The sequence below is a fragment of the Microbulbifer maximicatervae (SeqCode) genome (assembly GCF_052467385.1).
Map to the genome: position 1 here is coordinate 2766958 of NZ_CP174311.1, position 230686 is coordinate 2997643.

Here is a 230686-nt window from a genome sequence, read left to right on the forward strand (position 1 = left end):
GGACTTTCTGAAAGTACAACAATATTTGCTTTCTTTCCCTCTTCAATACTACCAACAGAACCTTCTATCCCTATCACTTTCGCAGCATTTATAGTTGCAGCTTGAATTGCCTCAAGAGGTGTCATACCAATTTCATCTACGAGCAGCTTAAGCTCATGATGAATCATCGGTGTAGTGTCATTTTCAAGGTCACTAAATGCATCCGTGCCAGCAGCAATAGTGATGCCGTTTTGATAGGCAAATTGTGTCATTTGTGTACTGAGCTGATCAAGTTTCCTGTACTTTTCGTTTAAGGTATTCCTTCTTTCAAATACTGTAAGCGTCGCATCTAAAATTGTACCGTTCTCTTTCATTGCATCAAAAAGGTCTAAATAGCTATCTTTTTGCAGCATTTTTCCCCAGGTTGAATCATCGAACTCAGCAGTTTTTCTGCGCCACGCCTTGAAGTTATCAACTAGCTGAGCAGACATATCTGAGGCATGTGAAATAGTCTCAACACCAGCATTGACAATATCCAAAGGTTTGGTGGGGCCTATATAAGCATGCGACCAGACTTTCAAACCATGTTTCTTGGCTGCACTCGCGAGTAATGGCACCGTCTCAGCCTCAACATCAGCATATATTTTGATGCCTGTTGCACCAGCACCTATGGCCTGAAGCATTATTGAATCCATATCTGAATTTTGATCTACCGCTCTCATCCATGTTGTGCGGCCTGGAGTACGCCCTTTAGCTGAGGCAATGGTTCTCGGGTCCGAGAAGAAGGATTCTCCACCTATAATGACTGAAAAGTAGATGTCTGGCGAAGCGATGGAGTCGACCTCTGCTTGACGTTTTAAGTAGGCCAATGCTCGTGCATCACCGCCCATATCTCTCACAGATGTGACACCACCACGAAGCAGGTATCGAAGTCGCTCAGTAGTGATAGACAAATTATCCCAGCTATCCGGATCTGTCGCATGGTGGACATGCGCATCTATCAGGCCAGGGATTACAAACTTCCCTTTTAAATCGACAACACTGGCCCGCCTCACCTTGGAGAGCTTTTTCGTTGAAGAAATTCTCTTGATCTTATCGCCTTCGATAAGAATCGACTGGTTTTCATCAACTTTAAGCGCATTAACGTCCACTATATTGGCGTTAATGAGCAAAACTTGCTCTAGCTTTCCATCCTCTGCTGATACAACGCCGCTGGTAGCAATGTGTAGAACCGCCAGAATAAAAATTTGTTTTATTTTCATGTACTTATCTAATGTGAGACCGTGGGACTTTTAATCTACTAGCAAAATTTTGCGTCATTTAGGATGCACTTTAAATGTAATTTAGGTTTATAGTGTATAAACTATTTGTTTATTATGTTTGTCTGTATACTCCAGCTAATGCCCACCGTAAGAAGAGAAGCGGATTAGCCATCAGGGGAGTCAATGAACAAGTTACACGCCCTTGAGGCATACTGTTTAGTGTGCGAAAAGCAAAACTTTGCAGCTACTGCTCGCGAGCTCGGCATTTCAGCAGCAATGGTTGGTAAGTACATTAAGCAGTTAGAAGAGGAGCTGGGCTGCCTATTGGTGATGCGCAATACACGCAAAGTATCCATAACCGAAGCGGGCGAAAATTACTATAAACAGGTTTCACCAATACTAAAAAAACTCCACTCCGTCGACCAGGCGATGTCAGAATACAATCAAGAGCCTAGAGGCAGACTATCGATATCGACCAGTATAGAGCTAGGCAGTCAATATTTTTCAGGATTGATTGCCAATTACCGTAATCTATACCCTCAAGTATTCTTGGATTTTCATCTCAGCAATGACCCACTCGATTTACTCGACAATAAAATTGATCTCGTTTTTAGAATCGCACCAGAATTGCCAGACTCTAGCTATATCGTCCAATCTATCGCAAAAACTAAGCTAGCACTCTGGGCAAGTGACTCTTACATAGAGAAGAATGGGCTCCCTGAAAGCATAGAGTCATTAAAGAAGCATCAATTACTCTTCTTTAACCACAGTATTCGAGGGGATCATTGGCTATTTCAAGACAAAGAAGAAACAAGAAAGATCAAACTTCCCTGGGCCTGGCAATCTAACAATGGGAGGCTATTAAATGAGGCGGCTGCTGAAGGACAAGGAATAATCCAAGCCCCTTTTTACTCTGTCAAATCTTATGTCGACTCTGGCCATCTCACTGAGATTCTACCTAGATTCACAATAAAGCCACTAACTATTTTTGCGCTCTACCCTCATCGCTGCGAACTTTCCCTGAAGGTTAAAACCTTTATCGATATGGCTAAGAGCTATTTTGAGCAAAATCATTCCGAGCAGTTCTGATTCAATGGATGTATTCAAACGTACTTTCTCAAATCTAGGCCCTGGTATTATTTGGGCTGCAAGCAGTATTGGCGTATCTCATATCGTGCAGTCTACTCGCGCTGGTGCAGATTACGCTTTCGCTTTGATTGGTTTTATTTTCCTGGCTCATTTAGTCAAATACCCTTTTTTCAAAATCGGACCAGAGTACGCTGCTGTCACCGGTGAGAGTTTATTGGAAGGCTATAAAAAACACAGTCGACTTGGTTTTTATAGTTATATGGCTCTCACATTTCTAACAATGTTCTTTGTTCAAGCTGCGGTTACGATCGTCACAGCTGCTTTAGCCCTCAATTTATTTGGCGATATCTTAAATGTTTCAGAGTGGTCTGCCATCATTTTGGTCATTACATGTGCAATATTGATTGCTGGCCAATTTAAATGGCTGAATGAAAGCTTAAAGTGGATGGTCCTCATTCTGGCAATTGCCAGCTTGATCACTCTCATTGCCGCAATAAGTCAATATGGGCTTCTTCCCTCTAAATCCTATTTAACAGCTGATATAGCACCAGCTGTGAGCATCGCATTTGTTGTCGCCTTAGTCGGCTGGATGCCAACTTCAATTGAAGTTTCTGTTTGGCACTCTATTTGGTCGGAGCGAAGGATAAAGGAGAGACCGGATAGAGGCTTTGCCAAGAAATCTCTCGTATTTGACTTTAAGGTTGGTTATTTCACCAGCTTGATTCTAGCTATTGTATTTGTATGGCTAGGCGCATTAGTAATGTTTGGGAAAGATATTGAACTATCTCAATCTGCAGGCATATTTGCTGGTCAGCTAATCAATATTTATACCGAATCTCTAGGTGACTGGAGCCATTTAACAATCAGTATTATCTGCTTTATTGCGCTTTTCTCAACTACCTTTGCAGTCTCCGATGGGTTTCCTCAAGTTTGGCGAAGTGCCTTGAGGTCATCGAGTAGTATTAAGATTCCCGAAAATAGAGTCTACGTATCCACTCTTATTATACTAAGCCTCATAAGCTGGTTTATTATTTCCCTATTTGCCAACCAGCTAAAGAACTTAATCGACTTTGTAACTACTCTATCTTTCGTTTGTGCTCCAATCTTTGCTTTACTCAACATTCTTGTTATGAACGGGAAATGGGTACCAAGAGAACATCACTTAAAGGGATGGTACTTAGTTTACACTTATGCCTGCCTGTGCCTAATGATAGGTTTTAGCTTTTACTTTATCTATTGGCGTTTCTTGAGTAACTAACTATTCCTTTGCAACATCAGCCGACTTGAAAAGTCTATAGATAATAAGCTCAGGGATAAGCGCAACATATAAGGTCATCTAAGCGTTAAACATCAATCCCTCTTCATCTTAAGCTTTTCTAACACTTCACTGATACAAGCTGCAGTCAGGGGAATCAGCTTGCCTCATGAATACCGCCCCTCATGTTCAGGGGTACTTATGAATTCTTCTGTAAAGCTTATAAAAATAGTTTCAGTTAGAAACTAAATTTTCACCTTGAGTTAAGCGATCTAAGCAGTCGGCATTAGATCCATCAAGGCTGTTGCTTGGGTTGCTATTTCTATCTCTGTAAAACTGAGCTCCTCAGAGGATAAATGGCTCATCATAAGCCAGCCCCTTTCAACATAAACGACTCTGAAAGGGATCTCCGCTGATCATTCTTTAGTCATTACGTGCTCTTAGGTTGGCTTGAACTCCACTGATATAGCTTTCAATCATCACTTATTCCACGCCAAAACTATCCTAACCGAGTTCCTCTAAACGCTCCTGAAGCACCAAACTGTCATAGGAAAAGTACAAATGCATATCCCAAAATCCAGTTAATTGCTTTATTGAAAATGAACTCCCTGCTCTATTCTTTGCGGCACAGTAGGATAAATCATCTGCCTGCAGGTGCAAGGCAGCATCAAGGACAGAGTAATCAGAAAACTCCATGGCTATAAGTAGTTCGACGAACTGAATACCGTCTTCCAGGAAGTTCTGATCAGCCCTGGAATACTGAGAGTAGAGTTCCCTATTATCGATGCAGCCGAAGCATCCGTCGCCATAGGGTGCCGTGCGTGCCATCCTCGATCGAGAAGACCACCGCTTGAAGGTAGCTATCAACCCCTGCTCCGATCACGAAGTGGTATAGAATGTAAGTGGTCGGTAGAAAATATTTGGCATAGCACTCTAGTAATCTGTTGGAATAGTTATAAATACTGGTTCTTTTTCTCGTATATATGAGAAGGTAAGGCCATTCTTTGCTCCATATCTCCTTGGCACGAATACAGCACTATCAATACAAATATGGTTCCCAAAGATTGATGGCCCCTCAATAGCTTGATGTCCAATGAAAACCCAATCTATATCTGAAATATAATAAGTTGATGACTTTAAAATTGAACGACTCCACGTAGCATATTCAATAGAGTTCCTGTCCTCCTTCTCAAGCTCCGCTCTAAATTGATTCCAAGAAGTACTAGTAGGTACACCTGAATGAACCACTCCGACTCCCTTACTTCCATTATCAATTTCGATAGCCCAATACATTTTTTCAATTAGAGAAGCACATAGATCTAGATCTTTTTCGCTGAGCTTTCTAGCCCACAAATTCTCAGTTGACTTCTCTATACTCCCAAACTTTGTATAGTGATATAAGCTTCTCTCATGGTTTCCTACAGCGCCATAAAACCATTCATTTTCGATCAATTTTAGGCATGATAAACTATCTGGGCCTTTATCTACTAGGTCTCCAACTGAGATTACTCTATCCTTTGTTGGATCAAAGGATAGTTGTTCTAATCCTTTTTCAAACAATTGAAAATATCCATGAATATCACCTACAAAAATATCTCTACCACTTACATTGTTAGATAGAGTTAGCGTTTTCTTACTTAATGAGAGACTATTTTCATACATAGCTTGATATAGTTTGTAAATTTTAACGCTTGGCTTTGGGATTATATGAAGCATGTAGTAATGGTGTGACTAACAGTCACCTACTACATTCTTGTATATTTCCGCTTCTATTTCTTCGTTAATTTGAGAAAGTGGCAGTATCAGGGCTTTTAGCCTATCAGTGAATAGATAAAGATTATACTTATCTTTCTCAGCAGACTGTATACACTGCCAAGTAAAGGTAGATGAACATAAGCTATTGGATTCAGTAATTCCTGAATCGGATATTTCAAACTCCCACTCACCAAGAACGCTGCCTTTTTCATCTATCGCAACCGAAATATAAAGATACATATATATCTGCTGCCAAATGTTAACAAGAATAAACCAGATCCCAAATGCTACAAGCGCTCGGTTAAGGTGCTCATAATTATTCCAAGCATCATGTTCATATACTGAATATATCTCCATACCAAAGAATACAAGGAGGAACCAATATAAGAAATTAAATAGGGTTAACTTCCATTTCATTTTTGGTGCTACATGGATTTTAGCTATAGCAAATTTATTGAAACGACGAAAATCATTCTTGTCTAAGGTAATCGAGAACTTCATGCTTTCCATAAAATTAAAAGATAATCCAATACAACATCTATATATCACGTTTCTCTATAGTTCCAAAGCCCGTTACCCCAAACAGTCAGAGAGAAGGCCTGGATACCTACCCAAACAGGGAAAGTTGAAATAGTCAAATCAATTGATACTTAAAATCGGCTAGTGAGCTATAATCAACTCCAAGGCGTGATTCCTAAGTTTTTAGGGGACTAGTAGCAACATCTTGCCCCACTCCCTTAACTAGCTTCCTCACCAGGGAACGCCGTTCACAACTTGATCCAAAAGCTAGGAACTGGCGAAAGCCTAAGAGTCAGGACGAGCGTATCAATTACAGCACAAGAAGTGAAGATAGGCATTCACGCCCAATAGTCCTTTCTCGTCTATCGTGAGAAAATCTATATACGCTTCATAAGCCAGTTATGGAGGGATTTGAGATACATGCCCTCCATGAAAAGAGCCTCCAGCCTCCGCCACCCTCAAGGTGAATACTATCGCAAACCCAAAGCACTTTTTCTTTTAGATGGAAGCAATTTAGTCCCAACGGGATAAAAGAGCACTCCCCTTGAATTGAAAAATTCACAAAATGACACCGTGGAGGGGCCTAGTCACTTGTTAAATTCCATTTTGTCCATGCTCGCTATACTTCTCAAGCCAGCCATCCTCAGAATAGAGTTCACCACTCAAACCATCTGACTGATTGGCTGCAATTTGGCCATTTACTGCAATGCTAATACCTTCTTTCTCTTCTTCGATAGCAAATAGGAAACCATGAATTCCAGAATTTACACATTCTGTAAGTAGCTTTCTTATTACTATTTTTTGTTCTTCAGTGAACTCACTAAGCTTTGATATTAGCTCCTTTAACTCTGGAGATTTGAGATTTCCTGCCTCTAAGTCAAGATATCGATTTAATGATCTATCCCATAACTCTTGAGAGATAATCTTTCCAAATTTTTCTAAATTATTCATAAATCTCTTAAAGACATTCCACTCTCTTCTAAACAGCACTCAGAACCTGTACTGGCAATCTCAGTCGAGAACGTAGCTTTTTGGGCCGACAAAGATTTAAGCAAGTCGGCAACACAAGCTATCGATAACTCGCTATTAATAAAATCAAGCAGGCAATAAAAATAGGGAAGAATAGCAAACCAAAAATTGCCGAACACCTGAAATTTTCTATCCTTTGCTCATCCATTGCTTCAATTTCTTCGCTGCTGAAATCAGTACCGCAAATATAGCAATCAAATCTACGCTCCTCGTGTGCAGCTCGACAGTGAGGGCAATTCGCAGTCCGTTTTTCATACAGCCATTGGACTTGATCCAGTAAATGAAACATAAGCTGAATCCCAGTATTTAAACACTATAAGTGATAGCAGTTTGTTCAATAGCACAATCTAAATATCACACTTTCCCATAACTTAAAAGTTAGTCAGCCCGATGACTCACAGAAGTTAGCAAATAGAGGGATTCCCAAGTCTCTTGCAGCTTGACATTTGCTTTTTCCTATTCTGCGACCCCCTACCCCATTCCTCCATCAAACTTAACTTATCAGTCTTTCCCAATCAGGAATACTCACCTACGCTCAAATTTCAAGAGGAGACAAATAGCTTGATCCCAAAGAGCGCTACCGGCGCACGTCTAACAGTTTGAGAGCATGCCTCAGTCAAGTCAATAGAGATGAAAAGAAGTCACGTTGGGCATTGGCATCCCCAAACCCCTCCGCGTCCAAAGAAAAGAGATCTATGTCCATATCAGAATCGACCAAATATTAGACAATTGGACGTTAAAGGCAAGTTCCCCAAGAGAGGAGGCCCTAGCCAAACCCTCTCTGGTGAAATTAAACTTTGCTTGGTAACAAGATACGATTACTGTACAAAAACTACACAGCCTTGTCGGTCATGCATTAATGCTTACTCAGACATTACTTTTGTATAAACCTGGAGCATCGACTGAACTAAGTTTGATGTTAATTCCTTTGATTAGCAGCCATAGGCCAAATGTGATTTCAAAAAACGCGCCTGGAAGCATGAAGTGTTTCAATATTTGGGGCGGCTCGAGTAACAAAATATTTGAAAACCCATAAACCACCATCGACATATACGTGAAAGCCCCCCAAAGTACTAACCACCTAGGCACGTAATTTGAAACGTAAAATAAGTACATGAAAATAGTCGCGCCTATGCCCATTATGATTAAAAGAACATCCCACATCGAACCACTCATATTCACAAATATACTCGCTAACGCATGTAGCTGCTCTTCTTGAAATACATTCGAATATTCCTGGTTTCTTAAAACTACTATAACCGTCAATGTAATAATTGTTGCTACAAAGCCAAGAAGCCCTTCTCCAAACCTGAAAAGCAATGCCAAAAAAGCAACATTTTTGTTAATTGTTTTTGTAACCAAATACTGCGCCCAAGATGCCCAAATAACGGCGATAAACATAACTATATCTATAATCTGAGCGAACCTGAACCTCACCTCTGTCTCAGCAAAAGCCGCAAAATCATATATTCCTTTCTTGACAAGTAATGAATTGAGCACCCCTAAAACGATATAAATTAAGTATGCGGCACCTAAGTGCTTCGCATATAAGCTAAGTGATGATTGTGTATTATCCATCAGTAATTCTCCTTTGGCTCTCGCATACGACGAAAGCCCTTATCTTTATTTCAGGTGCGAAGCAGGCGCCACCTGAATATAGTAGTTAGAGTTCTTGCTACAGTGTGCCAATACTGCTTAAAAATGACGTTAGCTGAGTTGCGGAATCCTTTAATGACTCGGCTACGGCAGCGATCTCTGCCTTCTTTATGGTTTCATTGAAATTAGTATCACCGAGTTCTTTGCGGGCAGAGAACTCTTTACTTGACACAACCGTAAATGGCACTATACCTGACCGAACATCAAGTAAGACTACTTCCACTGAACAGTATGCCTTTGTTTCATTCGGATCAATAAACTTATACTTCTCAAAAGTACGGCAACTTGAACGGTAGGCTAATAGTAAATCAGCTTGGTAGCGTGCAGCAGCTTCTCGAAGATAAGGCACTGTACGTTGCTCTGGAACGAGCATGCTTGGTAAGAATGAAGCATCGTAAACCCTTTCAGACTCTCTCAACTGCCCTACAAAGTCCCTAGCAATAGTTTCATTTAGTTGCGTAAAGTCATTAGAGTAATGGCGCCAGTAGCTATCATTGGACAACTTGAGTATTGCAATTCTATTTTGTGCAGGAAGCTTTAACTCATAGTTGAGGATGCGGTCTATGTCTATATCCCCTAACGATTCACCAGTGGAGCCAAATAGAGGCTCATTATTCGCTTCATTACCCCCAGCCTTATAGTAATCGCTTGGTCGATGAGATGTAGCTACAGTAGCGCAACCTGTAACAAGTATCGCAATTATAACTATCAAGTACTTTGTCATTTTTAATCCTTAGGTGGCAATTATTAACTCTTGGCGGTTAATTCAAGTACAGCACCTATATATCACGCTTCTCTAGAATTCCAAAGCTAGCCCAATGAGATAAAATCAAGAGGAGCAAAGAATAGCCTTTAACTGGTACAAATGTTTAACACAAAATACAGATTGAGACATCCATAACCCTGAGACCACCCTACTTTATATCTTATGATGACGCTCCACGAGTTATGGAAAGACTCGTCCTATCCAAGAAACAACGGTAGCTGCGCTTATATTCTGATGATAAAACCACCTAAAAGACATCTTTTAGCACTTCAAATATGAGTTCCTTCCCTATTCCGTAATCAAGAATCACTTACTAAACCATCCCATTAAGATTATCTCATATACCAGATTTGGAGGCTGCTATTCAGTAAACCCGATATCATAAAAAAACAATAGAACTACAATCTATCGTTTTATAGTTTTATTAAACACTTACAGAAAAGCTGCTCTTTTTCTCATCTCGTGACTGCCGTTAGATTTGGTTAAGTCAATTACGGCGAGCATATCTTCTCCATCATCATCCATTCCGACCTCAACAAAACCGAAACTAGAATAAAAAGCTTTTGCAACGGGATTATTAGGGTTATAACAAATTTCAATCTCTTGAAGTCCCGGGACGTCCCGAATTTCTCCTAAAGCAAGATCCAGAGCTATGCGACCAATACCTTTTTGTTGGTAATTTTGATCAATCATAAACCGCCAGATTGAGATTTTTTCTAAGCTTTCTTGTACCCACATTAGAAATCCAACGGCTTCATTGTCCAAGTAAATAGCACGAGTTTCATAGCCTTCGTTAAACATCGATTCAACTAGTGACCACATATTGCAGGCAACGTAATCTTCTTGATCCGGTGCAACATCAAGATCACATACTGCTTCATAATTCTGTTTGGTAATCTGACGAAGTGATACTTCCATGGTCTAACCTTAAAGATCTAATAATCAATCGACAAGTAACACCTATATATCACACTTCTCTATATTTCCTAAGCTTATCAGCCTGATCGGAAAAAAAGAGACAAATGATAAAGAAGCTACCGTTAGGTGGCACTAACAATCAAAGTAAGATGTAGAGCAGCGTCTATTGAATTTTGATATTCATATCGTAGCGTAATCAACGAAACAGCTTTTACCCATATTTTTGAGGCGTTTTAGTCCCCCCTCTAATCCACACCAGTAAACCCAGCTACTCCGTTTCCAAAAGCCGCTTTCCAAGCTTGTCTTTCAAAGATTCTGTACCCATAGATCGCATATCAGTAAAAAAATATGCTGAGCTAAGAGACCCGAACTTACGGAATCTAAGATTTGGAATCAATCTGTCAATCAAAGTACTATTGGTGGATGGATGCCAATTAAAGATAGGCATCCACGCTTCACCACCGTCATCAAACGGATAGAATCTTACTGCATGTATAAAAGAAGTATTGAGGGAACAGCCTCACCAAAGGAGGCCTAGTACAGCTTTTTCTAAAGAGGTTTAACTTTATGCGATAACAAGTAACAACGAGCTTCGATTATTTCGCTCTCGCACAGATCAGATCCGCCAAATCCTCATCTGAATTTGCTTGCTGGAGAGTCACTCCCGTATGTATAAAGCTTCAATAGTACTTTCCCCCATTGAGTTAGCCTTAACCATATAGCCAGTTAGTGCCCCTGATGCATCGCTTGGTAAATCTAGTTTCTTTGATAGCGCAAAAACCGTAAACTGATACCGATGCGCACCATGCCCTTTTGGTGGGCAAGCACCACCAAAACCTCTTACTCCATAATCATTTACTATTTGTACACTACCCTGAGGAATGCGATTTTGCTCTGAATTTCCTGCGCCAGCTTCCAGTGAACTAATATTTTTGGGAATATTTACAATTTGCCAATGCCACCAACCACTGCCTGTTGGTGCATCAGGATCATATACAAAAACAGCAAAAGCTTCTGTCCCCTTCGGAGCATTTGCCCAAGATAATTGGGGTGAAGTATTATTACCAGTGCAACCGAACCCCTGGAATTCTTGCTCTTTACTCATATACTTTCCAGTATCTATATCATTACTCGAGAGCAAAAATGATTCTGCAGAGGCTACTCCGGATATAAGCACTGTAAAGACAGCACATTTAATTTTACTAATTAGTCTAAACATATTTACTCCAAACATATTAAAAATGATTACTTATCATAGGAGCATTATGTTCAGAGTAATATATCAAAAACAGGCAAACTTTCGCCTCAAACGTTCACTCGTGTTTTTCTCAGCTCTATAGGAGTTATACCAAAAGATCTTTTAAACTTATCTGAAAATCTAGACTGGGATTTATAGCCACATCTTTCTGATATACGGCCTACTGGCTCAAAAGTCGTTTGAAGTAAGTGCAACCCCAATCCAAGCCTGATGTCATCTATAATGACTTTAATGCTCGTACCTTCGCTATTTAACTTTCTTCTTAATGTTGACTCACTCATTGACAATTTTGAAGCCAACATATCCACTCTTAAGTCCGCAGCTGGGTTTTCACTGATAATTTTATATAATTTTTGGCTTACACTTGCCAATTCAAAAACAGAAGCTACTTCCTGGTATCCCAAATAGAGTAATGTTTGTAATATTTCCTGTCTTCGAATATGCCATAGATCAAAAGGAACGGAAGAACTCCATTCCATAAACTGATGAAGGGCTAACTCTAAAGTAGAATCTATATCTCCCGTAAAATATTTTTCTTCTTTGTTTCTTACAGGCGTTAATCTATCGAAATCATTGTATTCAAACTCAATAAGCAATGCGAAGTATTCTGAATCACCTGGGATATTTCGCATATCAATTTTAGGGCTATTAGATAAAAATATAAACTCCCCTGTTGAGCAACTCTTTTGCCTGTCACCACCCATCTCTTTGCATCCATCAAGCACACATATCAAGGTCGGATTTACAATAGGAACACTAAAAATATTTTGTTCTCTATATGAGGAATATACTGAAAAAGGTAAGTTCTTACTCCCCTTTAGTATCTGCTTTGCTAATTGCTTAAGTTCATGCATAAGCTGATTGAGCCCAATAGTAAATTCAAAAGCAGAGTTTATATAGCACGATTATCAATAATTACAAAATATGCCTACCCAATCGCACACAATAAAATCGCCCAGATCACAACCATCAAAAACGCATTAGTAGCGATTTCGAAATGAGACCTCCCTATTCTCCGCTTACTATCTTCCAGGTACACCTATTGCATACGTACCAAGCTTGTCTGTCAAAGCAAGATCAATTGTATGCTGGAGCAGCATCCGGTATCGAATACTTTGGTACAAAGCAGCGAACTAGTAAAAGCTGAAGAGTCGGTACAAATGTATCTGTTATAGAGCAGAAATTGAATAGAAATCAAGTAATAGTATACAACCACGCCCCACAATTCCCTGCTGGTCCAAAGTGAAGATATCTGCGAATTTACCAAATGAGACCAAATAATAGCTAACACGAGGCATCTGTGAACAGATGTCATATATAAGGATGTAGTCGAGACCAGGCTAGAGACTAAGTATTGCTAGACACAACTGTCCAGGTACAGGATCCCCTTTCTATCAGTAGAAAAGATTAAATAGCTCACTCCAGCCTCAAAATCATATTTGCAAGAGTAAATATTACCAGAAGTAACTAGCTTCTTACCTACGATATTTCCCTTTATTGACTCTTCAACATCGAAAAAATGTGTACTTCTGAAACATGTCCGCCCTAACCACTACCCTCTGCGATTACTTCTGTTCCAATACTCTCAGCGCTACCTATAAAAATGATTCTGCTTCTATCAACAACAAACTCTATTTCATTCACCTGAACTACCTTGTCATGGAACGATATCCAACAACTCGTAGAAATAGGCATCAAGTGAAATTGCCAAAGCGAATAAAGCTAGTATATATTTCATGTATTATTACTTTAACCTTAAGTAAGCTGTATGACTTACGTTAGCAGCAATAAACTAAAAGAATTACTCATAAAATTTACCACGCTTGAGAAATATATTTAAAGCATGCTTTGACTCAAATAACAGATCACACCACTCTTGAGAGGACTGTTTCGAACCTGGCTGAACTCTCTCCCAGAATTTATTTACAACTAATAAAGATTCAATTTCTTCTCTCACAAATACCTCTTTATCAAATTGAGTTATTGAATTAGCATCAAACCAATCACCCCAGAATTCAAGGTTGGCAATTGCAACATCAAATCTAAATTCATCTGAGAAAAGTTCTAGAACTTCGATGATCCTATTCCTAACTCTTTTCTCTATACAATTCTTCTCTTCAGGTTTCATATTTGGGATATCTTATTCTCGCTTTATACATAACGTCGCGCTAAACGACAGAAGTTAAGCCGACTTGAACTCCTTTTTATATTTTAGTACTCATTAAGTATTCTGGGTGACCAGTATGCTCATCTCTTTGTTCTTTTACTACTTTAAATTCTTGAGACAAGTAAAACTGATAGCTAGAAGCGTTCTCTTTGTAAACAGAAAGTATCAGCCTATCTCTTTTCGATTTTGCATGGTTAAGGAGCTGTTTGCCTATTCCTCTTCGCTGTAGAGAGGGAGAAACAAATATAGCTGCAAGCGTATCCCCACTAAGTGAGTAAAAGCCTACTGCTTTACTTTCCACCTCATAGACATATGTCTCTGATGAAGGAATGTAAACATCTCTCATATCACTTAACTGTGACTCCCAGAAATCTGAAGGCATGAAATCATGAGCTTGAATAGAAGCTTGCAACCAAATGTCCAATATAGTAGACAGATCGTTACGGTTATATAACCTAATCATTTTGATAAATTCGCAGTAAATTCGAAAATATTGCTTTTATTTCAACAACAATCTCAGCAAGGATAGTCGCATGAGTGAGCTTTCTATTTAACAACGCTCTTTAAATAACCCTGCCATCCAGTGATTTGTAAAAATGCATAAAAGCCCCTGAGGGGCACTTCGCAAAATTGATGAGTTTGTATTTTGATGAAATTTCACCGCTTTCGAACAGTCGCTTCCCTTCTCCAACAACTACTGGAAACGTCCAAAGCCTAAGCTCATCTACCAAGTTATGCTTTAGAAGTGACTGCACCAACTGCCAACTTCCATGAACTTGTAGTAAAGGCCCATTCATTTTCTTAATTTTGGTTATCTCGACGACCGCATCTGCCCCCTTTAGCTTGAATGAATTATTCCATGTAAGATCATCATTACCTGATGTTACGACATACTTTTTTGCTTGATTAAGTTTGTCTGCAGTTGGATTTCCAGGTTTGGCATTTGAAAAACTTGTGGCAAATAAATTGTACGTATTACGTCCTAATAGCAGATCATAAGGTTCCGCCATGGCCTCCCTTCCGACTTGCTCCATGACTTCACCCCAATAATCCTTGGCCCAGCCTCCATGACTAAAGCCACCTGAAAAATCTTCCTCAGGCACACTCGGTGCTTGCATTACTCCGTCAAGTGTTTGAAATACTAATATGGCTAAGTTTCTCATTGGTTGATTCTCGCGAAAGAGATGAATAATTTGTGCCGAATAGCGCCAATCTCAGCTATATAGGCACGAATATGCCGGAAGCGAGTATAGCGCTGGATTATAAAACCACTTACAACTTGAAAAAGAAACACGGCAAGCATTTACCATACATGAGTTCAATAGCGACATGAATCACAAACACAAGTAGTAACGCAGCGATAGCTTACCTTATACAGCTAATGTCTTAAGCCAGAGTACATTTATGCAGCACCTTGCTTTTGCTTATTAGGCCAGTTCTTTGAAAGGAAGCGAAATACAAATACTGCACCTATAAAATTGATTATACTAGCAATAAAAATACCAATCTCATCATCTACGCTCTCAGAACAGTTCTCGAAGCAACCTCCATATGAAAATGCGAGCAAAGCAGAACAAGCGGCAATTGTGATACTTAAATAAACACCAACCGAAAAACGGGCGAATTTAGAGAATTTTGACAATCCCTTCAGTCCTATCGGAGCAAAAAGCGTAGCTAACAGCAACGCTCCTAAAGACGGGAAATATATATACGAAATTATGTGGTCTAGAAATTCCTTATTCATGCGATCCTCTTACAACTATTAACTAAAAAGCAGTATCTATATACCATGCCTACCTATAATTCTAAAGCTTCTCGTCCCTACAGTAAAAAGAGCGATAGATAAAGGAATCGTATTAAGTTGGCACCTATGTTTACCAACAAAAAACTATTCCTCTCCAATTTTTACACATGCCCACTCTTTACTTTGAGAGTAAACAAGTAAGATACATATCTTACTTAAGGAGCTAAAGCAGACCTCCCCTATGGATGTTAAAATTAAGTAAGAACAAGTTATGTGTACCACTCAGCCGTACTAACTTGGAAAGAGGCTGGAATTAAAAACCACAAAATGGAGGAATCCATATCAACCGACTGTTAACCAAACTTCAGAAACACAAACCCTTATGATTTCCTACCTGAGGTTCGCACGATCTCATCGCTTCCATCAATCCAGTTCAGCATACCATTAATCGAGAGGAACAATGAAAACTCCACTTCTATTTCTTCACTATAAATGACAGCCCCCTAACCCAATGTATGGTATATAAAATAGAAAGTAAATATTATAAATGCAAGAGAAGCATCAACTACTTTTAATTCTAACCGACCCTCTTCCCAGGTAACTTTTTAACCAAAAAATTTAAAAGGAATTGAGTTTTATATTGTATTTTAAATACGACAACTGATGAGAAAATTGCTACCAAAATGGCACCTAGTATATCTAAAGGATAGTGAACACCAACAAAAACTCTGGATAAGCCACTAACAACACTCAACAGGCACAAAACAGCACCGATTACCCTAGTTGATTTGTTAAATAGAAGCACTATAGCTATCGAAAAAATAAACGTAGTATGGTCTGAAGGAAATGAAGAGTCCGGCGCATGTTCTACTAATTGCGTACCGAGATTATTCACAAATGGACGAGAATGATAATAAAAAATAGAAATAATATAGCTCATTAACATACCGAGTAACACAGACAACCCGCAATTCAGGCTGGACCTTTTTCTTTCTATACTTGGATCAAACCATAGATAGAGCATCACGAGCATAAAAATATAAGGCATGACCTCTGCTGCAGCTATTAAAACAGTATCTAAAATTGCACTTTTTCCTGCAAATTGATTAATAATAACAAAAGTTGTTTCGTTGAATTTTTCCATTTAACAACCTCTGAACTCCTTCAAAATCTTAATATTAAGCCTTTATCCAGGCGAAACAATGTGTACCCAGCATGGTACAAACGGTAGTTTTTGGGCTGGAATTCATTAGTGTATGTAGCCAGCTGCTTTTATACTTGGAAGACATAGTACTGTAATAGACTTTAGTCTTTGTAGTGCTCTAGTTGCTCAATAGCTTCAATCCATCCCTTATCATAGTCCAGGAGTCGACATACACCATAATTCCCCCAAACAGGAAGAATATAATTAACACTAATATTTTAAATTGGAAGCTCATTACTCATATCTATTTACCCTCAAGGTAGCAGTGTAGAGAATTTTCCACTTTTACTTATCAAGCGCTATTCTTTAACAATTTAGCACTGGAACATATGTACTTTCGCTGACTTTAAATTCGATTGGCGGGATTGTAACTTCTTCACCATTTACAAATAGAGGCGGCAGTTTTACCGTAAAATACTCCAGATTTTCAGGAGATATTACTACCTCAGGTCCCCAGAACCCATAAGACTCATCAGATGGTATTTGGTATGGCTGTTGAAAAAATGGCAGCTCAACTTGGGATTCACTACCATCAAGAAAAGTGATAGTAGCTACAGCACTTGAGAATGAGATCTCGATATGTTGGGATTTGCGTTCGGCGATTAAGCTCTCTTTAGTCTTCTTTTCTTGCTCTGAGGGAAATAATGACCAAGTGCCATTTGGCTCAGGATGTCTATACAAGACAGGCCTTACATAGGCAATTAACTTTGTACCTTCTGGGTGACGCTTTGTAGGTTGTTTGGCCAAGACTCTAAATATCAGCCAATCGTAATCAGGAAGACTGAACTCTAGTACTTTTTCAGCCCCATAACATGCCGGGTTTTCGGTGCTGTGCCATCCTATTGGAGCACTCGGTTTTAAGTATGGCCCGGTACTACAACCAGCTAAAATAAAAGCAGCACAAGAAAGTAGATTTATTCGCTTGATACTCAAATACACTCCGATGTATAACAGTTAATCCATCAGAAACTTATATATCACGCTTTTATCTAGTTTCATAGCTCATTAGTCGAATTACACAAAAAGTTCTGAGAATTAAAAGCCCGCTGTAACTGATACGGATGTTCAAGTCAAACATTGGACAAGACCCGCTATAATTCTACCCTTTCCTTTTTCTATATTTTTTAGAGATTCTAGTTTAGGTTAACGAGCTATTGAAATAGCTGCTATACATAATAAAGTATAGCCACCAATACTGCTTCCACTCTCCTCCCTCGGGTGATTAAGCACTTTATCCGCTGCCCCTTTCATATCATCTATTTCCGCGCCCACCTACTCCGCCCCAAAGAGCTAGTTTACCTACAAATTGTAACAAATCTCTCAGTCGCAGAGCTGGAACTGAAAAGAAGCCATACGTTGTTTCTGGAGAATTTACTCGGAAAGCTATCTAATGAGCTGCGGTGAAAAAAGCCATGAAGTTATCGGAAGGGTTCGCTTCAAGTCTATTTGGAATGGATCTAACAAAGCGATGCTCCACCAAAACCACTTTAACCGATGGAGTTGTTTTTGAATAAGACACCTTGAGGTTTATGGTGTTGAATGTTAGCAAAACTCGCCGGGCGTTTGTGCTACTAAATGTCCATCTCAACCGGCGGTTCTGCTGACATAGGCCATACCAGTCCAGTTCTTGTTACTAGGAGCAATAATACAAAAGACATCTCCAATGCGAGAAATATACCAATAGGGTGATTGGGAACCCCACGTATCATTAGGTAGAACAAATAGCTCGTAGTAAGCAAATTTACCGCGAGAGTAACGTTGAGGGCATAGCGACGTTCTTGCCAGAGTGGCTTACAAAGCAGGAGGTTCAACACCGTCGTGCCGGCGAGCGTCACACCGGGTAACATCAACAACAAACGACGGAATAAACCGATACCATCGCTGGTTACCAACGGCCAGATGGCAACAAAGTGGCCCTGGGCTCCAAGGAAGAGAAACAGCCCCAGAACCACAGTGCCACAGGCGGCAAGGCGATAAAGTGCATTGCGTTGCAAAGCAGGCTTTGATCTAGAAGCCGACATCACGCTCCCCCACTGTGGCTAGGCCACATTCGTAGGCAAATACGACTGCCTGCGCACGATCGCGCACCTCCAATTTTGACAGCATACTGGAAACGTGGGTTTTCACGGTAGCAGGGCCAATAAATAGGGTCTCAGCAATCTCTGCATTACTCTTGCCTGCGGCGATGGCTTCCAGTACTTCACGCTCCCGGGTGGTCAGGCGCTCCAGCCGCTTTGCCAGGTTGCGCCCAGTTCCCAGTTTCTGTGCGAACTGGCTTATCAAGCGTTGGGTGATGCCCGGTGCAAGCATGGCACCGCCCTCTGCTACGGTGCGCACTGCCTGTACCAGCGCCTCTGGGGGAATGTCCTTGAGCACAAAGCCACTGGCGCCAGCCCGCAGCGCACGAAACACGTATTCATCAGGATCGAACGTGGTCAAAATAATGACACGGCAAGTTGCATCACTAGCTTCCAGGATGCGCGCTGTGGATTCCAGCCCGTCCATCTCCGGCATACGGATATCCATTAGGATGATATCCGGCTGGTACACTCGCGCGGCTTCAATCGCCTCGACGCCGGTACCGGCCTCGGCGACCACCTCGATATCGGGCTGGTTATCCAGAATCAGGGCAAAACCGCGTCGCACCAAAGCCTGGTCGTCCACTACCATCACTCGCAACATTATGTTTTCACCATTCCTGTAGGTAGTTGTGCATATAACTCAAAACCGCCACCATCGACTACACCCGCATACAGATAGCCACCGAGCAGTTCCGCGCGCTCGCGCATTCCCGCGATGCCGTGCCCACCGCCTGGCTGCCCATCAATAGCTATTTCCCTCATGGGCCACTCGCCGTGAGTATTTCCATCATCGCGCACTCGAATTGTGAGAGTGCCGTGATCTGCGCGCACACTCACTTGCACTCGCGCTGAAGCACCGACGTGCTTGATGACATTGGTGAGGGATTCCTGAACGATGCGATAGGCGGCGAGCGCGACGCTGGTTGGCACTTTCTCCAGTGCACCGTTGGCCTCATAGTCAACCTGGGTTAACACCTGTCGGACCTTTTCAATCAGATCTGGCAAATCGCCGAGTTCTGGTTGCGGAGTGAGCGCAGTGTCGTTATTAGTCGGTCGCAGTACACCGAGTAAATGACGCATTTCTGCCATGGCCTGACGGCCAGCCGCCTCTACAGAAGCCATAGCCTCATTAGCAGCTTGCGGGTTATTGCGGCTGATAGCCCTGGCGGCACCGGCCTGCACAGTCATAAGACTCACTTGGTGCGCCACCACATCATGCATCTCACGGGCGATTCGAGTGCGCTCGGCTACAACTGCGCGCTCGGATTCGGCATTGCGCTCGCGCTCCAAATACTTGGCCCTCTCTTCCAACAAGCGCAGATATTCACCGCGAAAGCGCAGCCGGCGGCCGATATACCACAGCGCCCATACCAGCATCACCGTTACTGTGCCTGCTGCAGTTGGCTGAACCGGAATACCCTGGTCAAGCGCCACAAAAACCAGCGTCGCGATAACGCCAAAAAAGCTGGCCCGGGTATTGGCCTCGTAACGACCGAGGCTATACAGCGAAATCGCCATAGCCACGATGCCATCTGCCGGCAAACCCAGCTCCAGCAATATTGTTGCGCCGAGAATAACGGCCTGTACCTGCCAAGGGTGGGTGCGACGCCACAACAGAGCGAAGGAGCCAACGAATGCACACTGGAAAGCAATAACATCCCACAGGCTCTGCATGGATAGCACTTCGGGGGAGCCGTTGCGCGACCACATCAAAAGCGTCAGCAAGAACATAAGCAACGCAATAAACAAGTCGGTCAGGTGCGGCCATCGCTCAAACGGCCCACGTAAGGGCCGCCACATAGGGAGCTTGGGCAGTTCCGTGCTGGCATTGGGCGGATTCGGCGCAGGCGTACTTAGGGACGAAGATTTCATTTCCGCATGCTAAACCAGGGGCAACCAGCTGTCATGGGACTTTCGGGGGAGATGGATACGGCAAACTCTCCACCTTTTGGGGGAGTTCGATTCCTGCCTGCGGCCGATGTGCGTAGGTCTGAAAAAGCAGAACATGTTCGGCAAGCACATTCAGACCCAATGCGGACCATAATCGCCTGGAGAACCCCATGAACGACGCTGTACTCAGCCAAACACTACCGCGACCATTCGATACCCGGCGGGCAGTTAACCTGTCGGTAAAAACCTGGTTCTGCATCGCGGCTATCGGCCATGCGATCTTCTTCGCCTATATCCTGGCCGTCTTCTACCCACCCATTGCCGAATCAGGAGTGCACGGCTTGAAAGGGCTACATCTGCCGGCAGGCTTCCGCGAGGGAGATATCTTAGGCAACCTGGCTTCGGTGAGCCACGTGCTATTGGCCGCGATTGTCATCGGCGGTGGTCCACTTCAGCTGATCCCTTCGGTGCGACGCCATGCCCCTAACTTCCACCGCTGGCTGGGACGCAGCTATCTGCTGACCGCTGTCATCGCCAGTATTGCGGGGCTCTACATGACCTGGACGCGGCACACCGTTGGCAACCTGGTGTCGCAGATCAGCATTACAATGGACGGCATACTGATTCTGTTATTTGCCTTTCTGGCAGTGCAGACTGCGATGGCCAGACGCATTGCTGAGCACCGCCGCTGGGCCTTGCGCCTTTTTATGGCAGCAAGTGCAGTGTGGTTTTTTCGTGTAGCCTTGATGGGCTGGGCAATGCTAACCGGCGGCTGGGGGATTGACTGGAAATCCTTTACCGGGCCTTTCCTATATGCACTGGGCTTCGGCCAATACCTGCTCCCACTGGCCATGCTGGAATGGTATTTTCACTGTCAAAAGCGTGGAGCCGCACAGGGTGCCCAGATTGCGTTTGTCAGTACATTAGTGCCGCTGACCGTGTTTATGACCATTGGTATTTTTGCCGCTACGATGGGAATGTGGCTACCACGGATCTAAGGCTACTTGGGTTGGTTATCGTGAACTTCCTGTGCTGATTTGGCTTTAGAGGTTCACGACTTGGAAATCCCGCTGCTGAGCGAAGAAGTGAGTTAAGCAAAGAACTAGAAACTAGAGCACTAAATTAATTTTGGCACTACACATTTGTGTGATGCGAGGAGTTACCTCCTACTGACAGCTCGGCATCCACTTTCGCCTATTCTATACCCACAGGCAATTTTAGAAGCCTGTTAGCCTGGCTCTCACTTCCATAAGTGCGAACCCTAAAAGATTAAGGCCTTTCCAATCGTTAGGGTTTTCTGACGAAGAATTATCTTGGGCCAGACCAATCCCCCATATTCTATCTACTGGACTAGCCTCAACTAATACTCTGTCTTCTGTATTAAGCAAAAATTGCTTTAGCTCAGAATTTTGAGAAAACTTAGCAAAATTAGCATTTACCACAATCTCAAATCGTTTCTCATTCCATATTTCTTGCTGGAAGCCACGTACCCCGCGACCAATTGCCTTAGCCTCTCCAGGAGTGCCAGCAAGGAGAACTTTCTTGCACGCGCTGTCGTCACCAAATAACTTCGCCTTATGGTACATCATGTAATGCTCTGCAGTTATAAATTTATTTGCATCTTCTACGAACTTTGACTCATACCACTGACTAAAACAGCTCTTTGATACTTGACTTCCTATTTCCTGGTGCCCCCAGAAAAAGATATACTTCACCCTATTGCCTTGATTTACAAAATCAACAAGTTCATCTCTAGTTGTGATCTTCACATTTACTGCCATATGCTTAATGTAATACTATTCTTAACTGTATTTTACTGAGCCGCTCACAGAGTGAGCCAAAGTGTTGAACCCTATAGGAATTTAAGGTCGTGAAAACATTTGAATTCCAAGATCTAAGTCTATTTATGTAACTCCACTGAGCCTTAATGACGACTCCACTAAGAGAGACCGTCATTAAGTTATTATAAAGCTAACGAGACTCTAATTGTTGTTGCTGAGCGCGCTCAACATAGTCTTGATATGCAGGAATTGAAACCGCAGCTAAGATTCCAATTACAGGTATTACTACAAAGAAGAGTATAAGCACTAAAACTAATGCAGAACTTCCATTTTTATGCCCATATTTATCTAACCACTTCTCGTCAGAAGTGCATAAGAACACAATTCCTTCGATAAAGGAGATTAGTCCTGGAATTCCCGTCCAGCAGAATAGAAGATAGAACAATCCCCACCACTGCCCTAGATAGAATCGATGAATACCAAAGCCACCTAAGAATATAGCCAGCAACCCTGCAGCCACCTTTCCTTTGCCGCCTACCTGCTGAGCCGCACCACAACTTGGGCAAGAGGGTGCCGTTCTTGAAATCTGGGACCCGCAGTCTCTACAAAATACTAGGTTTCGTTCAAGCTCAGATGTGGGCTGTTCATAGATATTTCCGTCCACATTAATACTCCTTAATCTACTTCCAAAATATAACAGTTCACTCACAAGTAGCGACTATATATCACGGTTCCCTATAATTCTAAAGCCTACCAAACTGTCCTCCTCCGCACCTCCAGTTTATTCAGTCCACAAGAACCAACTCCCAAGGTATTCTTCAAAGAATGAATACTCATATCCAGAGTTTCAGTGATAAACAACTAGGTTTTTCTTCCTAAAAGCGAATGGCAATCAAGTCAAGATAGGCATTCATACCCTCAATTCTCACATCCCCCACGAAGGAAGGAGCTACACGGAATGAAAGCGGGTAGTCGATTATCCAAAGCATCAAGCCGAATAGAGGGCCAAACTCTAAGGAAGCACCACTACCCTTTTAGGTAGCAGCATATAAGTGTATTTACCGTACTCACCCCACCATCATTAGCATAACGTATAGTATGTCGCAGACCCGTTGAAAGCCAAACAAGTGGCTAAAACGAGATTTATATCCTGGTTAGATGGTCCTACCTGCATGATATAGGTCAATCGCCAACTTTCTTATCTCAGCTGACATTACAATCCCCTCTCGCCAATTAACTGGAATGTTGGAGTACCCATAAAAAGCACCCGCCATCTGCCCGCAAATAGCCGCAGTTGTATCCGCATCATTACCGAGATTTGCAGCCAAAAGGATACACTCGCGAAAACTATTTCCATGATAAAAGCACCAAGCAGCCGCAATCAAACTCTCTATCACATATCCACTGCCATTTATCTCTTTATAGCCAAGTGCGGAGAAATCCTTGTTGGTTAGTGATCGAAGTTCCTCGCAATAATCAGTTGGATCTAACCCATCAAAAACTTCATCTTTACTTCCCGCTCTAAAAGCTCGATAAATCAATAGTGAAAGCATCCGGCAAGAGCTTATGCAAAGATAAGACCCATGTGTTGTCCTTGAGCTTTCTCCAGCATATTTGATACAAAGCTCTTCGCTCTTACTGAAGAAAATAGGTATTGGTGCCAGCCTCATTAGCGATCCATTCCCAGATGACCGTATATCTATACTTCCAGAAAATGGATCTCTAGTTTGAAGGTATTGCTCTAAGGACTTGGATACGGTAATTCCGATATCAAAACATCGTCCGTTACTACTCATATACCCGTATTGATACCAATTACAGTAGCGATTCATTTGGTCTTCTGGATCAAAGTCGAGTTTGCTTAAGAGGCTATGAGCAAGGCAAAGAGCCATAGATGTGTCATCTGTCCATTCTCCACGTTGTAGCCTAAAAGGGCCGCCTCCAACCATATCTTTAATTGGCTCGAACGTACCTCGTACCTCAAACTCCAGCGTAGTACCTACAGCATCTCCGCAAGCTAACCCTACGAGAGATCCAATAATCCTATCTTCCAACTTAAATATTACCTCAATCCTTGTTTGCCAACGCTGTGATAACTACAGCTACTCTGTCATCGTAACTGTGAGACGATAGCGAAGTCATGTACATCTAACACATGAAAAATCCAGCAAGTGAACTGCCTTCTTGTCAAGAACCTCCAGAAAAACCGCTAGCTTTCCTCATATACAGATTCCTTTCCACCCCAACTCACCTTTAACAACATGATAATACCCTACTTCAGAAAAGCTTGATAACAAATGAATACCAGGCTCTACAGCCAGGCTTGCAGATTATAACTTTTTACAGGTTGATAGCTTCTGTTCCGAACAAGAAAATCTTCTAGGTATACCCTATCAAAAGATACACATATCTTACTACTGTGGGCTTAAGCTCTTATGGTATAGATGCCACTACGAATAGAATGCAAAAAGCACTTAATGAGTTGGTATAAATACAAATTTTGGGTAGTATTAACGTCATATGTCGCTATAAGATATCTAGAAAGTCATCTTACGCTCCTACCAAATATGGTTAGTTAGCTAACCAAATTGTCGAGGACTATCTATTTGGCGTAATTACTATGGGCACGTATCAATTCGCTTGCCTTGGCGTGTAAGTAAGCTAATATGTTTTAGTTATCTGGATATCGTAGCTTTTGTTTTAAATATCTCGCTAGCGCATGGTATTCCGGCATGAGCACAAACCCAAATGGTTCATTTGGGATGAGGAATGAATGAGTTACTGTCATGCAAAGCATCGCTTTCATTATCTTTGCTTGTTAATAAGAGGATGTCTACTATACCGGCTGTTATCGGTGAATCCTCAACCCCCTCCAGAATTTACAAAAGTACAGTAACAATGACTGATTCAGCTATTCATTTACATCCTGCTTATATACAACTCAGGAATATAAACAATATGTAACTATATGAAAAATAGAGACCATCCAATATCAGGCGCAAAAAACACCCTACTGGAGCGTAAAGATGTTCACAAAATCCTCTCCTCTAATTAATAAAATACTTGTCGGCAATCCCGGATGGGAGTGGTTGCCTATTTTAATTACGCGAGTATCACTGGGATTGTTTTTTTCGGTATCAGGATACAACAAGCTATTTATCCCTGAGAGGCATGCAGATCTTATTAACTTAATGAATGAAATAGGAGTTCCATTTCATGAATTTATGGCATTTTTTTTAGCTTCTGTGGAGTTCTTCGGAGGGTTACTTTTAATGGTAGGCCTACTGTCAACACTTGTCGCCGTCGTCCTGTCTATTGTGATGATTGTTGCCATTATTACCGTTGAAATAGAAAGTGTCATCCCTAAAGATATTGGACCATTAGATTGGATGAGCTGGTTTCTCTATTTACCTCAAGTTTTATATATTATTTTATTCATATGGCTAATAATTACAGGTCCTGGAAAATTCAGTTTAGACAATCTAATCGCAAGTAAACTAGGCATTCACAGGATCAAGTAAAAATGGAATGGCTGCCTACGAAAAGATACATTGCGCTGAGGTATCATCACTATCTTTATACCTAATAGTAACATGCCAATAAAGCAGAAAATGCGAAATCTAGTTCACCATATGGTGAACTTATAGAACTTCAATGTTAGTAAAGTAGGTAAAGATCTTACTTCCATATACTCTGGATGAACTGCATAGACACACCCTATCCAGTAAGTTGCTAAACAAAGATAATACCTAACAACATCCCCATTCTAGATAAAAACCCCAATATCCTTATATACAATAAAATTCTCTTTTCCAGACAACTATTGGATTTGGTCTAAACTAATCCAGATCAGAATCACCTCTCCTCAACAGCCAGATAGTAAAGGCGTACTTTGCTTTGGGTGAGGTAAACTCATTACAGCCCACCATGGCGCTCAAGGGATACTAGATGGAAAATCAACACGCCGTAAAAAGTACCAGATTTTGGCTGTGGATTTCGATTCTTATTTTTGCTGCCTCCAACTCAGTCGTTGCAAAAATCGGGGAGTTAGGTGCCAGCCACCCCATTAATGGAAACAACCCAATCTCTTTTTGCAACCTTTTGTTCGCTGGAAATCTCTTGGCGGGTATCACTCTTTTAATAATCTATAGGAAAGATTGGCGTCTCAGCATCTTAAAGCAATATCCATTCAAAGACTGGTTTTACATGTTCGTGCTTATTTTGATGTCTGGAGTTCTTGCCCCCGCCTTCTTCTTTATTGCTCTGATGCTCACAGAAGTGACCAATGTCGTTTTAATTGCAACTCTAGATGCTCCCTTGGGGCTTTTGTTCGCTTATCTGATGTTCAGGGAAAGGCCTACTGGGTTCGCAATAGTGGGAGCCCTTGTGGTAACGGTTGGTGTTATTGCAATTTTTGTCCTACACCAATCCCCGATGGAAGATCCAATGAGCATGAAAATGCTGAACCTTGGAAATCCAGCCATGAACCAATTTCTTCAAGACCTTCCCAAAGCTGGAGAAATTTTAACCGCTGTAGCAACACTCTTAGGAGTCATTGCCGTTCAGGCGAGCCGGAAACTGCTTGATCGCGTCCCTATTGGCGTCTTTTCAACTTTCCGCATGCTTGCGGGAGCGATACTCTTTTCGGTCATTGTCCTCTCTGTATTTGGCCCCCACCACTTTGACGACCTTTTCTCTCCTTTCCTCTGGGTGTGGATGCTTGTATACGGGGCAATCATTATTGTCTTTGGGCAGATCACCTGGTTTAAAGGACTCCAAGGAGGGGCGAGCTCTGCTGATATCTCTATCGCCACAGCCATTACTCCCGTAGCCGGTACTTTCTTCGCCTTTCTTATCCTGCAAGAGGTTCCCAACTTCGCTCAAATCATTGGGGGTATCATTATTATGTCCGGAATAGGTATCTCATTACTCGGCCAATATCGCGAGCAAAAAGCCATCGAAATGAAGTATGAAAAACCATGCTCTTTTAAAGGGGTATAGAGCTTAGTAGATGAAACAGATACTATAGTGGAGACTTAGGTGACGATATAGGCTTTGCAAGGCTAGGTAGAGGACTTTGCGAAAATTCAAAGCTCAAAACTATCGCCTATATTGAGAGAAATCTCTGTTCGCATGGAGGTATAGCTAAAAGACATTGGTGAAAAATTTTTCTTACTAGGAAGCTAACTTACCTGAGGTTGGACTTCTGAATTAGCCAATCCTGACCACCTGGCAAAAATCCCAAGCTATAATTTAAGACGGCAAATACTTACATATACCAATTCAAACCTGATCTTCCAATTACCACTGTTGTAGAAAACACACTGCAAACCAAAATCCGAATTAATACAAGCAAGGCTCATTCTCGGGGTCAACCTTGCCAACAATCTATTCATAGGCGAGTAGCAATGTGTTTTCCTAGTAAACTAATTCTCAGGGAACCATAGCGATTTTATATTACTCTAGAACATCATATTTTCCAAATCCATCTATACCAACAATTACCGAGGTAACACCCTGAAAGATCTGCGGTAACATTTTTTTACCCTGCGGATCATTGAGATCTGCATGGCTATGCATGTCAATAAACCCAGGAGTAACATATAACCCCTCAGCATTAATGGTTAATTTAGCCTTGCTCCTAAGACTATCAGCGTTCCCTACAAAGACTATCTTGTCATCGACCACTCCTACATCTTGCTTTATCCATGGATTACCTGAACCATCGATAACTTTTCCATCAAGAATCAAAATGTCCAAATAATCTATTTTATTGTTCTGTGCCAGAGTTACCGCACTGTAGAAAAGGAACAATAAAACAAGGCAATACTTAACTAATAAACTCTGTGTAAATTTCACAATTACTCCCCATTAACTACATAACTCAAACCAAGAACTTCACGATACGGCAAAATAGATAATTCCACACCTTTAATACCCCATGCTTTAGAATACCGCTATTTTCAGCAAGAATTGAAACACCAAATAATATGATACCTGCGATGAGAAAATTGAGAATCGACTTGGTATTCATAATCATCCTTATCAATTTATCTTTATATGGCACACCACAAAACACAACTAAACGGACTTAAAATTCACCGCATTCTAACCTTATCTGTTACAATCTTTGAATCAAACACTACTTATCGCTTAAACAAGACCGGCTATCGATATAATTCATATGAATCTCGAATTTTTCCTGGCATTGCAATACTAACGTTTAGTTAACCTTATAAATATTGACGTAACCAATGGTTTCCCAGCACTAGCAGCTTAATATGTAATTTTCCATTCTACATCCATTACCCTTTTGCCTTGTTTTACTCTTCTACCAAAGATCAATTACAGAAACCTCTACTCACTAAGCCTTTCCTTACCGAAAGTATCACTAGGAAGTAAGTTACTGATTCGACTCGGGACAAGCTAGTGAGCTGGCACCACTATTTCAGAGGCGGTCAAAATAGAAAATAATCGAATATGGGCCATTTAGGACAAAACTCCACTGCCTCGCCTCAGATTCTACCCTTATAGAAGCAGCCCATTATTAGACGAAAGCACACATCAACTTCCGACTATCGCGCTTAACAGCACAGCTGCCGCATTTTCTGGGAACGACCTTGCATTTTATTCACATTCTTGGAGTATCGCTAAATTGTGGTGTTTTACAGTTTAATGGGTTCCAAATAGGTTTGTAGGTCATTTTTCATGTATTCGAGCACAGAGTTATGTCGCACCATATTGAAGCCCTATTAAGTGAATGGCAGGCATCGCCTGAGAATGATTGGGTACTTGCCGTAATCACCAAAGTTCAGGGCTCAGCATATCGAAAGGCGGGAGCGATGATGTTGTTTCACCCACTAGGTAAGAGTATTGGCCTAGTCAGTGGTGGTTGCTTAGAGGCCGATTTAAAACGATACGCTCAACGCGCTATTCAGTATGATACTTCGATTAAAGTGATTTACGATGCCAGTGATGAGTCGGATGCTAGCTATCAATTAGGCTGTGGTGGCATTGTAGAACTAATTTTATTTCCCCTCACGCATAGAAACCAATATCTTCAGTTACATTGCCTTTTAGAATATTTGAACTCGGGAAACTCCGCTTTCTACGAACTGGAGTTACCTATTCAAAATACCAATTCAAGAGATCTTGTTGCGAGAGTTATTGCCCCAGAAGCAATGGGCTACCAGATTGGTAGCACTACCAAAGCTACCTTATCACTACAAAATGGAAAAGCAGATGCTCTGCATCCGAGATTAATTATTCCCTGCCTACCCCGCTTCCATATTGCTGTTTTTGGTGGCGGGTTAGATGCTCAGCCAGTAGTCAAAATTGCTCAAGAACTAGGCTGGAACATTACGGTGATTGATGAACGCGCAAGTTTTGCCCGTCATTACGATTTCCCTGGTGCAAGTATTCTAAAGAAACCCTATTCACAGCTGACTACATCGCTGCTGAGTCAGTTTGATGCGGCGATTGTGATGCACCACAACTTGGACTTGGATGCGAAGGCGTTACAAGCCGTAAGCCTAACGAAGCTACACTATGTTGCGCTGCTCGGCCCTCCACATAGACGTGATAAAGTTCTTGATAGAGCGAGGATAAAAGTAAGTGATTTCTATGGTGTCTTTTCCGCACCGGCAGGTTTAGCATTAGGTGGTGAGCTACCTGAGTCCATTGCTTTGAGCATCCTGGCTCAATGTCACGGAGTATTGCATCAAGCTAGATTGTTACCTCTAGACAAGGTCGCAACGTGAATAAATTTATTCGGGAGACAGCTAGACAACCTTCAAAACGGATACTGGTAGCATTGCTCGCTGCCGGAGAAAGCCGTAGATTTAATGGTATAAAGTTACAAGCAACAGTAGATGTGATTGACTCAAATGGGAAGATTAAGAGTCAGCCTCTGCTGTTGCAAACGCTTGATAAACTAACCAGCCTAAACACAAAAACATCAACCGGGCTAAAAGTAGAGTTATTGGTAGTTCTGGGAGCGCATCAAGAGAAGCTGGCTAATTTGTTGTCTTCCGATGTGAACCGGCGATTTAACCCTAACTGGCAAAGTGGTATTGCAAGCTCTATCAAAGAAGCAGTTATCGAAGCCGAGGCACTTAAGGTAGATGGTTTGCTAATTGCCTTGGCTGATCACATAGGCGTAACTTTGGATGATTATCAACAATTAATCTCTGCGTGGCAGTCATATGGGCAAACTTGCTGCGCCCAATATCAAAATAGTTTTGGCGTACCTGCAGTATTTAACTCCTCAGATTTTACTGATCTCGCATCTCTCACAGGCGATACAGGCGCAAAGCACTTATTGAAAAAGAAATCTAATCTAGATGCTTTATCAATTGTTGAGATCGAAGGTGTCGCCATAGATATAGATCGTAGAGCTGACATAGAAAAATGGCAACAAATGATTGTGGAGAATCTCAGTTAGGGCTTATTTTCAGTTTTTAGTGAGAGTATCAATTTACATAAGTACTTCCGTAAAACTAGCTGTGCGATACTCAGATTTCCAAGTCAGAGCCAGTTAACGAAAAGAAGCGATTTCGCCACCGATACGCAATTACTAGTGGGATTATCAAGGAGTGGGTAATGTCAGATAAGAAGTTAACCTTAACCATCAACGACAAAAATTACGCACTAGATGTTGCACCTGAGATGCCACTTTTGTGGGCAATCAGAGATTTGCTTGGATTAACAGGCACTAAATATGGTTGCGGTGCTGGATTGTGTGGAGCTTGTACAATCCACTTGGACGGAGTGCCTACGCGAGCATGTTTAACGACGGTTTTGCAAGCCAACGGCAAGAAAGTAACTACCATCGAGGGGCTGCAATTTGCTGAATTGAAGCAAGCATGGAGAGACAATAACGTTCCACAATGTGGCTATTGTCAGTCTGGCCAGCTTATGACTGCTGCCGCGTTATTGACCCAAAACCCATCACCAAGTGATGAAGAGATTAACTCTGCCATGGCTGGAAATATTTGCCGTTGTGGTACCTACACACGAATTCGAGCTGCTATTCAAGACACCGCTAAAAAGAGAACTTAATAATGAGTAGCTTTACAGCCGTAAAAAATTTCAGCCGCCGGGATGTACTTAAACTATTTGGAGCAACTGGCGGGGGCTTAGCTTTAGGTGCAAGTGGGATGAGCTGGAGTCCGATGGCCATAGCACAAGGAAAGGAGCCGAGGTTAAACCTGTTTGTTGCTGTTGGCGAAGACAATAAAGTCTATCTTACCTGTCATCGTTCAGAGATGGGCCAAGGTATTAGAACCGGGATACCTCAGATACTTGCTGATGAGCTTGAGGCTGATTGGCAACATGTCGTTGTGATTCAAGGGTTAGCCGATAAGCGCTATGGAAGCCAGAATACCGATGGGTCACGCAGTATTCGTAAGCATTATGACAAAATGCGACAAATGGGGGCAATAGCTCGGACCATGCTGGAACAAGCTGCAGCAGACTCATGGCAAGTACCTGTCGGAGAAGTGGAAGCCAGGAATCATAATGTTGTACACGTAAAGTCGGGCAGAAGCTTTAGTTATGGAGAGCTAGCAGTTGCTGCTGCTAAACTACCCATACCAGAATTGAACCACGTGAAACTGAAGGAAAACAAGGACTTTAAACATATCGGCAAATCTCACAAGATTGTCGACATGGATAATATGCTATCCGGAAGAGCTAGATATGGCTACGATATTCAAATAGATGGCATGTTGTATGCCAGTATAGCCAGGCCCCCGGTTCTCGGTAGTGATGTAGAAAGTTTAGATGATACCCTGGCACGCAAGGTTCCCGGGGTTGTGGATGTGATTCAATTACCTGTGCCCGAAGGACCACCTAAGTTTCAAGTTTTAGGTGGTGTAGCAGTTATTGCTACTAACACCTGGAGCGCCTTGCAAGGGCGTAAAGCATTAGAAATAACTTGGACTGCCAGTAAGAATGATAGCCACAGCAGCACAAGTTTCATGGAGTCGTTAATTCAGGGGGTCAAGGAGCCTGGTAAATTAGTTCGCCAACAAGGAGTTGAAAACACCGATTGGCCGGAGGACTCTACCCAGCAAGCCATATACACAGTGCCCTATTTGGCCCACGCACCGATGGAAGCTCCTGCTGCTGTAGCTTCAGTTACACCAAATGGCTGTGAAATCTGGGCATCAACACAAACACCCCAAAGTACGCAGCAAAATGTAGCAGCAAACCTCGGGCTCAATGACGAACAAGTGAAAGTTAACGTCACGCTATTAGGGGGCGGCTTTGGAAGGAAGTCAAAGCCTGACTTTAGTGTGGAAGCGGCACTATTGTCTAAAAAGCTTGGACGGCCGGTTAAAGTTAGCTGGAGCCGCAAGGACGATATCCAAAACGGCTACATGCACGCAATTAGTGCCCAATTTTATCAAGCAAAACTTGATAGCGATCAAATGCCAACGGCAATACTACAACGTACCGCCTTTCCATCTATTAGCACTACCTTTGCCGAGAACGTGGAGTACCCCTCAGCTGGAGAACTGGACCTTGGCTTTGTCGACATTCCATTTACTGTGCCTAGTCATCGTTGTGAAGCGGTTAAAGCATTGGCGCATACCCGTATCGGCTGGATGCGCTCAGTGAGTAATATTCAGCACGCCTTTGGTATTGGTAGTTTCGTGGATGAACTGGCACACAATGCCAAAGTATCATGCCCAAAGATGTGGAAAGAAATGTTGGGCCAACCTAGGCATATCGACTTTTCTGGTCAACAGTTCAAATACGGAAACTACGGAGAGGATCTATCACGTCACCCAGTCGATATTGGTCGCTACCATCAGGTGATTGATATTGTTGAAAGGAATATGGCTGAATTTGCACCTAACCAGCCAAATCAAGGCTGGGGCTTTGCCGTTCATCGAAGCTTTAATAGCTATGTAGCTATAGCTATTCTGGTGGAGGTGGAAAACACAAATCTTAAGGTACTGCAAGCAATTGCAGCTATTGATGCTGGACTTGTTGTTAACCCTGATAGAGTTGTCTCACAAACCGAAGGCGCGGTGATTTTTGGCTTAAGCTTGGCGATGATGGGAGAGGTAGCCTTTGAAGATGGGAAGGTTAAGCAGTCCAACTTCCATGATTACCCTGTACTTTGTATGGGGCAGTGCCCTGATATTTCGGTAACGGTAGTGAGTGCCAATTCTGCTCCAGCAGGCGTTGGTGAGCCTGGTGTGCCACCCGTAGCCCCTGCATTGACCAACGCGATATTTGCAGCAACAGGAACCAGAATTCGCAATCTGCCAGTAAATAAAAAACTTAATGTTTAAGTTATAATCACAATCGCAAAGGTAGAGCTTTATATCCCCCTACTCGTTCTTCGTGAAGGGGGATATATAAAAGAAAACAGCGTAGACAAAGACCCACAGAACTGACTGAACATAATGCAATTCCATTATTGACTCATCAAACTCGTCTCGATCTACAACTAAAAAAAAATCGCTCAAAAGTTTCTTAATAAAAGCATAGATTGCTACGTAGCAACGGGATACAGGGTTAGAAATTTTCACTTTTTCGACTTCCTCACACTGAAGTCTCATAGTTTTTGGGCCATAGCCTTTACCTTGTTGGGCAACATCAAATAAGGACAGATCTATAAAAACATCGTTCGGCTTGCCATTATCATTATTGGGATAGTGTAGAATACTGTTCTTACTGGAAACTAAATTACTTTTTTGTTCTAACCGAATAAATTTTAGAGAAGCTTGTCGCTATATCAACTGATTCGGGAGAACATGCGGGATGCCCCCAACCACTGGCGCTAACGTGTATTAGTTCAGACCAAATCTGACACATCCTCTTGAAAAAGAGGGGTTTACCGGTTTTGATGAAGGTGCCTAAACCTAAAAGCAAAACCAAGGATAAACCCCATGATCCATACTAATGATCGCATCATCAAACACAAGACCGGATTGCTAAATCTGGCAGAAGAACTCGGCAATATCTCCAAAGCTTGCAAGATGCTGGGTGTGTCGAGAGACACTTTCTATCGCTATAAGGAAGCCGTTTCAAGTGGCGGTGTGGACGCCCTTCTTGAGAAGAACCGGCGTGTGCCCAACCACAAGAACCGTGTTGACACAGTCATTGAAGAGGCCGTGTTAACTTATGCCCTCCAAGAGCCTGCCCATGGGCAGGTTCGAGTTTCCAATGAACTGCGTAAACGCGGTGTATTTGTGTCCCCTAGTGGCGTTCGGAGTATCTGGTTACGGCATGACCTGGCTAACTTCAAATTGCGATTAAAGGCACTTGAGGCCAAGGTCGCTGAGGAGGGACTGATCCTCACAGAGTCACAGGTTCAGGCTTTGGAGAGAAAACGGCATGATGATGAAGCCTGCGGTGAAATTGATACTCAACACCCAGGTTATCTGGGCTCTCAGGATACCTTCTATGTAGGAACCTTTAAGGGCGTCGGACGTGTTTACCAACAAACCTATGTCGATACCTATGCAAAGGTGGCTCATTGCAAGCTGTACACCACCAAAACGCCAATCACTGCGGCGGACCTCCTGAATGACCGTGTACTACCGTTTTATGCCTTACATGATCTACCAGTGCTGCGTATCCTAACTGATCGCGGTACGGAGTATTGTGGCAAATTGGAACAGCACGACTACCAGTTATATCTAAGTGTGAACGAAATAGAACACACTAAGACAAAAGCCAGACATCCACAAACTAATGGAATCTGTGAGCGCTTCCATAAGACCATTTTACAAGAGTTCTACCAACCCTCATTACGCCGCAAGATCTATGGATCAATAGAAGAGTTACAAACGGATCTGGACGAGTGGCTCACATATTACAATAATGAGAGAACTCATCAGGGTAAGAAGTGTTGCGGTCGAACACCGTTAGCAACTCTTGAAGATGGAAAAAGCATCTGGAAGGAAAAGCTCGTAAACTGAATTTGACCTGACAGAGCATCTCCTGAGAAACCGGTAACTGTCAGATCAAGTCTGAACTACTACAGTGGTCTTGCCCACAAAAAGTAGACACTCTAACTATGCGTATTTTCGCTCATACTCTGCTGGACTTACATAGCCCAATGCAGAGTGCCTACGAACCCTATTGTAGAAAATCTCAATGTATTCAAACACCTCAGATTTTGCTTGCTCTTCGCTTTCGAATGTTCCGGCATAGACCAGCTCGACTTTTAGCCTGCTAAAGAATGATTCCATTGCCGCATTATCCCAACAGTTAGCCTGGCGACTCATACTCGGCTTGCACTTGCTTTCGGACAAGAGATCCTGGTATTTCTGCGATCGATATTGCACACCCCTGTCAGAGTGAACTAGCAGTCCAGGCTTTATTGGTCGTCGCTCTAGGGCCATTTTCAATGCTCGACGTGTCAATTCATCGGTCATCTGCGAGTCGAATGCCCAACCTACAATACGTCGAGAGTACAGATCCATAACTACCGCGAGGTATAGCCACCTATCCAGAACCCAGATATACGTAATGTCACTGGTCCAGCGGCAATTTGGTCGATCCACATCAAAGCAACGCTTAAGTAAGTTGGCGGAGACGTTAATGCTCCCCTCCACGGGCTGACTATATCGAAAGCCTTTGCCGTTTCTCGCTTTAATATGTTCCTGTTGCATAAGCTTAGCGACGTAGTTCCGCGAGCATGGCTCACCTAACTCTTGAAGCTCGCAAGCAATTCTAGGCGCGCCATAACGACCTTTAAACTCAGCAAACGTCTCTCGGATTTTCTCGATTGTTCGTATCTCTCTAATCGTGCGAGCAGATGGCAATCGCCCCCGCCATCGATAATAACCCGATCTTGAGACTTCTAAACACCGACACATCAAGCTAACCGGGAATGACCCTACATGCTCTTGTATCAATGCGTACTTTACTCTTGGTGGTTCGCAAAGTACGCAGCTGCCTTTTTTAGAAACTCAACCTCCTGACGAGCTTCATGCAGCTCCTTCTTGAGTTTGCGAACTTCAGCGCTTTCCTGTTTGGAATAGTCGACACCGTCTAAACTATTGAACTGCTTATCAGACAGTCGATTAAATTGACGACGCCAGTTGTAGATCTGCTGTGCGCTGACGCCTAGCTCTCGCGCCACAGAAGCCGTTGTTGCTCCAGGCTTTTCCGCTCTCTTAACTGCTTCTCTGCGGAACTCCTCCGTATACGCCTGAGTTCTTTTCTTACCCATGATACACCTCCGTGTTAGGCCTAAACCTAACTATACAGGGTGTCTACTAAACGTGGGTAAGTCTTACAGCTAACGCCATCAACAATATCATAGACAATATTGTCATCCTTATTGGGGCTAACTCCTGAAGGCACATAATCTAGCTGGAGGTTGTGGCGCAATTTCCATGCGATATTATGATCTGCACATGAACTATCACCGCTAACCCCTAGAGCACCAATAAGCTTTCCATCCTTATTATACAGAGCTAAGCCGCCACCAAATACATTAATTCCTCCGATCTTTTTACCCACCATCGGGTCATCTTCTGTGCCAATTTGATTTGATGAACCACCATAAGCGACATTTGTATCAACTGGATTGCTATGCTGTAAGCCATATAAACTACCACCAGGCTGTACAGCCGAAAAAAGGTTGGCCGTTGATAGTGATAGGTCGGGAAGACTGAAAGCATTCGCCGTGTTTGCCTTTTGCGCTGAAATAACTCTGCTCCCAGGCCATTGATCACCTCGGTCCTTGCCTGAAAATGCAACTAATTTAACGACACCATCCCTGTCAACGATAGTTGCCCACATATTAAAGTTAAATCCACCATTTTTTTCGCTTACAATATCTTTAAGCACTTTCTGAAGCTCAGAATGCGTTGGGAATTTAACTGAAGCAGCGTCCATACCAACTTCTCCTTTTCTCGCTCAAGTAATTAGCATCCAATCATAGTAGCTTATTGCATTAAATGTGCTTCAACCACTAAAGGTCAGTAGAGCCAACCTATACTCTGCCAGCAAGTTTGAAAATTATTTTCTCGCCTACCTGATTGAAGACTGCCTCTATTGAGAGTTATGACTAGTTTACAACCAACAAGCAGGATAGATCATATTAATCTCCATCCAACTGGTTACGAACCATCTAAATTCAACTTAACTACACGAATGATTGACGACCACAAAATAAACACTATCTAAAATAAAAAAGTCTATATACACAATAAACGATTTTAAGCTAGAAGAATTACTCAAATAATAAATTATAGAAAACAATCATGTCTTTTTACAACTGACTCTTATCAATAAGCAGGGTTATAACCGGCCACCCAAAATACATTTTCTTCACCATTTATACCTATTGTATCGAACGACTCATATACCCATAGGTCTGAATCTAAATTTCTATCTAGCTCATCAGAAAGATACTGTATATTATCTTTAATTGATACGCCCTTTGGATTAGAAGACATTATTAGAGCCAGTCCTTTTGCCGGACTACACTTTCTTAATTTATCAAAGTCACTTCTAATTTTAGGTATTTCAGGACTACCTGTTGAGCTCATCCACCTCTTCATTTCCACCACCACTTCTATTTCTGATGGCACATCTTCCCGGAAAACAACAAGATCAATTAAGTCATATTCGACCTGAATCCTTCTAGCGAAGCATCTAAAAAGGTACCTGGCAATGATGAACTGATAATATCTCTCATTATTTATTTTTAGAATCCCAGCTTGGTCACACGAGTAGCAAGAATTATTGGAAAGTGACTCCTGAAGATACTGATCCTCCTCCTGCAGAGCCTTACATGATAAAGAAATTATATCTTTTAATATTAAATCCACCTATCCTCCAACTCACTATTACGCACCACATTGAAGAGTTACTTTGGAAATCAAACTTTAAAATATAAAACTGTAAAGAAACATATACTCGCCACCAAGCAACATCAATGAAGGTCATGCTTCACCAATATAGATAATAACTGACTTTATTACTAAGATTTAGCTTCCCTAAGCTGAATGTGATTCCCCTCAGGGTCAGCTACGTTACAAACCTTGAAAATTGGATTTGACCACTCACCTTCCATAGCCCTGCCCCCAAGTGCCTCAGCCTTATTCTTTGCATCTTCAAGACATTCCACCATGACAAATAGTTTAATTGTGTTGAAATTTCGCTCAGGGAGCTCTATGGGCGGGACGTGTACAACAATATTAAATCCATCTTTACCTATACTAATTAACTTATCTGATTTATGTAGTACGTGAAAATCAAACATTTTTAGATAGAACTCGGAGAGACCCTGTATATCTCTTGCATATATTACGACTCCAAACTTTGATGTTTCACTCATATCTTACCACCCCTTACTTTACAAGACTTCTAAATATCTCGACTTATATTGCATAAGAAACAGCCTCCAAATACAATAAGTTATTGGCAAACTAAAAAATATTAAACCTTAAATCTCAGTCACAAGCCTCAAACTATAGAGCATTTTCCATCTATATTGAGATAGATCTATAACAACAAGAGACAGTTAAAGAATAGATGCCATCTGCATCCACCCTTGCCCTAACTGTTAAAGCCCTAATTTAGATAACTCTAACTCCCTCGTATTTGGCTTTTCGTCTAAAATATGATCGATATATCCTTTAATTGAATCTGAGTAGCTTGGATCTATTTTTGCTGAATGAATCAACAAAGTGTAAGCAGCTGGATAATTATCGAGGTAACCATATGCTTTACCCAGATTAAAGAACGACCAAGCATTTCCTCCTGTCATTTGAATATATCTAGTGAAAGCATGCTTAGCTTCATCCCATTTTTCTAACCGAAGCGAGCACCACCCCATCCTCTTTTGATAATCGTAATAATATTGATAATTATCAGAAAATTGCTTGACGACATCATAGCACTCTTGATATTTCTTCTGGTAGGAGTATGCGTTTGCAAGTTCCATATATAAGCCATAATACCCAGAATCAATGTGCTCCCTGGCTAAGCTTTCAGCCAACTCATATTTTTTCTTAGCGTTTGCTCTGTTTACTTTATCGGCAATAATATACCCCTTCATCTGCCGATGAGTGCTTTCAGTTATTAAACTTTCTCTCTGTGCCAACTTCAACATTTCTTCCATAGAGAAATAACTACCCCCCCATCGGGGCTTTAATCCATGCATATACGTATGCCAAAGAGGGAAATCATTTTGAGTATGTTTTACACCTTTGAGCAACAATTCAAAAGCCTCTTCTGCATTATTCCCTTTACTATATATTGATATTCCGATTGAAGTGTCATAAGCCCTAATTAAATCAGGGTCTATTTCCAGAGCTTTTACTACCAATGTATTTGCCAGCTCCAAATCAGCGTAAAGTTTTTTAAAGCTTGACTCTGACGTTTGAGAAGCCCATTTGTTACCCCGATGATATTGGCCTCTCCTATAGTAATATCTGCCCAAGGCTGAATAGGCAAAAGCGGACTCCGGAAATTCCTCGAGCCACATCTTGAGTTTGCTCTCGATCAAATCTGACTTGTGATCACTGGTAAACCAGAGCGTCCCAAACACATCTATATAAATCGCATCACTGACTTTACTAGATATATATGCCTTGTTTGCCGTTGCTTGGATATTTTCAAGTTCTTGAAATCTTTCTTCTAAAAGCAATTGCCTGTAATATCCATGCGGCATTACTTTAAATGAATCTGCTTTGGGCGCCTTTGCACATGACAATATCAATGGCAACATAATTAACAAACAAAAATTAAGCTTCACTATATTTATCCTTACTACTTTTAAAGCGCATAATTATTATAACATCTTACCGTGTGGCAACTTCCATTTATGGCTCTTAAGCAATCTACCCTGGCCTACAAACAATTAGAGCGCAAATGGTCAGAAAAACCTAGGTTATAGGTACAATAACCCAAGATAACACCCTGACTGACCGCTCCAGTTACAGATTTTATCTTTCAAAGCTACATTTCAAACTGGCTCTAACTATCATCGATGTGACGTAAATCATGAAGGGACAATCGACAGTTACATATGGAACTTATGTTACAATCAAGGGACGTTTCTGTCGATTATAATCTAATTCACTGATAATTAGTAATACAAGAGCACCAACCCATAGACACTAGCTTTATAAATACTCTTCAAGCACTACACAAAGTCATCCCTGTAGAATTTCTAAAATAAACACTTTTGTACAAGCTTCCTTTGTGTTAGCTACTAACATCTACAACTATAACTGCCTTAACAACAAAGCCTGAAATCATCATCTCATTCTCGCACGGGGAGCTTATCGAGCACTTAAAAGTACTTGAATATAATCCTCCCCAATAGATTTTTCTCACGGTGATAAGGATATCGGATAGCAGAAGATGGCATTACCGTGGATTTAAGCGTCTATTTGTTTAACCCAAAGATTACAATGTCTTGCAAGTTGTGCTCTACCCTGTAATATCACTTAGAACAAATACCAGGATTATTGTCAGTAAAATCATTATGTATCAGTTTACGTATGAGCCTACCCCTAAAAATGTCCTACTGGACCTGATGGGCGTTAACAAGCGACACGAGCTTGGAACCAGTCAGCTCAGCTTTATATCTGATGCATTTGACATTTCTATCAATAGTCTACGAGTAACATTAAATAGATTGGTGAGTACCGAATTGGTCAGCCATGATGGGCGGGGGGTGTACCGTTTAACAGAAAAAGCGATCGCCAAACGCGCTTTTATCAACCGCTGGCAACATGATACTTTTCATTATGAAACTTGGGACGGTAGTTGGCTTACTTGTCACTTACCTAAAGGAATATCACGTACGGTTCGTAGAAAGTCATTATCTGTTCTCCAATGGTATGGTTTTTCCGTAGGCCTCGATCACCTGTGGGTACGACCCAACAATCTAAAACTCGCCCATACTGAAATAATCGCTTCATTAGATACTCTTGGACTTGAGGTAGGGGCTAACTATTTTGTATTACATGAGGTTCCCGATTCATTAGTCTCTCAATGGGGTCACCAGCTATGGGATATCGAAAGGCTTGATAGCGAATATGACGATCTCGTGCGGTCCCTTGAGAACAGCCTTAAGACTCTGTCAAATAAACCTATTTATACAACATTATCAGAAACATGCCGGTTGGGTGGTGAGGCCATTCATCGCCTAGCGATTGACCCTCTACTCCCAAAGATAATAAGACCGCAAGAGAAGTACCAAGAATTGAAGAATATCGTGCGTAAGTACGATCGTGTTGGCCGTAACATTTGGCTGGAACAGTTGAAGAAGTTAGGTGTTGACTAATAATCACAACAAGGTACTCCTCAATGAATATCCCAATTAGCAAAGAAGAACTCAAACCTTTTCTACAGCGTAGTGATGCCAGAGCTTGGTGGATAGTAGCAAGCGCTTGGATTGGCATCGTTAGTATTTTTGTTATTTCAGCACTATTACCGTATTGGTACGTATATATTGCAGCAGTATTCTTGCTTGCTGGGCGTCAACAGGCCTTAGCTGCAATCATGCATGAAGCCAGTCATAAAACGCTTTTCGCAACCCGGGCCTATAATAAATTCGTTGCCAAGTGGTTATCTTCACCATTTTTATTGATGGATGGTGATACCTATATTAAGAGCCATCTAAAACATCATCGAAATGCTGGTACAGATAAAGATCCGGATCTGAAGAACTACAAAGACTATCCTGTAAGTAAAAGGAGTCTAGCGAGAAAATTCATTAGAGATTTTTTGGGAATCACTGGTTTAAAGGCAAACCTATATCTTTTTTTAAGCGGTCGAGATTTGTTGAGCAGAAATAAGAGAGTTAATTATCAGTTGACACGGGGCCTGTTTGTTAACGGTATCATGTTTGCGGCGTTGTGGGCCTCTGGCTTTCCGCAGTTGTATATCCTATGGGTAATAGCCTACTTTACAGTCTATATGGCCATCATTCGAATGCGTCAAATCGCTGAGCATGCCGGGGTTAAAGATCTCTATCATCTGGAACCAAAATATAATACACGATCGGTTCCAAGGGGAATTTTAGGATTACTCTTTGTCAGCCCCACCGATGGATTAAGCTACCATTGTGAGCATCACGCTTTTATGGGTGTGCCCACCTATAACTTAAGGGCACTCCATAAGTTTCTTAAGGCCCGCGGGTACTATGATGATGTAGAGCTGGCTGATAACTACCTTGGCGTGTTAAGGCAGGTGTTAAGATAGCAACTGAAACTGAATACTTCGCGGCAAAACAGCTTAAGATAAGTATGATACTTCCACCGTATTTTCCATACAGGCAGCAGCAAAAGCCATACTAACCTATCCGTGAAATGGTTTTTTGCTTTGCTGCAATCCAAATCCATACATTAGAGCTTCGCTTTACATATGATAAATGCCGATCGAGCACCCACTATTGCGCTTACCAGGAATATTCTGCACATCCAACAGCCAACCTAATTGCTGCCTCCGCCAATAAATGATTGGAGTTCAAGGTAGGCAGAGGGGAGTTGGAGTCACTAATTATTAGTGGTATTTCTGTACACCCAAGTATAACGGCATCACAGCCATTAGCCTTTAAACTTTGAATAACCTCTTGAAAGTAAGTTACTGAATCTGGCATCGAGACACCACAGACCAATTCTTCCATAATTAAGCGGTCTATATTGTGTACCTGCTCATTTGTAGGTCGCAGCCAAGCAAGGTTCTGCCCTTCAATTTTCTTTGGGTAAACATCACTTTCCACCAGCCATTTGGTGCCTAAAATACCAAGCTTTTGATAACCGCGAGATTTCGCACTCTCTGCTACAGCTTCAGCAATATGGAGCCAAGGTAGCGGTGATAACTCTTTTACATACTCAAACGCCTGATGAATGGTATTATCTGGACAAATTAAGAAATCAGCACCCTGCGCTTTGAGCTTTTTAGCTGAAGAAAGCATTAGGTCACCAACACCCAACAAATCGCTGTTATTCAATCGATCCACATAGTCTGCCAAAGAGTGAGTATGTATGGAGATTTCCGGGTGTGCATACTCCCCCAAAATTTTGGGGCTTTCAGTACATATTGTTCTATAGCAAAGGGCGGCCCCTTCTGCGGAGCATCCAACTATACCTATATGTTTAGGCAAGGTTTTCATATTACTAAACTTCTATCTATTAGAATTAATCCGCCACTTAGAATTGCGGCGGTCCCTTATGATACGCACTACTATCGATACTCACTTTAGAGTAACTAAACTTAAAACCCAAAGGCTATATCTCTACCGATATCAATATTCCCTTCACATAACTTTTCAGCAAAAGTAATTTTGAAGACACAGCTAATCAATGTAACGCCTATCTCAAACGCTAAAGTACGCACCTTTTGATGGGGCAAATTAATTACTTGAGTATAGCGCTATTGATATCACGCTATTAGAGCGAGATACAGTATGGTTTGAAAAAATCTGACAAGATAAACGGAAGGGATAATACTGGTTTTTTGGCTTTGTGGGCTAGGTGAGCGTAGATAAGACTTTCAGCAGGGAGGCCTTATCTACGCACTTGCTATCGAGTATGATTTTTAATCAGCGCAAGTTATCTCTCTCTTCCTTCATGCGCTTACCTATCGCTAAATGCGTCGCTGGATCAAAATGGTAATAACCTGAGAGATCATCTGTTTCATGAGCCTCAACATTGTAGGTGGTATCGAGACAATTCTGGACACCCACCAAAGTAGAAGCTTAAAGCGTCAAGTCAATTGACACAACACAGGCAGAATGATCAAAATACTGGAGTCAAAGATAAAAATCCATGACTCTTCCGCGCAGCACGCAAATCTCTCTCGATGCGACACCCTATTATCACTGTGTCTCCCGCTGTGTGCGTAGAGCGTTCCTTTGCGGTAGGGATGCTAATCCGAAAAAGACTATGAGCACCGACGCCGGTGGATTGAGGCCAGGATGCATAAGCTGGCCTCAATCTTTGCTCTCGATATCGCTGCCTATGCGGTAATGAGTAATCACACCCATATTGTGCTCTATATCGATACCTACACAGCAAACTCATGGTCCACTATCGAGATAATTGAACGCTGGCAACAACTTTTCAAAGGTTCTGCGCTAAGCAAACGTTATCTTCGCGGTGAAGCCCTGGATGCCGTCGAGCTGGAAAAACTTCAGGAGGTGACATCCCTTTGGCGCGAACGCCTGGTCGATATCAGCTGGTTTATGCGCTGCCTGAACGAGTCCATCGCCCGCCAGGCCAATGCCGAGGACAGCTGCACCGGTCGTTTCTGGGAAGGGCTTTTCAAGTCTCAGGCCTTGCTGGATGAAAGAGCCCTTGCCGCCTGCCTGGCTTACGTGGACCTCAACCCTATCCGTGCTAGTATCGCTAATCCGATTACACTTCGATCCAGCAACGCATCCACACAGCCATCTCAGGCCAGCAGCCCAAAAGCCTACTGCCGCTGGTGGGCGGAGAGCGCCGGGATATGCCTAAAGGCTTGCCTTTTCAGCTGGATCACTATTTAGAGCTGGTAGACTGGAGTGGCCGGCAGCTGCACCCTAAAAAGCGCGGCGCTATTCCCGAAAACATCCCACCTATTTTAAATCGGCTGGGTATTTCGCCAAAACACTGGCTCTACCTAAACCGCAATTTTGAAAGCCGCTTTAAACGCTTGGTGGGCTCGGCGGAAGCGGTACGCCAGGTCTGTGCGCAGCAAAATAAACGCTGGGTACACGGGCTGCCCGATTGCCAGCGCTTTCTTTGCCCCGCCCCCTGCTAGATTACAGAAATCCGCTTATCAGCTGCCCCTAGATTCCATCGCTCCCGACTCTACACCCCACCTGATTCCCTATGGACTCCCAAAATGATCTTTTAACGTCAAATTGCCATCTATTTTGAGACAGATATACCGGCTACCAAGTGGTGGCGAAAAAATTCTTGTCTAGCTTCCGACTCTCCATTCTTTGGATGTTCTTTGGATGTCCTGGATTAATTTCTCTGGATTAATTTCTAATTCCTGGATTAATTTGAGGAATTATTCAGAGACTCACTAGATTCAATGAACTGCTATACGCACGAGATATACAACTTGGATATAGGAAGATTCTCATCATCAATTAATGCACATTCCAGATTTCAGAGCCCACATATCAATAAAATATTGATAGCTATTTACATACCATCAACTCAGATTTTTATTGAGCGCAGAAAGTACTACTCGGGTTGTGGCTGAAACCTCTTGTTTAGCACAATAGCCATATCTTTTGACAAGTTCGAGATAGACGGCAATAGATAAAGGAAAGAGGAAATAATAAACACAAATCCAGCAATAGACCACGCAATAGAAATACTAAAATAATGAGCTGTATACCCTGCCACTAAAGCCCCTGCCGTCGCACCCCCTTGTGCAATTAAAGATTTCACCGATAGCATTGTTGATCTTCTAGATTCTGGAATTTTCTCGTGAAACATTGCCGATCCTGGAGCCATCGAAATCCCAACAACAACATGCAATAGTAAATATACAACTATAAAACCATACAAATCACTTTGAATTGCAAATATAAAAAATAGTAGTCCTGTACAGAACTCAAGCACCAATAGCATATTCGAATAATTATTTTTAAAAACTCTTGACAAGGGAATGGAGCATCCCTGCCCTACCGCCATACAAACATAATTTAACGCAAATAGAATACCAAACAACCAAAGACTTTCCTTGCTGTCGACTAAAGTAGAAAGCATTGGCTGCCAAAGTTGCTCTAAACTAATGAACGCGACCCCGCTTATGAAGTCAATTAATAAAAGTGGTTTAAAGACTGGATTCTCAACAATCACATCAAAAGCACTCTTAATGGTACTGTGAACCTCGCGGAAAAAATTCGAACCAACTGGCTCCCCCATAGAATCTGATTCACCAACAAAATAGAAAGTACAAAGCATATGTATTAATATTAAAGGAACAAGAAAGACAAAACCCACCTCATAAAACCCTATAAAATCGTAGCTATCACTTACAAATGAAAACCATACTGGGATAAGTCCTGAAAATACTGCCCCAACAGCTAAGCCAATCATCTGGAAAATATTTACTGAAGCTTGGGCTTCCATCAAGTTTGTTTCACCATCTCTAGAAACCACTTTAAACTGCTCAACAAAAAGTGCATCAATAGTTCCAGAGAAAAGAGCTATAGACAATCCATTAAGAATCATAAATACAATCAATTCCGCAAAGCTAGACGACCACCAAAAACCTATCACTACAAACAGTAGAACCAGCTCGCCAGCTATAAAGGTCTTTTTTCTCCCGTATCTATCAGCAAGCGCTCCAAACGGGACCTCTAAAGCAACAGTGGATATTGTTGCTACTGCCAACAATATACCCATTTCATGAAGCTCGATTCCTTTACTCATAAACAACAAGAATATAATCGGAGCAATCATCCCACTTATAGCTGATATTCCAGCCTGAACAAGACCAAACTTAATTATTAAAGCATGTACCGACCTGCTCATCTTTATCACCATTCCTGGTTGAAACGCCGCCATCGCATAGCAATAAATTATGGCTATGCCTAGCTAAAATTCATACTCTAACCTACTGTGATGGGTCAGCACGATTACATACAAGTACAATTACAACCTCACGAATCCATGTTAGGTATTAAGGGTTGCGATTAGATCAATTCACAAATGATATTCATAACTTTCTATTAGGATAGAAACTATTAACTCTTCACACCTAGGAAGTGAGGATTCCTAAAATACAACTCACGAGATGTTAAAGATCAATTTGCCCCTTGTGATTCAATACTCCAACGCTCACAGTATCAACTTGAATATCTGAAGAGGGTGAGTAATTCGAAAATTTTTAACAAAATTCCCATATGTCATTCGCCTCCAGTTGTAGAAGTAAATAATTAGCCGCATATATAAAGATTAAACTCTAGTCGGGCTGTGCGTTTTCACAAAATAAAGTAAAGCTTGTTTTGCTTCGCTACGAGTAGTAAGTGCCATTAATCAGGGAAAATTCTACTGGTAGCACTACCACCTTTCCCGGTCCAGAAAAAGGCAGCGATGAGTTGAAGGAATTGTAATAATGTGAGGAATGAACGACTTAAATTAGGTCTTAGGTACCTCGCTTGGCCTAGGCAAAGCGATATACCAAAGCAAGGCAACCTGAGAGTATATTGGAGTTAACTTGTAAGCCTTTAAGGCAAAGCCAGAGCGGATAAAACCTTAAGAATGATGGTTTTATCCACTACTTAACCCCTGTAAATGAGCCCTAAATCAATGTAAGTTATCCATCTCTTCTTTCATTCTCTTACCTATCGCTAAATGCGCCGCTGGATCAAAATGGTAATAACCTGAGAGATCATCTGTTTCATGAGCCTCAACATTATAGAGGTTGTCTGCAACAGACTGTTGGGCAGACTGGATAGCTCCACTGGCATCACCATAGTGGCTTTTAGCAATAACAATGGGCAAGTCATAATCATTTAGCGCTTCCCGTAGGCCATTCACCAGACAGGTCAAATTCGCCTCATAGTTGTTTTCATTTACACTTTGCCCTCCATCATTCCAACCCTGGAACCAGATAAAACTATCGATTTCAATCGACTTATTTTCATACTGCGGAAAGTAACCAGCCAAGACTTCAGGGTCGCGCAAGGCCTCAATCTTCTCCAACATCGCAGTGTAAAGAGACTCCTGATTTTCCTCATCTTGGGTCCACTCATTAGCGGCGGAGTCATGGCAGCCAGGGACCTTCCAGTCAACTCTCAAGTCAGTACCACCCTGAACCACTTTTAAAAGTAACAGATCGTTCTCAGTCTCTTCACCGAGATAGTGCCCTAAAGTGAGCTCTGGTCCATAGCGGTTAGTAGACACGCCGTAATTGGGGAACAATTCACCATGGCGCTCAGAGAAGGAGAGAGAACCGGTATCATTCAATGAACCCTGATACTGCAGTACAGTAATATCGTCTCGTGTACCTTCAAGAGCTGCGTCCAGGTGACCATCAGTATAAATCTCAGCTACCTCCATAGCAGTACTCATTTGCATCCAGGCATCGTAGTTGTACCCATAGGAGCCATCGCTAGAAGAGAAGTAATATCTACTGATGGTGGCAAAGAGTCGGTCAGTCAGATCAAAGTTACGGCTATCGCAGGTTTCACCTGTATGGGAGTCGAGACTGCCTGCACGGCAGAGGAATTGCCCGAGCTTCTGCACCACAGGATCTTCGTTATCATCGCTAAGTCTCTGGTTATAATCGGCTAGCGAATCACTATTATTGATAAACTGCTCTGTTATCTGGTCATCACTAATCGCCGTAGAACCACAGTCGACATCGCCGTAGGTGTAATCTGCATTGGCATGGCAAATCAGCTCTTGCAAGCGATCTAACCGGGTGTTGTTGCCTTCCATATTGGACTGGCCTGCCATAACCACAACTTTTACAACATCCTCATCTGAAGTATCACCCACTGGATCGGTATTTACGTCGCCACCAGATGGATAGATAGCAAAATCATAATCATAAAACTCAAAATCCCTGAAGGTGTCAGGAGTTGTGACTACGAGAGCATAGAGTTCATGATTGGCAGGTACCGGTACTACGGTACTTGAATCTTCCCCGGAGCTATCAATATCAAATGGATAATAACTACGAGAGCCGGTAGATGGGTTGTAAACCACTGCACGACCACGGAAGTCCGCATGAGCTGGGTTATTTTCAGCATCAACCCTAACCGCAATGGTGTAGTTACTGTCTTCAGTAATACCTTCTACCTTAAAGGCATTAAAAGCCCAAGAGCCTGGTACAAAACCGGTATCCATATCAGTCCAGCTGTTACCCGTCCCTTCCTGGTCAAATGTTTGAGTGTACTTATTATCGTGGGTGCTGGCATCAGGGTGCTCACTCAACATTCGACTCAAAGAGGCCGCCTCCGACACCTGGTAGGCCTCACTCTCAACCATATCCCAGGTCGTGATTTGTGCGGCAAAATCTGCAAACAGGGCCTTCATGTCGTGCCCTTGGGCTGTTAGATAAGCATCGGCTGCTTCCAGGTCGTTAAGTCCATCCCTGGAGTCACGGAATACCCCCCCCATCAGGTCCTTACTCACAGCATAATTAGTCAGCCAAGACCAGAAAATATAAGCGCCGTATTGATGCCCACCTTTAAAGTCATAACCATATTGGTGATCGACGGGAGAGTCTTGAATGGCCCAAAGGGTAATATGTGGGTGGAGGGTGTAGTAACCCAGCAAGCTATCTTTAACGCCCGGGATATTGTGATCCGCGCCCCAGCTTGCGGAGGATTCCAGGGTGTACTTACCACTGGACTCACCTGTAACCCTGTTTAGCTTACCCTGATAGGAGTGGAAGTTCTCATGCATCCAGTGCTGAGCGTTAGATTGGGTAAGCGGGTTATCCTCCAGGGTGTAATTCTTAACGAACGTATTACTGATTGAGTCATTGAGTTCTAAATCACGGGTGGAACCTTCATCACTGAAGTAAGTGCAAAGCTCGCCTTTTCCATACATGCCGGCTTCAAAGATATTCCTTTCCCATACCCGCTCTTGAGCCACAATATAATGCTCAAAATTAGCCATGGTTTTGTCGGTATCATCCGACCACCATTGGCACTGGTACGTTGAACAAAGATAGTTGTTGTAACCATCATAGGGGCTGGTAGCAATCATGGATTCATTGCACTTACTGCCACCCAGGTCCATGACTTCATCGTATGTCAGCACACGCTCATAGAGTCGCGCATCCCAGATTTTTCCCGCAAAGGGCCCAAATTGCAGCATGTCGCCCAAGTAAGGATAGCTATCACCATCAACAGATATCGAAGAAGAAGCTTCACCGTTTACGTACACGGTTAACGTGCCATTGTCCACCGTAACTGCGACATGATTACAGCTACGGGTTTTTAAAGTACTTTCTGCGTTAGAAAACTGCTGGCTGTCTTGGCCACCCAATTGCCCTACAACAACATCATCACTGATGCCTATATAAAAGCTGCCGGAGTTATTATCACCATTAGGATCAGCAATTGATCTCACCATCACTTCATCGCCTTCAGTACTATCCGGGATGAACTTAAAAGACAAGCTAAAATGCGCGAGGCCATCTTTCTCAGGAAGAGCCACCGTCATGTCTGCATTATTAAAGTCGTTGCGACTGACAAACATTGTGCGCCCTTCTACATCTGGATCCGAAGATGCACTTTCTGTTAGCGCAGTGCCCTCAACAATCACAGAATTTCCACCCGCTACATCACGGAATTCCAAGTGAGACGGAACATGCACCAGAAGGCTGTCAGCTGGTCCATCCAGGAAATCGCTGGCACAATCATTTGCCGCAACTTCAATAGTAACTGTCGCAATATTACTAGCACCACTACTATCTGACGCTAGATATGAGAAGCTATCAGTACCCGTAAAGTCTGTTGCAGGGAGGTACTCCCAGCGACGCCCACTTCCTGTTAAAGTGCCATGCGCCGGCTCCGACTGAATAGAATATTCTAGAGAATCCAGATCTTCATCATACGCAGCAAGAAATATAGATTTTGCAAGTCGGCCGTGTGCGGCCATCTGTACCAACTGATCATTGGCAATGGGTAAAGTGTTAGAATCATCACCTTCATCCGGGGTATCTACCACTCCCCCACCCGAATTTCCACCGCCCGAGTTATCACCGCCAGTGTTCTCTTGCGGTGTCGTCTCATCGTTACTACTACCTCCCCCACAGCCAAAAAGTAGTGCACTCAATAGTAGTAAAAGCGGAGCCTTCAATATTTTTTTTGATTGAAGATTTTCATTAGCATTTATAAACATTAGTAGTCATTTAAAGAGCTGAAATTAACCAGAAATTTTAGAGAGATATAAAAACAAATGCCGTGAACCAGTTCTTTGATTTATTCTTTGATCTTAAAGTGATTTTTCAAGCAAAGGATCTGGCCTGGATGTGAATATGAGACCATGTGCTCCAATTCAGCAAACATAACCAAACTATGCGACTGCCCTTCAATATTCGCTTGCTATATCACAGAAATCTATAAAATTAACATCGCTCATGAGCAACTGCTCGGCAATTGCTCGATTAAGTAGATAACTTTAATCTGTTGAAATTTGAGAAAACTCATCAATAAACAAGCGAATAGACAAAGTTACCAGCGCTAATCTAGTGATTTAGGGGCTATAAATTGACCTCAAGTAATAGCTGCAATTCTTAATATTACAAGCAAATCACTTGCAGCCCCACAAAGAACCCTTTCGGTGACTGCCCAGCTCGACTCATTCTTGGTCTACTATCCAAGCAACCCGTCACAAATCTAACCTGCTCGCCTGTTACATCGTTAAAGCCAGTACTCTATGGGAAATATGGTTGAATGAGGCCGCTAGCATTTGCATTAACCACCCTGTCTAAATGAGTGAGCGGATAAATTAAACGTCAGCTTTCAAACCTTCCGCAATCGTTTCATGGCAAGCGAATTCAAGACCACTACCGAATGGTAATACTTTGGATTATATCTCTGATAACTGAGGCTCTCTTTCCAGTAACGTTTATTATCCAAAATCAAGATAAACTATCATTCATAATCATCTAAATACCAAATAGTCAATTAGATAAGCTATCACAGTATAGGGTAGATTATACGCCATGAATCAAAGGTCCAACAAAGAGACAAATATAGAGTACACCCTGGCATTAGTTGCCGGCTTTTCTGAAGCTGTATGCATTTTGGGTTTATTCGGAAGCTTTACAACTTTTATTACCGGCACAATTGTTCTCGCCATCACCGATTTTGCAAGCAACAATCCAAACTACATCACAAAAACTTTTATCCTCTTCGCCTTTATCCTTCTTCAAATATTTTGGATTTATTTCATCAGAAGATTACATTTACAAAAGAGAAACCCAGCAACTATCATGCTATTTTTAGAGAGTGGACTAATGCTACTATTTTTTGTCAGCGGCAGCTATATAGGAAAACTTTCATCTCCCTATGCTGCAAATACCTTCATCATCTCTTTTTTTGCAATTGCAACCATGTCTCTTCACAGTACAATATTCTTCAGGGTACTTAATAAGAAGGCGCCTACACACTTTATGACAGGAAACTCTACTAATCTTTTCGCTGCTGCTTTCGAAATGCTGGATAACTATCGTGTTGACAAAAGCACGAACGCTCCGCCCTATCCTAAGGCTTCTCGTAGAGCTAAGTACTATTTGGGGGTAATTATGGGGTTTATAACTGGTGTAATTCTTGGCACTATTGGATATAAAATTTGGGGGTTCCTCTCTCTTGCATTACCCGTAGTCATGACACTGTTCACAGCTGTATCGACTCAACGACACGACCCTCCTCCCGCGACCGATTCTTGATATTAATGAATATGAAGCTCACTTTAAGATATCAAACAAAGGGCTAGGATCTACGTGTAATTCAGTATGGGAATGCTCATCTAAACTACTATCGGTTGTGCTTAAGCCTAGACGGAAGCATGCTTCCTCAGAACACCATAGCCTCGAATACCCTGCTTATTATATTCTGTATAGATACGCAAAAAAATCCGCACTAATTTTTAACAGGTAAATCCAAAAGGCCAGTCCACACAAAAATTCAATCCACCGTATATCTTACCGTTGTGGTAACTCAGAAATCGTTACGTAAAACGACCTTTTTTAGTACAAGCCTTTATCATAAACAATCCATAAGAAAGCACTGTACATGAGCTCTTACTTTTTACTCAAAAAACACAGCTATGTAGCTCGCCATAACTTCATCTGCTCTAAATAGTCACCTCACAATGAAATATCCGTATTAAACAAGCCTTCATCAAATACAATTATTTAGTCTAAACTGACATCTCCCCTTGCACATGTCACAATTAATTGAATACCATGATCCCTAGTGTTAGGAGATAGCCTTCGCTATGTTGAAATAAAAGCCCCGCATCAGTTAAACCAAACTCCTTCATTGGATAGAGCCCCCCCGTTTACCACCCCCGCTGGTGACTGACAAAAATTATTGATCAGGAATCTTGTTCCAACAATTTCTTTTGCGGAACTTTGAGCGTACTCATATATTGTTCCAATAGCGCCTGGAAAGGATTCCCTGTCTAAAGGGATCTCTATATCATGGCAGCAGGCCATTGCAGTGTCAGTTATCCGTATTTCTTTCGTAACATCAAGCCTCTCTAAACACGCCAGAAGACCTACTCACCGATGGATAAGTAGCACCCCGCATCACTCAGCCCGCCCCAGCAGAGCCACCTCAACCGCTTTGAAAGTGCCAAACTGTTAAAGGGTGAATACAAATGAACATCCCAAACCAAGTCCAATTATTTGGTTGCAAATGAAACCCTCGCCCTATTCTTGATGGCAAAGTAGGATAGGTACTCCGCCTGCAGGTGCAGCGCGGCACTAAGGAATAGAGAAACCAGAAGACGCCATGACCACACAGCAGTTCGACGACTTAAATGTTGTCTCCCAGGAAGTACTGATCAGCCCGGAGACGCTGAAAGCAGAACTCCCCATTAGCGATGCCGCCGAGGCGACTGTCGCTGGAGGACGCGCCGCCGTGCGCGACATCCTAGATCGCAAAGACCACCGCCTGATGGTGGTAATCGGGCCATGCTCCGTTCACGATGTGAACGCCGCAATGGATTATGCCAAGCGCTTGAAGGCGATAGCGGGCAAGGTTTCCGATACCCTGCTAATTGTAATGCGCGTCTATTTTGAGAAGCCCCGCACCACTGTTGGCTGGAAGGGCTTGATCAACGACCCTCACTTGAACGACTCCTTCAAGATTGAGGAGGGGCTGCATATTGGCCGCAAGCTGCTATTGGATGTTGCCGAGCTAGGACTGCCTACTGCAACAGAAGCACTAGACCCAATCTCCCCTCAGTACCTGCAGGACCTAATTTCATGGTCTGCCATTGGCGCGCGAACCACAGAGTCACAGACTCACCGGGAAATGGCCAGCGGCCTATCCTCTGCCGTGGGCTTCAAGAATGGTACCGATGGTGGCCTGGAGGTGGCTATCAATGCCCTGCAATCAGTCGCCAACCCCCATCGTTTCCTCGGCATCAATAAGCACGGTCAAGTTGCGATTATCCACACCGCAGGAAACCCATACGGTCACGTTGTACTTCGCGGGGGCAATGACAAGCCAAATTACGACTCAGTGAGTGTTGCAATGTGCGAGCAGGAGCTGCGTAAGTCCAATATCGTGCCAAACATTATGGTCGACTGCAGTCATGCCAACTCCAATAAAAACCACGAATTACAGCCCCTGGTGGTCGACAATGTGACTCACCAAATCCTCGATGGCAATCAGTCGATTATTGGCATTATGGTGGAAAGTAACCTGAAAGCCGGCAACCAGAAAATTCTGCCAAACCTGAGCGATATGGAGTATGGCGTTTCGGTAACCGATAAATGTATTGATTGGGAAACTACTGAGTCCCTGCTGTTAGGCATGGCCGAACAGCTGCGCGAGCCCCTTAAAGCACGCTCCTCTTAGATCTCCCCCTGGAGAGGCCCATAGCGGGCCTCTTTCCTGCCGAAAAGATAACCGCCACAGCTTGATCTCCCTACAAATTACGCTATTCACTTGATAAAGACCCTACAAAAAGAGTACTTTTGCCCTGCCGTAACAGATAGCTGTCGTATGCTTCCTTCAATCAGCTAAATAAAAATAAGCGGCCTACTAGATTGAGGTTGAAATCTGGCACCTAATTTTTTCATTTATGGGAAATAGGAAAGCAGCACATATGGAACTGCAGTCCAACAAAGTACCAATCTATATCTTTGGTGGGTTTACTCTAACCTGGCTACTTGTCAGCCTAAGTTTTGCTCTCGATGGGGGCTCCACCATCTCCTGGCTGGCCACCGCTCTCTGCACTCTTCTCGCAGTAATCACATTCTCATTTCGGGCAACACATTACATCGATGGAGAATCAAAAAGCTATGTTTCCAAGAGACAAGCCCTCTGGCATAGCTGGACCGAGAGGCAATCGCTAGCGGCGTTCAAGGGGGTTAAGGTTGTCTCCTACTCACCCCATACCACAGACCGTAAAAGTAGCCACTCCAGCTGGCAGGTAATATTGGTCCCCCGCCAAAGTAACGGTAGCAATAGTATCCAGGCGCAGGCCTTCCACTCCAAGAATGATGCACTGGCCTACGCGCATGAACTCGCGCTCTTTACCGCGCTCCCCCTACTGGACTAAAGAGCCAGTACTCTTAAGGCACAAGTGGGGATATAGCCCTTCTCACCCTAACCTCCTTTGTTAAAGCTGTTACCACCCAACTCCGCAGGGGTGCACAAGTCAACTCTACTCGACCCTCCAGTCGAGACAAAAAAACAGAGGAGCCTCGAAATGGACCCAATTCAATGGAAAATGTCGAGTTCTACCATCGTTCGCAAGTTGGACGAGGATGCACACCAAGTAACCTTCCCTCCCCCTCATCTCGATAAGGTGAAACAAGGCGAGCTGCTGAAGTTTCACGCTCATATTAATGTCGAACAAATGCCTGAGGGGCATCACCTAAAAAAAGCCACCATATTTTCCAACGTTCCTAATGGTGGAACATGGGAGCTTATCTGTGATGAAGGCACAGCCGTCGGCGGTAGAGGCAGCGCTCCATCTCCAATTATGTACTTCTCTGCAGGGCTAGCCCTTTGCATGATGTCTCACATCGAAATGCTGGCTAAACTTGGCGGGATCAAATTAAAAAGTGTAAGGCTAGAGCAAAAAACTGAGTTCTCAACCACTTTGAATTTTGGGGGTATCAAACCGGAAGAAGTCTTTGGCAAGGGGGATAGAGTGGAAATACATTTGATTGTTGAAAGTGATGAGCCAGAAGAAAAACTTGTAAAATTTATGCATTGTTGCCGGCAGGCCTGTATGTCACTTCAAACCGTTTCCAGTGCTACACCCGTTGATACCCAGCTCTTTATCAATAGTAAAGCGATTGAGTTCAATTGAATACCCTGGGATGGCCTCACAGACCAAGAGGCCATAGCCTAATAGCGCTTGTTACTAATCGTTTTCTACATCCTCAATCCGGGCTTTAGATAAGGCAGAAGCGACAAGACCTGTCGGAATTGCAACCACCCCCAAACCAATCAAAAGCACAAAGAAAGTAAATATTCTCCCACCGAGAGTAACTGGATACATGTCACCATAACCCACAGTGGTTAAGGTTGTAACTGCCCACCACAAACTGTGAAAGATAGATTTAAATTGTTCCGGCTGAGCAGCGCTCTCAAAATAATAGATACCTACAGATGACAAATAAAGCAAGATCAGAGCTGTTACTCCAAACAATACCAGTTCCTCTTTAACCATACTAAATGCACGGCTAAATCGAGCAACTGCCTTACTGTAGCGCAATAGCTTTAAAACCCTAAACACTTGAAATAAGCGAACAATTCTAAGCGCCCTTAAATCCATTCCTGAGGCTATATAAAATGGCAAGAACGCCATAAGATCAATCAAACCATAAAAACTGAAGATAAAGCCTAATCTATTTTTCGCCGCGTACACGCGACATATATATTCCAAAGTAAACACAATCACTGAGAACAACTCGAAGTGATCCAATACAGCTCTCTGTTCTGGTGTTAAATCAGGGATAGTACCCACAGAAAAAGAAATTAGCGATACAACTATCAGACACTGAATAAATATGGAAAAAAATCGCCCCTCTTTGCTCTCATAATTATCAACTAGCTTTCTAATTCCCTGTTCCACACAATCACCCAGCTCGTATCATATTGAATATATACCGCATTTTAACACTACCTACTAATGCACATGCATATTTGGCTTTATCATTTTGTAAGTTGTAAGCGATACATCAAACAATAAAAATTATGATTAGAGAGGTAATTCGAGTAATGGAGTTGAAACATGCCAATACCAACAAGTCGGCCTAAACACTCTATTTCAGCTCCCAACAACGACCTCATATGCTCGCTTTTATACAGACATACTTACAAAAATATCCCCAAAAAAGCCATCCAATGTACAGTATTTAGAACATCAAATGGCTCTTCCTTTGTATCTTTGTCAATAAAAATTTTACGCACTACGCCAGTATTACGAATTACTGGTTTGCCCGACTCAAAGACCAATGCTTTTGGTACATACAAAGTGCTATCCACCAAGTACACTTTACCCTGGAACTTGGAAGCCAATTCTTCCTGATGGCTATGACCTACCACAATATAGCTTACGTCAAAGTGCTCCATAGTGGCATTAACTAACTGCTGATCGGCCTCCGGATATTGATCCATCGCATAGGCATAGCCACGATATTGCGTTGGAGAGTGAGGCCCAACTAACAGGCTATTATCTATCTTGGCCCCTGTTAAATAGGCTCTATGGGCACCATTAAATTCGCTGGTGCTCAGCCCCTGCTTGAGCAACTGAGGGCTTATACCTCCATGGGTAAAAAGTACTGATCCAAGCTTCAGCATTACATCTTTACTCCTTAGCCAAGCTCCTAAAACTGTATCTTCTGCCAAAGCTTGATCATATGGCCTCAACTGCTCTATAGCCCATAAGTGTTCAGCCTCTACAGATTTAATTCTATAAGTAAATGCATACTGTTCATGATTTCCTAGTAGAAAATGTACAGCTCCACCACTATTGGCCGCTTGCTCCTCAAGATGATAGATAAACCAGAGCAAATCATAAACATATCGCCCCCGGTCAAAGACATCACCTACAATCACTAATTGGCCTGAGCCATAAGTCCATTTTTCATCGGCATCAATAATACCCAGGTTTCTCGCCCAATTTTTAAAGAAGTCTAGATCTCCTTCCAAGTCACTGACCACAGCAATAGGGCTTACCTCATCATAGGGGACAAACTCAACTTCACCATCCCTCAAAGAATAAGTTCTTTGATCGCCCCCACACTCCAATACAATTTCCTTAGAAATGGACCTCTGCTCTTTAACTTTATCGCCACAGAACCACCGTGAAATATAACCATCTGTGCTTTGAATGATCACCGGCCCCTGCATCCTTTCTAGAAGTGGGTTTTCAGCAATTTTACTCAAGTCGGCGCGCCATCTAATAGCCGCATCACCAATAGGAATCTTAATTCCTTGAAAGACTTGTCCTGTAGTTTTAATAACCTTACTACCACTTAGCAGGTAGGTTATACCTGCTACCCCCAAAATAAATAGGACAAAAAATAAGGTGATAGCTCGCTTAACAACCGTTCCGACCACAAAAAATCCCTTTAACATAACCTGAATCAATTCGAACATTATCAAGACAAAGATTTCTTGAGTCAAAATCATTCAACTCATGGCAAAATTTAACCTGCACCTCAGTACAAATTAATTCGATAGAAACTCTCTACCAGCCAAATACAAGTCGAGTAAATTTGAAAAGAAAAATACTGTGAAAACAGCCAAAAATATGCGGTATTATGCCAAGCATAAATAAAATGGAGTTCAAAGCTATGCCGCTGCAAGATCAACTAAATTCTCGTAATGCATTGAGAGAACTGAAAGCTGACCCGCAAACTGCACTACAAAATTATCGGTTGCAAGTCGGCCTCCAACCTGGACATCAAACGCAGCTGGCTCGAGTCCCATTCTCACTCAACTTGGGAAGTATCAATATCGGCCCAGGTGCACCAAATAACGACAGTAGAATCTATATTCAGGCTCTCACAACCCCAACGCGAGGGCACAGTTCTGTGAATCGGTATACCGCACTATTACGGCCCAATACGGCAAATGCGGATTTTTGGGTAACCGAGCGTCAAACTGGCTGTAGCTTAATCATTCTTGACTGGGGTGGTGGTCAGCTCTCTATGGGACACTTGCAGCCCCATCCCTTTAATAGTTACAACCAGGTAAATCAAACTATTATCAATAATACGCCTCTCAGTGTATTTGCCAGCACGCAGAGAAGCTACTTACGAACAGACGTCACTCAGCTAATCGATGCCTCTAAAGTTGGTGGCCTGGACCCGAATCGTTATATTTTGATTCAATCAAACTTTGCGGCCATTAATCTGCAAAATAAAAATGTAATAGGTGTTAAGGAAACGGGCCAATGGAACTTTTACATGCAAACCAATGGTGTGAATAGAACTGTCCAGCAGCTCGTATGGACCGACTGGAGTTCCTACCTGCCCTATTTTGCCTACTAATAACCAGGTTTCTAAAAAGACCAGATTGGTTGAACAGAGTATCAATCTGGCCAGCAGCGGGTCGCACATAGTATGTACGGGAAAGGATACCTGATTGGCATTGTTGCTGCGCTTGTCTTATGGCTACTGCTTAGATATGTCGACAAGCGCTACTACCAAGAGAAAAGAGAATTAAAAAGAAAGAAGCTTCAGGAAATTCAAAAGAACAAAAGAGATGATACGTAAAACCCTGCCATATTTGCTTTTAAGGCTGAATTAAATCCCTCTGCAAGCCCTCAACCAATGCCTGCCAAACTACCTCTACCGCTTTACTTCTTATAGACCTTCCCAAGCACACTAGATGGATCGGTTGCAGCTCAGGGCTTCTCCATTGCTGAAAGATAGGCATCAACTTGCCCTCCGCTAATTCCCGGCGCACCAGAAGAGGATCAATCATAACTATACCTTGACCCATTGTAGCTAATTCAACCAATGTACGGCCATCATCGACTACCATCGCCGGATCAATGGGAATGGTCTTTATTTCACTACCATCGTTAGAAAAGTGCCAGTGATCAATGGTTGTTGTTTGGTTACTAAACACTAAGCATTGATGCTGGCTTAAATCATCTGGAGAATTAGGTTCCCCCCTACTCGCCAAATAATCCGGGCTGGCAAACCACCCCCAACGCTTTTCACCTATTCGGCGCGCTACCAATGAAGAGTCCGGCAAGTGCCCAGTGCGAATGGCAATATCAACGCCTTCATCCAGTAAGTTCACAACCCTATCGCTTAAGTTCACTTGAAAAGTAATTTTTGGGTAGCGTTGCTTTAGTAATGGTATGGATGGCAATAAGTACCGCTGCCCCATTAAGGTAGAGCAACTTATCTTAACTCTACCAACAGCTTCATCCTGGTGGGAGAGGATCAGGTGTTCGGTATTGCTCATTAGCTGAGCCATTGTCTCCGTTGCTTCCAACAAAGCAGCACCGGCATCCGTAAGGCGCAATTGCCGCGTACTTCTGTGCAATAGACGCTGATCAACAAACCCCTCCAGCTGTGCCAGCTTCTTGCTGACTGATGAGCGAGGTAAGCCCAGCTGATTAGCAGCCCCCTGAAAACTGCCTTGCTCAATGACCAACCGGAAGACGTACAAATGTCCCAAGTATTGATGTAGATGCTGCATTCTGCCTCACTGCTTCCAAATTAGAATCAAAGTGTTGCCCTAATGGTGCCTTATTGATACCAGTATAACAACATATCCTCCTAAGCCTAATCTTGGCAACTGCCATTCATTGCACCATTACAATCGCAAGAGAGGATCTATGGGACACCAGCAGAGAACAAAAACCATCGCAATCACTGGTGGCACTGCCGGTATTGGACTCGCAACAGCTAAGCACTTTTTAACCGAGGGCTGGCAAGTCATCATCACGGGCCGAAACGCTGAAAAACTGGAACAAACAGCCGAGGATATCGCGGGCCTCTTTGGGAGTAGCGGCCAGCTGACCTGCCACCTATGTGATAGCGGACAACTCGATCAAATTGAGCAACTGGGAAACAAATTACAAAACGATGAGGTTAAACTGGATGCCCTTATCTTGAATGCCGGTATTTTCAAGCCTGGGATATTTGAGGAAACCGATGAAGCCCTCTTCGATCACACTTTTGATATCAATGTGAAGGGACCTTTTTTCACACTGCAAAAATTACTACCGGTGATGAATAACCCCTCCAGCGTGGTTTTGCTTTCAAGTATTGCCGTAGAGAAAACCTTTTCGGGAACTTCCGCTTATAGCGCGAGTAAGTCTGCCATTGAAGGTTATGCCCAGGTCCTGAATGCGGAGTTAGCGGTGAGGGGAATTCGTATAAATAGCGTACGCCCCGGAATCACCCTGACCGAAATCCAGGAAAAAGCCGGCATGAGCCAATCAGACATTCAAAGTCTCGCAGAGAGTATGATGGTAACGCCACTGGGCCGGGCACTTGAGGTAGATGACATAGTGCCAGCAATCCACTATCTGGCCACAGATCACTCAGTCGGTATGCGAAATGCACACCTGAAGGTTGATGGGGGCTACTGCCTCTAACCGGCTTGAAAGTGCACAAGTGGGGGCCAAGCCCTCCACTTGTGCGAATGACCACCTTAGAAATCCTCTTCATTCAGTAGTTTGGCTACCGCACCTATGTGATCAGGGTCTAATAACAAGCCACCCAGCACAAAATTATCTGAATAAACCGAATGCAGTTGGGGAGCAGTGTTTTCATGGTGCCACCACAGAAATGACATTTAGCATTCCTTCCCAGAGTATCCATTTGCTTTCCAAAATCCAGTTTACCCACCTCTACTTTGCGGTTTAGCTTCAGATCCTCTTGGACCAACTTACTTAAAATGGCTCCTCTTACCCGGTGAAACATTTCGATTAACTGTTCCATATTTTCTACACGAAAATGACACTATTCCTCTATTAATTTTCGAGAACAATCACTTGTGCAAATTACCGCACTTAAAATCTGGCCTTTAAACAATATCTCATAACATATTAAACCCAGAACTAGGATAGACCTATTATCTTCTTCAACAACGTGAATCCGCTTATATACAGGCCTATTAAGCTCCAAGTAGTAGCGAGATGAAAAAACTGGGGGAGGTCTAGAAAATAAAAAAAACAAATGGCAATAAAAAAGTAGTATGACGCAATTTATCACCTACATACAAATTGCATTAGAAGCGCCCTCTACTATATAAATCCTGTTAAAACTTGAATCTTATTCACCGATGAACGCGCTCGAATTGGTTCTTGATGACTACCGGGCACCTGTTCCCTCACAAGTACTGGAGCCTTTAGTGGCAAATTAATGAACGTTTAGCTGTCCCCTAAACGTTCACTCGTGAGATCAACTTGGTGGCTTAAGTCATCAAAGCGAGACTTGCTTAAGGTAAGAAGTGCTATCACTTTTCGAAGCAATTTTGCATTGCACAAAAGAAAGTAAAAGAGGGATCAGGATTAGGGTAATCGGTGTAGCAAATAGTTCCCCAAATACCAAGGATATAGCTGCTGGCTTTAAATATTGGGCTTGCTCACTGGTTTCGGCTAATAATGGTAGCAACCCACAGATAGTAGTCACCGTGGTTAAGAAAATTGCCCTAACGCGACTTTTCCCAGCTTGAAGTAACGCTGTTTTTACTGGTACGCCCTGCGCGTAGAGCTGATTAAATCGGCTCATTAATACTAGGGAATCGTTAATCACTACCCCAGTCATTGCCATCATCCCAAACAAGGATAACAAGCTTACTGGGAAGCCCAATAGGCCGTGTCCAATAATTGCCCCTGCAAAGCCCATTGGAATCACCGACATAATAATCAAAGGTTGCCAATAGGATTTTAATGGTATCGCCAACAAAACGTAGATAAGTAAAAGGGTCAGCAACATGGACTTTTTAAATCCAGCCTGTACTTCTACTATTTCGGCAAATTCACCAACGGCCTTAATTTGGACACCCGGATATAGGCGCTCCAGTTCTGGTACCAACCCTTCCTTTAGCTTCTCCCAGTTTTTTTCCGGTGAGATAACAGAACGATTCTGACGCCAGTAGATACTGACCACTTCATCGCGATTACGACGATAAATAACCTCGGGCTCACGCTCATACTCAAGCTGGGCGATTTCACCTAAGCTTACGTAGCTGTTGCCATCCAGGTTAATAGGAGTCGCTTTTAACTGCTCAATTGTTTTAGTTTTTGCTTGAGGAAAGCGGGCCAAAACCAGAGTTTCTTCACCTTTATCCAACAGGCGATGTATTTCAATCTGGCCGTATGCTCCGCCTATCAGCACCGCCAGATGGCTTTGATCAATTCCCAGGCTGGCTCCTCGCTCATTAACCGAAATTTTCAGCTGTCTTTTAGCAAGTTGGCTATCATCGTATACATCGTTCACACCGGGCAACTCAGCGAGTGAAGCCTTGAGGCGGTCAGCCACTTGTTTTGCCTGATCTCGATTGCGAGCAGAAACCGCAATGGCAGTGTCGCCCGCCGGCTCCTCCGTAAGGCTAAACTTCACTGCATAGCTACCCTCCAGGATACCTGTATGCAGCCGCAACTCCTCTAAAAAGCGGTTGCTCGCTAATTTAGCCAAGGCGTCATGTGTTAATTCCGCTGTCAACTCTATAGTCTTGGTGCCTTCCTTTGACACTATATACTTGCTAACAGGTGAATCTGGAAGTTCAAACTCCTGTTGCAACCTATTTGCAGTGCGCTTGATGGCCTGTTCAAGCTGACCGGTATTGCGTTCCACTAAAGTATTTGCAACACCATGCTGCATAGTCACTTTAACCGTGGCATAGCGCCCTGGAATCTCAGGGAAAAATACTGAAGCAATATGCCCCTTGAACATAGCGCCATAGGCCAGTAGCAAAAAGGTGACGAACAGACTAATGCTCGTTTTCCGGTTTACCAAGCTCAAAGACAAAAGCGGAATATATATCTTATCCGAAAATTTATCTAATAAACGGTTACATTTCTCTCTGGCAATCTCAATCCATCGTTTTAGTGCGCCTTTAGTTTGAGTATGTGTATTTGGATAGCTCAAATGGGCGGGTAATATAAATTTGCTTTCAATTAGTGAAAATATCAGTGCAAATATCACTACAGCTGAGAATCCTGACAAGGCTTTTGCCAACTCATTTTCAATCCATAACATCGGTGAAAAGGCCGCGATTGTAGTCAATACGCCAAAAACTGTGGGCACGGCTACGGCTTCAACACCCTTCCAGGCAGCTTCTTTAGTGTCAGTTGTATTTTGTCTCGCCTGGTGAATACTTTCACCGACCACAACTGCATCATCTACCAATATCCCCAGCACCAAAATCATGCCGAATAAAGTGATATCGTTAATGCTGTAATCCAGGGAAGGAAAACCCATCAATGTAATCGCACCAGCAAGGGATATGGGAATCCCCAAGGCAACCCAAAAGGCCAGCCGCGTATCTAAAAAAAGCACCAATAGTAATAAGACGATGAATAATCCCTGTAAGGCGTTGCTACTTAGTAGGTCTAATTGCTCGGAAATATAAGGGGACATATCCGCCATTACATCCAATTGCATATTCTTGGGTAAGGTCGGCTCTAATGATTCTAATACTGATTTTGTGGCTTCATTGATATGAAACAGGTTGTCCTTTTGGCTGGTGGATATCATCAGTGCGACTGCAGGTTGCCCTTGGTATCGAACAATACTGTCGGTTTGCTCATAATCTCGCTTAACAGTAGCGATATCACTGAGTCCCACTCGTGCCGTCGATGTATTGATAATGGGGATATTCCTAAGTTCCGCCAAGTTGTCAGCCAGGAAACTGCCCTGCAGTACAATATTGCCATTGGCCGTTCTTAATTCGCCACTGCGATATTCTACTGACCATTGGCGAATACGTTCCGTTAGGTTTTCAATGGATAAACCGTAGCTTTGGAGTTTCCTGAGGTCCGGCTCTATAGCCAATAGCTTCTTTCTTTTACCCAGGTTTGTCACTTTAGAAATAGCAGGATGTTTCTTAAGTGCTCGCTCTACTCGTGAGGATACCTGCTGAAGAGAATCATTATTGTCACCACCGTAGACCATGACAAACGCCGCAAGATTCGTATATTCACTGCGATAAATACGCGGCCGCTCCGCCAATGCAGGAAAACCTTCGATACTTTCAACTTGATTGCGAATATCTTCTATCAAACGATCCAGCTTAACATTAGTATTTTTTCTCACTACTAATGAAGCGTAACCTTTGCTCGATTGACTGGTTATGCGCTTTATCCCTGCAACACCACTGATAGCTTCCTCAATACGCTGTGTAATACTCTCATCGACCTGGCGGGCAGTGCCGCCGGGGTAGACAACGGAGATTTCGACTTCCGTAGGTGGAATTTGTGGGAAGCTTTCCACCCGCAGATTTTGAAAGGTCAGCAAGCCTGCAACCAGAATGAACACCATAAGAAGGTTAGCGGCAACCGGGTTATCCAGGAACCAGCGTGAGAGTGTTTTCATGTGCAGGCCTTAGTTGATAGTCATTGCAACCGCTTGACCTTCAACAAAGTTGGTCAAAGGAAAGCGAACAAGCTGACGATTCTGGTGGGGCCGATTCTTGTAACGAAACAGGACTGATTCCGGCCGCATATCCAGTAGCTCTATCTCTTCCAAAAGTAGGGATTGTTCAGAAACGCTCCATACTTTCCCATCTTCTGTAAGAACCGATGCTGGTGCGCTGACAACATAGCTCTGTGTGTTGCCTCCAAACACTACACCGACCTGCTGATCGGCGAGCAAGGGAGTCTCGTGCTGAAAGGGGTTAGCCACTTGCAACATAAGGCTACGCTGACGGGTGACCGTATCCATGATTGGGCTAAGGTAGCGGATCGAGGCCTGCCATTGTTGTCCGTCAGGCGCCTCTATAGTGATTTTGTTGGGGTCTTGCTGAAGGCCGTCTAAGCGCTGCCAAGTCTGCTCGGATAGCTCAACTTTAATATCCAGGTAATCACTGGCTGCCACTCGAAAGAGTACATCCCCCTCATTTATCCATTGGCCAGGATGGATTAAATCTGCAATAACCACTGAGTCAAAAGGCGCTTTGATTTGCGTATCAGCCAGCCTCTGCCGGGAGGATGCGAGAGCTCCCCTCGCCGCTTCTCGATTTGCCTCTGCGGCTTTGACATGTGGCTCCAGCCGGCCAAATGATGACTTCGCTTTATCCCCTCGTTTTGCTACGTATTGACGCGTTAACACCTCGGCCAAGTTGAGTTCAGCTTCTGACACTCTGGCTTGAGCAGCACTTAGCTCAGACTGGTAAAAAGTATCCTGTAGCGATGCCAGTATTTCTCCTTTTCTAATGAGGCTGCCCGGCATTGCGTGTTTAGCAATATGGGTGACACGCCCGCTGACTGACGCGATAACTTCAGTCGCCCAGCGGGGTTGTGTTATGCCCGTTGTTTTGACTTCAAACTGTGCATCCGCCGGTACCGCCTCTACGACGGTGACAGTAAGACCAAGCTCTTTGGGCTTCTCGACCATGGCTACCGGCTGTTGCTCAGCCCCAAGCCACAGCCCTACCAAGACCAGTAAGCTGGTGGCAACGACACCTGCAGCCCGTCGCTTTAACCAGATTCCCGCAATTTTCATCATGCCTAGGCAACTTACAGTTTATGGAACACTCTTGCACCATAACTAATAGCAGATTATGATACAAGTATGTTCCATAAAGTTTGAGTGATAACTCCATGGCTGATCAACTAGATGCGCGTATTCAGAAGTCACAAACTGCGATCATGAAGGCAGGAATGGAACTCTTGAGCAAAAACAGGGAGGCGTCACTTAGTGACATTGCCAGGGCGGCTGGAGTTGGGCGCACTACCCTTTATCGCCTTTATGACACGAGAGAAAAGCTGATTAAGGCTGCTGCAATTCACTGCCTGCAGGCATTTGATAAAGCTACCGAACACTTGGAAAGCGAAGCTGAATCAGCTCTGCAAGCCTTCCACCTGATGTTCAAGGCGATCTTTCCGCTGTCCGCTGAAATGGAGTTTTTAATGAAGCTGGGAGACTTTGATGAAGATGACCCAGAACTCACCGCGATCTATGAGAAACAGGGAAATGAAATCGCGACATTAGTGGAATACGCAAAATCCGAAGGCAGCTTGTCCAAGAAACTTCCTACTTCCTGGGTAGTAAACCTGGTAGAAGGTCTGCTTTATACATCCTGGTTAACAAAAAATGCAGAATCCATAGACCACAATACGCTGGCCGATTTAGCGTTTCACACATTTTGTAATGGCGTTGCTAGTTAACCATTGAGAGTGTTGTTAAATGACTCAGCCAGTTACTGCTGATTTTACGAAAGATAAGCACAAACATTCTTTACTTTCGATTTTTACCCGATTTAAGTGGCGAGTATCCTTGACCCTAGCGCTGGTCATTATTGAAACACTCCTCGAACTACTCTTTCCACTTGTCATCGGCTGGGCTATCAATAGTCTGTTAGAACAGTCCTATGATGGCATTTATCTATTGGCAATCTTGGGTACTATCTCTGTCCTTATAGGAAGTGCTCGAAGATTTTACGATACAAGAATCTACGCACATATTTACCAGGTAGTTACGTCGGAAATGGTAGCCCGTGAAAAAGCAAAGAGGCAGTCGGTATCGACTATTACTGCGCGCTCCAGTTTATTAACTGAAATTGTCGAATTCTTTGAAAATAGTCTACCAGAAGTCATTACCGTTTCTATTGGTACGGTGGGTTTGCTCATTATCATCAGCGCTATCAATCTTAATGTCTTTCTAGCTTGCCTGGCTCTTCTTGCTATGATTATCCTGATCTATTGCGTAATCGGAAATACCAATTATCAGCTGAATGAATCTTATAATAATGAGCTGGAATATCAGGTTGATGCGATTAAACAGCCAAATGTTGAGCATGCAAAAGCACACTTCCAGCGCCTTATGCGGTGGAATATTGAATTGAGTGACCTGGAAACAGGTACTTACTTTATATTGTGGGCAGGCATAGTCGCTTTGTTTGTTTACGCTCCCATAGCTGCAATCGATGGGGGCCTGGTTAACTACGGGTTAATAGTTGCCTTATTAATGTACGTTTTCGACTTTATTGGGAAGGTATCTGCGTTGCCACTCTATGTTCAGCAGGTTATTCGTTTGAAGGAGATTTCTAATCGGATTCGATCATAAGGAAAGAGGGGCTTTATTGCCAAAGGCACTCCCCCCGTTCCAAAACAGCTGGGCTTCTCACCAAATACTGGCTCAATCTCAAAAGAAACTTTGGAAGCCGCTTTCAAAGCTTGATACAGGCACAGATGACCGCCGGCGCTTTCTTTCTACTAATGATCCGCCCCATCAACAAGCGCTGACCACTTATCATCCAAAGTACCAGAAAAGGCTACGCAGTTCCCCCTCCCGTCAGCTGGGAACATTGACTATTGATACCAAAGGACCAATTCCCAATGCAGCGCGATTACAATATGTAGCCCGCACGATCTCGCGGACCTCTACAGAAACCATCTCCACATCGGGCACGGCTGCACATAGGGCCTTGGCTAGTAAATGAGCCAAGCTTTGTCGCTGCTCAATACTTCTACCTGAAAGCAGACTGCACTCCAGGTGTACAAACGGTGCTGGTTCAGGTCCAACCAAATAGTGCTCGACAGGTAACAAACGAACTTTAATATCCCCCGGCTCAAAGAGTGCAGACTGATCTGCAGCGGCATGGATAGAAGTCAGTAAGCTATCAACATCTACCGACTCAAGTAGGTTAGAAGGACACTGGATAACACAGTGAGGCATAAATACTCCCAGGTGAATTTTGAAAGAAAAGCTACATGACCGGAGCGGGTAGTGTATCCGCTGGCAGTAAGCGATTAATGCTCCAGTTCAAGATATGGGACACCCAAAGTCCGTCGTCATCCACATAGATCCCATGTACAAAGCCAAATTGCTTCTGTCCCCGCCCAGGCTGGCCTTGATAGCGCATCTTGAGATCACCAGACAGGTCGTACTGTCGCACTTCCTCGGCCCGTGCATCTGTCATCCACAAAGCATCACCTTTGAGAAAGAGGACATAGGGGTAACCTATTCCACGCCAATGAGTTAAATATTTACCCTGTGAATCAAAGATCTGTAGCCTGCGGTTTTCACGATCGGCAATATATAACTGCCCCTCAGAATCAATCACAATGGAGTGAGGGAAATTAAACTCTCCAGGGGCCTCCCCCTGACCACCCCAGGTGGTTACCAAAAGGCCATTCTTATCCAGCTTTACGATGCGGCTGTTGCCTTTATCCACCACATAAATAAATCCATTTCTATCCACTGCAACATCTTGGGGCTGATCGAACAGCACCAAGTTGTAGTCGCGATCAAACCAGCCTTCACTGGCTGCTCCTCGCTTCCCCAATACCATGGCTACTTCGCCATCAGGTGCAAATTTCAATACCAGGTGCGTGGCAGTATCGGTAGTCCAAATATTGCCCTTATGGTCTATACGAAGACCATGCGGATTTTCAAACAGTCCCGCGCCAATTTCGCGAACAAAACGCCGCTGCCCATCGAACTCCAACAGCGAATGAGACCCTCGGTGAAACACAACAAAGTGGCCATTCTCCCTGCGGACCACCCCCGCAACCTCCCCAAAGTGCCAACCCACTGGCAACTTAAAATCACCCCCCTTGACGTGAAATGGCTGGCTGTTTGGCGGTGCCTCGGCCAGCGTAAAGGCGCTGGGAACCAAAATCAGGCATAGCAATACAATCACTCTCATCAGAAACCCTTCTTAACTTGTCGATCTGCCAAGATATTGTGACTTTTTCCTATAAATGCGTTAATAGCATAATTTTGATATTCACTTTTTCCTGCCAGGAAATTATTGGAGGTTCCTTTGGACCGGTTCCACTTAATTCAGGTGTTCACTACGGTGGCGCGATTGGGGTCATTTACCCGTGCCGCCCGGGAATTGGGGTCCACGGTGTCCGCTGTGAGCAAGGCCATCCAACAGCTTGAGCAGCGACTGGGTACTCGGCTAATTCACCGTACTACCCGATCCCAAAGCCTTACGGATGCGGGGCGGGACTACCTGGAAACCACAGAGCGTGTCCTTAATGATCTTAGGGAAGTGGAAGAGCGCCTAACCAGCTCCAAAGGGCAGCCCTCTGGATTGTTGCGGATTACCGCCCCAACGGCTCTGGGGCAGTTCTGGCTGGCACCTAGGCTACCGAAGTTTACAACTGAGCACCCAGATATCCGTTTGGACCTGATTCTGGATGATCAGCTTCGGGATCTTACCGGTGAAGGGTTTGACCTGGCATTGCGATCCCAACCTGCACAGCCCCAATCAACGCTCTACTCTCATCAAATCGGCCGGCACGATCGGCTCCTGGTAGCATCTCCTGAGTACCTGGCAAGGATTAAGTCCTTTTCCTCCCCGGACCAACTCAATAAATTCCAACTACTGTGTTACAAGTACAGCCGCGATCCACTTTCCTGGACTTTTAAGAAGGGGCAGGAATCGATCACGATTGCCCCCAAGCCCTACTTTTCAAGTAATAACTACTATTCCCTCTATCAAGCAGCCCTATCTGGCGCCGGTATAGCTTGCCTTTACGATTATTTGGTAGAGCGGGATATGACGGCGGGTAATTTGGTTCAGGTTCTGCCGGATTGGCAACAATCAAGCAGGCCACTTTTTGCGGTGTATCAGCAGAGAAGAGCCGCCTCCGCCAAGCTGGATGCCTTTTGGAGGTTTCTGGAGGAATGTTTTGAGAACAACGCCTGCTGACACTCCTGTAGCATAGGTGTTTGTGTATTTAGTTGGCGCTGGGGGGGCGAACCATTTCATTGGCAAGTACTGGAACCCCGCTGTAGGTAGTTTGCAGCTCCCTGGTCACCACAAAACCATATTTGCGATACAGGTTTTTCACCGGGTCGTTGGTCTTGGCAACCTGCAGGTGTACAGCGCCACTGATTTCCCCTAACAAGTACTCCAGCAACTCCCGCCCTACCCCCTGACCTCTAAACGATGGATGCACAAACAGTGCACGAATCTCATTCTTATACCGTGCACCATAGCCAAGAACATCACCTTTTTCGTACACATAAATATCCGACTCCATCAGCTGGGCCAAACGTTTTTGATCTTTATCCAGCGGCAACAGATTGAAACTCCGGTTTTCAAACCGTAGCTCATCAAGTTTTGAACGGGCATATATATCCAGCACACTTGGATAGTCATTTTTATTGTATTTTCTAATCATTTTGAGAGTGAATCTGTACAAAAGAAGGCAAGTTCAAATTTATCTTCCTGATTATCAATTGAAGTAAAGGGGACAACAAGGACTATTCGCTACTTATTCCGTGACGTACATGAAACATTCGACTACTTAAACCAACTCCGAAACCCTATATTGGATACTCGTACAAGTGCACTAATTAAGAATTGATGAATAATTCTTCCCGGAGCTCAAAGTATTACCACTGCTTTCTCTTTATCTTCCTTCTTCTACCAGTCATTCCAGCTGCTTTTTCACTTCAACAATCAAGATTATTTAAGTCGTAGAAGCGGCGATATCTTCAGGTAATCGATCTAGCGGCTCCTGAATTCGCTCAGTTAAGCCAAAGTCCTTAAGAATGCCATAAAGGGCTGGCAGGACTAACAGAATCAAAACGGTTGAACTACTTATCCCAAATACAATACTGGTCACCAGTGGAATCAGTATCTGGGCTTGAAGGCTGGTTTCGAACATCAGTGGCAACAATCCGGCCACTGTTGTCAGTGAGGTAAGGAAAATAGCCCTGAACCGGTCGCGACTGGCTTGACTCGCCGCCGAGTGAACGTCCATTCCCTTTCGGACACGAAGCTTCACAAACTCTACTAACAGGATTGAATCATTCACCACAATTCCAGTGAGAGAGACAAATCCCATCATGCTGGGCATCGTCATATTCTGCCCCATAATAATATGTCCCCAGACTACACCTATTAAAGCCAGGGGAATCGCCATCATCACAATTACAGGTTCGGTATAACTACGAAATTGAAGCGAGAGTAGTAAATAGATTCCTATTGCCCCGATCAACAAGGCCTTACCCATCGATAGACCTGTAATGAGACTATTCTCAATCTCTCCTTTCATGGTTACCCTTAGGCCCGGAAATTCCTGCTCCAATGGTGCAAAAAAGTTCTGTTGGGTATCCAGCAGAATTTCACTGGCATTGGCCCTCTCTGTAAAAACATCTGCAAAGACCGTAACAACACGCTCACCATTTATTCTCTGGATACGCGCATAGTCCCGGTGCATTTCAATATCGGCAATTGCCATCAAGGGTACACGCTGCCTTGTTTCAGGGTGGATAATGACAAGCTCGTCAAATCGTGACAGCGCACTGCGAGATGGCTCATCCATTCGAACACGAATTTCGTAAGTCTCTCCCTGATACTGCACTTCATCAATCTCTGTGCCCTGATAGGCAGCTCTCAGTTGAGTGGCCACAACACTGGCATCAATACCAGAAGCATAAACCCCCTCCCGCATTCGGACCGTCAGCTGTGGCTTACCAGGACGCAGGTCATCTAGTACATTCACCACTCCTTCGTAACTGCGCAGCCAGTTTTGTAGACGTATAGATATTCCTTTTAGCTGATCAATATCCAGCCCGGCCAAGCGAAGGTAAATAGCTCGTCCAGCTGGACCAGGCGATGGCTCCTTATACAAAATCGCGATCGCACCAGGGATATCACCAGCAGCCTTACTCCAGGCCTGACGTAACTCACTGATACTTGTATGGCGAACTTCTGCAGCCAGTAGGTCGACATTTATTGTGGCTACATGAGCTCCAGTCTCAAAAGCATCGCCATTCACCCCGTAAGTAACACTAATGTGCTCGATAAGAGGCGCTACCTCTTTCCCTGAGAGGTTTTCAGCAGCTAAATACAGGGCCTTCTTCTGATATGCCACCAGCTTTTCCATTTCTACGAGGGAGGTTCCTTGGGGCATTAGAATTCGGGCCTGTAGTAAATCTCCCTCCAATGTAGGAAACCCTTGGAATTTAACTAACCCCGCAGGAAGTAAACTCACCGTAACAAAAAATAGTCCCACTACGCCGCCGACAAAAGCATATCTATATTCAACCGCTTTATCAGCGACACGCCCGACATACTCTCTCCACAACTCAAACCGCTGAGCAAAAGCGATTTTCCAGGCTGGTGGGTTTTCCTTGTGCAAAAGGGCATGACGCAAATGGGCGGGGAGAATAAGAAAGGCTTCAATCAGGCTAACCACTAGTACAGAGATTAAAACAATTGGTAAAACTTTGAGGACCTGCCCCATGTCCCCTTTGATAAAAGCTAATCCAGAAAAAACGATCACGGTAGTAACAAATGAGGAGATAACCCCCCTTGCAACACGCTTGGTTCCGATAACCACCGCCTGAAGAGGTGTACGGCCATCCCGGTATTCGGTGGCGATACTTTCCGAAAGCACAATGGCATCATCCATCAAGATTCCAATTGCAATCAGCAGCCCCACCAAGCTGATCATATTGATGGATATACCCAAAGTAGTAATCACAGCAAAGGCGCCGAGAAATGAAACGGGCAGGCCCATAACCACCCAAAACACATATCGCCCGCTAAAAAACAAATAAAGGGTCAGCGCAACAAGAATAAGCCCTTGCCAGGCGTTGGTAATAATCATCCTTAAACGATCAGCAACAATTGAGGCGCTATCCTGAGTAAGAATCAACCGCATTTCTTCCGGCAAATGGGCATTTTCCGCCTGGACAAATTCGCGAACCGCTTCCAACACCCTCAAACTGTCATCCACGCTGTTTTTCTGAACAACAAGCAATGCGGCTCGCTGCCCATCAAAAGTGATTTTGTCCTCCTCCTTTTCAAAACTGTCGTGGATAGTGGCAATATCGCCCAAACGCACCTCTGCGCCATCCATTCCTTTGACAACAATAAGTTCTTCAAGCTCTGCTGCGGTGCGCCGCTTTTCGGTAAAACGAACCTGATACTCCCGATCAGGTGCAGTTACCTTACCGGCGGGCATATCAATTGCCTGCTTATCGATAATTGCGGCAAGATCGGCAACACTCAGTCCATACTGTCGCAAATTGTAATCTGAAATTTCCACTTGCAATTGATGGTCTGAAAAACCGGAAATTTTGACAATGGGCACCAGCGGATGACGAAGTAACTCTCGGCGATAGTGCTCGGCCAATTGGTTGAGCTGGATCAAAGGCAAATCTGCGCTTAGGGCAACACTCACCACCGGCTGGGTACGTCCCAGCTCTTCTATGACTGGTCTTTCGCTCTCAGCCGGAAGGGAATCTATTGCATCTACCGCAGATTCAATGTCGGCAAGAAACTGCCCCATATCACCTGCTTCCTGCATTTTCAGTTTCATCACGCCAAGATTGTCTGCAGCTTCACATCGGCGCTCATCAATAAATGGGATGCCATCCGTTGCCTCTTCGAGGGGGAGGCAGATACTGTCTTCGACCTCAGCGGTAGCTGCACCAGGATAAAATACTGAGACTTGTACTTCGAACTTGTCGATTTCTGGCATAGTCTCTCGCTTCATCGTCGGCAATACGAAAAAGCCAGCCAGCATTAAACCGACCATAAGCAAATTGGCAGCAGTTGGGTGGATCGCAAAAAAGCGAATCACTCGCCAACTTCCTCTACTGCCACGGTCAGGTCTGAAACTCCCATTTTGACATCGATGACAGATACTGCCGTCCCACTGATTGCTGGGATAACATCAGTAGTTATCACCTGATCTCCAGGCACCAAGCCAGAGCGAACAACAGCTAGATCACCCTGGTAGTAGTCCACCGTTATGGTGCGAATCTTCAATTGATTATTTTCAGCCAAGTAGACCCGCCCTTCATGCATGGCTCTGCGAGGGATAACTAAAGCTGGCGAAGGAGGTGCAATAAGCTTAATCCGGGCATACATACCACGAAATAGGGGCGGCCGACCCTCGGCTACTATATTTCGATAAGGGTTATCCACTGCAACCACTACGGAGAGAGTTCTGCTTGTGGTATCCATGGTACCTCCAACTCTCACTACCCTGCCCCGCCATTCCACCGGTTCAATACCACCTACCAGTCCAACCCTGGCCTCCAATCCCAATAAGGCATCTGAGAAGTCGTCAGGCGAGAAAGTTTGATCACTGGGAGATTCAATACTCCGAAAAAGAGGCACTATTTGAGCCATCGTCAGTTCGGCTGAAACCTCCACCTGATCCATACCATAAGCGACAAAAAGCGGAGTCCCATGGGCAACAGACTGGCCAGCCTCCACATAGACATCACCGATCCGCACGTTATAGGGCAGGCTTATCCGGGTTCGCGATAACTGGTAGCGACTTTCACCAAGCAGCGCTTCAGCACGACTTATCTGGGCCTTTATCACCTGCCTACGAGTGGGAAAGAGGGAGAGATTACCCTTTTGAAGTTCAACTTCTTGTCGCAACTTCAATACCCGTTGCTCCTCCGCATCAGCCGCTGAGCGAGAAACAATCCCCTTAACCGCCAACTGCTCTTTTCGCTGTAATTCCTGTTCCCCTAATTCCAGTGTCCTCTGAGCTATTTCCAACGAACGCTGGCTATTAGCCTTTTCAACCTCCAGTTCTTGTAATTTTGCGCGATAAACAGCCAAGTCACTCTCCGCTTGAGCAACGGCCAATTGATAGCTGGTTTCGTCAATATTTAGGATTGGTGCCCCGGCAGATATTATTGCGCCAGGTTCCAAATCAGCCGACACTGAAACCACACGACCACCAACTTCAGAGTTTGCCTCAAGGATAAGGCTCGGCATCACCTCTCCAAAAGCAACAGTTTCAGCTCGAATAGGCATTCGCTTCACTTCGATGGCTTCCACCAGCAGTTCCGGAACTTGCCCTTCGTATCTTTGTGGTTTCTGTCGACTGGCCACCAGCGACATAGCCATTAAAATTCCACCAAGTATCAAAACGGGTAGCATTCGACGACGCTTTAGTAAGGCTTTGATTGCGCTACTTGTCATAGTTTTACCCATAAAGAACTGGCCGAACCAGACCTTAAAAAGCCTAGTGCCACTAAAACCCAGCAGTTGAATACTCTATTAAAGTTCGCAGAACGCACAACACCCTGTAAAGCTTAAAGTAGTTACTCAATATATTTACCTTGTAATCTGCGCCAACTCATATCAATCGACTATCAATATTGAATCTAATCCCACTTCGATTCGCTCCCCCCTTAAATTCACTGAACTATGCTTGGGCTACCAAATTCCGACCTAACTGACAGTGGGACAAAAATGGCGAACAATCACAAAGAGACATCAAAAGCGATACTGGAATTGTGGGGGGACAACTTCCCCGACAAAGCGACAGATTATTTATCACCGGATTATAAAAATCACCAAATGCCCTATGCTGGCGGTTCCACGTCGGTTTTATCGATAAAAGACTGCCTGGATTTAGTCGCTGAATTTCACCAGGGATTCTCCAACACAAAATTAGAAATTCTGGTACAAGTTGCCGAGGGTGATTATGTTTGTACCCGCTGGAGGATTACCGCCACCCATACGGGTAAATTCCTACAGTATGACGCAACAGGAAAAACCAGCAGTTGGACTGGCGTACATACCGATAGATATAAAGATGGAAAAATGGTGGAAAGCTGGGTGGACTGGGATAAATACACTTTCCTGGAGCAATTAGGTTTAGTTGAATAGCCGACCACGAACCAGTCAAAGGTAGCCTGCGCAACGCTACCTTTGACAACTAACAATATATCAATCTTTCTGTATCTATTTACGATAACATCTCTATGGAAAAAGTTTTATTGACTGGCTTTGAGCCCTTTGGTAACACACCGATAAATCCAGCCGAGTCAGTTATGCGTATGCTGGACGGAACACAAATAGCCAATGGTGATATTCATGGTCTTTTGATACCCAACAACTTCTTTGAAAGCATTGAAGTTGTCACGGATGCTATTGAAGAAATAGAACCGCAATTAGTGGTGATGTTAGGAGAGTACAGTGGCCGTGCAATCATTACAGCTGAGAGAATTGCACAAAATTATAATGACTCCACCAGATATAACCTGAAAGATAACCGGGGAGTTGAAATGCAGGGTGAGCCGACTATACAAAATGGTCCTGTCGCTTATCACAGCACACTCCCTATCCGCGCAATGGTTATGGCAATGCGCAATATTGGTGTTCCTGCCGATATTTCTGATACTGCGGGTACTTTTTGTTGCAACCATATGATGTATGGCGCGCTTCACTATATCGCGACTAATCAACTAAATATCCCCGCCGGCTGGATACACCTTCCTCAGCTACCCCAGATTGCCGCACTACCCGAAAATATCGGCAATCCCAGCATGTCAAAAGAAACTGCCGCCCTTGGGATACAGGCTGCCATTGAAGCCGCACTAGCTAACCCGCGGGACACTGACGATCCGATCCCTTCTCACTTACAAATCTAATCAAATTGAACAGTTTAGTAAGGTCATATTCTCCCTACTAGTAATTTTTATGCAATCAACATACAAAGAAGGAAATATCAACGAGATATCTCAAAGTACCAAGTAGATCAATAAATGCTCTTACCGCGCAAAAAAAGGCCATATAGACACTATAAAACAACCCCTTCTACTACTAATTTATAGCAACATCATCACTATATTTATCTCCTCCGGACAGACCCGACATCACAGCTACTGTGCCAGTCCAAAGAGTATTTCTACAGAAGAGACAATCAATGTCATTAAAGTGATGTCCCTTTTTCGCCAAGGTATCCAAAACCCACTTCAGGTTTACAGCTGCCATAAACTGTCTATTTCTTATGGTCAGAATACTGGGCGGCTGAAAGGACTGAATGCTATTTGCCTTGGCAACCATTCCGATATTATTAGCATTCTGAATTCTGCGTCTTCGACTATCACTATCATTGTGAGACATAATCGCATTAATCGAAGTGTAAGTTTCATTGTTAGTATTGTGTCTATTAGTAGCGCTACTGGTATACTTCGTCAGGATGTAGTTAAAACAAGTATCATTTAAACCTAAATCTTCAACAGAATTGGCCCCCCGATCATAAAACCTCCCAAGTCCAGGATCATTCACACTGAATTTATCACGCGAGTAAAAATGCAGGTTAACATTGTGCTCTATTTTGAAACTGGATGTGGTTCTGCGATACCCGTGAGCAGTTACAATTAACCGGTTTGTTGTCATTCCACGAGGAGTCCACAACCAAGCACGACCATCAAGATCTACACACTGATAGTTCCCTGCCACCGCCACTTCAGAATCATCAAAGGTATGCCAAAGTGCTGTTGCCTTATTACCAAAATAGTCCTTTAAAGCACTTTTGACATTACTGAAAAACTCCTTTGCAGGCATAAACCCTCCCCAGCTCTCAAAGCCTAAGTTAACAAATAGAATTATCTCGAGAAAAATCGTATTCCACTCAACAACCGAAGTAAATGTTTAAAATATGCGATTTTTTAATCAAAAATAGCTTTCAATAGCTACAGGAAATATGATCCGGAGCCTATCAGGCAAACCATTAGATACTCACTCTTCAGGAGCAGGAAGCAAAGAGTCGACAGTTAATATAAGTAATTTCGCGGGATCTGTTTTGGAGGGATTAATCGTACAATGCCCCTGCTGGTCAATAGCTATACCATTAACAGGCGTATCTCCCCCAAAATGAACATCTCCAGGCCTATATGTCACCTCAACACCGTCCCGAGTTGTCGTACGCCAACAGCCAGATAATGTAATAACCCACTGAGGGTTCGGAGTAGAGTGAAAATCGCTTTTCCACCCAGGAGGCAAAATTGCAAACTCACTTCGAATAACTTTAGGCAAATCACGATAGTGATATTCGGGCACAGGATTGGAGTATTGAATCAATTCAAAATCTGAAAAATGTCCTACAGTGGTTCTTGACCTTCCTCTTTTATCATACCAAAGATGATAAAAATCTTGGCGAACGATTTCTTTTTGCACTACGAGTATCTCACCTCATCAGCAAAAGCTAAAAATTGCCTCATCGATAAATCACTAATTATCCATAGGTTACACCTAGTTTCAGACAATCCAGATCACCTACTTAGAAACTGTAACACCGAAGAATTTGTCTTCCTCAAATATTGATCTACAGACCACTTTCTGCCACCAGTTAACACAAAAGATAAGCAAATAAAAGCCCAAAAAAGAGGGTATTCCCACCCACCATAAACGGTTTGTATATTTCCACTAATATCTATACCACTGACATGACTTGCCCATGAAAAACCTGCGAGATAATGCCGCCCTTCAAATAATGCAATCATCAAATAAAGAGCAGTCCCAACAGCGGCAAACCGCGTAAACAAACCGAAAGTAAATCCAACAAATGCAGAGAACGCACAAATACCAGAGATAATCACCATAGAGGATGAGTATCCAATCCCCTCAAAATAATGAACAACAAAATTGTAAGCGTCTGCGCCCAACAGACCAAACTTCTCAGCAAAATGATGGGTAAAATTGAGCCCGATATAAATTCGAATCAAGGCCAACTGTAAATCAGCTGCAGTCTCATAGCTTTCGTGCGTGCTCTGCTTCATATAACACTTCCTTAACACACAACTCAACCACAGCCATACCTTCCTTTTTAAGAGATATCATAAAAGGGTTTACAGTCATCTATAATAATAGGCCAAGCCCACCCCGTTGAACCGCAAAAATTGCCTAATTCGCAACACCATATATATTATTGCGGTAAACCAGGTTTACCTAAATGACAAAAGAGGCACTTCAAAGAATGCCCCAAACCTATTCTTCGGAGGAGGCCAGCAATTCATTGATGCATTTACACCGTAAATCCAATCTCACCGGCCTTTCTCTGAGTAAAGCCGCCCTATAAAAGCTGTAGGAAAAAGCTACTGCTCAAACACAGTGGATTTTATAGTAATTAGAGCCGTACCCATAAATATCAAAGCAACTCCACTCACAGCGTATACGTCAAACTTTTGCTGCCAAATAACCACAGAAGCTGCACAAACAAGAGCAATACCGACGCCTGACCAGATGGCATAAGTCATTCCCACATTCATATTTTTTAGTACAAACGCAAGAAATAGACTCGCCAGAGAATAAAAAAAGATAGAGGCCATTCCCAGCCACCACTTTTCCCAACCGTTGGAAGCCTTAAGTAGTAGGGTAGCTGTAACTTCGGTAATGATTGCAAAAAATAAAAACAAATAGGTCAAGTTCTACCCCATTAGAATTTATTGTAGTCAAATCACTTGATCAGCTAGATACTATCAAATTTATGACGAATAGCGCTATTGGAGAATAGCGGGGATTCTGCTATTTACTATGCGGCTGTACGAAATACAATGCTGGACTTTACAGTCAACAGTCAGCCCTCTGGCTACCCAAGATAACTCATGTCTTCCCATTGACAAATCAGCAATATAAAGAAGAGCTAGATTTCAGCCCCGACAACTACCTAGCCTATCGATACCAATAGATCTAATTGTAGTATTACAGCTGTTTCTTATACTCCTCCAGAAAAAAACGTGACTAATTTTACACTCATATTGGCCCCATACCTGCGATTACTGACTTGTTGAAAAATACTCAATATATGCAAATATTTATTAAACAGAGGAGTGCGGACCAAATAACATCTACCTCACGTAGCAGGCAAGTTGCATAGAGCAACAACTAAATGATATTTGGGATATAGGATTGAAATATCGTGAAACCGATACTTGGTATAATTTGTGTGGTTACACCCTTTATCGCCAATGACGCACCCCTTTTTAGATCTGTGTTACTACAGGCATACAATCACGATGATTACAACTTTCTCGATTTAGCGTTTAGAGCGCAAAACACTTATCTCCCAAGCTATCGAAAAAGCAGTATTCTTAGTACCTACCAGCTGAAAATCGCATCTTCTATTTTTATTAGAAAGGCGGTAGATAAAATACAGCCCCCCCTACTTCACAAGGGTATTGAAGAAACTAAGTAGTATGGTCTCAAAATACACTGGAATTGGTTGCTCAGAAGTTGGCTGCTCAAAATATCGCAGAAAGTCCTACAGAGATTTGAGGCATTACGAACATCAAATCCTTCCACAGATTTCATTACACATAATGATTGCTTCAAGTTACTGGATCCAGGCAATCCATGTTCAAGCCCCTTACAGGCAATCTCGGATATCGAGGCAGACCATCAGCAACAAATGAATGCACAACAAAGCGGCGATACTTATGCGCAACATTATAGTCCGTTCTGTAACGGGAAACTCTGACGAGGCCTGGTCTGATTGGCGCTGGCAAATGCGTAATCGCATCAGCACATTGGATGGCCTAAAGCGATGGATCAATGTTTCTACTTCTGAATCTGACGCTATCCAACAGCTAAAAGAAATCTATCGGTGGAGTATTACACCCTACTACGCCTCCTTAATGGACCCTGATGACCCTAATTGTCCAATTAGATTGCAGGCAGTTCCCTCTCTAGAGGAAACCATCGTACCCGACAGTGCAAACATTGACCCTGTAGGTGATCAGTATTTTCGTAAAACCAACCGCGTCGTACATAAGTACCCGGATCGCGTCATCTTTCTGGTAACGTCTGTTTGCCCTGTTTATTGCCGTCATTGCACAAGGAAATTTCACACCACAACGGTGGGCCCGGAAAGTTATTTTGAACAAGGCGAAGCAACCAGCTGGGATGAGGATATTGCTTACATAGAATCACATCCACAGATTCGCGATGTATTACTCACCGGCGGCGACCCACTGATGTATTCCAACGACCGCTTGGCCAAACTATTGGAGAAGCTGAGAGCAATAAATCATGTGGAAATTATTCGTATTGGCTCACGCTTTCCCGTACTGGCCCCCCAACGTATCACCGACGAATTGTGCGAAATGCTCGCATCATTTCATCCCGTGTGGCTGAACACGCACTTTAATCACCCCAAAGAAGTCACCGAAGAAGCCGCCGCTGCATGCGACCGCTTGCTGAGAGCGGGCGTTCCGGTAGGAAATCAAACAGTGCTTTTAAAAGGCGTAAATAATTCACCGGATGTTATGCGACAATTGATGCTCGCTCTGGTAAAAATACGAGTCAGACCCTACTACCTCTATCACTGCGATAATGTGGTCGGTGTCTCTCACTTTATGACAAGCCTGAAGGAAGGACAGGCGATTTATGAGTCATTGCAGGGGCACATCACGGGTTTTGCGGTCCCTCAATATGTACTTACTACTGAGCTGGGCAAAAACCCGGTCATGCCCTACGAATATGTAAAACAAGGCGATATCGAAGGCGAATGGCACATTCGAAATTTCAGAGGGCAAACGGGTATATATCTGGAGTAACAAAGTGCTAACTACCAGAGAAGGTAATCATAAGTCAAAAATTTATTGCGCTGATGCCTTTTTGGATGTTCCTGAGATATCCAAAATACCAAGTGTTTGGCAACGGTAGTATGCACCGCAATATATCGCAGAATTTTTCAGAACCCAGGATATCTATAGATGACTGCTTATAGCTGATTCCACAATACGGTTGATCATGGCTCCATACTGAATACCCGCCAATTCACACATCACGGGCAGTTCAGAAACTTCAGGCCGCAAACCGGGTAGGACATTGACCTCCATAACCATGGGGGCCCCCTGTGCATCATAGCGAATATCAACTCGACCACCATCACGACACTCAAGTACTCCCCAAGTCTTCTGCGCAATTGCTCGGACCTTTAGCGCCTGATCATCGTCAACAAGCCGGCCGGGGAAAGCTCCATCATACTTGTAATACACAGGTTCATCGCCCAATAACTTTTCCATCACGCCAATGCACTCGGCAGTTGCACCCGTCCCCAAAAAGCCCACAGTAAACTCTCGGCCAGGTAAGAATGTTTCAACCAGTACTGGCTGATTAAACCGACTCAAAAGGTATTCACAGCGGTTTTTCAAAGCTGCCTTGTCGATAACTTTGGATTCAGGCGATACCCCCTTACTGGTTCCCTCCCTAAGTGGCTTTGTCATCAAAGGGTATTCAAGCTCTACTCGATTGACATCTGTAACACTTCGAACAACTGCAAACTGTGCCGTTGGAATACCCATATCCCGCAATATGCGTTTGGTCATCTCCTTATTAAGGGTCACTGTGTTGGCAAATGGATCAGAAAATGTGTACGGTATCTTCCAGGCGTCCAACAAAGCGGGAACCTGTGCTTCGCGCCCGGTTCCGTATATGCCCTCAGCAATATTGAACACCAGATCCCAGGTGTTACCTTCAACCAGTTGCTGCGCCAACCTGTGAATATTGCCGACCCGTTCGATATGGTGGCCAGCGCTGGTAAGCGCATCGTGAATCGCATCTATCGTCTCCAGGTGATCAAGTTCAGCGACGTCCTCTTCACTAAACCCCATCCCGAGATAATCATCACGAAGGTCGTAGACTATACCGATACGCATCAATCATGCTCCGCTGCCACTACACAACCTATCGAATGCCGGACTGGAATATTAGCTACGCAACTGGTTTTCACTTTAACGCCCCCCCAGCCTCTACCCGGAAAACTGCACGTAAAAAAGAAGTTAATAACCTTCATTAGTCCTGAGTTTTGGATAGGGTTGAAGTCGAAAGTACTTGCGAAGTGACCATTATTAAAGACAACTAACCAAATGCCGTATTGCCCGTAGAGCTAATTAGCACAAAAGCTATCACGCAAGGTTCTTCACCTCGGTTGACCCAGTTATGAACTGTCCCCCGCTGGACGAGTGCATCTCCCGCAGACAGCTTCACAACAACCTCATCTCCCATTTCCATCTCAATATTCCCAGACATCACCACCGCATAATCAATGCTGTCAGTTTGGTGAGATCGTGGCGTAACTCCTGGCCCAAATTCTACGACCTTAAAAACCGAGCCTCCCGGAATCGTAGTTCCATCAAATTTTCTCCCGCCGTTGTCTCTACCATCTTCACAAAGCTCTACGGGCAAGCCCTGAGTAGTCCATAACTGCTGCTGAACCATATGAGGCCGCCAACTACTGGTATGCAAACCCTGATCATCTATGAGCACTACTGGCTTTCCCTCTGGGTCGTGCCCTGTAACAACTCGCCGGACATTCACACTCATCGCACTCTCCTTTCTCCTGGGAAGCAACCATCTAGTTACGGGAGAATATAGTTCAGCCAGCAGCTAGCCAGCTTACCGGACAGTGCTGGTATCACCGATGTTGCGAAATCACTATAATCGCGCCCATGTCTGAGTTACCTATTAACAGCATCCTCCCCGAACTGCTCCAGGCCTTGAGAGGGCATAGTAATGTCGTGCTCCAGGCGCCCCCCGGAGCGGGTAAAACAACCGCCGTACCACTGGCATTAATAGATGAGCCTTGGTTGAGCGGAAAGAATATTATTATGCTGGAGCCGCGACGTTTGGCCGCTAGAACGGCAGCGGCGCGCATGGCCAACCAGCTGGGTGAGAAAGTTGGTGATACCGTTGGATTTCAGGTCCGGGGCGAACGGAAGTCAAGCAAGAAGACCCGCATCCTGGTTGTAACCGAGGGAATTCTCACGCGCCTCTTACAGGCTGACCCTGAATTGGCATCCTGCGCTCTGGTCATATTCGATGAATTTCATGAGCGCAGTCTGCAAGCCGACCTCTCCCTCGCCTTATGTCTTCAGTCCCAGGAATATCTTCGCGAGGACCTCAAGATTCTGGTGATGTCTGCCACCCTGGATACCAGCGGCATCTCCTCACTACTAAATAACGCACCCATCATATTCAGTGAAGGACGCAGCTATCCCGTCGATATTGAGTACTTGAACCAACGAGAAGAGCCCGAGGACAAACGACAAATCCCGGCTTTGATGGCAAATAAAGTTGTCGCATCCTTAGGTAAACAAGAAGGTAGTGTTCTCGCCTTCCTTCCTGGTGTCGCCGAAATCAAACAGGTTGAGAGCTTATTGGAGGAGCGACTATCTGAGGAAACCGAAAAGGGCCGCATTATTATTGCACCGCTTTTTGGGGATCTGAGCCGTGAGCAGCAGGATCAGGCGATAGCACCAGCGGCACCAGGCACGAGAAAAATCGTACTGGCTACAAATGTGGCCGAGACGAGCCTGACGATTGAGGGCATCCGAATAGTTATCGATTCAGGATTAATGCGCGAATCGCGATTTAATCCCAACTGCGGCATGAATCGTTTGGTGACAAGCTCGATTTCCCAGGCCTCCGCTACCCAGCGTACAGGGCGCGCCGGGCGCCTCAGCGCCGGCTACTGTCTGCGACTCTGGAGTGAGGGCCGGCAGCGGTCATTGAGCGCCAAAAATACAGCGGAAATCACCCGCAGTGACCTGGCTCCCCTGGCACTTGAATTAGCCAAATGGGGGGTTACCGATGTCAGCGAGCTCAACTGGCTCGACACACCACCCCCAGGACCTATGGCCCAGGCCCAGCAGCTCTTGCAGCAACTGGGGGCACTGGATGACAAACTGCGTATTACCTCTCACGGGAATACCATGCTGGCCTTTGGCGCCCACCCTCGCCTCGCACATATGTTAGTTGCCAGTGTCGGCTGGGGATTGCAGGAACAGGCCTGCCTGCTGGCAGCGCTACTATCTGAACGGGATATTTTTCGTGGCGAAGCCCGATGGGATAGGGACATTAGCAAACGGATTCAGGCTCTACAGTCCCAAGGCAACGATCGGCGGGTAGATCGAGGTACTGCTCACAGAATACGCCAGCAGTCTAAAACCTGGCTCTCTCAATTAAAGAAATTTGAGTCAAGTTCAAGTCCTGCACCACAGAGTATCGATCACTCCGATGAAACTGGTGCCCTGCTTGGACTCGCCTACCCAGACCGTATTGCGAAATCGCGCAGTGATACCAGCAGCCGGTTTCTACTCTCCAGTGGCCGAGGCGCACATTTCTCCCATGATGACGCCCTAGCTTTAAGCAAATACCTGGTCATTGCCGAACTGGATGGCCAGGGCCGAGATGCAAGTATCCAGCTGGCAGCAGAGATTTCTCTGCCCGCTTTGAAGTCGCATTTCGCCGCCCAGATCAAAGAAGAGATTTCAGTTCGCTGGGACGAGACTACCGGCCGCGCTGTCGCCCTACAGCAAACGCAATTGGGGGCGCTGGTTTTACACCAGCGGCCTGCAGCAGATATTCCCCCGGAGACCCTCAGTCGCGCATTATTAGAAGCCGTACGAAAGAAAGGTCTCTCCTCCCTCCCCTGGAACACAGAAGCTAACCAGTTACGTTTTCGAGTGGAATTTTTACGCCAAAGTGAAGAGTGCGGGGATTTTCTCAGCGACACCCGAGTACCAAACTGGAGTGATGAGGCTCTATTGGAGACCATGGAGGATTGGCTGCTGCCTCATTTACAGGGGTTCAGCAAACTTGAGCAGCTAGGGCAGCTTGACTTGCAAAGCATCTTGCGCGGACAGCTTGAGTGGGACTTGCAACAAAAACTCGAAGACTTGGCCCCCAGTCACTACCTGGTTCCCAGTGGCTCCCGGATAAGAATCGACTACGGAGAAACCCCACCTGTTTTGGCTGTGCGCCTGCAGGAGCTATTTGGATTGGCACAAACTCCAACAATTCTAAAAAACCGCTATCCATTGATGATTCATTTGCTCTCTCCGGCACGGCGCCCCGTTCAAATTACCCGTGACCTGGTGAATTTCTGGGCCAATACTTACCAAGAGGTAAAGAAGGAGTTGCGTATCAAATACCAGAAACACTACTGGCCCGATGATCCCCTGACGGCTGAGGCTACTACTAAAACGAAGAAGAGAATGGATATGGGACGGTAGTTCTTTTTTTTAGATTCACTGCCCCTGAGGCAGCAAAATTACTTTCTGGGCGGCGGTTAAGTTAACATTCAGCAACAACCGGATAGCATAAGCTGCCGCAAGGGATAGGAACTCGCGCCAATAGAGATAGTCTGAATTATTTTGACCCGCAGCGACGCCCCAAAACCAGAACAAACTCTAACTCGTAGCAATGGAGATGTATTTTGCGCCGAATACTCTTAGCAGCTCTCAGCCCATTACTGATATTTGGCTGTAGCCTCGATGATCTTCCCGATGATTTGAATCAGTCAACTATCAAGTACGATAAGGAAATGCGTTACCTGGTAGAGGATATCAGCGCCTACGCCAAGGGCATCAACCGTCACTTTCTCATCGTACCCCAGAATGGGGTTGAGTTGATTACTACGACAACCACTACCACTGGTCCCGTCGATGAAGCCTACCTGGATGCCACAGACGGCATTGCACAAGAGGCCCTCTTCTTTGGCGCAAATGGTGTTGTCAACGAGCCCACCAGCGAGTCAGAAACCAAGCGCCTGCAAACTTACCTGGACTTGGCGAAAGATGAAGGGGATACAATCCTAATCACGGACTTCACCAATATTGAGCGGGATATTCAAGAGTCATATGAGAATAACGAAGAGGCTGGGTATATTTCTTTTGCCGCAGATAGCGAACTCCTGAACGATGTACCGCTATATCCCGATGAGCCCTTCAATGTTAACTCTCTGGACATTGATGACCTTGAGGAAGCCAAAAACTTTATCAATATCACCAATACCAGCAACTACTCTACGCCTCAAGATTTCATCGATAAACTAAGTGAAACCGATTACGACATATTGATAATCGACTTTTTCTTTGACGGTGAACCTTACACAGAAGAACAAATTGAGCAGCTCAGGGTAAAAGAAAATGGTGGGCGCCGCCTAGTGCTGGCCTATGTCAATGTCGGCGAGGCACAAGACGATCGTTATTACTGGAAATCCTATTGGTACAACACCCCTCCCGAATGGCTACTGGGGGAAATATCCGGCGAGCCAGGTAATTACTACGTAAAGTACTGGCAGGAGGGCTGGCAGAAAATTATCTTCGGCAACGATGATTCTTATATTTATATGATCGTTGATGCAGGATTCGATGGGGCCTATATGGATGGAATCGATGCATTTGAATACTTCGATTCCGACGATGAGTAATCATTAGGCCCCAACGCTTCACTCAGCGGGCATCAGGCCTGCTGAGTTTCCTTATATTGAGTCACATACTGGGAAAGTCGCCCGGACATTTCCTCTGCCAATTTTTGCAGAGCGTTGAGCGGGCGTATCATCACCTCAAACTCAATAATCTTGCCTTCATCATTAAAGCGGATAATATCCAATCCCTTCAGGCTCTTATCACCGATGGAGGCTGCGAATTCAAGAGCCAGATCGTGTCCCGATTCGGTAGTAAATTCACGGTCGTATTCAAAGCTCTCAAAAACCTGCATCACGGTATTGAGAATCAGGCACACAGCAGCGGAGCTGTGGTAGGGCTTAAAAAATGCCGGTGAACGGAAAACAGCATCTTCTGCAACGATCGCTGGCAAGCGACTCAGATCTCGCGCAGCAACCATCTCGTGCCATAGGGCAATAGATTCCGCTATTTTATTATTGGAATTGTTCATTGGAGACTTCCTCTTCACTCACTTGTTTTTGTAAAAATTCTCTCCCATCAGCGCACCCCAACTCGTATGTTTTTTGGGCCAGCTCAGGATTTGTGTAGTCCCAGACGCTGATGAATGGCGGTTTCGAGGGCTGGACATAAGTCCAATCCTGATCGCCTTTACGCTGTGTAAATATGTCTGGGAACTGATCGTAACGACGGGTCAACAGCACCAGCACCCTTCCCTTTCCATTATCCAATCCTGCCACCGGGATATTATCTACCACCCCACCATCGAGTGCTGTTCGTCCCCGCAACTTAAGTCTTGGAGTGAATGGCGGCGTACAGGAGGAGCACAAAATCAAATCCACCAACTCCTCAATACTGGAACAATCCCGGGCTCGATAAAATTGCTGCTTAAAACCTAAGCGCTGGGCGATCTTGGGGTGAAGGCTGCGTAAAAAATGCTTATCGGCATAGTAGGCCATGGCCCCCACTCCAAAAGCCAAACCTCCAGATAGGCCTTTTGGTGGGTGAACAACCGCAATTCGCAACTCTGCGCCCTGCTGAAGGGTCTCCAGTCCATCGCGAAACAGCTCTAACATCGCATTGCGGTAGATTCCATATTGGGGGAACACAGGTTCTTTACCGAAAAGGTTTCCCCAATAAGCATTTTTTTCATTAGTCTCGAACGCAGTCCAAAAATATTCACGAGCCTCCTCCGTCTTACCCATCAGCACCAGGCTCGACATTAGGCCCCCTGCCGAGACCGCAGTAACCACCTTCGGAGAAAGACTAATATCGTTGGCTATCGACTCCCAAAAACCAATCTGCCAGGTACACCGCCCACCACCACCGGCAAAAACAACTTGGTCAAACATGATCTCGCTTCCCTGCAGCAGCCTTCCGGCTGGAACTTCCTGAGTCCATTCTGTGTTTTACATCCTCTCAAGTGCAGTTTCAGGCCGCTCTTTGCATTACCGCCGACACTTATGACCAATTAGTTTCAGCCTTCATGATGACATATTGATGACGACAACAATATGCAACTAATTGCATAAGCTAATCGAATCACAAGTATTGTGCAACTGATCGTCTTGACCCTGAACTCACTGAATACTCAAATTTCCACCAGGCGCTCCTTACCGGACACCAGCGCATCGAGAAAGGCATAACCGTCTGCAACCCCAATTTTCAAGGTATGCCTCAGCGCACTGGGGTCAGCAAAATTCCACATCCCGATGGGCAGCGGGCTGGAGGGCTGCACATAAGTCCACACCTGCCCCCCCCTTTGCACACTGAAACTGTTCGGTAGGTGTGGAAAGTTCCCTGTATCCAAAATCAGAACCCGCCCTTTGCTAGCATCCAAGCCGGCGACCGGGGCATTACCTACCAGAGCTCCATCCAGTACCTCTGCACCATCAAGCGATAACCTTGGGGATATGGGAGGGGCACAACAGGAACTCAAAATAAGCTGCTCAAGATCTTTCCCATCTTTGCATTTACTCACGGGGTGAAACATTTGGCGAAACCCCAAATGTAACGCTGTATTTGGGTGCAAGTCGTGAAAGATATGTTTGTTAGAGTAGAAAATTGCCAGCCCCAGCGTCAGTGCGAGCGGCACAGGCAACCATTCCGGGGGATAGGTCACTGCAATTCTGAGGTCGGCAGATTGACGCAGAGGCTCAAGGCTATCGTGAAAAAATTCATGCACCCCTTTGCGATAGATCTCAAAGTGCGGAAAAATTGGTTCTTTACGGAATGAATTATTCCAGTAGAAATTCCTTTCATTTTTTTTGCAAGCAGAGTGAAAGTAATTAACACCCTCACGGCAGCGATCCGTAAGCATGAGTGCCGCTACCATGCTGCCTCCGGATGCAGCACAAACAACTTTTGGCCGGATCGGTAATTCGCGACTTAGGGATAACAAAAAACCAAGCTGCCAAGTGCAACGGCTTCCTCCGCCACCAAAAACCATTTGATCAAACATGACGACACCCTCTAAAAAAGGCTGTCGAAATAAATACGGGGATTTTTGATTTTAGGCAGAAGTTTTTGTCTCTATCGCCACCAAGCGTTAAAGCGAGATAACAGTTAATGGCTCTCTCCCAACTATTACGCATCACAATCAGCAAACCTGCCAACCACCTTGATACAAATAGATATAAAAAAGGCTTCACTTTTCATACCAACTAGGCATTGAGACTAAAGGTGTCTTTATCTCAACATTCAGTGCAAACCTATGTGTAACTTTAAGATCGTAATCTTCCAATCAGTAATTCAAGATATCCTCAGTCACATCAGGGAGGGCTCTCAATTAACCGCCCTTCGCCACTCAGGGCCGCTAAAAATGCACGGCCATCTGCAATCCCCATACGGAAAGTATCTTTCACCTCTTCCGGACTGGCAAAATCCCAAACATTAAGTGGAACATGTCCAGAGGGCTGAACATATGTCCATTCCTGGTTAAATTTTTGTACCGTAAAACGGTCCGGCAGCTGTGGGAAACGTCGGGTTAGCAAAATAAGCACCCGTCCTTCAGCGGTATCCAGCCCACCAATAGGCACACTATCTACAACCCCTCCATCCAATACCTCTGCACCGCCCTGCTTCAGACGCGGTGTCAGAGGTGGCGTGCAGGATGAAGTAATAACCAGCTTCTCTAACTGGGACGGATCTGAACAGTGACGAACTTTATAAAAAGATTGGCGGAAGCCCAATTTAAGTGCAGTAGTGGGGTGAAGGTTCGGGAAAATATAAGTATCAGAGTAATCAATCGCTGCTCCAATCATTAACGCGATCGGACCAGGCAGCCATTTCGGCGAAGTACTGACCCCAATACGCAAGTCTGAGGCTTCCCTGAGTTGATCAAAGCCCCCAGAAAATAAATCGCTTAATGCTCGACGATAAATTGTGTAGTGCGGGAATACAGGGTCTTTGCGAAACATATTACCCCAATGGATATTTTTCCCATTGGATTTAAATGCCGAAACAAAGTAATCCACTCCGTCGAGTGACCTGTCCATCAGAACAAGGCTGGCGACCAGGGCGCCAGCGGATACTGCACTGACCACCCGTGGTGCCAGATCAATTTCCTTTGCAACCGACTCCCAAAAGCCGATCTGCCAGGTACAGCGCACGCCGCCACCGGCAAACACCACTTGGTCAAACATAGATTGTTCTTCCCTGGAGTTGGCGCACAAGCAATCACTAGCATGACCAATCACTGGATCGCTGCACCGGCACTTTACATTGCCCCAGCGCCTCAAAAGCACCGAGGAATATTTCAAATATATACAGTGTGGGAGTAGTTCGTAGGGAGGCTTACGCGGGATCTAACCTGAGAGGTTCACAGCAATAAAAAAGGCGAACACAAGGTTCGCCTTTTTCTTTTGAGCCACTTGGCCGACTCAGAATGGTCTCAGGAACTCAGTAGTAGGCCTGGGACTTGTCGGTATGGTCAGTAATATCTTTCACGCCAGCTAATTCGGGGATTTTCTCTTTGAGAGTCTTTTCCACGCCTTCCTTCAAAGTCATATCAACCATGCCACAGCCCTGGCAGCCGCCACCAAACTTCAACACAGCAAACATATCCTCAGTCACTTCTACCAGGCTTACCTGGCCACCGTGAGCTGCCAGGCCCGGATTAACCTCGTTGTACAAAACATAGTTAATACGGTCCTGGATAGGGCTGTCATCGGTAATTTTCGGCATACGGGAGTTGGGCGCGCGAATCGTCAGCTGCCCGCCCATCTTGTCCGAAGAGTAATCGACCCGAGCATCATCCAGATAGGGCACGCTGCGTCCTTCGAAGTAAGCTTTGAGACCGTTCATTTCCAACATCACATCACCTTCTTCCTCCTCTCCCGGGCGACAGTAGGCGATACAAGTCTCGGCGTTAGGCGTGCCGGGACTGGAAACAAACATGCGAATGGCAATTCCCTCACAGTCCTGTTTGGCCAACAACTCTTTCAGGTATTCCTGAGCGGGTTCAGTAATAGTGACATTCAAATCAGACATATAGGCTCTCAAATAACCAAGCTTCTTTGTCGGGTATTCTACTCTCAGAAAGACTCAAGGGAAACCGGTCAATTGGAACCCCTTCGACCGACCGGCCTCCCCCTCCCTCCTAGGTGGGGATAAATCCCATAAGAGTCTGGGCGGTTTCCTCTGAAGAGGCCGGATTTTGACCAGTTACCAGTTTGCCGTCTACCACTACATAGGGTGCCCAATCACCACTTTTGGAGTAGTTTCCACCATTTCCCTTGAGCATATCCTCAACCAGGAAAGGCACGACATCCACCAGTTCAACCGCAGCCTCTTCCGAGTTGGTAAATCCGGTCACACCTTTTCCCGACACCAGGTAAGCGCCATCCTGGCGGCGGGTATGACGGAAAATACCCGGAGCATGGCACACAGCACCGATCGGCTTGTCTGCGGCAAAAAAGTTCTCAATCAGTGCAATTGAGACCGGGTCTTCCGCAAGATCCCACAAGGGACCATGGCCACCGGGATAAAAGACTGCATCAAAATCAGACTCATTCATATCAGCCAATTTGTGGGTATTGGCCAGAACCTGCTGAGCATCGGCGTCAGCCTGAAAGCGATGAGTCGCCTCCGTCTGAAAATCTGGCTCATCACTCTTGGGATCGAGAGGCGGCTGCCCGCCTTTTGGAGAGGCCAGGGTCACTTCAGCACCGGCGTCCTTGAAGGTGTAGTAAGGTGCGACAAACTCCTCCAGCCAAAACCCCGTTTTCTTGCCGGTATTCCCCAGTTCATCGTGGGAAGTCAAAACCATCAGTATTTTCATATTTCTGTCCTTATAAACTTTGTCAGCTTTGCTTCAATCATCATTTCCTATGCGCACAACTAACTTGCCGAAGTTCTTTCCTTCCAGAAGCCCGATAAATGCATTGGGTGTTTCTTCCAACCCTTCGACCATATCCTCAAGGTATTTAATACTGCCTTCGGCAACCCACTGACTTAATGTACGTACCGCTTCATGAAAACGTTCGTAGTAATCGAAAATAATAAAGCCTTGGATTTTCAAGCGTTTGGTCAGTACATCCCGCATTAACAAACTGGTGCGATCCGGGCCTTGCGGCAATGAGGTTGCGTTGTACTGAGAGATAAGCCCACATACAGGAATCCGCGCAAAATCATTTAATAGCGGTTGCACCGCATCAAAGACCTTGCCACCAACACTTTCAAAATAGATATCGATACCGTCAGGGCAAGCCGCAGCCAATTGATCGACAAAATCTTCGGCGCGGTGATCCAGGCACAGGTCGAAGCCCAACTCCTCTACCGCATAGCGACACTTTTCCTCACCTCCAGCAACACCGATTACCCGGCACCCTTGCAACTTGCCGATTTGTCCAACTGTTGCCCCCACAGGACCAGTAGCAGCTGCAACTACCAGAGTCTCCCCTTCTTTTGGCTCCCCAATTTCTAGCAAACCAAAGTAGGCGGTGATTCCCGGCATACCCAGCACTCCCAGGGAGAAGGAGGGGTAATCCGGATTTTTACCCAAGTTAATCAACCCGGTACCATCAGAGATGGCGTAGTCCTGCCAGCCGCTATAACCGAGTATCCAATCCCCCTCCTCGAAGCCATTCAATCGGGACTCAACCACACGGCTCACCGTCCCTCCAACCATGGTCTCTCCCAGTGAAACAGGCTCTGCGTAGGACTTCGCATCACTCATTCGCCCCCTCATATAGGGATCGAGCGATAGGAATACTGTGCGCAACAGCACCTCGCCGTCCTCCGGCTTGACCACAGGGGCATGCTCCAGGCGGAAGTTATCTGTCGTCGGGGCACCTTCAGGGCGGGATGCCAATACCAGGCGGCGGTTTATATCGCTCGATTGCATTCTCTATTCTCCATAACTTCGTAAAATGGAAGTCAAAGTCACCAAATTAGACCGGTCGTCTAGAAAGGCGCCATAAAAATACCCGCAACGGTTTTCCCCTCGCGGGCTCAGTAAAAAACTCAGTGTTTCCCCAGTATCTCCTGGGTCGCCAGCATCGCCTCTGCCATTGGCGTATCGTTGCGGTTTAACTTGGCCAACAGGCTGGCTCCCAGCCACAGCTGGTACAGGGAAGCTGCGGTGGCACGGGCATTGAGGGTGCTAGGCAGAGAACCGTCTTCCCCCGCCAGCTCGATACAATTCTGGAGCTTCTGAATAATATGCTCAGTCCCATCTCTGAGGATAACCCGCATCGATTCAGACAGGTCTGCCACCTCAGCGCTAAGCTTAACCACCAGGCAGCGGTGTGCATCGTAACGCTCCCCACTACTCTTCTGCCAAGCATCAAAATAGGCCAATAAATTATCGGCGGCAGATTGATCCCGGGAGGAAAAGCCAACGTCCATCTGTTCCAGGTAGCTGCGAAAATAATCTTCCAGCAGAGCCTCGCCAAATTGCTCCTTGGACTTAAAGTAGTGATAAAAGGATCCCTTTGGCACACCGGCGGTTTTGAGAATTTCACTCAAACCTACACCGGAGAAACCTTTTACGGCCATCACGGTGTAACCGGTATCCAACAAATGTTGGCGAGTATCTTCATAGCTGCTTTTCATGCCTAGCACTCTACGCAAAACTAGACCGGTCGTCTAGGGATTTATAGTGATTAGGAGGTGTAGAGTATCTATAAATTGCTCAACTTTATTCAAAACTGCTCTGTTATTGTGGTGGAACAACCAAAAAGGCGTAAGTCGCAGCCGGTGAGTGGGCGTGACTGTGCTAAGATTGGCGCCATTCCCACCATCGGCAAAAGATCGACAATATAAGGATTGGTAAATGTCCCAGCAGTCCCGCGACCAACGTCTCGAGCAAATTAATGCCGCGCTTGCGCAACGCATCCTGATCCTGGATGGCGCTATGGGGACGATGATCCAGAGGGAGAAGCTGGAAGAGGCCGATTATCGGGGCGAGCGCTTCGCCGACTTCCCTCGCGACTTGAAAGGCAATAACGACCTGCTCAGCCTGACCCGCCCGGAGCTGATCGAAAAGATTCACCGGGAGTACCTTGAGGCGGGCGCGGACATTATCGAAACCAATACTTTTAACGCGACCCAGCTGTCCCAATCTGATTACGACATGGAACACCTGGTGGTAGAGATCAACCGGGCCTCCGCAGAGATCGCGCGCCGTGCAGCAGATGCACTCTCTACCCCAGAGCGCCCGCGCTGGGTAGCCGGGGTCATCGGCCCCACTTCCCGCACCGCCAGTATTTCACCAGACGTCAATGACCCAGGGGCACGCAATGTCACTTTCGATGAACTGGTAGAAAACTATGTAGAAGCGGGCCGCGCTTTGGTCGAAGGCGGCAGCGACCTGATCTTAATCGAAACCATTTTTGACACCCTCAATGCCAAGGCCGCTATCTATGCCATGCAGCAGCTCTTTGAGGAGCTGGGTTTCGAACTGCCAATTATGATTTCCGGCACCATTACCGATGCCTCCGGCCGCACCCTTTCCGGCCAAACGACCGAAGCTTTTTACTATTCTGTTGCCCACGCAAAGCCAATTTCTGTGGGGCTCAACTGTGCCCTGGGCGCCACCGAATTGCGCCCTTATGTGGAAGCCTTATCGGGCGCCTGTACCTCTAATGTCTCCGCCCACCCCAACGCGGGATTGCCCAATGAGTTTGGCGAATACGACGAAACCCCTGAGCAGACTGCCGCAATCGTAGCGGAATTTGCCCGCAGCGGATTTATTAATATCCTCGGCGGCTGTTGTGGCACCACCCCCGATCATATTCGTGCAATTGCCGACGCAGTGGCCGATATACCCCCACGACAGCAGCCGGAAATAAAACCTGCTCTGCGCCTGTCCGGACTGGAGCCATTTGTCGCCGATGAAAACGCCCTATTCGTCAATGTGGGCGAGCGTTGCAACGTCACTGGCTCCGCCCGATTTAAGCGCCTGATACTTGAAGAGGACTACGACACCGCCCTGCAAGTGGCTGCCGCCCAGGTGGAAGATGGGGCGCAGGTAATCGACTTCAATATGGATGAGGCGATGCTGGATGCACTCGCCGCTATGCGCCGCTTCCTCAACCTTGCCGCTACCGAACCGGATATCGCCAAGGTGCCATTTATGGTGGACTCCTCCAAGTGGGAGGTGATCGAGGCCGGCCTGCAATGCATCCAGGGCAAGCCCATTGTGAACTCCATCAGCCTCAAGGAAGGCAAAGAGGAGTTTATCGAAAAGGCCCAACTGTGCCTGCGCTACGGTGCGGCTGTGGTGGTGATGGCTTTTGATGAAGATGGCCAGGCGGATACTTTCGAGCGCAAAATTGAGATCTGCAAGCGCAGCTACGATGTGCTGGTCGATGAAGTCGGCTTCGATCCCACCGATATTATTTTCGACCCGAATATTTTTGCTGTCGCCACCGGTATTGAGGAACACAATAATTACGCGGTGGACTTTATCGAGGCGTGCCGCTGGATTCGCGCAAATCTGCCCGGTGCCCAGATCAGTGGCGGCGTCTCCAATGTTTCCTTCTCTTTCCGGGGCAACAACCCGGTACGTGAAGCCATTCATTCAGTATTCCTGTTTCACGCTATTAAAGCCGGCCTGAATATGGGTATCGTGAACGCCGGGCAGCTGGCGGTTTACGACGAACTCCCAGAGGAGCTGCGGGAAAAAGTTGAGGATGTGATCCTCAACCGCAGCCCGGATGCCACTGAAGCCCTGCTGGAAATTGCCCCCAAATACCAAGGGGATGGCGGCGGTGCCACACGCAAAGAGGACCTGAGCTGGCGCCAATTGCCCGTGAAGGAACGCCTGGCACACTCCCTTGTGAAAGGCATTAACAACTATATCGAGGAAGATACCGAAGAGGCCCGCGCAAGTTCCTCACGCCCACTGGATGTGATCGAAGGTCCACTGATGGACGGTATGAATATCGTTGGCGACCTGTTTGGCGAAGGGAAAATGTTCTTGCCCCAGGTAGTGAAATCCGCCCGGGTTATGAAACAGGCGGTAGCCTACCTGCAACCCTATATTGAAGCGGAAAAAACCGAAGGCAGCCGCTCCAACGGCCGTATCCTGATGGCCACTGTTAAAGGGGATGTGCACGATATTGGCAAAAATATCGTGGGCGTGGTGCTGGCCTGCAACAACTATGAAGTGATCGACCTCGGCGTGATGGTGCCAGCGGAAACTATTCTGCAAACAGCAAAGGAAAAGGAGTGTGACATTATCGGCCTGTCCGGCCTGATCACCCCATCCCTGGATGAAATGGTTCACGTAGCCGCCGAGATGGAGCGCCAGGGGTTTGATATCCCATTATTGATCGGCGGAGCTACCACCTCCAAAGCCCATACCGCCGTAAAAATTGATCCCCAATTCCACCGCAACCAGGTGGTGTATGTAGCCGATGCATCTCGCGCCGTAGGCGTGGCCAGCAGCCTGATTTCCAATGAGCTGCGCCCAGCCTTTGTGGAAAAAATCCAGGCCGAGTATGAAAAGGTGCGCACCCGCACCGCCAACCGCAAGCGCAATGACACCCGCTTAACCTACGAGGAAGCGCGGGATACTGCCCCGGAATTTGATTGGAAAAACTACCAGCCAGCACGACCCAACAAGCTGGGCCTTACCGTGATCGACGATTTCCCTCTGGAGAAACTGCTCGACACTATGGACTGGACGCCTTTCTTTATTTCCTGGGATTTGGCGGGTAAATTCCCGGCAATCCTTGAAGACGAAATTGTGGGAGAAGCCGCTACCGATCTCTACGACAACGCCCAGCGTATGTTGAAAGAGATTATCGATAAAAAGCTATTGCGCGCACGGGCCGTATTCGGCCTATGGCCCGCCAATAGCGTCGGCGACGATATCATCGTCTACAAGGATGAAAGCCGCAGTGAGGAGCTGGCTCGCCTTCACCATATGCGCCAGCAGGTACAGAAACGCGGTGGTGATGGCCTTTGCCGCTCCCTGGCAGATTTCGTCGCGCCGCTTGAGTCCGGCCAAATAGACTATGTGGGCGGCTTCGCGGTTACCACTGGCATCGGCGCAGACGAGTTAGCAGACACCTACGAAGCCAAGCACGACGATTACAACGCCATTATGGTAAAGGCCCTGGCAGACCGTATGGCAGAGTCCTTTGCTGAGACACTGCACCGCTTGGTGCGAAAAGAATATTGGGGCTATGCCGAAGACGAAACTCTGAGCAATGAGGAGCTGATCAAGGAAGCCTACCAGGGCATCCGCCCAGCCCCGGGCTATCCCGCCTGCCCCGATCATTCGGAAAAAGCTACCCTGTTCAAATTGCTACAAGCGGAGCAAAATGCAGGCGTCAGCCTTACCGAACACTTTGCCATGATGCCCGCAGCTGCGGTGAGCGGTTGGTACTTCGCCCACCCCCAGGCAAAGTACTTCAATGTGGGCAAGATCGGCAGAGATCAGCTGCAAAGCCTGGCTAAACGAAAAGGGGTCAGCGAACCAGAATTGGAGCGCTGGCTACGTCCCAACCTCGAGGAGTGAGCCTGTGGAAGATAATAATAAGAAAGCGAAAAAGCCCAATTTCGGCCAGGTGGTAGTCAGTACCCTGGCCGCCGCAATTGGCGTGCAGAGTGATAAAAACCGCGAAAGGGATTTTCAAAGCGGCAGTATTATGACGTACGTTATTGCCGGCGTTGTTTTTACCGCCGTATTTGTAATCGGATTGGCTCTAATTGTGAAAATAGTACTCGGCAATATGGGCTAAAAGCGCAGAGTGCTTTCCATCAGCTAGCAGCTACACAAATAAGCCGAGCGAAATGTCTATCGCTAATGCCCGGGACTACACAACTCCGGGCCAGCGGCGGGCTAGCGCGTGGCCACCCAAAAAATACAGGTGGCTACGAAAATTGCGACCAGTGCTACAGCAGCAATTGCATCCACTACATTATCGTCTTCAGAAACTACAGCTACTTCATCATTCATCGAATCTCTCCGATCGTTCTTTATTGTTATTTAAAGTAGTTGGGCCGCTGGATGCGGCAACCCAAGTAGAGCAAATCAAGTCATCAGTTGCAAGGCGGGGCCGGCAAACAACCTTACCGACCCAAGTGCCAGTCTAGGCCTGCCCGGAATAGAGAGCGATATGAAACCCTCCGGTGAGAGCCTGGCCAGTCTTAGCAACCTGTGTACGGCTGTTAACATCGACATTCAGATTGCCCCATTTATTTAGGGAAACTGACATAATTCCATTAACACCTTTGCCCTTGTTAACACTCGTCATATTGCAAAACACCACGGCTCCACCACCACTCTTGTTCGTCGCCAGAGAACCTGGACTCGGGCTTGAGCCATCGGAAATCAGAATATGTACATCGATAGTTTTACCACCCAGCGAGTTTTTTAGAATCCTATTGTTATGATCCAAACAAATATCAATGCCAAAAGTTAAGCCCTTGTACGAAAAAGTACTGTCACTTGCCTTGGTCGAAAAAGCATCATCTGTCTGATACTTATCATTGCCAACTTTATATTTCTTCAGCAGGAAATTGCCACCGGCCAGGATAGGAGCAATGCTCAAGTAAGATACTGAAGAAAAACATCCACCACCTTTTGTGTAAGCAATAGTCCCTGCAACAATCAGAATGTTCGGGTATTGACGGGAAGCTCTGCGCAGGCCGGAATAAATATCACTCTTGGAGCCCTTGCTTAAAGAGTCGATGTGATTAGTTTTTGCTTTAGAGGCATACCCTGAAAAGTAATACTCCGGAGCAACCAACATCTTGATATATTTATCGTCGGAGTACTCTTGCATCATGGCTTTAGCGCGAGCCAGCGCCCCCTCAAACACATCGAAATTACTGTTACTCACACCAGTAAACTTTGATGAATCATCAAACTCAATCATCGCCGCAAGGATATCTTTAGCCATCCCGCTTACCTCTTATATTTTTTTAGGAATTCAGTCACTGACTTAGCCACTGACCAGTCTCACATGTGACTGACTATTCGCAATTTATATCACCACAAGTAAACTGAGAGGCGGTATCAATTCACAGCTAACCGAATTAGCGTCGATTTGCCAGGTCCCGAAGTGGAGTCGCTACACTCAACAGGTAAGTTGCGGCTAAAAAACAGACAGGACGGCATAGATAGCCATTACTCCAACGCTCCTCGAATCTGCAACAACAGACAAGCACTATGCTGATAAATCTCTCTTATAACTGTTGGTTACAGATATAGCGGAAAATATTGTTATTTATTGCATAAGAGCGCTGGTATGTTATGCGCCAGCGGAGAATCGTCCGGGGCCCGCCCCTTTCTCCACCATCAGCGCACAAAGGCAATGGAATCAAGCTGTTATGTATCGATACGACGACCGGGACCGCGCCATCATCAACGATCGCGTAGCCCAGTTCCGCGGCCAAACGGAACGTTACCTTGCCGGCGAGTTGAGCGAGGAGCAATTCCTGCCGCTGCGCCTGCAAAATGGCCTCTATATTCAGCGACTGGCCCCCATGTTGCGTATTGCCGTTCCCTACGGCCTACTCAACAGTGCCCAGTTACGCCGTCTCGCTCGCGTAAGCCGCGACTACGATAAAGGCTACGCCCACTTCACTACGCGCCAGAACCTCCAGTACAACTGGCCGCAGCTGGAAGATGTACCCGCTATTCTCGATGAACTGGCGGAAGTGGAAATGCACGCGGTACAAACCAGCGGCAACTGTATCCGAAATACCACCTCGGATCCCTACGCCGGCATTGCGCTCGACGAGATTGCCGACCCGCGCCCCTACTGCGAGCTGATTCGCCAGTGGTCTACATTCCATCCGGAATTCGCTTTCTTGCCGCGCAAGTTCAAGATTGCCGTCAGTGGTTCAGAACAGGACCGCGCAGCCATCCGCGTACACGATATCGGTGTACAGATCGTCAAGCGCGGTGAAGAGATTGGCTTCCAGGTATTGGTAGGTGGCGGTCAGGGCCGCACACCGGTTATTGCCGAGACCATCCGCGACTTCCTGCCGGAAGAAGACCTGCTCTCTTACCTTGAAGCGATTGTCCGCGTTTACAACCAGCTGGGTCGCCGCGACAACAAGTACAAAGCGCGCATTAAAATTCTGGTCAAGGCCCTCGGCCCGGAAGAGTTCGGCCGCCGCGTGGAAGAAGAGTGGCAACATATTAAAGACGGCGCTGAAAAGTTAACCCAGGAAGCATTGGATTGGGCAAAATCCTTCTTCACAGCCCCAGAATATCGCGAGTTTGACGGATCAGCTGCTGAAGCTGCACTGCAACAACAAGCTGACAGCGACAAAGCCTTTGCCCGCTGGCTTGAACGCAACACCTACCCTCACCGGGTACCCGGTTATCGCGCGATTAAGTTGTCCACCAAACCCACTGGTGTACCCCCGGGTGATGTAACCGATGCCCAACTGGAGGCTATTGCCGATCTCGCCGATACTTTTAGCTTTGGTGAAGCTCGGGTAACTCACGACCAGAATGTGGTACTCGCAGACGTCGAACAGGACAAACTGTTTGAACTCTGGCAACAGGCCCGCAAGCACGGTTTCGCCACACCGAATATCGGCACCCTGACCGATATGATTTGCTGCCCCGGCGGTGACTACTGCTCACTTGCTAACGCCAAGTCCATCCCAGTAGCCGAAGCCATCCAGCGTCGCTTTGACGACATGGACTACCTGTACGACCTGGGTGACCTCAACCTCAATATCTCTGGCTGTATGAATGCCTGTGGCCACCACCACGTGGGACATATCGGCATCCTCGGCGTCGACAAAAAAGGCGAAGAGTTCTACCAGATTCAGCTGGGCGGCAGTGCATCCAACGAGGCCAGCCTGGCCAAAGTATTGGGCCCCAGTTTCTCCCGCGCTGAAGTGCCAGACGTGATCAGCAAAATCCTCGACCTCTATGTCGAGCAGCGCCAAACGGAAGAGCCCTTTATCGACACCTACAACCGCATCGGCCTTCAGCCCTTCAAGGAGAGAGTTTATGCCAAAGCCAGCTAAACTGGGCCCACAGCCGGGCAACCCCGCAGAACTGATCATCGATGGTGAAGTAAAGACCAACGAATGGCAGCTGGTGCCCCAACTGGAAGCGGGAGAGGAGTTGGACCCAAGCACCCTGCCCTCCGGCAAAATTATCCTGCCACTGCGACAGTGGCTGGCGCATCGCGATGCGCTGTCATCCCGCAGTGACGAAGTCGGTGTTTGGCTGGACAGTGAAGAAGGTGCCGAGCAGATTGCGGAAGAAGCTCCCAAATTGCCGGTAATTGCCGTGCACTTCCCAGCATTTGCCGACGGTCGGGGCTTTACCGCCGGCCGTATGCTGCGCGAGCGCTACAGCTTTACCGGAGAGTTACGCGCAGTAGGCGGGTTTATGCGAGACCAGCTGACCTATTTACAACGCTGCGGCTTCAATGCCTACGCATTTGAAGGCGAGCAGCCTCTGGCAAGCCTTAAAGACTCGATGAGCGATTTTGGCGATAGCTACCAAACAGGGGTAGACCAACCGCTGCCCATGTTCCGTCGCCGCTTCTAAAGCTCAATTTAGACCTCTGAATACTCAGAGGTCTAAATTTCCACTTCCATCACACCTCCAACCCCAATCCATTGAGCGCAAACTCCAAAGAGGGTTCCACCTCCTTGAGTTCTCGCCCGGATCGCAATACCGATGCTGTGCCATGCAACAAGGTAATCAGGTACATAGCGCACTCCTCGGCACGCCGATCCAGCCCTATAGCCTGGGACTCTTTATCAAAACGAAACAAGTCAACCAGTTGCTTTACCGCTTCTGCGTCAGCAGCTTTTAAAGCGTCAATGGCATCAGAAGGCAAAGCATCACCGGCAGTTTCCGATAATCCAAACGCCAGATAACAACCCCTCGGGGTTCCCTCCCCGGCCTGTCCTTTAACGGTAGCCAGCAAATAACTATGCAATCGCTGCCGTAACGGCACCCCCTCTTCCGTTAGGAACTGCATACGATCTTTGGCATATCTATCCAAGTATTGCCCCAATGAAAGAACAAACAGTTTCTCTTTATTGCCAAAGGAAGAATACAGACTGGGCTTATTAATCCCCATAGCCTTGGTCAGGTCAGCCATTGAGGCGCCCACATAGCCCTTTTTCCAAAAGACTTTCGTTGCTGATTCCAGCGCATGCGCCTTATCAAACTCCGGCTTGCGACCCGCCATTGGCAATCTCCCAAAAATTGTTTTGACAATATTGTACCGATCGGTAAGACTTAGCTCAAACCTTACCGATCGGTACAATATTGATCAACCATTCACAGGAGAACGGAATTGAGCATTTCAATCGAAGGAAAAACTGCCCTTGTAACTGGAGCAAACCGCGGAATTGGCAAGGCAATTGTCGAGCGCTTTCTCGACGGTGGCGCAAAAAAAGTCTATCTGGCCGTGCGTAACCCAGAAACAACGACAGAGCTGACAGAAAAATATGGCGACAAAGTCATCACATTGGAACTCGATGTGGCAAAAGCCCAAAGTGTAGGGGCGGCGGCAAAGGCGATTCAGGAATTGGATATTCTGGTGAACAATGCCGGGGTACTTGCGCCCGCAGACCCGCTAAGCGACCATGTAGAGGACTCACTTAAGCAGGAACTGGAAGTGAATACCTTTGGGCTTGTCCGTGTAGCCAAAGCATTCACCCCCCATTTGGAAAAGAGCAAAGGCGCCCTGGTACAAATGAATTCGGTAGTATCCTTGCGTACCTTCCCACACGTTAGCACCTATTCCGCATCCAAAGCCGCCAGCTACGCAATTACCCAGGCACTTCGAGAAACGCTGCAGGAGCGAGGCGTACAAGTATTGAGTGTTCACCCCGGCCCCATCAAAACAGATATGGCCAAACAGGCTGGACTGGAGGACGGAGAATCCCCCAGTGCAGTAGCTGAGGAAATTGTTGGCGCGCTAAAAAATGGGGATTTTCACCTCTTCCCGGATGCCATGTCGCAGACTTTTGAAGCCGCTTATCAGAGCTTCTCTGATTCGGTGATCACCGCAGACCTTAGCGAATAACACGGCCGAAGATTGTCTGAGTAAGAAGTAACACAAGCCTCGAAGGAACCCGATCTAGGGTTCTTTCAAGAGGCTGGAAAATTCCTCTGAAGCCATAACGGGTACAAACTCAGTGATCGTAAAAGTCGACGCCCCATGTTTTGTGAAAGGGTCTTCTTCCAGAACCTTTCGCAGCACCTCCTTGGAGGGATGACGTGAAATAATTATCGCGCCAGTTCTAGGCTCTTTCGCCCCGCCAAAAAGCAGGTCTCCCGATTTATAGTGTCCCTCCAGGTAGCTCACATGCTCCGCCATTAACTCTGGGGTCAGTTTTTTAATATCCGGGAAATTCAAGTTCACTAAAAACATAACGTCTCCCCCCTCCTTAGGGGCTATATATCAACTCTTTACACCACTTTAAGCTTGCAGAAATAACCTCCACCAAACTAATAGATAGCTAATCTTTTCATCTTGGCGGTAGAGGATAATCCCCAAGCAGTAGTTTAAATGGAAACCATCGGAGATTGATGATCGGGCATCATTTAATTTAATGGTGCCATCACGTACCTTTCTTTAGGCAAAAGTGCTAAATAGACGATACTTCAGATTAATCAAGTTACATGTGGCCTGAAGAACTTCATCTGCCTTCCAGGCTATGGTATCCCCCTCAAAGCCACATACCAAACTCCTCTCAAAACATTTGGGGATTAATGCGATGGCACTCCCTCTTTGAGCTCACTCTTTAGACTGTTAATGCGAACTCATCTTTAGAAGGTGTAAAAACTGTTCAGAGGCCATAACAGGCTCAAATTCGGTTAGCGAATAAACTGCCACTCCACTTTTTATAAAAGGGTCCTCATCAAGCACTCTCCGCAATGCTTCTTCACTGTTGTGGCGAGAAACAATAACCCCTCCAGTCCTGGGATTTTTCCTTCCTCCAAAGAGTAAACTTCCAGACTTGTACTCTCCTTCCAGATAAAGCCTATGCTCCGCAGTCAGTTCTGGGGTTAGCTTTTTCATATCCTTAAAATGCATATCCACTAAAAACATACCCATTCCCTCTTCTCTAAAAACACTATAAGATTGCTACTGATTTCGTAGCAACTGTAACGCTACTAATTTAGAAGCGCAAGAACCATGATAACTCCTCTACCGAAAAAAACTGTCAGAGGCTCGACTAGCGGCATAGCCATTATGGCTGTATTCGATCTGCTCGGGCGAAAATGGAATATGAGAATACTGTGGGAACTGAGGAACACACCCCGGAGCTTCAGGGAACTCCAAGCCCAGTGTGATGCCATGTCCCCTTCGGTACTAAATACAAGAATCAAACAGTTGAGCGAAGCTAAATTGATTAATAAGTGTACGAATGGATATCAACTGACAGATCTGGGAGTTTCGTTAATGGAAACCCTTGATCCGCTGAGGGAATGGGCTAATAACTGGGAGGAATCCTTCAAGGCCTAATAGACACTCTGTAAAAGCCAAAACCCAAGAGCCTTGCAGCCTAGATGCCGCTGGGTTCTTGGAGGCAGGTCAACTATCGCGAAAAAATGGACTGAATCGATGGGGCAGTCTCATTATCACTCGCATCATGCGCTAGCGAAAACGAATAATATTTATCGCCGCGCAGATCAAATCTACGAATAATTCTGCCAAACAATGCACCTGCTCACCATCAAGGGTAAATGAGGGTTCAATCTCTTTAGAAGTCAACAAACCACTGCTCTTAAGGGCACTCTTATGAGTTACCTTTTTGTGCCCGTAAGTAGCGAGTCATGGGGATTGCAGGGAGATAAATTGAGCGAAATGTGATTTTCAGAAGTTTCCTTAACCCAAAAACAGCTGTGCGCTGCATCCCCTACTTTTGATTGTTAAGGTCACATTTCTGGCATTTTTTCAAATTTTTGTAATTTCGGGTCCATATAGTCCCAAGATGCACCACTACCAGCATATACCACCATTGTCGGGTTGAATTGCTCCAGGTCATGAAGACTTCCAGCGCGGATAAATTCAAACTGCGGCATACCGCTATTTTCTGCATAAATATGCGAACCGCAGCGAGGGCAAAAACCTCTCCTTACTGTATTGCCGCTATCTGTCTGCTTCTCATGAAATGCAAGATCGCCACTAATGGTTAAGCTTCCGCGAGGAATAGCAATGTTAGCGATGTGTCCAGCCCCACTAATTTTCTGACAATCTGTACATTGGCAATGACCCGCCATTACCGGCTCTTCGGAGCAAGAATAACTAATATAACCGCACAGGCATTCTCCAGATATTTTGGACATAAATTTCTCCCGTTACTTACGAAGTTGAAGCAACCTTAACCTAAATCAATAACTTCAACTTCGCAAGTAACTAGGCTAGTATTTCATTTTCTGGCAGTAAGAGTGTGAGCATGAGTCCTGATAATCAATTTATGCGTTCGGGATGCCCTATCGTGAACGGACTGGACGTATTCGGCGATAAATGGACATTAGTTATTCTAAGAGACTTACTGTGTGGTAAAGAGACCTATAGCGAGCTAGCTGACTCACCAGAGAAAATACCAACCAACAGACTCGCAGAAAGATTAAAAATGCTAGAAGCAGAGGGAATGTTGGTGAGGGAACAATATCAATCAAAGCCTAAGCGATATAAGTACCTGCTAACACAGAAAGGCAAGGATGTCTTACCGATTCTTCAGGCAATCGCCAAATGGGGAAATACATATTTTGAAGGCTCATGGATTCCCCCGAAGTGGCTTATGGAAACCTAACCCTTTGATTCGGAGCCAGAAGCGCAACAATTCCGCAGGACCAAGCTAAGCTGAAAATTTAGCAATAACAGCAACTTTTATGCATTTTTACTCCGAAATTGCTCTCCATAAATGGCCAGAAGCTTATGATATTGACTCTGCCTGTTATGCTCCCCCCCAATCTCATTAAGAAACCCTCCTGAATCACTAACGAACCTGGCGGCAGTTGATACTAAGAGTATACTGTTTTACTGGAACACTTTTGCCCCTAAGGGCCCGGCAGCTCAATGCCGCCAGACTCTATGGATCAGCTCAACTATAGAGACAAAATAGATTGAACCGCTGCGACAATCTCATTATCACTCGCATCATGCGCTAATGAAAACGAATGATATTCATCGCCCCGCAGGCCAAATCTTCGATCAATTTCTGCCAAACAGTGCACCTGCTCACCTTCAACGATAAAGGAGAGTTCAATCTCTTTTGAAGTCAATAAGCCACTACTCTTAAACTCTATCTCCTGGTAGCAACCAGACCGGGAGACAAAATTGTTTCCACGCAAATGCCCCTTTTCAACATCCGCTTTTACCATTTTAAAGCCACTTTCCTCGATCATGGAAAGTACCTTCTCTACAACGGGCAAAGGTCTTATCCGCAAGGGATCCCTGTCTTTCGGATCCAGCGCAAAATCAATATCCAGGGAAGTTTCCAGCCACACATAGCTTTTATTTCTACGGGTGTTTAAAACAGTAACTGGCGTCTCTTCATGCAACGCCAACTGAAAAGGAACTTCCAGGCTCTCTCCAGCGCCAATAGTGAAAGGGTCCTGTACCTGTAATTCATTCAGTACAAAACGCTCATGGCTTACCCCTTCATCGGTCTCCACCTTGATCTCGGTGCAGAGCTTTAAACTTATAGCATCCACCTGCTGGTCGATATCACCACCAATGATATGGATAGCCCCTTCAATGATTCCACCCTGAACTTGCTCAGAGTTTTGTAGAACTGTATCAACTTTAGCTGCACCAATACCTATTGACGCTTTGAGTTTTTGAAACATAGACATACTTGGGGTACTCACCTAACCAAACAACCTAGCCTTAAAATATGGACTTTAACCTATTTCTTAGCCCAATAAATAGAGTCCAACATTAACATAAATCCAATTTAGGTAATACCAGGCCCAACAAGTTCATTTATGCCTTGAACTTCTACATAAATAATTGATAACACCCATACCTACCTCTACCATGCTCAGGGAGAGCTTGCCTGATTAAAAATAGATATTTTTATTACATATTTCCCCCAACAGTAAAAAATTTAATGCTTGAATAAGGCCACTTACTTTTTCTGAATGTGTCATTTTTCGTTGGAATATCGGCAAAATCCTAACTGTTGCTAAGAAAATTCCAGCAGTACCATAGTATCTGAGCCCTATTTATACCGAAGAAGTAAAAATATGATCAGAAATAATTTCAAAATTACACCTTCTCACACCTACATCATGCTGCAAGGGCTAGACCACTTTCTGCAGCATCAGAAGTCGATAACAAACCAAAGGTAGATTGTAAGTTTAAATCTGCAAATTGAGACTCTCCATCTCAGCCACTAAGTATAGAAACTCCATCTACAGAAAATTGAGAATAATCAATTTAGGGTACTCCTATTCACTTAGAGCCCCCTAGAAACATTTCTCAAACCATTAAGTAAGGTTATGCACATTTTAATTATTTACGATGGAAAACCGGGCCATCTCAGTCCTTCGCTGGGGCTATACCAGCTACTCTCCCGTCACTCCAAGGGCAAATATTCTTATGAAATCACCACCAGTAAACCAGTTTTAAAGGCCCTAAATAAACCAATAAGACTATTGACTCGACATCTCGCCAGAAACGCACACAAATTTATCATGCTCTTTCACAGAAACCCCTCCTTCAAAAGAAAACCAGATCTAATTATTTCCTTTGGTGGGAATAGCGTTGCTGCGAACGTTGCACTAACCCAAAAAACACAATGCATGAATATTGCCATAGGAAATATTTACAGCTTCAGGAAAACCGACTTCTCTCTAACCCTATCTACCAAAGAGGACATTAAGAAATCTAGGCAATACCTTCCATTTAGCCGCATAGATGTAAATTTATGCAAAGCATTGGGCGACAACTTAAAGAAGAAACACCACAAACCCTTTTATACTTTACTTATCGGAGGCAATGGAAGCGGCTATAAATACACACGGAAGGATTATATAGACTTGATAGAAGAGCTAAAAAAAATAGCGACTTCTCAAAACATTTCATGGCTAATTAGCACCTCAAGAAGAACCCCTAAATATGTGGCCGAGCTAATTGAAAGCAACATGCCATTTGATACATGCTTTAACTTGCTAGATTATGAGGCCCCCAACGCCAGCCTCGAAGAAATACTCGGCGCAAGTGAAGCTGTCTTTATAACCGAAGACAGTTCATCAATGATTTCTGAAGCCCTTGCCCTATCTAAACCTATATATACTTTAGTCCCCCAAGAGAATAACATCTACGGAGCCCACAAAACTCTCATTAATAAACTTTACAGTGAAACTTATATAAAGAGGATGAAGATTTTCGCACTGGCCAAGACCTTTAATTATTCTCTATCAAAAGATTTCAACTTAGATTATGGACACCATTCTAAAGCAAGATACGATGAAATTATCTCTGCGCTTGACATCAGTAGCAATGGTAGGTGAGCGATCTCAACCCCTTAAATTGACCATCATAACGACAGAGATTTCAACACAAAGATCTATTGACATAAAAACTTTTATCAGTAAGAGATCCTATATATTAAAACTAGTCAATTGCAGTAGCAAAAACTACTAGCAGAAAATAATATTCTCTTCAGCCTCACCAAGCGAGTAGAACTTCATCAAAAGCCAACCTATATTTTGATCTATACATTCACTGCCAACTCACAATTAAAAATATCGTCCTAAAAAATACAAGCAAGTATTTTGCGTGGAGAGCCAACCCCACAATATCTAGCATACTGTTAAAATGAACCCATATCTTCCAGAGACCTTCTCAACAACCCCTTAATATAATTGATGCGGCCTCCAAATTTAATTATTTCAATTTCTTCTTGGGAATGATCATTTTCCAACCAAATCTTAATGCCTTTTGTCACATTTCTCAGCTCTAGCATCTTGTTACCCCCTGTACAGCTTGAGAGATCATAAAATTGAAGTTGATCATCTTTACTAAAGGCGTCAAAATCGCTTGAATTGCAAAATGTTAAAATGAGAATTCCGTGGTCAATAAGATTCTTGCGATAGAGTCCAGCTACACTTTTGGCTATGACGCAGCGCACTCCCAAGTATCGCAATGTAATTGAGGCATGCTCCCGGCTCGACCCATGACCTAAACTGTTGCCAGCAATAAGAAATATATCCTCCTTAGAGCTCAAAGCCCGCTGATAAAAAGATTCATCTACAATTGAAAAAGCAAAGCGGCTTAACTCTGGGACATTAGACCAATAAGGCAAAGCATCCGCGCCTCCGGGAATAATATCATCGGTTGAAACATTATCCTCCAGCTTTAGAAGCGCAGGTCCTTCGATCACACTTAACATTTTTCCAGAACTGGCAAAGGCTTGATGTTGGGGCCCTTTCTCACCTCAACTTTCACTGGTATTTCCTGCAGTGGCTCCAATAGTGATCGCATATCCATTAGATGTTCAGGCTCTTCAAATACCGGATAATCCATGTCTAAATTTCTGGGGTCAGTTATTTTTCCCTTCAAGGCGCTGGCCGTAGCAGTCTCTGGGCTACATAAATAGACGCTATCTTCTTTAGTTCCCGAACGCCCAGGGAAATTTCTCGGCACAGTTCTAAGACTATTGTGCCCGCTAGCTGGGGCTTGCCCCATACCGATACAGCCACCACAGCCGGTTTCATGCAAGTAAGCCCCTGCACCAAGTAGTTTTTCAAGGTCACCATTATGAGTCAGCTCATGAAGTAGTTGGCGCGACGCGGGATTAATATCTAAAGAAACCTCGTGCGGTACAAAGAGACCATTTACCATCCGGGCGGGAATAGAAAAGTCACGCAACTCAGGGTTAGCCGAAGAACCGATATAGCTCTGAGAAACTGGCCTACCTTCAACTTCACGAACTTTAACAACCTTATCCGGCCGCGAGGGGCAAGCGATCATTGGTTCAATTTTCGATAGATCTAAAGTTGCAACCTCATCATAGGTTGCATCCTTATCGGCAAGCAGCTCGACAAAGTCGTTCTCGCGCGACTGCTGCCGCAAGAAAAGCCTCACTTGATCATCAGCAGGAAAGACACTTGTTACGGCCCCCATTTCCTGCCCCATATTGGCGATTACGTGACGATCCATTGCTGTAAGGTTTGCCAATCCAGGGCCGTGATATTCAACGATCTTGTTCCAGCAACCTCTCAATGTATATCTACGTACAAGCTCCAAAATAACATCTTTAGCACTTACCCATGGCTGTAGCTCCCCCTCTAAACGCACCCCCAAAATAGTTGGCATTACCAGAGAAAGCGGAAATCCCATCATTGCAAGCGCAACCTCAATTCCTCTGGCTCCTATTCCTAACATACCTAACGAGCCCGCAGCACATGAGTGGCTATCCCCACCTAAAAGGGTTTTACCAGGGATACCAAAACAAGCCATATGGACAGGATGGCTAGTACCATTTCTTGGTCGCGAGTACCATATCCCGTAGTTTCGACAGGAACTTTGCAGGAACACATGGTCATCACCATTCTTATGGTCTGCCCTCAATACATTGTGATCCACATACTGAGCACAGATTTCTGCTTTCACCTGCCTCGCCCCCAAAGCTTCAAGCTCCTACATCACTAACGTGCCGGTGGCATCCTCACTGAGAACTTGGTCAATTTTAAGCTCGATAACACTTTGGGGAGCCATATTCCCCTTGACCAAATGACTTTCAATTAACTTTCTAGTTACGTTTAGGCCTGTCATTAAGTTACACTATCGAACACTAATACTTACCTACCTGGACAACTTATTGGCCTAGCAATTCTGTTTTCGTTATCGACATAACTAGAAATAACGTATTAGTATAAATAAATATCCATTAGAATAATTAAATATATTTAGAAGCCCAAATCAAAGAAACTATTTCTATTTAAAACATGTACACCCAACAGCTTTCACAGCAACTCAAACCGCCTCATACGATAGAAAACTTCACCTTTTGGCACTACCAGATTGGTTGTCCCGTACAAACATCAAGAAGAATTACCCTGGCTGAATGTCATATATAGAGAAATACTCAACATAAGCATGTTAATATTCAATTAATAGGAAATTCCAACAGGATATTCGGAATTGAAAGTTTTACTTCTACCAGGACTTGATGGAACAGGAACACTGTTTTCAGGTTTGATTAAGGCACTGCCAAAACAATGGACAACCGAAACTATCTGCCTTTCCAAGCTCCCAGGGGATAGTTACCTGGCTCAAGCTCAATCAATCGCCAAGAGCTATCTCAATGAGAAGACTTACATTATTGCTGAATCCTATTCAGGAAGAGTTGCATATGAGCTATCCCTTTTAGCTCCCGAGAAAATTTTAGGCATTACCTTTATAGCTAGCTTTATAAGCTCTCCTTCGCTGCTATCCAAGGCGACACAACTAGCTCCAATCTCGCTTATAGACTGCCCATCTTTAACCAAAATCACACTAAATTTCTTTGGTTTCAATGGCAAAGGCAGTGACATACTCATTGACAGCACCTATAACGCCCTACTAAATACCAACAGAGGCAAACTAAAGCAAAGGCTTCATAATATCGCCTCTATCTCCAAACCATCCCAAAAATTGGAAATCCCTGCCGTCTATATCCGCCCGGATAGAGATCGACTTGTAAGTAAAAAAGCTGTCATCGATATATCTGCGATATACATCAACCTTAATGTCATTGATATTCCAGGTGGGCACTTTATTGCTCAGGCACACCCCAACAAAGTCGCGAGAATTATTATGAATTTTGCAGAAGGATTATTGCTACCCTAACTTGCCTATCAATTAACAATCATATGGCGAGCAAATCCACAAATAATCCAGCCTTAGAATCTAAACTGATATTCGTTCATAAAATACCCCTTACCAATCTTGCTTCCCACAAAATCCTCGGAGTTAACAGTGAGCAATAGAGAGCATATTTCCTTTCTAGAACCCATAAAAAATCCACCCGCTTACTCAATGGATAAAGAAAATAGAAAATTGGAACTTAAACTTGATGTACAGTACGAAAAGAATAACATTTTCAGTTTTTACAAAACCCATGACACACCAACCTGGACCCGTGTATTTTCATCATCAATCACTCAAGAAGCAGGTTTCACACTGACAGGCCCTACCATTGAAATTCGCGCTGATAGCCACCTTACTATCCAGACAAACAACCTGCTGCCAGAGGAAGACCCCCTCAATACACCCGCTACAATAAACTTCCCCCATGAGTTCAATACCTACAACTTACATACTCACGGGCTCCACGTCTCCCCAGAATCTCCGGCCGACAATGTCTGCATGAAGATCAAACCAGGGGAAAGTTATACCTACGAATACGACATTCCCAAGGACCAACCCCCAGGACTCTACTGGTATCACCCCCATAAGCACGGCTCTGTCGCTATACAAGTCGGCAGCGGGATGGCAGGTGCCCTAATCGTAAGGGATGAATTTGACGATGAACTTGAGGCAATGGGAGTTAAGGAACATATTCTTGTCTTCCAGAATATTGCCGTAGATGAGCACGGAAAAGTAGAGGATCAACACCAGGTCGCTAAGTTCCCAGATAGTGAATACTGTATTACCGTTAACGGACAATACTGCCCTATCATTCATGCAACGGTGGGTGAGCTTCTCAATCTGAGACTTCTCAATGCTACCACAAGGACATCGATAGATATCGATTGCCCTTGGTTCGCGCAAATGTACATCTACGGGTTTGATGGAAACCCTACTGATGACTACCGCCTACAAGACGGAGTAAGCCTGGGCCCCGCTAATCGAGCCTCCCTTTTCTTAAAAATCAGTGAAGCCGCCACTCCGGGAGCTCATTTTTACATTTACAATAATGCGATTGAGTTCCAACAAATGCCGCATTATAAGTACCATAACAACAGTCCTCTTTTTGTTATCGCTATTGCCCAGGGAGAGGAAATCGGAACGGCAATCTATGCTCCCAGCAAACCACCCGCCCGATGTGCACCCCCACCCTTTCCCAGCAGTTTTAAAGTGGACTTACTGAAACCTATTACAGATGATGAGATCACCAATACACGTCGACTCACTTTCCAGGCCAACACGCTTGATGACCCCCAAAAATATTATCGCGGGCTGAATGTCAGTATTGATCATTCACCATTCGAAGGATGTGAAGTGGTTAATCATTACGTAGAGCTTGATGCAGTAGAGGAGTGGACCTTGGTTAATGAGAGTGAATTCCCACACCCAATCCATATACATGTTAATCCGTATTATGTTATCGAGGTGGCTGGAGAAGATCCCATGCACCACACACTCAAACTACCGTTTTGGTGCGACACCTTTCAAGTACCGCCCCATGGACATGTCAAATTCCGTACTCGTTTCAAGGATTTTACCGGAAAGTATCCTCTGCATTGCCACTTACTTTATCATGAGGATGGGGGCATGATGCAGCATGTTAGAGTTGTCAAAGATGCCTCTGAGATTCCAAAATAGCCCACTTATCTATCCAGTCATTGAATGCAAGGATCGTTAAAGTCCCGTAAGAATTAACACTTACTGGGGGCCACTTTTTGCGGGTCATGTAACTTGGGCGGAGTTGCATTACCACAATGCTTACTCAACCAATCGCAAGCATGGATAATATCCTTTGCAAGGCCACTGATTGCATTCTGATTGAGATGAGGGCGAACAACAATTCTCAGAGAGTTTACAGACTGAGCGTTTGGCGGCATCGAATAGGCAGAAAGAACCCATCCCCGTTCACGTACTTTATTGGATATATCATATTCATTAAAATTCTTATATTTTTTATTCAGGGTCATGGCAACAACCGGGATTCTCTGGGTTTTATTCATTATTTCAAAGTACCCACTGGCCACCAGAAGTTGACGAAGAGTCTGCGCATTCTCCAAGGTGTGCTGCATAATCTGCCTGAAACCCTCATAGCCTAGACGTATAAAGTTGTAATACTGGTAGGCAACCGGCGATGCATTTCGGCTAAAGTTCAATGTGGCTGTAGGCATCTCCCCACCCAGGTAATTAACATAGAACATCAAGTCTTCATCAAAAACTGCTCTTTCACGAAAAATTATCCACCCCAATCCCGGCGGCACCAAGCCAAACTTGTGCCCGGAGGCATTGATAGATTTCACTCTTGGCAAACGAAAATCCCATTTGTAATTCGGATAGAGAAATGGATTAACAAATCCTCCCGACGCCCCATCAATATGCATAGGGATATCGTTTCCTGTTCTCTCTTCATACTTATCCAACCAGTTTTGAATCGCCCTAAATGCATCATCCTCACCGGTAAAGGTTTGCCCGGCGATAGCGACAACAGCGATGGTATTCTCATCGACCAATTCATCCAGATGTTCACTGGTAAAGCGGTAATGACCAGGCTTTAACGGTGCTATGCGCGGCTCCACATCAAAGTAGCGCATAAATTTTTCCCAAACGATCTGCACATTGGCTCCGGTAACCAGGTTAGGTTTTGAGCCGTCTTTGCCGGCTTGCTGCCTCTTCTTACGCCAATTCCACTTGTGCGCCAAACCAGCCAACATGCAGGCCTCTGACGAGCCTATGGTCGCTGCGCCGTATGGCTCTACTCCCTCAGGTCCATTCCAGAGGTTGTGTAACCAGCGAACCATTCGCGCTTCCATCGCAAACAGCTGAGGATACATGTCGTGATCAATATAGTTCTTCAGATAATGTTTCTTGGCGACCTCAAATGCTTCTGACTCAGTAAAAGTTGTGACAAACGAAGATAAGTTCATCGCAGGCTTTGCGTCAGCCCAGGTTTCACTGGTTACGATAGCCTCGGCAGCCTCTGCTGAAATACTACACCGGGGAAAGTGCTTTTCTGGAATATCTTCATTGTATTCGTCAAAGAACCTATCAAATGGAGACTGCTCTTTCACTACCTACCTCCGGCTCACTCATCAATATCAGAAAATGACTGCTGTTGATGGCCACCCTCCCCCCGCCAGGAGGGATTGTGAAAATAGAAAATTAACAAGGGAACGGTGATCGCTATAGCAATTCCAGCCAGGTTGAGAGCAACATAAGTTACAGGATTTTTTATCGTGAGCTGTTCTGGCGGGAAAAATGAAACTACCAAGGCAAAAACAACGGAAATTAAGCCTATTCCAGCAACAATACAAACCCCTGGCAGCCCTCCGGGGATACGAAAACTTCTGGGTAAGTCTGGTTGCGTGATCCGTAACCGAATAACCGCAGCAAACATCATTATGTACATAATGATATATAAGCTAATAGCCATCACTGAAATCAAAACAAAAGCTGTAGATACATTATCCATTAAAATATAAATGGACGAGATTGCCGCTACCACTACAAACTGTGCGAGGAGAATATTTTTTTGTACACCCACCCGGTTTTCTCGCTGAAACCAGGGCGGCAACATCCCATCCTGGGCCGTAGCCAGTAGCCCTCGACTGGGGCCAGCCAACCATGCCAAGGCACCACTTAGTGCACCATAGCCAATTAGCCAGGAAAGTGCTTGCACGGGCCATTGAACCCCAAGTAGCTGCCCAAAAGCTCTTTCGTAAGCTGTAAATAAGCCAGTTTCTACAGATATCTCTTTATAGGGCAAAATTGCAGCAATAGAGAGTGCGCCGAGAGTGAACACCAGGATGGAAATAACGGCGGCGATGGCGATTACAGCTGGATATCCTCGACGGGTATCACGTAGTTCCGACACATGCGTGGCCTGTGCTTCCACCCCAGCAAAGGCAAGTAAAATACCCCCGAGAAAAGCAATAGCCCCCAAACCGTTAATATGGGGAAACCAGCGCGGGTGATCATAACCATCCCGACGCACTGCTACTTCCGGGTCGGTCAAGGTCTCCCAGCCAATAGGATTACCACTCACCACCCACCAAACAGCCAGGATAATCAAAATCAAACAGGGAAATACGATACCCACCAGAAATCCAAACTGTGCCACTTTTACCAGAAAGCGGGTTCCAGTAAGAGCAATCAGGGTCGCTAGCAAATAGGCAAGGATGCAAAACCCACCGATATAGTAGGTATTCTGGGCGATGGTATTATCGCCCACCGCATAAGCCACCGCCGCAGCGGCAAAACCCAACTCCGTGGGATACCAAACAATGCACTCGATCCACTGCAACCATATAGCGACAAAACCCACCTTCGGGGTAAAAGCCTCACCAACCCAGGTATAGACACCCCCAGTGCGCTCTGAAAAGGCGCTGCCAAGTTCTGCCGACACGAGCCCTGCAGGAATCAAGAACAGCAATGCCGCAAAGCCGATATAGAAAAACATCGTCAGCTCTTCTTGCGCCATCATCGGCAGGGTACGCAAGCTGGTAACAACCGTTGCGGCAGTTAGGAGCCCGAGAGCAGCCACAGAAAACATCTTTCTGTTGGCAATATCCGGGGTGCTCGATGCACTGCTCCCTTTTGGTCGCACTGATGGGACCTCCCTGGAGTGCAATATTTTTGCGGCAGTACAAAGAAGCAAAGCCTATCGTGGGAGTCTGCGGGATAGATGGGATAACAGAGGTGCCGCTACCAAGGCATAAGCCGCCCTTTTAGCAACGGACTTATGGAAACATAGAATTCATAGCAAGTCGGTGCCCACACCATCTTTCACCCAAGGAGAAATCGGCTAGGGCAGCGGTATGTGGCAGTTAGCCAGGAACCCCATGTTTGGTGTAGATATCGAAGCGGCCGGATTTCCCCTCCAAGGAAAGGTTGGGCTTCATATCAGCCAAATAGGGGGCAAGCTTAGGGCGCTTAACTACTGTGCGGTAGTAGCAGGCCGCCAAGGCAGGGCTCAATAAGCTATCCGCATCCTCATCAGTCCCAACCAAATGATGGAAGGCAGCCATTTCCTTTTTGACCTTGGCAGCTTTCCCCCGCGCAGGGAACATCGGATCCAGATAAATAACAGGGATGGATTCCTCCGATTGCAGCGCGAGCCACTCTGACGCCGCCGTACAGCAATCCACCAAGCTCATTCGCTCAGAAATTGCAGCCAACTCAGCATCTCCGATAGACGCCTGTCGCAGCCGGCGTATTCCATCTTTCAGCAATTGGAAAACAACCGGGTTGCGCTCCAGCATCTGCACCTCACATCCCAGCGCCGCCAGAACAAAAGCATCTCTACCCAAACCAGCGGTGGCATCGAGGACTTTGGGATGGAAACCAGAACGTAGACCAACAGCTTTTGCTACCGGTTGAGCTTTACCGCCGCCATACTTGCGGCGATGAGCAAGTGTTCCAGCAACAAAATCCACCCATACTGGCCCGGCTGCTTTACGCCCGGTCGCACATAACTGCAGTTGCTCTCCGAGACACAACACTTGGGGAAAGTCGACCACATCAGCAGGAGAAATAGCTCCAAGGAGGGGGTAATCTAACTGAGCGGATAGTTCTTCCGCTGCGGAAACATATTCTGGCGCCGCAGCGACAATAGCCAACGATGGACTCACCTGCCCTCCAGGTATCATTGAAAAGGGAGGCGATGCTAACCCGGTTTTTGTAACCATTCCAGAGCTTGAGCGGACTCCTCTTCGGGAAAGGGGCGCACCTCAGCACTGATGAAGTGACAGGCAAGGTTGGGCATAAAGCGGAGGATAGGATTATCGGTAACCACGGCTATCCGGCGGATATGTCGTTGATGCTCTCGAATAAAGCGGAAATGAGAGATCATTGCGACGAAGCTCTCCCAGCCAGCGAAATCTCCCGCATTGACTAGCAACCCTTCTATACGTCCCCGCTTACTGATGATCGGATCAACTTGCGCGGCTAGCAACTGGAAGTCCTCAACGGTTAACTTCCCAACTGGTCTAACCTCGAGTATTCGATCACCCTGATGCCAGATATGCTCAATCATATTTTTAGAATGCGGCAGGGCCACACTTCTGTGCGGCCCTGCTTTTCGCTTAGCTCGATGTAGCTGAGTCATTACTATTGGTCAGTTATCATTACTTTCCATTCCCTCATCCTGACCGGTATCTGCCTCTGTATCTGTTTCAGTGCCATCGGCAGAGGCATCCATATCGTTAGTCGCTCCCTCTACAGCATCATTGGCTTCCTTCGTAGCATCATCTACGACCTTATCCGCTTGCTGATTTAGGTCGCCGCCCGAGTTATTGCTCGCGTCTGGCATGGCGCTAGAATCATTAGCATCCGGGCTCATGTTGCCATCTGCACCCATATTATCTGACCCAGACATAGTAGCGTCAGATGAGCTCCCGTTATCTGAAGACCCCGGAGGAGCGGGATCGGTTGAGTCAGAGTCCTGGGGCATTTGGGAATCGGGATTGCCCATACCATCAGGGGAATCCGAGGTATCTGCTGGGGCCATTGAGCCACCGCTACTTCCTCCACTAGAGGGGGTAGAGGATCCCCTCATCTGTTCACTCTTCTGCTCCTGCTCCATCGAGTTATAGGCTTCTTTAGCCTTATGCTCGCCGCTGCGCGACATAAAATAACCGATGATCAGTAATAAAATGATCAGGGGAATCAGTAACTTCTTCATATCTGGACCTCTCGACCCCAGGCAAACTCAAAAGAAGACATTAATCATTAAAATCGAGCCGGTTACACAGTGCTGGTCGGTGTACTTTCTCGATAACAATCCCAAACCCTGACACTCCAGCCTGTTTACAACGGTGCGCAACTTAATGAGATGCAGCGCCTGTAAAAGAAGGTCGCGCCAATACTGATAAGAATAACCCGCCTTTGGGGTTCTTCAAGGGGGAGAGCCACTTCGTAGCAGGTTGGATTGCTGTAAAGAAAGAACCAGTTACAACTGATAGTTCTAACAGGTCTGCAAGAAAGCAACTTATTAGCCCTGTTTAATAAACTTATTAAGTTGGGCAAGTATCGCGGTGGCGTCTGACTCAGCAATAACCGCCTCACAACTCCTCAGGTGTAACCTTCCGTAGCTATCCAAATTCGCAAAAATCAGATAGTTTTCACCTTGCTCCAGCTTTAAATCGCAGGATTCAAATCCCAGGCGGAAGGTGATCTCTCCACCCATTGGCCCCTTCCAAACCTGGCTGGGAACGGCAGAGTAGATATAGCCTGATATGGCTGTAATTCCCTCCTCAGACAGTGCGCTATCCACATCCCTGTGAACATCAATAATTTCTACTTGCGCCACAACCTCAGCTTGGGCAAAACGTAATTCCAAATGAGCAGTAGATGCCGAAGCTATGTCCTCAGTCGCATGCGCCGTGCTACTCACTAGGAGATATAAAATAACACTCACGATTTTGGAAAATGTCTCACAGGATATTTTTTGCGTCACAACCCTCTCCTTACTTATGCTCTTATCGCAGTAGACATAGCACAAGTAATTAGGATCGGCTTACTCTTTTTTACAGAGTCTGAAGGATAGCTAAGAGGTGAGGAAATTTGGCAGAAATTCCTCTAGCGTGAAAACCAATACAGTGGATAACCAAGCGGGCTGCTCAATGAGCAGCCCTGATAGCTATAAAATCGGCCATTTAAATACCGGTATAGGTTAAGCGATAGATTTTATGGGCAAAATCATCAGAAATTAATACGCTGCCATCAGGCATTTCTAAAAATGCAACAGGGCGCCCATAGGTGGTTTCATCCCGCATAAAACCAGTGACCAGCGGCTTGTAATCCGTGACCTCACCATCTTTAACTGTCGCCATCATTACTCGGTAACCTGATTTTTTGCTTCGATTCCAGGACCCGTGCTCAGCAACCAACAAGTTCTGTTGGTATTCCTTGGGAAACTGCCCACCGCGATAAAAGTGAATTCCAAGAGGCGCCACATGGGCATCTAAATTTAATACCGGCTTGGAATAATCAGCGGCCCTCTTACCCTGACCAAATTCCGGATCTGCAATATCGTCACCGTGGAAATAAGGATAGCCAAAATGCTCTCCTGCAAAGCTTACCTTATTGATTTCACAGGGTGGGATATCATCACCCATCATGTCCCGCCCATTGTCTGAAAACCACAATTCATTGGTTTGCGGATGAAAATCAAAGCCAACGGAGTTTCTCACCCCATTTGCAATCACTTTTGTTTTCTTAGATTGCAAGTCCAGCGAAAATATTTTTGAGTAATTTTCGTTGGCATCACAGATATTACAAGGTGCGCCGACAGGCACTATTAGCTGCCCTTCACTATCAAAACGCAAAAATTTCCAACCATGATGCCTGTCCGCTGGAAACTGATCGTAAACAACCTCAGACTTCGGTTTGTCAAGATTTTTATCAATCTGGGGGAAGCGAATAATCTTATTGACATCAGCCACATATAAATCGCCATTTTTATAGGCAATACCTGTCGGCGCTTTTAAATCATCCATCAATAGCCAACGCTGATCAGCTACACCATCATTATCTGCGTCCTTGAAAGCATAAACTTTTTTCGCGCTGAAAGAACCAGAAAATACTGTACCCGACTCAGAACGTGCCAATTGACGAGCCGTCTCAACATCTTCTGCAAAGTAGCTGAGCTTAAAGCCCTCGGGTACCTTGAGGTAATCAAGGTCTATCTCAGCACTTGCAGAAGCTGCAAATAGCAAACTGGTCAAAAGTAAGTATTTCATATTTATATTCTTGCAAAATATAAATATTAACTAAAAGTGAAGATGTTGATCAACTCAGAGGTTCAGACATACATGAGCATTCATGCTTAAACCCTGAAAAGCCGCCCCCCATGTCGAAGATAAGCCAAAAATCAACGAAATCCAGTATTTTCAAGCGAACTGTTTGCGGTATTTACTGGGAAGAATACCTTTCTGCCGAAGAAACGCCCTTCTCATTTGTTCCTGCGACGAAAAGCCACACTGGGTTGCCACTACATCCTGACTAATCCCTGCCTCCAATATTAACTGACAGGCCTTCTCAACTCTAACCTGCTCCAAATACCGAGCCGGAGTTACACCTATTTCGCTTGTGAAGCAGCGAGAAAAATTTCGGGGGCTCATTGCTTGTTTTTTAGCCAAAAAATCAACACTGAGAGACTGCTCTAAGTTTAGGTTTATCCATTCCAACAACGGGGAGAACCTATTATTTTTTAATTGTGCCTGTAAATAACTACTGTACTGACTCTGATCACCATCACGCTTCAGGTACAAAATCATTTCCCGAGCAACTAAAAGGGCCAGTTTTCGACCGAAGTCCTCCTCAACCATAGCCAAGGCCAAGTCTATCCCTGCACTTCGCCCTACAGAACTGTAGATTTTCTTATCTCTCACAAAAATCGCTTTGTCATCTACTTCAATATCTTTATATTTTTTTAGATCACCGATGTATTTTTCATGGGTTGTAGCCCGATGCCCTGATAAAACTCCAGCCTTAGCAAGTACCAACGTGCCACTTCCGCTAACCCCTATCCTCTCAACTTCCTTTGCCTTAACTTTCAACCACTCAAGAAACAGACTGTCATCCGTTAAGTCAAGGCAACTTTTCGCAGTACCACCACCAACTAAAAGAGTATGGATGGAATCAGCCTCGTAGAAACATTTATCTGGATGTACTTTCAGGCCAGTAGTTACTTGCCTCGGCTCCTTGCTTGCAGCCAAAAATTCAATTTTATACAGCTGATCTTCGCCATACCCAAAATCGGCCATTTGTTTATTAGCAAACGTAAACACCTCAGCTGGACCTGTGATATCCAGGCACTGGGCACCAGAACAAATAATGATCGATATCGTTCTCTTTTTACTTTCTTTAAGGCCCTGGTATGGCGATAGAAGACTACTTTTCACGGCAAACACCTACAACTAACTTATCAACCCAGAAGGGTTCTTTATGTTTTCTCGCAAATCTAACTTGGCGTAAAAAGGCAAAATAACTCGATGGAATTAAGTGACTTTGCGTTAGGATGTACTAACCTTGCATATTCTGTAAAGTGATATTGATATTACCTTAAAGAATAACCAGTCACCCAAAATTTGGGGCCTTTTAACTGATCAAATTTCATCCCACTTGTACTAACAAGCTGTACCAATAAAACTAACAACCTCAATTGGTACAGATGAACCAATAATTATTTCACTTACACAACGATAAATAGTATTTTCCACCCTAAAAATTTTGGCGTCTTTTGCATGCACACCAGCAAATGATTGAAGACTGTTTTTTTTTGACACATCTAAATAAAATGCCAATTAAGGACCCACAACACTGCCTCAATTTTTCCACCCCGCCCCACAGACCGGGCCTGGGTGTAAAAAAATCACCCAAAATTAAAAAAACTCCAAATCACAAACAAAAAAAGAACAAAAACCTACTAGAAAAATTTAAATGTAATAAAATTTCAATAAAACACTAAAGCCAAGAACTATTTACCAACCCTAACATCCAACCACTCAATCAATAGCTTTACGATCGATTCAGCAATTAGGCGCAGCTACTACATCTACCGCATGTTAAGTGAGACCCCTATCTTTACCTGAGCCACTAAAATTCTAAACTCTTCCCTTAAGAGGAGAGTCAAGGCTTTAAGTTAAGAACTCATTGTGTACTCTTCTCAGAACCTACTTTTAGCCAACACCTTCTGCCAAGATCACCGCTACCCCTTATTAATTACCAACCAAAAGTTATCGAGATAGCCTTTCCATCTTATGGATACAATCTTTTAGTGAAGAACTGAAAATGACATAGACCTTCATGAAAAGAGCTTGAAGCCCTCAGCCCCAATATGAATCTCACAAAACATTTAAGTAATGAAGCTTGACGATCATCACAGGCCCACATCTTAAGACTCATCATTTCCAACCAAAAGGACAAGCTTCCTGCAAAATTTTACTTTATCGTCTCTTAAAAGCAGCCAGGTTCACAATCACCATTATTATATTTCTGCAGCGTATAGATCAGCCATTTACAGCAGTGAAACCATGAAAAACAATACTTATGGAATTCTTTACCCACCTCAATGTGTCGAATTAATTCTCCGACGAGACAGACACAAACATCCATCCATCCATCCAACAACTAAATTACCAATCGAAGTGGCGAATGAGGGAAGGAACAACCTCCACTATTAACACAACCCTAAAATCTGGCGCCACACCCTTCGAATTAGAAGTATTTATGCGATCCTTTGCCTGGGGGTACTAATCAAAACTGATTCCACCAACTAAACACCTAAAAATATCCGCGACAGAAAAAACAATAAAAACTTACGACTCATACCACCTCAACTTGCACAGGTGTACCAACATAAAAAGCTGGTCAAAAATATAAATCACACAAAATACAAATCCAGAAAATAATAAAACTAAGAAATTATTATTAGCGCCAACCCAACCCTAGACAACTTAATTTTCGGACTTTCCTGCTTACTTGACGGCCAATGCTCTAAAAATCAAAAAGCAAGCAAATCTATCTCTGCATACATGGCCACAAAATCAATTATTCATAGGTAGAAAATATGATTGGCAAATGATCTCTATAAAAATGTTGGCACATCTAATTTTTAGCAGTCGAACAAACTGAGACATCAAAGAACTGATAACCACTCTCGTTTGGCTCACAAAACATTCTCTAAAAATTTACTGAAATCAAACTAATGCTAAATCTTAGGGTCGCTAGATTTATATAAGTCTGAAAACAAGACAACACGGAAATCCAAAGATGAGCCTTGATCTAAATAGAATGGTTTGAGCGGCAACTACAAAAACAGTTCGGAAAAGATTCTGAAGATGGCAAGAGGATAAGTGAGAAAGCTTTCTCTCAATACATCATCCGCCGAGTAACCAGGAATCAAAGCCGGAAACTCTTTGTAGGGACAAACAAATAGCTGCTTAAGGGATTAGTTAAGAAATTGAGTAGAATAATAATGGGAATTTATGAAGGGGGGTAGTGCCCAAATCGAACAATCTGGGCACTATCAATAAAAGAACGACTAAAGGTAGAAAATATCTGACCTGATCGTTATAAAGGCAGTAGTTCCAACTCAACTCGGCGATTGGCCTGACGCCCAGCTTCAGAGTCATTACTGGCAATAGGATAACGCTCACCGTAACCTACCGCCTGTACCCGACCTGCAGAAACGCCCTGACCGCTGAAGAAGCCAGCAACGGAATTAGCACGCTGTTCGCTCAAGCTCTGGTTGTACACATCTGAACCAGTGCTATCGGTATGGCCGCTGACTCGAATTGCAGTTTTATCAAACTCCTGCAATACAACAGTGACCGATTCCAGAGTGTCATAGAAGTCTGTACGAATATCTGCGCGGTTAGTACCGAAGGTAATGTTACCTGGCATGATCAGGCGAATATTATCACCTTCACGCTCAACACGTACGCCGGTACCTTCCAGGCGCTGACGCAACAACATTTCCTGACGATCCATATAGTAACCAATGCCACCACCGATCGCCGCGCCACCCAGGGCACCGGTCAAGGCTCCCTTACCACGGTCTTTCTTACTGGCAGTAGCGACACCAACGATCGCTCCAGTTACAGCTCCAATTCCAGCCCCCTTGGCGGCATTACTGGTCTTACTTTCACCTGTGTAAGGGTCCAATGTGGAACAACCAACCATCGAACCCAGTGCCAGGGCTGCTACCCAATATTTCATTATTGGCTCTCCTAACGCATTTTTAAGTAACGGGTATTGAGCTACACATGTCTTGTGCAATCTCTGTATTGTTCAACACACTATCTGACTGGCGGCTGAACCAACCCAATGAAATTTTCCATAGACTAAAGCGAATTTATTGTCAGTTCTACTGACTAGTCCCCATTACGTACTAACTATTCATAACTACGTACCAATGACGGACAAAGTAGCGAGCAAGAAGTGATCAGCTTTCCGGTCTTCCACAAAATCTGTGGATAAAACTGTGCACTAATAAGCTATCCATGGCGCCAGCCGGCGTAAACTCTCGCCTACAGCGTTTTGCACATTTTTTAAACTCTTCAGTTTTCCTTTTAAAAACAACAAGTTAGAAATCTGCCTTGACGTCAAATAGCGGTGGATATCTTCTTGTTTGAGGGCAAATTTTACCAACTGCGTATGTGGAAAAGTTTGTCAATAGCCTCACGCTCCACTGAGGCAATTTTTTTAGACGCTTTTGTTTTTAAAGTCACCCCCAAGAGGCAGCGAATACCTCTATGTCTGTCACTTAGTAACAAAAAAAATTTCGTGCCAGCCCCTGTGGACTTCTATAAAAACCCTTTTGTAACCACTGAATTAGTAATGCGGAGGTTTTTCATCCAGCGGCTTGCCGGCCCCCTGCATCTCAAAAGCAATCGTCCGATACTTTTCGCCCAACTCGCGCATATGTGCGAGTAGAGTGCGAATATCCGTATCCTGACGAGTAATCACATCATTTAATTGGCTTATAGTGTCTTCCTGGAAAGCCAAACGGCTCTCCAGTTCATCGACCCGCTCTACCAGAGCCTTTATTTCTTCAGTCATCACAACAACCCGTAAAGAACATCTACCAGACCGACCGCTCGACGATCCATAAATAAGCTCTGCCCCAAACGAGTTGTCACGTATCCGAAGCCCAGCCCTCTTTCCGGATCAGCAAAGCCGACACTACCACCCGCTCCCGGATGGCCAAAGCCCTGGCTACCCCCAAAGCGCAAGTCCGCCGCGGAACTGCTGCGAATAAAGCCACAACCAAAACTCACCTCAGCCTGCAATACTTTATCGTGGCCATGACTCTGCTCCTTTGCCGCTTCATCTATCAACCGCTTGGGCAAAATAGTCGGCTCGTCACAGGTGAGTTCACCGTAAACCGCTGCCAGGTCTCTCGCACTGAAGTGGCCATTGGCTGCAGGAATTAAAGCACCGCGCCACTCGGAGCTATTGGTACCCATCATCAAGCTCACCGGGTTGCTAAATGCCATCGCAACAGGCCCTTTGCGGTCTTCTTTTATGGCGCGGCCAATGGCATTTTCCCGAAGCTCTGGTAAGGGTTGTTTCAGCGGGCTGACATCGGCAATTCTCTGCGAACGATGTCCATTTGCCCCAAAGCCCCCATCAAGATTGAGGGGTTTGGCTAGCAATTCCCGATAAAGTTCCAACAAGGGTTTTTCGGCAACCCTTTCAATTAATCCACCCAAGCTCCAGCCGTATAAAAATGGGGCGTAACCCTGTGCACTTCCGGGCTTCCACCAAGGCTCGCTGCCAGCCACCTGGTCGCAAGCCGCCTGCCAATCGTAAATCAAACTGTCTTTTACCCGCTCACGGAAAGCGACAAGTCCGCTGCGGTGGCACAGCAATTGGCGTGCGGTGACAGTTTCTTTGCCTGGGGCAAATTCAGGCCAGTAATCCGCTACCGGGCGATCCAAATCCAGTTTGCCTGCGGCAACTTGCTGCATCGCCAAAACTGCAAGAACGCCTTTGGAAGATGAGAAGACATTGGCCAATGTGTCTTCAGTAAATGGCCTCTCTGCACCCCGATCCGCACTTCCCGCCCATAAGGAACAGATTAATTCTCCATGCTGGCGCACGGCAAAGGCCGCTCCTGTATCACCGCACTCGCGAAAATTTCTGGCAAAAGCATCGTAAAGAGCCTCTAAACCAGGGGCACAAAAGCCGTATATGTCCATGTATTTACGTCCAGATAATTCGGATAACTCTGTTGCAAGCCCGCAAGGGTAGTTTCTTCCACTCTGCGGCGCAAATCGGTAGTATTGCGCGCTCATAGCGAGGGATAAATATGACTCAGGAAAGCGCAATTCAAGATCAGATCCAGGGCAATCATTGCTTCGGCTGTGGTCCAGACAATGACCAGGGCCTGCGTATTAAAAGCTACTGGACCGAGAAGGATCAAACCCGCTGCGAGTTCCTTCCCAGCTCCCATCACAATGCTGGACCTGCTCAATATTTAAACGGTGGAATTATCGCTACGGTTATCGACTGCCATACCGTATGCACAGCCATCGCCGATGGTTACCTGCAAGCCGGACGAGCTGTCGGCACTGGTGACAAGATCTGGTATGCCACCGGCAAACTGGATATTAGCTATCTGGCACCGGCTGCCATCGATAAACCGGTCATTCTCGAAGCCACTATTGTTCAGCGCTCCTCCAAGAAAACTGTTCTGCACTGCAATCTCACCAGCAATGGACGCCTCTGCGCCAAGGCAGAAGTCATAGCAGTCCGCGTCCCGGATGAGTGGTAAAACCATAAGCTGATAAATGGCTGCCGGCCCTGTTTTGGCCGGCGGTGACAAAGGGCGAATAACTTACAGCGCTTCGCTCTCTTCCATATCCTCCAGGCGATGGCCGCAGAATTTGCAGTATTCCGCATCTGGGTCATGGGCACTACGGCTGCAGTTATCACAGCGCTGTTGCACTCGCTCCCGATGCATTTCTCCAGCCAATTCCGCCGTTAGAATGCCGGTAGGCACTGCAATAATTGAGTAACCAATCAGCATGGTCATTGCAGCAATGCCCTGCCCCAAAGGCGTTTGCGGAGAGATATCGCCATAACCAACGGTTGTGATGGTCACAATAGCCCAATAAACACTCGTGGGAATACTGGTAAATCCGTGGCCTGGCCCCTCCACCACAAACATCAGGGAACCAAAAATAATGCACATAACCAAAACACTGGAGTAAAACACCAGGATTTTGCGCCGGGCCAGCCCGAGGGCTCGCAACAAGACGTTGGCATCACGTAAGTAGCGAACCAGCTTCAGGATTCGGAAGATCCGCAGCACCCTCAACAGGCGAATCACCAAAAGATAGGTGGCGCCAGTATAGAGAAGCGCCAAGTAACTGGGGAGAATTGCGAGCAGATCCACAATCCCATAGAAACTGAAAATATATTTGCGGCGATTCACCGTGCAATATATCCGGGCGATATATTCAATGGTGAAGAGGCCAGTAAATACCCATTCCAGGCCGATGAGTAAGTGCTCATAGCGGTCGCGCACCGTACCTATGGAGGTCAGGAGCACCAAACCCACGCTGATCAGGATCGCCCAGATCAAAAAAACATCAAAATTCCGCCCTGCCCGGGTCTCGGTTCCGAAAATTACCTCATTGAGCAGTTTGCGACGTCCCGTCAACGCCATCTATCACCTCAACTACGCTGCTGTTTCATATTGCGGCAAAATTCTAACCTCTCAGGCTTCAGGGGTCGCCCCATTTTCAACATCGTTTACAGCGGCTTTGACATCCTGCGCACCTCGGGCACAATTCCCGGCATTTTCAGCAAATACCAACGGAGTATTCCCAATCATGGCTAAGGAGAATCGTCTCGTCTATTCAACTGACCTCGGTCGAATTAAAGAGGAATCCAGGACAGAGAAGCGCCGTGATGGAGATGGCATAGTTCGAATCCAAAGGGAAACCAAGGGCCGAAAAGGAAAAGGGGTGACTTGCGTGCGCGGGCTGCCAGGCACTGACAGCGAACTCAAGCTGCTCCTGGCAGAGCTCAAGAAGCGCTGTGGCTGCGGTGGCGCCCTCAAAGATGGGGTGATTGAGATTCAGGGTGACAAGCGTACTGAGATCAAAATATTCCTGGAATCTCGCAACCACACGGTAAAACTGGCCGGCGGTTAGCCGGCTTTAAGCAGTCGCAGTGGCTTTAACTGCAACTGCTTTTCCCGCTCCAAACACTGACTCAGCAAGGCGGCTAGCTGGATATGATAGTGCTCCAGAATCGCAGCGCGAATGTGTTTGCAACGCGATTCCATAACCTGCAGAGAATCCAGCACTTCCTGTCTCCCTTGTGGCAGCTGCCTGAAAGGCTCCCCCTGAGCTTTCAAATTTATTGCCACCGCCACCCCTTGCTCTCTTAATAGAGCCGAACTCTCCACTGCCGCTACTATGGCATCTATCTCTCGCAAAGACAGCGCCGTATATTTTTGCAGCAGTTCCCTTTCATTCAACTCTGGTGATAGGTGCTGGGCAAATATTGCCAGCGAGTGGCTATAACCGGCGAGCCGATCCAGATGTGGTGCCAAGCTATCGTAGGCGGCCAAATGGCGCAGCTGATTCCTGGCTGTTTGACGCTGATCCGTGGGCATAGTTACCAGGGATAGACACAGGCGCTGATAGAAAACACCATAGATCTGCTGTAATTGCTTGTGTGACTCCTCCAGTTCAGCGCGCTTAACAGCGATCTGTTCTTGAGCTCCTGCAAGGCTGGCCCCCTTCAAGCAAAAGTCTTCAGCGGTAAAAGGGATTTTGCCGCGTATCAGCGCCGCTCCCAGCTGCATTGTAAAAACCCTGATCTGCAAGTCCTCACGGCGTCCACGCAAATCACGCAACTCCACCAGTTTACTGCGCAGCCAATCGATAGTGCCCTGCAGATCCAGCGCCTGCATTTCCGCAGAGGATGGCCTGCGCAGAGGCATCAGGGTCAAGGGCGCCAGGCGATTGAAATACTCGTCCAGTACCTCAGCAGACTCCTCTGACTCCTTACTTGAACTCAGTAAAAGTCGGTTTTCGACCATCTCACAGTCTTTGCCAGCAACTTCAGACGTCACAGCGGTTGCCAGCCCGGCAAAGTCCACAAACATGGATTGCAGGGGTATCGCAGATCTAACCTGCCCCACAAATTCCCGCTCAATCAACACCGTTACACATTCACTGTCGATCGCCTGCTGAATATCCCAGGGGTCCCTGGCCTGCGTCATAGCAGCCTCAACCACATCGCAGGTATCAACATCCAGGTTCTCCTGCATCCAACGGACGGCATCGGGAATATTTGCACAACTGCGTCCCAGCGCCTGGGCTTCGCGATTAATTTCTGTCACTAAGAGATCTGCGTGCACTAACCGATGCCACTTCCTGGCGAAGTCTGCCAACGCATCACTACCTATTATCTGCGCCGCAACACCGTCAGCCCTCTCCTGTAGCATTACGGCACTGCCTGCGGTTAAGCGGCAATGCAGTGCCTCCAGGCGCTGCAAGATAGGGAGCAAAATATATCCACCTGTCACTAGCATACGGTGAAATGGCGCGGCTAATGCTCCCGGAGCATTAGCCGGGCTAACAACACTGCGCTCATTTTCAAAAGCCCACTGCATCAGTTCCAATCGCTGCACGGTGCCGTAAGTCAACCAACCAAGTGCGCCGAGCAAACGGCCGCGATAAAAGGCGAGCCCCCGGCCCACGAGTGCCAGGACCTCCTTCCCGTCCAATGAGGCGACGCTGGCAAGCCCTACTGTAAGTGGTAAATTCTGCCTAAAAACCTGGAGAAATCCCGGCTGGGACAGAATATGGGAGTCTGCACTTACAAAGACCTGGCTGATCTTTGGCAGCCCTAGCTTATCGACCAATGAATTAATTAACTTCAAGGCCTCCTTACCTTCAGAGGGCAACAGCTGACGGGGCTCCGATGAATCTCGCAAACGGGAGGATAAGCAGAAAAATGGCCAGACAAACAGCAGACCAACAAGCAGGGCGAGAAGTACGGTTAAAATACTCAGCGACACCCCCACCCAAGTAAGTTCTCCCTGCCAAACAGCCATAGGGATTTGCCATAGGGCATATCCACTGGAGAAAACACAAGCGAACAGTACCAACCAGAATATTGAGGGCACGATTACTGCTTTGACCACTCCCCAAACTGCCTTGCCCTGACTGGTGACACTGTCAGCATGCAATCGGCCGGCATCAGATAAATACCACTCAACCGAATCCTGGGAGCCTTCCGGCTTTATTGCTGGGTTGCCTGCGGCAGGAGTGGATGAAACGACTTTCTGGGGCCCGTCTGCTTCGAGAGCTTTCTGGCTAACAGGAACAAAAGGGTCAGTACCAGCGCGCGACTTATCCGGCGCATCCACCGATGCAGCATTGACCTGGGCCTTGCGCCGCTGGGCAACTTTTATCTTTGCAATCAGCTCGCGGTTATCAAATCGTCCCGCCGGACAAACCTCCACTCGCAGGCCAATTTTCTGCAGACTGGTGCGAAACTCCAGCGCCTGGTCAGAAACCAACCGATCTTTAATTACCCAGCCTTTTAGTAGCAGCCTGCGCGCCTGGGGCTCCGAGATAGAGAACAACTTCGCCACATCCCGGATAACCGGACCCGGTTCTTTGGCGTGAAGTGTCCTTCCCATGGAAACCACCTGGTACAAATCCTGGCCCGCCATCTCCCTCTCCTGTCACCAAGTGACGCAAATTGTCACATTTATTACATCTTGCGCGGAGAGTAAAAGATTCAGAGAAAATCAGTTGCGCACCAGTTCTCACCAAGCCAGTTCAAAAACAAAAATGGCAGGAAAGAAGGCAAAGTTCACAGTTTTTATGGCACGCTTTGCCAATTTAGGAAGAATTCAGGGAGTGAATATCGCTAGAACACGCGCCGCCAGATCTGGAATAGACAACCCCTTATCTCTCGGCTTATACCAACTGTATGTGTGACTCAAGGCACCGACCAGCAAACGCCTTACCAGTGCGGGATCACCACCGGGACATTCGGCGGCCTCAATAGCGTCCAGCCATATCTGCTCATACTCCTCCCTTAGGCGCAAAACCTCCTGCTGACTCTCTTCGGATAGGCTTCTCCATTCCACCACCAGGATAGAAAAACCCGGTACTGCCAACCCATGAATAGCCTCTAATTCACACTGAATACAGGCCTGAAGCCTCTCTTGCGGTGTTCGACTCTGTTCCGCCGCGGTTCGCATTCGCGCACCGGCAAATATCGTCACCTCCCGCATTACTTCACAGAGAATCTGCTCCTTACTGGAGAAATGATGAAAAATACTGCCAGACAAAATACCCACTTCAGCAGCGAGATCCCGAACTGTTGTCCGGGCGAACCCTTTTTGCTCAAACAACCGCGCTGCAGCATTCAGCAAACGTCCACGGGCAGATTCAGGATCTGTTAGCACTCCCTCTGCCACCAAAGCATCTACCAGCTGCTGCGGCGATAACTCTTCGGGAACTCTCACTAAATCCTGCCCACTTTCAATCACGAACCACTCCCCGTATTGATCAATTTGAGTCAAACATCTTAACGGCCCTGAGAATTTTTAATCAAATAGGCGCCAAGTATTGAATACCAAGCGCTTGCTTGGTAGCGTTAAGCTATTCTGCGTTTTCCCACACGCAGGCGCAAGCGCCGACAAGAACAATAAAAACTGAATAAGCCGTAAGGCCGTAAAAAAGGAAACTTTCATGCGCTATCAAAGCCAGCTGCGCTCCGGCAGCTTTAGCGAGCAAACCTATATCGTCACCGGTGGCGGCAGCGGTATTGGACGCTGCATTGCCCACGAACTGGCCAGCCTCGGCGCCCATGTAGTATTGATCGGGCGCAAACTGGACAAGCTGGAAAGGGTTGCCGGCGAGATCCACAACGATGCTGGCGAGTGCAGCTTATTCAGCCTGGACATCCGCGATGAAGAAGGAGTGCAGGAGACAGTGGGACAAATAGTCCAGGCCCGGGGCCAAATTCACGGATTAGTGAACAATGCCGGTGGCCAGTTCCCCTCACCCCTTGAGCAGATCAACACAAAAGGGTTCGATGCTGTTGTACGCAGTAACCTGCTCGGTGGCTTTTTAATGTCCCGAGAAGTTTTTGTTCAATCTATGAAACAGCACGGCGGCAGTATCGTAAATATCACCGCAGATAACGCAGGCGGTATGCCAATGATGGGGCATTCCGGTGCCGCTCGAGCAGGCATGGAAAATATTACCGAAACTTCCGCATTAGAGTGGGCGCCATTTGGGGTTCGAGTCAACGCCGTGGCGCCAGGTTATATTCTCTCCAGCGGTTTTGATACTTACGACCCCAAATTCCTGCGCGAGCTATTACCGGGCTTCCGAGGCAGTATTCCCCTCTATCGATTGGGAGAGGAAGCGGAAATTAGTGGGGCCGTGTGCTTCCTGCTTTCCGATGCCGCCAGCTATATCACCGGACAAACGCTGCGTATCGATGGTGGCTCGAGTCTCAAACATCACTCTCCCCTTTGGCAGCCTCAGGCGGCCCGTAACTCTAAACGCTTCAACGGATTCCATCGCAAACGCCGGCCGCAGGTAGTGGAAGAATTGGAAGCGGAGGGCAAGCTCTAATGCAGCCGATTGATTCCCAGCTCGACAACCGCTCGGCAGAGTTCAATGACAACCAAGCTGCCATGCTGGAACAGATCAACCATTTTCGTGAAGCTGAGCAACGTCCGGTACAGGCAGAGAGAAGTAAGGCTGCACGCTATCGTGACAGGGGCTGGCTGCTGCCAAGGGAGCGCCTAAATTTATTGCTCGACCCCGGCGCGCCTTTTGTAGAGTTGTGCTCCCTTGCCGGCTATAAACTTTTTGACGACCAGGATGGTACCGGTGCGGGTGGCGGAGCCATTTGTGGCATTGGCCAGGTCAGCGGACAACGTTGCATGGTTCGGGTGGATAACTATGCCGTAAAAGGTGGCACCATCTCACCAGCCGGGATGGATAAAGCCCTGCGAATGCAGAGGATCGCTCTGGAGAATCATTTGCCGATTGTCGCCCTGGCACAAAGTGGTGGTGCCAACCTGATGTATGCCAGCGACACTTTCGCTCCCGGTGGACGCGGATTTGCCAACCAGGCTCGAATGTCCGCTGCCGGTATTCCGCAAGTAACCGTGGTACATGGCGGCGCTACTGCCGGCGGTGCTTACCAGCCAGGCCTGTCAGATTATGTGGTCATGGTACGCGGGCAAACCGGTATGTATCTGGCTGGGCCGCCGCTACTGAAAGCAGCCACCGGTGAAATTGCCGATGCGGAAAGCCTCGGCGGAGCGGAAATGCACTGTACCGAATCCGGCAGTGGCGATTACTTAGCTGAGAACGACGCCGATGGTATCCGCATAGCGAGGGAAATTATTGCCGCCCTCCCCTCCCCCATTAAAAGCTCAGTACAAAAAGACTACCGAGACCCATTGCATCCTATCGACGACTTGCTCGGCCTGATTCCAGCAGACAGCAAAAAGCCCTACGACGTGCGCGAAATTCTCGCTCGTCTAGCCGACGGCTCTGCCATGCTGGATTTCAAGCCGGAATTCGATCGACAAACCGTATGTGGCCATATTCGTATTGAAGGCTTTCCTGTAGGAATTATTGGGAATAACGGCCCGATCACCCCCAAGGGGGCCAACAAGGCCGCGCAGTTTATTCAGTTGTGCGAACAGAGTGGCACGCCACTGCTGTTTTTACATAACACCACCGGCTTTATGGTGGGTACCGAGGTGGAGCGCAACGGCATCATCAAGCACGGGGCCAAAATGATTCAGGCCGTGGCCAATGCCAGCGTACCAAAACTCAGTATTGTCGTGGGCGGTTCCTACGGGGCCGGCAACTACGCCATGTGCGGTCGCGGATTCGATCCCCGCTTTATTTTTGCCTGGCCCAATTCCCGCACCGCAGTTATGGGCGCAGCCCAGGCCGGCAAGGTAATGCGCATCGTCACCGAGCAAAAAATGCAACGCAGTGGCAATGTGGATGAGACTGTATTGGACAAATTGGAAAATGACACCAGCGCATTTATGGATGGCAATTCCGATGCTCTCGCCTGCAGTGCACGCCTCTGGGATGACGGCATTATCGATCCCCGCGATACACGCAAACTTTTAGGCATGTTGCTAGAAATTTGCAATGAGGCCGAGCAGAGAAAACTCAATAAAAATACCTTTGGCGTAGCTAGGTTCTAACGAAAAACCGGGGCAACAAGGAAGTGCGGTTGCCCATTAACACAATCACCGGGTTCACACTTCAAGGCAGGGAAAACAATAATGATATTTAGCGATCAACACCGGGAACTGCAGCGCACTGTACAAAACTTTGTACAGCAGGAAATCAATCCCAATGTGGCGGAATGGGAAAAGGCCGGCCGCTTTCCTATCCACGAAATTTTCCAACAACTGGCCAACCTGGGCCTGCTGGGAATCAGTAAGTCCACGGACTTCGGTGGCCTGGGTCTCGACTTCAGTTACGAAACCGTTTTCCTGGAAGAGCTGGGCAGCGCTCACTGTGGTGGTGTACCCCTGTCAATTTCAGTACAAACCTCCATGTGCACCCCGGCCCTGGCTAATTTTGGCAGCCAGGATTTGAAAGAACAGTTCCTGATTCCCGCTGTGAGTGGCGAGATGATCGGTGCAATTGCCGTTTCCGAACCCGGCGCCGGTTCCGATGTTGCTTCGATTAAGACCACCGCCAAGAGCGATGGCGACGACTATGTGATTAACGGCAGCAAGATGTGGATCACCAACGCCCCCTGCGCCGATTTTTTCTGCACCCTGGTCAATACCAGTGAGGGCAAAGCCCATAGCAACAAATCCCTGGTCATTATTCCGGCGAAAACGCCTGGTGTACGCATCGGCGAAAAACTCGACAAATTAGGTATGCGCTCATCGGAAACCGCTCCCATCTTTTTTGACAATGTACGGGTGCCCAAACATTTCCGTATCGGCGATGAAGGTGCCGGATTCCTATTGCAGATGCTTCAGTTCCAGGAAGAACGCCTCGCCGGCGCCGCGCTGAACTTAAAAGGCCTGGAGCACTGTGTAACCAGCACCATCGACTATGTGCGCGAACGCCATGCCTTTAAAGCACCATTGATCGACAATCAAACTATCCACTTTGCCCTCGCAGAAATGCAGACCGAAGTGGAATGCCTGCGCTCTCTAACCTGGCGCGCGGTGGAAGCTTATGTGGCAGGTGAAGATGTCACTACCCTTGCTTCAATGGCCAAGCTCAAGGCTGGTCGCCTGTCCCGCTCTATTCCCGATCAGTGCCTGCAGTTCTGGGGTGGCATGGGCTATATCGAGGAGACTGTAATCAACCGCGCTTACCGGGATAGCCGTCTCACCGCTATCGGCGGCGGTGCAGATGAAGTAATGCTCGGCATTATCTGTAAGCTGATGGGCATACTGCCCAGCAAACGCAAACCCACCGCGTGAGGTCAGGCCATGGAGACAATTATTGATGAAACCATCGGCATCGCCCGCTATCTCACGCTAAATCGCCCGCAGCAGCGCAACGCCATCAGTTTGCAAATGGTAGATGAGCTTCTGCAAAAACTCGCAGAAGCGGAAGAAGATCCGCAGGTGCGAGCGTTGGTACTGCGGGGTGCAGAACACAACTTCTGCGCCGGTGGCGATATTGCCGATATGCTCAATGCTCAGCAGGGCGCGAGCGATGGAAATAGTGATGTGTTTTTTCACCTAAACCGTCGTTTCGGTGAACTGATGGAACGCTTTAATCGCACCCCTTTAATAGTCATTGCCGTATTGGAAGGTGCCGTAATGGGCGGTGGTTTCGGGCTCGCTTGCAGTGCCGATATTGCCATTGCCGATCGCAGTTGCCGCTTCGCCCTTCCGGAAACCCGCCTGGGTTTACCGCCTGCACAAATTGCTCCCTTTGTCGTGGCACGGGTCGGTCTCTCCCAGGCCCGGCGCCTGGCCCTCAGCGGAGCAAAGGTCAATGCACAGCAGGCTTTGGAAATTGGGTTAATCCATCAGTTACTCGATAATTCCGAAGCCCTTGAAAGCGCGCTGCAGGAACACCTGGGCGCGATCAATGCCTGCGCTCCCGGCGCTCTGGCAACGACCAAGCAAATCTTGCTGGATGCGGCGCGGGTGAGTGATGAGACTGCCCTCAGCCAACTGCTCGACGGCGCTGCGCAACAGTTTTCCCGCGCAATTCAAGGCCATGAAGGGCGCGAAGGCGCCCGTGCATTTCTGGAAAAACGATCACCGGAGTGGCAGCACTGATGTCGACAACAGAGACCCTGTTAATCGCCAATCGCGGCGAGATCGCACTGCGAATTATGCGTACTGCTCAGGCGGAAGGCTATCGCACAGTCGCCGTCTACAGCGATGCGGACTGCGATGCACTTCACCCACAAGCTGCCGATATCGCCGTAGCCATTGGCGGGCAGACTTCGGCGGAGTCCTATCTGGATATCCAAAAAATTCTCGACGCGGCTAAAAAATCCGGAGCCACCGCCATCCACCCCGGCTACGGCTTTCTCGCTGAGAATGCGGAATTTGCCAGCGCTTGCGAAGAGAGTGGACTGAGTTTTGTTGGCCCGAGTGCCGAAGTCATAGAACTGATGGGCAACAAACGCAAAGCCAAGGAGTTTGTTGCCGCAGCCGGCGTACCCTGTATTCCCGGCTTCCAGGGTGCCCAGGACGACGACACCCTGATCGCCGAGGCGCGGCGCATTGGCTTCCCATTAATGATCAAAGCCGCCGCAGGCGGTGGTGGGCGCGGCATGCGCCTGGCTCACGGAGACAACGAGCTGGCCTCCCAGTTACGCGCCGCCCGCAGTGAATCCATGAGTGCATTTGGCAGCGACGAGTTAATTCTGGAAAAGGCACTGGTCAACGCTCGCCATATCGAAATCCAGGTATTTGCGGATCGTCATGGCAACTGTATTCACCTGGGGGAGCGGGATTGCTCCGTACAGCGACGCCATCAAAAAGTGGTCGAAGAGTGCCCTTCCCCAGCGGTCGACACCCAGCTGCGGGAAAGAATGGGGCAAGCCGCAGTCGACGCCGCGCGAGCCTGCGGTTATCTAGGCGCGGGCACCGTAGAGTTTCTACTCTGCCCCAACGGCGAATTCTATTTCCTGGAAATGAACACCCGGTTGCAAGTAGAGCACCCGGTAACAGAAATGGTAACCGGTTTTGACCTGGTAGCTTGGCAACTGGCAGTAGCACGCGGCGAAGCCCTATGCGTTTCCCAGCAGAAAGTCTCCCAGCAGGGGCACGCCATTGAAGTCCGCCTGTATGCCGAAGACTCGGAACAACAATTCCTGCCCCAGGCCGGAAAAGTACTCCACTGGGTAGCGCCAAAGGGGCAAGGAATCCGTATCGACCACGCTTTGAAAAATGGTTGCGAAATTACGCCATTTTACGACCCCATGCTCGGCAAATTAATTGCCTGGGGGCAGGATCGAGAAGAAGCTCGGCGCAAGCTAACCCAAGCCCTGACCCGGCTGGAATTTATCGGCCCCAAAAACAATATCCATTTCCTGCAGAAGATCCTGGCCGAATCACAGTTTATCGCTGGCGATGCCGATACCAGTTTCCTCGACCAAAACAGCACGCTGACATCCGCAGAACCAGTTCCAGCAGTAATTGCAGCCCAAGCCACATTACTTAATCACTTGCACCAAGCCAACCCTCAGGATCAGCGTAGCGGCCGCAGTGACTGGCGCAGTGGCGACAACAGCGTGCCGATCAACTACCGACTGGAAATTTCAGGACAAACCCTAAACTGTGAGCTGCTGGCGTTAGTAGATAATTCTTATCAAATCTCAGTAGGCGACCAGCAGTTCCTGATTCAGTGGGTCCATTTTGAGAAATCACAAAAAGAAACTGGAGTTTATAGTGCTGAACTCCTGCTGGATGGCGTTAGCCAAAAGAGACTGTTCCTAGCCAACCAAAGCAATCTGCACCTCCTGTTAGACGGCAGGCAATTTCATTTTGTCGATATCACCCACGCCCCCGCCAAATCGAGCCTTAACGAAGGCAGTGGCCGCATCACGGCCCCTATGGACGGTTGCCTGGTGCAGGTATTGGTTGAGCCCAATCAAAGCGTTCAGCGGGGAGACACTATCGCCTTAATGGAAGCTATGAAAATGGAGCACGCCCTGCGCGCAGACCGCGACGGTACCGTAATTAAACTGGGCGCCTGTGAAGGAGACCAGGTACGCGGTGGCCAGCTGTTAGTTCAGATCGAAGCCGCTCCCACGGAAACCGCCAAAATCCCCAGCGACGCTACTTCCTAAAGGAGATCAGCATGTACGATATTGATGCCTCCCGTATGGCAAGCCCCTTCTATGACGAAGGCCATCAGGAATGGCGCACCCAGTTGCGCCGCTTTGTCGACCGCGAGATTACTCCCTACATTACTGAATGGGACGAAGACGGCCAGCTACCCGCCGAGCTTTGGAAAAAAGCCGCAGAAGTTGGCCTTCTGCAGATGAGTTATCCGGAAAACTACGGCGGCATCGAAACCGATGTCTTCCATATGATTGTTGCCGCAGAGGAGTTAGCCCGCCCCGGCGCTGGTGGCCTCTACGCCAGCCTAATGGTCCACGGCATTGCCCTGCCCCCATTATTGCACTATGGCAGTGAGGCCCTAAAAGATCAGGTTATTCCCTCGGTATTACGTGGCGAAAAGCATATTTCCCTGGCTGTTACCGAGCCAGGCGCAGGCTCCGATGTAGCCAATCTTCAGTGCCGCGCAGAGCGTGATGGGGGTGACTATATCGTTACCGGCGAAAAGACCTATATCACCGGCGGTATGCGCGCTAACTGGTTTACTACTGCCGTGCGCACTGGCGAGGAAGGCTTCGGCGGTATCTCCCTGCTCTTAATCCCTGCGGATGCCGAAGGCGTTAGCCGGCAGCTGCTCGATAAAAAGCAGGGCTGGTGGTGCTCCGATACGGCCAGTATCTTTTTTGAGCAGGTGCGCGTCCCTGCGAGCAATCTAATTGGCGGTGAGAACCAAGGTTTCTTACCCATAGTGCACAACTTCAATCGCGAGCGCCTGGGCATTGCCGCCTCTTGTGTAGAGTTCAGCCGGGTCTGTTTGCAGGACGCCATTGAGTGGGCCCAGGAGCGCCAGACTTTCGGAAAGCGTCTCGCCAATCACCAGGTGATTCGACACAAGTTTGCCCAGATGCTTCAACGTATCAATGCCACCCAAGCCTATCTGGACCTCTGTGCCTGGGCAGAGCAACAACATCAGCTCAAAGTAGCGGATATCGCACTACTCAAAGTCCAAGCCACAGAAACCCTTGAGTTCTGCGCTCGGGAGGCTATGCAGGTATTGGGCGGCGCTGGCTATATGCGCGGCAGCCGTGTTGAGCGAATCTATCGTGAAGTGCGGGTGAATGCGATTGGTGGCGGATCTGAAGAAATTATGCGGGATCTAGCGTCCAGGCAAATGGGGATTTAAGGTAGCCTTTAAGGCAAGGATAAAAGCCTTGCTAAGCCTATTTATAACTCAGTCCCGCATGGATGTGGGACTGAGTTAGCGAAAATCCCGCTTAAATTAACCCTGCTTCTTTTCTTCGATAAAGTCCCTTACCTGCTCACTTAGTACCGCCATAGGAACATTGCCATTTCTCAGAATGATTTCATGGAAGTCCTTAATATCGAAGTCTTCACCAAGTTCATTTTGCATCAGTTCTCTCAAGGCGAAAATCTCGAGTGCACCAGAATCATAAGAGGTAAGCTGCGCAGGCATAACCGCCATTCGGTCCATCAGAGTCCTCGGGCCTTTTGCAAATGAAGCGCCAGAATCCTGCAAAAACTCCGCAACCTTTTCATCACTCCAACCGAGTACATGCATTGCGGTGTCCGCTACCATACCTCGCGCAGGCCATGCTCTCCTTAGGATCTTGGTTGACCCATACTGATACATTCCCGCTTCTTCCGCTAGATGTTCAGAGTACCTACCCCAACCTTCAGCAAATGCAGAGTTAGACAAAGCATCTTCTATTTTGTGAAACTTTTCTTGCTCTTGTACGAGAGCAATTTGCATATGATGGCCCGGGTACCCTTCGTGGATAGTAACCTTCTCTGCAGAAGCGTAAGACTCATCCTTATAAGTTGTCGGGTCATATCCAAATCTCGCCTTGCGCTCCTTGGTGCCCGGAATATAGTGCGCACTGCGACCTGAACCTTGTTCATGCTCAGGGATAGCTTTTACTTCCATTTCGATCAAAGGCATTTCATGGAAGAAGTCAACGGTTAAATCTCTAGACTTATCTACCAGGCGCTCATAAAACTGATGCATTTCATCAGCGCTATTAAATTTCTGAGTCTTATCCTCACTGGCCCTTGCCACTGCCTCAGAGTAGGAATCTACTTGATAGAACTCCTTGCCTAAGCGAACCACTTCGCTCTTGTTTGAGTTGACAGCCCTTAAACCCAACTCAAAAACTTCTTCTGGTGTTCTCTGCAAAGTCGTATAAGAACGATACTGAGCCATATAACATTCACGGCCATTAGGAATCGCATGGATACCAAGCTCGGCTCTGGCTTCAGGTAAATAGGCAGACTCTAGAAAATTCTTGTAATTCTCCATTGAGGGGATAACGTGATCTGAAAGCACCTGTTTAAATGCAGCTTCAAACTCAGGGTCCCCAGCTTTCTTCGCTAACCCCAAGAACGGGTGCTCATCGATAGGTACTTGGGTCAAGCCACCAACTTGCTGAATGACTCGCTTAACCACACTCTGAGGTGCGGAGTAACCTTGCTCTAACCCCCGGCGGAGATTGGTTATTTCTTGCTCATAGTAACGAGCCGCGTCAAGCCAACGTTCAATCGCATCTGCCTTTTCTTGGGCTGTTTCAACCGGCTGAACCTCGGTCAAAAAGCCAAGAATGATATGAGGCCCAAACATATGATCAACAGACCAGAGTTCAGTCTTACACACCCTTAGGCCAACATTGGACTCTAATCGCTCTTTCAGTTTGAAGTAGAATACCTTCTCTTGATCACTTTTTAGACCATCAAGATCTATCTCTGCCAATTTATTGAGTATTCTGTCCTCAGATGCCGCTAGAGAGGCAGCGTTACTGGGGGAGTTACCTAAAAAAAGGTTGTGCCTGTCCAGCTCCATATCTGAGAAGTAAGCGTACGGCTGGAAGTTTTCTAAATAAGCTTCAGCATATTGATCCGCTAGATCATGGAGTAGCGCCGAGTTGTCAATAGCTTCCCTACCGGCCACATCAGTTTGGTTATCAGTAACTGAGCACCCCATTAGGACCGATGAAACTACCAATACACCTAAACCCGCTCTTTTTACATTAATCATTCTTATAAGACCGCAACATAAAACTCATTAAAAAGGTTTCTATAAAGAAAACTTCAACTTCCTGTTTTATAGTAGGCACTGTAACAAAATGAGTTTCAACACCTCAAATGCGGAATATCGGCGAAGCGAGGATATTTATAGATAAATCCCAGAGATAGAGCGTGAAACTCGTTTAATTGGCAGAGTCACAAGTAACAAGCGCTAGCAACTTGACATAGAGACCACCTAAGCCTCCATTAACCTATGCACTTGAAGGGTATGGCGATGCATAAGAAGCCCACTTTAATAAAAATGGGCTTCTTAAAGAACAGTAATTCCTTATAACACCGATGAATGTTACTTCATTTATATTACGGCACTAACTGGTAGCTATTACCTAAGTCGTCTTGTACAACCTCAGCAATACCATTGATGGCGGAGACTTCTAATGGCTCACTTAGAATGCGACTTCTAAATGTCCAGCCTTCTGGCAGATTGAGGCGACTTCCCAGGTCTTTTAAATCGTCAAACTGAAGATCAGAGACCTCAATACGACTAAATGATTGCATAATATACACCTGCCCATTGATATCAGTTAGCTCATAAACACGGCGACCTTCATAAAACAACCAAGTATTATTCCTTAGTACTTGTCCAGGAATATAGGAAACACTCTCTCCGAGATCAGAACTATAATTCATGGTAGTCAATAAGCGCATTTCTAAGTCACCGAAAAAACGGTGTTCATCATCCGGACTGGGTGAGACAATATCGCCACCTAATATTTCATCCACCACAAAAAAACGCGGCCCATTAGGGATTGCAAAAAGCGCACCATACTCAATTTCTATATCGTTGAAGTTGATAGCATCCCACTGATTTTGGGGACAAAAATTAACACCCGGGGTACCCCAAATCTCTGTTGACTCCTCAGCTCCGTCTAGATAAGGCAGTAATATCTCACAATAGCGAAAATTAAAGAGTGGACCGCCAGCTTGCAATGGTTCCTCAACCGTAGTATTTCGCAAGAAATCTAAAAAGTGTATGGCCAATTCCTCGCCTACATCGTCTTGAATAAAGTGGCCTGCAGCAAAGCGCCTATGATCACCATCATCCGAACCTGGTACATGCTCCACCCACTTCTTTTGCGTTTCAATACTCCCCAAGTTGATATCATACTCACCAGCATTAAACATAAATGGGTTGTGAAAAGCTCCAAGTGTTTTCCAGGCAGAAAAATTCTGCATTTCAATACCTACCATCATCGCAGGAAATGCTCGTATTGCCGCTTTATACTCAATATTTGGGTAGGGGGCGTTATACGCAATTACTTCCTCATCACTTAGCAGGTTAATAGTCAATGTTTGTACCACATCTCCAGCAATTAATTCCGGTACACTAGAGGCATAGTTAATCCATTGTTGGAATCCCTCCACCCTGTCAGTCGATTTTGAAGTAAAGAATGTTTCTGCATCACCCAGTGATTCATCAATCTCAAAAGTCGGGTATATATAAGGATTTCCCCCCAATGGAATCACCGGAAGGTCACCATTCGCGACAACTAGCCTTCCGATAACTTGTGGCATATCACCTGCAATACGAAGACCAATAACACTTCCCCAATCTTGTACAAATAGATTAATATCAGTTAAATTTAACTTATCAATAAACGCCTTAGTCCAAGCAACATGTTGTTCATATTGATGAACTGTGACGTCGATCGGCTTGTCTGACCTTCCCATTCCAATATTATCTGGTGCAATCACTCGGTAACCGGCATCAGCAAGGATCGGGATCATTTTTCGGTATAAATAGGACCAGCTGGGTTGGCCATGTAGTAACAATATAACTTCGCCATTATCAGGCCCAACATCCACGTAATGCATATTTAAGCCGTCAATTTCTACGTAACTTGGCTCAAACTCATATCCGGAAAGGGAGTCAAAACAGGCATCGGGAGTAACAATATATTCCAAACCCGTAGCGGTTGCATATATTTCACTTTCAGACAATTTACAAGCATCGCTATTTGGGCCTGTAACTAAGGGAATCTCTGTCCCTGAGACATCTTCAGAGTCATCCGAGTCACAAGCAACCAATAGGGAACCCAAAAAGCAGATACCGAACAGGCACCGGAATAGAGAGATATATTGGGGAGTTATAGATATAGAGACAAAAGAATAATTCATAATATAAACCTTCCTTTTACATTAAATAAAACTTCCTTTAACTGGAGAGGATATTCATATCACCATCAGAGTATCCACCTATGACAGAATTGTGCGGATGGTGAAAATCTCCGCACAACCAGAACTGTTGGAAGTTTTATCATTAATTAAACAGAGAAAACTCTATAAAAAAGCACATGACTAACTTCCGTCAATTTAAGAACCTGAGATACATAAACTTATGCTTAGATACTTAAAAATTTGCTTGCAATCGAGAATGTTTTGTATGAACGGTGCATATTTCAAGCTCAATGGAGCAAATGGCAAGTTTCTTTCATATGAGATTATCTATATTATTTACTGTTGATATTCTGATATATAAAATCGATATTGAATGCAATATAGGCAAGGAACCTTGTTTGAATTTCGCAAAATAAATAAGATCCAAGCATGGATATTTCTTCTAATTTGGCCATGGGTGAATATCTTTATCGTCTCTGCTACACTTTATTCACTTGAGTCACTAACCCCCCACCTCTTCCTGTTGGCTACAGCTAAAATATGGGGAACATTCATTTTATGTCACCTTCTTTTCATTTTTATTGAAAATCTTCCTAACAGCCCTCTACGATTATTAAAAGAAAAACACACCTACTTACTAAGACCAATTGTAGTCATTTTTCTATTTATAAGCATTGCACCGATCGTAGAACCCCCATTAACTTTCAAAGTACCTGATATTAAAATATTACCATTGGCGATAATGCTACTTGAATCCACAGTTTATATTTTTGCCATATATTTATTTCAACAGCAAAGTTTCTTCTATCGCTCGCAGCTTCATGCACAACAGGCAGAGCTACAAATACTTAAAATGCAATCAAATCCTCACTTTCTATTTAACACTCTAAATTTGATTGCATCAGAAGTCATTCAGCACCCATCAAAAGCTAAAGAGCTCATTTACAGCCTTTCCGATTTATTGCGCGACACAATCAACTTAACCAAAACCCAATGGATAACTATTGAGGAAGAACTAAGATTAATCGAGTTATACCTATTGCTGCAACAAAAGCGCTTTGAGGATCGATTTACCTTTGATATTGACTGCCCACAAAATTTGAATGGAATGAATATACCGTCATTACTACTAATGCCAGCTGTGGAAAATGCCATAAAGTACGGTATTGCACCCTACGCTAAAAGTGGTCATGTGAGTGTAAATGTCGAACTAAATAATAGCTACATAGAAGTGGAAGTTCAGGATACAGGGGCATGCTTTGATGACAAGAACATTACCTATGGTGAAGGATTACGTATTCTAACTCAAACATTAAGAGTCAACTTCAGTGACAACCACGCCCTCAAGTTAAATTCAAGCGGTGAAGGAGCAAGTTTGAAAATTCGCTTCCCACAAGTAAATTCATCCATAACCCCGTAGATTGAAAATGGCGAAAATGAATACTAAAAAAGTAATTATTGTCGATGATGAACCTGCAGCAAGATCCAATCTAATAGAAGTAATTAACACCTTCGATGAATTGAAAGTTGTGGCGCAAGTAACTGATGGAAAGTCAGCAATAAAGCAGATCGTAACCAAAAGCCCTGATATCGTTTTCCTTGATATTGAAATGCCAGAGGTGAATGGCTTTGATGTGGCCAATGCAACTCAACATATAAACTATCAACTTGTCTTTCTAACAGCCTATCAGCACTATGCCCTGCGTGCGTTCGACACAAATGCAATCGACTATTTGACAAAGCCTGCTCATCCAGAATTAATAAAGAAAAGCATTCGCAAGATATTACGGCAAGAGATGTATGCCTTAGGGCAACAGACGTCTTCGACAAGCGGAAACCGATTGGTTTTGAGTGATTACAATCAAATGAAGATATTTGAATATGACCAAATTAACTATATCGACAGTATCGGTCGTTATCGTCGCATCCACCTTACCGAGACAGGAGTTAAATCCCACAATACAAATACCATTATTTCAGATATGACACTTGACAGTTTCAGTGAGCAGCTACCTAAGGAAACTTTTTACCGATTACATCGAAGCTACATCATTAACAGCCATAGAATCCTTGAATTAAAGTTACAGTCACGACGCCATTTTGTCCGACTTTCCGGAACAGATACACTTATCCCAGTATCTCGCAGTTTTCTTTCCATCTTAAAGGAGAGTATTAAAGTCTCAGCTAGCTCTCTAATTGGGTAATAGATGGCTCTAAGTAATCCCACAAATACTGCTATGAAATTACTCCGAGCCTCCATAATCCCAGAAACCTACATGTTCTTTTTAAGGAAACTGATGATCGACCCAAAAATAGCTCTATGGTGCTCACTATCAGTAGGGCCATGAGCCATATCTGGATATAGTTTCCACTCATAGTCCTTATCAAACTTACTTAACATCATATTCATGCGGTACATATGTTCAACATCAACAGTTTCATCCTTCTCACCATGAATAATAAATACAGGCCTTTGAAGGTTTTGTGCCAGATATACTGGTGAAATGTCCTTCAGTTTGCCATAGTCTTTAACAGTATCTCCAACATTCTCCTGCATCCACTTACTTTGAGCCTCAGTTGCATAGGGTGAGTTCAGGTAGAGGTTAACATCTGTGACACCGGCCACACTGACTGCACAGCGGAACAATTGCTGGTGTTTGATAGCCATCATTAGTGCAGCATATCCACCATAACTCATTCCAACAGAACAAATTTCCGAAGACAAAATATCGCTTCGGTCACTTACCACTTTTGTTGCTTGAAATATATCTTCAAGCATTAAGTTACCCCACTGCTGAACACCCGCTTCCTCCAGTTCAGTTGAATAACCACTCGATCCTCGATAATTCACCCTTAAAACGGCATAATTATTCGCCACAAAGAACTGGGTATAGTAGTCAAAATACTGATGGTCAAAAACGCCAAGAGGACCACCATGTGGCATAACTATAAGAGGGAATGGCCCGTTACCTTTTGGCACGGTCAATATATAGGGAATATCCAATCCCTCCACTTTAACCTGCTCGTGATATTGGCGACTCTCAAGCTGATCATTTAAATGTGGAAATTTTGAGGCCACTAGCTGGTCAATTTTCTGGTTTTTCCTGCTAATGAAATAACGTCCTGGCTGGCCGTGGCTCTCACTATAGTAAAGTTCTATAGTACTATCGAGGCTTCTTCCTACTGTTGTTTTTAGTAGACTCGCCATGCCATTTTTTTCTTGTCTATCCTCATCAATATATTGATATTCTAACCGTCCATTATGAACGACTTTTACACCAATCAACTCCCCTGTCGATTGCTCTATTACCAGATCGATAATATCGTAGCTATCAGATCGATAAGCTATGCTCTGTTCTCCACTAGTGAAATTGCAGCGGTAAACTACCCGATCTTTCTCCGAATTAGTATCTAAACAAAAGTAAGTTCCAGGCTCTGAACTTATAGACACCGGAATAAGGACTCCATGCTCTGCTCCGGGAGCGGGCTCCTCTTCCAACTCTTCTTCAGACCAACTCTTTATTGGGGCGGTAGAGTTTCCATCAACAACTTTACTCAGATGAAGCTTGCTGTCATTGAAAAACAAAACGGACTTTGGCTGGCCTGATGGATCAAAAAACCAGCGTATCGCATACCCTTCAACCGACGCCACTTCATTCTGAACTGTAAACTGGCCTCCATCTTTTCGTAAAAGTTTACTTGCTTTCTGTTTAAATCGGTTAAGCTTAGATACGTCAATACTGTATACCTTGGAGTAAATCCCACTTTTTGCATACAGAAAATGGCCCGGCCTGTTTGGCAACGCATGGACCAACCAACCCGGCGTTTTTACCTCAAATATTTCTGGAGGCTGGCCTTCGGAGCCTGATACATCAAGCACTAATAGTCGATAAGCTGGCTTGGTATCTAGTAAATTTTTAACACCCTTCTTGACTTCCTTAAACTGGGCAACAAGATACTTTGGGCCAACCCAACGGATAAATTGAATTGATGCATCCCTGGAAGTCAATGTTTCGAGATCAATTAGGGTATGACTAGATCCATCTTTACGACTCCAAATATCTAACTTTTGACTAGCGTCACTCTGCTTAATGGACGCTACCAACCTTCCATCTGGACTAACCTGTGCTGTTATAGTATCAACCGATTTAAAGTAGCTTTCTGCTGGCATTGCTACTACTGGACCAATTTTCACCAGAATGCATAACAAAACCAATAAAGCCCCTCGAAAAAAAACAATCATTGATTTATCTCCAGAGGACTTAACCAACTTTGCAAGAATTCATCTTGCACTCCCGCACCAGATACCAGAGGATACAACTCAGTTAATGAGTTTAAGGCTTCTTGAACTCCATCTAAATCTGTTGCTATTCGATTTTTGAAATAGACCTCTACCGTATCTGACTTTCTTTGCTTACCTATAAACAAGCTGCCAATATAATTTGTTTTTCCAGCTTCCACATGAAAACGCCATGTGCGCCGCTTAGCAGTATCTAGTTTGTAGGGAAGATTGAAGTAAGGTGCATTTATTTGGGTAATTTGGTACAGGCCAGCAGGGACTGTCATCAGGTAAAAGCCTTCGGACTTATCCTTGAGGCTGACTTTATAACGACCTTTCTTTCGCAGTTTATATTTTTGCCCACTCAGCAGGTATTTATTTCCATTAGCGTACATCTTAGCAAACTCTATTGAGGGCGCAGTACCTCCTACATCGAGCTTTACCAAAACATACCCACGCCCGCCCTCTAACTCAGGCGGACTATCATAGGGTACCAATGACAGCGCCCGAGCAATTACTGATTCAGACACAAGGATTGCCGCAAATATTATGCCTTTAAGAAGAGTATTAACTCCACTTGCCTGATAGCCTATCGGCATCACGCTTCTTAAATTTAGTGTCAAAATAACACTTCCATATGTTTATTTATAAATGAGTGACAACGTTTTGAATACTATCTCAGAGCCAAATGCAATACAATTGGCAAGCTTTGGTTCTAATTATGGAGAATAATATGTCAGGGATGAACGCTCTCAGGTACGTTAAGTCTTGCCCACTTCTTTTAACGGTCTGTTTATTATTTCTACAAGGTTGTGCGGTGCAAGTTAATATGCTACCGGCATTGAAAGAAGACGCCCCTATTAACGAACAAGATGGAATTGTTGTCGCCCGAATCATTAACGCATCTGGAGTTGCCCTGCCGTTTAATCAACTCACAATTAACCCGGAAAACTTAAACGAGTCTAAGGCCATAAAACCTGAACGTCTCCTTGCGGATCGACCAAAGCTAAATGGTACAACGGTATTTGCCTCTTCTGTCAAACCAGGGAATTACTCTATTAGTAGCATTCGGGCGTTCTATTCAAACGGTAATGGATGGTACAGCCGTTTCGTAAGTGCAGATGAGAAGCTGGGGACCTTTTCAGTTACGCAGGGTGAGGTCACTGATCTTGGTACTTTGATCTATTATCCAAAGCCACAAGGTGACAGATACCTTGACCTTTTGATTCGCGCGCCTGAATCAAAAGAAGGGGAGGTAATTGCAAAGCACTTTCCATTCATAAAATACGATCCTCAATCAATCAACGGGTGGCATATCGATGAAAATGATGAAGAGCGTGAGTCAGCTTATATATCCATTGCACAGAATCCTCTGACATACAGCGAAGAGTATATTTCCCCTGATAGTTCCATCTACTTTCTTGGAAAGGTCGGCGTATTTATGAAACGTACTCCCGACGGGGACTGGGAGCTTGATGCTGTTGACACCAATCATGAACTAACGGCTATCGCACAAAACAATCATGGTGATCTAGTAGTCGGGGGGAGTGAAGGCGCCCTATTCTGGCGCTCTGCTAAAGGGGATTGGCTAGACATATCATTGGAGCACAATACTCACATTGAAAACCTGAGACTTCTAGATACAGGAGAGATAGAACTTCTAGTTACTCGCGACTTTGAAGTGAATATTTATAGGGGAGTAGTAGCAAATTCACAAGTAAAGTGGAAACTTTTGAATCAATACTCCTCAAGATCAGGTCAAGGATGGAAGCATATTGCGGAAGTAAAAATAGGGGAAATGAAAGCCCACACTAAAAGTGACCAACATATATACAATACAACTATTTTTGAATTCAACGGCCAGAATTACATAACTGTCCGTGAGCAATCAACGTATGGAAGTATTATATTTTCGCCAATCAATAGCGAAATCTTCATCTATGATCCTGAAAGTTGGATGATCGAAAAAACAGTAGATGATTTTGACCTAAATGCAATTGTTAACGCAGGCGCAGTTCAGTTAGGTGTCGAGGAAGCTGGCTTCTGGTCCTGGACAGGAAAGCCAACCTATTACAAAATTGATAAAAATGGCAACCAGGATAAAATAACTACGTATATTAAAGAATGTAAAGAGAGTAAATCTTCCAGAAATCGCTGTATAAATAGAAATTTCACATTTCGATCCGTTCCCTGGTTCTCAACTGACAATGAAGCCGTTGCAATTGTTGGTTTTTCACAAAGTAACTTTTCCGGTAGGAATCGTGAAACAGAAACCAGAATCTTAACAACAACGGATGGCGGAAAAAGCTGGATAGCTACAGACAATAAACCACCTACAGATTACTGTACATCTATAGTTCCTCTGGTTGCCGATCGTTTATTAGTTTCCTGCGATGGTGCCAATGGTGATTTCTACGAATCAACCGACTTAGGGGCCAGCTGGAACCAGGTAAGACAACAAGATAATTTCTAGAAAAAATAAGGTGGATACAAATATCCAATGTATCCACCTTATTTTAGTTGTAAAAAATACTAAAGAATGGTTTTACTATAATAGAAAAAATAGTTATTTATAGCTCAAATCTCTGTAAATCTAGCAGTAAAATGTCGTAGAACTTGCGGCTCATACTCGAAAGCTAACCCCCGCAATTCATTGGCCCGCGAGCTAAGTTCGATAATCGCATCTGCTACATAATCCATATGGTCATTTGTATAGACTCTACGTGGAATAGTAAGCCGCATTAATTCTAGATCTGCTTTCTTTTGTTCACCGGTATCCGGGTCCCGCCCAAGAAGTAAAGAGCCAATTTCCACAGCCCTGATTCCCGCTTCTAGGTAGAGCGCATTGGTTAACACCTGTGCCGGAAACTGCTCTGATGGTATATGGGGAAGAATCTTCGATGCATCTACAAAAACCGCATGCCCACCTGTGGGATATTGAATGGGTACTCCAGCACATCTCAATCGCTCTCCCAGATAGGCCACTTGGCCAATTCGGTAGTTCAAATAGCTCTCATCGGCAGCCTCATAGAGCCCCCGGGCCAGCGCTTCCATATCGCGACCAGCCATCCCTCCGTAGGTCACAAAACCCTCCATAGGGACGCAGCGGGTTTGTACGGCTTGAAACAGTTCCTCATTGTTTCGAATACAACAAAGGCCACCAATATTTACCATAGGGTCTTTTTTTGCGGACATTGTCAACATGTCCCCATATTGATACATCTCACGAATAATTTCTAAAATCGATTTTTCTTGATACCCCTCTTCCCTTTGCTTTATAAAGTAAGCATTCTCGCAATATCGAGCCGAATCAATTACCACTGGGATATCATACTTAGTAGCAATTTCATAAACTGCCTGCATATTTTTCATGGACACAGGCTGACCACCAGAACTGTTACAGGTCACAGTAGTTATAATCGCACAGACATTGTGGCTTCCGTGCTCCTCAATAGTGGAAACCAGGCGTTGTAAATCAAAGTTACCTTTCCAGTCGTATGCTGTCGTGGTATCAAAAGCACGTTTATCTACCACATTAATTGCTTTTCCGCCATTTAACTCTATATGCCCTGCAGTAGTATCAAAATGATAATTTGAAATAAATACAGGCTCCGTCCCTCCACGCACTTGACGCATACGCTCAATCAGAGCAGGAAACAAAATTTGTTCTGCTCCACGCCCCTGATGTGTAGGAACAACCAATTTATACCCAAAAAAATGCTCTACTGCATTGCACAAATTGTAGTAGTTTCGGCTACCGGCATAGGACTCATCACCAAGCATCAAACCCGCCCATTGATTATCACTCATTGCACCAGTGCCTGAATCTGTCAATAGGTCAATATAGACATCATCACTGCGCAGTAAAAACGGATTTAATCCAGCCTTATTGAGTGCAACCTCCCTATCTTTATAGGTTGTCATCTTGATCGGCTCAACCATTTTTATACGGAAGGGTTCAGGGATTCGCTTCATCACAATTATCCTAACAATACCTGCCATACTGCAGGCAATAACAATCCAATTATTATAAGTAAAGTAATTAGCATAAGAGAAACAGGACCGAATTATATTTTAATTAAAGTTAAGCCCTGTAAAACATCTAAAAACTGCAGAAACACATCAACGGGATATTGTTCCCTACTGAGATTCAGGCTCCTCTGTCAAAAATGATTGTCAAGTATTTCACTTCTTAACTTATGGTACAATAGGCTGCATTATCTATATGGCTTTTTCAGTCACTTGAGTGAACTTATTATTGGGTTCTTAGGTTCACATTTCTTGTGATCGGAAGCCACTCTAGATTTCTCAAGTATCGAGATAAAAGATTATCTAATGACAACTTAGCTCACATTTTAAACATTGATGAACAGAGGTCCCAGAATAGAAACATCTAACTTATAAATGAAGCAGAAGATACTAATTGGATCCGAGCTTATCAATTAGTGATGCTTCTGCCCCACGTCATCTCTCTTAGTTACCTTCTAATTTTGAGAGGTAAAACTGAAAAGCACGATGTGCCACTTGATGACCTATCGCCTGCCCTGCAGGTACTGAAGGCTCAAAGTGTACACCTCCCCATACACGACTATTACCACAGTCCTCTTCAAATGAAGTCCAGGTAGGGAAATATAGATTCAAGTCAGTTTGTGGTGTTACACCAGGTTCAATCTGAGAGCTGCCAGACAGAGCAGTTACAGAATATCCCAAAGTATCGCCTTGAGGTAAAAACAAGCGGCTTGTCTCGGCATGCGCAGCACAAAAGCTAGCTGATGCGGAGGGGTACTCGGGATGATCAGCTACAGGCAGATAGCTAGTCCACTGACTGGCGGGTAAATCATCCACAGTTCCCTTTCCAGCACCACCCCAAGCCGTTACAGGTTCATCCTTATAAATATACCGAACAGCAGAAAAAGGTCTTACTGAGTTATGGCGACGCTTTTCCTTCCAGATAGCAATAGCAGTATCAAAAGCTGCCATATTAGTCAGGAAGTCATAGTGTATGAAATCCATCAGGGATAAACCTTGAGATTCAGATGCAAAAACGGCAGCGAAGCCTAAGCTGAATATCTTCATATCAAATAACTCAGCTTTCATCTTCTGCTCATCAGTTAAATTCGCTGATGTCGCCAATACATCATTTACTTGCGCTACGTAACTGGGGTAGTTCCAAATTTTGGATTTAATTGGTATCGGTGAAGTGAACTCATCAGGAGATTCGTAGCTGTAGGGCGTAGTCAATGCAATTTGAGGAGTTACGAACTGCTGAACCCGAAATACGCCTGGTCGCTCCATTAAAACTGCCGGTTGCCATTTTGATGGAAAACGCAGCTTGTAGGCAGAATTAGCAGGTTTAAAGTCAGTATAATCGGCATAAGGCAAGCGATGATAAAGCTGGTTACCTTCATTACCTAACTGATTCATCCCATCATTGACACGTCCTTCCAGAACTTTTCTACCAGCATAATTTCCTATACCAATTGGTGTCGTCGTATCTTCTGAAATATTTTCAGGATCTAGCCCTAGCTCAATTAGCATATCATCCCATTCAGATACCAAATGGGGAAATAAACCACTTAGTACTTTGTGGGAAGCATAGGTCAATGCAATATTTAACTCAGTATTATCTGTCGGTTCTGTCATTCGACTAATATCTGAGTAAACGCCCTTTGCTGTCGGATGATAAGGTGCTGTTGCATCAAACCAGGAGTTAGTGATAAGCGTTGTAAAACGGAGTACCAACGTCGCATCATTTGCAGCCGGAGACACTTCGAAGATTGCACAGGCTGCAGCTGGGATTATATTTTGTACCGCAACATTACAAGTTCCTAGTTCTTCAGAGCTACATTTTGGAGGCAATGAAACGTCCTCTAACTGAGGACAACTGATGGCCTGCGCTTGCCAACTTGCTGACACAAATACTAATCCTATAATACTTTTTAAAGCTTTTTTATAAGTTACATCTTTTAGCATTGGATTTTCCTTTTTGCTATATCCATGTGACCAATGTAGCATTCTAACTACCGATCACTTTCTAATGATAAACACCTAAAAACACTTTAAAACAGACTGTTCGCTCCCCCATTTCAATTGTAAATGACCATAATTCCTGACATTCTTTTAGTGCCGACAGCACTTGTATTATCAGAACCTAAAATTCAAAACCAACAATTAAGGCAAGCTAATGAAATTACTTGCAAAGTAATTACTTGTAAAGATACCAGCTCACAGAAACAGTAATTTTTTGAGATTCAAATTATTGGCGAACCCTTTTAAAAAGACAACAATCCATTTTTTCTTTTAACAAACTGCAAAGTCAAAAAAGTTACACTTTACCGAATATTTTTTGGATTAAAAGGGGCGTCATCCCAGCATATATTTCCTATAAACACGAGCCAGCCCAACACAGATAGTGATAAAAGTACTAATGCGGCAGCACTTAACACTATAAATCCAACATATTTCCATTCAATTACCTAAATTACACTTTCTGCTGATATCGGATTTATTTGTCTTATTTTATGAGCACCCAAATAATTAAAGCCCACTTAACCCAAATACGGATAGCGTGGAACTGCCATCATTGCCATATATAACAGCACCAGCTATTTGATTTTATTCTACTAGAATTGTATTCACTAGGAAATTACAGGCAGTTACCAGACATTTCTTGAACAAGCGCACTGAGTCGATCTGAACAACAAACTATCCCCTCAAAGGGAGTAAAAATAATTAGCGAGAAGAGCTTTATGAACGACAGCCTCATACTTTAGTGCCATCTCTGGCAGCACAATGTACTGTTGAACGAAGCCATAAAGGTGAAAATACTACATACACATCTGAAAGGCTCTGGAAGAATCGCTTATAGCAATTTCCAGAAATAAGCCAACCAACAGTGGTTTGGATTCAGCTTTATCAAGAAATATTATCTTTCGAGTGCGAGCAGCGTTAAATCTAGGAAAAATAATTTCACTCTAATTTGCAATACTTAACATCTTTTCGACACACCACAACTTTTATACCAACTTAAAATAACAAACATTTAAAATGCTCTTTCAAGAGCTGCGTACCAATTTTTACCTGCAAGCATCTTACCTGCCTCCATTAGGTACTGAGCATCTTTAGTATCTATATATTTCGACAAATATTGCCTATTTCACTATTTTTCAATTCGTCTGAAAGCTTATCCCAATCACTTGGGTCATTGTGAACCAGGGAGTAAAAAGCAAATGCTATTGTTCGCCAGTCTTCTCTATTATCTATTAGCTGATAAAGGCTTTTTTTCATGGATATTTCTCTTAGTAAATACTAAAATCATGTGCAGATTTAACTATACCGATAATTATCTTCACACTTTTTGCTCGCTAATATCACCGTAAACGGCGATTCACACTATGCCGAACACAGTGCGCCCAGAGGCATGGAACACTCTTTATAGGTATCGCAACACACATTTTTACAATTTACACACCATTAATATGCAACCTCCATCGTTAAGCAACTCTATATCTTCGCCTGTATTGTTCAGAAGACCATGCTGCCCCCCGAATGATCAAAGTTCATGTCTTCCCCTGAGACAGTTAGCGCGATCTACCGACGGACCTTTTGGCTCAAAATATTCTGTGATATTAATGGCCAAATCCTGTTGGTCTTCCACCACCAAATTGAAATGTTATTCACCCTGCGCTCCTTAACAAGGTCCCAACGGAAAACTTTAAACTGCTGCGATTGGCAATCATACCAGCGCTGCACACCACCAATGCACTGACGAGTAAAGTAGCAATGATCCATAACCAATCAGGCTTGTAATTGATGCCAAATTGAGACTGATAGATCAATTGAGCCGTAAGGTGAGTACCTAAAATGGCCCCCACGCTAGCAATTAAAGAAGTCAACAACCACTCAAACAGGCTTAGTTTACAGCTTGCAAGGCGTGATTGACCAAAGCTGATCAGTAAAGCGTTCTTTTTACACTCATCAGCTTCATAGCCTTTGACCGATGCACTGATCACCAACAGTGCCAGCAAAATAATCATCAAACTAAATCCAGATACCAGCTTAATGACCATCGACAAAGTATCATCAAAGCGTTGCGTTAATTCGCGAACCGAGATTAACCGCAAAGTTGGATGACGCAGCCAAAGCTCTGCCAACTGCCCCCAAGCAGTGTCGGCAAGCTCAAGGCTACCCATATAAAGAGGCGGTATTTGAAGCTGGTCCATGGTGCTTTGTGGCACATTAAACCAATAGGTGATGGAACCTTTGCCTGGTACATATTTATGACTGGCTTTGATTTCAAAGTTCAAAGATTGCCCCGCAACTTCAAACCGCAATTGATCGCCGAGCTTCAACCCCATATCGGTCATAACTTCTTGCTCCACTGATACTTGTTGCCAGTCAGCATCCCGATCTTGCCAGCGTTGGCCAATCACGGTTTGGTTGTTGTTTGCTTGCTTAATACTGAAATGCAAGCGGATAGGCTTTTGTAAGCTAGTCAAACTTTCGCTGGGGCCGGTGGTGAATTCCACCAAGGACTGACCATTGATATGGCTTAACCGCCCGTACCAAAATGGCTTTAATTGGCGAATCTTACTGCCAGTTTGCGCACTCCATTGGCGAATGTCTTGCACCTGTTGTTCATTGGCCTGGGTGATCATCAGATTACCATCGTGCTCGCGGGTATAGCCTTCCATGGTTTGACCAATGTCTTTCATCAAACTTAAGGTGAACAGCAACAAAGTGGCACACATGCCAACACCCAGAATTTGAATGGATTTGCAGAGCAAACGCTGTTTCATCATATAAAAACCAAAAGCCACGATGCCCGTTGTACGGCTCGTCACCATAAAGCCCAACCTCAATACCAACCAAGTCAATACCACCATCAATATCAAGGTGGCCGCCATAGCGGCTAGAGTCATGGCCGTGAGCAGACCGTTATCGGAGTAAACAAAGGCCACCACAGCCACACCGATTAACGCAAATCCATATCGTAGCAATAAGTGATTCGGACTCGCCATTTGGCGAATCAACTGTGCCTGGGTTACTTTGGCCATCACTAGCCAATTGGGAATTTGGAAAATCGCCAATAGGGCTAATAACAACGTGTAACTGCTGAATAAATCCGTCCATACCCGGGTGGCGGTTAGGTCTGCAAACTGTATCTGCATTTGCTGCAAAATTAGGTATTCCGCCCCCCATGCCAAGGCGGTTGCCGGAATTAGCCCTGCAATGACTGTTAGTAGCCATTGACCAAATGATAAAGCAAACACTTGGGGTTTATTGCTGCCCATGGCTAAACACACCGCAGCAAAGCGCTGCTGGGATAACAACTGACGTCGACCGGCTTGGTCGATAGCAATGGCAGCCATCAAAAACAACAGTACAGATGCTAAACCCACAAAATTCTCAACCCGTTGCCAAAACATCGCCAGCGGATGGCCACTGTGTTTATCATAAAACTGTGCTGTCACTAGCTCAGTAGTGGCCCACTGTTTGAGGGTGTTCAGTTCGCTTTCATCCCCCGTAAGTAAATAGCGAAAGCGGGCATTGTCTGCTTGTATCAGTGAAAGATCATCCAGGTGCACCAATGCACGCATCGCTACGGAATGGCCTTCGAGTAGACGGTCGGGTTCGTGTTGCACCAAACCTGTGAGCTTCAATTGTCCATGTCCGATGTCTAAGGATTGGCCAAGGGTGAGCTGCAGCGAAGCAAACAATCGGCTATCGACCCAGATTTCACCGGATTTGGGCCCATGGCTCAGGGATTGCCCTTGTCCATCCGTCTCAAATGCCACTTGCACTGTGCCTTGCACTGGATAAAGATCATCCACTGCTTTTAATTGAACCGCTTGCCAATGGTGATCATTGGTCAAGGTTACATTTACCAGCTGGCTCACGCTCAACTGCTGCGCATACTGGTGCAACTTGCATAGTTGTGCATCGGTTAGCGCTTGATTCTGAGAAATCACCAAATCGCTACCAAGCATTTGCTGCAAATTATTGGCTAAATAAGTTTGAATAGAACTGCTGGTTAAGCTGAGTGTTAAAATGAAAAACATCAAAGTTGCTTGGGTCCAGCGAATTAAGCGCACATCCGCTTGGTGATATTGCTGGCGGAATAATTGCCACACTAATAAAATCAGCATAATGGGCCCGCCATAGCCGCAGCTTTGTTGCGCGCCTTGACCACTAATTTGCCTTGGCTCAATTGCAGTAAAGTATCGGCCTGCTGTGCTAATTCCATCGAGTGAGTGACCAGTACCAACCCCACGCCGTTTTGCTGACAGCAATCAAACATCAATTTCGCAACATGCTCTGCGGTTTTCTCATCTAGATTGCCCGTAGGCTCATCGGCAAAAATAAATTGCGGCTGCATTACAAAAGCACGGGCAATGGCCACCCGTTGTTGCTCACCACCACTCAGTTGCTGTGGTTTATGATACATTCGCTCAGATAACCCTACCTTGTCGAGCCATAATTCAGCTGTGGACAATGCGTGTTTGTCACCTTTTAGTTTTAAAGGCAGAGCGACGTTGTTTAAGGCATCAAGTTCGGGTAACAAATGAAACTGTTGAAAAATAAAACCTGAGTTTTGACGCAGGTTCTTTAATAATTGTGGTTCACTGTTTTTCTGAAACTGCACCTCGCCAGAAACCGGACGTTCAAGGCCCGCCATTAACAGCAATAAGCTTGATTTGCCAACTCCAGAGGGCCCCACAATGGCGTAAGAATGGCCACTATGCAGTTCAATATTTAAACCCTCAAACAGGCTGACCTGTTGTTCATCCAAGGTAAAATAATGGTCAATTTGCTTTAAGTGAATGCTACTCGACATAGTTAGTTTCTTTAAATAACTGGTTGAGTAGCACCTTAAAGAAGGAAAGGTGAAATGAAGGTGAAATCAGTAGAAATAAGTTGCTAACTGGTCAGAGTACTAATAAGGAGACTTTATATTTTTGATAGCGCCGTGCTCTGCGTAAATTTTGTCCGACAACTATGATCTGTGATGCCGACTTTCTATTCTTATCAATCTTGAGCTTTTTCAGACATCATTTTCCAAATTGACCCTACGAAATTTGAAGTCAATTGATGCCCTTACCCTAAAATTGACTTTTCATTGCCAATACCTGCAAGCCCTAAGGCTTCTCCAGTACCGCCGATATTATGGGCACCTTACATGATTACCTTGTTAGACATCGGGATCAGCTATTGTAATGAACGGCTTAATATCCCTAGCAGGTCCATTTGGTGCAACAACAGGCCGGTAACTAGTAAACTCTGACAAAATATAGGAAATATCTAAAGCAGAATTGTCATCCAGCTCCAGGTTAATAATTAGTCTTTGAAGTTTATTAATTTTAAGACCAACCACACAGTTATAAACTTTTCCAATTGCATCCTCTGAGCGTTCGATTACATCGCAAGAACCTCTATTAGCATTTAAAATCGAAACTCTTACTGGAGCAATATTAAAGTTCCCTGTCTTAGAGTAGGTTCTAAACCGAAAATATATATTTTGCTCCTCACTCGTGGATACTTTATTACCACTCAAAGGGATGATAGGCAAGCCCATAGGGCCCACTGAAAGCTCTTCATGATTCAAAAGTAATGGGTAGATAACAAGAAAACCATCATCGATAGGCACCGAGTAAAGAGGCGGCTTGTAAATCCCAGAACAGTGCTCGCCCAAAATACCTAATACAGATTGGTTTTCTTCACACCAATCGTAAACATAGGTTCTCTGGTACTTTGGAGAAGGCTCAATTTCAAAGTTTTTAGTCTTACTAAGGGTTGAACAACCGGTACAAACTAAAAATACAAAAAATGCTGAAAATAGTTTCAATGCCTAACTTCCTTATAAATGCCGTAGTGGTAGGACAGCCGGTTACCCGACAGCCCCCACGCAAATCCGGACGTGCGGAATTACCGTATCCGGCTCCTCCGTTATATTATTTACCGCGCAGCTAAATCCTATCAAAGCTATTCACTCTACCCATCTTCGCCTTTTCACCCAATGACTGAAGTGCATAAACTTAGATTCAACTGAATGTAATGCTTGCACTTTTGTTTTCATACAATATCCAGTCCTACATGTCCGGTGTATGTATCGACTGCAAGCTCAATATAACTGCCAGCCCCTTCGCCCTGTAGACGGCTTTCCCGCCCTCCGACTACTATGAGCTGGTCCGACTCCCAAGACACCATCGTTCGGCTCGCTTATTCAGCTACACCGCCCTACCCATTCCTTTGGGAGTTACCTTGGGTCTCACAAGTTCTCATTACATCTCTGTACGCATGCCACGACTTAAGAACTCCGCTAGGTCTCCACAATCTTGCCATTCAGGTAGCGAAAACAAATTCACTCCTGAGTTGATTGCTTTGTTTGGACTTCGACCACGTTACAAGCCTCGTCACCTAGAATTTGCATTTCGAAGCGATACCAGCACTTCAGGAGCGCGCACTCCCTATGGCCTACATATTTCTCTGTCTACGCTTCACGTTGATTGTTCGCTCGTGCATCCTGCCTCTCAAATACCCCTAATTTAAAGCTCCGCACAACGCGCAAGACTCGATACTGGTGAGTGGCTAACTCATACCAGGCTGGGACTTTCACCCAGCAAGATGCAACAAGCTTAGCTTGTCGCACTAACGCCAAGCTAAGCGGCGCCGCTTGCGGCGTCCTTGCTTGAGCTTTTTGTTAAGTATTTTTGCCCAAAATAAATTGTTAATAACATTGATACCACTCCCCAAATAGGCCAATTCCAGGTGAAGAAATTACGCCAATGTGGTGCTGGAGACAAGACAATCCAAGCGAGAGATAAAACTATTAGGGGTATTGACTGGATCAGAACATTATTTTCCTTAGATAAAGCCAACACAACGCTACCCCCAATAAAGCCATTAATTAGCGCCAATACTCCATAAGTTAATCCGGGGTATTTATCGATCTGGAGTTCGAAAGCAATAAAAGAAAGCAAACCTTGTGCAACATACCATGTAGCTATTCCACACCAGATATAAAGAAATTGTTTTTTCATATAGTGATACTTAACGAGGGTGTAGAAAAACTCAGCCCTCTTTTCGTATTGTGCTTCTACGTGAATAATAGCCTACTCATCAGTGAAAGCTAGATCAGAATTCACGTAGAATCACCATTTATGGTTAATATTTGATCACATCTAAGACAGCAAAGACATAAATTAGTTTTTCTACAGCCTGAACGCCGCCAGCAGGGGCAGCTTACCTTGTGCGCGTTTTGCGCAAAAATGCAAGCGCAGCGACCAGCGCAAAACGTGCACAAGGTAAGCTGTCCCGCGGAGGGCCGCAGGCCCGGAGCCATGCTGCCTGGCCTTCTATGATTGCTCTTGTCTGATTCTGATGTTGAAAATCCTTTTCGTTAACGGGTAAATTGAGACCCACCTTCGGCGGCCACCGAAGGCCTTGTTTATCACAGTTCGCTGCCTGGCCGGTTCGTAAAAGACCGATAACAAGTATGAACGTGATAAGCACTCACTAGGCATAACTCGGATAGTCATGTGGGCCTCGAGCCCGAATAGCAAGGCGGAGATAGCTTATCTTATGGAACCTCAAGAGATCAATGTCGGTATCGATACCAGCAGTAAACAACTCGATATTTATGTGAGACCTACTGGCCAGTTTTTTAGTGTTGCCAATGATAAAAGTGGCATTAAGGATGCCATTAAACAACTTCAACCCCTTAAACCTCTAAGAGTATTAATAGAGTCTACGGGAAGACTCGAGTTAGAGTTTGTTTGCGCCGCCGACAAAGCAGGATTACCTATTGTTGTTTGCAATCCTTCTCAGATAAGAAGCTTCGCTAAATCCGCAGGGCGCCTCGCCAAAACCGACAAGCTAGATGCAATGGATATTGCACATTTTGGTGAGGCCATGAAGCCAAGGCTGTCGGTACTAAAGCCAGAAAAGCTTAGGGAGATCAGTGACTTACTGGCGGTAAGAAGTCAGTGTTTAGAGATGAGCACAATGCAAAAGAATCGGCTTCAGAGAATGCCGAAATCAGTACACAAACCTATACAGACCATTCTAAACACCATCAAAAAAGAGCTACAAGGTATCGACAAGCAACTGGATAAACTGGTTAACAGTGTGTCTGAGTGGCGGCAAAGGCGCGACCTATTGTTGAGTGCTAAAGGGGTCGGAAATGTATTGGCTTATACGTTGATGAGTGAACTTCCCGAGCTAGGAAAATTGAACCGTAAAGAAATCGCTGCACTTGTCGGTATCGCCCCGATGAACCGTGATAGCGGCAGCTTCCAGGGAAAGAGATATATTCGGGGTGGAAGGCATCGTGTACGTACGGTTCTGTTTGTTTCCATTATGTCTGCCATACAACATCATCCCAAATTAGAGCCGATGTATAAGCGATTAGTCGACGCTGGCAAACCTAAAAAGGTCGCTCTGATTGCTTGCATGAGAAAGCAGATTACGATTCTGAATACGATGGTGAAAAATAACACCTACTGGGATGAAAGTATGGCTTAAAAACTTGACGAGTAACCATAGTCACTTGTTATGTGGGTCTCTGGTATTTCTTGCCTACGAAGTAACAAACTATCATTGATACGAGCATGGATGAAACACACCAGGCAAAAACCCTACTGTAGTACTCAAGGCCATTAAAGAGCAAAAAACCATTAGGCACGAGTGCTATGAACATGCCAACCGGCATTGGAGCAAGCAAGACGGCCGAAAGTGGAACAAAAAGCAACAGTTTTATTGCCATATTCCACTGCACGCTTCTGATTTTCTTTGCATAAAAGTAGAGAGCGATTATCAATGGTGTGGACAACAACAACCAAAATGGAATACGCACAAGTAATTGCCAAGCTTGATCAATCATTTTTATCGCGATGTCCATATGCTCTATTTCCTGCTCACATAACGCCGGCCACACAAGCGAGCGCTTTCAGCGAGTCCAGCCAAATGCGTTTTTTGCATTTGGCGATTGTGCTGGCCCTTGTTAACTGCGGTCATCTTCGAAAGCTTCCGCGTTGAGGGAATATGCAAGTTCAGAGCATATTGACATAGGAACCCCGCTGGTCAGTAGAACACCATTCTCCAGGCTTATATTGCCAACTTTATCCCCGCCTTCTAGATAGAAAGCTATGCCTTCACCAGAGAAAAGAACCTCCTCATTGGTAAAAGGGTTAGTTCCTTTCTTATCAGGAGCTTGCTCGAGGGCTTGATGACTGGAGATTATGCTACTCCATTTAGCAAGCTGTATATCACCATCGCTTTTGATGATTTTGCCGAAGTCCATTTTATCTCCTGGAAAGTTAACGCTCACCACAAAGGCGAGCAACTTGTTGCGAGTCCAGCTCGCGTGTTTTGCGTGCGATTTGCTGGTGCTTGTTAGTTGTTTATCTGCAACAGCGATAAATTATTTTCCCAAATATAGAGCAAATCATTTACTTTTACATTACTGCCGGGCGGTAGCCATAAATTTGTTTCTTGGTGCTTTGCCCCCATTCGATGATAAAAATCGCGTGCATTTGAGTTATCTTCTAAAACCTCAAGGTATAATCCCTTATGGCTAAAGTTTTCATCAGCCCATTTAGCAATTAAATGCATTAGCTGTTTACCAATTCCTTTACCTTGATAAGCCCTTGAGACATGCAAGTTATCTATGAATGTTCCCCATCTAGCACTTTCATTACCAAAAGCACAAATAAAACCACAAATGTTATCACCATCAATGGCAACCAAAACGTATTGGTTACTCTTTGGTGAGGATAATCGATTTGCCCAAGAGTTTCTCCGCTCCACCCAAACATCATTATCAAGGAATTGATTAGGGAATATTCCCCGATATGACTCACGCCAACTTTCAGCATGTAAGTTAGCTAAAACCTCTAAGTCATTTATGTTGGCAACTCTGTATAGCATTTACTCGTAAGCTCCGATAACGCCCACAGCAGGGGCGGATTACCTTGTACGCGTTTTGCGCAAAACTGGGAGCGTAGCGACCTGCGCAAAAAGTGCACAAGGTAAGACGTCCCGCGGAGGCCCGAAGGGCCGTAGCATACTGCCTGTGTTTGTTATGTGTCTCACTCTTGGTATGCATCCAATGGAACCATAGTAAAGGGCTTTTCAAATGAAAATGGTTCTAGTGCATTCAAGTTCTTAGTATTAATGAAGACGATAAAGGTATCTATACTAGGCCCAGATGAATAGGGATACAAAATAGTGCCAACAGGTAATTGACCATTGCCTTTATCTGACTGAAGTACGAACGGAGCCTGGAGCTCCAAGCTGTTCGACTCCAAAATTCGATACTTTTCCCACTTCATACCTAAGAAGAAAGATGTCGATATCATCGAAACGAGGGCTATGAGGGAAAAAATTAATTTCATACTGGTTTACACTGGTGTTGCCCACAAAAAGTAGACACTCTAACTATGCGTATTTTCGCTCATACTCTGCTGGACTTACATAGCCCAATGCAGAGTGCCTACGAACCCTATTGTAGAAAATCTCAATGTATTCAAACACCTCAGATTTTGCTTGCTCTTCGCTTTCGAATGTTACGGCATAGACCAGCTCAACTTTTAGCCTGCTAAAGAATGATTCCATTGCCGCATTATCCCAACAGTTAGCCTGGCGACTCATGCTCGGCTTGCACTTACTTTCAGACAAGAGATCCTGGTATTTCTGCGATCGATATTGCACACCCCTGTCAGAGTGAACTATTAGTCCAGGCTTTATTTGTCGTCGCTCTAGGGCCATTTTCAACGCTCGATGTGTCAACTCATCGGTCATCTGGGAGTCAAATGCCCAACCTACAATACGTCGAGAGTACAGATCCATAACTACCGCGAGGTACAACCACCGCTCCAGAACCCAGATATACGTAATGTCACTGGTCCAGCGGCAATTTGGTCGATCCACATCGAAGCAACGCTTAAGTAGGTTGGCGGCGACATTGATATTCCTCTCTACGGGCTGACTATATCGAAAGCCTTTGCCGTTTCTCGCTTTAATATGCTCCTGTTGCATAAGCTTAGCGACGTAGTTCCGCGAGCATGACTCGCCTAATTCTTGAAGCTCGCAAGCGATTCTAGGCGCCCCATAACGACCTTTAAACTCAGAAAACGTCTCTCGGATTTTCTCGATTGTTCGTATCTTTCTAATCGTGCGAGCAGATGGCAACCGCCCCCGCCATCGATAATAACCCGATCTTGAGACTTCTAAACACCGACACATCAAGCTAACCGGGAATGACCCTACATGCTCTTGTATCAGCGCGTACTTTACTCTTGGTGGTTCGCAAAGTACGCAGCTGCCTTTTTTAGAAACTCAACCTCCTGACGAGCTTCATGCAGCTCCTTCTTGAGCTTGCGAACTTCAGCGCTTTCCTGTTTGGAATAGTCGACACCGTCTAAACTATTGAACTGCTTATCAGACAGTCGATTAAATTGACGACGCCAGTTGTAGATCTGCTGTGCGCTGACGCCTAGTTCTCTTGCCACAGAAGCCGTTGTTACTCCAGGCTTTTCCGCTCTCTTAACTGCTTCTCTACGGAACTCCTCCGTATACGCCTGAGTTTTTTTCTTACCCATGATACACCTCCGTGTTAGGCCTAAACCTAACTATACAGGGTGTCTACTAAACGTGGGTAAGTCTTGGTTATAACGCAAAGCTTTGGGGCAGCCGGAACGCAGTGTAGGCTGTCCCAGCCGCGTTTTTTGCGGCGACAAGAGCGCTTTGTTAGCTGATTTACACCCAGACATCATTCTGTGCAGTGAGGCTACCCCCAGCATCTCCTGTATTGACTACACCTTTTGGCTCAACCAACATTATTTTACACTCATTCCTTGCAATTGGCCGATGTTCAACACCTTTAGGAACTACAAACATTTCACCTGAGTTTAATGTTACTGTCCCATCTCTAAATTCAATCTCTAGAGTGCCCTCTAGAACTACAAAAACCTCGTCTGTATTGGGGTGATCATGCCAGACAAACTCACCTTCGAATTTCACCAGTTAAAACTGATAATCGTTCAGCTCAGCAATAACTCTTGGCGACCAATGTTCGCTAAATTTTGAAAACTTGTCTTTAAAATTTATGGGTAAATATTCCATAGGTCTCCTTTCAGCTAACGACCGCCGCACAGGCGAGCCACGAAGTGGCGAGTCCTGCCGCCGAAGGCGGCGTTGTGCCGGCGCTTGTTAGGGCTTTGAGGGTCGCTTAGCCGCATGATCTATTACGCAAATCGAGATAAATTGACGCCCTAGCTGGGTTACTTGCGCTCCCCTACGTTGAATTTCACATTTTTGATTCGGTGTATTCTCAAGCTGCTGCTTGATAGAAACAACCGTTGGGTGATTTTCAAGAGCGTCATACACGTTTGGCGCCACGTATTCCAGAAATGTTGGGATTTCAATAAGCCCCAGTCTAGACAAATTGTCCAAGTAGGTTGGAGTCAAATTCGCATTCTCGCAACCTGCTTCCTCCCCCAACAATGAGAACGATTTAAGTAAGTCACTGCCACCTTTTCCTGCCTCAGTTGATTCTCGCCTAACATCAAGTAAGGGAAATGGGCGGCTTTTAGCAAAAATCTTTAGTAGCTTTGCTTCGTCTGGGGTTATTTGCTTTAGAATTTCAACGAAGCCTGGGTGAGCACCAGCACTCGTCAATGAATCCATTGAGGCCGCAAGTAAGTTGGCATATAGCTCTCTTAAAGACTCTTCGTGACCGGTATAACGCAAAGACTCAAGAGCGGGACCTGCTACATTGGGTTTTGGTGTGACAATTTCTTTCTCAGGGGTGTTCTGTAGCTTTTCAGATACTTTGGAAGATACAAATTCTTCGATTTGCTCGTATCCCCAAACCAACCCCTTAACTGGGGCGAGTGCAACATTGACTGTTTTTGCTACCGTTCCTAGAGCTTTACCTATTTCTTTTGCTGCGGGCTGTAGAGCATCCTCGTACACAGGAACTGCCTTGGCAAGACCAGTAACGGCATTGATCGTACCTTCAACATTTCCTTCCTTTGATTTTTCTTCGTCAGTCATTTGAGCTCCGTTCTGGGGTGGTCCTAACGCCCACAGCAGGGGCGACCGAAGCGAAGCGTAGGGCGTCCCGCGCAGGCCCTACGGGCCGGAGCATTCTGCCTGTGTTTGTTAAGTGAGCTTGCTTGCATCCTATTTAGAACCCAACCACATGATAAACACTGCAAAAATAATCACTAAAGACTGCAGTATGGTGCCCACCTTGACTGAAATACGCAGAGCAACGCCAGGAATCAATAAGCTTAGGGACCCTAGCAATGATACTGAGGCGATGATCCTACCAATACTATGCGGCTCTTGGTGGATTGGCTCTAGAGTAATATTTAGGAACAGCCACATGGAAATCAGCGCAAGTATAAAGCCAAGGCCAATTTCGACGCTCGATATATGCTTTAAAGCCTTTGAACTTTTCATCACAAGCTCACATAACGCCGCAATTTGCGCGACGGAGTGGGATGGCGACTTGTTTGCGTGTTTTTGCAAACAAGGTGACAGCTCACGGAGTTCCGAAAGATTGCTTGGTTATGCGGCACGCCATACCCCTCTAGTTAAAAGGCCCCCAAGAAGAAACGCAGGAGGAACATAAATTGGCCAATACCACAACAGAGGGTTGCGCCCAAGATGACTAAACCCATGCCATAAGAGAAATAGAAGCATTGGAAGAGCCACCAAACAACCTAATAAGAAAGTTAATGATACTTTTTTGCTAGGAAGTATTGCAGATGTTACAGCACCAGCAACCAGGCTAGCGATTACCGGAGGAATTAACCCAGAAACTTTTAGCTGCATAAATATTGGATGTGAAGTAGCAATAGAAAACCAAAGGATTACAGCTAAAGCTGAGCCCAAAGTGAATGCTAGAATATATCGAAGTTTATGATTCATTTTTACGCATAACGCCAAGTTCAGCAGCAGTTTGTGGAGCGGCGCAAATGTATTATAGCGTAGCGACAACATATTTGAGCAGTGGAACAAACTGTCCGTCTGCAACGCCTTGTTAGGCGGCTGCTCCCATAACTCGGTTCAATAATTTTCTTTCTGTGCAATTTTCCACACTTTCAGAAACTCTTCTTCCGTTAATTCTACAAGATCAAACTCTTTCTCAAGACGAGGTATATCTCCCTCAGGAAACTCCGGTTGATCAGTAAAAAAGTATACCTCATTATTTTCGGTGTCAGGTGTCGCCCAAAAATAGCATCCATCGATAACGTAAATTTGCCTTACGATTAGCTGGTCTACAACTTCACAAAGGAATGCACCTTCCTCAGCTTCCATGCCATCAGCATACGATTTATAAAATCTTCGATTCATGGTTTTATTTAACCCTCATCGCCTAACGCCTTGCCCACAGGCCGACCGAAAGGGAGGTCCAGCCCGAAGGGCGATTGTGCGGCAACTTGTTATGAGTTAATTGCATGATTCCGCCAACCCTGCCGCCAACACAGAAAATGCCTGTGTAACTTTTGGTCCAGAAAGGATCTCCTTCAAGTTTTCTGTACTGTAATTTTCTTCAAAGTACTTTGTTTGACAACTGCAGGCTTCTTTAATTTTTATTAAATATGGATCTCGCGGATTTTCAAAATACTCTTTTGATATGTTACCAAACTCAGCGAAGTACCCTGACTGAACGATTGTTTTATCGATGCACCCCTTCCAAAGCCCTTCGGTAAAATCATCTCTCCACCTCTTGTTTTCTAAGTAGTCATTTGCTTGAACCTCAAACGACATCAACAAACAGAGGGGTGTTATAAAATTCCTCATCCACTGAACCCCTAAAGACTCATAACGCAGCCAACACGGGCGACCGAAACGCAGTGTAGGCCGTCCTGCCCGCGCTTTTTGCGGGCGTTCGTGCTTGGCTTTGTTACGTGTTGATCCAATCACCATTGGGCCCTCGTACATAACCACTCATAGGAGCAACTTTAGGCTGGGTGTCGAGATTCTCGATTTTGAGCTCATAAGTATGCGCATGTAGCACAGCTTTTTTTCGTAAAATATCTGGCCTGTGAAACTTTAATTCATTAACAATTTTTTCTTGTAGATCGTGCGGCACTCGCGCTCCTATTACTACCTCTTTTATTGCAGTTTTAGGTATTTTCCATACACCAGGACCCCACTGTGGATGTCCTTTTTTAGCAGAGCTGACAATCCGATATTCATTTTCATAACACCATTCTTTGGATTTTTTAAATATGGCGTTTTGATCATTTTCATCCGGTCGTGTATTTGTATAGTCAACTTTTCTAATCTCTGAGTACAGGGGATTCCCTTCACTGTTCTTTGGGCAGTCTTTCATCAAAACTTCCGTATCAAAACCAACACATACACTCCGATGCTGATCTCCATAATGGCTCCACATTAGCATTCGATCCGGGTGCGGTGTTAGGCAAGAAACTCCTACAATATGGGAAGTGGCCTGTTGGATATGATGGTTCATCGCATCAGTTACAGCATGAGGCAACTCATTCTCTGGGAACTCACTGAACTGCGTCGGGCAGCAGTCAAACGGGTCATTAAAATCTGAAGGTTTCGAAAACATCATTGACCCATCTTTAATCAGATCAATAAAAAATTGAAATTTTCTTTCTTCAGCTATGACGCCTCGATATTGATAAAGAATCATGGCAATCCACTCATGCGCTAGGCTGTTTTGACACGTAACGCCTCAATAAAGGGCCGGAACGCAGCGGCGAAGCTGCGGAGGAAGCCTCCCCCCTTAAAGTAGACGCCACCTTATATTCATCTTATGCGGCCATTCTTTCATATTCATCTCGGCTTTTGAACCCAAGTGAACCATGTCTTCTTTTAACGTTATAGTACCTATCAAGATACCAAGCTAAGTTGGTTCTTAGCTCCTCAACGGACTCAAAATTAAATCCTTTAAAACTCTCAGTTTTCAGTGTTTGAAAAAATGATTCTACATACACATTATCATTCACAAACCCTGGACGATTCATGCTCGGCTCAATACCCAATTCTTTGAGTCGGTTTTGGTATGCATAAGCACCGTACTCAGAACCTCGGTCGCTGTGAAATATTAGATCTGATTCTATATTTCTGCGACGAACAGCTTTATTTAGCGCTGACAGTGTTAGCTCAACGGTTCGAGTATCCGACAGCTCCCAACCCAACACTTTCCGGGGGTAAAGATCAATAATCACAGCTAAATATTGCCATTGCCCATTGATCTTCAGATAGGTTACATCACCAGCCCATTGAGAGTCTGGTTTACTCAGCATACCATGCTCTCTTTGTATATTTTCAAACTTAATGCAAGGATTTCCAGGCAAAGGGCGCCGACGATAGATCCTTCCAGCTTTCCCCACGATTCCAGCCTCTCTCATAAGGCGCTCAACGCGCTTGTGATTTATTCGTTCACCATTGGCTTTCAGCTCTGCGCTAATTCTTGGACTTCCATAATTACCATCATGCTGCGCATAGATAGTTTCGATACACCCAAGAATTCGCCTATTTTCTATGTCTCGAGTGCTCTCATCACGGTTGAGCCACTTATAAAACCCTTGGGGTGAAACATTCAAGTATCTACATAAGTACCTGACACCAAAGTCTGATCGATTAAGAGCTATGAACGAGAATCTTTCAGCTTTTGATCTTTCAGGTACATTTCCCACTTTTTTAGTAAATCATTCTCCTTTTGCAATTTCTCAACCTGCTTTTTTAGACGTCTTATCTCTTTATCATCGGTTTGAGACTGAGTTTTCGTTGTCTTTGTCATACTTATTCTACGACTGGGCTTCTCGACCAGCTTGCCTTCTCTACTTTCCTGTCGCCATCTATACACCATTACTGGATGCAAACCAATAATGTTGGCGATAGTAGTCGTATCTACTTCCAGTTGATTAGTGAGAGCTACCACTCTAACTTTGAACTCTGTTGAATATTCAACAACCCGCTCTTCACTCAGTATTTTTGGCATTTTTTCCTATCCTATTTAAAAGATAGGCGTCTACTCAATGGGGGAAGATTTCCAGCCCCGGTTGTTTTTCCGGGGCGAACATTGCGCATCTTGTTATGCCTTTGCACACACAGCGACCTGGTTAATTTCAATGAGCTGGCCCTCATTGGTTTGAAAAAACAGCTTGTTACTTTTATAAACAGCCACAAGGCTAGAGCTAAAGACACCGTTACTAACAACGTTCTCAGGAATTGGCCAGCCTGAAAAATATTGAATGCCACTCTGGCTTTTTATAGTAACGCACTCTTGATACCAATTTACCTTATCTTCAGAGCCCGACTCAATTACCCATCTGAATTCCGTTTCGAATGGTGGTACGACTACAATTTCGTGGGCAGACTCGTTTTTGACGATGCTATTAAAGGTTGCGGGACACCCTGAGAGTAAGATTGATATAAGTACTACGTAAAATATTCGATTCATAATTTATAGGGCATAACGCCCGCAACACCGGGCCGTTTGGAGCGCAGCGGAAAACGGGTCCGCGTGCTTGCGTTTGTTATACGAAAACTGGTTGCTGGTTTGCATATCCCCATACCCTGTAACACCCATTTTCTAAGGAGTATGGGATATTGTACTTTTTCAGAACAGTTGCTATAAAGCCACTGAAGTCAGTAATTCTATCACTTAAAAGATTGCCCCTTCGCTCTCTTTTGAATGGGTCAATATCCATCCACTCGATACAGTTAGATTGACCATAGCGAACCCATTCCCAATCAAGCAGCGAAAACCCAGGCATTGCCTCTAAGTCTCGTAGATATTTAAGCCTTACTTGAGGCTCGAAATCACTGTTACTTGTAATGGCATTAGCGAATTCTCGCCACTTTGTTTTGTTCATATACGAAACAAGGCGCCGCTCTTCAATAAATTTTAGTGTTTCTTCGTTCATTGCCTACGTATAACGCCTGCCGCACAGGCGAGCAACTTGTTGCGAGTCCAGCGCACGAAGTGCGCGATTGTGCCGGCACTTGTTAAGTGCTTTAGATCCAGTCATGGGCAACAGCCATTAATGCAACAAATGTAGTAAGTAGGTTAGCGATAATTGTGACCCCATGAATTACATGAATATACTTTTTACCTTTGAATGCTTTTAGAGAGTACACAATAGAAGCGAAAGAAAGCATGAAACAAAAGTATATTGGCCAGTACCAATAGTCTGGCGGGCCAAAATCAGTAAATTCACAGGCCACCACTGCATAAGCAAAGCCAATAAGCGCGATTATTCCATGTGCTGACTGTAAGAATGACTTCGAATTAGCGTAATAGAAAGCAGATATGAATGGGTAGAATATCAACAGAACCCATACCTGCCTTATTACATTTATCTGATAGTCACTCATAACTTCCACTGCCACTTAACGCCTAGCTCACCCGCGGAGGCGCGATAGCGCCGGAGTCGGGTGCAGCGTTTTGTTAGTTACTCTTAGCAGAAAGAAATTGCTCGAAGGTTAATCCTACCGCATTAGCAACCTTACCGTGTCTATCAAATTCTACCTCGACCCAGGCTTCACATACAGTGTTGCAAGTACCACCGCCCCACAGCGAAAAATACACTTTATTATCATGGCAGAATTCTGGAGATGCAAGATACGGCCTTTTGGGGTCTATTCGTGGATAGTTCGAAACGTGATTCTCAATAGGTGACACCATAATTGAGTGCTCATCACCCACATATATTACCTGTTGAGAAATTACATGGGACTTTGTTTTGTGGCCAAGTAGAGCCTCAAAGGGTAGATCATTTTCTCGAACGTTTGGGTCGATAGACGTAGTGATTGTTTGCAACTTAAATCCCTTGCAGCTTATTTCATCAATGTCCTTTGCAGTTTCGAATACTCTTCCGCCGATATTCAGTTCATCAGCTCCTGCGTAGACTGAAATGGACAAAACCACTAACGCGACTAAATTTCGCATCTGTACCTCCTTACGCAACTAACGCCCGCAGTTGCGGACGACTTGTAGCGACGAAGGAGCGGAAAGGCGTTCCGGCAACCTGCGCTTGTTATGTTTAATCGATGGTATATACAAGACCGCACCCTTTTGATTTTGCGTAATCTCTCGCTGACGTTAACAATTGTAAAAAATCGCTCGCACCAGATATTTTTAAATCTCTTAATTCAGAATTTGATAAATACCCTATTTTTGTCGATTTGTTTCCCGTATCAAAATCAGCACCATAACCAGAAAATATGCGCCTGCCTGTTATGGAAAAAATATGCTCTATCTCTGATTCAGTGCACCACACATTTCCCAAACTTTCTGGGAACTCATGATGCTCACCATAAAAGTCAAATACATACTCAATAAACTTATCGATATATCTAGCTTGCGTTACATCCATAGGTTCTAATTCTGAACCAAAGTTTAAAGAGTCTACATAGTTCAACACTTCTTCAGACAGGCCATACCATAAGCTATCCCTGTAAAATTGGAGTAACTTACTGAGATTACCTTGTATCAGGCATTTCAAACCATCTGGAGAGCCTAGGTATATTTCAAGATATCTATTGACCATTCACTACCCAAGAAACATAACATTTATATAGTAATCATTCTGATCACTATTATCCTGATTACTATCCTGGAATCAATCTAACGAAAAAACACACAAAACCCAAGTAAAATCAATATGTTATCCATCCTTCAGAACCATTGTACCAAATGGAAAAACGATCACTTTGACTACTATCCCCATTTTATACGAGTTCCCTAATCCATTGAAATACAATAGGTTTTCAAACATTCCGGACCTAGGCCAAAAATAACGGTCAAACTGATCGAAAATCCTGATGACTCCCAGTCAAATGTTCATTAAACTGTTAATCCATACAGTATCCGGACTGTAAAAATGGACGACATCCCTATTCCGCTACCCCAGCGACCATCCCGCTTTATGGACCGTTTTAGAGCTTTTATACGGTCTCGCTATTTGGCATACAAAACAGAAAAGACATACTGCTTTTGGGTGAAGGACTTTATACGATTTCATGGGATGCAACATCCGCAGGAGCTCGGAAAAGCTGAAATAGATAAGTGGTTAAGTCACCTTGCAGCCAATCGTAATGTGTCAGCCAATACTCAAAAAACCGCTTTGAATGCAATTATCTTTCTCTATAAGCAGTTTCTGGATATTGAATTAGGGCAACTACAGTTCGAAAAAAGCCATCGGCCTAAGCGGTTGCCTGTTACTTTTAGCCATGAAGAAGCAACCTCCGTATTAGAGCACCTTAGCGGTCCAAATAAGCTTGCTGCTTCATTAATGTATGGTTCGGGCCTTAGAGTTATGGAAGCTGTGCGGCTTAGGGTACAGGACATTGATTTTAGTGATCAATGCTTGATAGTACGCGAGTCCAAGGGTAAGAAGTGGCGAAGAACACTACTGCCTCGGTCTCTAGTTAAGCCCCTCAAGGTGCAAATAGCACATGCGCTTTCTCTACATCAGCAGGATTTGGCTGAGGGCTATGGGTATGTCTATTTGCCTTTTGCTCTGGCGAAAAAGTACCCACAAGCAGCGACGAGTGCTGCTTGGCAGTATGTATTCCCCGCTCGATTTCTATCGCAAGACCCTCGCAGCGATATGATGCGACGGCATCATATTGGCGAACAGCAAGTTAGGCGGGCCGTTGCCAAGGCCGTTTCGGCCCTCAATATTCGTAAGAAGGCGAGCTGCCATACATTTCGCCATTCGTTTGCCACCAATCTTCTGCGGGCTGGTACTGATATACATAATATTCAAGAGCTACTCGGCCACAACGATATCAGTACAACCATGATTTACACCCATGTTATAGGCGTACATGAGCGCGGTGTTACCAGCCCTCTTGACTAATTTCGGCCCCCGGCAGCTATGTCTTTGGGTGGTAGCTGGCTTTGGGCCAAGCCTTGTTGATTTCATCTGCCTGAAGCTCAGCATTAAAGTGTTCCCAGGTAATGCCATTAATGTCAGTTTCTGCGGTAAATGTATCGGCACCATCTGATTCCCAGCCTAGATGCCTAAGCGTTCCGCTTTCACAATTTGGATCATGGCGAATCGATAAGTTAACAGTGGCAGTTCGCCATAAAGCATATTCATTGGGCACATGCACGCAGGGAGCAGTATTTAACCTTCTACTGTAGTCGGCAACTGACTCTTCTATCTGATTAGTCGACAGTGCTATATGAATTTTATCCATGGGCCCTACCTTTATTGATACTTGTGTTGATATCTATATTTTTTAATTACTACCACTCGCCCCAGCTTCCAGCTGCTCCTGTACCTTATCCAAATTAAAAGATCCGGGTACCTGGCTGGGTGGATACTCTTTCATCGTTTGCAAAAATTTTGATGCGAGTTGCTGCATGGGAACCAAGACAAAAGCCCTGTCTATAAACCAGTCGTTATAGGTGTTCGAGTTGTGTTGGGCTTTTTCGAAAGGATCTTGCCTCAAATTGAACAGCAGTGGCACTCGTAATTCAGTAAAGGGCTCTCGCCAGACTTCAAAACCCCGCCCGCGATTTTCCAGGAAAATAGCTTTCCAGGGTTCGTAGCGCATAGCTACAATTTGGCCGTCATCATTTACGTAGATAAATTCTTTTCTTGGTGAAAGTTTTGCTTTGCCAGTGAAGTAATCCATCATGTTGTAGCCATCAACATAATTTCTGTACTCGCGCCCATTCAGCTCGACCCCTTCCTTGAGCTGTTCCTTGATATTCGGGTTCCCCCCGGCCGCAGCGAGAGTCGGCAGCCAGTCTTCATGGGAGACAATACCTGTCAAGGTAGTACCCGCTGGAAATTTGCCCGGCCAGCGTACAAAGGCTGGCACCCTATAAGCTCCTTCCCAATTGGAATTTTTCTCACTGCGAAATGGCGTAGTTGCAGCATCAGGCCAGGTATTGAAGTGGGGGCCGTTGTCTGTGGAATAAAACACGATGGTATTGTCGGTGATATCCAGGCGATCGAGCACACTTAGCAGCTTTCCTACCAGGATGTCATGCTCAACCATGCCATCCATATACTCATTGCTGTTGGGGCCCGCAAGGTTTGTGTGCTCCTCTCTGACATGAGTGCGAAAGTGCATCCGGGTGGCGTTCCACCAGACAAAGAATGGGGTCTTAGCCGCGTGTGCACGTTCGATAAAGTCGATAGCTGCCGCTAGGGTTTCATCATCGATGGTTTCCATCCGTTTCTTGGTAAGGGGGCCGGTATCTTCGATTGGTCCGCCGGCCTTGGCCTTAATCACTCCTCTGGGGCCAAACTTCTTACGGAATTCTGGGTCTTTGGGATAGTCCCGGTTCTCAGGCTCTTCCTCGGCATTCAAGTGATAGAGATTGCCAAAAAATTCGTCAAAACCATGGTTGATGGGCAGGTGTTCGTCCCTATCCCCTTGGTGGTTTTTACCAAACTGGCCAGTGGCATAACCCAGGCTTTTCATTACTGTGGCGATAGTGGCATCACTCTTCTGCCAACCCTCTTTGGCACCTGGAAGCCCCACTTTAGTCATGCCAGTGCGCACTGGAACATTACCCGCTAAAAAAGCCGCGCGGCCTGCTGTACACGACTGCTGGCCGTAGTAATCGGTAAAAGAGAGCCCTTCTACCGCCAGCCGATCAATGTTGGGCGTGGTGTAGCCCATCATGCCACGACTGTTGAAGCTGATATTCCAGATGCCAATATCATCTCCCCAGATCACCAAAATATTGGGTTTAGTCTGCGCGAAGAGGCTACCAGGGGAAAGGGATACAGCAGCCAGTACAACCAAAAGGAACAGTCGGAGACAGGATCGGGAGATCAGGAGCATTACACACCTCGATATTGGCAGGCTCAATACACCGCTTTAAGACTAGTCCCGGTAGGCGGGAACTTGAGGAATCACCGGCCCCAGGCTTGACTGATCCTTCGCTTCTGGCGGAAACACCGTCCGCCAGTCCTTCGCCATATCTACCACCAACCAGCCATTTGCCTTAGCGGCTTGTAGCGCTTTGTCCAGGCGCCCCACTGAGGAGTTCTTATCGTATGCCCATTCTCTTTTGGCATCGGTATGATGAATCAGCATGGCAAAACGCGGCCCCTTAGCGGCGGTGGTCCATTCCAGCATTTGTAAATCACCATCGGAATTGCCTGCGGCAAAAACTGGCCTCCGGCCAATCACGTCATTGATTGCGATAGGTTTCCCCTGTTTATCGGTGAGGAAGGCCAGTTCATCTAATTTCACGATATAGGGATGCCCACCCCCATTTTCATAGCGGGACTTTAGGCGACTGCCGATAACCTGCTCTGGGGGGGTTCCATATAACTCCTGGGAAAACACTCGGATAAAATCTGTGCCGCCCCCCGACACAATGTAGGTTTTAAAACCATTTGCTCTTAAGTATTCCAGCAACTCCAGCATGGGCTGGAACACCATCGCACTGTAGTGTTTGCCAGTTTCCGGGTTCTTAGCACTCTTGAGCCATTGGGCAACAGAGTGCTGGAAGGCATCCGTACTCAATCCCGCATGAGTCGCAGTAAGCATTACTTCCAAACCTTCCCTGCCTTGCCCCAACAGGTTTGATAAATTGCCCTTTAGAATCGAAGCGAATGGCTCTTGGGTTTTCCACTCTGGGTGTTGGGGCGCTAGCCTTTTAACCTCATCAGCGACATAGAGAAGCTGGAAGTACACGGGCTTCTCGGACCAGAGGGTGCCATCATTATCAAATACCGCGATACGTTCACCAACAGGTATAAAGTCGGCGCTGTCCTTACGGGTAACCTTGTCAACAAAGGCCATAATTTGGGCTTTAACGCCATCTTGCCAGGATGGCAAGGGAGAACTGAGTGCCGGTAAGCTGATTACCAAAACCAGCAATACACACCCTCGGCTCAGGACAACCCTAAATTTCCAATCCAGCATTCTGGCCCTCTCACAAAATGACATTTACGGCACATGAACTAATCTTTTGGCCTAGGGAGCCTCTGAATAACTCCCTAAGATAAGAACTCATCACAATAAAAAAACCGTGATAAATATAGCTGGCACTAGCCTCATCCAAATCAGCCTTATCTGTCTCGTACTGGTGGCCTGTGGTAACGAAGAGCCGGTTGATACCCAACCTCTCAAGCACCAGGATGAAGCAATCAGCTCAGAAGCCACTTTCGTGGGCTCCGCGCAATGCGCCCTATGCCACAAAGATGAGGCCGGTGCCTGGCAAGGTTCCCACCACCAGCTAGCAATGCAGGCCGCCAATAGCGACAGCGTTCTAGGTGATTTCTCCGGGGTGGCATTTGAATATCTGGGGCAGAAATCTCACTTCTATCAAAAGGAAGGGCGCTATTACGTACGCACTGATGGGCCCAATGGAGACCTCCAGGACTATCCCCTTGCCTATACATTTGGTGTCCACCCTTTACAGCAATACTTGATTGATTTGGGAGGCGGACGTCTTCAGGCACTGAATATCGCTTGGGACAGCCGGGATAAATCTGTCGGTGGCCAGCGCTGGTTCCATCTCTATCCCGATCAAGCGATAGACCATCAACACCCCCTGCACTGGACCGGCATAAACCAGAATTGGAACTTTATGTGTTCCGACTGCCATTCCACCAACTTGCAAAAGGCCTATAACCTACAAACCGATAGCTACCAGACATCCTGGTCAGAGATCAATGTTGGTTGTGAATCCTGTCATGGCCCGGGATCGAGACACCTTCAGTGGGCAAAAACACAGAATGAGACATTGCAGAATAAAGGGCTTGCCCCACATCTTATTGACCCAACCCAACAGCTCCGGGAAATGGATCTGCAAACGGGGATTGCCAAGCTTGCGCCATCGGCAGCCATCCAGCGTGAAATAACAACTTGCGCCCAGTGCCATTCTCGGCGGAGTACCCATTTACTGGGGGCGCAGGCTAACAGCGAATTACTGGATCATTTCAACCTCACACTTCTGCAAGAGCCTCTCTACCACGCAGATGGCCAGGCCGATGGCGAGGTATTTGTGTACGGATCGTTTCTGCAAAGCAAAATGTACGCTGCAGGTGTTACCTGTAGCCACTGTCATAACCCCCACAGTCTACAACTGAGAGCAGCTGGTGATGCAGTTTGTGCCCAGTGCCATATGCCGGAGCGATTTGCCCGTACTGATCACCATCTGCACCCCACTCAAAGCCCCGGTGCCCGCTGCACAAACTGCCATATGCCGAAGAAAAATTTTATGCAGGTGGATGGACGTCGGGATCACAGTTTCCGCATTCCCCGGCCTGACCTTTCCGAGGCGCTGGGCACCCCCAATACTTGCAACAGCTGCCATCAAGATAAATCGAGCCAGTGGGCGGCGAAGATATTGGAAGACAAATACGGCTCACCTCCCCCTCACTACGGGCAGACATTGCACGCAGCTATGCGCGGGGATAGCGAGGCCGATAAGATGTTAATGGAGCTTATTCAGGACAGCAGTCAACCGGAGATTGTCCGGGCCAGCGCAATCCGTTTGTTACCGCGCTACCTGACGATAAATTCCGCTCAGTTACTCCAACAAATTGCCCAGGGCGAAGAACCCTTATTAAACCTGGCCCTTGCACAGTCTCTGGATGAACTACCGGAGCAATTGCGACTGATGATCGGTGTACCGCTGCTTTTCAGTAAAATGGCCGTAACAAGGTCGCTGGCTGCCAATGGCGTTACCGATGCTCAGATCGGGACCATGCCCGCGCAAGTACAGCAGCAATACTCCAAGGCCCTTAAAACCTATACCACCTCAGAATTATTCAACAGCGACCGGCCGGAATCCCTGGTAAACCTGGGCAACCTTCATTTCCAGAGAGGAAATACGCAACAAGCGGAAGCCTTCTATCGCCGGGCAATAATCAAGGCCTCCTACTACACACCCGCCTATATCAACTTGGCCGACCTTTACCGGGCAAGTGGACGTGAAACCGATGCGGAATTATTACTTAGAGGGGCACTTTCGAAGAGTGAGGAAAACACCGTAATCCAGCATGCCTTAGGCCTTTCCCTGGTTCGTCAGAACCGTCACCAGGAGGCAATGGGTTTTCTAAAGGCGGCGGCTGAGCATGAGCAAACCCAGAGTCGCTATCTCTACGTATATGCCATAGCCGTTCACTCGGAAGGCAACAGCGAACTCGCCCTGGATATTCTAGAAGACGGCTATCACCAGTTTCCGCAGGACCTGGATATTTTGCGCGCATTAATTTCTATTAGTAGGGAATCCGGCAAGCGGAAAATTACACAAAAATATGAAGCACTTTTAGCCAGCAAGCGCTAAAAATCATAATAGAGACTTAACCTAAGAAGCCTTTCAGTAGGCAGCAGACCAAATTCACAGGACTCACAGCCCCTGAAAAACTGGGCTTGCAGTCGAGTACTAAAATGCTCAGTCCAGTTCTGAATCAATTCCAGGTTGTGGTACTGGCTCTTGTCATCCAGGTTGTATTGCACACTCTGGCGATATTGAAATTTCTTATCCAGCCGGGTGTTACCCCACATCAAGAACAAATATTCCTGCCGTAGTTGTCCGGTAGATAAAAGGTTAAAACTATCGGAAAGAAAAGCAATCGCCTCATAAACCTGCGCGCTGTTCAATCCGTTCTTTGCGCTATCTACCTGCGTTTGAATCAAATCCCACTCGTCATCATCGAATCCATGCTGGTTATACAGATACTCCGCAGTAACATCCCATCCCCCGTTGAAACTGAGCTGAGTGCCAAGCACCAGCTTCAAATAACCATCGTCCTCTGCTGGGATATAGGAAAGTTCGCCCGGTTGAGGTAACTCCCGCTGATGTTCCCAAGCTCCCTCCAACCTGAGTGTGGCACTGTCTCCAGCCAAGGTACTCAACCCGAGAGCGACATTGGTTGCCTCCCCCTCTATCTGATGCAATACCAAGCGGGTATCCAAGTCACCTTCACGATTCACCACGAGTGCGTACTGAAACTCATGGTCATTTACGCTAGTGTCAAAGTGACCATCCAGATCGTCCTCAACCTGAGCCATATAAATGCCGGTGTTCCAGCGACCATAGCGGAAATCGAAATTGGCCATATCCCAGCCCAGTTGCTGGGTAAGTTCATCGGCATCCAGATTGGGGCGATCAAAAGTGGCTTTTAAAAGATTTGCCGGAGACCAGTTGTAACCGTTGCTCCACTGAGGTTTTATCCGACCGACGTTAATACCAAACCTTCGGTTGTCAGTGTAAGAAGAGAAATACCCCTCTAGCAGATGGGATTCTGTCTCTTTTTCAGATGTTCCAGTCTCATTAGACCGATAGTGCTCTATCGCCGCGAACCGCGAGTAAACTGAGAAGTGTGCTCCCAGGGAGAACTGGCCACTGAGATCCAGAGCAAGCAAAGACTCTTGTTCATCAAAGACAAACAGACCCGGATCGAAATAGAGATCATCCCGAACTTCATTCTGCTGGTGATACCCGAGTAACGAAGCATCAATGTCCCAAACAACTCGAGAAACCCCTTCCTCAGTGCTCACTTCATCGAAAAGTTCCGAGTTGGTCTCGAAAGGATCTTGATAGTCTTCGGCACTGGCAACTTTTTCAGCAAAAGCGAGAGGAAGGAGTACAAATGGGAGAATTTTCCTGATTCTAATAACCATTACCTACTCACCTCAGTTCAGCCTGCCAAGGGAGCCTTTTTGGAAAATTGCCGGGTCCAGACTCTCAAGACGATAGTCATCGAACTTCATCCAGGTATAACTTTCGTCAATGAGTGCATCCACCAAGAGTAATTTATGCAGTTTCAGCTCGCCTTCAAACTGCTTGAACTCTTTATAATGCGCTGTTTTAAGGAGGCGCCCGGAGCGAGTATAAAACTCCCCCTTTAAAGGCAGGTTTCCCTCAGCCTGTGCCATCCATATTTTTACTTTGTCATAGGCAACACCGGAGGATTTTGCCGATAAATACAGCACCCAGTAATCTTCCCCATCAACAGTTTCCTGCCCTTGTAGCTCTGCGGTGTAATCCCGGGAGAAATTTGCCCCCACTACATCACCGTTACTGGTCTCGCCAATTAACCGCTGTGAGGGCGCAATCCGGATAACCCTGCGCGTACCGGGAATATAGAGCCACATATTGGCGCTCTCTTTTAGCATTGCCCTGCCCTTTTCCCGGGCGGGTGCCAAAAACTGGATCAGTGATTGCTCATTAAATACTTTGACACTGAGCTTATTGGTGCGGGGCTCCTTGTCCTTTTTGTAGCTGATATTGGTGATATCAAAGCTAAAACCCTGATCCCTGAACCCGCGAAAGTCATCCAGTTTATTAACCAGTGACTCAGCCGAAACCGATGCATAACTTGAGTAGCTAAACAACAAGCAGGCTATCGCCAACACCCACCCATAAAAAGAATTCAACTTATACATAGAAGACCCAAATCAAGTAAACCTAAGTGCTTTTACTACCGGCAGCCGGGATGCTTTTATCGCTGGATAAAGGCTGGAAACAAGTGAAATACAAAAACCCAACAGGAATGTTTTCAATAAGATATCCGGCACGACAAACACACGGATAGGATAATCCTGGGTACTACCCGGTGGCCGGGGCATCATCCATTCTGCATAGGTAATGCCCTTGGCTGCCAGTGCACCAATCAGTAACCCCAGCAAACTTCCGATCAAACCGAGAAATACCGACTCTAGTAAAATCAGGTTTACAACCTGCCGGGGAGTACCGCCCATTGCCCGGATAGTACCCAGCTCGCGGGTGCGCTCCATGACTGCCATCAACATGGTATTGGAAATACTCAGCGCGACGATTACCAACACAATGACGGTAATAAAACCAAAAACTCCGTTAAACAGGCCAACAACCTGATGATAGTAACCCGCCAGTTCTTCCCAGCTTTTTATTTCTAGGTTCAAATTGTTCTGCTCAAAGACACTGGCCAGAGTCGCAATTGAGGTAGATGTAAGTTCGGTCTCCTCCAGTAAAACCACTAGCCGTGTAATATCTGACGTATAGAGCAGTTCCTGAGCCAGAGGCAAATTCACCCTGAGCAAGCGATCATCCAGTTCCTTAACACCGGTTGTGATTACCCCCATCACCTGTACATCGACAGCATTGATTGCTCCATCCTGGGTGCTTGCCAACAGGGTCAAGTAGTCCCCAATCTGAACATCCAGAGCATTGAACAATCCTTCTCCAAGGTGGGCAGCAGAAATATCCTCTGGAAATAGATCGTCCCCTTGAACAATCTGAATTGCAGAGGAAAGCATCACTTCTTTCTCCGCATCGATACCAATTCCAGTGATGGCTATCGATTGCTTGCCATCACTAAGCAGGCCATTGAAATTAAGGCGAGGCGCTACCACCAACGTATCGGTTTCATTTTCTACCAGCTCGGAAATCTTTTTGAGCTCCCCATCAGCAATCAGGTATTTTTCCGGTTCCGCTTTGCCAAACTGGTTGTAGCCTTTGGCATAGATTTGTATATGACCAAGCTGCGAGCGGATCATACTCTCCCGCATCCCCTCATACATCGACTGTACAAAACCGCCAAAAATAATCAGGCTGGTACAACCGAAAACGATCGCAGCCAAGGTAATCAGGCTGCGGCGCCCGTTACGCATAATATTCAGCAGTGCAACTTTCCAACCCAAGCCCATGACTAAATACTCCGAAGCGCCAGCTTGGCTTTAGCGGACCAGTCGGTATCCGACTCGGCCACCTTCCCCCAAAGAACCCGGGCATCATCGGGCTGTTTGTTGCGCTCATAAGCCTGGGCCAGGTAGAACTCTACAAAGCCGAGAAACTCTTTACCGAACCGATTGCCCACCTGTTCCCTTACCAGCTCCAAGTCTTCAACAGCGTAGCGCGCTCTTTTTAGGAAGGCCGGCATATTGGCACAGCTGATTCCCCGCTGAAGGCGGGCGCCCAGATTGAATGGAGATTGTTTAACAGCCCGGTCCATCATGCGATTGCCTCGTCTGGAGAACAGCGATAGTTTTGCCAATCGATCAAGGTAGAAGCTGGATTTAAAGGAAGTTGTCGATCCCAATGCAGCATTGAGTTCGGGGTCATCCGGGAGACTCTCCAACAGTGACTGCATCAGAGCCTCTAACTCCTCAACATCCTGCAACTCTGCATCTTCCATCGACGTAAGGCGCGCAAGCTGAGCCAAGTAGGCCTGCTTTCTCTGCTCACTGGTCGTTTCTCCATTAACAGCAGCAAACAGCGCTTGCCTTTCACTATTGGTGAATGGAATCGGAGTTGGATAGACGAAGTCTTCAGCCAAAGCTGGTGCAGAAATTAAGAATACAACTGAAATAGCCAAAGCCGCTCTAGTTAGCGGGCCCCTAGCCAGCAACATTTTCATGATTGCTGTCATGCAATAGCCTCCTGAACAATACCTTGAGGCGAAGCTGTATCCTCTACCAAATGACCATCTCGTACCGTGATAACACGGGATGCCAAGCTGGTTACATAATCATCATGGGTGGCTACGATAAAAGTGACACCCTGCTCCCGGTTGAGCTGCTTCATAAGGCTCATAATGCTCTCCGACGTGCGCGAATCCAGATTGGCTGTGGGTTCGTCCGCAAGCACCAGATCCGGCTTACTGACAATTGCCCTGGCAATCGCCACTCGCTGCATCTGCCCCCCCGAAAGCTGGGTAGGACGCTGATTAACCAACTTGGCAAGCCCTACTGCTTCCAGAGCGTCTAACGCTAGTTGCCTGGCATTGTTAGCCCCCCGCAGTGTCAGCGGATACATCACATTCTCAAGTGCTGTAAGCACGGGAATCAGGTTAAAAGACTGGAAAACAATCCCAATATGACGACCTCGGAACAGGGAGCGCTGATGCTCTCCCAAACTCCCAAGATTAACGCCATCAATATGAACTGATCCGGAATCACACTGATCCAATGCGGATAGAAGATTCAATAATGTGCTCTTACCACTACCGCTGGGCCCTTTTACAGCCAGAAACTCACCTCGATCGATGGCAAGATCTATATCCCGCAAGGCGTCGACCCAGAGATCGCCCAATCGATAGCGTTTTGAAACACGCTTAAGCTCAACCAACATTAACTTTTACCCAGGGTGACTGCCATTTGCCCCAGTTGCTCACAAGAGGTTTGCATCGTGGCAGGACAAGGAGCCATTGCTATTGCTTTTTGGTAGTAATCCCTGGCCACTGCCAAATCCTCAGTGCCCTCTCCAGCTTTCACCCAGTAGGCATTAGCCAAAGACAAATACACCACCTGCTGCATAGCAGCCGGCAATAGATCGGGCTCTGAATCCATCAGATTCTTAAACCAGGCTTCATCTTCGAACACCCGCTCAAAGTGGCCGCTTACTTCTCCTACATAAGAAAAAGTAATCAGCCGTATCAAGCGTACATTAAAGTCTGAATCGGCACTGAGACCCGCTTGATCCACCTCATCCATCGCATGCCGTAGACGGTAGAGCTTGTAAAGACCCATCGCAGGATCAAACATTGCACCTGCGCGCTTGCCCTCATTGGAGTAATACGCTGCACGTATCAACATGTCGTCTGGACGCTGTTGATACGCGGCTTCCAGCAAGTGTGCAGCCTTTTCAAGCTCGTTATGGTGACTAAATAACTGCCCAAGCTCCAACATCAAGTCGGGGTCTGTACTATTTTCACCAATCTCCTGCTGGAGAAACTCCACCTGCTCCATCTCGCCTTCTGAATAGGCAATCTTGCCAAACTCGATGGGAGCAGCACCTGAAAACCAGGCAACAACATTTCCAATAAAAAAACTACTGATAAGAATGGTAAGTACTTTTTTAAACATTGACTGCTCCCGAAGTACGCTAGACTTCTTCCGAGTTTTCAAGTAGTTGACCATCCATTTCCCTTAGGGTGGTATGTTCGTCGAAAACAAGATTTTCAGGGCTCATCACCCCCGGGTACAACTGCTCGCAAATTAGAATCACCTCGACAATATTCAGGGAATCTACCCCGAGTTCTGCAATGGGTGTATCTGCATCGACAGCATCAACATTCAGCATAAGAGCTATTTGCTCACATAGCTCTTGTACATTGCTTTCTACAACTGCTGTAGACATATTTACTCTCCGGTAACATTTCCTATTTTTAAGTTATTAAATCGCAGCAAGTAGTCCAACGTTAAAGTAAAAACACAAACATGCTGCTCTCGTTCTGAGTATTTTTGCTGCTGTTTTATGGCAGCAGAACTGATCATGGGCGGTATATAGAACCAGACTTTTGCAAGCCAATGGTGTCCATAAAAAAACACCCGCTGAAAAGATTCGTAAACATTACAGATAGGTTTATCACTTATTGAAAGTGCCGGGGGTATTACACCCTCATCTCCCGAACCACCAACAATCTCCACCATCTTGCTGGTATTCATTGCCAGTATATTGAGTAAAAACTGGGCAAAAGGCAGATAGAATGTCTGGAAGATATAATCTTCCCTATCGAGACTTGATTCTGAGTCCTGCCAGGCTCGATCCAACTCTTCCTGTACCATATCGGTGTAACTTTGTAGATCGATCCCTTCTACGACTCTATTTTTATGAGCCGTATTAAAGATCTTTGCCCGCTTCTCCTGATAGCCAACTGTTAAAGGCAGGCTTTGTCTACCCACTTTTAATTTGGTGCCGCTTGACTCCGCCAAACGATTGGCAATATGAGCATAAAAAGTGGTATCAACAGGCGAGAAAAGCTTAGAGGACACCTCAGGTAAACTGTTGAAGAGTTTATCGGTAGTTTCTTCAGGAGTCACCAGGGCTGCATCAAATGACCCAGATTGATGATGTTCAGCAGAGAGCCAAATAAGCTCTCTGGCTGATATAACAGCATCATCTTCAGGAAAGAGCATTTTAACATTCTGCAAAAGGCTCTTTCTTTCTATGGAGAAACCAAAATACTCAATTTCAATTAAATAGTGGCAATCTACCGTATCGGCACCAACAGCAGGAAATAATGATAAATCCTGACCAACAAATAGACGATCGTCCTTCAGGTAATAATAAAGGGGAAATCGAAACGCCTTGCCAACTTGCAAGTGAAAAGTGTTTTTATCACTTCTCTTTATAGTTCCTAAAGATGTCCAATCTTCGCCATGCCCTGCTCCCCAGTCGGTATCATTTAAAAATGAGCTCAGTGAAACCTCTGCACCGACGGGCAACAGTTTTTCTCGCATCAGGGGAGTTTTTCCTTTGCTAGGTCTCATGCAACAGCCCCCTCAGGTTGCGGCACCAAAGTTGTCAACCAGCTGGAAATAGGCTTCGCCGAAGCAGAAATAGCTGACATATGAGTAGCTCTGGGCAACTCGGTGAGTCCAGCCTTAATACTGGGCGAGAGATACCAGCTCAATACGGTGTGGAGCACGTGGGTATCAAGCACTTCGTCCTTCTCACCGACAAAAAAGTGGCAGGGTACATTTAAACTCGCAAAGAGATCCGCGTATCTCTTTACGTTATAGGCACTGAGTAAGTTAAACGTGCAGTCCAGAACTCGCCCCTGATTCCCCGCTGCTGATCCCACCGGGGGAAAGCTCAGCACTGATAACTTCCTCAATGGGGGGAACAAAAGTGCCAGCCAATATTTCAGCATTTTTATTTTTGGCAGATTCTGATCACCAGCCGATGCCCTAGGCCGCGTATAGTGACGCTTCCTTCCGTAACGAATGTAATACTCAAAGCCAGATGCTGGAATATCGTACTTTCTTGTTTCCTCTGACTGAGTCAGCGGCGGTGCTATCGCAAAAAAACCTGCAATATCTTTACTGCCATATAGGTGCAGATATTTAAGTGCAACCAATGATCCCGCGCTGTGCCCCCCAAGAACGAAGGCCTTAGCCCCTCTTTTTTTGAGGTGTTTTAATAGGTCGGCAAGATCGTCTTGCAGTTGGTCGGAATAATCGAGATCCCCCGGAACACCTTCACTCTTGCCATGGCCTCGCCAGTCCGGCAGACACACACTAATACCGTTACGATGTACCATCCGTCCAAACATCAGATACCACTGGCTACTGAACGTGCTCCCGTGCATGCAGACAAGCACCAAGTCAGATTCATCGCACGGCAACCACCGAAAGGAAAGGTTTTTTCCATCCCGCGCCTGAAAGAACTCCTGAATCACACGACCTCCGAATCCGCATGGGCAGAGTCTAATTCAGTTGTGGGCATAGCTTCACGCTGGTCAATAACCGAATCCATTATGCTATCCGGCTGACTGCGTGCAAAAGCAAGAAATACAGAAACCATACTGGGAATCGCAATATACTCCTGAGTCTGCACCCAGATAGATTTTGCTTTCTTGTTAACCTCAGCAAGTTCTTTATTGGAGTAGCTACCTGCAAGATCCATAACTTCAATCGTATCTGTGTGGAAGGACTCTTCCGATACAATAACACTCACTGGATCTGCCATATCCTCATTGACTAGATCTGTAAGCTTGATAGATAACTTCTCAAGCAACCAGTTGAGGTCAGCCCCATTCATATTTGGCTTTTGTAAAAGATCAGGCAGGGTAATAGCCTGCTGAACAACCATCCGGTTTGCCAGTTTAGGGAGGTCGAGTCGCGCCTGGACAACACTCAGGAAAACTTCAACCCAAAGTTTGATCCGCAGATCGATTCGCCAACCATCCCGGCCCTGGGTTCCCATCAAATATACAAAGTACTTATAGTGATCGGCACCGGACTCAAAGAAGCCTTCACTATTTCTGCGAAAATATCGATTCTGAGCTTTAAGTTCTTTTGCCGTTTCAACTAAAAGGCGTTGCAGGATTAACTCAAGGGCCATATATCCACGGCGCAGGTAACTCTTGCGTAGCCAGTACTCCTGATCCAGATAATTGCCTGACATATAATCCCAGGCACTCTCCAGGAAATAAGCAGCGGTATTGTAGGCCAGCAGAGGAGAACACAGTTCAGCAGAGTCAATAACCGGGTATACATTTGCTACATGGGCATAGAGGCCCTGGTAAAATTCTGTGACCACTTGATTCGCGATCGGTAATTCTTTTGCAAGCCGCTGCTGAGCTTCTTCACGATTATTGTCTGAGATATCGGTAACAATGTACTTACAAATATGGTCATTAAACAGGGCTATCATATCGCCCCCACCACTAAACAGAGGATCAAGGAACATCGAGGAAAACCCGGAGGTAGCCCAGCGGTCCTCAAAGATAAACTCATCCGCTCTATAGGCAAGCTGTCCCCAAGCCTCAAAATCAATAAGCTCGGCGTCTTCCAGAAGTTCCGAAATAGCTCTATAAGCCAACAGAAAATCTAGGAAATCTTGCTTCTTTGTGGGCGGCTTGTCGAATTTACTATTCTCGCCAACGATACCTACACTGGTATAGCCACCACTTAAGGGTATAAACCAAACCCAGTAACCATCTCCAGAAAAATGATTCGTTGAAAGAAAGCGTCCAAAGGCCTTCTTTCTCCAATTCATATCTCCCATGGAGTCGATATCCTGTATGTTCTTAAACCGACCCCAGGCAGAGAAGTGTTTAGGGACATTCTCAACACGGGTAAGCTTCTTATGCTTCTTAGCAACCCGATTTCGACCACTGCAATCTACTAACCAGCGGGCGTTAACCACTCCGCTAGCGCCATCTTCCATAAGCTCTATAGAATGGAGTTCATCACCTGGTTGTATGTTGAGATTTTTTGCTTTTACGCCCTGAATAACCTCTATGCCATTCGCCCTATTCATATCGACAAGGTCGGATTCCAATCTGGCCCGGTCAATTTGAAAAGCTGGATGAGGCGGAATGCTGGTGGTTCCGTGCTCACTCATCTCTGTTAATGACAGTGTATGCTCAGGGTTATCGTAGAAAAAACGCAGACCATTTTTAGGCAAGTGATTCCTATAGAGATAATTCACCAAGCCCAACTGCTTCATAAAGTAGTGGCCGGTCATCTCCACTGTCGCTTCACCAACTTTGGCCTTAAACTCAGTATTTGCCTCAACAACCAATATGGTTAAAGCACCATCATTGAGCTTAAGTTGACGGGCCAGGGTTAAGCCAGCCCATCCACCACCGATAATCACTACATCGTAATTGGATTCCAGCTGATCAAGCTTGTTCATGAGACAGCCTCCACATTTGACAATAATGAACTCCAGGAGGAAGCGTCCATTTCACAAAAAGAGTCCTGATCCTGAAGGATATCCAGCACCAGCTTGGTACGGGGTAACTCATTGCGAATATAGAATTTAGCACTGACAATTTTCGAGCGATAGAATTCCTCATCAGTATCATTCAGGTCCTGACTCAACTTATCTGATGACGCACATGCAGCCTCCAATAAAAGCCAGGCCAAGGTTATATCACCAAGCATATGTAGAATACGTGTGCTATAGGCAGGGATTTTGAACATTTCTTTTGTTTTTACCCATACCTGCACAGCTTTCAGTGCTGCCTCGAAATGTCCAAACGAGGTCTTTAAGCGCTCAAATTCAATCTCAAACTGAGGGTAGTCCGTGGCCCGATCGAGGAAATTGTCAATTTCTGCCTGGTAGAATTGGAATAGCTTACTGGAGTTACCCAATCCTAACTTATCCCGGATCAAGTCCTGGCTCTGGATATAATTCGTTCCCTCCCAGATTGCCAGCACTTTAATATCTCGGGCATATTGCTCTATACCCAAATCCTTGAGATACCCCTGACCACCACAGGTTTGAATTGCCAGTTCACAGATACGCCAAGCCTGGTCGCTGATATAGGCTTTAACAACTGGAGTTAGCAGGTTCATTAAACCCTGGTAGTGAGCAATGCGATCCTTTTTGTCTTCCTGCCCCTGGTAGATTTTGACTAAGCTCTCTGACAATGTCAGTTTAGCAATCAGTGCTCTACAGCCCTCTACCTTGGATTTCATTTCCAACAACATACGCTGGACATCGGTATGTTCAACGATATTGACCCGGCTTGCGGTAGAGCTAAAGCTCTCGTGAAATCTCTTGCCCTGTAAGCGCTTTGTCGAATAGGAAAGTGCATTGTAGTAGGCTGAGGAAGCCATACCCAAGGCATAAACACCTGTGCTGATTCGTGCCTGATTCATCAAGGTAAGAAACTGCAACAAGCCTACATTCTCACGATTCCCCAGTAGGTAAGCTCTACAGGGGCCATTGTCACCAAACCGAAGGTGAGTGTTTGCACACCCTTTAAAGCCCATTTTCTCAGCTAGAGAAATGCATTCGATATTATTAAACCCACCGAGACTCCCGTCCTCTTCAACCCAGTACTTAGGCACAATAAAGCAGGACAAACCGTAGGTGCCCGAACCGCTTTTTTCGCCACGACCCATAACGAAATAAATGGTGTTTTCTGTCAGGTCGTGCATACCGGCACTTATCAGGTATTTTTCGCCCGTTAACAAATAAGTGCCATCTTCCAGTTTCGCAGCGCGAGTCTCTACAAGGGACACATCACTTCCCGCCTGGGGTTCAGTGAGGCAGAGACAAGATGTCCACTCTGAGGTGGCTAATTTGTCCCTAAACAGGTCTTTTTGCAGATCGGTTCCATATTTTTCCACCAAGGTGGAGGACGGCAGGCAAAAACCACCATAAGTCATAAAACTTGGATTTGCCCCCATAAACATTTCCAGGAGCATTTGCATTACAAAGGGCGGAATAGTTGTATTTTGTTCGCCCTCAAATGAGGAGATATTCCCCCAGTCATCCTTAAACCTCTGCCACATCTCAGGGAATGCGCTCGGGAGCTTCACTTTCCCATTCTCTAACTGGCATCCCTCTCGATCTGAATCCTGGTATCCCGGCCCGAGAACCTCATAAGAGAATTTTTTAGCCCGAACTAAAATTTCATGGAGAATCTCTGATGAGCACCCTTTAAACATCTGGTCGCTGAACAGAGTTTTAGCTTCATGGAACTGTTCTTCAATAAGGAATTTAAATTCTCTTATATCAGTTTTATAAATATTATTATCCATGCCTTGCTCCTTGATATTCCAACAGCGTACGCCAACTACCTGCCCCTAATACCCAGTCAAATATCTGGTTGTGTCTTCCCCGGTAAATCCTCTTGGGATACCTTAATGCCTCACGAATATGCGAAAGGTAATCCTGGCCTAGAGTGTCACCCAGGTGCTGGGCGGAACTAAAATCTATATAGGCGTCTTCCAACACCAATTTCTCAACATTTACCAGTCTTGAAAGAAATCCCTGAAAATTGGGCGAAGGAATATCTATTTTCAGGCAACCTACCCTGCCGCCCCCCCCTAGAGTTAACAGCCATAGATCAGTCACCTTTTCCTCAATGTAATAACTGATCAATTCAGAGAGAGGTTTAATACTCAAATAGTGCCAGCCGTCCTCTTCAATACTGGGTAACCATGAGGCCTTATCGCTGTGCGAAAACCCTTTCAGGAGCCCCTTGGCCCATTTCGAGCGGATATCAAAGGATACTACTCGAGTATCATCACTAGAGCTGGTTGAGATTACCTGCCTAATACTCTTTACTAAATCTGGTGCGCCAGATAAAGATGGCGCTTGTGAGAGAATATCGCAGCTGGATATTTGACAGAGATGTGTTTCACAATACTCTCGACAGATCCAGGTAGCCGCCACACCTACAAGAACATCTAAGCCATCTTGATCAGGTCCAACTCCAATTCCCAATGAATCCAGGCACTCTTGTTGCCGCTCTTTGCCCAGTTCGAGATTTAAGATCAAAGCTTCGGCTTCACTACACTTTGAAAAACTCAATACTGCAGCATGGAAGCTGGTGCAGGCGCTACCCACAAATCGAATATTATGCCCACCATCTTCAAGGTCTGCTATAAACTCTACAATCCGACTATCCTGTAGAACATTAGCCTCTCCCGCAGAAACTACATAGATAAGTTCTGGTAACAAATCATATTGATCCAGGTGTCCTCTCAAGGCATCAAGTAATCGATCAACCTGCCCGCCACTGTCTACCCATAGGTTTTTAATAAACATCTTTATGCTGTCCCGTCCATGGTGTTTATTGTTATATCACCGAAACCGCACTCGATAAGTAATTTAGAAAGCCCCTCAATTAAGAGATCATGGCGATCAACATCCACTGCCAACCTGATTTTCAGCTGGTTTGTTCCCGCTTCAAATGGGTGGCGAACCAAGCTATCTTCAATAGCTATATATCGTTTTCCCTCTCTAACCAATATTGCTTCTTCACCAGCCAGGTCATGAAGCATTAAAACGGTGTCTTGTAATAGAGCACTTGGCATACGCCCACCAGCGGGCATCTGCATTTTTATCAAGATTAAATCTATATCCAGTTCAGAATCTTCAAAGTATCGCAGAATATCCAGCAGTATTTGATAGTGCTCTGAATGATTCAATAGCACCGGGCTGGAATTAACTGGAAGGCTAGATAATGCAAGATAGTCCTGCTCAGTACTCAACGGCAGCATTTGTGCTAAGCAGGATTTCAATGTGTCCGGATAGGGGTTACGTTCGAGACACGTTGATAGCTCAACAGTCTTCATCACGCGGCCTCCATTAGATAGAAGTGACTTTGTTCATCAACGGTAACTTCTACAGTGCAATAATAGCCATTCAATGCAATCGAACAGGCCAGAAAATTTTCTTGCTTGTCAAAGCCTTTTTCAGCGCCTTGGCAAATAATATTCAGCCAGGGATCACTACCAAAACAATGCCCCCATCGATCATGCAAGTCTGGTAACTTTTGATTGGCCGACAACAATTTGGAGAAAATTTGGCGAATATTCTCTGGAAAGAACGGCAAAGATAAAGTCAGGTCATCTCGTCCAACAGCCATTTTTCGGATGACAGTGGCAAATTCCGGAGTTGTATTATAAGTAATCGTGCAGGATGCATTAAGGTTTATACTGTCAAGATCCCGCACTTCAAACAACAATGTACAGAGACCAAAACCACTATCGCCCCAATTTTCATTTTCTCGCCAAAACGTTAGATCTAAAACATTGGCGTCAAGAATGCTTACCATTAAGTAGCGCGATTCCGGATTTTGTGCCAGGTAATGTCGAAGACTATAACCCCAAGATGCACATTCATAGGTATTAACAAAACTGGTAACTGGCGCTCTTGCATTATCACCGTAATTGAAGTCCTGCTCACTAATCGCCGATGAACTCAAAGGAAGTTCAATCATGGTAGAGCATAAAAAATGGCGATCTATTTGCGAATCTTTTATCTCTGGAGCAGCATCTAAGACACTATCTGTCTGTCTTCGGATAATCCTGGCAATATCACCAAAGGCAGTTGATACATCACTACTGGATGAGACAGTGATACCTTCTATAGGGATAAAAGCTGCAGATCGTAAATACAGGCTCATACCCGCAGCCCCTTAAATTTGCTATATATCTCAAAGAAGCACCGATATGAACTGCCTTCCATTTTTGTGAAAGCCAACAGATCGCGCTGTCGATTCACGGATTTGATCTTTCCTGACAAGACCAGGTTCAGCAAAAGCTCATTGCTGGTAAATTTCGTTGCCAGTACACGGTTTACACTGTGCATAGAGAAAGTGGTTGCAGCTACCTGCTCATTACACAAATAAATTAGATACTCTATATGAGCCTGATCTTCGCTGGTTAAATGAGCTTCTTTACAGTCATGTAGCCAAAGCACAAAGTGCATTAGTGATTTAACAAAGCGCGGGCGAACCAGTGTTAAAAAACGATTGACGCTACCCAACCCACCTTTGCTCAACAACATGTCTTTGGTAATTGATACTTTACCCTTACAATTTCCCAGCTGTAAGGTGCCATTTAAAAACGGCTCTCCTACAGTACTCTGCCGTAGTTGGTTACAGAGTTCTGGCGGCAACATCACTGTCAGGGGAAAAGGCCTTCCCGGTTGCTTGGTAACTACCATGGCAAAGCCAAGCTTATGTGCCTCAATGCCGTGGATCTTGTCGACATTCAGTAGCATGTCGCTATCAGTTTCAACCAGCTCTGTCTTCCAACCCATAAGGCTCGGGCCGCCGGGGTCTGTCATAAGGAAGTGGCCGAAAATCCCCTGCTCCACCCATTTATTGACCTGGGCAAGCTGATCATCTGTAGCAGTCAGGCTCAACATAATCGAGCCAAATAGCCCGATCATGTTGTGAAAGTGATTATCCAGTCCTTCATCCCGGACAGTGTCAATAATTTGATCAATAACAAAGGTCTGCTCAAACTGCTCTAATGGCTGCTGAACCGAAGCGTCCCTAAGTGGTGCAAGCTCTGTCAAAGGATCTTCGATAATCATTGATGCATCGAATAGCCGAGCACAAGAATTTTCTAACAGCGATTTCAATGTGCTGGGCACTGGTGAAATACTGGATAATTGATTGAGAACAAAACCACCTACAACCGATTGTATTTCCATGATCTACTCCACCAGATAAGAGTTCGGAGCCGGCAACTTGAGGAAAGGTGCTACGGTATAACTTGCGTTATAGGCACCACATCCATCAAATATGACTAAGTCCCCTTCTCGAAGGTCAATATTGTTGACTTCCCCAATCACATCTTCCTTATTGCAAGAAGTGCCTACTAAAAGGACTTTCTGCCCCTCATCATTCCCTTTTAGAGGAGTCCCATTACGCAAAACATGAGGTTGCTGGAATCGTTTAAAGGTACTTTCCGTTTTTGCCAACAGGAAATTTTGGGCCATTCCCCCATCACATACGGCGTACTTGTCACCGTTAATGGACTTTTTATAGCGAACTTCCGTGACGAAATAACCGGCTGAGCCCATAATTGCTCGACCACTCTCGTGAACCACCTTGATATGATCAGGAAATTCAGCAATCAAATTTCTATATTGCTCAAAATCAAACTCCTGCTCCCACCAATTGGGGTCAAACCCACCACCTAGATTGGCTAATGACAGAGGGTATTCCAGTATTTCCTCAAACTCATAAACAACTTGTAAGGCCACTTTAGCAGTATCGAAAGCACCTTTATTAAAGGAGTATGAGCCCCTGAACAAATGAAAACCTAAAACTGGAATCTCATGTTTCTTGCAAAAATCCAAAGCCTCAAGGCAGCCATTCCAGTCGAAACCAAAATGATCTTTTCTTAATCCCTTTTGACTCCTATCAAAGTGGCTCAAGATTGAGGGGTTAAGCCTTAAAACGACAGGGTTTACTGGCCGCCTTGCCTTCAACTCCTCAACCAAAGCTAATTGATTCAGGTTGTCGATAATTAAATGGCACTTACTCGCAATGGCAGCGCGTATAAAGGCCTTATCTGCCGATGGGTTATTGACAAATCGGGGACTATTCCCTTTGGGAAGTAGATTTAGTTCGCCTATAGATGCAATCTCAATACCGTCTTCAAAGATGTGCCCACAACGAAGTATTAAATCAAGACAACTATTGGCTTTTAGAGAGTATATCAATCCCGTGCCCAGAGCTTCCTTCAGCTGCTTGTAGTTATCGTGAGCAGTTTTAACGGAATAGATATAACAAGGTGTAGATAGCTGTTTCTTATTTTGGCCCAACTGTTGAACCAGCGCATCTGACAGTGCACCCATAACTCCCCCAAGGGTTAAACGTATCGTTTATATTTTTATTAAGTTAGCGTTTTATGTCTTAGGCGGGATCCCACCTAAATATACTCAGATCATTAGGCATGGACTTGTAAATCCTGTTCTAAGCGCTTCCTATCGACCTTGCTATTAGCGGTTAATTGAATTCCATCAACAAACCTGATATCTCTCGGCATGTAGTCAGTATCTATGTTCGCTTTCAGCCAAGTGCGAAACTGCTTCTGATTGTCAGCGGTATTCTCATGAAGCTCCACAACACAAGTAGCCACTTCATTTTCGAGTTTATCTTTGGTGCCGATGACTGCATTGATATGCACCAATAGGCACATATCAATATGATTTTCCAAGTCCTTTGGAAACAGGCAAAATCCACCTTGTTTTATTAAGTCTTTTGAACGCCCTTTAAAATAGAAAAAGCCATCCTGATCACGGGTAAAAAGGTCTCCCGTCGCCAACCAATTGTCGTCCCGATATCTGCCCGAAAAGATTTCTGCACCACCTTGAGCGGCGGGGTTATAGTAGCCTTGCATCACTGCCGTCCCACGAACATAAAGCTCACCTACCTCATCAGCTTTTGCTTCTCTAAATTTACTGACCTCTGAGTGAGGTATAAATACACGTGCATCCAGGCCAGGGATCGGCTTGCCAACTGAACCCATCTTTTCTTCCCAAAGCTCTGGCTCCAAGTACAAGGCTCGCTTGCACTCAGTCAAACCATACATAGAGAAAACATTTAGATTTGGGCAGTACTCCTTCCAGGCGCGAATCATGTACTCAGATAAATGGCCCCCAGTATTGGTGATACTGCGCAGATTGCTGAGATCAGGTTTAACCAAACCCACCAGTTTCACCAGGGCAGCCCCCATTGCTGGCACGATCGGAAGAACAGATATATCCCGCTCTGAAATCGTTTTAAGGGCTTGTATGGGATTAAATGGTTTGTCGTAGAGGATGGTTGTACAGTTGCTATATAGCGCAAATAGTACCTGATAAAGACCGTAGTCAAATGATAAAGGGGATAAGCACAAAATTCTGTCCTGTGCTGTCAGGCCCAAATATTGGGAAATTGAGGCCAAGGAGGTCAGAACATTTTGATGGGTAAGCATAATGCCTTTTGGCTTACCAGTACTTCCTGAGGTATAGATAACCAGAGCCAGATCTACGCCTGTGACCACTGGAGTAGAAGATACTTCAAACTTTGAGCATTCCTGCTGATAATCGGGCAAGGCCTCAATTTTTCCAGCACGCCAAATCGCCTTGGCATTACAGTCTGAAGCGATCATTTTAATTGAAGCTTGGCTCAGATCCCCCTTGGCAGGTACAACCACCAACCCCATCTTCCACGCCGCCAACATAATGGCGACCGCCTCTATTTCAGACTGAGTACACACTAAAATGCGGTCGCCAGAACTGAAACAAACTTCTTCATTTGTAAGTGAGAGCCACGCATCCTCACAGTGAGCCGCGGTCAAAACCTCACCATCCAGATTTTCCAGACGACCTTGCCAACATTTTTTCACAACTTTCTCGAACAGGCTGGCAAGAGAAAACATTTTTAGTCCATTTATTATTCTAAGATTTTTGATCTAGTCCGAATAAGCCTAAAAAAAACTATTCAAACCGGCTACATGGGACGATCATTTTATAAATCGGATGACCCAATAATGACAAGCATTTTCTGTAAAGCTTATGACAACCTCTTTATCAATCCATGAAAATTTTCATCCTGTTAGAAATTATTCGATCTGACTAAACATTACAAACATTCAAAAAGACAAATAAATCAAGAAGTTAATAAACCCTTTTCCGATCTCGAACCACTACCAAGTAAAAAAATAGGCAATGAAAAACCAATTTATTCAGGATTTAATTCCATCAAATGACCAAAAAAAAGAAAATAATTTTTTTGGTGATGGAACCCTATAAAGCCCAGAAAATTTGAACCGAATGGTCACAAAATAGAATGGGCAAATATTAAAAATTACTCAAACTTATTTTCTGAAGCTGGTTTTTGAGAACCATGAAACCTTGAGAGATTTCTTTTACAAGTGATCGGCTACCGGCACTGAAAGCCAGATAAATATTTGAATACAAGTTAATGTAATAATTTCGATTACAGAGGCCAAATCAGTAGCGGCGTGAAATTACTGACTTCAAGTAAACCTTTAAATCCGGTTCTGCCAGACAAAACATGGGCGCCAGCCTAAATACTACAGACCAATAATCACAATAAAATTGACCTTTTGAATCACCGGCCTCACCAGATCAAAATTAAGCCAAACTTATCGCTAAAGATACTCAAGTTACGCCTGGGGATAGCCATCTTCATAATCCGGCAGTTAACACAAAAAATTGGCACGAAATAACCCCAATAGAGGAAGCAATACCACACACTTACGTATCACGCACGCCTTGCATATAGAGGTAGCTATTTTGATTCGATTACTTCAGTACGCATTTGGGTCTGTCGGAGTTTTTCTTCTGTTAACCTGCTCTCTGCCGCTTTGCGCCGATTTACATCCAGAGACTCTGAAATCAATCAGTACTCCAGATAAGGTGGACAGCAGTATTGGCACCCTCGAATTCCGCGATGGCGCCCCCTACCCCCAGACCGCAGAAAAGCTCTACGACTATTTGGATCATATGCGTGCGGTAGATAGTTTCCTCAAAGGAATTCAGGGAGCATCAGTACATGCTCTAATGAAAGGGGGAAGAGAGCTTGGCGCTAAGTCTGCCAATGAAGTCTTAATTTTCGATCGATTAATGAACTCTGAGTCTCTTTTTCTCACAGGCAATACTTCGACTATCTATACGCTGGCTTTTTTAGATCTAAAACGAGACGGACCAACTGTGTTTCACTCGCCGCCCGACGTTATGGGCGCGTTTAATGATGCCTGGTTCCGCTTTGTTGAAGATATCGGCTCCTCTGGCCCGGATAAGGGACGCGGGGGAAAGTTTCTGTTACTGCCACCAGACTATAAAGGCAATATTCCCTTCGGCTACATTCCCATCTACCCTCGCTCCTTCCGACTGTGGGTGTTTATGCGCTCGCCAAGTAACCAGCCTTTGCCGGAGGCCGTGCAAAACATCAAAGACAACTTGAGAATCTACCCCCTGGCTCAAAAAGGTAACCCGCCAAGGATGGTCTTTATCAGTGCGTCTGGAAAGGCCTTCAACACCATCCACCCTAATGACTATCAATTCTATAAGCACCTTAATGAAGTCGTTCAATACGAGTGGGTTGGGATGCTTAACCCAGAAACGCGCGGCCTCTTTGCCTCAATTGGCATTGAAAAAGGGAAAGCCTTCAGTCCAGATAAAAGAATGACCAAAATTCTTACGGACGCAGTTGCAATTGGTAATGGTATAGCCCGCTCAATTGTTTGGTACCCACGGACAGACAAATCCCTCTCCGATATCAAAATCTACCCAGGCACAGATAGCGCCTGGGTAATGGCGTTTCCCGGCAAGAACATCTTCTTCAATGGCCCCGATGGCAAAACCATTAATAGTGACGCCCGAGTCAGCTACTTCTACCCCTATACCGGTGTCAGCCCAGCAATGACTGCTATTGAACCTGGCAAAGGTTCTGATTACGCCATTGCCTTTGTCGATGAAAACAAAGAGCCTTTTGATGGCTCTAGAAAATACAAATTGCACCTGCCCCCCGATGTACCGGTCAATGCCTTTTGGGCAGTAAATATCTACGACAGCCAAACGCGCTCAATGTTAAAAACCAGCCAACCCTTTCCCGCAGTAAGCAGCCAGTCGAAAGGGATAAGACAAAATTCCGATGGTTCTTATGACGTTTATTTTGGACCCAAGGCGCCAAAAGGGTTTGAGAAAAACTGGCTGGAGACCTTACCTAACAAAGGTTTTTTCGTAATCCTGAGACTGTATGGACCCTTGGGGCCATGGCTGGAGAAAACCTGGCGTCCTGGAGAGGTGGAGCCTACTGAATATTGAAAGAACTGCCCCCTCCAGGCTTTCACGGAGATTCTGGCCGCCCCACAATTGCGCTGCCTGCAAGGCGCAAGCGGTGATTCCGGGGAGTCTCCGCAAACCAACGTCGACAAGCTCGCTGAAATGTACTCTGCTCGGAGTACCCCAACAAACCCGTAATCTGCCCCAAGGCCAGATTCGGATCGGATAAGTATCGAGTCGCCAGATCCCGCCGCACGTTATCCAATAGTTCTTCGAACCTAAGCCCTTCCGCAGCCAGGCGGCGCTGTAAAGTTCTGGGGTGGAGCTTCAGCGCCCCTGCCACAGTGCCGAGCTGAGATCTGCCGCTGGGCAGTATTTCACTGAGTAATTGTCGAATTTCTACAGTTAGAGGAACGGGCAGCGTCGCGCTCTGCTGCTCCAAATGGTGAATGGCCAATCGCTCAACCACTGGATCGGCAGACTTCAGTGGTGTATCCAGAAATGCAGCAGGGAAGTCCATCGCGCAATAGCCCGAGCTAAACAGAACCTCACAGCCAAAGTAATTGCAGTAGTCACCCTCTGCCATTTGAGGACCATGAGGCAGCAGTACGTTTTGCGGGCAACACTCAGTCTCTACCAACATCCGTATCATCGTCAGCGTATTTCCCAGCACCTGCTCCCGGATCTGGCGATAGCTACTGAGAGCTGGGTCCTGCCAATCAAAAACAATACGTAGTACATCTCCTTCACTTAATGGCTCCATTTGCATACTGAGGGATGAACTATGAAGAGAAAGAAAGCGCCTAACGGATAGCAAGGCTTGCCGGGGAGTGGCCGCGTTGCATGCAACTACACCTATCCCACCCAAGCGGTCCACCCCTTGTCGCGATGCGAGGCACAGCCCCAAATCGGGGCGATCTAACCGGCGTGCTGCAGTTTCCAACAGGCGCGCGACCTCAACAAATGATACCAGGCGGGAATCCGCCGGACTGATATTACAAGGCATACCGAACTCGGCCAAGAAGGCTTCCCCCCTGCCCCCAAGCTGCTCCACGAATTCACTGAAACCGGAAAGAATACTGACTCGTACAAGGCTACCCATAACTTGCTCCCCATCTTTGTGGCGCGGAAAGACAATTATTTGTCGCAATCTAACAATAAATCATGGGCACATCTACCCAGTCTATAAGGCATAGAAATTTGCGGGGATAGGGATTGTGAAATCGACTCATTTCGATGTATTAATTATCGGCGCGGGACTCTCAGGCGTGGGAATGGCTTGTCATTTGAGTCGCGAATGTCCCAGGCGCAGCTTCGCCATTATCGAGCGGCGGGCACAAGTCGGCGGTACCTGGGACCTTTTTAAATACCCGGGCATTCGATCTGATTCCGATATGTACAGCTTCGGCTATGACTTCCAACCCTGGTCCGGCGAGAAAATACTCGCGGATGGCCCATCTATCCAAAAATATATTGAAACCACCGCAGAGCAATATGACGTTAAAAAGAGAATTCACTTTGGAATAAATTTAACTACGGCAAACTGGTCCAGTACAGACCGAGCTTGGACTCTGGAAGGTCACAACACCGAATCTGGCAGCCCAGTGAGATATACCTGTAGTTTTCTGATTGCCTGTACTGGGTATTACGACCATAAAGAGGGCTACTTGCCGCAATATCCAGGTATAGAAAACTATCAAGGAAAACTTATTCATCCCCAACAGTGGCCAGAAAATCTGGACTACCGCAGCAAGCGTGTTATCGTGATCGGCAGCGGCGCCACCGCTGTTACCCTGGTCCCCTCGCTCGCAACCACCGTCCAACATGTCACCATGTTGCAACGCTCCCCAAGCTATATCATTTCAGTTCCATCTATCGATAAAATCTCTCGTGTACTATCAAAATTTCTGCCAGCACCCTGGGTCCACAGGCTAGGACGCTGGCGCAATATCAAATTGCAGCGCTGGATTTTTAAAGCTGCTAAGCGCTGGCCTAACTTTATTAGAAAGTTACTATTAAAAGATGTAAGAAAAAGCCTTCCAGCTAATTACGATCTCAGTCACTTCGATCCCAGTTACAACCCCTGGGATCAACGTCTCTGCGTTGTACCTGACGGAGATCTGTTCTCCTCAATCTGCTCAGGGAAAGCTTCTGTTGCCACCGGTGAAATAGAAACCTTCTCAGATAAGGGTATCCTGCTTACGTCAGGGCAACAATTAGACGCAGACATTGTTATCAGTGCGACCGGATTAAAGTTACAAGTGCTAGGAGGTATCAAGCTCTGTATTGATGGTACACCGGTAGCAGTCAATCAAAAGCTGACTTACAAAGCAGTGCTAATGGAGGGGGTTCCTAACATCTCATGGGTATTCGGCTATACCAACGCTCCCTGGACTCTTAAAGCAGACATTACCGCTCGCTATATTTGCCGATTATTCAAGTATATGGAAACAAATAACTTTCAAGTGTGTACAGCGATAGATAGCGAAGGCAGTTCTGAACAAGGTTCGGTAATGAGCAGCCTGGACTCTGGCTATGTAAAACGGGCAAATGGAGAACTTCCCAGGCAAGGTAAGCGCTATCCATGGCGCCTGTTAAATAACTATGAAGAGGACTGTAAGATACTCCTTGATTCAGCGATTGAGGATGAATTTTTAACTTTTTTGCCTCACCAAATTGACACCGAGAAAACTCAAAAGGCACAAGATAAAAACAACACATCCTCTATCGAAGTAAGCAGTATTTAAATTTCAGGTAGCATTAATAATGCGAGCCTCGGCTCGCATCTATTTTACTTTTCATCCGGTAGACGGATATAGAGGCCGCACAAAATGCCTAACTCCAAGCCCAGACTAAAACCCCATAGTGAACAACCGCGATTAATATTATTTGACCTGACAGTCGCACCTCACAAAAAAGTAACAAACACTTCTAATTAATCCGCCACCGATGCCTTCTCGGAATTCGTTACGGGCTTCACGTAACCATATAATCATGGGGTAGCAAATCCGAATATTAGGTCACCAGATAGGATGGCTTATTGTGAGAGCTGTGAGTATTTTTTTAATTTTGTCCTCGCTATCAACAGTTTCAATCGCGTCTTCTGTAAGTATACAACTAGAAAACTGGGACAGAATTTGTCAAATTCAAGTTACCGGCGGAAAAAACCCGTCGTTCACAAATTTCCAAACTTTTAATAATATTAAAAGGGGCTGGTCAATTTCCAAGCCCTATCAAATATGCTATCGCCGGAATGAAGAACCTTCCCAATGTCATTCAAAAATGACGATGTGGCGGTGCAAACGGTATGTTCAATCTGAAGGCCAGAAAGCAAATACTTTTCCTATATTCTAGGTTTTATCGTCTCCACCTTTAACGACAGCTACCAAATTATGACGCTTGATCTAATATGCTGAACTTAAGCACCCAAGGATTGATATCAGAGGGAGCAACGAAGTCAACTTGCAATACAGTACGACCATCAGAAAACTGATACACCCATTTATTGTCAATAGACTTACCCTTCCTCCACTTGGGATTTTCTTTCATTTGCTCACTTAACCAGGCTTTTACAGTTTCCACATCACCGGAAAGCTGAAACGCGGTGTACCATTCTTCCAGGCTACCATAGCTATACTTCTTAGAAACAAACTGAATTGACTCAGGCAAGTCACCAAGGTTTGGCATAATTTTATCCGCCATCATCCCCCGGATATAGCCCCCCTCTGGCACCCACAGGTACTCAATCTTCGCTGCGACACTTTTGGCTTTTTCAATCGTATCAACCTTGCTTACCAGATATAAAGCGCCGTCTATACCAGATGAAAGGCCAGCTGTAGTAATAAACTTGCCGTTATCAACAAACTTTTTATTTTTTACCAATTCAACATCAGAGAAGTTCTTCTCGAAAGAATCAAATGCTCCGCGAATGGTGGTTGCTTTCTTACCATCCAGGAGTCCAGTACTCGCCAAAATAAAAGCACCGTTACATACCGATAGAACATACTGAGCCTGTTTGGACTGCTCTTTAATCCACTGTAATACTTCCGGGCTCTCCATTGGTTCATTAATGCTGCCCCCCGGGATAATTACTGCATCAAATTGATTATCCTGATCAAAGCTGGTATCTGGAGTCACTTTAAGCCCCATGGCTGAAGTAATGGTTCCACCACCCTCCGAAACCGTTGTCAAACGGTAATTGGCTTGCCCAAAAACCTCATAGGGTCCGGCATAATTAATGGTTTGTGCACCGTCGTACAATAATATTCCAATATGAAAGGCATCTTTAGATGTGGAGTGGGCCCAGACCATATTGCTAAAAAGTAGCGAGCATAGGGTAGCCCAGATTAAAGATCGCATGGCTATTTCCTTTTTATTTTGGTGAGTACAGAAACATGCTTAAGCGCTTATCGGATACCTCACGCAAAGCTCAAACATTTAGAGAAGGTATTTCTAGGGGGTACGGCTAGAAGTTTAAGTTAGTGGAGTTGGTCATAAATGACATAAAGTCGACAAATTCAGACACCAATGGTCAGACACGAAAACTTTTACTTCAGAGATCATATTTAAGTTGTGTATTGGCAATGTTTATATACTTTCAACCGTACCATATCCTTTCTTAACAAAATGTATTACCAAAGTGGGAGCAGTGCCAACAAGATACTTACTAGGCCAGCCAAATCTACTTCTTGAAAAAGTCGCCTCAAGCCCTAAGCTTTACTGTGAAAAGGCTTTTTCCATCTATGTGATCTATGTCGACTTCAATTCTTTCCATACTACTATAGCTAGAAAGCTCCAAGAGTCTGACCACACATCTATGCATCCATGTATTCGTACGGCAATATTAGATCGACGCTGCAAAATAGCTTTTGCAATTTACAGACTGCGAGCAAGCAAAAAGGATTACCATTTAAGCAGGATCACTAAACAGAGCTGACGGACTAAAATGGTCTACAATTAGACTTTAGAAGCAAAATTGAGAAAACCACTTCCATCTTAAAGCGGCTACGTATATAAACAGCATATATCATTCTTCAACTACCCCCAACAGATCCAATCTAGATGACACCACACAACTCACCACGCTTGCTGACTCCCCATGTTAGCTAAATTGAAACATCTCTACAGATTTTACATTTTATTTCACTATTTAATTCAGAGATAATTTAGGGTAATTGAAATACTCTAACATCTCCGCGACACCCAAATCTGATATAACCTTTCTTAAGACGATCATACTTCTTAAGTCGCCCTCCTTTTGAGGCGTGCCTCCAACTCACTTAAACAACAAATAAAGTCAGCACCTTTAAAACCAACTACATTTCCAACTAACTTAACTTACTACTCTCCAAGGATTTGCCTCTACACCACAGCTCAACTTCCGTTCAACGACAGCAAGCAATGCCACTTTGGCGAACTCCTTCATTAGAACCAAAAAACCATTATTGATTAATCATTCAACAAATTCTGGCTTTAATAGATCAATAACATTACTGAAAATTTTCAGCTTTTCTTTTTGAATCTATAGATCAATCTCTCGCAAGTCATCGTAAAACCCATTTTCATCATATTTCCAAGACTCAAACTTCCACTCAAAACCTTTATCAGCGTGACAAATGTAAGTGACATACGATTTTTTCCCCTCCACCTCAAGTATTTTACCTTGGGAATGCAGTAAAACATCAGCACTGATATTCGGATTACTTTGTGTACAGTTTACTATAACATTAGCGGTAACACTTACTTTCAACTCTCCCAAAAGCGGAGTAACATCATATGCATTACACCTATAAACACCTTCACTTAAAACATCTTGCACATCAAATTTTAATTTAACACCAACACCATCCCCCAAAGATTTAACTAAACAAGAAAAAAGATCATTAAGCTTATCCTCAGCCAATGAATTTTGGATCATGAGTTCATTTAGTAATAACTTAGATTTAGACATAATATTACTCCAATTCAAACAATGGATAATTACGGTCATTAATTCTAGTTTGCGGCTCAGATAATTTGATCTCAGCATATCTCTCACCGACACTGTGATTCCATCCACCTTTACCTCCTCGCTGAAAATCTGGGTCAACCCATTGTTCAACCTTTACTAATTTTGTGACTACGCGTCCTCTACTTTTCTGCGGCCAACCATAAGCAGTTATCAAGCTTCTCTTATTACCTGCATCAGTAAACACAGCTTTGCCATCTTTAAAATATATATCCACATGGTTTCCATAGAAATTTCTTCCGGAAAATATCCTATCAGGATTATTTAGAACATCTAATACTCTAGGGTCCTTGTGAGTCAAACCATGCTTATCGAGATGTCCTGGAGTTCTACCTGGTGCTTCAAACAAAAATGTATCATCCTTGGTAAGTTCTTCAAAAAAATGGTCATTAGTTTTAGGTATTGTTCCACGATAAACTCCATCCGAATCAAAGCCTTCCCCCACGTCTGGAACACTTGAGCCTAAATTGCAATCATCAGTGTCAGATTTTAATCCAAATGGATCAATCCACTCAATCGGATTGGGTACATATCGATAATTGTTTGATCCCCCAAATAATCCAATCGGATCTTGCTGGATAAATTCTCCAGCCACTGGATCATAGTACCTAAACCGGTTGTAATGCAGCCCAGTTTCTTCATCAAAATACTGCCCCTGGAAACGGATCGGCTGCTCTATCTGATTTTCATAGGCTAAGGCAATATTGCCATAGCTCTTGTAGGCAACACTCCATACCACTTCACCAGCCTGGTTGGTAAGGGTATCTGGAGTGCCAAGGTGGTCCAGGTGATAGTAGTAGACCTCTTCTTTATCTAGCTTACTTTCGTTTAAAGCAACCGGTTTAAAGGTGCCCGGTTCGAAGTAGTAGGTACGGGCACTGAGGTCCTGTTTGGTTTGAATATCGGTATTAGCTTCCTTTAAGAGGGTATCGCCATCCCAAAGGAAATCATTTTTCTCTTTGTTTTCAGCCTTACTAATACGGCGACCCAGCGGGTCGTACTGGTAGTGAATATCTTGTTGAAGGTGCTCTACACCCTCTTCCACCTTTAGCTTCTCTACATGCACCAACTGCTGGCGATTGTTGTAGTGATAGCGCGTCTGCAGTTTTTGTCCTTTACCACGCAGTTCAGCAATCCGATTACCGTAAATATCGTAGCGGTAGTGAGTATCACCGCGAAAAGCGAGACGATTGCCTTTTACCTGGGTAGCACTGGCTTGCTGTTTGGCTTCGTCTTTTGAGTTGGCAGCGGCAAGGATATTGTGCGCAGGGTCGTGTACAAAATATTCTGGGTTGGGACCGTCTACCTGGGTAAGGCGGTCCAGAGCATCGTAGTGGTAGCTACGATTACCGCGCAGGCTGTCTTCAATTTTGGCTATCTGGCCAGCTTTGTTGTACTGGTAGCTACGCTCAAGGACTAGGTTTGTGCCTGAAGAAGGATCGGACACTGGTTTCTGATTTACATTACTTGTTTTGCCTAGTCTGAGTTTTTGCAGGCGGCCTTGGGGATCGTAGTCTCTCTGGCTTTCCAGCCCATTGCCGTGTTGACGCAGGCTTTCCCTACCCTGTTCATCATGGCTGACACGGGTGATTAACTCATCAGTATCACTACCTAAAGGGCGACGGTACAGGCTTTGGAATTGTCCGGCAGGGTTAAAAGTAAACTTAAGTACTTCTCCATCGGGCAAGGTAGTGGCAATACGATTACCTGCTGCATCGTATCGGTGGCTAAGCTTTTCTTTGCCCTGCCAGTCGCCGGTAACTCGGCCATTGGCATCGTATTCCCAACGCAATTTGCGGTGGGCATTTTCCGCCTCTATCAACTGCCCGCTGCGGTTGTAGCGGAAATTGGTATTGCCGTCCGGGGTAACCTCTTCCAACAAGCGGCCAAAGGGATCGCGCTCGAAGATAGTATCGATACCTTTACCGCTGTCCGTATCGGTCACGGCTCTGGAGCTTACCAAGTGGCCGGCACGGTTGTAGGCATAGCGGGTAACGCGGCCGTCGAAGCCTACTTCTTCAATCAGGCGTTCGTTGAAGTCGTATTTTAGCTGGTAGCGCTCGCCGTTTTCATTGGTGAGCCCGATTAGGTTACGCTCGCCGTCATAGTGATATTCCAGGCGGCTGCCATCCGGGTTGGTGCGGGTCTTTACCTGGCTGAGGCCATCGTAGGCATAGCAAGTGCTGCGGCCTTCAGAGTCAATAACTTCGGTAAGTAATCCATGGGGATTGTAGCTGTACTGAGTGCGGGCACCGTCTGGAGTGGTCACCGCATGGATACGATCCTGAGCGTCGTATTCATAGCGGGTCAGCTGGCCGGGGGCGTGTTGCACTTCTTCCAGCCGGCGAGCACCATCGTACCGGTAGTGCTGAGCACGGCCCATAGCGTCCTTTACTGCGGCGAGCTTGCCTTCGGGGTTCCACAGATAGCGAGTGGTGTTGCCGAGAGGATCGGTAACACTGCCGATCAAACCAACGGGGTTATAGCCGTATTGGGTCTTATTGCCGAGGGGATCTTTGCTGGCCACAATCTGGCCATTTTCGTTGTACTCCCTATGCCAGTTATTACCAGCAGGGTCGGTAACTTTTGCGGGCAGGCCTTCAGCATTGTATTCGATACGATGGTTATTGCCGGCGGCATCGGTCTTTTGTGCCAGGCGGCCCTGGTCGTCGTACTGGTAAATTTCCTCGCGAAGACTTCCATCGTCGCTGGGCAGTTGTACCCGAGTGATTCGCCCCAGGTCGTTGTAGCTATAGAGAGTCTCTGCACCTTCGGGATCGCGGTGATAGATCGGCAGGGCCCGGTCGTTAAAGCGGTAGCGCTCTTTGCCACCACGGGTATCAGTAACAGTAACGCCCTTACCATCATCGTCCCAGTCAAACTGGTAATTGTAAGTCGCCTGACCATCGATTGGGTCACCCCACTGTCTCACACAGCGGGTAGAAGGGCCTTCGGCATCCCACTCAAAATGGAAACGGTAGCCAGTTTTTAGAGTGCGCTGCTTAATTACATGGTGATGGTATTGGTACTGCTCACTGTAACCATCGGCGTCAGTGGCTTTAATCAGGTCGCCAACATCGCTGTACTCATAGCTTGCGAGTACTTTAATATGGCCATCGCGAGTTTCCTTCTTAAGCTCACCGATACGCAGGCTGTTCGGCTGCCCTTGCGGAGGGCTGATATGCAGGGCTTCACCGAGACTGCTCTCAATGCATATTAAACGCTCATCGATATAGTGAAACAGGTAGAGATTGCCATAGCCATCACGTATTTCCGCAAGCTTAAGCCCTCCTGTTACACCGACTGCCTTAAAATGTTTTTGCACGCCATTGGGGGCCCCGTAAGGGGTAATAATCCAATGATCGCCGGCGACACGAGTAAGGGTTAATTGCTCAACAACATTGTGGCTACGATCGCTATCCCCCGGAAAGGGAAAATTAATTACCCGACCCTCTGCGTCCATAAACTGAACACTTTTATCAGGTGCCGGTATTAGCCTCTCTCCCAGGGTGTGAGTCCAACCATGACCCAAACCGAAATCTCTGGGATTACTACTGCGATAAGTACGCTCAAAAACAAGGGGGAGCGGTCCGTCTAATAGCGCATCGACTAAGGTCAAACGCTCTTCCCCGGTTTTTAAATTAATGGGATCACCACCTTCAATAGCACAACTATTATTAGGAACTTCCTTCCCAGTATGGGTTGTGCCGGTTATGGTCCCAGCTTTATCGGGCTGATCAGAAATTGTATTCTGAGAGCTCTGCGAACCCTGGCTGCTGTCAGAACCCGCTTCAGAACTATCGTTGACTGTTCCTTTACCGCTTTGCGGCGCTCCTGAACTTGATGTTTGCCCGCCGGAGGAAGGTGGTACTACAACTTCAGAAGAACTCAGATCAGAGAAGCTCGCCTTATTACCCTTAGCATTTCCTGCGCGCTTATGGAGAAATACATTGCGACGCTTTTTGATTTTGGCAAATTCCAGCATTAGGTTACTAACGCCCTGAAGATACCTCAGTAAGCCTGCATTATCTTTGGAAATCTCGACAGCGTTGGAATCGCTCACGGATGCTACCATGGCGAATGTTAAGATAATCTCAAAAAGGCCATTTTCTGGTAGGGCAACCTCCGATGGGTATAGAGCTTTTAAGTAATCGCGGAAGAAACGTAAACTTGTTTCACGTATTCTCGCATCCTGGTATAAAGTTTCAGCTACTTCAAAGGCTAACTCTAAGTGCTGCTGGGTAACTTTATTGGCATCGAAACCAAGCGCAGCTACTAGGGACCTGCTAGAAGTCGGTATAGATTTTTCATCTTGCTTTTCAATGTTCTTTTCATACAGCAGATAGTTCCTAGCGGTGCACCCCTGCGCCATCAAAGGGCGAATAGAACTCACCAAAGTCTCTACTTCAGATAAATCTTTACGCCATATTGCTAGTCCTCCGGTAAAGTCACTCTGATCAGTAGATTCATTGTTCGATAACCTTGAATTAACTCGCCCTAGGTCAACAATATACTGAAGGCCTGTATCGATTTTAGGAATCAATTGGGACTGCTTGTCGGCTAGCACCGCATCAGCAAATGGAGCCTCTTCGATTACCAAGCGGTTTTGAACTAACTCCTTATAAATAGCTCTCTCAACCCAGGAGTAGCTTGAAGGAGCATCTAAATGGAATGAGGCTGATAAGTCACCCCATCTATAAGGCTGCTTGCCTGGTTGAAGAGGATCTGAACAACTCCCTCCCATACCCAGGAAGTAATCGTAAATTTCTTGAAGAGCTGAAACACTGAACATTTCCAGGGTTTGCTCAGCACTAGCTGGCAGTGAAGATCCGGAGCTAAAACCGCTCCCTCTTCGAGCCAGGTAAACAATTCCATATGTATTCTCAACAAATAGCTGCATAACTCACTCTTTATTGATTACGAACCAGCCATGCAACATTCCTTCGCTGCTAGCTCAAAGCAAAATAAAGTCCACTAAAAGTACTCTGCCCTTTCCAACTTCAGTCTTCGCAACTCAGGGAGTCGGAACTTCTGTCACCACTGTTAACGAAAAGTGGTTTTCGGAACGGGAAAGCCGCGCGATTATACTGAGGGGAAATTAGGAAATGGATTACACAGGAGCACAATAAAAAATGATGCATCCTAATGTAATGGAACGTATATCTGAGTTACGAAAACAACTTAAAGAGAGGGAGATAAATTACTACAGATGCAGAGGTATAATTCAATTTGGGGCAAGCCTAAGCTTACCCCAAATCAGCGCAATTAATTTACGCTGTCAGAATGATAAACTATTGCCTGCCAAACATTTTGTTGGCCGCCTATATAATTATCCAGGGTAGGATTCTTAATATAGCTCCAGGCAACTTTACCATTACCCAAGTACATAGGCTCATCCAAACCACCCCAACCGTAGTCAGTCAGCTTTACCGGCCCCTCAAGTACATTCAAGTCTGCATCAATCTCCATTACATAGTAAGCTTTTGGCACCAACATACGCATGGCATCACCACTCTTATTGTTACTGCGATTGTACGGGAGGTTATCGGAGATACACTGGAACTGCGCGTACCCAAATAAGTAACGGCCATTTTTCAGATCAACCAACTGGGGATCACTAATTTGGCAGTCAGAATCCGTTGCCAGCCATTCAATGCCATTACCTTCAATACTGCCTTCCCCATCAACTTTTGCAATACCTACACGTGTCAGGGAAGTAGTATCCAAGGCATCTCCAGAGTAGAGACCCTGCCTCGAAATTACGGGATATTCACCACTGTCGATATATGAGAAGAAGCAATTGCGAATGCCGTTATCAGCACATTCCTCATCGAAGGGGCCATCACCACTTGTATCGATGCCCAGCTCACCCTGTAAGAACATATCCATGTTCGAATCTTCAATGTACTTTGGAGAGACAATAACTGAGAGATTTGTATCGGCATCAACCGGGACAACCGTATGGCCACCACCGTTGGATATCATCGCACTTGTAGATGGTACTAAATGATTATAGGTGCCTTCATAAACAGAAGATCCACTGTCCTCCATTTTAATGGCGATCGCATTCAGGCCCGGTGACGGATAATATTTATTTCCATCACTGGTACACAGAGCACCGTACATCTCATTCCCCGGATTATAAAAGGCTCGAATATTCAGAACGTGGCCATGGCCACACGCCCAGTACCAACCCCGGTGATCATCTCCAGAGAAGGACATTGACCAGTCATCCCGATTGATTACCGTCAGCCCTGCCGAATAATGCGAACCGCTAACAAGAACACGAGCAGTCACGGAAAATGCATAACTTGTGCGCCCTTGGCTATCATCCTCTACGTACAATAGCTCCTGAGTCCCCAAATGAGTGCCACCATGCATTTTATTGACAACATAGGCATCTGGAGTTTCTGTTATAGGCTTGTTATCCCACTCCATTAGCCAGATCTGGTCATTATACTTCTCTTCATTATCGGTACCTGCAACACTGTCAAGATTATCTTCAATCTTCATCCAGGTTGTACCGTACTCTTCTACCAGATCTTTCTCGATATCATATCGCTCACTGGCCTTATATTCGGTATTGCATAAAACAGCTACCCTGGAGCAATCCGAACTGGCCGTAATACCATGTGACTCATAGCATTGATTCAGAATGGTGGCGTTACCCGTCTGCTCGAAGCTCATGCTATCTGGGTTATATTGAAGCTCGTAAACGGACCCATAGGTTGTATCAGAGGCACTATTCCCCTCTGACAAAGTTGTGGATACATACATTTTTGGCTGGGCAGTATCCGTAGCACAGGAGGCCGTATAGCTACGGATAGGAATATCAATATTTTCCTCATCCTGCTCACTGTCCGTACGGCCAATATAGTGGGCCAGCTGGTAAACTTCCTGAGCATTTACCATTGCGTTAGGCAAAGTGATATCTGTAGCGGTAATTGTTGCAAACCCGAGTTCAGCTGTTGACACATCTCCAACGGTTACAGTCGATGGGTCATTATCAGGCAATGAGGAGTCATCCCCGCTATCACCTGTTCCACTTCCTCCATCTTGATTACCCCCACTATTATCATCTCCGCCATCGCTCACAGGTGGTGAATCGGAGTCAGAATCCGACGAACCTCCCCCTCCACCACAAGCTGCAAGTGCCGCGGTTAGTGCAATTACCAATAATTTCTGCCCGAATAACTTTTCCATAATCGCCTTAAGTGCCGTGTTTTTTATTTTGGTGTTAGGTACTGTCCAAAATATAAGTTCCGGACAGTCATGAAATGCAAAAGTGGGCGAAATTTTAGCGGAAACGAAATTTAATTCTGTGCGTAACTTAAAAAAATATGAACACAATAAGGAAGCTTAAAAATGAGACATTCAACACCGACAGAACCCTAAATAAGGCGTACAAACTCCAGGCACCGAAAGATAAAAAGATAAAAAGATAAAAAGATAAAAAGATAAAAAGATAAAAAGATAAAAAGATAAAAAGATAAAAAGATAAAAAGATAAAAAGATATTAAATAGGGCAGTATCCAACACTAACCTAATGATAGGATAGAAAAGCAAATAAAAAACCAAACTAACACACAAATATAGTCAAAAACTCCGCCACCTGAATTCAGCCTCTCTCCTATCATAGATAGGTCAAACACATCAACTACACCTGAAGAAGAGGCTGGTTTTTCAAAGTATTTCAGCCAGAAAACTTATACAGCAAAGTAACAAGTGAGGATTTCCAACTGCAGACCGCATATAACTCTACAACACAACATAAAGAGCAAACTACAAGAGACCAAGTAAGACGCTCTCTTTTAAAGGTACATAAAGGTTAATCTTTCAATATCTTGTTGTAGCCAAAAGAATCCTTACCATAAACTTGAAAGCTACCTACCTCTGGAAGTTCATACTCCACCATTCCCTCCGCTGTTGAGTATACATCCTTACCTCCCGGTGCGACCCGTACATGATTTGCCGTACATCTTCCCACAAAGGAAAACCGAGAATTACTACTACATATATTTGGATATGATGCATGCATATTTAGAGATGAAAACACAATGCACTCACCCGGCTTCATCTCCATATCTTTAACTTTGAACTTATCAAAGAAATCCTCTCCTAAGAGCTTCGCTGCCGTAAGAAAGACAAATATACTCTTAGTGAAAATCCGACCAAACAAAACCACCTTAAAAACATCAAAAAAATATCGGAATGAAAAAGGAAGCAAAGAAATATAAAATAACTTATTATCTTGTATAAAGCTGTATAGAAAATCCATTCTTGCATCACTAAACGACCCCGGCAAAAATCTCAAACAGCCATTTTCAATAGTAGATTCTGATAGAGCGACCCAAGCAGTAAGCTGTATCACTGCGGGATCAGTATCTTTTGTAGGCTGCAGTTTCGCATATTTACCAGTCTCCCTAAAAGTCGCATTTTGGTGCCATATAGTGCCGCTAGCACCAGGAAATTTATCGAAAAACTGTGATCGCCAACACATCACCTCATCACCCAATAGACTGGCAAGCGTGTGCGATAATTTTGGATTCCTCAACAGCTCCCTAAAAGACTTCATTCTAAGAGCCTGGTAAAGTCCAGCACTTTCAATTACCCATTGTCCATGCCGCTTTTCTATCTCTCTTACTTTACTGCCAACATAGCTTACCCCTTGAAAGTCTTCAGCAAATGCGTCTTCAACCTCTTTACGTAAACTTGCTGCCTGATCTTCAGAAACCAACTGAAATGGTGGCAAATAACCATTTTTTTCAAAGTAACAAATTTGCTCTTCTGTTAGGAAATCATCCTTACCACCATCCCTTGAGACATTTTTTCTCGGAATAGTCACCGTCATATTTCTAAGCTTATCCAGCTCATCAAACATCTGCTTCTTTTTCGAACCACGCCATGGGAGGATTAATAGCTTATAAAGCAAAACAACAGTGATCATTATTAGAACTTGAAAGGCTTGCACTTTGGAGATCGCAAAATCTGCAGCATCCCCCATAGAACCAAATCCCTTCAGCATCTCCGAAAAAGTACTTTTTCCAGTCTCCATAAAACTTAACCTCATTCAAGTAATGACTACCCCCCACTAGTTTCGCATTATTTTGTTGTACCCATACGAATCACCACCATATATCTGAAATGAACTAACCTCTGGCAACTCAAACTCAACCATACCTTCAGCACTAGGAAATCTATCTTTACCAGAAGGGGAAACCTTTACATGAGTTGTGGTACACCTCCCAAGAAAGGAGAACCGGCAGTCAATTTTTGTTATGTTCGGGTAAGATGCATGCATATTTAAGGCAGAAAAAATAAGACATTCTCCCGCCTTCATTTCAACATCAAGAACCTCGAAATTTTCAAAAAAATCCTCCCCTAAAATCTCCACAGCTGTGAAAAACACCAAGGCACTCTTTGCAAATATAGAGCCATAGAAGCCGATTTTTGCCATAAAGTATAAATGAGGAAGTGAAAGCGGAAGCTGCGACAGATAGAAGTATCTATTGGTTTGCATATATTCATATAGGTAACTAATTCTCGCATCCGAAAACGATCCAGGAAGTAAAAGTAAGCAGCCATTTTCACGAGCAGCATCAGTTAGAGCCACCCACGCATTCAGCTGAACTATCGCTGGGTCTGCATCTAACGCTGGTTGAAGCTTGGCATATTTACCTGTCTCACGGAAAGTTGCATTTTGATGCCAGGCAGTGGGGCCAGTTCCCGGCATCTTATGGAAAAATTGACTTCGCCAACAAATAACTTCGTTGCCAAGTAGACTAGCTAAACGGTGCGATATTTTAGGCTTTCTTAGAAGCTCTCGAAATGAAGGGGGACTTAGTGCCTGATAGGCTCCAGCATCTTCTATCGGCCAGTCCCCATGCCTAATTCCGATATCACGAACCTTATTCCCGAGAAAACTAATTCCGTGGAAACTTTTATCATATTCATCAAGGGCAAGCCCCTTCAGCTTGACAGCCTCACCCTCTGAAACAACAGAAAATGGGACCAAAAAGCCATTTTTTTTGAAGAAATCCAATTCACCCTGTTTAAGGAAGTTGCTCTCCCCCTCCTCATTTATTTCATCAGGCTGTGGGAGTCTAAGAGGCAAGTTCTTCAGGGCATCCAGATCTGAAAAGAATTTCCTTTTCTTCCGCACTTTCCATGGGGTAATCAAGAGGCGATAGATAACAAAACCTATGATTGCCAAATATATATGTAACCTCTGAAACCAAGAAATAGTGAAATCGGCACTATCCTCCAAAGTACCTATCCCTTTCAACATCTCAGATAGAGTACTTCCCTTATTTGCCATTCACTTCACCCTATTCCTATGGATCAATACTTTTTCGCAATCCGCTTACTTCTGAGTCAACCCGATCTTAGAAATCCTTTGGCACCATCTTATCCATCGGTTCAGGCGTAACCAGGTTCCACCAGAAATCAAACCGGTCCATTAAAGAAAGTAATATCTTCAACTCTCCCGCATCGCCCTCAATTTTGATTTTCCCATCCTCCATCTTCTCCTGGATAGATGCACTACCCAAGATGATATCATTGAGATCTGAGCGGTTTATCTGCACACTGCTTCCTGGATTCTCAACTGGGGGGCCATAGTTCAACACCGCATTCTCAAGCACAAGCGCATACTTTTCTTTTACGTCCGGCATATTGATATTGATGGAGAGCTTTTTGCCAGTTGCCTTTGGGCCGTTGAGTCGAATTCCCAGATAATCAAAAATCAAACCAGCCGGCATACTGCGAATAGTGTCCGGGCTCGCAGTCAGAGGGACAGGGTATCTCTGGATACCATCCCGCAACTCCCTGGCACCACTTAAGAAAAAATTTCTCCAGGTGCCATTCTCCTGCTGATAACCCAATTGCTCTAACGCATCTGCCAATAGGTCTCTTGCTGCACGATTATTAGGCTCTGCGGAAACCAATTTATCGAGCACCTCCGCAACCCAGCGGTACTCTCCTGCCTCATAGTCTTTCTTTGCCTGCTTGATAATATTGGCTGCCCCGCCCATATACTCGACGTACTTTATTCCCGCTGCCGTCGGTGGCATTGGATATAGGCGAGCGGGATTGCCATCGAAAAACCCCAGGTAGTAGTTCCATACCGCACGGGTATCGTGATTTACACTGCCGTAATAGCCGCGGTTGGCCCAATATTGTGAGAGTTCTGGAGGCAACTCCATCAGCTCAGCCGTTTGAACCATGTTGTACCCGTGATTGGCTAATCTCAGGGTTTGATCGTTGAGGTACTTGTATAGGTCGCGCTGCTTTTTCAGGTGATTCACCACATTCTCTGGCCCCCAGGTTGGCCAGTGATGGGGTGCAAACAGGACTTCGGCTTTTCCACCCCAGCGCTGCACGGTTTCATTGAGGTAGCGAGACCAGTCACGAGCATTTCGGACCTTTGCTCCCCGCAAGGTGTAGAGGTTGTGCAAAGTGTGGGTTGCGTTCTCAGCAGCGGTTACGGCTTTGAGTTGAGGAATATAGAAGTGCATTTCTGCCGGCGCTTCAGAGCCCGGCGCCAAGAGAAACTCAAAGATAAGTCCATCCAGTTCCAAAGTTTGCCCGGTCTCAACAATGGAGTCTGTCGGTTCTATCAGTGTGATGGTGCCAGTGGAGGTTTCAAGACCGAGGCCAGCCCCTAAGGTACCTTTGGGATCTTTAGGGATCAGGTTCCCGTACATAAAACTGGCACGACGCGCCATATGATTTCCTGCAAAGACATTTTCACTAACAGCTTCAATTAGGAAATCTTGCGGGGCTATTACCTTAACCTTGCCTGATTTTACATCTTCTTCATCGATAACACCGCGAACACCCCCATAGTGGTCAACGTGACTGTGGGTGTAGATCACAGCAACGACAGGCTTGTTTCCGCGATGCTGCCGATAGAGGTTCAACGCTGCTTCAGCCGTCTCGGCAGAAATCAGCGGGTCCATAACAATGACCCCGGTATCGCCCTCAATAAAAGTTATATTGGAGAGGTCCGCACTGCGAACCTGGTAGATTCGCGGTATCACCTCATAGAGACCGCCCTCCGAAATTAATTGCAGTTGCCGCCACAGACTGGGGTTGGCACTATCAGGAGCCTCTTTATCGCGAGCAAATTGAAATTGCTCCAAGTTCCATACCGTATCGCCTTTGCTGTTTTTAATAACACCATTATTTGGTAGAGGAGCGATAAACCCCCGCTTTACATCCTCAAAGTCCTTCCGATTTGCAAAGGGGAGCTCTTTCAGTACAGCCTGGTTTGATTTCATTGTGACGACACTGGCGGGATTGGGTTCTTTCGCCATGATACTTACGGTCGTTAGCGAACAGGCAAGGAATACTAGAAATAGCGAAAACAGCGGCAGCTTGTTAACGTTCATCAGTTGTTTCCTTTCCATGATTCGCAAAGTGATGCGGCAGAGTCCCTTGTAGAGGATAGGTAGGAAACTATTAAGCGGACGGGTATTTATGCCGGCATCAGGAGAATAACTGACAAATTTAGGGGGAAAGAAACAAAAAAGCCGGCGAAGAGCGCCGGCTTTTTTGTCATTAAATATTATCTGACATCCAGTAAATGCCTGGCAATAATCAGGCGCTGGATCTCACTGGTACCTTCGTAGATTGTAGTGATTCTCACATCCCGACTCATACGTTCGAGTGGATATTCACGGGTATAGCCCACACCACCGTGCATTTGCAGAGCTAAATAACATGCCTCGTTAGCCTTCTCACTGGCGAACAGTTTGCCCATTGAAGCGGCAGGGCCAAACGGCATTCCGGCATCTTTCTGCCAAGCGGCTTGCAGCAATAGGAGTCGCGCACCTTCCATCTCAGTATATTTATCGGCAAGCTGCCATTGCAGCCCCTGGAACTCCGCCAGTTTTTTACCAAACTGCTCCCGCTCATGCAGATAAGCCCGGGCACAATCCAAAGCTTCAAAGCCGATACCCAGCGCCAGGGAGCCAATACCGATTCGGCCTCCAGCGAGCTCGCCTGCAGCAATGCGAAAGCCGCGATTTTCTTCACCCAAAAGATGGGAGGCAGGAATACGGCAATTGTCGAAAGAAACCTCATTGGTAACAGAGGCTTTCTGTCCCATTTTCTCTTCGGCCTTGCCAATCACCAGGCCCGGTGTGCCGGCTTCAACCAGGAAGCAGGAAATACCTTTGCCTTTAGGCGCGGAAGAATCTGTCACCGCCCAAACAACAAAAATACCAGCAAATTCGGCGCTACTAATAAAGAGCTTGCTGCCGTTAAGAACGTACTCATCACCCTGCTTCTCTGCACGGGTGCGCATAGAGGCCGCATCCGAACCGGAACCGGGCTCGGTGAGACAGAAAGAACCTGCGGGGTATTCTCCACTACAGATTTTGGGGAGGTATTTTTGGCGCTGCTCTTCCGAACCTACCGCCTGAATAACCTCTGCCACCATGTTGGTTACGGAGGTGGTCGTTGCAACAGAGGCACAGCCCCGCGCCAGCTCGGCGATCGCCAGGGAGAATGCGACAGTACCAGCACCAGTACCGCCGTAATTGGGATCAATATTGATTCCCATAAAGCCCAGCTCTGCCAATTGCTTGAGCTTTTCCAACAAGAGCTCTCGATTACCGGTCTTGTCGAGTTCGGCAGCAATGGGTTTCAGTTCACTGTCAGCAAATTGCTTTGCCGCATCCTGAATCATCTGCTGTTCTTCGCTCAGTGAAAAATCCATACAGTACCTACTTATAGTTATTACGGACAAATCACACGGCACCCACCTTGGTACCGCATCGCTATGCCGAGCATAATAAAAACCGCGCCGACAATGGTTGCCAATTCCATCTGTTCATCCATGAAATCAGCAATCAATCCCTATGATTGAGGCCTGAGGAGAGAATTCAGATTCCTACCCAGGTTCATAAAAAAGCCAACCAGCAAAATCGCTACAGTTCTCTCACTCCGCACAGGATATTTGACTGCGCTCAATTAGCGCCGCGAACCTTTCACACTGGGTTCTGGGTCCGGTACCGCTACAGCGGTATCAGTCTTCACTTCCTCCATCACCACATAAGTGTGGGTTTCCCGTACTCCCGGTACGGATGCCAGCTTTTCACCGAGGAAGCGACGATAACCCAGCATATCCTTAATACGAATTTTCACCAGGTAGTCAAAACCACCGGCAACCATATGGCACTCCTGGACCTCCTCCAGTCCAGCCACATGCTCATTAAAGGCTTCCAATGCCTCAGTCGCTGTATTGTTCAGGGTCACTTGGATGTAGACCACCAGGCCCGCATGAACTTTGAGCGGGTCGAGTAGCGCTACATAGTCGCGAATAAATCCTTCCCTTTCGAGCCGCTTGACTCGCTCCAGGCATGGGGTGGGACTAAGGTTAACCCGGCGCGCCAATTCCACGTTCGGCAAGCGGCCGTGACGTTGCAGAATTCGCAGTATTTGGCGATCAATACGATCAAGATCTTCCAACTGTCGAGACATTACAAAATACCCTACTGGTAATCACGCAATTAGGCGTGATATTTAACCACAACTCGCGACATTATGGCGATTAATTCTAACGATTTTCGCACATAATCCGGTTTTTTATTCTGACCCTAGATATAGAGCTTGGGAGACGATATGTCGACAAACTTCGCCGGAGACCTCCAGAATGCCCGAGACCGGGCACGCGAGTATTTGCACGCCGACGAAAACCTCTGCGTGAGCGAGCTGCTGGCTGCGCCACGCCCCAGCGACGAGATGCGCAAGAAAATTCTGAACACCTCGCGCGCACTGGTTCACCATTCGCGACAGCAGCGCAGCAAGCGCGGAACGCTGGACGCTTTCCTTCAGCAATTCGGCCTTTCCAATAAGGAAGGGGTTGCATTGATGTGCCTGGCAGAGTCCCTGCTCCGGGTACCAGACGCCGATACTGCCGACAAACTAATCGCCGAGAAAGTGCATTCCGGCAACTGGTCCAGCCATCGTGGCCAGTCCGACTCCCTGTTTGTGAACGCCTCAACCTGGGGCCTGATGCTCACCGGCAGCGTGGTGGAGCTGGACCCGGATATCACCGAGCGTCCCTCCCACTGGATGAAACGCCTGGTTAGCCGTATCGGCGAGCCCATGGTGCGCACCTCCATGATGCAGGCCATGAAAATTATGGGTGGCCAGTACGTACTCGGCCGCACCATCAAGGAAGCCCTGAAACGCGGCCCCAAAGAAAACCTCCCAGGCACCCGCTTTTCCTTCGACATGCTGGGCGAAGGCGCCCGCACTATGGCCGACGCCCACCGCTACTTCGATGCCTATATGATGGCTATCGAAGAGATCGGCAAAGACAACACTCAGCGGGATGTGGTTGAGGCCAACGGTATTTCCATCAAGCTTTCCGCCCTGCACCCCCGCTACAGTGTGCTGCAGCGGGATCGCGTAATGGACGAATTGCTGCCCCAGGTGAAGCGACTTTGTGTCGCCGCAGCCCAATACGATATGGGCCTTAATATCGACGCAGAAGAGGCAGACCGCCTGGATATCTCTCTGGATATCTTCGAGGCGCTCGCCCGCGACCCCGACATTAAAGACTGGCAAGGATTGGGCTTTGTACTCCAGGCCTACCAAAAGCGCGCCCCCCATGTCGCCGACTGGCTGATTGCCCTAGGCCGCGATACCGGCCGCAAGCTGATGGTGCGCCTGGTTAAAGGCGCTTACTGGGATAGTGAAATCAAACACTCCCAGCAAATGGGCCTGCCGGACTACCCGGTATACACGCGTAAATGCCACACCGATCTGTCATACCAGGTCTGTGCGAAAAAACTGTTGGAAGCTGGCGATGCAATCTATCCGCAATTTGCCACCCACAACGCCTACACCGTCGGGCTGATTCTTGAGCTGGCCAATGGCCGCACCGACTTTGAATTCCAGCGCCTGCACGGCATGGGCCACTTGCTGTACGCACAAATTGAAGCGGTACACGGCAAGCGTGTGCCCGTGCGCGTCTACGCACCCGTGGGGGCACATCGTGACTTACTGCCCTACCTGGTTCGTCGCCTGCTGGAAAACGGAGCTAATAGCTCCTTTGTTAACCGCTTTATGGACGAGGCAACGCCGGTTGAAGCCCTGGTCCAGGACACCCTGGAACAAAGCGAAGCCTGCAACCCCTACCGTCACCCGCAAATTCCTGTCCCGGAGAATATTTATATGGGCGCAGAAGCCTTGCCACGGAAAAACTCACACGGCATCGAACTGACTGACCCTCTCTCCGTTGATCCCCTGCTGAAAGAACTTGAGCAGCAACGCGAAAAGCACTTCCTCGGTGGCCCTATCGTCAACGGCACCATGGGCGAAGCGGAAGAACCGGTTTACAACCCGGCAACCGGCGAAAAAATTGGACACACCGCGAATACTGATAAGCACCTGATTGAGCAGGCCTATGCCTCTGCCACTGAAGCGCAGATCGACTGGGATCGCCAGGGTGGAAAACACCGCGCGGATATTCTCGACAGAATTGCTGATCTCTACGAAGATAAAGCCAATGAACTGGCTGCAATTATTTGCATTGAAGCGGGCCGCACCCTAAATGATGGCATTAGTGAAGTGCGCGAAGCTATCGACTTCTGCCGCTACTACGCCAACGGCGCACGCCAGCATTTCAGTGAGCCCACCGAACTACCAGGCCCTACCGGTGAACAAAATCAGCTGTATTTGAGTGGCCGTGGCACCTTCGTGTGCATCAGCCCTTGGAACTTCCCCCTGGCAATCTTTACTGGTCAGGTAGTTGCTGCACTCGCCGCCGGTAATGCCGTACTGGCCAAGCCCGCAGAGCAAACCCCCATCATCGCTGCACACGCCGTGCGCTTGATGCTCGATGCCGGCGTGCCGCCAAAAGTACTGCACTTGATCACAGGTACCGGTGCCGCAGTGGGCAAACTGCTGATCGAAGATCCCCGCCTTGGCGGTGTAGCCTTCACCGGCTCAACCGAAACCGCACGCCTGATCAACCAGCAGCTGGCAGCGAAAGAAGGTCCGATTGTACCGCTGATCGCCGAAACCGGCGGCCAGAATGTCATGGTCGTAGACTCCACTGCCCTGCCCGAGCAGGTGGTAGACGATGTAATTCAGTCTGCCTTCCTCAGTGCCGGTCAGCGCTGTTCCGCTCTGCGTATCCTGTGTGTACAGGATGTCATCGCCGATAACCTGCTGAATATGCTGAAAGGCGCGTGTGAAGAACTGACCCTCGGCGATCCCGGTAAACTGGATACCGATATCGGTCCGGTTATCGACGAAAAAGCCCTCGGCATGCTGGAATCCCACCGCGAGCGCATGGCGAAAGAAGCCAAGCCGCTATTTGCATTTGAGGAAGCGAAGAAGCCCAGCGAAGGCACCTTCTTCGGCCCGCAGGTAGTAGAGATTGAAGACTTCTCCGTGCTCAGGCGCGAGACTTTCGGACCCTTCCTACATGTAGTTCGCTTCAAGGCAGACGAGCTGGAAGACGTAATCCGCCGCATTAATGCCACCGGCTACGGCCTCACCTTCGGACTGCACTCCCGCATCGAAGGCCGCGCCCACGCGGTATTCAAGCGTATCAACGTCGGCAACTGCTATGTAAACCGCGATATGGTTGGCGCAGTAGTAGGTGTTAACCCCTTCGGCGGCCACGGCCTATCCGGCACCGGCCCCAAAGCCGGTGGCCCGCATTACCTATTCCGTTTCGCCAGCGAAAAAACCAAAACTATTAACACTGTTGCCACTGGCGGTAACACTGCACTGTTTACATTGGGGCAATAAGCTTCGATAAAACAATGAGAGAGCGGGCTTTTAGCCCGCTTTTTTGTGGAGAATTATTTCGCTAACCACCCACAAAGTACCAACTCCAAACTTCCCTTTCCCGTAAATTTTTCAGCCCCTGTAAATTAATCGGATGAATCATGGCAATTAGTTCAATTTCAAGCGCAGTCTTTTGCGGCAACAACCAAGTATTTTCTTTTACAGCTCCACATAAGGTATAGTTGGTCAACCCTAAAAAATGGAATGGATTCAATGAAAAACATAATAGCTGGAATAATAATAGGCTTAGTCGCCGGATACTTAGGCCCATTAATTACAGGATATTCTGCGGCCATCGCTATACCCGAAGCTTTCAGAGCACTCCTTTCAGATGGAGGAGCTGTCCTTTGGGAAGTTTTTGTTGTCCATTTAATAGGATATGGACTAATTGTTTTCACACTCATTTTCTTAGCATCTAGGCTGATAAAACTGCATCCATGGGCAACTGCAGCAATTGCCATTATCGCCTGCGAAGCCACTCTGTATTTTTTCCACACCAGTGAATACACACTTCACATACCTCATATCATAGCTCTCGTATTTTGCGCACTCTTAAGCGCATCGTTCTCCAGGAAAAGCGCAAATATATCACCTGCCGTTTAATTACCTCTCGAGTTAAGATTAATAGAAGTTAAAGAATTTTTGATCGGCGACCTGTTCAAACTCCAACTAGATGGTGTCTTATTTTTAAAATAGAATTTGATAAATAAGACACCCTATTTTGAATGGCTAGCTTGGTACTAGCACCAACAGAAAAAAGCTAAAAATAAACTTACATTTACGACCATCTACTATCATAGAAACCTTCCTAAACCTGTTAAATATAAAATCCCTAAGGGCATATAAAAACAGACCAGATTAAACTATCAGCTACGACAATCCAGCGTCTTCGATTCAGGAACCACAAACTCTTCACACATCACAATGCCGACAATCGCGACTGTATTGGTAGAAAATACAAAGCCCAATGACAAAACTGGTTAACCAGTGGGTAACATGAAACTGTTTCCCTTGCAGAAAGACTTTTACGCCGCCAAAGGGACAGTTCTTGTCTTGACGCGCCACCGCAGGTGGGAGAAGCTAAGGCCACTCTGGGCAATAAAAACCCTGCCCCAGTATAAAAATGAAGTTTCATGTACACCGATTTTGGGGAGTCTCAATGCGCTCGCTGATACTGATGTGGTTGCTGTCCTTCTTTTTGATTGCCTGTGGTAGTGAACCAAAAACTCACACAGAAAATTTAAATACCGAGATCAAACCCGCCTCCAAGGCAACTATTTCCCACAATAGATCCCTGGCAAAACAACTCCCCTTCGGCGATGAAACTGATTTTCTGCTGGCTAAACGAGGCTTTATTGAATCTATTCCCGGCGCCCAAGTGAAAAATACCGAAGGTCGGGAAGTCTATGGGCTATCCCAGATGCAATTTTTACAAGGTACCCCTCCTGATACCGTCAACCCCAGCCTTTGGCGTCAGGCCCAGCTCAACGTCCTGAATAACGGCCTGTTCAAAGTGGTAGATGGTATCTATCAGGTGCGCTCGCTAGATCTGGCCAATATGACTCTGGTGCAGGGAGAAAACGGCTGGATTGTTATCGACCCTCTCACTTCTGCGGAGACTGCAGCTGCAGCACTTGCACTGGCCAACAAGGCACTAGGAGAGCAACCGGTAAGCGCCGTTATTTTTACCCATAGCCACGCAGACCATTTCGCTGGAATAACTGGAGTTCTGACTAAAGAACAGCTCGCGAGCGGTTCTATCGACATTATTGCACCAGAGGGTTTTGCTGAGGAGGCGATTAGCGAGAATGTGCGCACTGGGAATGTGATGCAGCGCCGTGCGTTATACCAATTTGGAAATTTACTGCCCTCCAGTCCGGAGGGTTTTGTCTCTTCCGGCTTAGGCAACCGAGTATCAGATGGTGAGCACGGAATAGCTACGCCAACAATAGAGATTACTGAAACCGGTGCAGAGATGGCAGTTGATGGAGTGGACATCGTCTTCATTAACACACCCGGGGCCGAAGCACCCGCAGAGATTGTGTTTTTCTTCCCTCAATTTAACGCACTCTGCATGAGTGAGATCGCCAACCATACACTGCATAATATTTACACTCTGCGTGGTGCAAAAACCCGCGATGCCAAGGCCTGGAGTCGCTATATTGAGTACGCCATGGAGAAATTTGGCGATAAGACCGAGGTGGTTTTCAGCAGCCACCACTGGCCCACCTGGGGCAAAGATGAAGCTATGGATTACCTGGCTAAGCAGAGGGATCTTTATAAATATATCCACGACCAAACACTGCGCCTAGCTAACCACGGTTACGATATGGTCGAGGTTGCAGAGCGCCTTGAGCTGCCCAAGAACCTTTCTCAGGCTTGGGCCAATCGAGGGTACTACGGCACTGTCAATGTTGGAGCCAAGGCAGTTTACAATCGCTATTTGGGTTATTTCGATGGCAACCCAGCAAACCTCCACCCTATTCCTCAGGAAGAAGCTGCAGAGCACTACATTGACTACATGGGGGGGGGAGAAGCCATTATGGCTCGGGCCCGACAGGATTTCGCCCAGGGCAATTATCGCTGGGTAGCCATGGTGCTAAAGCACTTGGTTTTCGCTGAACCTGATAACGAGCAAGCCCGTTACCTATTGGCTGACAGCCTAGAGCAACTCGGCTATCAGTCAGAATCTGGTATCTGGCGCAACTTTTATCTCTCCGGAGCCAAGGAGTTACGTCATGGTATCGAATACCGTGAAGAAATGCTGCCCGATGAAGAAATAGTAGCGCGAGTCCCTCTCCAGCTACTTTTCGACGCGATGGCGGTGCGCCTTAACGGTGAGAAAGCGGCAGATGCAGATATCCGCTTAAATATCGATATGACTGACACTGGAGAAAAGTACCTAGTCGTAGTACAAAATGGGGTACTACACGGCTACCCCGGCCGACACAGTAGCGAGCCCTCTGCCAGCCTCGCCCTGAACAGTACCGACTTACGTATGATGTTTAGCGGGTTAGTAGGCGCCCCTACTCTAATCAAAGATGGCCGACTCAAGGTGAGCGGAAATCCTTTGGCCCTAATAAAATTTGGACGGTTATTTGATAAATTTGATCGTAATTTTAGCCTTGTAACACCTTGAAGAAGTTAAACGGCCAGCGTGTAAAATTCTAACTAACCACAAACTGTAATACGCCTGATAACAGCAGATATCTGACCCATACCAACCCAAACAATACAGAGCCTTTTGGGCTCTGTATGTTTACAAGGCTAAATTCTCCCTACCCAAGAAAGTCATACTACCGATTGATAGAATGTGCCCCGCATAGCACGTGAACCCATCCGTCAAACTAACTACCCATCCGCCTATTTCAAACCTGCATCAGCATTCAACAACTGTTCAACCCAATTGAAAATCATGACACACAGAATGCAAAGTTCTGCAGGAAACTTCTTAGATAGATTAATTTACAAGCGTCTCTAAAACAGCCTCTGCAATGATTAAGATAATCTCGGCACATAATAAGATTACTCACCACCCCACCTCACTCCGCCCTAAAAGCCAATCTGCTATAAACCACGCATAAAAACCTATAACCGCAGAATCACAACCTAAGCCAACCATATTAAATCCAACTTAAAAACCCTCAATTTACTCACAATAGAAATAGACAACACTCACAAATCAAACCTATTACTATTTATTGATATTACGCACCAAACAACAAATACGTAATAGTTCTTCTAGCCGTCAACATCGAAAATTACAAAATCTTACAACGGCTTGATTGGCTCACATAAAATATTTACTGTCCACACCGCATTATTAAATCGTATTGGACAATGGAAATGGAAATGGACAATGGAAGATATAATGGAACTTTCGGTAGCAAAAAAGATTGCTGCAACAGATACGACAGCCAGGGACTTTAAGTCTTATCGATCATTTCGCACCAAAATCCTTGCAGCAACACGAATTGAAGATGGTCTTGCGGTAGATTCAAAATACTACGATGAGTTGCTAACTTCCTCCGGGGCATTAGATGTCTGGTCGTTGTATATGCTTCAATCACTTGAATGCATGATTGAAGCGTCTCAGGTTGCACTTGAATCTCTTGATCAACTCAAGGATAGTCTTTCAGAAATTCTAAGGCTTGATGCGGATTCACTTTTAATACAGATACGCGCCAATACAGAGGTCGATGAAACATTGGCGACAGCGCTTAAAGAGGGATTAAAAAAGTATGGCACTCCGGAGAAATGGCTCTTAACTCTTCGACAAGCACTTTTAAGTAGAATAGAAATTAGCGAAGAAGGAAAGCACCTAGTTGAGGCTATTCAGGAAGGCCGCGCACCGGAAAGGCCACAGCTCTTCCCCGTCTTAACCTACCTTCACGACGATTCTCTTGCCCTGATTTTCTGCTTGCTTGGCGGCCTCACAATGAAGGCAATCTGCGTTGTTACTCTACTAATTACCCTCGCACCGCACAGCCCTAGCGAACCACCGCCGCCCCCTCCACCACCGCCACCCCCTGAGGACTAATATAATTAACAATTCCAATAATACATTGAGTTCATTGTGGTATGCAGTTAAGAATTAGAGTACAGCTTAATTGCATGAGTTATCGCTAGTGGCAAGGGCGACAGAGATAAAGCACTGAGCGCCCTTGTCAGTTTCCATCTATATTTCTATGATTCTATTTGCAAGACAAGCTATAAATAAATCCAGCTAACTGCACTGAGAGCTTTTGCAAGAACTGTTAAC

The 230686-nt window shown here is 45.5% G+C and carries 198 protein-coding genes (1 of these 198 cut by a window edge); 58 read left to right on the forward strand and 140 right to left on the reverse strand.

Going from position 1 to position 230686, the window contains the following annotated elements; all coding sequences use genetic code 11:
- Positions 1–1241 carry the 5' portion of an amidohydrolase family protein gene (locus ACJJIR_RS11630; protein ID WP_444905453.1) on the reverse strand. Its footprint begins 427 nt before the window's first position, so only the first 1241 of its 1668 coding nucleotides appear in the window; the start codon lies at positions 1239–1241; its stop codon lies beyond the left edge, outside the window.
- A gap of 183 nt (positions 1242–1424) precedes the next feature.
- Between ACJJIR_RS11630 and ACJJIR_RS11635 the strand changes: the two genes are divergently transcribed.
- Entirely contained in the window at positions 1425–2330 is a 906-nt protein-coding gene (locus ACJJIR_RS11635) for a LysR family transcriptional regulator (RefSeq protein WP_444905454.1), read from the forward strand.
- Complete coding sequence (locus tag ACJJIR_RS11640) at positions 2302–3588, forward strand: NRAMP family divalent metal transporter (RefSeq protein ID WP_444905455.1); 1287 nt, start codon at positions 2302–2304, stop codon at positions 3586–3588. The genes ACJJIR_RS11635 and ACJJIR_RS11640 overlap by 29 nt, the downstream gene beginning before the upstream one ends.
- A 501-nt stretch (positions 3589–4089) precedes the next feature.
- Here ACJJIR_RS11640 and ACJJIR_RS11645 read toward each other — a convergent pair.
- The 19 genes from ACJJIR_RS11645 to ACJJIR_RS11735 form a co-directional block, all read right to left on the reverse strand.
- Positions 4090–4413: a hypothetical protein gene (locus ACJJIR_RS11645; protein ID WP_444905456.1), complete on the reverse strand. Its 324-nt coding sequence runs from the start codon at positions 4411–4413 to the stop codon at positions 4090–4092.
- A gap of 105 nt (positions 4414–4518) precedes the next feature.
- Entirely contained in the window at positions 4519–5145 is a 627-nt protein-coding gene (locus tag ACJJIR_RS11650; protein WP_444905457.1) for a metallophosphoesterase, read from the reverse strand.
- A gap of 171 nt (positions 5146–5316) precedes the next feature.
- On the reverse strand, positions 5317–5841 hold the full coding sequence (locus ACJJIR_RS11655; protein ID WP_444905458.1) for a YcxB family protein: 525 nt from the start codon (positions 5839–5841) through the stop codon (positions 5317–5319).
- 612 nt (positions 5842–6453) lie between these two features.
- Complete coding sequence (locus ACJJIR_RS11660; RefSeq protein WP_444905459.1) at positions 6454–6810, reverse strand: hypothetical protein; 357 nt, start codon at positions 6808–6810, stop codon at positions 6454–6456.
- Positions 6811–6928: 118 nt separating this feature from the next.
- Entirely contained in the window at positions 6929–7177 is a 249-nt protein-coding gene (locus tag ACJJIR_RS11665) for a hypothetical protein (RefSeq protein WP_444905460.1), read from the reverse strand.
- Positions 7178–7755: 578 nt separating this feature from the next.
- A complete protein-coding gene (locus ACJJIR_RS11670; RefSeq protein WP_444905461.1) occupies positions 7756–8466 on the reverse strand; it encodes a DUF4386 domain-containing protein in 711 nt (236 codons plus the stop codon).
- Positions 8467–8563: 97 nt separating this feature from the next.
- Complete coding sequence (locus ACJJIR_RS11675) at positions 8564–9268, reverse strand: hypothetical protein (RefSeq protein WP_444905462.1); 705 nt, start codon at positions 9266–9268, stop codon at positions 8564–8566.
- 474 nt (positions 9269–9742) lie between these two features.
- The gene (locus ACJJIR_RS11680) at positions 9743–10228 is read right to left on the reverse strand and encodes a GNAT family N-acetyltransferase (RefSeq protein WP_444905463.1); all 486 of its coding nucleotides are present in this window, start codon (positions 10226–10228) and stop codon (positions 9743–9745) included.
- A gap of 658 nt (positions 10229–10886) precedes the next feature.
- Positions 10887–11447 carry a YbhB/YbcL family Raf kinase inhibitor-like protein gene (locus ACJJIR_RS11685; RefSeq protein WP_444905464.1) on the reverse strand — a complete coding sequence of 187 codons (561 nt, stop codon included), beginning with the start codon at positions 11445–11447 and terminating at the stop codon, positions 10887–10889.
- Between the two features lie 86 nt (positions 11448–11533).
- Positions 11534–12340: an AraC family transcriptional regulator gene (locus ACJJIR_RS11690; protein WP_444905465.1), complete on the reverse strand. Its 807-nt coding sequence runs from the start codon at positions 12338–12340 to the stop codon at positions 11534–11536.
- A gap of 947 nt (positions 12341–13287) precedes the next feature.
- A complete protein-coding gene (locus ACJJIR_RS11695) occupies positions 13288–13614 on the reverse strand; it encodes a hypothetical protein (RefSeq protein WP_444905466.1) in 327 nt (108 codons plus the stop codon).
- Between the two features lie 76 nt (positions 13615–13690).
- Complete coding sequence (locus ACJJIR_RS11700; RefSeq protein ID WP_444905467.1) at positions 13691–14065, reverse strand: GNAT family N-acetyltransferase; 375 nt, start codon at positions 14063–14065, stop codon at positions 13691–13693.
- 151 nt (positions 14066–14216) lie between these two features.
- Positions 14217–14816: a dihydrofolate reductase family protein gene (locus ACJJIR_RS11705; RefSeq protein WP_444905468.1), complete on the reverse strand. Its 600-nt coding sequence runs from the start codon at positions 14814–14816 to the stop codon at positions 14217–14219.
- A 239-nt stretch (positions 14817–15055) separates the two neighbouring features.
- Positions 15056–15397: a hypothetical protein gene (locus ACJJIR_RS11710; protein WP_413665561.1), complete on the reverse strand. Its 342-nt coding sequence runs from the start codon at positions 15395–15397 to the stop codon at positions 15056–15058.
- A gap of 577 nt (positions 15398–15974) precedes the next feature.
- On the reverse strand, positions 15975–16541 hold the full coding sequence (locus ACJJIR_RS11715; RefSeq protein WP_444905469.1) for an undecaprenyl-diphosphatase: 567 nt from the start codon (positions 16539–16541) through the stop codon (positions 15975–15977).
- 366 nt (positions 16542–16907) lie between these two features.
- Entirely contained in the window at positions 16908–17534 is a 627-nt protein-coding gene (locus ACJJIR_RS11720; RefSeq protein WP_444905470.1) for a hypothetical protein, read from the reverse strand.
- 638 nt (positions 17535–18172) lie between these two features.
- Positions 18173–18622, reverse strand: a complete 450-nt coding sequence (locus ACJJIR_RS11725) for a hypothetical protein (protein WP_444905471.1) — start codon at positions 18620–18622, stop codon at positions 18173–18175.
- Positions 18609–19283 carry a response regulator gene (locus tag ACJJIR_RS11730; protein ID WP_444905472.1) on the reverse strand — a complete coding sequence of 225 codons (675 nt, stop codon included), beginning with the start codon at positions 19281–19283 and terminating at the stop codon, positions 18609–18611. Before ACJJIR_RS11730 ends, ACJJIR_RS11725 begins: the two co-directional genes overlap by 14 nt.
- Positions 19283–20554 carry a sensor histidine kinase gene (locus ACJJIR_RS11735; protein WP_444905473.1) on the reverse strand — a complete coding sequence of 424 codons (1272 nt, stop codon included), beginning with the start codon at positions 20552–20554 and terminating at the stop codon, positions 19283–19285. The genes ACJJIR_RS11730 and ACJJIR_RS11735 overlap by 1 nt, the downstream gene beginning before the upstream one ends.
- A gap of 188 nt (positions 20555–20742) precedes the next feature.
- Between ACJJIR_RS11735 and ACJJIR_RS11740 the strand changes: the two genes are divergently transcribed.
- Positions 20743–21570 (forward strand): DUF2306 domain-containing protein, encoded by an 828-nt coding sequence (locus ACJJIR_RS11740; protein ID WP_444905474.1) that lies wholly within the window; start codon positions 20743–20745, stop codon positions 21568–21570.
- A 219-nt stretch (positions 21571–21789) separates the two neighbouring features.
- Here the strand turns inward: ACJJIR_RS11740 and ybiA are convergent, their stop codons facing one another.
- From ybiA to ACJJIR_RS11755, 3 genes are all read right to left on the reverse strand, one after another.
- The gene (gene ybiA / locus ACJJIR_RS11745; protein ID WP_444905475.1) at positions 21790–22341 is read right to left on the reverse strand and encodes a riboflavin biosynthesis intermediates N-glycosidase; all 552 of its coding nucleotides are present in this window, start codon (positions 22339–22341) and stop codon (positions 21790–21792) included.
- 202 nt (positions 22342–22543) lie between these two features.
- Positions 22544–23017, reverse strand: a complete 474-nt coding sequence (locus tag ACJJIR_RS11750; RefSeq protein ID WP_444905476.1) for an NINE protein — start codon at positions 23015–23017, stop codon at positions 22544–22546.
- Positions 23018–23507: 490 nt separating this feature from the next.
- The gene (locus tag ACJJIR_RS11755) at positions 23508–24407 is read right to left on the reverse strand and encodes an ADP-ribosylglycohydrolase family protein (RefSeq protein WP_444905477.1); all 900 of its coding nucleotides are present in this window, start codon (positions 24405–24407) and stop codon (positions 23508–23510) included.
- A 972-nt stretch (positions 24408–25379) separates the two neighbouring features.
- Between ACJJIR_RS11755 and ACJJIR_RS11760 the strand changes: the two genes are divergently transcribed.
- Both ACJJIR_RS11760 and ACJJIR_RS11765 read left to right on the forward strand, forming a co-directional pair.
- Positions 25380–25874, forward strand: a complete 495-nt coding sequence (locus tag ACJJIR_RS11760; RefSeq protein WP_444905478.1) for a DoxX family protein — start codon at positions 25380–25382, stop codon at positions 25872–25874.
- A gap of 427 nt (positions 25875–26301) precedes the next feature.
- Complete coding sequence (locus tag ACJJIR_RS11765) at positions 26302–27354, forward strand: DMT family transporter (protein ID WP_444905479.1); 1053 nt, start codon at positions 26302–26304, stop codon at positions 27352–27354.
- A gap of 456 nt (positions 27355–27810) precedes the next feature.
- Here the strand turns inward: ACJJIR_RS11765 and ACJJIR_RS11770 are convergent, their stop codons facing one another.
- Positions 27811–28212 carry an amidohydrolase family protein gene (locus ACJJIR_RS11770; protein WP_444905480.1) on the reverse strand — a complete coding sequence of 134 codons (402 nt, stop codon included), beginning with the start codon at positions 28210–28212 and terminating at the stop codon, positions 27811–27813.
- 869 nt (positions 28213–29081) lie between these two features.
- On the opposite strand from ACJJIR_RS11770, the gene ACJJIR_RS11775 reads away from it, so the two are divergent.
- The 5 genes from ACJJIR_RS11775 (at position 29082) to ACJJIR_RS11795 (ending at position 35294) form a co-directional block, all read left to right on the forward strand.
- Positions 29082–30113 (forward strand): XdhC family protein, encoded by a 1032-nt coding sequence (locus ACJJIR_RS11775; RefSeq protein WP_444905481.1) that lies wholly within the window; start codon positions 29082–29084, stop codon positions 30111–30113.
- Positions 30110–30796 carry a nucleotidyltransferase family protein gene (locus tag ACJJIR_RS11780; protein ID WP_444905482.1) on the forward strand — a complete coding sequence of 229 codons (687 nt, stop codon included), beginning with the start codon at positions 30110–30112 and terminating at the stop codon, positions 30794–30796. Before ACJJIR_RS11775 ends, ACJJIR_RS11780 begins: the two co-directional genes overlap by 4 nt.
- Positions 30797–30954: 158 nt before the next feature.
- Positions 30955–31413, forward strand: coding sequence for a (2Fe-2S)-binding protein (locus ACJJIR_RS11785; protein WP_444905483.1), 459 nt, complete (start codon positions 30955–30957; stop codon positions 31411–31413).
- Between the two features lie 2 nt (positions 31414–31415).
- Complete coding sequence (locus ACJJIR_RS11790; protein WP_444905484.1) at positions 31416–33659, forward strand: xanthine dehydrogenase family protein molybdopterin-binding subunit; 2244 nt, start codon at positions 31416–31418, stop codon at positions 33657–33659.
- 600 nt (positions 33660–34259) lie between these two features.
- The gene (locus ACJJIR_RS11795) at positions 34260–35294 is read left to right on the forward strand and encodes an IS481 family transposase (RefSeq protein WP_444905427.1); all 1035 of its coding nucleotides are present in this window, start codon (positions 34260–34262) and stop codon (positions 35292–35294) included.
- 96 nt (positions 35295–35390) lie between these two features.
- On the opposite strand, the gene ACJJIR_RS11800 is transcribed toward ACJJIR_RS11795, so the two are convergent.
- From ACJJIR_RS11800 to ACJJIR_RS11825, 6 genes are all read right to left on the reverse strand, one after another.
- On the reverse strand, positions 35391–36236 hold the full coding sequence (locus ACJJIR_RS11800; RefSeq protein ID WP_444905485.1) for an IS3 family transposase: 846 nt from the start codon (positions 36234–36236) through the stop codon (positions 35391–35393).
- Positions 36237–36244: 8 nt separating this feature from the next.
- Positions 36245–36553, reverse strand: a complete 309-nt coding sequence (locus ACJJIR_RS11805; RefSeq protein WP_444895975.1) for a transposase — start codon at positions 36551–36553, stop codon at positions 36245–36247.
- Positions 36554–36579: 26 nt separating this feature from the next.
- Positions 36580–37224, reverse strand: a complete 645-nt coding sequence (locus tag ACJJIR_RS11810) for a GlcG/HbpS family heme-binding protein (RefSeq protein WP_444905486.1) — start codon at positions 37222–37224, stop codon at positions 36580–36582.
- A 392-nt stretch (positions 37225–37616) separates the two neighbouring features.
- Positions 37617–38162 (reverse strand): hypothetical protein, encoded by a 546-nt coding sequence (locus ACJJIR_RS11815; RefSeq protein ID WP_444905487.1) that lies wholly within the window; start codon positions 38160–38162, stop codon positions 37617–37619.
- A gap of 152 nt (positions 38163–38314) precedes the next feature.
- Entirely contained in the window at positions 38315–38671 is a 357-nt protein-coding gene (locus tag ACJJIR_RS11820; RefSeq protein ID WP_413665542.1) for a VOC family protein, read from the reverse strand.
- 228 nt (positions 38672–38899) lie between these two features.
- Positions 38900–40093, reverse strand: a complete 1194-nt coding sequence (locus ACJJIR_RS11825; RefSeq protein WP_444905488.1) for a tetratricopeptide repeat protein — start codon at positions 40091–40093, stop codon at positions 38900–38902.
- 735 nt (positions 40094–40828) lie between these two features.
- Between ACJJIR_RS11825 and ACJJIR_RS11830 the strand changes: the two genes are divergently transcribed.
- Positions 40829–41632 (forward strand): hypothetical protein, encoded by an 804-nt coding sequence (locus tag ACJJIR_RS11830; RefSeq protein WP_444905489.1) that lies wholly within the window; start codon positions 40829–40831, stop codon positions 41630–41632.
- 23 nt (positions 41633–41655) lie between these two features.
- Positions 41656–42552 carry a fatty acid desaturase family protein gene (locus ACJJIR_RS11835; RefSeq protein ID WP_444905490.1) on the forward strand — a complete coding sequence of 299 codons (897 nt, stop codon included), beginning with the start codon at positions 41656–41658 and terminating at the stop codon, positions 42550–42552.
- 196 nt (positions 42553–42748) lie between these two features.
- Here the strand turns inward: ACJJIR_RS11835 and ACJJIR_RS11840 are convergent, their stop codons facing one another.
- The gene (locus tag ACJJIR_RS11840; protein WP_444905491.1) at positions 42749–43465 is read right to left on the reverse strand and encodes an aspartate/glutamate racemase family protein; all 717 of its coding nucleotides are present in this window, start codon (positions 43463–43465) and stop codon (positions 42749–42751) included.
- An 804-nt stretch (positions 43466–44269) separates the two neighbouring features.
- Between ACJJIR_RS11840 and ACJJIR_RS11845 the strand changes: the two genes are divergently transcribed.
- Together ACJJIR_RS11845 and ACJJIR_RS11850 are read left to right on the forward strand one after the other, a co-directional pair.
- Positions 44270–44839 (forward strand): nitrogen fixation protein NifB, encoded by a 570-nt coding sequence (locus ACJJIR_RS11845; protein WP_444897541.1) that lies wholly within the window; start codon positions 44270–44272, stop codon positions 44837–44839.
- Positions 44800–45093: a hypothetical protein gene (locus ACJJIR_RS11850; protein WP_444897542.1), complete on the forward strand. Its 294-nt coding sequence runs from the start codon at positions 44800–44802 to the stop codon at positions 45091–45093. The genes ACJJIR_RS11845 and ACJJIR_RS11850 overlap by 40 nt, the downstream gene beginning before the upstream one ends.
- Positions 45094–45527: 434 nt before the next feature.
- On the opposite strand, the gene ACJJIR_RS11855 is transcribed toward ACJJIR_RS11850, so the two are convergent.
- Together ACJJIR_RS11855 and ACJJIR_RS11860 are read right to left on the reverse strand one after the other, a co-directional pair.
- Positions 45528–46829: an MFS transporter gene (locus tag ACJJIR_RS11855; RefSeq protein WP_444897543.1), complete on the reverse strand. Its 1302-nt coding sequence runs from the start codon at positions 46827–46829 to the stop codon at positions 45528–45530.
- Between the two features lie 774 nt (positions 46830–47603).
- Positions 47604–51158: a sialate O-acetylesterase gene (locus ACJJIR_RS11860; protein WP_444905492.1), complete on the reverse strand. Its 3555-nt coding sequence runs from the start codon at positions 51156–51158 to the stop codon at positions 47604–47606.
- An 826-nt stretch (positions 51159–51984) separates the two neighbouring features.
- On the opposite strand from ACJJIR_RS11860, the gene ACJJIR_RS11865 reads away from it, so the two are divergent.
- From ACJJIR_RS11865 to ACJJIR_RS11880, 4 genes are all read left to right on the forward strand, one after another.
- The gene (locus ACJJIR_RS11865) at positions 51985–52710 is read left to right on the forward strand and encodes a YoaK family protein (protein ID WP_444905493.1); all 726 of its coding nucleotides are present in this window, start codon (positions 51985–51987) and stop codon (positions 52708–52710) included.
- Positions 52711–53779: 1069 nt separating this feature from the next.
- The gene (locus tag ACJJIR_RS11870; protein ID WP_444905494.1) at positions 53780–54853 is read left to right on the forward strand and encodes a 3-deoxy-7-phosphoheptulonate synthase; all 1074 of its coding nucleotides are present in this window, start codon (positions 53780–53782) and stop codon (positions 54851–54853) included.
- A gap of 250 nt (positions 54854–55103) precedes the next feature.
- Positions 55104–55559, forward strand: a complete 456-nt coding sequence (locus tag ACJJIR_RS11875; RefSeq protein ID WP_444905495.1) for a hypothetical protein — start codon at positions 55104–55106, stop codon at positions 55557–55559.
- Positions 55560–55709: 150 nt separating this feature from the next.
- Positions 55710–56318 (forward strand): OsmC-related (seleno)protein, encoded by a 609-nt coding sequence (locus tag ACJJIR_RS11880; RefSeq protein WP_444905496.1) that lies wholly within the window; start codon positions 55710–55712, stop codon positions 56316–56318.
- 54 nt (positions 56319–56372) lie between these two features.
- Here the strand turns inward: ACJJIR_RS11880 and ACJJIR_RS11885 are convergent, their stop codons facing one another.
- Positions 56373–57086 carry an ion transporter gene (locus ACJJIR_RS11885; RefSeq protein ID WP_444897547.1) on the reverse strand — a complete coding sequence of 238 codons (714 nt, stop codon included), beginning with the start codon at positions 57084–57086 and terminating at the stop codon, positions 56373–56375.
- Between the two features lie 242 nt (positions 57087–57328).
- Positions 57329–58642, reverse strand: a complete 1314-nt coding sequence (locus ACJJIR_RS11890) for a metallophosphoesterase (protein ID WP_444905497.1) — start codon at positions 58640–58642, stop codon at positions 57329–57331.
- 170 nt (positions 58643–58812) lie between these two features.
- On the opposite strand from ACJJIR_RS11890, the gene ACJJIR_RS11895 reads away from it, so the two are divergent.
- Positions 58813–59511 carry a hypothetical protein gene (locus tag ACJJIR_RS11895; RefSeq protein WP_444905498.1) on the forward strand — a complete coding sequence of 233 codons (699 nt, stop codon included), beginning with the start codon at positions 58813–58815 and terminating at the stop codon, positions 59509–59511.
- A 244-nt stretch (positions 59512–59755) separates the two neighbouring features.
- Here the strand turns inward: ACJJIR_RS11895 and ACJJIR_RS11900 are convergent, their stop codons facing one another.
- Entirely contained in the window at positions 59756–60676 is a 921-nt protein-coding gene (locus tag ACJJIR_RS11900) for a LysR family transcriptional regulator (protein WP_444905499.1), read from the reverse strand.
- A gap of 139 nt (positions 60677–60815) precedes the next feature.
- Between ACJJIR_RS11900 and ACJJIR_RS11905 the strand changes: the two genes are divergently transcribed.
- Positions 60816–61580, forward strand: a complete 765-nt coding sequence (locus ACJJIR_RS11905) for an SDR family NAD(P)-dependent oxidoreductase (RefSeq protein ID WP_444905500.1) — start codon at positions 60816–60818, stop codon at positions 61578–61580.
- 56 nt (positions 61581–61636) lie between these two features.
- Here the strand turns inward: ACJJIR_RS11905 and ACJJIR_RS11910 are convergent, their stop codons facing one another.
- The 3 genes from ACJJIR_RS11910 to ACJJIR_RS11920 form a co-directional block, all read right to left on the reverse strand.
- Positions 61637–61780 (reverse strand): DnaB-like helicase N-terminal domain-containing protein, encoded by a 144-nt coding sequence (locus ACJJIR_RS11910; RefSeq protein WP_444905501.1) that lies wholly within the window; start codon positions 61778–61780, stop codon positions 61637–61639.
- Between the two features lie 629 nt (positions 61781–62409).
- Positions 62410–65526, reverse strand: a complete 3117-nt coding sequence (locus ACJJIR_RS11915) for an efflux RND transporter permease subunit (protein WP_444905502.1) — start codon at positions 65524–65526, stop codon at positions 62410–62412.
- Positions 65527–65535: 9 nt separating this feature from the next.
- Positions 65536–66657, reverse strand: a complete 1122-nt coding sequence (locus tag ACJJIR_RS11920; protein ID WP_444905503.1) for an efflux RND transporter periplasmic adaptor subunit — start codon at positions 66655–66657, stop codon at positions 65536–65538.
- Between the two features lie 95 nt (positions 66658–66752).
- On the opposite strand from ACJJIR_RS11920, the gene ACJJIR_RS11925 reads away from it, so the two are divergent.
- A complete protein-coding gene (locus ACJJIR_RS11925; protein ID WP_444905504.1) occupies positions 66753–67319 on the forward strand; it encodes a TetR/AcrR family transcriptional regulator in 567 nt (188 codons plus the stop codon).
- A gap of 19 nt (positions 67320–67338) precedes the next feature.
- On the forward strand, positions 67339–68217 hold the full coding sequence (locus ACJJIR_RS11930) for an ABC transporter six-transmembrane domain-containing protein (RefSeq protein WP_444905505.1): 879 nt from the start codon (positions 67339–67341) through the stop codon (positions 68215–68217).
- Positions 68218–68445: 228 nt separating this feature from the next.
- Here the strand turns inward: ACJJIR_RS11930 and ACJJIR_RS11935 are convergent, their stop codons facing one another.
- Positions 68446–68829: a 5-carboxymethyl-2-hydroxymuconate Delta-isomerase gene (locus tag ACJJIR_RS11935; protein WP_444905506.1), complete on the reverse strand. Its 384-nt coding sequence runs from the start codon at positions 68827–68829 to the stop codon at positions 68446–68448.
- 31 nt (positions 68830–68860) lie between these two features.
- A complete protein-coding gene (locus ACJJIR_RS11940) occupies positions 68861–69802 on the reverse strand; it encodes a peptidyl-alpha-hydroxyglycine alpha-amidating lyase family protein (protein WP_444905507.1) in 942 nt (313 codons plus the stop codon).
- Positions 69803–69919: 117 nt separating this feature from the next.
- On the opposite strand from ACJJIR_RS11940, the gene ACJJIR_RS11945 reads away from it, so the two are divergent.
- A complete protein-coding gene (locus ACJJIR_RS11945) occupies positions 69920–70816 on the forward strand; it encodes a LysR family transcriptional regulator (protein ID WP_444905508.1) in 897 nt (298 codons plus the stop codon).
- Positions 70817–70844: 28 nt separating this feature from the next.
- Here ACJJIR_RS11945 and ACJJIR_RS11950 read toward each other — a convergent pair whose 3' ends face one another.
- The 3 genes from ACJJIR_RS11950 to ACJJIR_RS11960 all read right to left on the reverse strand — a co-directional run bounded on the left by ACJJIR_RS11950 (position 70845) and on the right by ACJJIR_RS11960 (position 76072).
- Positions 70845–71291: a GNAT family N-acetyltransferase gene (locus ACJJIR_RS11950; RefSeq protein ID WP_444897554.1), complete on the reverse strand. Its 447-nt coding sequence runs from the start codon at positions 71289–71291 to the stop codon at positions 70845–70847.
- A 291-nt stretch (positions 71292–71582) separates the two neighbouring features.
- Entirely contained in the window at positions 71583–74708 is a 3126-nt protein-coding gene (locus tag ACJJIR_RS11955) for an efflux RND transporter permease subunit (protein WP_444905509.1), read from the reverse strand.
- On the reverse strand, positions 74705–76072 hold the full coding sequence (locus tag ACJJIR_RS11960) for an efflux RND transporter periplasmic adaptor subunit (protein WP_444905510.1): 1368 nt from the start codon (positions 76070–76072) through the stop codon (positions 74705–74707). Before ACJJIR_RS11960 ends, ACJJIR_RS11955 begins: the two co-directional genes overlap by 4 nt.
- Before the next feature lie 273 nt (positions 76073–76345).
- Here ACJJIR_RS11960 and ACJJIR_RS11965 point away from each other — a divergent pair, with 273 nt between their 5' ends.
- Complete coding sequence (locus ACJJIR_RS11965; RefSeq protein ID WP_282933128.1) at positions 76346–76765, forward strand: ester cyclase; 420 nt, start codon at positions 76346–76348, stop codon at positions 76763–76765.
- Positions 76766–76860: 95 nt separating this feature from the next.
- Complete coding sequence (gene pcp, locus ACJJIR_RS11970) at positions 76861–77529, forward strand: pyroglutamyl-peptidase I (RefSeq protein WP_413665523.1); 669 nt, start codon at positions 76861–76863, stop codon at positions 77527–77529.
- Positions 77530–77701: 172 nt separating this feature from the next.
- Here pcp and ACJJIR_RS11975 read toward each other — a convergent pair whose 3' ends face one another.
- The 4 genes from ACJJIR_RS11975 to ACJJIR_RS11990 all read right to left on the reverse strand — a co-directional run bounded on the left by ACJJIR_RS11975 (position 77702) and on the right by ACJJIR_RS11990 (position 80307).
- Entirely contained in the window at positions 77702–78448 is a 747-nt protein-coding gene (locus ACJJIR_RS11975) for a putative adhesin (protein ID WP_444905511.1), read from the reverse strand.
- 174 nt (positions 78449–78622) lie between these two features.
- Complete coding sequence (locus ACJJIR_RS11980) at positions 78623–79060, reverse strand: cupin domain-containing protein (protein ID WP_444905512.1); 438 nt, start codon at positions 79058–79060, stop codon at positions 78623–78625.
- A gap of 95 nt (positions 79061–79155) precedes the next feature.
- The gene (locus ACJJIR_RS11985; protein WP_444905513.1) at positions 79156–79662 is read right to left on the reverse strand and encodes a DoxX family protein; all 507 of its coding nucleotides are present in this window, start codon (positions 79660–79662) and stop codon (positions 79156–79158) included.
- A 315-nt stretch (positions 79663–79977) separates the two neighbouring features.
- A complete protein-coding gene (locus tag ACJJIR_RS11990) occupies positions 79978–80307 on the reverse strand; it encodes a DMT family transporter (RefSeq protein ID WP_413665519.1) in 330 nt (109 codons plus the stop codon).
- 1011 nt (positions 80308–81318) lie between these two features.
- Between ACJJIR_RS11990 and ACJJIR_RS11995 the strand changes: the two genes are divergently transcribed.
- Positions 81319–82437 (forward strand): KamA family radical SAM protein, encoded by a 1119-nt coding sequence (locus ACJJIR_RS11995; RefSeq protein WP_444905514.1) that lies wholly within the window; start codon positions 81319–81321, stop codon positions 82435–82437.
- Positions 82438–82590: 153 nt separating this feature from the next.
- On the opposite strand, the gene ACJJIR_RS12000 is transcribed toward ACJJIR_RS11995, so the two are convergent.
- Positions 82591–83541 carry a D-alanine--D-alanine ligase family protein gene (locus ACJJIR_RS12000; protein ID WP_444905515.1) on the reverse strand — a complete coding sequence of 317 codons (951 nt, stop codon included), beginning with the start codon at positions 83539–83541 and terminating at the stop codon, positions 82591–82593.
- Between the two features lie 202 nt (positions 83542–83743).
- Positions 83744–84208 carry a cupin domain-containing protein gene (locus tag ACJJIR_RS12005; RefSeq protein WP_444905516.1) on the reverse strand — a complete coding sequence of 155 codons (465 nt, stop codon included), beginning with the start codon at positions 84206–84208 and terminating at the stop codon, positions 83744–83746.
- Positions 84209–84333: 125 nt separating this feature from the next.
- On the opposite strand from ACJJIR_RS12005, the gene hrpB reads away from it, so the two are divergent.
- The gene (gene hrpB, locus ACJJIR_RS12010) at positions 84334–86898 is read left to right on the forward strand and encodes an ATP-dependent helicase HrpB (protein ID WP_444905517.1); all 2565 of its coding nucleotides are present in this window, start codon (positions 84334–84336) and stop codon (positions 86896–86898) included.
- Positions 86899–87101: 203 nt separating this feature from the next.
- Complete coding sequence (locus ACJJIR_RS12015) at positions 87102–88097, forward strand: endo alpha-1,4 polygalactosaminidase (protein ID WP_444905518.1); 996 nt, start codon at positions 87102–87104, stop codon at positions 88095–88097.
- Positions 88098–88129: 32 nt separating this feature from the next.
- On the opposite strand, the gene ACJJIR_RS12020 is transcribed toward ACJJIR_RS12015, so the two are convergent.
- The 8 genes from ACJJIR_RS12020 to ACJJIR_RS12055 all read right to left on the reverse strand — a co-directional run bounded on the left by ACJJIR_RS12020 (position 88130) and on the right by ACJJIR_RS12055 (position 95127).
- On the reverse strand, positions 88130–88564 hold the full coding sequence (locus tag ACJJIR_RS12020; RefSeq protein WP_413665513.1) for a nuclear transport factor 2 family protein: 435 nt from the start codon (positions 88562–88564) through the stop codon (positions 88130–88132).
- The gene (locus ACJJIR_RS12025; protein WP_444905519.1) at positions 88548–89423 is read right to left on the reverse strand and encodes a patatin-like phospholipase family protein; all 876 of its coding nucleotides are present in this window, start codon (positions 89421–89423) and stop codon (positions 88548–88550) included. Before ACJJIR_RS12025 ends, ACJJIR_RS12020 begins: the two co-directional genes overlap by 17 nt.
- 239 nt (positions 89424–89662) lie before the next feature.
- Positions 89663–90532 carry a patatin-like phospholipase family protein gene (locus ACJJIR_RS12030; RefSeq protein WP_444905520.1) on the reverse strand — a complete coding sequence of 290 codons (870 nt, stop codon included), beginning with the start codon at positions 90530–90532 and terminating at the stop codon, positions 89663–89665.
- A gap of 310 nt (positions 90533–90842) precedes the next feature.
- Entirely contained in the window at positions 90843–91715 is an 873-nt protein-coding gene (locus tag ACJJIR_RS12035; RefSeq protein ID WP_444905521.1) for a patatin-like phospholipase family protein, read from the reverse strand.
- A gap of 256 nt (positions 91716–91971) precedes the next feature.
- Positions 91972–92562 carry a Fe-S biogenesis protein NfuA gene (gene nfuA / locus ACJJIR_RS12040; RefSeq protein ID WP_282933143.1) on the reverse strand — a complete coding sequence of 197 codons (591 nt, stop codon included), beginning with the start codon at positions 92560–92562 and terminating at the stop codon, positions 91972–91974.
- Positions 92563–92671: 109 nt separating this feature from the next.
- A complete protein-coding gene (locus ACJJIR_RS12045) occupies positions 92672–93352 on the reverse strand; it encodes a type 1 glutamine amidotransferase domain-containing protein (RefSeq protein WP_444905522.1) in 681 nt (226 codons plus the stop codon).
- A gap of 33 nt (positions 93353–93385) precedes the next feature.
- Entirely contained in the window at positions 93386–94417 is a 1032-nt protein-coding gene (gene curA, locus ACJJIR_RS12050) for an NADPH-dependent curcumin/dihydrocurcumin reductase (RefSeq protein ID WP_444905523.1), read from the reverse strand.
- 119 nt (positions 94418–94536) lie between these two features.
- Positions 94537–95127 carry a TetR/AcrR family transcriptional regulator gene (locus ACJJIR_RS12055; protein WP_444905524.1) on the reverse strand — a complete coding sequence of 197 codons (591 nt, stop codon included), beginning with the start codon at positions 95125–95127 and terminating at the stop codon, positions 94537–94539.
- 220 nt (positions 95128–95347) lie between these two features.
- On the opposite strand from ACJJIR_RS12055, the gene metH reads away from it, so the two are divergent.
- Positions 95348–99043, forward strand: coding sequence for a methionine synthase (gene metH, locus ACJJIR_RS12060; protein WP_444905525.1), 3696 nt, complete (start codon positions 95348–95350; stop codon positions 99041–99043).
- A 4-nt stretch (positions 99044–99047) separates the two neighbouring features.
- Positions 99048–99266, forward strand: a complete 219-nt coding sequence (locus ACJJIR_RS12065; protein ID WP_413665506.1) for a DUF2970 domain-containing protein — start codon at positions 99048–99050, stop codon at positions 99264–99266.
- Positions 99267–99617: 351 nt separating this feature from the next.
- Here ACJJIR_RS12065 and ACJJIR_RS12070 read toward each other — a convergent pair whose 3' ends face one another.
- Entirely contained in the window at positions 99618–100430 is an 813-nt protein-coding gene (locus ACJJIR_RS12070; RefSeq protein WP_444905526.1) for a hypothetical protein, read from the reverse strand.
- 430 nt (positions 100431–100860) lie between these two features.
- On the opposite strand from ACJJIR_RS12070, the gene ACJJIR_RS12075 reads away from it, so the two are divergent.
- Positions 100861–102522 carry a nitrite/sulfite reductase gene (locus tag ACJJIR_RS12075; RefSeq protein ID WP_444905527.1) on the forward strand — a complete coding sequence of 554 codons (1662 nt, stop codon included), beginning with the start codon at positions 100861–100863 and terminating at the stop codon, positions 102520–102522.
- Positions 102506–103054 carry a DUF934 domain-containing protein gene (locus ACJJIR_RS12080; RefSeq protein WP_444897573.1) on the forward strand — a complete coding sequence of 183 codons (549 nt, stop codon included), beginning with the start codon at positions 102506–102508 and terminating at the stop codon, positions 103052–103054. The genes ACJJIR_RS12075 and ACJJIR_RS12080 overlap by 17 nt, the downstream gene beginning before the upstream one ends.
- 49 nt (positions 103055–103103) lie before the next feature.
- Here the strand turns inward: ACJJIR_RS12080 and ACJJIR_RS12085 are convergent, their stop codons facing one another.
- Entirely contained in the window at positions 103104–103706 is a 603-nt protein-coding gene (locus tag ACJJIR_RS12085) for a TetR/AcrR family transcriptional regulator (protein ID WP_444905528.1), read from the reverse strand.
- A gap of 108 nt (positions 103707–103814) precedes the next feature.
- Between ACJJIR_RS12085 and ACJJIR_RS12090 the strand changes: the two genes are divergently transcribed.
- On the forward strand, positions 103815–104549 hold the full coding sequence (locus tag ACJJIR_RS12090; protein ID WP_444897575.1) for an SDR family oxidoreductase: 735 nt from the start codon (positions 103815–103817) through the stop codon (positions 104547–104549).
- A 54-nt stretch (positions 104550–104603) separates the two neighbouring features.
- Here the strand turns inward: ACJJIR_RS12090 and ACJJIR_RS12095 are convergent, their stop codons facing one another.
- Entirely contained in the window at positions 104604–104897 is a 294-nt protein-coding gene (locus ACJJIR_RS12095; protein ID WP_444905529.1) for a YciI family protein, read from the reverse strand.
- Positions 104898–105278: 381 nt separating this feature from the next.
- Positions 105279–105578, reverse strand: coding sequence for a YciI family protein (locus tag ACJJIR_RS12100; protein ID WP_444905530.1), 300 nt, complete (start codon positions 105576–105578; stop codon positions 105279–105281).
- A gap of 180 nt (positions 105579–105758) precedes the next feature.
- On the opposite strand from ACJJIR_RS12100, the gene ACJJIR_RS12105 reads away from it, so the two are divergent.
- Positions 105759–105995, forward strand: coding sequence for a winged helix-turn-helix transcriptional regulator (locus tag ACJJIR_RS12105; RefSeq protein WP_444908418.1), 237 nt, complete (start codon positions 105759–105761; stop codon positions 105993–105995).
- A 413-nt stretch (positions 105996–106408) separates the two neighbouring features.
- Here the strand turns inward: ACJJIR_RS12105 and ACJJIR_RS12110 are convergent, their stop codons facing one another.
- Positions 106409–106819 carry a GFA family protein gene (locus ACJJIR_RS12110; protein ID WP_444905531.1) on the reverse strand — a complete coding sequence of 137 codons (411 nt, stop codon included), beginning with the start codon at positions 106817–106819 and terminating at the stop codon, positions 106409–106411.
- A 110-nt stretch (positions 106820–106929) separates the two neighbouring features.
- On the opposite strand from ACJJIR_RS12110, the gene ACJJIR_RS12115 reads away from it, so the two are divergent.
- A complete protein-coding gene (locus ACJJIR_RS12115; RefSeq protein WP_444905532.1) occupies positions 106930–107289 on the forward strand; it encodes a winged helix-turn-helix transcriptional regulator in 360 nt (119 codons plus the stop codon).
- Positions 107290–107584: 295 nt separating this feature from the next.
- On the opposite strand, the gene ACJJIR_RS12120 is transcribed toward ACJJIR_RS12115, so the two are convergent.
- Positions 107585–108334, reverse strand: coding sequence for a sporulation protein (locus ACJJIR_RS12120; RefSeq protein WP_444905533.1), 750 nt, complete (start codon positions 108332–108334; stop codon positions 107585–107587).
- 648 nt (positions 108335–108982) lie between these two features.
- Between ACJJIR_RS12120 and ACJJIR_RS12125 the strand changes: the two genes are divergently transcribed.
- Positions 108983–109996 carry an ELM1/GtrOC1 family putative glycosyltransferase gene (locus ACJJIR_RS12125; RefSeq protein WP_444905534.1) on the forward strand — a complete coding sequence of 338 codons (1014 nt, stop codon included), beginning with the start codon at positions 108983–108985 and terminating at the stop codon, positions 109994–109996.
- 302 nt (positions 109997–110298) lie between these two features.
- Here ACJJIR_RS12125 and ACJJIR_RS12130 read toward each other — a convergent pair whose 3' ends face one another.
- Entirely contained in the window at positions 110299–110868 is a 570-nt protein-coding gene (locus ACJJIR_RS12130) for a hypothetical protein (RefSeq protein WP_444905535.1), read from the reverse strand.
- A gap of 2 nt (positions 110869–110870) precedes the next feature.
- Positions 110871–112100 carry an aconitase family protein gene (locus ACJJIR_RS12135; RefSeq protein WP_444905536.1) on the reverse strand — a complete coding sequence of 410 codons (1230 nt, stop codon included), beginning with the start codon at positions 112098–112100 and terminating at the stop codon, positions 110871–110873.
- Between the two features lie 531 nt (positions 112101–112631).
- Here ACJJIR_RS12135 and ACJJIR_RS12140 point away from each other — a divergent pair.
- Together ACJJIR_RS12140 and ACJJIR_RS12145 are read left to right on the forward strand one after the other, a co-directional pair.
- On the forward strand, positions 112632–113318 hold the full coding sequence (locus ACJJIR_RS12140; RefSeq protein ID WP_444905537.1) for an alpha/beta fold hydrolase: 687 nt from the start codon (positions 112632–112634) through the stop codon (positions 113316–113318).
- Positions 113319–113447: 129 nt separating this feature from the next.
- Complete coding sequence (locus ACJJIR_RS12145) at positions 113448–115016, forward strand: multicopper oxidase family protein (RefSeq protein WP_444905538.1); 1569 nt, start codon at positions 113448–113450, stop codon at positions 115014–115016.
- Between the two features lie 53 nt (positions 115017–115069).
- Here ACJJIR_RS12145 and gad read toward each other — a convergent pair whose 3' ends face one another.
- From gad to ACJJIR_RS12205, 12 genes are all read right to left on the reverse strand, one after another.
- Positions 115070–116443, reverse strand: a complete 1374-nt coding sequence (gad, locus tag ACJJIR_RS12150) for a glutamate decarboxylase (protein WP_444905539.1) — start codon at positions 116441–116443, stop codon at positions 115070–115072.
- 14 nt (positions 116444–116457) lie between these two features.
- On the reverse strand, positions 116458–117978 hold the full coding sequence (locus tag ACJJIR_RS12155; RefSeq protein WP_444905540.1) for an amino acid permease: 1521 nt from the start codon (positions 117976–117978) through the stop codon (positions 116458–116460).
- A 220-nt stretch (positions 117979–118198) separates the two neighbouring features.
- The gene (locus ACJJIR_RS12160; protein ID WP_444905541.1) at positions 118199–119002 is read right to left on the reverse strand and encodes a class I SAM-dependent methyltransferase; all 804 of its coding nucleotides are present in this window, start codon (positions 119000–119002) and stop codon (positions 118199–118201) included.
- A 35-nt stretch (positions 119003–119037) separates the two neighbouring features.
- A complete protein-coding gene (locus ACJJIR_RS12165) occupies positions 119038–119406 on the reverse strand; it encodes a SpoIIAA family protein (protein ID WP_413665487.1) in 369 nt (122 codons plus the stop codon).
- Positions 119407–119487: 81 nt separating this feature from the next.
- Positions 119488–120054: a hypothetical protein gene (locus ACJJIR_RS12170; protein ID WP_444905542.1), complete on the reverse strand. Its 567-nt coding sequence runs from the start codon at positions 120052–120054 to the stop codon at positions 119488–119490.
- 309 nt (positions 120055–120363) lie between these two features.
- Positions 120364–120828, reverse strand: a complete 465-nt coding sequence (locus tag ACJJIR_RS12175; RefSeq protein WP_413665485.1) for a netrin-like domain-containing protein — start codon at positions 120826–120828, stop codon at positions 120364–120366.
- 199 nt (positions 120829–121027) lie between these two features.
- A complete protein-coding gene (locus ACJJIR_RS12180) occupies positions 121028–122113 on the reverse strand; it encodes a PQQ-dependent sugar dehydrogenase (RefSeq protein WP_444905543.1) in 1086 nt (361 codons plus the stop codon).
- Positions 122114–122263: 150 nt separating this feature from the next.
- A complete protein-coding gene (locus tag ACJJIR_RS12185) occupies positions 122264–123277 on the reverse strand; it encodes a GlxA family transcriptional regulator (RefSeq protein WP_444905544.1) in 1014 nt (337 codons plus the stop codon).
- Positions 123278–123502: 225 nt separating this feature from the next.
- Positions 123503–123679 (reverse strand): hypothetical protein, encoded by a 177-nt coding sequence (locus ACJJIR_RS12190; RefSeq protein WP_444905545.1) that lies wholly within the window; start codon positions 123677–123679, stop codon positions 123503–123505.
- A gap of 1768 nt (positions 123680–125447) precedes the next feature.
- A complete protein-coding gene (locus tag ACJJIR_RS12195) occupies positions 125448–126095 on the reverse strand; it encodes a YiaD family glycine zipper/OmpA-like lipoprotein (protein ID WP_413665482.1) in 648 nt (215 codons plus the stop codon).
- A gap of 615 nt (positions 126096–126710) precedes the next feature.
- Positions 126711–126938 carry a SlyX family protein gene (locus ACJJIR_RS12200; protein ID WP_282933169.1) on the reverse strand — a complete coding sequence of 76 codons (228 nt, stop codon included), beginning with the start codon at positions 126936–126938 and terminating at the stop codon, positions 126711–126713.
- A complete protein-coding gene (locus ACJJIR_RS12205; RefSeq protein WP_413665481.1) occupies positions 126938–128080 on the reverse strand; it encodes a serine hydrolase domain-containing protein in 1143 nt (380 codons plus the stop codon). Before ACJJIR_RS12205 ends, ACJJIR_RS12200 begins: the two co-directional genes overlap by 1 nt.
- 110 nt (positions 128081–128190) lie before the next feature.
- On the opposite strand from ACJJIR_RS12205, the gene ACJJIR_RS12210 reads away from it, so the two are divergent.
- A complete protein-coding gene (locus ACJJIR_RS12210; RefSeq protein WP_282933171.1) occupies positions 128191–128655 on the forward strand; it encodes a PaaI family thioesterase in 465 nt (154 codons plus the stop codon).
- 63 nt (positions 128656–128718) lie between these two features.
- On the opposite strand, the gene ACJJIR_RS12215 is transcribed toward ACJJIR_RS12210, so the two are convergent.
- The gene (locus ACJJIR_RS12215; RefSeq protein ID WP_413665480.1) at positions 128719–129552 is read right to left on the reverse strand and encodes an ion transporter; all 834 of its coding nucleotides are present in this window, start codon (positions 129550–129552) and stop codon (positions 128719–128721) included.
- A 166-nt stretch (positions 129553–129718) separates the two neighbouring features.
- Here ACJJIR_RS12215 and yciH point away from each other — a divergent pair, with 166 nt between their 5' ends.
- A complete protein-coding gene (gene yciH / locus ACJJIR_RS12220) occupies positions 129719–130042 on the forward strand; it encodes a stress response translation initiation inhibitor YciH (protein WP_413665479.1) in 324 nt (107 codons plus the stop codon).
- Here yciH and ACJJIR_RS12225 read toward each other — a convergent pair.
- Complete coding sequence (locus ACJJIR_RS12225; RefSeq protein WP_444905546.1) at positions 130039–132582, reverse strand: hypothetical protein; 2544 nt, start codon at positions 132580–132582, stop codon at positions 130039–130041. The genes yciH and ACJJIR_RS12225 overlap by 4 nt on opposite strands.
- 183 nt (positions 132583–132765) lie before the next feature.
- The gene (locus tag ACJJIR_RS12230) at positions 132766–133410 is read right to left on the reverse strand and encodes a TetR/AcrR family transcriptional regulator (RefSeq protein WP_444905547.1); all 645 of its coding nucleotides are present in this window, start codon (positions 133408–133410) and stop codon (positions 132766–132768) included.
- Between the two features lie 202 nt (positions 133411–133612).
- On the opposite strand from ACJJIR_RS12230, the gene ACJJIR_RS12235 reads away from it, so the two are divergent.
- From ACJJIR_RS12235 to ACJJIR_RS12260, 6 genes are all read left to right on the forward strand, one after another.
- Positions 133613–134506 (forward strand): SDR family oxidoreductase, encoded by an 894-nt coding sequence (locus ACJJIR_RS12235; protein ID WP_444905548.1) that lies wholly within the window; start codon positions 133613–133615, stop codon positions 134504–134506.
- Entirely contained in the window at positions 134506–136113 is a 1608-nt protein-coding gene (locus ACJJIR_RS12240) for an acyl-CoA carboxylase subunit beta (RefSeq protein WP_444905549.1), read from the forward strand. Before ACJJIR_RS12235 ends, ACJJIR_RS12240 begins: the two co-directional genes overlap by 1 nt.
- Positions 136114–136194: 81 nt before the next feature.
- Positions 136195–137361 carry an acyl-CoA dehydrogenase family protein gene (locus ACJJIR_RS12245; protein WP_413665474.1) on the forward strand — a complete coding sequence of 389 codons (1167 nt, stop codon included), beginning with the start codon at positions 136195–136197 and terminating at the stop codon, positions 137359–137361.
- 9 nt (positions 137362–137370) lie between these two features.
- On the forward strand, positions 137371–138174 hold the full coding sequence (locus ACJJIR_RS12250) for an enoyl-CoA hydratase/isomerase family protein (RefSeq protein WP_444905550.1): 804 nt from the start codon (positions 137371–137373) through the stop codon (positions 138172–138174).
- Positions 138174–140198, forward strand: a complete 2025-nt coding sequence (locus ACJJIR_RS12255) for an acetyl/propionyl/methylcrotonyl-CoA carboxylase subunit alpha (RefSeq protein WP_444905551.1) — start codon at positions 138174–138176, stop codon at positions 140196–140198. The genes ACJJIR_RS12250 and ACJJIR_RS12255 overlap by 1 nt, the downstream gene beginning before the upstream one ends.
- 11 nt (positions 140199–140209) lie before the next feature.
- On the forward strand, positions 140210–141373 hold the full coding sequence (locus ACJJIR_RS12260) for an acyl-CoA dehydrogenase family protein (RefSeq protein WP_444905552.1): 1164 nt from the start codon (positions 140210–140212) through the stop codon (positions 141371–141373).
- 96 nt (positions 141374–141469) lie between these two features.
- Here ACJJIR_RS12260 and ACJJIR_RS12265 read toward each other — a convergent pair whose 3' ends face one another.
- Together ACJJIR_RS12265 and ACJJIR_RS12270 are read right to left on the reverse strand one after the other, a co-directional pair.
- Positions 141470–143239, reverse strand: a complete 1770-nt coding sequence (locus tag ACJJIR_RS12265) for a DUF885 domain-containing protein (protein WP_444905553.1) — start codon at positions 143237–143239, stop codon at positions 141470–141472.
- 350 nt (positions 143240–143589) lie between these two features.
- Positions 143590–145407, reverse strand: a complete 1818-nt coding sequence (locus tag ACJJIR_RS12270) for a haloalkane dehalogenase (RefSeq protein WP_444905554.1) — start codon at positions 145405–145407, stop codon at positions 143590–143592.
- Positions 145408–145801: 394 nt separating this feature from the next.
- On the opposite strand from ACJJIR_RS12270, the gene ACJJIR_RS12275 reads away from it, so the two are divergent.
- A complete protein-coding gene (locus tag ACJJIR_RS12275) occupies positions 145802–146827 on the forward strand; it encodes a sensor histidine kinase (RefSeq protein ID WP_444905555.1) in 1026 nt (341 codons plus the stop codon).
- A gap of 7 nt (positions 146828–146834) precedes the next feature.
- The gene (locus ACJJIR_RS12280) at positions 146835–147611 is read left to right on the forward strand and encodes a LytR/AlgR family response regulator transcription factor (RefSeq protein WP_444905556.1); all 777 of its coding nucleotides are present in this window, start codon (positions 146835–146837) and stop codon (positions 147609–147611) included.
- A 68-nt stretch (positions 147612–147679) separates the two neighbouring features.
- Here the strand turns inward: ACJJIR_RS12280 and ACJJIR_RS12285 are convergent, their stop codons facing one another.
- Both ACJJIR_RS12285 and ACJJIR_RS12290 read right to left on the reverse strand, forming a co-directional pair.
- The gene (locus ACJJIR_RS12285) at positions 147680–149650 is read right to left on the reverse strand and encodes an alpha/beta hydrolase family protein (RefSeq protein ID WP_444905557.1); all 1971 of its coding nucleotides are present in this window, start codon (positions 149648–149650) and stop codon (positions 147680–147682) included.
- Positions 149647–150309 carry a hypothetical protein gene (locus tag ACJJIR_RS12290; RefSeq protein ID WP_444905558.1) on the reverse strand — a complete coding sequence of 221 codons (663 nt, stop codon included), beginning with the start codon at positions 150307–150309 and terminating at the stop codon, positions 149647–149649. Before ACJJIR_RS12290 ends, ACJJIR_RS12285 begins: the two co-directional genes overlap by 4 nt.
- 65 nt (positions 150310–150374) lie before the next feature.
- On the opposite strand from ACJJIR_RS12290, the gene ACJJIR_RS12295 reads away from it, so the two are divergent.
- Positions 150375–152159 (forward strand): WD40/YVTN/BNR-like repeat-containing protein, encoded by a 1785-nt coding sequence (locus ACJJIR_RS12295; RefSeq protein ID WP_444905559.1) that lies wholly within the window; start codon positions 150375–150377, stop codon positions 152157–152159.
- Between the two features lie 104 nt (positions 152160–152263).
- Here the strand turns inward: ACJJIR_RS12295 and ACJJIR_RS12300 are convergent, their stop codons facing one another.
- From ACJJIR_RS12300 to ACJJIR_RS12330, 7 genes are all read right to left on the reverse strand, one after another.
- Positions 152264–153661, reverse strand: a complete 1398-nt coding sequence (locus ACJJIR_RS12300) for a tryptophanase (protein ID WP_444908419.1) — start codon at positions 153659–153661, stop codon at positions 152264–152266.
- A 498-nt stretch (positions 153662–154159) separates the two neighbouring features.
- Positions 154160–155659: a vanadium-dependent haloperoxidase gene (locus ACJJIR_RS12305; protein WP_444905560.1), complete on the reverse strand. Its 1500-nt coding sequence runs from the start codon at positions 155657–155659 to the stop codon at positions 154160–154162.
- A gap of 1155 nt (positions 155660–156814) precedes the next feature.
- Positions 156815–156973: a hypothetical protein gene (locus ACJJIR_RS12310; protein ID WP_444905561.1), complete on the reverse strand. Its 159-nt coding sequence runs from the start codon at positions 156971–156973 to the stop codon at positions 156815–156817.
- Positions 156974–157362: 389 nt separating this feature from the next.
- The gene (locus ACJJIR_RS12315; RefSeq protein ID WP_444905562.1) at positions 157363–159834 is read right to left on the reverse strand and encodes an ABC transporter permease; all 2472 of its coding nucleotides are present in this window, start codon (positions 159832–159834) and stop codon (positions 157363–157365) included.
- Positions 159828–160523 (reverse strand): ABC transporter ATP-binding protein, encoded by a 696-nt coding sequence (locus ACJJIR_RS12320; RefSeq protein ID WP_444905563.1) that lies wholly within the window; start codon positions 160521–160523, stop codon positions 159828–159830. The genes ACJJIR_RS12315 and ACJJIR_RS12320 overlap by 7 nt, the downstream gene beginning before the upstream one ends.
- Positions 160524–160877: 354 nt before the next feature.
- Positions 160878–161531: a hypothetical protein gene (locus ACJJIR_RS12325; protein ID WP_444905564.1), complete on the reverse strand. Its 654-nt coding sequence runs from the start codon at positions 161529–161531 to the stop codon at positions 160878–160880.
- Between the two features lie 814 nt (positions 161532–162345).
- Positions 162346–162726, reverse strand: coding sequence for a hypothetical protein (locus ACJJIR_RS12330; protein WP_444905565.1), 381 nt, complete (start codon positions 162724–162726; stop codon positions 162346–162348).
- Between the two features lie 541 nt (positions 162727–163267).
- Here ACJJIR_RS12330 and ACJJIR_RS12335 point away from each other — a divergent pair.
- Positions 163268–164209 carry an IS110 family RNA-guided transposase gene (locus tag ACJJIR_RS12335; protein WP_444905566.1) on the forward strand — a complete coding sequence of 314 codons (942 nt, stop codon included), beginning with the start codon at positions 163268–163270 and terminating at the stop codon, positions 164207–164209.
- A gap of 28 nt (positions 164210–164237) precedes the next feature.
- Here ACJJIR_RS12335 and ACJJIR_RS12340 read toward each other — a convergent pair whose 3' ends face one another.
- The 18 genes from ACJJIR_RS12340 to ACJJIR_RS12425 all read right to left on the reverse strand — a co-directional run bounded on the left by ACJJIR_RS12340 (position 164238) and on the right by ACJJIR_RS12425 (position 175230).
- Positions 164238–164585, reverse strand: a complete 348-nt coding sequence (locus ACJJIR_RS12340; protein WP_444905567.1) for a hypothetical protein — start codon at positions 164583–164585, stop codon at positions 164238–164240.
- Between the two features lie 102 nt (positions 164586–164687).
- A complete protein-coding gene (locus ACJJIR_RS12345; protein ID WP_444905568.1) occupies positions 164688–164987 on the reverse strand; it encodes a hypothetical protein in 300 nt (99 codons plus the stop codon).
- 92 nt (positions 164988–165079) lie between these two features.
- Positions 165080–165613 carry a GNAT family N-acetyltransferase gene (locus tag ACJJIR_RS12350; RefSeq protein ID WP_444905569.1) on the reverse strand — a complete coding sequence of 178 codons (534 nt, stop codon included), beginning with the start codon at positions 165611–165613 and terminating at the stop codon, positions 165080–165082.
- A 510-nt stretch (positions 165614–166123) separates the two neighbouring features.
- Positions 166124–166969: an IS3 family transposase gene (locus ACJJIR_RS12355; protein WP_444908420.1), complete on the reverse strand. Its 846-nt coding sequence runs from the start codon at positions 166967–166969 to the stop codon at positions 166124–166126.
- 8 nt (positions 166970–166977) lie between these two features.
- Positions 166978–167286 (reverse strand): transposase, encoded by a 309-nt coding sequence (locus ACJJIR_RS12360; RefSeq protein ID WP_444905570.1) that lies wholly within the window; start codon positions 167284–167286, stop codon positions 166978–166980.
- Between the two features lie 157 nt (positions 167287–167443).
- A complete protein-coding gene (locus ACJJIR_RS12365) occupies positions 167444–167707 on the reverse strand; it encodes a cupin domain-containing protein (protein ID WP_444905571.1) in 264 nt (87 codons plus the stop codon).
- Between the two features lie 189 nt (positions 167708–167896).
- The gene (locus ACJJIR_RS12370) at positions 167897–168742 is read right to left on the reverse strand and encodes a DUF4393 domain-containing protein (RefSeq protein ID WP_444905572.1); all 846 of its coding nucleotides are present in this window, start codon (positions 168740–168742) and stop codon (positions 167897–167899) included.
- A 129-nt stretch (positions 168743–168871) separates the two neighbouring features.
- Positions 168872–169153 carry a hypothetical protein gene (locus ACJJIR_RS12375; protein ID WP_444905573.1) on the reverse strand — a complete coding sequence of 94 codons (282 nt, stop codon included), beginning with the start codon at positions 169151–169153 and terminating at the stop codon, positions 168872–168874.
- 108 nt (positions 169154–169261) lie between these two features.
- Positions 169262–169624, reverse strand: coding sequence for a hypothetical protein (locus tag ACJJIR_RS12380; RefSeq protein WP_444905574.1), 363 nt, complete (start codon positions 169622–169624; stop codon positions 169262–169264).
- 138 nt (positions 169625–169762) lie between these two features.
- Positions 169763–170050, reverse strand: coding sequence for a hypothetical protein (locus tag ACJJIR_RS12385; protein WP_444905575.1), 288 nt, complete (start codon positions 170048–170050; stop codon positions 169763–169765).
- Between the two features lie 96 nt (positions 170051–170146).
- On the reverse strand, positions 170147–170500 hold the full coding sequence (locus ACJJIR_RS12390) for a hypothetical protein (RefSeq protein WP_444905576.1): 354 nt from the start codon (positions 170498–170500) through the stop codon (positions 170147–170149).
- A 103-nt stretch (positions 170501–170603) separates the two neighbouring features.
- On the reverse strand, positions 170604–171362 hold the full coding sequence (locus tag ACJJIR_RS12395; RefSeq protein WP_444905577.1) for a DUF2971 domain-containing protein: 759 nt from the start codon (positions 171360–171362) through the stop codon (positions 170604–170606).
- Positions 171363–171483: 121 nt separating this feature from the next.
- Positions 171484–172371, reverse strand: coding sequence for an IS3 family transposase (locus tag ACJJIR_RS12400; RefSeq protein WP_444905578.1), 888 nt, complete (start codon positions 172369–172371; stop codon positions 171484–171486).
- The gene (locus ACJJIR_RS12405; RefSeq protein ID WP_444905579.1) at positions 172323–172676 is read right to left on the reverse strand and encodes a transposase; all 354 of its coding nucleotides are present in this window, start codon (positions 172674–172676) and stop codon (positions 172323–172325) included. Before ACJJIR_RS12405 ends, ACJJIR_RS12400 begins: the two co-directional genes overlap by 49 nt.
- Positions 172677–173214: 538 nt before the next feature.
- Positions 173215–173604 carry a DUF6678 family protein gene (locus ACJJIR_RS12410; protein ID WP_444905580.1) on the reverse strand — a complete coding sequence of 130 codons (390 nt, stop codon included), beginning with the start codon at positions 173602–173604 and terminating at the stop codon, positions 173215–173217.
- A 91-nt stretch (positions 173605–173695) separates the two neighbouring features.
- Positions 173696–174070, reverse strand: coding sequence for a hypothetical protein (locus ACJJIR_RS12415; protein ID WP_444905581.1), 375 nt, complete (start codon positions 174068–174070; stop codon positions 173696–173698).
- Between the two features lie 58 nt (positions 174071–174128).
- The gene (locus tag ACJJIR_RS12420; protein WP_444905582.1) at positions 174129–174629 is read right to left on the reverse strand and encodes a hypothetical protein; all 501 of its coding nucleotides are present in this window, start codon (positions 174627–174629) and stop codon (positions 174129–174131) included.
- 94 nt (positions 174630–174723) lie between these two features.
- Positions 174724–175230 carry a hypothetical protein gene (locus tag ACJJIR_RS12425; protein WP_444898107.1) on the reverse strand — a complete coding sequence of 169 codons (507 nt, stop codon included), beginning with the start codon at positions 175228–175230 and terminating at the stop codon, positions 174724–174726.
- Positions 175231–175608: 378 nt separating this feature from the next.
- Here ACJJIR_RS12425 and ACJJIR_RS12430 point away from each other — a divergent pair, with 378 nt between their 5' ends.
- A complete protein-coding gene (locus tag ACJJIR_RS12430; protein WP_444908421.1) occupies positions 175609–176544 on the forward strand; it encodes an integron integrase in 936 nt (311 codons plus the stop codon).
- Between the two features lie 16 nt (positions 176545–176560).
- On the opposite strand, the gene ACJJIR_RS12435 is transcribed toward ACJJIR_RS12430, so the two are convergent.
- From ACJJIR_RS12435 to ACJJIR_RS12445, 3 genes are read right to left on the reverse strand one after another with little or no spacing between them, the layout of a single operon-like run.
- Complete coding sequence (locus ACJJIR_RS12435; protein WP_444905583.1) at positions 176561–176887, reverse strand: VOC family protein; 327 nt, start codon at positions 176885–176887, stop codon at positions 176561–176563.
- Between the two features lie 42 nt (positions 176888–176929).
- Positions 176930–178492, reverse strand: a complete 1563-nt coding sequence (locus tag ACJJIR_RS12440; protein WP_444905584.1) for an arylsulfatase — start codon at positions 178490–178492, stop codon at positions 176930–176932.
- A gap of 42 nt (positions 178493–178534) precedes the next feature.
- Entirely contained in the window at positions 178535–179584 is a 1050-nt protein-coding gene (locus ACJJIR_RS12445) for an HAD family hydrolase (RefSeq protein WP_444905585.1), read from the reverse strand.
- A 106-nt stretch (positions 179585–179690) separates the two neighbouring features.
- Here ACJJIR_RS12445 and ACJJIR_RS12450 point away from each other — a divergent pair, with 106 nt between their 5' ends.
- Positions 179691–181955, forward strand: coding sequence for a tetratricopeptide repeat protein (locus ACJJIR_RS12450; protein ID WP_444905586.1), 2265 nt, complete (start codon positions 179691–179693; stop codon positions 181953–181955).
- Here ACJJIR_RS12450 and ACJJIR_RS12455 read toward each other — a convergent pair.
- From ACJJIR_RS12455 to ACJJIR_RS12535, 17 genes are all read right to left on the reverse strand, one after another.
- Positions 181952–183295, reverse strand: a complete 1344-nt coding sequence (locus ACJJIR_RS12455; protein WP_444905587.1) for a hypothetical protein — start codon at positions 183293–183295, stop codon at positions 181952–181954. The two genes, ACJJIR_RS12450 and ACJJIR_RS12455, sit on opposite strands and share 4 nt — an antisense overlap.
- Before the next feature lie 12 nt (positions 183296–183307).
- On the reverse strand, positions 183308–184060 hold the full coding sequence (locus tag ACJJIR_RS12460; RefSeq protein ID WP_444905588.1) for an outer membrane lipoprotein-sorting protein: 753 nt from the start codon (positions 184058–184060) through the stop codon (positions 183308–183310).
- A gap of 12 nt (positions 184061–184072) precedes the next feature.
- Entirely contained in the window at positions 184073–185302 is a 1230-nt protein-coding gene (locus ACJJIR_RS12465) for an ABC transporter permease (RefSeq protein ID WP_108732871.1), read from the reverse strand.
- Between the two features lie 2 nt (positions 185303–185304).
- A complete protein-coding gene (locus tag ACJJIR_RS12470) occupies positions 185305–186024 on the reverse strand; it encodes a hypothetical protein (RefSeq protein ID WP_444905589.1) in 720 nt (239 codons plus the stop codon).
- On the reverse strand, positions 186021–186725 hold the full coding sequence (locus ACJJIR_RS12475; protein WP_444896901.1) for an ABC transporter ATP-binding protein: 705 nt from the start codon (positions 186723–186725) through the stop codon (positions 186021–186023). Before ACJJIR_RS12475 ends, ACJJIR_RS12470 begins: the two co-directional genes overlap by 4 nt.
- Positions 186725–187459: a tetratricopeptide repeat protein gene (locus ACJJIR_RS12480; protein ID WP_444896900.1), complete on the reverse strand. Its 735-nt coding sequence runs from the start codon at positions 187457–187459 to the stop codon at positions 186725–186727. The genes ACJJIR_RS12475 and ACJJIR_RS12480 overlap by 1 nt, the downstream gene beginning before the upstream one ends.
- Positions 187460–187478: 19 nt before the next feature.
- Positions 187479–187733: an acyl carrier protein gene (locus ACJJIR_RS12485; protein WP_413665416.1), complete on the reverse strand. Its 255-nt coding sequence runs from the start codon at positions 187731–187733 to the stop codon at positions 187479–187481.
- A 2-nt stretch (positions 187734–187735) separates the two neighbouring features.
- Positions 187736–188866 (reverse strand): hypothetical protein, encoded by a 1131-nt coding sequence (locus ACJJIR_RS12490; RefSeq protein ID WP_444905590.1) that lies wholly within the window; start codon positions 188864–188866, stop codon positions 187736–187738.
- Complete coding sequence (locus ACJJIR_RS12495; RefSeq protein ID WP_444905591.1) at positions 188863–189777, reverse strand: alpha/beta fold hydrolase; 915 nt, start codon at positions 189775–189777, stop codon at positions 188863–188865. The genes ACJJIR_RS12490 and ACJJIR_RS12495 overlap by 4 nt, the downstream gene beginning before the upstream one ends.
- Entirely contained in the window at positions 189774–191741 is a 1968-nt protein-coding gene (locus ACJJIR_RS12500) for an NAD(P)/FAD-dependent oxidoreductase (RefSeq protein WP_444905592.1), read from the reverse strand. The genes ACJJIR_RS12495 and ACJJIR_RS12500 overlap by 4 nt, the downstream gene beginning before the upstream one ends.
- The gene (locus ACJJIR_RS12505; protein WP_444905593.1) at positions 191738–193600 is read right to left on the reverse strand and encodes an acyl-CoA dehydrogenase family protein; all 1863 of its coding nucleotides are present in this window, start codon (positions 193598–193600) and stop codon (positions 191738–191740) included. Before ACJJIR_RS12505 ends, ACJJIR_RS12500 begins: the two co-directional genes overlap by 4 nt.
- Entirely contained in the window at positions 193593–194612 is a 1020-nt protein-coding gene (locus tag ACJJIR_RS12510) for a hypothetical protein (RefSeq protein WP_444905594.1), read from the reverse strand. Before ACJJIR_RS12510 ends, ACJJIR_RS12505 begins: the two co-directional genes overlap by 8 nt.
- Positions 194613–194614: 2 nt before the next feature.
- Positions 194615–195142: a hypothetical protein gene (locus tag ACJJIR_RS12515; RefSeq protein ID WP_444905595.1), complete on the reverse strand. Its 528-nt coding sequence runs from the start codon at positions 195140–195142 to the stop codon at positions 194615–194617.
- On the reverse strand, positions 195142–195975 hold the full coding sequence (locus tag ACJJIR_RS12520; protein WP_444905596.1) for a hypothetical protein: 834 nt from the start codon (positions 195973–195975) through the stop codon (positions 195142–195144). Before ACJJIR_RS12520 ends, ACJJIR_RS12515 begins: the two co-directional genes overlap by 1 nt.
- A complete protein-coding gene (locus tag ACJJIR_RS12525; protein ID WP_444905597.1) occupies positions 195972–197012 on the reverse strand; it encodes a hypothetical protein in 1041 nt (346 codons plus the stop codon). The genes ACJJIR_RS12520 and ACJJIR_RS12525 overlap by 4 nt, the downstream gene beginning before the upstream one ends.
- Positions 197013–197015: 3 nt before the next feature.
- Positions 197016–198164 carry a type III PLP-dependent enzyme domain-containing protein gene (locus tag ACJJIR_RS12530; RefSeq protein WP_444905598.1) on the reverse strand — a complete coding sequence of 383 codons (1149 nt, stop codon included), beginning with the start codon at positions 198162–198164 and terminating at the stop codon, positions 197016–197018.
- A gap of 92 nt (positions 198165–198256) precedes the next feature.
- A complete protein-coding gene (locus ACJJIR_RS12535; protein WP_444905599.1) occupies positions 198257–199732 on the reverse strand; it encodes a class I adenylate-forming enzyme family protein in 1476 nt (491 codons plus the stop codon).
- An 880-nt stretch (positions 199733–200612) separates the two neighbouring features.
- On the opposite strand from ACJJIR_RS12535, the gene ACJJIR_RS12540 reads away from it, so the two are divergent.
- Complete coding sequence (locus ACJJIR_RS12540; protein WP_444905600.1) at positions 200613–202145, forward strand: DUF1254 domain-containing protein; 1533 nt, start codon at positions 200613–200615, stop codon at positions 202143–202145.
- Positions 202146–202167: 22 nt separating this feature from the next.
- On the opposite strand, the gene ACJJIR_RS12545 is transcribed toward ACJJIR_RS12540, so the two are convergent.
- Positions 202168–203205: an AraC family transcriptional regulator gene (locus ACJJIR_RS12545; RefSeq protein ID WP_444905601.1), complete on the reverse strand. Its 1038-nt coding sequence runs from the start codon at positions 203203–203205 to the stop codon at positions 202168–202170.
- 115 nt (positions 203206–203320) lie between these two features.
- On the opposite strand from ACJJIR_RS12545, the gene ACJJIR_RS12550 reads away from it, so the two are divergent.
- The gene (locus ACJJIR_RS12550) at positions 203321–204850 is read left to right on the forward strand and encodes a flavin-containing monooxygenase (RefSeq protein WP_444905602.1); all 1530 of its coding nucleotides are present in this window, start codon (positions 203321–203323) and stop codon (positions 204848–204850) included.
- A gap of 643 nt (positions 204851–205493) precedes the next feature.
- Here ACJJIR_RS12550 and ACJJIR_RS12555 read toward each other — a convergent pair.
- The 9 genes from ACJJIR_RS12555 to ACJJIR_RS12595 all read right to left on the reverse strand — a co-directional run bounded on the left by ACJJIR_RS12555 (position 205494) and on the right by ACJJIR_RS12595 (position 222597).
- Complete coding sequence (locus ACJJIR_RS12555) at positions 205494–206462, reverse strand: DJ-1/PfpI family protein (protein ID WP_444905603.1); 969 nt, start codon at positions 206460–206462, stop codon at positions 205494–205496.
- Between the two features lie 1162 nt (positions 206463–207624).
- Positions 207625–208053 (reverse strand): hypothetical protein, encoded by a 429-nt coding sequence (locus ACJJIR_RS12560; RefSeq protein ID WP_444905604.1) that lies wholly within the window; start codon positions 208051–208053, stop codon positions 207625–207627.
- A gap of 4 nt (positions 208054–208057) precedes the next feature.
- Positions 208058–213010, reverse strand: coding sequence for an RHS repeat-associated core domain-containing protein (locus ACJJIR_RS12565; RefSeq protein WP_444905605.1), 4953 nt, complete (start codon positions 213008–213010; stop codon positions 208058–208060).
- Between the two features lie 365 nt (positions 213011–213375).
- A complete protein-coding gene (locus tag ACJJIR_RS12570) occupies positions 213376–215313 on the reverse strand; it encodes a hypothetical protein (RefSeq protein ID WP_444905606.1) in 1938 nt (645 codons plus the stop codon).
- A 625-nt stretch (positions 215314–215938) separates the two neighbouring features.
- On the reverse strand, positions 215939–217165 hold the full coding sequence (locus ACJJIR_RS12575) for a phytanoyl-CoA dioxygenase family protein (RefSeq protein WP_444905607.1): 1227 nt from the start codon (positions 217163–217165) through the stop codon (positions 215939–215941).
- A 36-nt stretch (positions 217166–217201) separates the two neighbouring features.
- Positions 217202–218428 carry a phytanoyl-CoA dioxygenase family protein gene (locus tag ACJJIR_RS12580; RefSeq protein WP_444905608.1) on the reverse strand — a complete coding sequence of 409 codons (1227 nt, stop codon included), beginning with the start codon at positions 218426–218428 and terminating at the stop codon, positions 217202–217204.
- A gap of 67 nt (positions 218429–218495) precedes the next feature.
- On the reverse strand, positions 218496–220502 hold the full coding sequence (locus ACJJIR_RS12585; RefSeq protein ID WP_444905609.1) for an alkyl/aryl-sulfatase: 2007 nt from the start codon (positions 220500–220502) through the stop codon (positions 218496–218498).
- Between the two features lie 176 nt (positions 220503–220678).
- On the reverse strand, positions 220679–221833 hold the full coding sequence (locus ACJJIR_RS12590) for an acyl-CoA dehydrogenase family protein (protein WP_413665396.1): 1155 nt from the start codon (positions 221831–221833) through the stop codon (positions 220679–220681).
- Between the two features lie 254 nt (positions 221834–222087).
- Complete coding sequence (locus tag ACJJIR_RS12595; RefSeq protein ID WP_108732847.1) at positions 222088–222597, reverse strand: Lrp/AsnC ligand binding domain-containing protein; 510 nt, start codon at positions 222595–222597, stop codon at positions 222088–222090.
- 141 nt (positions 222598–222738) lie between these two features.
- Between ACJJIR_RS12595 and putA the strand changes: the two genes are divergently transcribed.
- From putA to ACJJIR_RS12615, 4 genes are all read left to right on the forward strand, one after another.
- Entirely contained in the window at positions 222739–225885 is a 3147-nt protein-coding gene (gene putA / locus ACJJIR_RS12600) for a bifunctional proline dehydrogenase/L-glutamate gamma-semialdehyde dehydrogenase PutA (protein ID WP_444905610.1), read from the forward strand.
- A gap of 252 nt (positions 225886–226137) precedes the next feature.
- Positions 226138–226527, forward strand: a complete 390-nt coding sequence (locus tag ACJJIR_RS12605) for a hypothetical protein (protein WP_444905611.1) — start codon at positions 226138–226140, stop codon at positions 226525–226527.
- 556 nt (positions 226528–227083) lie between these two features.
- Positions 227084–229063, forward strand: a complete 1980-nt coding sequence (locus tag ACJJIR_RS12610) for an alkyl/aryl-sulfatase (RefSeq protein ID WP_444905612.1) — start codon at positions 227084–227086, stop codon at positions 229061–229063.
- Positions 229064–229783: 720 nt separating this feature from the next.
- Complete coding sequence (locus ACJJIR_RS12615) at positions 229784–230464, forward strand: hypothetical protein (protein ID WP_444905613.1); 681 nt, start codon at positions 229784–229786, stop codon at positions 230462–230464.
- The last annotated feature ends 222 nt before the right edge of the window (positions 230465–230686 follow it).

What these genes read in the sequence shown, in the direction of transcription:
- ACJJIR_RS11920 (WP_444905503.1), bottom strand. Translation starts at nt 66,657, where the DNA reads ATGATGAAAATTGCGGGAATCTGGTTAAAGCGACGGGCTGCAGGTGTC.
- ACJJIR_RS12390 (WP_444905576.1), bottom strand. Translation starts at nt 170,500, where the DNA reads ATGAGGAATTTTATAACACCCCTCTGTTTGTTGATGTCGTTTGAGGTT.
- ACJJIR_RS12385 (WP_444905575.1), bottom strand. Translation starts at nt 170,050, where the DNA reads ATGAATCGAAGATTTTATAAATCGTATGCTGATGGCATGGAAGCTGAG.
- ACJJIR_RS12095 (WP_444905529.1), bottom strand. Translation starts at nt 104,897, where the DNA reads ATGTTTTTAGTGAACTTGAATTTCCCGGATATTAAAAAACTGACCCCA.
- ACJJIR_RS12520 (WP_444905596.1), bottom strand. Translation starts at nt 195,975, where the DNA reads ATGAGCCTGTATTTACGATCTGCAGCTTTTATCCCTATAGAAGGTATC.
- ACJJIR_RS12490 (WP_444905590.1), bottom strand. Translation starts at nt 188,866, where the DNA reads ATGAGACCTAGCAAAGGAAAAACTCCCCTGATGCGAGAAAAACTGTTG.
- ACJJIR_RS11870 (WP_444905494.1), top strand. Translation starts at nt 53,780, where the DNA reads ATGACCACACAGCAGTTCGACGACTTAAATGTTGTCTCCCAGGAAGTA.
- metH (WP_444905525.1), top strand. Translation starts at nt 95,348, where the DNA reads ATGTCCCAGCAGTCCCGCGACCAACGTCTCGAGCAAATTAATGCCGCG.
- ACJJIR_RS12310 (WP_444905561.1), bottom strand. Translation starts at nt 156,973, where the DNA reads ATGAAAAAAAGCCTTTATCAGCTAATAGATAATAGAGAAGACTGGCGA.
- ACJJIR_RS12195 (WP_413665482.1), bottom strand. Translation starts at nt 126,095, where the DNA reads ATGAAATATTGGGTAGCAGCCCTGGCACTGGGTTCGATGGTTGGTTGT.
- ACJJIR_RS12535 (WP_444905599.1), bottom strand. Translation starts at nt 199,732, where the DNA reads ATGTTTTCTCTTGCCAGCCTGTTCGAGAAAGTTGTGAAAAAATGTTGG.
- ACJJIR_RS12200 (WP_282933169.1), bottom strand. Translation starts at nt 126,938, where the DNA reads ATGACTGAAGAAATAAAGGCTCTGGTAGAGCGGGTCGATGAACTGGAG.
- ACJJIR_RS11995 (WP_444905514.1), top strand. Translation starts at nt 81,319, where the DNA reads ATGCGCAACATTATAGTCCGTTCTGTAACGGGAAACTCTGACGAGGCC.
- ACJJIR_RS12525 (WP_444905597.1), bottom strand. Translation starts at nt 197,012, where the DNA reads ATGGAAATACAATCGGTTGTAGGTGGTTTTGTTCTCAATCAATTATCC.
- ACJJIR_RS12020 (WP_413665513.1), bottom strand. Translation starts at nt 88,564, where the DNA reads ATGAACAATTCCAATAATAAAATAGCGGAATCTATTGCCCTATGGCAC.
- ACJJIR_RS12360 (WP_444905570.1), bottom strand. Translation starts at nt 167,286, where the DNA reads ATGGGTAAGAAAAAAACTCAGGCGTATACGGAGGAGTTCCGTAGAGAA.
- ACJJIR_RS11965 (WP_282933128.1), top strand. Translation starts at nt 76,346, where the DNA reads ATGGCGAACAATCACAAAGAGACATCAAAAGCGATACTGGAATTGTGG.
- ACJJIR_RS12615 (WP_444905613.1), top strand. Translation starts at nt 229,784, where the DNA reads ATGGAAGATATAATGGAACTTTCGGTAGCAAAAAAGATTGCTGCAACA.
- ACJJIR_RS12030 (WP_444905520.1), bottom strand. Translation starts at nt 90,532, where the DNA reads ATGTTTGATCAAATGGTTTTTGGTGGCGGAGGAAGCCGTTGCACTTGG.
- ACJJIR_RS11960 (WP_444905510.1), bottom strand. Translation starts at nt 76,072, where the DNA reads ATGACAAGTAGCGCAATCAAAGCCTTACTAAAGCGTCGTCGAATGCTA.
- ACJJIR_RS12045 (WP_444905522.1), bottom strand. Translation starts at nt 93,352, where the DNA reads ATGAAAATACTGATGGTTTTGACTTCCCACGATGAACTGGGGAATACC.
- ACJJIR_RS12425 (WP_444898107.1), bottom strand. Translation starts at nt 175,230, where the DNA reads ATGGTCAATAGATATCTTGAAATATACCTAGGCTCTCCAGATGGTTTG.
- ACJJIR_RS12330 (WP_444905565.1), bottom strand. Translation starts at nt 162,726, where the DNA reads ATGAAAAAACAATTTCTTTATATCTGGTGTGGAATAGCTACATGGTAT.
- nfuA (WP_282933143.1), bottom strand. Translation starts at nt 92,562, where the DNA reads ATGTCTGATTTGAATGTCACTATTACTGAACCCGCTCAGGAATACCTG.
- ACJJIR_RS12285 (WP_444905557.1), bottom strand. Translation starts at nt 149,650, where the DNA reads ATGATTGTTTTTTTTCGAGGGGCTTTATTGGTTTTGTTATGCATTCTG.
- ACJJIR_RS12445 (WP_444905585.1), bottom strand. Translation starts at nt 179,584, where the DNA reads ATGCTGGATTGGAAATTTAGGGTTGTCCTGAGCCGAGGGTGTGTATTG.
- ACJJIR_RS11985 (WP_444905513.1), bottom strand. Translation starts at nt 79,662, where the DNA reads ATGAAGCAGAGCACGCACGAAAGCTATGAGACTGCAGCTGATTTACAG.
- ACJJIR_RS12120 (WP_444905533.1), bottom strand. Translation starts at nt 108,334, where the DNA reads ATGTCTATGTTTCAAAAACTCAAAGCGTCAATAGGTATTGGTGCAGCT.
- ACJJIR_RS11850 (WP_444897542.1), top strand. Translation starts at nt 44,800, where the DNA reads ATGCCTAAAGGCTTGCCTTTTCAGCTGGATCACTATTTAGAGCTGGTA.
- ACJJIR_RS12430 (WP_444908421.1), top strand. Translation starts at nt 175,609, where the DNA reads ATGGACCGTTTTAGAGCTTTTATACGGTCTCGCTATTTGGCATACAAA.
- ACJJIR_RS12380 (WP_444905574.1), bottom strand. Translation starts at nt 169,624, where the DNA reads ATGAATCATAAACTTCGATATATTCTAGCATTCACTTTGGGCTCAGCT.
- ACJJIR_RS12435 (WP_444905583.1), bottom strand. Translation starts at nt 176,887, where the DNA reads ATGGATAAAATTCATATAGCACTGTCGACTAATCAGATAGAAGAGTCA.
- ACJJIR_RS11805 (WP_444895975.1), bottom strand. Translation starts at nt 36,553, where the DNA reads ATGGGTAAGAAAAGAACTCAGGCGTATACGGAGGAGTTCCGCAGAGAA.
- ACJJIR_RS11690 (WP_444905465.1), bottom strand. Translation starts at nt 12,340, where the DNA reads ATGCATGAACTTAAGCAATTAGCAAAGCAGATACTAAAGGGGAGTAAG.
- ACJJIR_RS12595 (WP_108732847.1), bottom strand. Translation starts at nt 222,597, where the DNA reads ATGTCTCGACAGTTGGAAGATCTTGATCGTATTGATCGCCAAATACTG.
- ACJJIR_RS12510 (WP_444905594.1), bottom strand. Translation starts at nt 194,612, where the DNA reads ATGTTTATTAAAAACCTATGGGTAGACAGTGGCGGGCAGGTTGATCGA.
- ACJJIR_RS12575 (WP_444905607.1), bottom strand. Translation starts at nt 217,165, where the DNA reads ATGGAGACTGGAAAAAGTACTTTTTCGGAGATGCTGAAGGGATTTGGT.
- ACJJIR_RS12370 (WP_444905572.1), bottom strand. Translation starts at nt 168,742, where the DNA reads ATGACTGACGAAGAAAAATCAAAGGAAGGAAATGTTGAAGGTACGATC.
- ACJJIR_RS12605 (WP_444905611.1), top strand. Translation starts at nt 226,138, where the DNA reads ATGAAAAACATAATAGCTGGAATAATAATAGGCTTAGTCGCCGGATAC.
- ACJJIR_RS12035 (WP_444905521.1), bottom strand. Translation starts at nt 91,715, where the DNA reads ATGTTTGACCAAGTGGTGTTTGCCGGTGGCGGCGTGCGCTGTACCTGG.
- ACJJIR_RS12250 (WP_444905550.1), top strand. Translation starts at nt 137,371, where the DNA reads ATGGAGACAATTATTGATGAAACCATCGGCATCGCCCGCTATCTCACG.
- ACJJIR_RS12470 (WP_444905589.1), bottom strand. Translation starts at nt 186,024, where the DNA reads ATGACAGCAATCATGAAAATGTTGCTGGCTAGGGGCCCGCTAACTAGA.
- ACJJIR_RS12515 (WP_444905595.1), bottom strand. Translation starts at nt 195,142, where the DNA reads ATGAAGACTGTTGAGCTATCAACGTGTCTCGAACGTAACCCCTATCCG.
- ACJJIR_RS12585 (WP_444905609.1), bottom strand. Translation starts at nt 220,502, where the DNA reads ATGAACGTTAACAAGCTGCCGCTGTTTTCGCTATTTCTAGTATTCCTT.
- ACJJIR_RS11840 (WP_444905491.1), bottom strand. Translation starts at nt 43,465, where the DNA reads ATGAAAACCTTGCCTAAACATATAGGTATAGTTGGATGCTCCGCAGAA.
- ACJJIR_RS12475 (WP_444896901.1), bottom strand. Translation starts at nt 186,725, where the DNA reads ATGTTGGTTGAGCTTAAGCGTGTTTCAAAACGCTATCGATTGGGCGAT.
- ACJJIR_RS11820 (WP_413665542.1), bottom strand. Translation starts at nt 38,671, where the DNA reads ATGAGTGAAACATCAAAGTTTGGAGTCGTAATATATGCAAGAGATATA.
- ACJJIR_RS12055 (WP_444905524.1), bottom strand. Translation starts at nt 95,127, where the DNA reads ATGAAAAGCAGCTATGAAGATACTCGCCAACATTTGTTGGATACCGGT.
- ACJJIR_RS12005 (WP_444905516.1), bottom strand. Translation starts at nt 84,208, where the DNA reads ATGAGTGTGAATGTCCGGCGAGTTGTTACAGGGCACGACCCAGAGGGA.
- ACJJIR_RS12300 (WP_444908419.1), bottom strand. Translation starts at nt 153,661, where the DNA reads ATGAAGCGAATCCCTGAACCCTTCCGTATAAAAATGGTTGAGCCGATC.
- ACJJIR_RS12345 (WP_444905568.1), bottom strand. Translation starts at nt 164,987, where the DNA reads ATGGACTTCGGCAAAATCATCAAAAGCGATGGTGATATACAGCTTGCT.
- ACJJIR_RS11685 (WP_444905464.1), bottom strand. Translation starts at nt 11,447, where the DNA reads ATGTTTAGACTAATTAGTAAAATTAAATGTGCTGTCTTTACAGTGCTT.
- ACJJIR_RS12455 (WP_444905587.1), bottom strand. Translation starts at nt 183,295, where the DNA reads ATGGTTATTAGAATCAGGAAAATTCTCCCATTTGTACTCCTTCCTCTC.
- ACJJIR_RS12255 (WP_444905551.1), top strand. Translation starts at nt 138,174, where the DNA reads ATGTCGACAACAGAGACCCTGTTAATCGCCAATCGCGGCGAGATCGCA.
- ACJJIR_RS11790 (WP_444905484.1), top strand. Translation starts at nt 31,416, where the DNA reads ATGAGTAGCTTTACAGCCGTAAAAAATTTCAGCCGCCGGGATGTACTT.
- ACJJIR_RS11875 (WP_444905495.1), top strand. Translation starts at nt 55,104, where the DNA reads ATGGAACTGCAGTCCAACAAAGTACCAATCTATATCTTTGGTGGGTTT.
- ACJJIR_RS11665 (WP_444905460.1), bottom strand. Translation starts at nt 7,177, where the DNA reads ATGTTTCATTTACTGGATCAAGTCCAATGGCTGTATGAAAAACGGACT.
- ACJJIR_RS11705 (WP_444905468.1), bottom strand. Translation starts at nt 14,816, where the DNA reads ATGAGAAACTTAGCCATATTAGTATTTCAAACACTTGACGGAGTAATG.
- ACJJIR_RS12420 (WP_444905582.1), bottom strand. Translation starts at nt 174,629, where the DNA reads ATGCGAAATTTAGTCGCGTTAGTGGTTTTGTCCATTTCAGTCTACGCA.
- ACJJIR_RS12105 (WP_444908418.1), top strand. Translation starts at nt 105,759, where the DNA reads ATGAGAATACTGTGGGAACTGAGGAACACACCCCGGAGCTTCAGGGAA.
- ACJJIR_RS12395 (WP_444905577.1), bottom strand. Translation starts at nt 171,362, where the DNA reads ATGATTCTTTATCAATATCGAGGCGTCATAGCTGAAGAAAGAAAATTT.
- ACJJIR_RS11765 (WP_444905479.1), top strand. Translation starts at nt 26,302, where the DNA reads ATGGAAAATCAACACGCCGTAAAAAGTACCAGATTTTGGCTGTGGATT.
- ACJJIR_RS12375 (WP_444905573.1), bottom strand. Translation starts at nt 169,153, where the DNA reads ATGAAAAGTTCAAAGGCTTTAAAGCATATATCGAGCGTCGAAATTGGC.
- ACJJIR_RS11865 (WP_444905493.1), top strand. Translation starts at nt 51,985, where the DNA reads ATGAATCAAAGGTCCAACAAAGAGACAAATATAGAGTACACCCTGGCA.
- ACJJIR_RS11830 (WP_444905489.1), top strand. Translation starts at nt 40,829, where the DNA reads ATGTATCAGTTTACGTATGAGCCTACCCCTAAAAATGTCCTACTGGAC.
- ACJJIR_RS12610 (WP_444905612.1), top strand. Translation starts at nt 227,084, where the DNA reads ATGCGCTCGCTGATACTGATGTGGTTGCTGTCCTTCTTTTTGATTGCC.
- ACJJIR_RS12000 (WP_444905515.1), bottom strand. Translation starts at nt 83,541, where the DNA reads ATGCGTATCGGTATAGTCTACGACCTTCGTGATGATTATCTCGGGATG.
- ACJJIR_RS11855 (WP_444897543.1), bottom strand. Translation starts at nt 46,829, where the DNA reads ATGAGCAGGTCGGTACATGCTTTAATAATTAAGTTTGGTCTTGTTCAG.
- ACJJIR_RS12570 (WP_444905606.1), bottom strand. Translation starts at nt 215,313, where the DNA reads ATGGAAAAGTTATTCGGGCAGAAATTATTGGTAATTGCACTAACCGCG.
- hrpB (WP_444905517.1), top strand. Translation starts at nt 84,334, where the DNA reads ATGTCTGAGTTACCTATTAACAGCATCCTCCCCGAACTGCTCCAGGCC.
- ACJJIR_RS12485 (WP_413665416.1), bottom strand. Translation starts at nt 187,733, where the DNA reads ATGTCTACAGCAGTTGTAGAAAGCAATGTACAAGAGCTATGTGAGCAA.
- ACJJIR_RS11975 (WP_444905511.1), bottom strand. Translation starts at nt 78,448, where the DNA reads ATGCCTGCAAAGGAGTTTTTCAGTAATGTCAAAAGTGCTTTAAAGGAC.
- ACJJIR_RS11635 (WP_444905454.1), top strand. Translation starts at nt 1,425, where the DNA reads ATGAACAAGTTACACGCCCTTGAGGCATACTGTTTAGTGTGCGAAAAG.
- pcp (WP_413665523.1), top strand. Translation starts at nt 76,861, where the DNA reads ATGGAAAAAGTTTTATTGACTGGCTTTGAGCCCTTTGGTAACACACCG.
- ACJJIR_RS11880 (WP_444905496.1), top strand. Translation starts at nt 55,710, where the DNA reads ATGGACCCAATTCAATGGAAAATGTCGAGTTCTACCATCGTTCGCAAG.
- ACJJIR_RS12500 (WP_444905592.1), bottom strand. Translation starts at nt 191,741, where the DNA reads ATGAACAAGCTTGATCAGCTGGAATCCAATTACGATGTAGTGATTATC.
- ACJJIR_RS12280 (WP_444905556.1), top strand. Translation starts at nt 146,835, where the DNA reads ATGGCGAAAATGAATACTAAAAAAGTAATTATTGTCGATGATGAACCT.
- ACJJIR_RS11735 (WP_444905473.1), bottom strand. Translation starts at nt 20,554, where the DNA reads ATGAAATCTTCGTCCCTAAGTACGCCTGCGCCGAATCCGCCCAATGCC.
- ACJJIR_RS12180 (WP_444905543.1), bottom strand. Translation starts at nt 122,113, where the DNA reads ATGAAATACTTACTTTTGACCAGTTTGCTATTTGCAGCTTCTGCAAGT.
- ACJJIR_RS12260 (WP_444905552.1), top strand. Translation starts at nt 140,210, where the DNA reads ATGTACGATATTGATGCCTCCCGTATGGCAAGCCCCTTCTATGACGAA.
- ACJJIR_RS11940 (WP_444905507.1), bottom strand. Translation starts at nt 69,802, where the DNA reads ATGAGAGTGATTGTATTGCTATGCCTGATTTTGGTTCCCAGCGCCTTT.
- ACJJIR_RS12215 (WP_413665480.1), bottom strand. Translation starts at nt 129,552, where the DNA reads ATGGCGTTGACGGGACGTCGCAAACTGCTCAATGAGGTAATTTTCGGA.
- ACJJIR_RS11915 (WP_444905502.1), bottom strand. Translation starts at nt 65,526, where the DNA reads ATGAAAACACTCTCACGCTGGTTCCTGGATAACCCGGTTGCCGCTAAC.
- yciH (WP_413665479.1), top strand. Translation starts at nt 129,719, where the DNA reads ATGGCTAAGGAGAATCGTCTCGTCTATTCAACTGACCTCGGTCGAATT.
- ACJJIR_RS11900 (WP_444905499.1), bottom strand. Translation starts at nt 60,676, where the DNA reads ATGCAGCATCTACATCAATACTTGGGACATTTGTACGTCTTCCGGTTG.
- ACJJIR_RS12085 (WP_444905528.1), bottom strand. Translation starts at nt 103,706, where the DNA reads ATGGCGGGTCGCAAGCCGGAGTTTGATAAGGCGCATGCGCTGGAATCA.
- ACJJIR_RS12340 (WP_444905567.1), bottom strand. Translation starts at nt 164,585, where the DNA reads ATGGACATCGCGATAAAAATGATTGATCAAGCTTGGCAATTACTTGTG.
- ACJJIR_RS12440 (WP_444905584.1), bottom strand. Translation starts at nt 178,492, where the DNA reads ATGCTCCTGATCTCCCGATCCTGTCTCCGACTGTTCCTTTTGGTTGTA.
- ACJJIR_RS12165 (WP_413665487.1), bottom strand. Translation starts at nt 119,406, where the DNA reads ATGATTGAGCATATCTGGCATCAGGGTGATCGAATACTCGAGGTTAGA.
- ACJJIR_RS12315 (WP_444905562.1), bottom strand. Translation starts at nt 159,834, where the DNA reads ATGCTGATTTTATTAGTGTGGCAATTATTCCGCCAGCAATATCACCAA.
- ACJJIR_RS12410 (WP_444905580.1), bottom strand. Translation starts at nt 173,604, where the DNA reads ATGAACGAAGAAACACTAAAATTTATTGAAGAGCGGCGCCTTGTTTCG.
- ACJJIR_RS11860 (WP_444905492.1), bottom strand. Translation starts at nt 51,158, where the DNA reads ATGTTTATAAATGCTAATGAAAATCTTCAATCAAAAAAAATATTGAAG.
- ACJJIR_RS12115 (WP_444905532.1), top strand. Translation starts at nt 106,930, where the DNA reads ATGAGTCCTGATAATCAATTTATGCGTTCGGGATGCCCTATCGTGAAC.
- ACJJIR_RS12110 (WP_444905531.1), bottom strand. Translation starts at nt 106,819, where the DNA reads ATGTCCAAAATATCTGGAGAATGCCTGTGCGGTTATATTAGTTATTCT.
- ACJJIR_RS12235 (WP_444905548.1), top strand. Translation starts at nt 133,613, where the DNA reads ATGCGCTATCAAAGCCAGCTGCGCTCCGGCAGCTTTAGCGAGCAAACC.
- ACJJIR_RS12530 (WP_444905598.1), bottom strand. Translation starts at nt 198,164, where the DNA reads ATGGGTGCACTGTCAGATGCGCTGGTTCAACAGTTGGGCCAAAATAAG.
- ACJJIR_RS11905 (WP_444905500.1), top strand. Translation starts at nt 60,816, where the DNA reads ATGGGACACCAGCAGAGAACAAAAACCATCGCAATCACTGGTGGCACT.
- ACJJIR_RS11710 (WP_413665561.1), bottom strand. Translation starts at nt 15,397, where the DNA reads ATGAATAAGGAATTTCTAGACCACATAATTTCGTATATATATTTCCCG.
- ACJJIR_RS12245 (WP_413665474.1), top strand. Translation starts at nt 136,195, where the DNA reads ATGATATTTAGCGATCAACACCGGGAACTGCAGCGCACTGTACAAAAC.
- ACJJIR_RS12125 (WP_444905534.1), top strand. Translation starts at nt 108,983, where the DNA reads ATGCACATTTTAATTATTTACGATGGAAAACCGGGCCATCTCAGTCCT.
- ACJJIR_RS11695 (WP_444905466.1), bottom strand. Translation starts at nt 13,614, where the DNA reads ATGAAACCTGAAGAGAAGAATTGTATAGAGAAAAGAGTTAGGAATAGG.
- ACJJIR_RS12555 (WP_444905603.1), bottom strand. Translation starts at nt 206,462, where the DNA reads ATGCGATCTTTAATCTGGGCTACCCTATGCTCGCTACTTTTTAGCAAT.
- ACJJIR_RS11725 (WP_444905471.1), bottom strand. Translation starts at nt 18,622, where the DNA reads ATGTCGGCTTCTAGATCAAAGCCTGCTTTGCAACGCAATGCACTTTAT.
- ACJJIR_RS12565 (WP_444905605.1), bottom strand. Translation starts at nt 213,010, where the DNA reads ATGCAGCTATTTGTTGAGAATACATATGGAATTGTTTACCTGGCTCGA.
- ACJJIR_RS12335 (WP_444905566.1), top strand. Translation starts at nt 163,268, where the DNA reads ATGGAACCTCAAGAGATCAATGTCGGTATCGATACCAGCAGTAAACAA.
- ACJJIR_RS11660 (WP_444905459.1), bottom strand. Translation starts at nt 6,810, where the DNA reads ATGAATAATTTAGAAAAATTTGGAAAGATTATCTCTCAAGAGTTATGG.
- ACJJIR_RS11675 (WP_444905462.1), bottom strand. Translation starts at nt 9,268, where the DNA reads ATGACAAAGTACTTGATAGTTATAATTGCGATACTTGTTACAGGTTGC.
- ACJJIR_RS11935 (WP_444905506.1), bottom strand. Translation starts at nt 68,829, where the DNA reads ATGCCTCACTGTGTTATCCAGTGTCCTTCTAACCTACTTGAGTCGGTA.
- ACJJIR_RS11655 (WP_444905458.1), bottom strand. Translation starts at nt 5,841, where the DNA reads ATGAAGTTCTCGATTACCTTAGACAAGAATGATTTTCGTCGTTTCAAT.
- ACJJIR_RS11645 (WP_444905456.1), bottom strand. Translation starts at nt 4,413, where the DNA reads ATGGCACGCACGGCACCCTATGGCGACGGATGCTTCGGCTGCATCGAT.
- ACJJIR_RS12480 (WP_444896900.1), bottom strand. Translation starts at nt 187,459, where the DNA reads ATGTTTAAAAAAGTACTTACCATTCTTATCAGTAGTTTTTTTATTGGA.
- ACJJIR_RS11950 (WP_444897554.1), bottom strand. Translation starts at nt 71,291, where the DNA reads ATGATTAGAAAATACAATAAAAATGACTATCCAAGTGTGCTGGATATA.
- ACJJIR_RS12170 (WP_444905542.1), bottom strand. Translation starts at nt 120,054, where the DNA reads ATGAAGAAGTTACTGATTCCCCTGATCATTTTATTACTGATCATCGGT.
- ACJJIR_RS12265 (WP_444905553.1), bottom strand. Translation starts at nt 143,239, where the DNA reads ATGATTAATGTAAAAAGAGCGGGTTTAGGTGTATTGGTAGTTTCATCG.
- ACJJIR_RS12465 (WP_108732871.1), bottom strand. Translation starts at nt 185,302, where the DNA reads ATGGGCTTGGGTTGGAAAGTTGCACTGCTGAATATTATGCGTAACGGG.
- ACJJIR_RS11895 (WP_444905498.1), top strand. Translation starts at nt 58,813, where the DNA reads ATGCCGCTGCAAGATCAACTAAATTCTCGTAATGCATTGAGAGAACTG.
- ACJJIR_RS12025 (WP_444905519.1), bottom strand. Translation starts at nt 89,423, where the DNA reads ATGTTTGACCAAGTTGTTTTTGCCGGTGGTGGTGGGCGGTGTACCTGG.
- putA (WP_444905610.1), top strand. Translation starts at nt 222,739, where the DNA reads ATGTCGACAAACTTCGCCGGAGACCTCCAGAATGCCCGAGACCGGGCA.
- ACJJIR_RS12270 (WP_444905554.1), bottom strand. Translation starts at nt 145,407, where the DNA reads ATGAATTATTCTTTTGTCTCTATATCTATAACTCCCCAATATATCTCT.
- ACJJIR_RS12240 (WP_444905549.1), top strand. Translation starts at nt 134,506, where the DNA reads ATGCAGCCGATTGATTCCCAGCTCGACAACCGCTCGGCAGAGTTCAAT.
- ACJJIR_RS11835 (WP_444905490.1), top strand. Translation starts at nt 41,656, where the DNA reads ATGAATATCCCAATTAGCAAAGAAGAACTCAAACCTTTTCTACAGCGT.
- ACJJIR_RS12350 (WP_444905569.1), bottom strand. Translation starts at nt 165,613, where the DNA reads ATGCTATACAGAGTTGCCAACATAAATGACTTAGAGGTTTTAGCTAAC.
- ACJJIR_RS12100 (WP_444905530.1), bottom strand. Translation starts at nt 105,578, where the DNA reads ATGTTTTTAGTGGATATGCATTTTAAGGATATGAAAAAGCTAACCCCA.
- ACJJIR_RS12590 (WP_413665396.1), bottom strand. Translation starts at nt 221,833, where the DNA reads ATGGATTTTTCACTGAGCGAAGAACAGCAGATGATTCAGGATGCGGCA.
- ACJJIR_RS12580 (WP_444905608.1), bottom strand. Translation starts at nt 218,428, where the DNA reads ATGGCAAATAAGGGAAGTACTCTATCTGAGATGTTGAAAGGGATAGGT.
- ACJJIR_RS11760 (WP_444905478.1), top strand. Translation starts at nt 25,380, where the DNA reads ATGTTCACAAAATCCTCTCCTCTAATTAATAAAATACTTGTCGGCAAT.
- curA (WP_444905523.1), bottom strand. Translation starts at nt 94,417, where the DNA reads ATGCAATCGAGCGATATAAACCGCCGCCTGGTATTGGCATCCCGCCCT.
- ACJJIR_RS11715 (WP_444905469.1), bottom strand. Translation starts at nt 16,541, where the DNA reads ATGGAAAAATTCAACGAAACAACTTTTGTTATTATTAATCAATTTGCA.
- ACJJIR_RS12080 (WP_444897573.1), top strand. Translation starts at nt 102,506, where the DNA reads ATGCCAAAGCCAGCTAAACTGGGCCCACAGCCGGGCAACCCCGCAGAA.
- ACJJIR_RS11670 (WP_444905461.1), bottom strand. Translation starts at nt 8,466, where the DNA reads ATGGATAATACACAATCATCACTTAGCTTATATGCGAAGCACTTAGGT.
- ACJJIR_RS12070 (WP_444905526.1), bottom strand. Translation starts at nt 100,430, where the DNA reads ATGGCTAAAGATATCCTTGCGGCGATGATTGAGTTTGATGATTCATCA.
- ACJJIR_RS11730 (WP_444905472.1), bottom strand. Translation starts at nt 19,283, where the DNA reads ATGTTGCGAGTGATGGTAGTGGACGACCAGGCTTTGGTGCGACGCGGT.
- ACJJIR_RS11810 (WP_444905486.1), bottom strand. Translation starts at nt 37,224, where the DNA reads ATGGACGCTGCTTCAGTTAAATTCCCAACGCATTCTGAGCTTCAGAAA.
- ACJJIR_RS11775 (WP_444905481.1), top strand. Translation starts at nt 29,082, where the DNA reads ATGTCGCACCATATTGAAGCCCTATTAAGTGAATGGCAGGCATCGCCT.
- ACJJIR_RS12560 (WP_444905604.1), bottom strand. Translation starts at nt 208,053, where the DNA reads ATGTCTAAATCTAAGTTATTACTAAATGAACTCATGATCCAAAATTCA.
- ACJJIR_RS12205 (WP_413665481.1), bottom strand. Translation starts at nt 128,080, where the DNA reads ATGGACATATACGGCTTTTGTGCCCCTGGTTTAGAGGCTCTTTACGAT.
- ACJJIR_RS12210 (WP_282933171.1), top strand. Translation starts at nt 128,191, where the DNA reads ATGACTCAGGAAAGCGCAATTCAAGATCAGATCCAGGGCAATCATTGC.
- ACJJIR_RS12225 (WP_444905546.1), bottom strand. Translation starts at nt 132,582, where the DNA reads ATGGCGGGCCAGGATTTGTACCAGGTGGTTTCCATGGGAAGGACACTT.
- ACJJIR_RS11785 (WP_444905483.1), top strand. Translation starts at nt 30,955, where the DNA reads ATGTCAGATAAGAAGTTAACCTTAACCATCAACGACAAAAATTACGCA.
- ACJJIR_RS11680 (WP_444905463.1), bottom strand. Translation starts at nt 10,228, where the DNA reads ATGGAAGTATCACTTCGTCAGATTACCAAACAGAATTATGAAGCAGTA.
- ACJJIR_RS11740 (WP_444905474.1), top strand. Translation starts at nt 20,743, where the DNA reads ATGAACGACGCTGTACTCAGCCAAACACTACCGCGACCATTCGATACC.
- ACJJIR_RS11845 (WP_444897541.1), top strand. Translation starts at nt 44,270, where the DNA reads ATGCATAAGCTGGCCTCAATCTTTGCTCTCGATATCGCTGCCTATGCG.
- ACJJIR_RS12320 (WP_444905563.1), bottom strand. Translation starts at nt 160,523, where the DNA reads ATGTCGAGTAGCATTCACTTAAAGCAAATTGACCATTATTTTACCTTG.
- ACJJIR_RS11930 (WP_444905505.1), top strand. Translation starts at nt 67,339, where the DNA reads ATGACTCAGCCAGTTACTGCTGATTTTACGAAAGATAAGCACAAACAT.
- ACJJIR_RS12505 (WP_444905593.1), bottom strand. Translation starts at nt 193,600, where the DNA reads ATGGATAATAATATTTATAAAACTGATATAAGAGAATTTAAATTCCTT.
- ACJJIR_RS11795 (WP_444905427.1), top strand. Translation starts at nt 34,260, where the DNA reads ATGATCCATACTAATGATCGCATCATCAAACACAAGACCGGATTGCTA.
- ACJJIR_RS12295 (WP_444905559.1), top strand. Translation starts at nt 150,375, where the DNA reads ATGCAATACAATTGGCAAGCTTTGGTTCTAATTATGGAGAATAATATG.
- ACJJIR_RS12305 (WP_444905560.1), bottom strand. Translation starts at nt 155,659, where the DNA reads ATGCTAAAAGATGTAACTTATAAAAAAGCTTTAAAAAGTATTATAGGA.
- ACJJIR_RS11925 (WP_444905504.1), top strand. Translation starts at nt 66,753, where the DNA reads ATGGCTGATCAACTAGATGCGCGTATTCAGAAGTCACAAACTGCGATC.
- ACJJIR_RS12460 (WP_444905588.1), bottom strand. Translation starts at nt 184,060, where the DNA reads ATGTATAAGTTGAATTCTTTTTATGGGTGGGTGTTGGCGATAGCCTGC.
- ACJJIR_RS12405 (WP_444905579.1), bottom strand. Translation starts at nt 172,676, where the DNA reads ATGCCAAAAATACTGAGTGAAGAGCGGGTTGTTGAATATTCAACAGAG.
- ACJJIR_RS12545 (WP_444905601.1), bottom strand. Translation starts at nt 203,205, where the DNA reads ATGGGTAGCCTTGTACGAGTCAGTATTCTTTCCGGTTTCAGTGAATTC.
- ACJJIR_RS12075 (WP_444905527.1), top strand. Translation starts at nt 100,861, where the DNA reads ATGTATCGATACGACGACCGGGACCGCGCCATCATCAACGATCGCGTA.
- ACJJIR_RS11910 (WP_444905501.1), bottom strand. Translation starts at nt 61,780, where the DNA reads ATGTCATTTCTGTGGTGGCACCATGAAAACACTGCTCCCCAACTGCAT.